At 33.4% G+C, this 230,686-nt stretch carries 216 protein-coding genes and 1 tRNA gene (1 of these 217 only partly in view); 66 read left to right on the top strand and 151 right to left on the bottom strand.

From position 1 onward, the window contains the following. Positions 1-101: 101 nt before the first annotated feature. The 6 genes from AC3QL1_RS16015 to AC3QL1_RS15990 form a co-directional block, all read right to left on the bottom strand. The gene (locus tag AC3QL1_RS16015) at positions 102-767 is read right to left on the bottom strand and encodes a DNA alkylation repair protein (protein WP_492492914.1); all 666 of its coding nucleotides are present in this window, start codon (positions 765-767) and stop codon (positions 102-104) included. Between the two features lie 314 nt (positions 768-1,081). After that, positions 1,082-1,660 (bottom strand): YdeI/OmpD-associated family protein, encoded by a 579-nt coding sequence (locus tag AC3QL1_RS16010; protein WP_492492912.1) that lies wholly within the window; start codon positions 1,658-1,660, stop codon positions 1,082-1,084. 16 nt (positions 1,661-1,676) lie between these two features. Next, positions 1,677-2,054 carry a DoxX family protein gene (locus AC3QL1_RS16005; RefSeq protein ID WP_492492911.1) on the bottom strand — a complete coding sequence of 126 codons (378 nt, stop codon included), beginning with the start codon at positions 2,052-2,054 and terminating at the stop codon, positions 1,677-1,679. 128 nt (positions 2,055-2,182) lie between these two features. Further along, a complete protein-coding gene (locus AC3QL1_RS16000; protein WP_492492910.1) occupies positions 2,183-2,653 on the bottom strand; it encodes an SRPBCC domain-containing protein in 471 nt (156 codons plus the stop codon). Positions 2,654-2,659: 6 nt separating this feature from the next. Next, complete coding sequence (locus AC3QL1_RS15995) at positions 2,660-2,983, bottom strand: ArsR/SmtB family transcription factor (protein ID WP_492492908.1); 324 nt, start codon at positions 2,981-2,983, stop codon at positions 2,660-2,662. A gap of 117 nt (positions 2,984-3,100) precedes the next feature. After that, positions 3,101-3,829, bottom strand: coding sequence for a S24 family peptidase (locus AC3QL1_RS15990; RefSeq protein ID WP_492492906.1), 729 nt, complete (start codon positions 3,827-3,829; stop codon positions 3,101-3,103). An 87-nt stretch (positions 3,830-3,916) separates the two neighbouring features. On the opposite strand from AC3QL1_RS15990, the gene AC3QL1_RS15985 reads away from it, so the two are divergent. Continuing rightward, positions 3,917-4,111, top strand: coding sequence for a hypothetical protein (locus AC3QL1_RS15985; RefSeq protein WP_492492905.1), 195 nt, complete (start codon positions 3,917-3,919; stop codon positions 4,109-4,111). A 157-nt stretch (positions 4,112-4,268) separates the two neighbouring features. Further along, positions 4,269-4,448, top strand: a complete 180-nt coding sequence (locus AC3QL1_RS15980; RefSeq protein ID WP_492492904.1) for a hypothetical protein — start codon at positions 4,269-4,271, stop codon at positions 4,446-4,448. Between the two features lie 110 nt (positions 4,449-4,558). Here the strand turns inward: AC3QL1_RS15980 and AC3QL1_RS15975 are convergent, their stop codons facing one another. The 7 genes from AC3QL1_RS15975 to AC3QL1_RS15945 form a co-directional block, all read right to left on the bottom strand. Beyond that, the gene (locus tag AC3QL1_RS15975) at positions 4,559-6,355 is read right to left on the bottom strand and encodes a S41 family peptidase (protein WP_492492902.1); all 1,797 of its coding nucleotides are present in this window, start codon (positions 6,353-6,355) and stop codon (positions 4,559-4,561) included. A 33-nt stretch (positions 6,356-6,388) separates the two neighbouring features. Beyond that, the gene (locus AC3QL1_RS15970) at positions 6,389-7,069 is read right to left on the bottom strand and encodes a substrate-binding periplasmic protein (RefSeq protein ID WP_492492900.1); all 681 of its coding nucleotides are present in this window, start codon (positions 7,067-7,069) and stop codon (positions 6,389-6,391) included. Between the two features lie 243 nt (positions 7,070-7,312). Then, a complete protein-coding gene (locus AC3QL1_RS15965; RefSeq protein ID WP_492492898.1) occupies positions 7,313-8,467 on the bottom strand; it encodes a Gfo/Idh/MocA family protein in 1,155 nt (384 codons plus the stop codon). Positions 8,468-8,539: 72 nt separating this feature from the next. Beyond that, positions 8,540-9,118, bottom strand: a complete 579-nt coding sequence (locus tag AC3QL1_RS15960; protein ID WP_492492896.1) for a YdeI/OmpD-associated family protein — start codon at positions 9,116-9,118, stop codon at positions 8,540-8,542. Between the two features lie 6 nt (positions 9,119-9,124). Continuing rightward, the gene (locus tag AC3QL1_RS15955) at positions 9,125-9,538 is read right to left on the bottom strand and encodes a DUF1761 domain-containing protein (protein ID WP_492492894.1); all 414 of its coding nucleotides are present in this window, start codon (positions 9,536-9,538) and stop codon (positions 9,125-9,127) included. Between the two features lie 74 nt (positions 9,539-9,612). Continuing rightward, complete coding sequence (locus AC3QL1_RS15950; RefSeq protein WP_492492892.1) at positions 9,613-10,041, bottom strand: GNAT family N-acetyltransferase; 429 nt, start codon at positions 10,039-10,041, stop codon at positions 9,613-9,615. Positions 10,042-10,140: 99 nt separating this feature from the next. Beyond that, positions 10,141-12,480, bottom strand: coding sequence for a TonB-dependent receptor (locus AC3QL1_RS15945; protein WP_492492890.1), 2,340 nt, complete (start codon positions 12,478-12,480; stop codon positions 10,141-10,143). A gap of 292 nt (positions 12,481-12,772) precedes the next feature. Here AC3QL1_RS15945 and AC3QL1_RS15940 point away from each other — a divergent pair, with 292 nt between their 5' ends. Beyond that, positions 12,773-13,762, top strand: a complete 990-nt coding sequence (locus AC3QL1_RS15940) for a sensor histidine kinase (protein WP_492492889.1) — start codon at positions 12,773-12,775, stop codon at positions 13,760-13,762. Between the two features lie 12 nt (positions 13,763-13,774). After that, positions 13,775-14,476, top strand: a complete 702-nt coding sequence (locus AC3QL1_RS15935; RefSeq protein ID WP_492492887.1) for a LytR/AlgR family response regulator transcription factor — start codon at positions 13,775-13,777, stop codon at positions 14,474-14,476. A gap of 104 nt (positions 14,477-14,580) precedes the next feature. On the opposite strand, the gene AC3QL1_RS15930 is transcribed toward AC3QL1_RS15935, so the two are convergent. From AC3QL1_RS15930 to AC3QL1_RS15895, 8 genes are all read right to left on the bottom strand, one after another. Then, complete coding sequence (locus tag AC3QL1_RS15930; RefSeq protein WP_492492886.1) at positions 14,581-14,946, bottom strand: hypothetical protein; 366 nt, start codon at positions 14,944-14,946, stop codon at positions 14,581-14,583. Between the two features lie 187 nt (positions 14,947-15,133). Then, positions 15,134-16,066 carry a transglutaminase gene (locus tag AC3QL1_RS15925; RefSeq protein ID WP_492492885.1) on the bottom strand — a complete coding sequence of 311 codons (933 nt, stop codon included), beginning with the start codon at positions 16,064-16,066 and terminating at the stop codon, positions 15,134-15,136. An 18-nt stretch (positions 16,067-16,084) separates the two neighbouring features. Beyond that, positions 16,085-16,936, bottom strand: coding sequence for a substrate-binding domain-containing protein (locus AC3QL1_RS15920; RefSeq protein ID WP_492492883.1), 852 nt, complete (start codon positions 16,934-16,936; stop codon positions 16,085-16,087). A gap of 67 nt (positions 16,937-17,003) precedes the next feature. Next, positions 17,004-17,477, bottom strand: coding sequence for a DUF4265 domain-containing protein (locus AC3QL1_RS15915; RefSeq protein WP_492492881.1), 474 nt, complete (start codon positions 17,475-17,477; stop codon positions 17,004-17,006). Between the two features lie 121 nt (positions 17,478-17,598). Continuing rightward, a complete protein-coding gene (locus AC3QL1_RS15910) occupies positions 17,599-18,039 on the bottom strand; it encodes a DinB family protein (RefSeq protein ID WP_492492879.1) in 441 nt (146 codons plus the stop codon). Between the two features lie 36 nt (positions 18,040-18,075). Further along, positions 18,076-18,945: a nucleoside phosphorylase gene (locus tag AC3QL1_RS15905; protein ID WP_492492877.1), complete on the bottom strand. Its 870-nt coding sequence runs from the start codon at positions 18,943-18,945 to the stop codon at positions 18,076-18,078. A 173-nt stretch (positions 18,946-19,118) separates the two neighbouring features. Then, positions 19,119-19,451, bottom strand: a complete 333-nt coding sequence (locus tag AC3QL1_RS15900) for a translation initiation factor (protein WP_492492875.1) — start codon at positions 19,449-19,451, stop codon at positions 19,119-19,121. A gap of 125 nt (positions 19,452-19,576) precedes the next feature. Further along, positions 19,577-20,527: an isopenicillin N synthase family dioxygenase gene (locus tag AC3QL1_RS15895; RefSeq protein ID WP_492492873.1), complete on the bottom strand. Its 951-nt coding sequence runs from the start codon at positions 20,525-20,527 to the stop codon at positions 19,577-19,579. 297 nt (positions 20,528-20,824) lie between these two features. On the opposite strand from AC3QL1_RS15895, the gene AC3QL1_RS15890 reads away from it, so the two are divergent. Further along, positions 20,825-22,801, top strand: coding sequence for an alpha-ketoacid dehydrogenase subunit alpha/beta (locus tag AC3QL1_RS15890; RefSeq protein WP_492492872.1), 1,977 nt, complete (start codon positions 20,825-20,827; stop codon positions 22,799-22,801). A 293-nt stretch (positions 22,802-23,094) separates the two neighbouring features. Here AC3QL1_RS15890 and AC3QL1_RS15885 read toward each other — a convergent pair whose 3' ends face one another. From AC3QL1_RS15885 to AC3QL1_RS15870, 4 genes are all read right to left on the bottom strand, one after another. Then, positions 23,095-24,069, bottom strand: coding sequence for a quinone oxidoreductase family protein (locus AC3QL1_RS15885; RefSeq protein WP_492492870.1), 975 nt, complete (start codon positions 24,067-24,069; stop codon positions 23,095-23,097). Positions 24,070-24,209: 140 nt separating this feature from the next. Continuing rightward, the gene (locus AC3QL1_RS15880; RefSeq protein ID WP_492492868.1) at positions 24,210-24,785 is read right to left on the bottom strand and encodes a Crp/Fnr family transcriptional regulator; all 576 of its coding nucleotides are present in this window, start codon (positions 24,783-24,785) and stop codon (positions 24,210-24,212) included. A 29-nt stretch (positions 24,786-24,814) separates the two neighbouring features. Then, positions 24,815-25,282, bottom strand: coding sequence for a hypothetical protein (locus AC3QL1_RS15875; RefSeq protein WP_492492866.1), 468 nt, complete (start codon positions 25,280-25,282; stop codon positions 24,815-24,817). A gap of 8 nt (positions 25,283-25,290) precedes the next feature. Then, positions 25,291-25,698 (bottom strand): glyoxalase, encoded by a 408-nt coding sequence (locus tag AC3QL1_RS15870; protein WP_492492864.1) that lies wholly within the window; start codon positions 25,696-25,698, stop codon positions 25,291-25,293. 126 nt (positions 25,699-25,824) lie between these two features. On the opposite strand from AC3QL1_RS15870, the gene AC3QL1_RS15865 reads away from it, so the two are divergent. Next, on the top strand, positions 25,825-26,256 hold the full coding sequence (locus AC3QL1_RS15865) for a hypothetical protein (RefSeq protein ID WP_492492862.1): 432 nt from the start codon (positions 25,825-25,827) through the stop codon (positions 26,254-26,256). A 64-nt stretch (positions 26,257-26,320) separates the two neighbouring features. Here the strand turns inward: AC3QL1_RS15865 and AC3QL1_RS15860 are convergent, their stop codons facing one another. Then, positions 26,321-27,577 carry a mechanosensitive ion channel family protein gene (locus AC3QL1_RS15860; protein ID WP_492492860.1) on the bottom strand — a complete coding sequence of 419 codons (1,257 nt, stop codon included), beginning with the start codon at positions 27,575-27,577 and terminating at the stop codon, positions 26,321-26,323. Further along, complete coding sequence (locus AC3QL1_RS15855) at positions 27,570-27,857, bottom strand: DUF3817 domain-containing protein (protein WP_492492858.1); 288 nt, start codon at positions 27,855-27,857, stop codon at positions 27,570-27,572. Before AC3QL1_RS15855 ends, AC3QL1_RS15860 begins: the two co-directional genes overlap by 8 nt. Before the next feature lie 102 nt (positions 27,858-27,959). On the opposite strand from AC3QL1_RS15855, the gene AC3QL1_RS15850 reads away from it, so the two are divergent. The 5 genes from AC3QL1_RS15850 to AC3QL1_RS15830 all read left to right on the top strand — a co-directional run bounded on the left by AC3QL1_RS15850 (position 27,960) and on the right by AC3QL1_RS15830 (position 33,574). Further along, the gene (locus AC3QL1_RS15850) at positions 27,960-28,493 is read left to right on the top strand and encodes a DUF6155 family protein (RefSeq protein WP_492492856.1); all 534 of its coding nucleotides are present in this window, start codon (positions 27,960-27,962) and stop codon (positions 28,491-28,493) included. A gap of 108 nt (positions 28,494-28,601) precedes the next feature. Beyond that, positions 28,602-30,140 carry a DEAD/DEAH box helicase gene (locus tag AC3QL1_RS15845; protein WP_492492854.1) on the top strand — a complete coding sequence of 513 codons (1,539 nt, stop codon included), beginning with the start codon at positions 28,602-28,604 and terminating at the stop codon, positions 30,138-30,140. Between the two features lie 105 nt (positions 30,141-30,245). Continuing rightward, positions 30,246-31,580, top strand: a complete 1,335-nt coding sequence (locus tag AC3QL1_RS15840; protein ID WP_492492852.1) for a DEAD/DEAH box helicase — start codon at positions 30,246-30,248, stop codon at positions 31,578-31,580. 82 nt (positions 31,581-31,662) lie between these two features. Beyond that, positions 31,663-32,187, top strand: a complete 525-nt coding sequence (locus tag AC3QL1_RS15835) for a GNAT family N-acetyltransferase (RefSeq protein ID WP_492492851.1) — start codon at positions 31,663-31,665, stop codon at positions 32,185-32,187. Positions 32,188-32,314: 127 nt separating this feature from the next. Next, on the top strand, positions 32,315-33,574 hold the full coding sequence (locus AC3QL1_RS15830; protein ID WP_492492849.1) for an NAD(P)/FAD-dependent oxidoreductase: 1,260 nt from the start codon (positions 32,315-32,317) through the stop codon (positions 33,572-33,574). A 192-nt stretch (positions 33,575-33,766) separates the two neighbouring features. Here AC3QL1_RS15830 and AC3QL1_RS15825 read toward each other — a convergent pair whose 3' ends face one another. After that, entirely contained in the window at positions 33,767-34,996 is a 1,230-nt protein-coding gene (locus AC3QL1_RS15825) for a multidrug effflux MFS transporter (RefSeq protein WP_492492847.1), read from the bottom strand. A gap of 143 nt (positions 34,997-35,139) precedes the next feature. Between AC3QL1_RS15825 and AC3QL1_RS15820 the strand changes: the two genes are divergently transcribed. The 4 genes from AC3QL1_RS15820 to AC3QL1_RS15805 all read left to right on the top strand — a co-directional run bounded on the left by AC3QL1_RS15820 (position 35,140) and on the right by AC3QL1_RS15805 (position 38,865). Next, the gene (locus tag AC3QL1_RS15820; protein WP_492492845.1) at positions 35,140-35,556 is read left to right on the top strand and encodes a hypothetical protein; all 417 of its coding nucleotides are present in this window, start codon (positions 35,140-35,142) and stop codon (positions 35,554-35,556) included. Positions 35,557-35,647: 91 nt separating this feature from the next. Beyond that, positions 35,648-36,028, top strand: coding sequence for a hypothetical protein (locus AC3QL1_RS15815; protein WP_492492844.1), 381 nt, complete (start codon positions 35,648-35,650; stop codon positions 36,026-36,028). A 321-nt stretch (positions 36,029-36,349) separates the two neighbouring features. Then, complete coding sequence (locus AC3QL1_RS15810; protein WP_492492842.1) at positions 36,350-38,266, top strand: DUF294 nucleotidyltransferase-like domain-containing protein; 1,917 nt, start codon at positions 36,350-36,352, stop codon at positions 38,264-38,266. A gap of 2 nt (positions 38,267-38,268) precedes the next feature. Then, positions 38,269-38,865: a 3'-5' exonuclease gene (locus tag AC3QL1_RS15805; RefSeq protein ID WP_492492840.1), complete on the top strand. Its 597-nt coding sequence runs from the start codon at positions 38,269-38,271 to the stop codon at positions 38,863-38,865. Between the two features lie 243 nt (positions 38,866-39,108). Here the strand turns inward: AC3QL1_RS15805 and acs are convergent, their stop codons facing one another. The 7 genes from acs to AC3QL1_RS15770 all read right to left on the bottom strand — a co-directional run bounded on the left by acs (position 39,109) and on the right by AC3QL1_RS15770 (position 49,841). Continuing rightward, entirely contained in the window at positions 39,109-41,019 is a 1,911-nt protein-coding gene (acs, locus tag AC3QL1_RS15800) for an acetate--CoA ligase (RefSeq protein WP_492492838.1), read from the bottom strand. A gap of 496 nt (positions 41,020-41,515) precedes the next feature. Further along, positions 41,516-42,985, bottom strand: coding sequence for a ketol-acid reductoisomerase (gene ilvC, locus AC3QL1_RS15795; protein WP_492492836.1), 1,470 nt, complete (start codon positions 42,983-42,985; stop codon positions 41,516-41,518). A gap of 41 nt (positions 42,986-43,026) precedes the next feature. Continuing rightward, positions 43,027-43,548 carry an acetolactate synthase small subunit gene (gene ilvN / locus AC3QL1_RS15790; RefSeq protein ID WP_492492834.1) on the bottom strand — a complete coding sequence of 174 codons (522 nt, stop codon included), beginning with the start codon at positions 43,546-43,548 and terminating at the stop codon, positions 43,027-43,029. An 88-nt stretch (positions 43,549-43,636) separates the two neighbouring features. Next, on the bottom strand, positions 43,637-45,325 hold the full coding sequence (ilvB, locus tag AC3QL1_RS15785; protein WP_492492832.1) for a biosynthetic-type acetolactate synthase large subunit: 1,689 nt from the start codon (positions 45,323-45,325) through the stop codon (positions 43,637-43,639). Between the two features lie 173 nt (positions 45,326-45,498). Then, the gene (gene ilvD, locus AC3QL1_RS15780) at positions 45,499-47,172 is read right to left on the bottom strand and encodes a dihydroxy-acid dehydratase (RefSeq protein WP_492492830.1); all 1,674 of its coding nucleotides are present in this window, start codon (positions 47,170-47,172) and stop codon (positions 45,499-45,501) included. 267 nt (positions 47,173-47,439) lie between these two features. Next, complete coding sequence (gene leuB, locus AC3QL1_RS15775) at positions 47,440-48,558, bottom strand: 3-isopropylmalate dehydrogenase (protein ID WP_492492828.1); 1,119 nt, start codon at positions 48,556-48,558, stop codon at positions 47,440-47,442. 107 nt (positions 48,559-48,665) lie between these two features. Continuing rightward, entirely contained in the window at positions 48,666-49,841 is a 1,176-nt protein-coding gene (locus AC3QL1_RS15770) for a 2-isopropylmalate synthase (RefSeq protein WP_492492826.1), read from the bottom strand. 155 nt (positions 49,842-49,996) lie between these two features. On the opposite strand from AC3QL1_RS15770, the gene AC3QL1_RS15765 reads away from it, so the two are divergent. Next, positions 49,997-51,541: a hypothetical protein gene (locus tag AC3QL1_RS15765; RefSeq protein ID WP_492492824.1), complete on the top strand. Its 1,545-nt coding sequence runs from the start codon at positions 49,997-49,999 to the stop codon at positions 51,539-51,541. Positions 51,542-51,805: 264 nt separating this feature from the next. Here the strand turns inward: AC3QL1_RS15765 and AC3QL1_RS15760 are convergent, their stop codons facing one another. Beyond that, positions 51,806-51,988: a hypothetical protein gene (locus AC3QL1_RS15760; protein ID WP_492492822.1), complete on the bottom strand. Its 183-nt coding sequence runs from the start codon at positions 51,986-51,988 to the stop codon at positions 51,806-51,808. A gap of 319 nt (positions 51,989-52,307) precedes the next feature. Then, positions 52,308-53,963 carry a M1 family metallopeptidase gene (locus tag AC3QL1_RS15755; RefSeq protein WP_492492820.1) on the bottom strand — a complete coding sequence of 552 codons (1,656 nt, stop codon included), beginning with the start codon at positions 53,961-53,963 and terminating at the stop codon, positions 52,308-52,310. Positions 53,964-54,120: 157 nt separating this feature from the next. On the opposite strand from AC3QL1_RS15755, the gene AC3QL1_RS15750 reads away from it, so the two are divergent. Next, positions 54,121-54,819: a carbohydrate-binding family 9-like protein gene (locus AC3QL1_RS15750; protein ID WP_492492818.1), complete on the top strand. Its 699-nt coding sequence runs from the start codon at positions 54,121-54,123 to the stop codon at positions 54,817-54,819. Between the two features lie 189 nt (positions 54,820-55,008). Here the strand turns inward: AC3QL1_RS15750 and hisIE are convergent, their stop codons facing one another. The 11 genes from hisIE to AC3QL1_RS15695 all read right to left on the bottom strand — a co-directional run bounded on the left by hisIE (position 55,009) and on the right by AC3QL1_RS15695 (position 65,911). Beyond that, positions 55,009-55,605, bottom strand: coding sequence for a bifunctional phosphoribosyl-AMP cyclohydrolase/phosphoribosyl-ATP diphosphatase HisIE (hisIE, locus tag AC3QL1_RS15745; protein ID WP_492492816.1), 597 nt, complete (start codon positions 55,603-55,605; stop codon positions 55,009-55,011). Between the two features lie 176 nt (positions 55,606-55,781). Next, positions 55,782-56,537: an imidazole glycerol phosphate synthase subunit HisF gene (hisF, locus tag AC3QL1_RS15740; protein ID WP_441766985.1), complete on the bottom strand. Its 756-nt coding sequence runs from the start codon at positions 56,535-56,537 to the stop codon at positions 55,782-55,784. Between the two features lie 92 nt (positions 56,538-56,629). After that, positions 56,630-56,941, bottom strand: coding sequence for an NIPSNAP family protein (locus AC3QL1_RS15735; RefSeq protein WP_492492814.1), 312 nt, complete (start codon positions 56,939-56,941; stop codon positions 56,630-56,632). A gap of 82 nt (positions 56,942-57,023) precedes the next feature. Beyond that, positions 57,024-57,749: a 1-(5-phosphoribosyl)-5-[(5-phosphoribosylamino)methylideneamino]imidazole-4-carboxamide isomerase gene (hisA, locus tag AC3QL1_RS15730; protein ID WP_492492812.1), complete on the bottom strand. Its 726-nt coding sequence runs from the start codon at positions 57,747-57,749 to the stop codon at positions 57,024-57,026. Positions 57,750-57,836: 87 nt separating this feature from the next. Beyond that, positions 57,837-58,430, bottom strand: coding sequence for an imidazole glycerol phosphate synthase subunit HisH (gene hisH, locus AC3QL1_RS15725; protein WP_492492811.1), 594 nt, complete (start codon positions 58,428-58,430; stop codon positions 57,837-57,839). An 88-nt stretch (positions 58,431-58,518) separates the two neighbouring features. Beyond that, on the bottom strand, positions 58,519-59,655 hold the full coding sequence (hisB, locus tag AC3QL1_RS15720; protein WP_492492809.1) for a bifunctional histidinol-phosphatase/imidazoleglycerol-phosphate dehydratase HisB: 1,137 nt from the start codon (positions 59,653-59,655) through the stop codon (positions 58,519-58,521). Between the two features lie 328 nt (positions 59,656-59,983). After that, entirely contained in the window at positions 59,984-61,030 is a 1,047-nt protein-coding gene (hisC, locus tag AC3QL1_RS15715) for a histidinol-phosphate transaminase (RefSeq protein ID WP_492492808.1), read from the bottom strand. 151 nt (positions 61,031-61,181) lie between these two features. Then, a complete protein-coding gene (gene hisD, locus AC3QL1_RS15710) occupies positions 61,182-62,465 on the bottom strand; it encodes a histidinol dehydrogenase (RefSeq protein ID WP_492492807.1) in 1,284 nt (427 codons plus the stop codon). A 211-nt stretch (positions 62,466-62,676) separates the two neighbouring features. Then, positions 62,677-63,534, bottom strand: a complete 858-nt coding sequence (gene hisG / locus AC3QL1_RS15705) for an ATP phosphoribosyltransferase (RefSeq protein WP_065450122.1) — start codon at positions 63,532-63,534, stop codon at positions 62,677-62,679. A 313-nt stretch (positions 63,535-63,847) separates the two neighbouring features. Continuing rightward, the gene (locus tag AC3QL1_RS15700) at positions 63,848-65,245 is read right to left on the bottom strand and encodes a sensor histidine kinase (RefSeq protein WP_492492804.1); all 1,398 of its coding nucleotides are present in this window, start codon (positions 65,243-65,245) and stop codon (positions 63,848-63,850) included. Positions 65,246-65,248: 3 nt separating this feature from the next. Then, positions 65,249-65,911, bottom strand: a complete 663-nt coding sequence (locus AC3QL1_RS15695) for a response regulator transcription factor (RefSeq protein WP_492492803.1) — start codon at positions 65,909-65,911, stop codon at positions 65,249-65,251. Positions 65,912-66,116: 205 nt separating this feature from the next. Here AC3QL1_RS15695 and AC3QL1_RS15690 point away from each other — a divergent pair, with 205 nt between their 5' ends. After that, positions 66,117-68,207, top strand: a complete 2,091-nt coding sequence (locus AC3QL1_RS15690) for an LTA synthase family protein (protein WP_492492801.1) — start codon at positions 66,117-66,119, stop codon at positions 68,205-68,207. A 235-nt stretch (positions 68,208-68,442) separates the two neighbouring features. Here the strand turns inward: AC3QL1_RS15690 and AC3QL1_RS15685 are convergent, their stop codons facing one another. Beyond that, positions 68,443-69,441, bottom strand: coding sequence for a zinc dependent phospholipase C family protein (locus AC3QL1_RS15685; RefSeq protein WP_492492799.1), 999 nt, complete (start codon positions 69,439-69,441; stop codon positions 68,443-68,445). 183 nt (positions 69,442-69,624) lie between these two features. On the opposite strand from AC3QL1_RS15685, the gene AC3QL1_RS15680 reads away from it, so the two are divergent. Beyond that, positions 69,625-70,572, top strand: a complete 948-nt coding sequence (locus tag AC3QL1_RS15680) for a hypothetical protein (protein WP_492492797.1) — start codon at positions 69,625-69,627, stop codon at positions 70,570-70,572. 162 nt (positions 70,573-70,734) lie between these two features. Here the strand turns inward: AC3QL1_RS15680 and AC3QL1_RS15675 are convergent, their stop codons facing one another. The 21 genes from AC3QL1_RS15675 to AC3QL1_RS15575 form a co-directional block, all read right to left on the bottom strand. After that, entirely contained in the window at positions 70,735-71,724 is a 990-nt protein-coding gene (locus AC3QL1_RS15675) for a YeiH family protein (protein ID WP_492492796.1), read from the bottom strand. A gap of 75 nt (positions 71,725-71,799) precedes the next feature. After that, positions 71,800-72,696: a LysR family transcriptional regulator gene (locus tag AC3QL1_RS15670; RefSeq protein WP_492492794.1), complete on the bottom strand. Its 897-nt coding sequence runs from the start codon at positions 72,694-72,696 to the stop codon at positions 71,800-71,802. A gap of 1 nt (position 72,697) precedes the next feature. Continuing rightward, entirely contained in the window at positions 72,698-73,561 is an 864-nt protein-coding gene (locus AC3QL1_RS15665; protein ID WP_492492792.1) for a BRO-N domain-containing protein, read from the bottom strand. A 157-nt stretch (positions 73,562-73,718) separates the two neighbouring features. After that, positions 73,719-75,746: a hypothetical protein gene (locus AC3QL1_RS15660; RefSeq protein ID WP_492492790.1), complete on the bottom strand. Its 2,028-nt coding sequence runs from the start codon at positions 75,744-75,746 to the stop codon at positions 73,719-73,721. A 120-nt stretch (positions 75,747-75,866) separates the two neighbouring features. Next, on the bottom strand, positions 75,867-76,613 hold the full coding sequence (fabG, locus tag AC3QL1_RS15655) for a 3-oxoacyl-[acyl-carrier-protein] reductase (RefSeq protein ID WP_492492788.1): 747 nt from the start codon (positions 76,611-76,613) through the stop codon (positions 75,867-75,869). A 331-nt stretch (positions 76,614-76,944) separates the two neighbouring features. Continuing rightward, complete coding sequence (locus AC3QL1_RS15650; RefSeq protein ID WP_492492786.1) at positions 76,945-77,106, bottom strand: hypothetical protein; 162 nt, start codon at positions 77,104-77,106, stop codon at positions 76,945-76,947. A 224-nt stretch (positions 77,107-77,330) separates the two neighbouring features. Next, on the bottom strand, positions 77,331-78,692 hold the full coding sequence (locus tag AC3QL1_RS15645) for a DUF4302 domain-containing protein (RefSeq protein WP_492492785.1): 1,362 nt from the start codon (positions 78,690-78,692) through the stop codon (positions 77,331-77,333). Between the two features lie 11 nt (positions 78,693-78,703). After that, entirely contained in the window at positions 78,704-79,564 is an 861-nt protein-coding gene (locus tag AC3QL1_RS15640; protein WP_492492783.1) for a substrate import-associated zinc metallohydrolase lipoprotein, read from the bottom strand. Between the two features lie 18 nt (positions 79,565-79,582). Further along, on the bottom strand, positions 79,583-81,058 hold the full coding sequence (locus AC3QL1_RS15635; protein ID WP_492492781.1) for a RagB/SusD family nutrient uptake outer membrane protein: 1,476 nt from the start codon (positions 81,056-81,058) through the stop codon (positions 79,583-79,585). An 11-nt stretch (positions 81,059-81,069) separates the two neighbouring features. Further along, positions 81,070-84,798, bottom strand: a complete 3,729-nt coding sequence (locus tag AC3QL1_RS15630; protein WP_492492779.1) for a SusC/RagA family TonB-linked outer membrane protein — start codon at positions 84,796-84,798, stop codon at positions 81,070-81,072. 212 nt (positions 84,799-85,010) lie between these two features. After that, complete coding sequence (locus tag AC3QL1_RS15625) at positions 85,011-86,123, bottom strand: FecR family protein (protein WP_492492777.1); 1,113 nt, start codon at positions 86,121-86,123, stop codon at positions 85,011-85,013. Between the two features lie 81 nt (positions 86,124-86,204). Beyond that, positions 86,205-86,822: an RNA polymerase sigma factor gene (locus tag AC3QL1_RS15620; protein WP_492492775.1), complete on the bottom strand. Its 618-nt coding sequence runs from the start codon at positions 86,820-86,822 to the stop codon at positions 86,205-86,207. A 440-nt stretch (positions 86,823-87,262) separates the two neighbouring features. Further along, a complete protein-coding gene (locus AC3QL1_RS15615) occupies positions 87,263-87,691 on the bottom strand; it encodes a hypothetical protein (RefSeq protein WP_492492773.1) in 429 nt (142 codons plus the stop codon). Between the two features lie 151 nt (positions 87,692-87,842). Then, positions 87,843-88,715: a succinate--CoA ligase subunit alpha gene (gene sucD, locus AC3QL1_RS15610; RefSeq protein WP_492492772.1), complete on the bottom strand. Its 873-nt coding sequence runs from the start codon at positions 88,713-88,715 to the stop codon at positions 87,843-87,845. An 84-nt stretch (positions 88,716-88,799) separates the two neighbouring features. Further along, on the bottom strand, positions 88,800-89,162 hold the full coding sequence (locus tag AC3QL1_RS15605) for a nuclear transport factor 2 family protein (protein ID WP_492492770.1): 363 nt from the start codon (positions 89,160-89,162) through the stop codon (positions 88,800-88,802). A 1-nt stretch (position 89,163) separates the two neighbouring features. Next, positions 89,164-90,093, bottom strand: coding sequence for a UDP-3-O-(3-hydroxymyristoyl)glucosamine N-acyltransferase (locus AC3QL1_RS15600; RefSeq protein ID WP_492492768.1), 930 nt, complete (start codon positions 90,091-90,093; stop codon positions 89,164-89,166). 95 nt (positions 90,094-90,188) lie between these two features. Continuing rightward, the gene (gene efp, locus AC3QL1_RS15595; protein ID WP_492492766.1) at positions 90,189-90,755 is read right to left on the bottom strand and encodes an elongation factor P; all 567 of its coding nucleotides are present in this window, start codon (positions 90,753-90,755) and stop codon (positions 90,189-90,191) included. A 91-nt stretch (positions 90,756-90,846) separates the two neighbouring features. Next, on the bottom strand, positions 90,847-91,632 hold the full coding sequence (gene lpxA / locus AC3QL1_RS15590) for an acyl-ACP--UDP-N-acetylglucosamine O-acyltransferase (protein WP_029270176.1): 786 nt from the start codon (positions 91,630-91,632) through the stop codon (positions 90,847-90,849). Positions 91,633-91,706: 74 nt separating this feature from the next. Next, positions 91,707-93,095, bottom strand: coding sequence for a bifunctional UDP-3-O-[3-hydroxymyristoyl] N-acetylglucosamine deacetylase/3-hydroxyacyl-ACP dehydratase (locus AC3QL1_RS15585; RefSeq protein ID WP_492492763.1), 1,389 nt, complete (start codon positions 93,093-93,095; stop codon positions 91,707-91,709). Then, positions 93,088-94,131 (bottom strand): UDP-3-O-(3-hydroxymyristoyl)glucosamine N-acyltransferase, encoded by a 1,044-nt coding sequence (gene lpxD / locus AC3QL1_RS15580; protein WP_492492761.1) that lies wholly within the window; start codon positions 94,129-94,131, stop codon positions 93,088-93,090. The genes AC3QL1_RS15585 and lpxD overlap by 8 nt, the downstream gene beginning before the upstream one ends. A 39-nt stretch (positions 94,132-94,170) precedes the next feature. Beyond that, positions 94,171-95,400 carry an HD domain-containing protein gene (locus tag AC3QL1_RS15575; RefSeq protein ID WP_492492759.1) on the bottom strand — a complete coding sequence of 410 codons (1,230 nt, stop codon included), beginning with the start codon at positions 95,398-95,400 and terminating at the stop codon, positions 94,171-94,173. A gap of 219 nt (positions 95,401-95,619) precedes the next feature. On the opposite strand from AC3QL1_RS15575, the gene porX reads away from it, so the two are divergent. From porX to AC3QL1_RS15555, 4 genes are all read left to right on the top strand, one after another. After that, the gene (gene porX, locus AC3QL1_RS15570; protein ID WP_492492757.1) at positions 95,620-97,173 is read left to right on the top strand and encodes a T9SS response regulator signal transducer PorX; all 1,554 of its coding nucleotides are present in this window, start codon (positions 95,620-95,622) and stop codon (positions 97,171-97,173) included. Between the two features lie 83 nt (positions 97,174-97,256). Further along, the gene (gene tsaE, locus AC3QL1_RS15565) at positions 97,257-97,664 is read left to right on the top strand and encodes a tRNA (adenosine(37)-N6)-threonylcarbamoyltransferase complex ATPase subunit type 1 TsaE (RefSeq protein ID WP_492492755.1); all 408 of its coding nucleotides are present in this window, start codon (positions 97,257-97,259) and stop codon (positions 97,662-97,664) included. 275 nt (positions 97,665-97,939) lie between these two features. Further along, a complete protein-coding gene (locus AC3QL1_RS15560; RefSeq protein WP_302096074.1) occupies positions 97,940-99,139 on the top strand; it encodes an alanine dehydrogenase in 1,200 nt (399 codons plus the stop codon). Between the two features lie 36 nt (positions 99,140-99,175). Beyond that, positions 99,176-99,562 (top strand): DUF4258 domain-containing protein, encoded by a 387-nt coding sequence (locus tag AC3QL1_RS15555; protein WP_492492753.1) that lies wholly within the window; start codon positions 99,176-99,178, stop codon positions 99,560-99,562. A gap of 157 nt (positions 99,563-99,719) precedes the next feature. Here the strand turns inward: AC3QL1_RS15555 and AC3QL1_RS15550 are convergent, their stop codons facing one another. Next, entirely contained in the window at positions 99,720-100,385 is a 666-nt protein-coding gene (locus AC3QL1_RS15550; RefSeq protein ID WP_492492751.1) for a uracil-DNA glycosylase, read from the bottom strand. A gap of 134 nt (positions 100,386-100,519) precedes the next feature. Between AC3QL1_RS15550 and AC3QL1_RS15545 the strand changes: the two genes are divergently transcribed. After that, complete coding sequence (locus AC3QL1_RS15545; protein WP_492492749.1) at positions 100,520-102,685, top strand: endonuclease MutS2; 2,166 nt, start codon at positions 100,520-100,522, stop codon at positions 102,683-102,685. A gap of 393 nt (positions 102,686-103,078) precedes the next feature. Then, the gene (locus AC3QL1_RS15540; RefSeq protein ID WP_492492747.1) at positions 103,079-103,492 is read left to right on the top strand and encodes a thiol-disulfide oxidoreductase DCC family protein; all 414 of its coding nucleotides are present in this window, start codon (positions 103,079-103,081) and stop codon (positions 103,490-103,492) included. A gap of 226 nt (positions 103,493-103,718) precedes the next feature. On the opposite strand, the gene ettA is transcribed toward AC3QL1_RS15540, so the two are convergent. The 3 genes from ettA to holA all read right to left on the bottom strand — a co-directional run bounded on the left by ettA (position 103,719) and on the right by holA (position 106,714). Continuing rightward, positions 103,719-105,410, bottom strand: coding sequence for an energy-dependent translational throttle protein EttA (gene ettA / locus AC3QL1_RS15535; RefSeq protein ID WP_492492745.1), 1,692 nt, complete (start codon positions 105,408-105,410; stop codon positions 103,719-103,721). A gap of 49 nt (positions 105,411-105,459) precedes the next feature. Beyond that, positions 105,460-105,642, bottom strand: a complete 183-nt coding sequence (locus AC3QL1_RS15530) for a CAL67264 family membrane protein (protein WP_035666747.1) — start codon at positions 105,640-105,642, stop codon at positions 105,460-105,462. 67 nt (positions 105,643-105,709) lie between these two features. After that, positions 105,710-106,714: a DNA polymerase III subunit delta gene (holA, locus tag AC3QL1_RS15525; RefSeq protein WP_492492743.1), complete on the bottom strand. Its 1,005-nt coding sequence runs from the start codon at positions 106,712-106,714 to the stop codon at positions 105,710-105,712. Positions 106,715-106,787: 73 nt separating this feature from the next. Here holA and AC3QL1_RS15520 point away from each other — a divergent pair, with 73 nt between their 5' ends. From AC3QL1_RS15520 to AC3QL1_RS15510, 3 genes are read left to right on the top strand one after another with little or no spacing between them, the layout of a single operon-like run. Then, positions 106,788-107,237, top strand: coding sequence for a type I restriction enzyme HsdR N-terminal domain-containing protein (locus AC3QL1_RS15520; protein ID WP_492492741.1), 450 nt, complete (start codon positions 106,788-106,790; stop codon positions 107,235-107,237). A gap of 20 nt (positions 107,238-107,257) precedes the next feature. After that, the gene (locus AC3QL1_RS15515; protein ID WP_492492739.1) at positions 107,258-108,277 is read left to right on the top strand and encodes a glycosyltransferase family 2 protein; all 1,020 of its coding nucleotides are present in this window, start codon (positions 107,258-107,260) and stop codon (positions 108,275-108,277) included. A gap of 34 nt (positions 108,278-108,311) precedes the next feature. After that, positions 108,312-109,145 (top strand): OmpA/MotB family protein, encoded by an 834-nt coding sequence (locus tag AC3QL1_RS15510; RefSeq protein ID WP_492492737.1) that lies wholly within the window; start codon positions 108,312-108,314, stop codon positions 109,143-109,145. Between the two features lie 191 nt (positions 109,146-109,336). Here AC3QL1_RS15510 and AC3QL1_RS15505 read toward each other — a convergent pair whose 3' ends face one another. The 5 genes from AC3QL1_RS15505 to AC3QL1_RS15485 form a co-directional block, all read right to left on the bottom strand. Beyond that, positions 109,337-109,957, bottom strand: a complete 621-nt coding sequence (locus AC3QL1_RS15505; protein ID WP_492492736.1) for an L-threonylcarbamoyladenylate synthase — start codon at positions 109,955-109,957, stop codon at positions 109,337-109,339. A gap of 94 nt (positions 109,958-110,051) precedes the next feature. Continuing rightward, positions 110,052-110,465, bottom strand: a complete 414-nt coding sequence (locus AC3QL1_RS15500; RefSeq protein WP_492492734.1) for a hypothetical protein — start codon at positions 110,463-110,465, stop codon at positions 110,052-110,054. 1 nt (position 110,466) lies between these two features. Continuing rightward, positions 110,467-112,803, bottom strand: coding sequence for an ATP-dependent helicase (locus AC3QL1_RS15495; RefSeq protein WP_492492732.1), 2,337 nt, complete (start codon positions 112,801-112,803; stop codon positions 110,467-110,469). Between the two features lie 265 nt (positions 112,804-113,068). Then, complete coding sequence (locus AC3QL1_RS15490) at positions 113,069-113,215, bottom strand: hypothetical protein (protein ID WP_492492730.1); 147 nt, start codon at positions 113,213-113,215, stop codon at positions 113,069-113,071. 128 nt (positions 113,216-113,343) lie between these two features. Next, a complete protein-coding gene (locus AC3QL1_RS15485) occupies positions 113,344-114,111 on the bottom strand; it encodes a sulfite exporter TauE/SafE family protein (protein ID WP_492492728.1) in 768 nt (255 codons plus the stop codon). A gap of 124 nt (positions 114,112-114,235) precedes the next feature. Here AC3QL1_RS15485 and AC3QL1_RS15480 point away from each other — a divergent pair, with 124 nt between their 5' ends. Continuing rightward, a complete protein-coding gene (locus AC3QL1_RS15480) occupies positions 114,236-114,757 on the top strand; it encodes a DUF7935 family protein (protein ID WP_492492727.1) in 522 nt (173 codons plus the stop codon). A 97-nt stretch (positions 114,758-114,854) separates the two neighbouring features. Here AC3QL1_RS15480 and AC3QL1_RS15475 read toward each other — a convergent pair whose 3' ends face one another. Then, on the bottom strand, positions 114,855-115,754 hold the full coding sequence (locus tag AC3QL1_RS15475) for a patatin-like phospholipase family protein (RefSeq protein WP_492492726.1): 900 nt from the start codon (positions 115,752-115,754) through the stop codon (positions 114,855-114,857). A gap of 161 nt (positions 115,755-115,915) precedes the next feature. Beyond that, complete coding sequence (locus AC3QL1_RS15470; RefSeq protein WP_492492725.1) at positions 115,916-117,976, bottom strand: M1 family metallopeptidase; 2,061 nt, start codon at positions 117,974-117,976, stop codon at positions 115,916-115,918. 67 nt (positions 117,977-118,043) lie between these two features. Here AC3QL1_RS15470 and AC3QL1_RS15465 point away from each other — a divergent pair, with 67 nt between their 5' ends. Both AC3QL1_RS15465 and AC3QL1_RS15460 read left to right on the top strand, forming a co-directional pair. Then, positions 118,044-118,808 carry a Dph6-related ATP pyrophosphatase gene (locus tag AC3QL1_RS15465; RefSeq protein ID WP_492492723.1) on the top strand — a complete coding sequence of 255 codons (765 nt, stop codon included), beginning with the start codon at positions 118,044-118,046 and terminating at the stop codon, positions 118,806-118,808. An 11-nt stretch (positions 118,809-118,819) separates the two neighbouring features. Continuing rightward, a complete protein-coding gene (locus AC3QL1_RS15460; RefSeq protein ID WP_492492721.1) occupies positions 118,820-119,329 on the top strand; it encodes a hypothetical protein in 510 nt (169 codons plus the stop codon). Between the two features lie 5 nt (positions 119,330-119,334). Here AC3QL1_RS15460 and AC3QL1_RS15455 read toward each other — a convergent pair whose 3' ends face one another. Next, positions 119,335-119,883, bottom strand: a complete 549-nt coding sequence (locus AC3QL1_RS15455; protein WP_492492720.1) for a DUF1697 domain-containing protein — start codon at positions 119,881-119,883, stop codon at positions 119,335-119,337. 195 nt (positions 119,884-120,078) lie between these two features. On the opposite strand from AC3QL1_RS15455, the gene recG reads away from it, so the two are divergent. After that, complete coding sequence (gene recG, locus AC3QL1_RS15450; RefSeq protein WP_492492718.1) at positions 120,079-122,187, top strand: ATP-dependent DNA helicase RecG; 2,109 nt, start codon at positions 120,079-120,081, stop codon at positions 122,185-122,187. Between the two features lie 266 nt (positions 122,188-122,453). Here the strand turns inward: recG and AC3QL1_RS15445 are convergent, their stop codons facing one another. The 4 genes from AC3QL1_RS15445 to AC3QL1_RS15430 form a co-directional block, all read right to left on the bottom strand. After that, positions 122,454-123,056: a PAS domain-containing protein gene (locus tag AC3QL1_RS15445; RefSeq protein WP_492492717.1), complete on the bottom strand. Its 603-nt coding sequence runs from the start codon at positions 123,054-123,056 to the stop codon at positions 122,454-122,456. Between the two features lie 69 nt (positions 123,057-123,125). Beyond that, positions 123,126-123,458, bottom strand: a complete 333-nt coding sequence (locus AC3QL1_RS15440) for a hypothetical protein (RefSeq protein ID WP_492492715.1) — start codon at positions 123,456-123,458, stop codon at positions 123,126-123,128. A gap of 59 nt (positions 123,459-123,517) precedes the next feature. Continuing rightward, positions 123,518-124,372 carry a hypothetical protein gene (locus AC3QL1_RS15435; RefSeq protein ID WP_492492713.1) on the bottom strand — a complete coding sequence of 285 codons (855 nt, stop codon included), beginning with the start codon at positions 124,370-124,372 and terminating at the stop codon, positions 123,518-123,520. A 31-nt stretch (positions 124,373-124,403) separates the two neighbouring features. Beyond that, the gene (locus tag AC3QL1_RS15430; protein ID WP_492492711.1) at positions 124,404-125,003 is read right to left on the bottom strand and encodes a DUF6436 domain-containing protein; all 600 of its coding nucleotides are present in this window, start codon (positions 125,001-125,003) and stop codon (positions 124,404-124,406) included. A 542-nt stretch (positions 125,004-125,545) separates the two neighbouring features. Between AC3QL1_RS15430 and AC3QL1_RS15425 the strand changes: the two genes are divergently transcribed. From AC3QL1_RS15425 to pheT, 5 genes are all read left to right on the top strand, one after another. Continuing rightward, positions 125,546-126,607 carry an efflux RND transporter periplasmic adaptor subunit gene (locus tag AC3QL1_RS15425; protein WP_492492710.1) on the top strand — a complete coding sequence of 354 codons (1,062 nt, stop codon included), beginning with the start codon at positions 125,546-125,548 and terminating at the stop codon, positions 126,605-126,607. Positions 126,608-126,710: 103 nt separating this feature from the next. Further along, positions 126,711-129,809, top strand: coding sequence for an efflux RND transporter permease subunit (locus AC3QL1_RS15420; protein ID WP_492492708.1), 3,099 nt, complete (start codon positions 126,711-126,713; stop codon positions 129,807-129,809). Between the two features lie 63 nt (positions 129,810-129,872). Beyond that, positions 129,873-131,180: a TolC family protein gene (locus AC3QL1_RS15415; protein ID WP_492492706.1), complete on the top strand. Its 1,308-nt coding sequence runs from the start codon at positions 129,873-129,875 to the stop codon at positions 131,178-131,180. Positions 131,181-131,207: 27 nt separating this feature from the next. Continuing rightward, positions 131,208-132,071, top strand: a complete 864-nt coding sequence (locus AC3QL1_RS15410; RefSeq protein WP_492492705.1) for a bestrophin family protein — start codon at positions 131,208-131,210, stop codon at positions 132,069-132,071. Positions 132,072-132,390: 319 nt separating this feature from the next. Further along, the gene (pheT, locus tag AC3QL1_RS15405; protein ID WP_492492704.1) at positions 132,391-134,811 is read left to right on the top strand and encodes a phenylalanine--tRNA ligase subunit beta; all 2,421 of its coding nucleotides are present in this window, start codon (positions 132,391-132,393) and stop codon (positions 134,809-134,811) included. A gap of 256 nt (positions 134,812-135,067) precedes the next feature. On the opposite strand, the gene AC3QL1_RS15400 is transcribed toward pheT, so the two are convergent. After that, positions 135,068-135,895 (bottom strand): N-acetylmuramidase domain-containing protein, encoded by an 828-nt coding sequence (locus AC3QL1_RS15400; protein ID WP_492492703.1) that lies wholly within the window; start codon positions 135,893-135,895, stop codon positions 135,068-135,070. 257 nt (positions 135,896-136,152) lie between these two features. Between AC3QL1_RS15400 and AC3QL1_RS15395 the strand changes: the two genes are divergently transcribed. The 4 genes from AC3QL1_RS15395 to AC3QL1_RS15380 all read left to right on the top strand — a co-directional run bounded on the left by AC3QL1_RS15395 (position 136,153) and on the right by AC3QL1_RS15380 (position 138,638). After that, positions 136,153-136,590: a hypothetical protein gene (locus AC3QL1_RS15395; protein WP_492492701.1), complete on the top strand. Its 438-nt coding sequence runs from the start codon at positions 136,153-136,155 to the stop codon at positions 136,588-136,590. Positions 136,591-136,598: 8 nt separating this feature from the next. Continuing rightward, positions 136,599-137,246, top strand: a complete 648-nt coding sequence (locus AC3QL1_RS15390) for a hypothetical protein (protein ID WP_492492699.1) — start codon at positions 136,599-136,601, stop codon at positions 137,244-137,246. A gap of 98 nt (positions 137,247-137,344) precedes the next feature. Next, positions 137,345-138,004, top strand: coding sequence for a sensor histidine kinase (locus AC3QL1_RS15385; RefSeq protein WP_492492698.1), 660 nt, complete (start codon positions 137,345-137,347; stop codon positions 138,002-138,004). Continuing rightward, positions 137,994-138,638: a response regulator transcription factor gene (locus tag AC3QL1_RS15380; protein WP_492492696.1), complete on the top strand. Its 645-nt coding sequence runs from the start codon at positions 137,994-137,996 to the stop codon at positions 138,636-138,638. The genes AC3QL1_RS15385 and AC3QL1_RS15380 overlap by 11 nt, the downstream gene beginning before the upstream one ends. A 25-nt stretch (positions 138,639-138,663) precedes the next feature. Here the strand turns inward: AC3QL1_RS15380 and AC3QL1_RS15375 are convergent, their stop codons facing one another. Then, positions 138,664-139,434 carry a hypothetical protein gene (locus AC3QL1_RS15375; RefSeq protein ID WP_492492694.1) on the bottom strand — a complete coding sequence of 257 codons (771 nt, stop codon included), beginning with the start codon at positions 139,432-139,434 and terminating at the stop codon, positions 138,664-138,666. A 31-nt stretch (positions 139,435-139,465) separates the two neighbouring features. Next, on the bottom strand, positions 139,466-139,978 hold the full coding sequence (locus AC3QL1_RS15370; protein WP_492492692.1) for an adenine phosphoribosyltransferase: 513 nt from the start codon (positions 139,976-139,978) through the stop codon (positions 139,466-139,468). 113 nt (positions 139,979-140,091) lie between these two features. On the opposite strand from AC3QL1_RS15370, the gene AC3QL1_RS15365 reads away from it, so the two are divergent. Further along, positions 140,092-140,165, top strand: a tRNA-Arg gene (locus AC3QL1_RS15365). Between the two features lie 268 nt (positions 140,166-140,433). Here the strand turns inward: AC3QL1_RS15365 and AC3QL1_RS15360 are convergent. From AC3QL1_RS15360 to AC3QL1_RS15340, 5 genes are all read right to left on the bottom strand, one after another. After that, positions 140,434-141,597: a chromate transporter gene (locus AC3QL1_RS15360; protein ID WP_492492690.1), complete on the bottom strand. Its 1,164-nt coding sequence runs from the start codon at positions 141,595-141,597 to the stop codon at positions 140,434-140,436. Position 141,598: 1 nt separating this feature from the next. Further along, the gene (locus AC3QL1_RS15355; protein ID WP_071637747.1) at positions 141,599-142,096 is read right to left on the bottom strand and encodes a hypothetical protein; all 498 of its coding nucleotides are present in this window, start codon (positions 142,094-142,096) and stop codon (positions 141,599-141,601) included. A 62-nt stretch (positions 142,097-142,158) separates the two neighbouring features. Beyond that, complete coding sequence (locus AC3QL1_RS15350) at positions 142,159-143,025, bottom strand: chromate resistance protein ChrB domain-containing protein (protein WP_071637746.1); 867 nt, start codon at positions 143,023-143,025, stop codon at positions 142,159-142,161. Positions 143,026-144,005: 980 nt separating this feature from the next. Next, complete coding sequence (locus AC3QL1_RS15345) at positions 144,006-144,503, bottom strand: GNAT family N-acetyltransferase (RefSeq protein WP_492492688.1); 498 nt, start codon at positions 144,501-144,503, stop codon at positions 144,006-144,008. Further along, a complete protein-coding gene (locus AC3QL1_RS15340) occupies positions 144,493-144,936 on the bottom strand; it encodes a MarR family winged helix-turn-helix transcriptional regulator (RefSeq protein WP_492492686.1) in 444 nt (147 codons plus the stop codon). Before AC3QL1_RS15340 ends, AC3QL1_RS15345 begins: the two co-directional genes overlap by 11 nt. Before the next feature lie 731 nt (positions 144,937-145,667). Here AC3QL1_RS15340 and AC3QL1_RS15335 point away from each other — a divergent pair. From AC3QL1_RS15335 to AC3QL1_RS15320, 4 genes are all read left to right on the top strand, one after another. Beyond that, positions 145,668-146,429, top strand: a complete 762-nt coding sequence (locus AC3QL1_RS15335; protein WP_492492684.1) for a LytR/AlgR family response regulator transcription factor — start codon at positions 145,668-145,670, stop codon at positions 146,427-146,429. Between the two features lie 33 nt (positions 146,430-146,462). After that, on the top strand, positions 146,463-148,757 hold the full coding sequence (locus AC3QL1_RS15330; protein ID WP_492492682.1) for a PAS domain-containing sensor histidine kinase: 2,295 nt from the start codon (positions 146,463-146,465) through the stop codon (positions 148,755-148,757). Continuing rightward, complete coding sequence (locus AC3QL1_RS15325) at positions 148,751-149,161, top strand: response regulator (RefSeq protein ID WP_492492680.1); 411 nt, start codon at positions 148,751-148,753, stop codon at positions 149,159-149,161. Before AC3QL1_RS15330 ends, AC3QL1_RS15325 begins: the two co-directional genes overlap by 7 nt. 690 nt (positions 149,162-149,851) lie before the next feature. Further along, positions 149,852-150,649: a DUF8693 domain-containing protein gene (locus tag AC3QL1_RS15320; protein WP_492492679.1), complete on the top strand. Its 798-nt coding sequence runs from the start codon at positions 149,852-149,854 to the stop codon at positions 150,647-150,649. Between the two features lie 647 nt (positions 150,650-151,296). Here AC3QL1_RS15320 and AC3QL1_RS15315 read toward each other — a convergent pair. From AC3QL1_RS15315 to AC3QL1_RS15275, 9 genes are all read right to left on the bottom strand, one after another. Then, a complete protein-coding gene (locus AC3QL1_RS15315; protein WP_492492677.1) occupies positions 151,297-153,660 on the bottom strand; it encodes an arylsulfatase in 2,364 nt (787 codons plus the stop codon). 148 nt (positions 153,661-153,808) lie between these two features. After that, positions 153,809-154,624, bottom strand: coding sequence for a hypothetical protein (locus AC3QL1_RS15310; protein WP_492492675.1), 816 nt, complete (start codon positions 154,622-154,624; stop codon positions 153,809-153,811). Positions 154,625-155,021: 397 nt separating this feature from the next. After that, complete coding sequence (locus tag AC3QL1_RS15305; protein ID WP_492492674.1) at positions 155,022-156,011, bottom strand: HupE/UreJ family protein; 990 nt, start codon at positions 156,009-156,011, stop codon at positions 155,022-155,024. Continuing rightward, positions 156,008-156,865 carry a peptidyl-prolyl cis-trans isomerase gene (locus tag AC3QL1_RS15300; RefSeq protein WP_492492672.1) on the bottom strand — a complete coding sequence of 286 codons (858 nt, stop codon included), beginning with the start codon at positions 156,863-156,865 and terminating at the stop codon, positions 156,008-156,010. The genes AC3QL1_RS15305 and AC3QL1_RS15300 overlap by 4 nt, the downstream gene beginning before the upstream one ends. A gap of 61 nt (positions 156,866-156,926) precedes the next feature. After that, the gene (locus tag AC3QL1_RS15295) at positions 156,927-158,798 is read right to left on the bottom strand and encodes a DUF3604 domain-containing protein (protein ID WP_492492670.1); all 1,872 of its coding nucleotides are present in this window, start codon (positions 158,796-158,798) and stop codon (positions 156,927-156,929) included. A gap of 853 nt (positions 158,799-159,651) precedes the next feature. Next, on the bottom strand, positions 159,652-159,978 hold the full coding sequence (locus AC3QL1_RS15290) for a nuclear transport factor 2 family protein (RefSeq protein ID WP_492492669.1): 327 nt from the start codon (positions 159,976-159,978) through the stop codon (positions 159,652-159,654). A 194-nt stretch (positions 159,979-160,172) separates the two neighbouring features. Further along, complete coding sequence (locus tag AC3QL1_RS15285) at positions 160,173-161,177, bottom strand: saccharopine dehydrogenase family protein (RefSeq protein WP_492492667.1); 1,005 nt, start codon at positions 161,175-161,177, stop codon at positions 160,173-160,175. A gap of 255 nt (positions 161,178-161,432) precedes the next feature. Further along, entirely contained in the window at positions 161,433-162,011 is a 579-nt protein-coding gene (locus AC3QL1_RS15280) for a TetR/AcrR family transcriptional regulator (RefSeq protein ID WP_492492666.1), read from the bottom strand. Positions 162,012-162,304: 293 nt separating this feature from the next. Further along, positions 162,305-163,057 carry an SDR family NAD(P)-dependent oxidoreductase gene (locus AC3QL1_RS15275; RefSeq protein WP_492492664.1) on the bottom strand — a complete coding sequence of 251 codons (753 nt, stop codon included), beginning with the start codon at positions 163,055-163,057 and terminating at the stop codon, positions 162,305-162,307. 104 nt (positions 163,058-163,161) lie between these two features. Between AC3QL1_RS15275 and AC3QL1_RS15270 the strand changes: the two genes are divergently transcribed. Beyond that, positions 163,162-163,521 carry a winged helix-turn-helix transcriptional regulator gene (locus AC3QL1_RS15270; protein ID WP_492492662.1) on the top strand — a complete coding sequence of 120 codons (360 nt, stop codon included), beginning with the start codon at positions 163,162-163,164 and terminating at the stop codon, positions 163,519-163,521. A 632-nt stretch (positions 163,522-164,153) separates the two neighbouring features. After that, the gene (locus AC3QL1_RS15265) at positions 164,154-165,764 is read left to right on the top strand and encodes a serine hydrolase (RefSeq protein ID WP_492492661.1); all 1,611 of its coding nucleotides are present in this window, start codon (positions 164,154-164,156) and stop codon (positions 165,762-165,764) included. A 273-nt stretch (positions 165,765-166,037) separates the two neighbouring features. On the opposite strand, the gene AC3QL1_RS15260 is transcribed toward AC3QL1_RS15265, so the two are convergent. Together AC3QL1_RS15260 and AC3QL1_RS15255 are read right to left on the bottom strand one after the other, a co-directional pair. Then, entirely contained in the window at positions 166,038-166,391 is a 354-nt protein-coding gene (locus AC3QL1_RS15260; RefSeq protein WP_492492659.1) for a hypothetical protein, read from the bottom strand. Between the two features lie 100 nt (positions 166,392-166,491). Then, a complete protein-coding gene (locus AC3QL1_RS15255) occupies positions 166,492-166,875 on the bottom strand; it encodes a winged helix-turn-helix transcriptional regulator (RefSeq protein ID WP_492492657.1) in 384 nt (127 codons plus the stop codon). 76 nt (positions 166,876-166,951) lie between these two features. Here AC3QL1_RS15255 and AC3QL1_RS15250 point away from each other — a divergent pair, with 76 nt between their 5' ends. Further along, positions 166,952-167,578 carry a nitroreductase family protein gene (locus tag AC3QL1_RS15250; protein ID WP_492492655.1) on the top strand — a complete coding sequence of 209 codons (627 nt, stop codon included), beginning with the start codon at positions 166,952-166,954 and terminating at the stop codon, positions 167,576-167,578. A gap of 81 nt (positions 167,579-167,659) precedes the next feature. Here the strand turns inward: AC3QL1_RS15250 and AC3QL1_RS15245 are convergent, their stop codons facing one another. After that, on the bottom strand, positions 167,660-168,139 hold the full coding sequence (locus AC3QL1_RS15245; RefSeq protein WP_492492654.1) for a DUF1203 domain-containing protein: 480 nt from the start codon (positions 168,137-168,139) through the stop codon (positions 167,660-167,662). Positions 168,140-168,289: 150 nt separating this feature from the next. Next, on the bottom strand, positions 168,290-168,481 hold the full coding sequence (locus AC3QL1_RS15240; protein ID WP_492492652.1) for a cold-shock protein: 192 nt from the start codon (positions 168,479-168,481) through the stop codon (positions 168,290-168,292). A 179-nt stretch (positions 168,482-168,660) separates the two neighbouring features. Here AC3QL1_RS15240 and AC3QL1_RS15235 point away from each other — a divergent pair, with 179 nt between their 5' ends. Next, entirely contained in the window at positions 168,661-169,080 is a 420-nt protein-coding gene (locus AC3QL1_RS15235; RefSeq protein WP_492492651.1) for a helix-turn-helix domain-containing protein, read from the top strand. 133 nt (positions 169,081-169,213) lie between these two features. Here AC3QL1_RS15235 and AC3QL1_RS15230 read toward each other — a convergent pair whose 3' ends face one another. Next, positions 169,214-169,720, bottom strand: coding sequence for a hypothetical protein (locus tag AC3QL1_RS15230; protein WP_492492650.1), 507 nt, complete (start codon positions 169,718-169,720; stop codon positions 169,214-169,216). A 356-nt stretch (positions 169,721-170,076) separates the two neighbouring features. Here AC3QL1_RS15230 and AC3QL1_RS15225 point away from each other — a divergent pair, with 356 nt between their 5' ends. Continuing rightward, entirely contained in the window at positions 170,077-171,423 is a 1,347-nt protein-coding gene (locus AC3QL1_RS15225; RefSeq protein ID WP_492492648.1) for a TlpA family protein disulfide reductase, read from the top strand. A 75-nt stretch (positions 171,424-171,498) separates the two neighbouring features. Here the strand turns inward: AC3QL1_RS15225 and AC3QL1_RS15220 are convergent, their stop codons facing one another. From AC3QL1_RS15220 to AC3QL1_RS15205, 4 genes are all read right to left on the bottom strand, one after another. Continuing rightward, complete coding sequence (locus AC3QL1_RS15220) at positions 171,499-172,338, bottom strand: DUF6625 family protein (RefSeq protein ID WP_492492646.1); 840 nt, start codon at positions 172,336-172,338, stop codon at positions 171,499-171,501. Between the two features lie 11 nt (positions 172,339-172,349). Further along, positions 172,350-173,918: a vitamin K epoxide reductase family protein gene (locus AC3QL1_RS15215; RefSeq protein WP_492492644.1), complete on the bottom strand. Its 1,569-nt coding sequence runs from the start codon at positions 173,916-173,918 to the stop codon at positions 172,350-172,352. 162 nt (positions 173,919-174,080) lie between these two features. Then, entirely contained in the window at positions 174,081-174,266 is a 186-nt protein-coding gene (locus AC3QL1_RS15210; RefSeq protein ID WP_144444559.1) for a hypothetical protein, read from the bottom strand. Between the two features lie 103 nt (positions 174,267-174,369). Beyond that, positions 174,370-174,573, bottom strand: coding sequence for a hypothetical protein (locus tag AC3QL1_RS15205; RefSeq protein WP_492492642.1), 204 nt, complete (start codon positions 174,571-174,573; stop codon positions 174,370-174,372). A 350-nt stretch (positions 174,574-174,923) separates the two neighbouring features. On the opposite strand from AC3QL1_RS15205, the gene AC3QL1_RS15200 reads away from it, so the two are divergent. Continuing rightward, positions 174,924-175,259, top strand: coding sequence for a helix-turn-helix transcriptional regulator (locus tag AC3QL1_RS15200; protein WP_492492640.1), 336 nt, complete (start codon positions 174,924-174,926; stop codon positions 175,257-175,259). A gap of 222 nt (positions 175,260-175,481) precedes the next feature. On the opposite strand, the gene AC3QL1_RS15195 is transcribed toward AC3QL1_RS15200, so the two are convergent. The 8 genes from AC3QL1_RS15195 to AC3QL1_RS15160 form a co-directional block, all read right to left on the bottom strand. Beyond that, positions 175,482-175,655 (bottom strand): hypothetical protein, encoded by a 174-nt coding sequence (locus AC3QL1_RS15195; RefSeq protein WP_492492638.1) that lies wholly within the window; start codon positions 175,653-175,655, stop codon positions 175,482-175,484. A gap of 152 nt (positions 175,656-175,807) precedes the next feature. Then, positions 175,808-176,386 carry a DUF4833 domain-containing protein gene (locus tag AC3QL1_RS15190; RefSeq protein ID WP_492492636.1) on the bottom strand — a complete coding sequence of 193 codons (579 nt, stop codon included), beginning with the start codon at positions 176,384-176,386 and terminating at the stop codon, positions 175,808-175,810. Between the two features lie 205 nt (positions 176,387-176,591). After that, a complete protein-coding gene (locus tag AC3QL1_RS15185) occupies positions 176,592-177,023 on the bottom strand; it encodes a GtrA family protein (RefSeq protein WP_492492635.1) in 432 nt (143 codons plus the stop codon). 1 nt (position 177,024) lies between these two features. Then, the gene (locus tag AC3QL1_RS15180) at positions 177,025-177,711 is read right to left on the bottom strand and encodes a CDP-alcohol phosphatidyltransferase family protein (protein WP_492492633.1); all 687 of its coding nucleotides are present in this window, start codon (positions 177,709-177,711) and stop codon (positions 177,025-177,027) included. 153 nt (positions 177,712-177,864) lie between these two features. Then, on the bottom strand, positions 177,865-178,671 hold the full coding sequence (locus AC3QL1_RS15175) for a phytanoyl-CoA dioxygenase family protein (RefSeq protein WP_492492631.1): 807 nt from the start codon (positions 178,669-178,671) through the stop codon (positions 177,865-177,867). 222 nt (positions 178,672-178,893) lie between these two features. After that, a complete protein-coding gene (locus tag AC3QL1_RS15170) occupies positions 178,894-179,682 on the bottom strand; it encodes an SDR family NAD(P)-dependent oxidoreductase (RefSeq protein WP_492492629.1) in 789 nt (262 codons plus the stop codon). A 78-nt stretch (positions 179,683-179,760) separates the two neighbouring features. Then, positions 179,761-180,156 (bottom strand): response regulator, encoded by a 396-nt coding sequence (locus tag AC3QL1_RS15165; protein ID WP_492492627.1) that lies wholly within the window; start codon positions 180,154-180,156, stop codon positions 179,761-179,763. A gap of 159 nt (positions 180,157-180,315) precedes the next feature. After that, positions 180,316-180,867 (bottom strand): hypothetical protein, encoded by a 552-nt coding sequence (locus AC3QL1_RS15160; protein ID WP_492492625.1) that lies wholly within the window; start codon positions 180,865-180,867, stop codon positions 180,316-180,318. Between the two features lie 180 nt (positions 180,868-181,047). Here AC3QL1_RS15160 and AC3QL1_RS15155 point away from each other — a divergent pair, with 180 nt between their 5' ends. Further along, positions 181,048-181,452 (top strand): helix-turn-helix domain-containing protein, encoded by a 405-nt coding sequence (locus tag AC3QL1_RS15155; RefSeq protein ID WP_492492623.1) that lies wholly within the window; start codon positions 181,048-181,050, stop codon positions 181,450-181,452. Between the two features lie 86 nt (positions 181,453-181,538). Here AC3QL1_RS15155 and AC3QL1_RS15150 read toward each other — a convergent pair whose 3' ends face one another. Together AC3QL1_RS15150 and AC3QL1_RS15145 are read right to left on the bottom strand one after the other, a co-directional pair. Further along, entirely contained in the window at positions 181,539-182,303 is a 765-nt protein-coding gene (locus AC3QL1_RS15150; RefSeq protein ID WP_492492621.1) for an abortive infection family protein, read from the bottom strand. A gap of 235 nt (positions 182,304-182,538) precedes the next feature. Further along, positions 182,539-183,525, bottom strand: coding sequence for a lysozyme inhibitor LprI family protein (locus AC3QL1_RS15145; RefSeq protein WP_492492619.1), 987 nt, complete (start codon positions 183,523-183,525; stop codon positions 182,539-182,541). A 201-nt stretch (positions 183,526-183,726) separates the two neighbouring features. Here AC3QL1_RS15145 and AC3QL1_RS15140 point away from each other — a divergent pair, with 201 nt between their 5' ends. The 4 genes from AC3QL1_RS15140 (at position 183,727) to AC3QL1_RS15125 (ending at position 185,792) form a co-directional block, all read left to right on the top strand. Next, the gene (locus AC3QL1_RS15140; RefSeq protein ID WP_492492617.1) at positions 183,727-184,650 is read left to right on the top strand and encodes a DUF2806 domain-containing protein; all 924 of its coding nucleotides are present in this window, start codon (positions 183,727-183,729) and stop codon (positions 184,648-184,650) included. Positions 184,651-184,774: 124 nt separating this feature from the next. Further along, positions 184,775-185,020 (top strand): ribbon-helix-helix domain-containing protein, encoded by a 246-nt coding sequence (locus AC3QL1_RS15135; protein WP_492492615.1) that lies wholly within the window; start codon positions 184,775-184,777, stop codon positions 185,018-185,020. Continuing rightward, complete coding sequence (locus AC3QL1_RS15130) at positions 185,013-185,291, top strand: type II toxin-antitoxin system RelE/ParE family toxin (RefSeq protein WP_492492613.1); 279 nt, start codon at positions 185,013-185,015, stop codon at positions 185,289-185,291. Before AC3QL1_RS15135 ends, AC3QL1_RS15130 begins: the two co-directional genes overlap by 8 nt. A gap of 213 nt (positions 185,292-185,504) precedes the next feature. Beyond that, positions 185,505-185,792 (top strand): hypothetical protein, encoded by a 288-nt coding sequence (locus AC3QL1_RS15125; protein ID WP_492492611.1) that lies wholly within the window; start codon positions 185,505-185,507, stop codon positions 185,790-185,792. 25 nt (positions 185,793-185,817) lie between these two features. Here AC3QL1_RS15125 and AC3QL1_RS15120 read toward each other — a convergent pair whose 3' ends face one another. Then, positions 185,818-186,516, bottom strand: coding sequence for a DUF1826 domain-containing protein (locus AC3QL1_RS15120; protein WP_492492609.1), 699 nt, complete (start codon positions 186,514-186,516; stop codon positions 185,818-185,820). Between the two features lie 204 nt (positions 186,517-186,720). Next, complete coding sequence (locus AC3QL1_RS15115) at positions 186,721-187,095, bottom strand: nuclear transport factor 2 family protein (RefSeq protein ID WP_492492607.1); 375 nt, start codon at positions 187,093-187,095, stop codon at positions 186,721-186,723. A gap of 363 nt (positions 187,096-187,458) precedes the next feature. On the opposite strand from AC3QL1_RS15115, the gene AC3QL1_RS15110 reads away from it, so the two are divergent. Continuing rightward, positions 187,459-187,767: a hypothetical protein gene (locus AC3QL1_RS15110; protein ID WP_492492605.1), complete on the top strand. Its 309-nt coding sequence runs from the start codon at positions 187,459-187,461 to the stop codon at positions 187,765-187,767. Between the two features lie 586 nt (positions 187,768-188,353). Continuing rightward, positions 188,354-189,148 carry a polysaccharide lyase gene (locus AC3QL1_RS15105; RefSeq protein ID WP_492492604.1) on the top strand — a complete coding sequence of 265 codons (795 nt, stop codon included), beginning with the start codon at positions 188,354-188,356 and terminating at the stop codon, positions 189,146-189,148. Positions 189,149-189,250: 102 nt separating this feature from the next. On the opposite strand, the gene AC3QL1_RS15100 is transcribed toward AC3QL1_RS15105, so the two are convergent. Beyond that, positions 189,251-189,808 carry an NADPH-dependent FMN reductase gene (locus tag AC3QL1_RS15100; RefSeq protein ID WP_492492602.1) on the bottom strand — a complete coding sequence of 186 codons (558 nt, stop codon included), beginning with the start codon at positions 189,806-189,808 and terminating at the stop codon, positions 189,251-189,253. Between the two features lie 356 nt (positions 189,809-190,164). On the opposite strand from AC3QL1_RS15100, the gene AC3QL1_RS15095 reads away from it, so the two are divergent. Beyond that, the gene (locus AC3QL1_RS15095; RefSeq protein ID WP_492492600.1) at positions 190,165-190,836 is read left to right on the top strand and encodes a YceI family protein; all 672 of its coding nucleotides are present in this window, start codon (positions 190,165-190,167) and stop codon (positions 190,834-190,836) included. A 69-nt stretch (positions 190,837-190,905) separates the two neighbouring features. Here the strand turns inward: AC3QL1_RS15095 and AC3QL1_RS15090 are convergent, their stop codons facing one another. From AC3QL1_RS15090 to AC3QL1_RS15015, 16 genes are all read right to left on the bottom strand, one after another. Next, entirely contained in the window at positions 190,906-192,069 is a 1,164-nt protein-coding gene (locus AC3QL1_RS15090; RefSeq protein ID WP_492492598.1) for a MalY/PatB family protein, read from the bottom strand. 18 nt (positions 192,070-192,087) lie between these two features. Further along, a complete protein-coding gene (locus AC3QL1_RS15085) occupies positions 192,088-193,656 on the bottom strand; it encodes an ABC transporter permease/substrate-binding protein (RefSeq protein ID WP_492492597.1) in 1,569 nt (522 codons plus the stop codon). Beyond that, positions 193,653-194,576 carry an ABC transporter ATP-binding protein gene (locus AC3QL1_RS15080; RefSeq protein WP_492492596.1) on the bottom strand — a complete coding sequence of 308 codons (924 nt, stop codon included), beginning with the start codon at positions 194,574-194,576 and terminating at the stop codon, positions 193,653-193,655. The genes AC3QL1_RS15085 and AC3QL1_RS15080 overlap by 4 nt, the downstream gene beginning before the upstream one ends. 7 nt (positions 194,577-194,583) lie before the next feature. Further along, the gene (gene egtB, locus AC3QL1_RS15075; protein WP_492492594.1) at positions 194,584-195,765 is read right to left on the bottom strand and encodes an ergothioneine biosynthesis protein EgtB; all 1,182 of its coding nucleotides are present in this window, start codon (positions 195,763-195,765) and stop codon (positions 194,584-194,586) included. 17 nt (positions 195,766-195,782) lie between these two features. After that, a complete protein-coding gene (gene egtD, locus AC3QL1_RS15070; protein ID WP_492492592.1) occupies positions 195,783-196,778 on the bottom strand; it encodes an L-histidine N(alpha)-methyltransferase in 996 nt (331 codons plus the stop codon). Positions 196,779-197,071: 293 nt separating this feature from the next. After that, the gene (locus AC3QL1_RS15065; RefSeq protein WP_492492590.1) at positions 197,072-198,142 is read right to left on the bottom strand and encodes an SDR family oxidoreductase; all 1,071 of its coding nucleotides are present in this window, start codon (positions 198,140-198,142) and stop codon (positions 197,072-197,074) included. A 124-nt stretch (positions 198,143-198,266) separates the two neighbouring features. Further along, positions 198,267-198,863 (bottom strand): Crp/Fnr family transcriptional regulator, encoded by a 597-nt coding sequence (locus tag AC3QL1_RS15060; protein WP_492492588.1) that lies wholly within the window; start codon positions 198,861-198,863, stop codon positions 198,267-198,269. Between the two features lie 99 nt (positions 198,864-198,962). Next, positions 198,963-199,631, bottom strand: a complete 669-nt coding sequence (locus tag AC3QL1_RS15055) for a GNAT family N-acetyltransferase (RefSeq protein WP_492492586.1) — start codon at positions 199,629-199,631, stop codon at positions 198,963-198,965. 30 nt (positions 199,632-199,661) lie between these two features. Beyond that, on the bottom strand, positions 199,662-199,808 hold the full coding sequence (locus AC3QL1_RS15050; RefSeq protein ID WP_492492585.1) for a hypothetical protein: 147 nt from the start codon (positions 199,806-199,808) through the stop codon (positions 199,662-199,664). 329 nt (positions 199,809-200,137) lie between these two features. Continuing rightward, positions 200,138-200,659: a DUF3347 domain-containing protein gene (locus AC3QL1_RS15045; protein WP_492492583.1), complete on the bottom strand. Its 522-nt coding sequence runs from the start codon at positions 200,657-200,659 to the stop codon at positions 200,138-200,140. Beyond that, positions 200,656-203,091: a zinc-dependent metalloprotease gene (locus tag AC3QL1_RS15040; protein WP_492492582.1), complete on the bottom strand. Its 2,436-nt coding sequence runs from the start codon at positions 203,089-203,091 to the stop codon at positions 200,656-200,658. Before AC3QL1_RS15040 ends, AC3QL1_RS15045 begins: the two co-directional genes overlap by 4 nt. Before the next feature lie 5 nt (positions 203,092-203,096). Continuing rightward, a complete protein-coding gene (locus AC3QL1_RS15035; RefSeq protein WP_492492581.1) occupies positions 203,097-204,521 on the bottom strand; it encodes a RagB/SusD family nutrient uptake outer membrane protein in 1,425 nt (474 codons plus the stop codon). Positions 204,522-204,525: 4 nt separating this feature from the next. Further along, positions 204,526-208,161, bottom strand: a complete 3,636-nt coding sequence (locus AC3QL1_RS15030; protein ID WP_492492579.1) for a SusC/RagA family TonB-linked outer membrane protein — start codon at positions 208,159-208,161, stop codon at positions 204,526-204,528. Between the two features lie 135 nt (positions 208,162-208,296). Next, positions 208,297-209,436, bottom strand: a complete 1,140-nt coding sequence (locus AC3QL1_RS15025) for a FecR family protein (RefSeq protein WP_492492577.1) — start codon at positions 209,434-209,436, stop codon at positions 208,297-208,299. Between the two features lie 198 nt (positions 209,437-209,634). Then, a complete protein-coding gene (locus AC3QL1_RS15020; RefSeq protein WP_492492575.1) occupies positions 209,635-210,201 on the bottom strand; it encodes an RNA polymerase sigma factor in 567 nt (188 codons plus the stop codon). Between the two features lie 219 nt (positions 210,202-210,420). Then, the gene (locus AC3QL1_RS15015; protein ID WP_492492573.1) at positions 210,421-210,798 is read right to left on the bottom strand and encodes a winged helix-turn-helix transcriptional regulator; all 378 of its coding nucleotides are present in this window, start codon (positions 210,796-210,798) and stop codon (positions 210,421-210,423) included. A 153-nt stretch (positions 210,799-210,951) separates the two neighbouring features. Here AC3QL1_RS15015 and AC3QL1_RS15010 point away from each other — a divergent pair, with 153 nt between their 5' ends. Beyond that, positions 210,952-211,557 (top strand): FMN-dependent NADH-azoreductase, encoded by a 606-nt coding sequence (locus AC3QL1_RS15010; protein WP_492492571.1) that lies wholly within the window; start codon positions 210,952-210,954, stop codon positions 211,555-211,557. 73 nt (positions 211,558-211,630) lie between these two features. Here the strand turns inward: AC3QL1_RS15010 and AC3QL1_RS15005 are convergent, their stop codons facing one another. Continuing rightward, positions 211,631-212,035, bottom strand: a complete 405-nt coding sequence (locus tag AC3QL1_RS15005) for a helix-turn-helix transcriptional regulator (protein WP_492492569.1) — start codon at positions 212,033-212,035, stop codon at positions 211,631-211,633. A gap of 329 nt (positions 212,036-212,364) precedes the next feature. Between AC3QL1_RS15005 and AC3QL1_RS15000 the strand changes: the two genes are divergently transcribed. After that, positions 212,365-213,849: a DUF1254 domain-containing protein gene (locus tag AC3QL1_RS15000; protein WP_492492567.1), complete on the top strand. Its 1,485-nt coding sequence runs from the start codon at positions 212,365-212,367 to the stop codon at positions 213,847-213,849. Between the two features lie 96 nt (positions 213,850-213,945). After that, the gene (locus AC3QL1_RS14995; protein ID WP_492492565.1) at positions 213,946-215,559 is read left to right on the top strand and encodes an arylsulfatase; all 1,614 of its coding nucleotides are present in this window, start codon (positions 213,946-213,948) and stop codon (positions 215,557-215,559) included. 133 nt (positions 215,560-215,692) lie between these two features. Here the strand turns inward: AC3QL1_RS14995 and AC3QL1_RS14990 are convergent, their stop codons facing one another. The 3 genes from AC3QL1_RS14990 to AC3QL1_RS14980 form a co-directional block, all read right to left on the bottom strand. Beyond that, the gene (locus tag AC3QL1_RS14990; protein ID WP_492492563.1) at positions 215,693-218,635 is read right to left on the bottom strand and encodes an Ig-like domain-containing protein; all 2,943 of its coding nucleotides are present in this window, start codon (positions 218,633-218,635) and stop codon (positions 215,693-215,695) included. 416 nt (positions 218,636-219,051) lie between these two features. Beyond that, positions 219,052-219,216: a hypothetical protein gene (locus AC3QL1_RS14985; RefSeq protein ID WP_492492561.1), complete on the bottom strand. Its 165-nt coding sequence runs from the start codon at positions 219,214-219,216 to the stop codon at positions 219,052-219,054. A 2-nt stretch (positions 219,217-219,218) separates the two neighbouring features. After that, entirely contained in the window at positions 219,219-219,686 is a 468-nt protein-coding gene (locus AC3QL1_RS14980; RefSeq protein WP_492492560.1) for a DUF6934 family protein, read from the bottom strand. Positions 219,687-219,859: 173 nt separating this feature from the next. Here AC3QL1_RS14980 and AC3QL1_RS14975 point away from each other — a divergent pair, with 173 nt between their 5' ends. The 3 genes from AC3QL1_RS14975 (at position 219,860) to AC3QL1_RS14965 (ending at position 223,695) form a co-directional block, all read left to right on the top strand. Next, entirely contained in the window at positions 219,860-220,318 is a 459-nt protein-coding gene (locus AC3QL1_RS14975) for a hypothetical protein (RefSeq protein ID WP_492492558.1), read from the top strand. 7 nt (positions 220,319-220,325) lie between these two features. After that, entirely contained in the window at positions 220,326-221,774 is a 1,449-nt protein-coding gene (locus tag AC3QL1_RS14970) for an FAD-dependent oxidoreductase (protein ID WP_492492556.1), read from the top strand. A 445-nt stretch (positions 221,775-222,219) separates the two neighbouring features. After that, positions 222,220-223,695, top strand: a complete 1,476-nt coding sequence (locus AC3QL1_RS14965) for a sensor histidine kinase (RefSeq protein ID WP_492492555.1) — start codon at positions 222,220-222,222, stop codon at positions 223,693-223,695. Between the two features lie 67 nt (positions 223,696-223,762). Here AC3QL1_RS14965 and AC3QL1_RS14960 read toward each other — a convergent pair whose 3' ends face one another. The 6 genes from AC3QL1_RS14960 to AC3QL1_RS14935 form a co-directional block, all read right to left on the bottom strand. Further along, on the bottom strand, positions 223,763-225,157 hold the full coding sequence (locus AC3QL1_RS14960) for an aldehyde dehydrogenase family protein (RefSeq protein ID WP_492492553.1): 1,395 nt from the start codon (positions 225,155-225,157) through the stop codon (positions 223,763-223,765). A 143-nt stretch (positions 225,158-225,300) separates the two neighbouring features. Then, complete coding sequence (locus AC3QL1_RS14955) at positions 225,301-225,606, bottom strand: putative quinol monooxygenase (RefSeq protein ID WP_492492552.1); 306 nt, start codon at positions 225,604-225,606, stop codon at positions 225,301-225,303. A gap of 114 nt (positions 225,607-225,720) precedes the next feature. Further along, complete coding sequence (locus tag AC3QL1_RS14950) at positions 225,721-226,509, bottom strand: type 1 glutamine amidotransferase domain-containing protein (RefSeq protein ID WP_492492551.1); 789 nt, start codon at positions 226,507-226,509, stop codon at positions 225,721-225,723. A 127-nt stretch (positions 226,510-226,636) separates the two neighbouring features. Next, positions 226,637-227,206: a Crp/Fnr family transcriptional regulator gene (locus AC3QL1_RS14945; RefSeq protein WP_492492550.1), complete on the bottom strand. Its 570-nt coding sequence runs from the start codon at positions 227,204-227,206 to the stop codon at positions 226,637-226,639. Positions 227,207-227,370: 164 nt separating this feature from the next. After that, positions 227,371-229,662: a T9SS type A sorting domain-containing protein gene (locus AC3QL1_RS14940; RefSeq protein ID WP_492492549.1), complete on the bottom strand. Its 2,292-nt coding sequence runs from the start codon at positions 229,660-229,662 to the stop codon at positions 227,371-227,373. A 32-nt stretch (positions 229,663-229,694) separates the two neighbouring features. Continuing rightward, positions 229,695-230,686 carry the 3' portion of a cell surface protein gene (locus AC3QL1_RS14935; RefSeq protein WP_492492548.1) on the bottom strand. The gene runs 220 nt beyond the window's last position, so the window shows 992 of its 1,212 coding nt (coding positions 221-1,212); its start codon lies beyond the right edge, outside the window; it ends in the stop codon at positions 229,695-229,697.

Here is a 230,686-nt window from a genome sequence, read left to right as displayed (position 1 = left end):
TTAATTTACTATGAGTTTTATTTTAAGTGAAACACCTTTTTTCAAAAAGTAAAGCTATGTTTCTATGTGTTTAAATTAAGTATAATATTCTCTGCTATAATTTATTTCTGTCTGCTAACCATTTCGTTTATCCAGATTGGCGCAAAAGGCGAAGTACAGCCTTTAGAAACAGGATAATCTTTGTAAATCCCTAATTTTTCGCCAATACTAAGCGCACGTTCGCGATATTGCGGATGATTAATTCCGATATTAGCCAGCGTATTATTCATCGTCCATTGTACTTCCGGGGCTGCTTTTGGCATTTCATTTTCTAAGCGATCCAAAAGGGCAGGGAAGTCCAGAGCATGCGGATTTCGAACAACGGCACCACTTGTAAGACTCCAGCCGGCGCGGGCTTGCATAATATCTTTAGAATCCATCCATTCCTGACGAAATGATTCAGTATTAGGATAAGTTTTGATAATATTTGTATAGAGCCAATCTGCAACATGAGGAAATTTTTCAGACTTCACGAGTTTGCTTAGTTCTTCCTGCGAAAGTTTTTTGGGATCCATAATTAAGATTGACAAAAACCTGGCGTCGACATTTTGTGTGTTCCAAAGTTCTAAACCCAGTTCGTGATTGGTTTTTATTTTTTTTGCCAAAGCCCGAATATCACCCATTTTTACACCAAACTGATTTTCTCCGGCGCCAAATTTCTTATTATGAGCCATCATTTTTTCGTTGCTCAGTGATTTAAGTTGTGCAAGTATTTCTTTTGAGTTCATAGTGAAAGGGTTTCAGTTTTAAGTTTTCAGGTTTCAGTTTTCAGGTTTCAGTTTTCAGGCTTCAGTTTTCAGAACTACGCTTCGCTCAGCGTGACAATCCAAGCTTTTTTCTTAACTATTAAAATTAAGAAAAATATTTTTTTTGAAGTATTCATTTACAAAGCTATGTGATTTATTCAAAGTGAAACAACTTTCAACACAAAGTCATGCTATGTTTCTATGTGTTTAAATTAAATATCGGGCCTGCGCTTCTCCCGTCCGGAAGCTTCGGGATCGGGACGCTCAGCGTGACAACATGAAACTTGAAACAACCCTTAGTCATTGAGTCCTTTTCCTTCAAAAATTAGCGGAATATATTTCTCCACTCTGGATTCTCTGGTTTTGGCTTGTTTGGGTTGTGAAAAATGCAGTAAATAAGCTCTTTGTCTTCCGGGAGTTAACGCTTCAAAAGCTGTTTTAAGTTTTGGATTTTCGTCTAATTTCTGCTGAAATTCCTCAGCAACCGGAAATTCCGTTGTCTTTTTTAAATCCACTTTTAATCCTGCTTTTTCAATTTCTACAGCTTCAAAAATATACTTTTTCAAGGAAGATTTTAAACTGATTATTTCTTCAGCATTCGTAAACCTGATTTGGCGCGCAGCCTGAACATTTTTGCTTTGCTGAATTAAAATACCTTCAGGATCCTGCATTAATGCGCCTTTGAAAAACAAAAAAGCACAATATTCCTTAAAAGAATGTATCAAAACAATATTGCTTTTTTGGTGCATATAACAAGGAACGCCCCATTTCAATTCTTCCGTAAGACCGCAATCCAGCACAATTTCTCTTAAAAGTTCTTGTTCTTTCTGCCATTTTTTGTCTTTCTCAAAATAAAAATCAACTTTTGGATTCATCTTATTCTATTTTAAATTAAACCGAAATCAATTTTCTCTCTGCAGGTCTGAAATACCAGGATATTATCGTTAAAACAATTAATAATGTTGGTCCAAAAAGTTCCTTTGCGCCGTCTCCACAAGCCAAATGTGAAAAAATCGCTCCCGACATCGCAAAAAAGAAACCTGCATAAGTCCATTCTTTCAATAACGGAAATTTAGGTATCAGAATTGCGATCACACCCAAAATTTTCCAAACACCAAGAATTGTCAAAAAATAAAGCGGATAACCTAAATGTGTCATCATATCAACTTCTTCTTTCAACTTAATTATTTGAACAATTCCCGTTGATGTCATTCCTAATGCAAGCCAAACCGTTGCAATCCAATAAATAATCTTATTTCTCTTTGTCATAATAATTTTATTTTGATGTAATTTGTTAGGTAAAAATTCACAAATGTAAAAAGCACATTTTATTATGCTTTGACCTCTTTTCGAATTATAAAATAAAAACGTAATTCTTTAAAAATGAAAATTTTAATTTATTTTTTAATCTGATTTAATACATCTTGCAATCTGTTGTGAGCCATATTTAGACCATATTCAAATGGCAATTTCAACATTTCATTTCGCAGTTTTACACTTTTGTAAACAATTTGCATTGTTAGTTTACTTTTTTCATCATTAATTTTTTCAAATTCAAGAAATTCAAGCTGAACATCAAAAGGAGAATTTTCCATTTCAAAAGTTCTGACAATTCTTTCGTTCGTAGTAAATTCATGAATCGTTCCGTTTGCTTTAAAGACAATATTGCCGTTTGCATCAGAAGTTTCAAACTGATAACCGCCGTGTTTTTTGTTTTCCAGCTTCAAAACTTTCGTTCCCATCCATTGTTCTACAATTTCAGATTCGGCATAAGCCATAAAAAGCAATTCTAACGGCAGGTCAAATTCTCTTGTAATAACGAGTTCCTGCTTGTTATCTTCAGCGTTTATTTTCGTTTTTTGTTCCATAATAGGCTATTTTTTAGGTTTATAGTTTTTCATTATACTTTCTAATTTATTAAATCTATCGTCCCACATTTTGCGGAACGGTTCAATAAAATCTGCGATTTCCTTCATTTTTTTAGCATTAAGATGATAATAAATTTCTCTTCCGTTTTGCTGTTGTTCGAGCAACTCACATTCAGTAAGAATCTGAATATGCTTTGAAATCGTTTGTCTCGACGATTCAAAATTTTCAGCAATAGTCCCCGGCGTCATCGCTTGTATGGCGACTAAACTTAATATTGCTCTACGGGTTGGGTCGGCAATAGCCTGAAAAACATCTCTACGAATTTCCATTTGTGCAGTTATTTGACTGCAAATATAATGCAGTTATTTGACTGCACAAAATATTTTCACTTAAAAATTAAATTGTATAGTATTACAGATGTGGTATTTATATAAAATAGGGTAGTACTAAAGCATTGAATTGATGCGAATACTGGCTTTAATCAAGGCTAAACCATTTATGGCGCTAATAGGTAAATCTTTAGATTCGCGGTGTTTATTTTCTGAAACCAGTTTAATATAATCTGTTCCTTTATCAGATTTCTGTATCCATTTTATCATAATAAATTCATCTTTGTCATCATTTATTAAGGTAACAAGATACATTTCGCCCCAATAAATATTTTCGATTGCGTGTGGAATTTTTTTATAAAGGATCATGTCTCCTGATTTTAAAAGCGGGTACATGCTGTCGCTGCTGGCGTAAATGGCTCCATCGCATTTAGGAAGATTTGGTATTGCGATGTGACCAATTGGGGTTTCTTTTATTTCCTCTTTAAACAGATCTTTTGCCGATGCAACTCTTTTTATGTCATATAGCGGGACTATCTGGTTTTTGAGCGCTTCATTTTGTTTTGTTTTTAAAAGCGGTTCTCGAGGTTCATTAAGGTGATTTGCGGTCGAATTTTCCGGATATGGACTACAAATTAGCATGTCTCCTTTTCCTGTTAGAAGCCATACTGGATCAATATCTAGACAATTTTCTACTATTTTGTTGAGAACTTCTTCTCCAAGAGTTCCGTTTCTTCGTAATTGTGTTCCTAAATAGCCGTTTGACAAGCCATTATCTTTTTCAAATCGTGTTGGTTTAATACGCTTGTATTCAAGGTATTGATAAAATCTTTCAATTGCTTTCATAAATATATAAGAAATAGTTTACTTTTTTGCTTGTTTTCATAAACTATAGTTTATATATTTGTTCTTACAACGGGAACAAACAAAGCAATGGACAAAGAAACGAAAAAGAAGAATACTTACAACAAAGAAATACTTAATCGTATTAAAGAAAAGTACGGAATTTCGAAAAGATTCATCACAATGAGCCTGTCAGGCGATCGCAGCAGTGAAATGACGGATAAAATCAAAAAAGATTATAAAAAAATGGAAATGGCTATTCTGGCACTTTTACAAACTTTATAATTTATTCCTGAATTATAAAATATTTATTTTCTGATTTTCAATAAATTAGAAATTAAAGCATTGATAAAATAAGCTTTTAATATTATTCCTGACAAAAGTCATATTTAAGAAAAAACTTACTTGCTAAATTTCAACTTACTAACGACAAAATTGCGGTATGGAAATAGAAATCATGCAAATAAAAGATAAGGCAAAATATGAAATCAATGGAAAACTGATTTATAAAGATCAGGCTGGTAAATGGCAATGTCACAGTATTCTTTTGCCGACTGAAAAAGAAGCCTTTAAAAAACTGGTCTCATTAAAATTTAATGACCCAAGGATTAAAATAAAATAGCATACAGCTTGCTAATATTAAGAGTCTATTAGTTAAGCTGTTGATTAGATGAGTATTTTTAGCATACTTTACTCATTTAAAAAAACCTTCAAAATCATTTATTTTGGAGGTTATTTTTTTTCAGCAATTAATTTCTTTACATATTCCATTTCAGGATCTTCGCCTTTTAAGTAATCTTCTATTTTAGGCTGAATTTCATAATCAGGAAGTACTCCTCGGCCAAAAGGAATTTCGAAGTTTTTATCGTTGATAACAAATTTACATAACGGAATTCTGCCTGTTATTTTTGAGTTTGGAAGCGTAAATTTTAAAAAACTGCCGCTTGAATTTCCGTAATAGCCGCCGCCGGTTTCTTCGCCAATAAATTTTGCATTTGTATAGTTTTTCGCCAAAGCTGCAAATTCGGATCCGCCGGAAAAAGTTAATCCACTGATTAAGATATAAATATCTCCCTTAAAATTATTTGCGTTTGGTTTTTCGCCAATATAATGTCCGCTAGAATTTAGAAATCTTCCGTCATTTGCCTGATAAAAATCTTGTTTGAGTTCCTTAATTAGGTTGTCTTTTTGATCTTTATAATCTGTATATTCCAGAAACGAATAAGTAAATGCGGGAATTTCGACATACTTATATTTTGGATATTCCTTGTTTGTCAAATACGATAACAAATGATCTTCCATTCCTTGTTCGCCACCTTCGTTTCTTCTAATATCAACAATTAAATGCTTGATTTTCTGATCAGAAATAGTTTTGAAATTCTGTGCCAGAAACTCCTGAAATCCTTTTCTTTTCCCTTTAAAATGATCAAGATTAAACGTATTTACGGTTAAAGTTGCCGTACTCGTTTTTTCATCAATTGTAAATGTTGATGCTTCTTTATAATCGTAATTCGGAATTGCTGCAATTGTATTTTTATAGAAATTAGTAAAGTCCTTGTAGTTGTAAGTGAGAATATTATTTAAAACGGTTTTTTGATTGTTTTCGGGATTAATCAATTCAATGCTAAACGTTTTATCCAAATCATAATATCTGGTATAATATCTGGCGAAAGCTTTTTCGATCCAACGGTATTTACTAGTAACATTATAACCGTCAGCGGGTTCAATGCTTAAAAAGTAATTTAAAATCTCATCAATTTCACGTCCGTTTATTTTAGAAATCTGAAAACCTTTTGTTTTTTGATTTTCCAAATCGTGAATCAGATATACTTTTTTGTCTAAAATTTTAACGCAGAGCGGGAGGTACGAGCCATTTTGTTTGAGGTAAACCGTAGTTTCATCAGAAAGTTTGATATTGCAATGTCCTTCTTTTGTAAAAGCAACAACCGGCGCCAGAATCCTGTACAAATCAAGCGCATTCATATTGGGTTTTATTTTGCTTTTTTGAAGCGTACAAATGCTGTCAAACTGAATTCTTGAATTGTACCAAAGCCCAATTCTAGTTTCGTAATAAGCGTTTTGGAGAATATTAAAATCCTGAAGAAGTGCGGGATAACTCAGCTTTTTCAGGTTTTTGGAAATTTCTTCCAATACAATTGAAAACTTTCCTTGTTCAGAATTTGTATTTTCATTTAATGGTTTTACCAAAACTGAAAACGTCTCTGAATTTTCAGGTGAAAAAATAACTTTTTCAGGACCTGACATTCCGTTTGGCGAATCTACTTCCTGAATTGTTTTTCCGTTTTTATCCTGTAATGTCACCACCAAATCAATTCCCTGCTGCAGGACAACGATAGAATAATAAGTATCTTTTTTTAGATTTAAAGTAAAGTTTTGCGCTTCATTTTTTTTTATAGCCAAATCATTTATGGGATGATTTAACTTTAAAACTGTTGCTTTATTTTGTGCTGATAACGAAAATAAGCTGCACAGAAACACAATAAACGGTAAAACATATTTCTTAATCATTTGGAAGTTAGTTAAAAGTTAGATTCTGAACTATCAAGGACGAAATTGATCAAACCATTTCTTTCGGTTGTTTTCTAAAAAACCATTGTTTTCGAGCATTTCAATAACACCATCAATTTGCTTTTTCAAATCATCATTATCTTTCTTCATCAATATCGCATATTGCGACTCCGAATTTGGGAGGTAATCTGAAATAACCAATTTTGGATTTTGCTGTAAAAGACCAAAAGCAATAGGAGAATCGTCGATTAAAACATCAATTTTCATTTGATTCAGGCTTTCATAAATAGCATCATTCGTATCAAATGTTTCTAATGCTGTTTCAGGATAATACTCGTGAAGGTATTTTTCGGCTTCCGTTTCAATTCTCACACCTACTTTTTTATTTTTCAATTCATTCAAAGCGAATAAATTATCTTTATTGTAAACCGTACACAAATGAAAATCCAGATACGGTTTACTAAAACTTATTTCTTTAGCTCGTTCTTCTGATATGGTTCCGGCAGAACAAATCACATCGATTTTGTCGTCTTTTAATGCTTGTATAATATCTTTCCAATATGAAACGGAATATTCTAATTTGAGCTGTAAATGTGCTGCGATTTCATTGATAAGATCAACTTCAAATCCTTTAAAATCGCCGCTTTTATAATCAGTATGTAACGGAATTGGGGCTGCAAAATCTAAACCAACTCTTAAAACTTGTTCTTTCATAGATTTGTGTTATGTGATAGATATTCAACGAGTTAATATACTAAAAATATTAAGTAAAATCTTTGAGTGTAATTTTTTTAACACATAGAAACATAGAATTATTAAACTCATAAAGGCGTTTCACTTGCATTAACAAACATAGCTATGTGTGAGAAACAAGTTTCTTTGATTTACTTTCTCCAACATCATAAAATCTATGTTTCTATGTGTTTAATTAAATTTTTATGCATTAGACCCAACAGGTTAAATAATTATTCTCTTTCCCTGTTCAGCCGCTTTATAAATGGCGTTGATTACTTTGATGTCTTTCAATCCTTCTTCGCCGGTAATATGATTGGGTAATTTTTTGTTTTCTACTAATAGTTTGCAAATTTCATCCAACTCTGTTTTCTGCTGGTTTATCACCGGAAACTTCAATTCCTTTTCAGATGTTTTGCCTACAAAAGGACCATAACTAAGCGCAGGACTTAATTCGAAAAAACCTTCATCTGCAGAAGCGTAAAAACGGTCTACATAAAAACCACAAGAAGTATTGCAATTGGCAACAGCGCCACTCGGAAATTCCATTTGCCAGCTGATGCTTTCTTCTGTTTCAGAAAATCGGTCTTTATCATTTATGGTTCCGAATTGTGCTGTAACTGCAATTGGCTCTTCACCAAGAACATAGCGAGCACTTTGTATGCAATAGATTCCCAAATCCATCAAAGGTCCGCCGCCGGATAACGCTTTTGTTAATCGCCATTCGTTACGGTCTTTCTTGTTCACTTTAATTTTAGTATTGACAGTATCGTAGGTTTTGTAACCCAAGGAAGCTTCAATAAAACGGACTTGTCCAAAAACTTTATTTTGTCCTAAACGTTTAATTTCTAAATGATAAGGTTCATAATGCAAACGATATCCAATGGCCAATTGCACATTTGCATCGTTGCAGGCTTTGATCATTTCTTCGCAATCTTTTACCGAAACCGCCATTGGTTTTTCGGTTATAACATGTTTTCCGGCTTTTGCAGCGCGAATCACAAATTCTTTATGCAAACCATTCGGAACCACAACATACACAAGATCAATGTCTTTATTGTTTATTATGGTATCAAAATTTTCATAATTATAAATATTCTTGTTTGGAATATTATATTTTGCTTTCCAGGCATCGGCTTTTGACGGAGTTCCGGTGACGATCCCGGCAAGATTGCAGTATTCAGAAACCTGAATTCCATCAGCCAGCATTCCGGCATAATTTCCTAATCCGCAAAGTGCGATATTTATCTTTTTGCCGGTATATATTTTTTCCTGATTTTCTGGCAAAGTCATAAAAGAAGGAAGCGCAGTCAATACAACCGACGCGCCAACGCCAACTCCAAATTTATTTACAAAAGAACGTCTTGAAATTTTTTCCATAAAGTTTACATTTTAGATGAAACACTTCTATATCAGTAAACTATTTTGTTAAAACGTTACATTTATATTTATTTAAAATTGTTTTGGCTTTAATTTTTGTGCGGCAAGAGTTGCAATTTCAGTGATTCTGTTTTGTCTTGTTTCCGGTCTTTTAGCGGCAACAACCCAATGCAGCATAATCTTTTTAACTGATTTACTTAAGCTCATAAAAAAATCTTTTGAGCCGGGATTGGCTTCAAATTCTTTTTCCAGATCTTCGGGAATTGTGAGTTCTTCAACTTCATCCAGAATAGTCCAGGAACCGTTTGCTTTTGCTCTTGCAATGCTTTCAAAACCTGCTTTTTGCATTAATCCGTCTTTGATCAGGCGTTCAACTTTTGCTTTATTAATTTTAGACCAGGCGCTTTTGGGTTTTCTACGCGTAAAAAACTGAATAAACATATCATCGCCAATTGATTTTCTGGTGCTGTCAATCCATCCAAAACAAAGTGCTTCATCAACGGCGTCGCTCCAGGAAATTGTGGGTTTATTGGCTTGTTTTTTATAACAAACAAGCCAAATGGATTGTTGTGAGTCATGATTTTTTTCTAACCATTCTCTCCAGTCCTTTTGGCTTTTTGGATAAAAAGTTTCTTTATCTGTTTGTTTCATTTTTATTTATTTCATTGCGATTATGATGGTGTTTGCAATTAAAATACCGGTCAAATGATACGTTCCGCTAATAATTCCGTACAAAATAGGCTTCGGAATATTGGGATTAATCGCAATATTAACGGTATTAGCGACCAAAAATCCCACGCCAATCAATAATGAAAATTCAAAACCATCTTTTAAGTTTGTAATATTTAAGGCGTAAATCAAAATGGCACTTGCCAGTGTAATGATCAAAGTACAGAGCGCCGGACCAATTATAAAGATCGGTTTATTTTCTAAAATCTCATTTTCGCGGCCCAAAGATCTTTTATACCATTTGCTAAAGAGTAAAGTAAACCATAAAGCTCCAACTAAAAAATACGCAATAAAGGCAAGTAAAACACTGATCCAGTTTAAATTAGGTAATTGACTAATCATAAAATTAATTTTTAAAAGTTTAATACTGCAAAGCTAAAGCCGCCGTATGACAACCCTATGTCAGCAGTAAAAAACTATTTTAAAAATCCGTATAAAATATATTCTCCATGATTAGAGACACCTTTTTCTATCGCAGCAAATCCTTTCCTTTCATAGAATTTTATGGCATTTTCATTCTTAACCAAACATTTTAATTTGATGGGAGAATTCATGATTTTAATGGCTTCATCAAGTAATATTGATCCAATATTCTGATGCTGGTGCTTTTCATCAATATACAAATGATGAATAAAATTATCCGGCAGCCATAGCGAAATAAATCCAACAACTTTATGATCTAAAACGGCCACCAAAACAAATTCTCCCTCAGTTTCCCGATCAAAATCACTCAGTTTATAATCCTGAATATCATCTAACCAATAAAAGGTTTTGCGGCGAACTTCAAGAAAAATCCTTTGTAAATCAGGAATATGATTTTTATTCTTTTCGAAAATCTGAATCATGTGGTTCTTTATTTATGATCACAAATTACTCTTTTTTTCAATTCAACAATTTAGAAAGGCATTAAATTACAGGTTAAATTATTTCGTCAATACATTCAATTACATTCCGTCCGGCAATCTGTCTGCATCACTTTTTTTGCGGTTAAAACGATAAATTACCGTCAGACTCAAATATCTGCCCTGAGATTTATATTCAGATTCAAGATCATAGGAATTTGTTATTGTTTTTTCTTTTGTAATTTGAGAGTTAAACAAGTTATTGACGTTTACCGTTACAGACATTTTATCTTCAAGAAAATCTCTGTTCAAACCTAGATTTGCGCTGTATTGCGGTTCTGTAAGTGTTTGTACACCCTGATTTTTTCCACGATATCTAAAACTAAATTCTCCGGAAACAATTTTAGGAAACTTAACCACAGATCTGAAATTTGACAACCAGGTTTGATCTTCAGCATTATAAGAAACATTTTCATACTGTCCCTGTTGTTTGAATTTGTAATAATTAAAATCCAGAGACAATCTCAGCCATTGCGTTGGGTTGTAGGTAGCAGAAACTTCGGCTCCGTAACGATCTTCAGAATCCAGGTTTACGGGAGTTGCAATAAAATAATTTTCATCGGTACGCTGTAAAATGTACACAAAAAAGTTAGTCGTATGTTTGTAATAAACTGACGGATTTATAGAGAATTTACCTGGTTTTGCCAATACTGTCAGCTCAAAAGAATTCGTAAACATAGGATTCAGATCCGGATTTCCGACTCTAAGATTTCTCAAATCTGAAACTCCTGAAAACGGATTCAGTTGCCAGAATCTTGGTCGGTTAATGCGTTTACTGTAACTCAGTTGCAAATCTGTTTTCTCGGTTAGATTATAAACCAAATGCACGGTTGGAAATAAATTGATGTAATTTTTAGTATTATTAAACGTGTTTTTGGTGTCTGCAATTTTAATATCCGACAATTCAGCTCTTAAACCCAGTAAATAATTAAACTTTTTAATTTTGCTGCCAAACTGAAAATAACCACTATACAGATTTTCGTCATATTTTAATTTATTGGTAAATTGTTCTTGTAAAATGTCATCCAGAATCGTGTAATAATCGCTTCGCAAAGCACGCAAATCACTTCTGATTCCCATTTCAATTTTCGAATGTTCACTTATCGGATTCACAAAATCTGATTTTATAAAAATATCATTGCTGCTTTCGATATCATTCGAGTACAAATTTGAAATTTCAGATTCAAGAGGAAATACTTTTTGTTCTGTAATGTATTGGTTTTCATTATCATTCCAGAAATCGTATTGCAGACTTGTGGTCCATTTTTTCTCTTTTTTGTCGAATGTTTTAGTAAAATTTAATTCTAATGCATTGTAATACTGCGGCTCTTTGTAGTTTTCATGTCTCGAAATAATACTGTCCGTAACATCGGCCGCATTTGCATAATTATAGTTGTAACTGGGTTTGTCTTTATTGGTGTTTTTAGAACGAAAATAACTTCCTGTCAGCGTATTTTTCTCGTTGATATAATAATCACCGCCAACATACATATTATATCCGCCGTTATTTCTTTTACTGTCATCAAACTGATTCAGCATCACGCCATTCGTTTTATTAACCTGAAATTGTTTGTTGTTCGAATAAAGATCAAAATAGCGATAACCAACATTCGCAAAAAGATTCACTTTTTCGGTTTTATAACTCACATTTGCATTCACATTATGTTTTGCCGGCGTACCAACGCTTGCCTGAAGCGAACCGTTAAAGCCTTGCATGCTGTTCTTTTTCATGATAATATTGATAATACCCGCACCGCCTTGCGCTTCATAAGCCGCAGAAGGATTTGTGATCACTTCGATTTTTTCAATATTGGCTGCTGAAATTTGCGACAAACCATTATTTGCGGTTAACATAGAAGGTTTTCCGTTTATTAAAACCGTAACGCTGTTGTTTCCTCTCAGGCTGATTACACCCGCAACATCCACATTTACAGACGGAACGTTGTTCAGAATATCATTTGCAGATCCGCCTCTTGACAAAATATCTTTTCCGACATTGAATACTTTTTTGTCCAGTTTTAATTCCACAGCCGATTTTTCTGCAAGAACATTTACTTCATTCAATTCATTGATATTTTCTTCAAGAGCAATATCTTTCACTAAATCTTTATTAAGTTGAATCGTATTGATTGTAAATGTTTTATACGACATGAATTCAACTTTTAATTCATAGGTTCCGGAGATACTTTTCAGCTGATAATTTCCTTTGGCATCTGTAGAAACTTCTTTTTTTGTTTGGGAAGAAGATAAAATAACCGTCGCGTAGGGAAGTGGCTGTTTGGTTTTTGAATCTGTAATTTTTCCTTTAATTGTAAATTCGTTTGATTGTGCTGAGGCTGCAAATCCGAAAAGCAAAATCATTAGTAATAGTAACTGTTTCATTTTTGATTGGTTTTAAATTTTCACCAAAACTCTTATTTAAATCCCTTCAAAAATTAGAAGTATGCCACAACGGCAATTATCAGCCATAAACAATCAAATATGGGCTATAAACCGTGTTCGGGCTTGTTTTTTATTTGTTTATCCCTTTTTTTTCTATGTTTGTCGACAGTATATTTCACTTTATAAATAAATAGTAACTTTGGCTCATATGACACCATTTGAAAAACTATTAAACTTCTCTACCGCTCACAGACTGAGCGCTCACCTGATTTTTTGGATCTGTATTTTTATTATGTTTTTTAGTAAAAACAGTTCCAACGATCCTCAGGAATTACGTGTGGATATATTTTATACTTTATATTATGAAATATGCTCCATGGTATCGGCTTATTTTTTAGCCTATAGAATTTTGCCCCGTTTAATGGCTCCACAAAGACATACCTGGGTTTGGATTGAATTTATTGTAATCTCGTATTTGATTTCGATAATGGCCAGAATAGTAATGATTTACATTTTGGAGCCTCTTGTACGTAAACCGCCTTTTGATCAGGAATCTCTTGTCGAAATCCTGACCGATTTACCCACTTTATTCGGATCTTATTTTTTGCATATCTTTTCGTTATCGATGTTTTTTGTTTTTATAAAATTGATAAAAGATCAATATGTTATTCAGAAAAAATCTTTACTGCTCGAAAAACAAAAAGCAGAAACGGAACTAAAGATTTTAAAAGCACAGTTAAACCCGCATTTTCTGTTTAATACGCTTAATAATATTTATTCGCTTTCGATTATAAATTCTCCAATTACCTCAAAATCAATTGCGGTTTTATCTGAAATTTTAGATTGTATTTTGTACCGATGCAGCAGTACTTATGTGCCCATTTCACAAGAAATTACCCTAATAGATAATTATATTGCGCTGGAAAAATTAAGATATGATGAACGTTTAAGTGTCGTTTTTAATCATGCTGTAGATCAAAATGGCATGATTGCACCTTTGATTTTACTTTCGCTTGTCGAAAATGCCTTTAAACATGGAGCGGGCGAGGATACAGCGTCTCCAATTATTGAAATTGATCTGAAACTTATTGAAAATCAATTTGAATTCATAATAAAAAACAGCATCAATGAATTTGATACACAAGCAGAAAGCGGGAAAATTGGATTAAACAATATCAAACAGCAACTTGATAAAATTTATCCGGATCATTATACTTTTGATATTATTAAAACCGAGAAAGATTTTACGGCTCATTTAAAAATAAACCTTGTAAACGAATAAATTAAGCTTAAAATGAAGATAAAATGTTTATTAGTCGATGATGAGCCTTTAGCGATAAGCTTATTGCAGAATCACATCAGTAAATTAGATTATTTTGAAGTGGTTGGCACTTGCCCAAATGCCTTAAAAGCTGCCGAAGTATTAAGAACTACAGCTGTAGATCTTTTATTTTTGGATATTAAAATGCCTCAAATTACAGGAATTGACTTTTTAAAGACTTTAAAAAATCCGCCGGCTGTTATTTTTACAACCGCTTATCGCGAATATGCCCTAGAAAGCTACGAACTCGACATTATCGATTATCTTTTGAAACCCATTACTTTTGATCGTTTTTTTAAAGCTACAGATCGTTATTTGAGAATTAGTGCACCTGTAAACAGCAAAGTGATTACGCCTTTGCAGGAAGATTTTATTTACATCAAAAATGGTCCGAAGTTTAATAAAATCAATGTTGAAAGCATTTTATATATCGAAAGCGTAAAAGATTATATTGTGATTCATCAAAAAGAGAATGTAAAACTGACGGCCAAATATAAAATCAGCGATATTGAAATTGAATTGCAGGATAAAAATTTCCTCCGAATTCATCGTTCTTTTATCATCAATTTGAAAAATATTACAGCCTTTACAGCGTATGATGTCGAATTTGGAAATATCGAAATCCCTATTGGCGCCAGCTATAAGGAATATGCTTTTAAGATTCTGAAAGGCTAGAAAATGAAAAAGCTTTGTCAAAGTTTTAAACTTTGACAAAGCCTGTGTTTTTAGTTTGATTTCTCCTGCGTCGAAATGACACAAATTGAGAATTATATTTTTAATTAAATTTTATCGAGTGTTATTTTCATTTCCTTACTGTCCAGAATCAGTTTATCATCAGTAATAGTACTTTCACAAGGATAGGGGGTTCCTGTTTCATCTTTAATAACTAACTTTTTCCCACCATTTGTTAGCGCATAAGTGCCATCTGTTATTTCTCTCTGCAGAAATCCGGTTACATGCCCGTCTTTTGTAAAAGTTAGAGTTCCATTAGCTAAAATTTCATTTTTTAAAGAATCAGAAATTGGTGTTTTTGCTTCGACCGAAGTAATTTTCCAGGAACTTACCAATTTGTTTCGCCCTTTGCATGAAATGATTAATACAGCTAATAATGCAATCCCAAAGATAAATAAGTTAGATTTTTTCATGATTTTGTGATTAAAGTTAGACAACAGAAAATTACAAAAATATTTTCAATTAAAAATCTAAAAATCAAATATTTATAAAAACAAATAAAGATTAGCCTTACAATTAATGGATTTAATAATCTACAAAAGCAAGTAAAGAGGAAGTAAGTAAAAGCTCAGAACCTTAGCAACTTAGCATCTTAGAACCTTAATTAAGCGTTAACGCCCCCAAAATCTCCTCATACATAAAAGGTCCGCCGGGATATTTGGCCGTATAATCAAGATTTAGCCAAACCTGACCGCGTTCATCAATATGATAATGCAGTTTTTGTTTGTAGCTTTCTTTAGGGAAAAGCACATTTTTTACCAAATAATTGACCTTTTCTAAGTCAATTAAGGAACCAATTAAAATTTCAGGGTAAATATGTCCTTTGGTATGAATTAATCTGGGTGTTCCGCCAATTGATCGAATCGCAGCCGCCATTAAAATCGAATGATCATCACAATCGCCAGAAAAATATTCTAATGATTCGCTGGCTGTAGCAATATAATCACCTTCTTTTGGGTCATTAACATAATTCCATCGGCTGTTGATTTCTTTAAAAACAGCAAAACACTGAATTGTTGTTCTGTAATCAGAATAACCTCTAATACCTTTAAAATGCTTTGTCGTCGCCATAATCGCAAAACTTCTAACTTTGGGATTCTGATATTCGATAGCGCTAAGAATCAACGATTTGTTTGGAAACGGAAGCAATTTTGCCACAATAATATCCTGCGGATACGGATTGTCTGACATCGTATAAATCATGGAATTATAATCTTCGGAAATCTCGTTGAAACCATAATTTCCTATTACAGATCCGTAAACTAAAACCAATAAGTAAACTGCAATACAAACAATAATGATCGTTCGTAAAAGCATTAAAAGAAAAAAAACAGCGGCAAAAAGAAACAAAAAGATAAAAACGCGGTCTAAATTAAAAGACCATTCTAAATCGATAAGGTTTTGATGCAGAATGATAAAAATCGGAATCGTTATTAAAAGACTCAAAACGCTAATAATGATCCTGTCCCAGGGTGATTTTACCTGTAATCGGGATTTTAATTGCGGAAAGTCAATTTTAGGGATTTTTATCATAAGAATCAAAAGTACTATTTACAGCGCTTTTACAGTTTCAACAAAAGTACTTTTTTTATCAATAATTCCCAGATCAAATAATTGATTTTGAATTTTATCGAATGCTTTTTCATTTAAATGTTTTTGAGACCATTGCGTCAGTTTTAGCCATTCCTGAATGTCTTCCAGTTTTTGGTTAAAAAGATCGGCCAGTGTTTTGTCAATGTCCGGAATCTGAGCAAAATCATGCGTGGTTTTGTTGATGATTTCGAGGATTTTTTCGACAGCTTTTGGATTTTTCTTCAAAAATTCATCACGAACCGTAATCACAAAAGAAGGCCATGGAGTAGGGCAATCGCCAACACGTCTGAAGATTCCCTGATCGACAAGAGGTTTTGTCATGAAATGCTCCCACATAAAATAATCGGCAGTTCCGTTTGTCAATGCTTCAACGGCGCCATCAATAGTATTTACGATCTCAAACTTCAGATTATCAGTTTCCCAACCCTGATTGTTTGCATTTACATAAGCCATTAATTGCGATCCTGAACCGAGTCTGGAAATTGCTACTTTTTTATCTTTAAGATCATTTATAGTATGAAAATCAGATTTTGCGCCAACGTGAATTCCCCAAATTAAAGGTGATTGCACATAAATCTGAACAATTTTGCTTGGATTTCCTGCAATAATATCTTTTACAATTCCTTCTGTCAAAATAACCGCGATATCGGCTTCACCGTCACGAAGCATCTGGCACATTTTTCCGGTTCCTTCCGGAATATTGGTCCATTTCAAATCAATGTTTTCAGCTTCAAATTCGCCATTTTCGATGCATATACGCCATGGCAAATTGAAGTGTTCAGGAACACCCACAATTTTTACAGTTTTCATTAGTTTAAGTTTAAGTTAAGTTGTTTGTTTGGTATGCGTATTATAAGTTTGTTTGTCTTTTTTAAGCTTAATTTTTCAATAAATCTGCCCTGTGTTTTTCTGATAGACAAGGTTCTGCAAAATCAATTATAGCATCAGCCACATATTCTTCTAAAATATTTTTTACCAGAGCATAATCGACTTCTTTCAGAACTTCAACAGCAAACAAAGTTTCGTTAAGACCTTCTGAATTGCAATTTATCGCTTTTAATTTTTCTCTGATTATCTCTTTGTCAAAACCTTTTTCTAAAATTACCACCTGAAGAATAGAATTCCCAAAGCTTTCTATTGTTTTTCTATAAACCAGACGTTCTTCTTCTTCGTCATATTCAGCAAAGAAAATATCATCTGTAGCAATCAAAGGCCCAAAAAACGGAATATTATCTAACTTAAAATACCCTTTCTCTAAATCGATAATTTCTGCCCACATGGTTTCTACTACAGTGTCTTCCAGTAAGTCACTATAATATCTGAATAATATTTTTTTATGTGTTTCTGCCATTCCTTTAATATTGTAATCGTTTAAAATTAGAAAATGTGTCAATTAGAGAATGAGATAATTTATGTAAATTAATTCAAAATCTAAGCATTATCTAATTTTCTAATTAAGAATTATCTAATTTCTAATTCTTAATTTGCTTAATATGATGTTCTAAATGATCAACATAATCTGTCATTAAAAACCTTAAATCGATTTCAGATGCATCACTTAGAATAATTTTATAATCTAAAGCCTTTTCATCCACAGATTTCATGATTCTGATAATCTGGCTATTGATAGAAAACCAAAGCTGCGTCAAATCTTTAATATCCATTGTTTGATATTGATTTAAATTTACTAAATCTATTTGATTATATGGTCTGTGGCGATAAGGTTTTTCGAGATAATTAATTTCTGTAAAACGAACCAGATTGTGAACTGCTGAATCAACCAAATGGCCTAAAATTTCTTTTTTAGACCATTTGCCCGGCTTTCTTTCTTCTAAAATAACAGAATCTATTGTTGGAAAATAAGAAGCATTTTCAGCCAGTATTTTTTCAAATTTAAGAATTGCGTCCTGCATAAAATTATCTAATTTTCTAATTAACAAATTATCTAATTATTTCCCAGCCAACTTATTCAGCGTATACGTAATCAACTCATCAACTGCTCTATACGGATCTTCGCTAAAAGTTCCCGATGCACGATTGGCAATAATAGCATTTAATGATAATGCGTTATGTCCCAAAAGAGCCGAAAGCCCGTAAATTGCTGCTGTTTCCATTTCTAAATTCGTGATTCGGTTATCATTAAAGGTAAAATTATCCATTTTATTGTTTAATTCTTCATCCTGAATATTCAAACGCAAAACACGTCCTTGTGGTCCGTAAAAACCTCCGGCAGTAGCGGTAATTCCTTTAAAAATTTTATCAGATTCAATAATTTTTTCCAAAGTTTCTGAGCATGGAATAGCATAAGGTCTTCCTTTTCGGATATCCCAATTGGTGTGCGTTACAAAAGCATCTTCAATCGCCGGATTTGAAACTTCGTCAATTAAATAGGAGCGAAGCATATTGTCTAATCCAAGTCCGTATTTAGACATTACAAAACTATCTACCGGAATATCAGCCTGTAAAGAACCCGAAGTTCCAATTCTGATGATATTCAACGAAGTCAGATTTTCTTTTGGTAAACGCGTTTTTAAGTCGATATTCACCAAAGCGTCTAATTCGTTTAAAACAATATCGATATTATCAGGGCCAATTCCCGTTGACATTACCGAAATTCGTTTTCCTTTATAAATCCCCGTCTGTGTTTTAAATTCTCTTTTTTGAGTCGAATATTCAATAAAATCAAAAAACTGAGTTATTTTCTCGACTCTGTTTTGGTCTCCAACAAAAATTATATCGTGTGCAATATGTTCAGGAAGAAGGTTTAAGTGGTAAACACTTCCGTCTGGGTTTAGTATTAATTCTGAGTTTTTTATCATTTTTTTTAAGGTGCTAAGGTTCTGAGGTGAAGGTGCAAAGTTTTTTTAACCGCAAAGTGCGCTAAGATTTACGCAAAGATCGCAAAGTTAAATAAATACAAAGTTTTGTTCTTTGTGGTTAGATATTACGGATCAAAACAATCTAAAATCTAAAATCACAAATCTAAATTTTTTCAGCCCCCAACTCGTTTTGTTTTAAATCCTTTTTCTTTTAAAATCGCCATAATCTTGTCGCGATAATCGCCCTGAATGATGATGGAAGCATCTTTAAAAGTTCCGCCAACACTTAATTTAGTTTTAATTTCTTTGGCAAGAACTTTAAAATCTTCGTCAGATCCTTCATAACCTTCAATTATGGTCGTAGCTTTTCCTTTTCGTTTTTCAAATTTGCAAATCATCGGTTCTTTCTGAATATAAAGCACATGTTCCTGTTCCTGAACTTCTTCTGGTTCGTTTGATTCGACGTGATCCGGAAATAAATTTTTTAATTGATCTTGTAAGTCCATAAATTTTTTATGCTAAAAAATAAATTACAATAGTTGTGGTTTTTAAAAATCAAATTCCAAATCCCAATTGATAGTTTGGAATTTGGAATTTTAATCCCGAGGCTTCGGGAGGAATTTATTTACGTTTATTTTTTAATTAAACCTAAGTCTACTAAACGTTCGTATAAATAATCTCCTGCTGTAATATCTTCGAATTTTTTAGGATTCTCGGCATCAATACAATTTTCTAAACAATCCAGGCGCATATCGCTTACCGGATGCATAAAAAACGGAACAGAATAACGAGAAGTTCCCCATAATTCTCTTGGCGGGTTAACTACCTGATGTATAGTCGATTTTAATTTGTTATTTGTATGTCTTGACAACATATCACCCACGTTAATTACCAATTCATCATCTTCGGCAATGGCGTCAATCCATTCACCATCATGATTTTGAACCTGTAAACCTTTTCCCTGCGCGCCCATTAAAAGCGTGATCAGGTTAATATCTCCGTGAGCAGCGGCGCGAATCGCGTTTTCAGGCTCAGAAGTAATTGGAGGATAATGTATTGGTCTTAAAATAGAGTTTCCTTCTTTTGCATACTGATCAAAATAAAACTCATCCAAACCTAAATGCAAAGCAAGGGCTCTTAATACATAAATACCTGTTTTTTCAAGCATTTGGTACGCTTCTTTACCAACGGCATTAAAGCGTGGCAACTCTTTAACTTCAACATTTTCAGGGTATTCTGAAGCGTATTTTGAATCTTTGTCAACATACTGTCCAAAATGCCAAAACTCTTTTAAATCTCCCTCTTTACGTCCTTTAGCATGTTCTTTTCCAAAAGAAACATAACCTCTTTGACCGCCAATTCCGGGAATTTCATAATTATGCTTAGTTTCTACTGGCAAAGCGAAAAATTTTCTAATCTCGCCATAAAGTTCGTCTACCAACTGATCATCAAGAAAATGACCTTTTAGGGCTACGAAGCCAATGTTTTCAAATGCACTGCCGATTTCATTTACAAATTTTTGTTTACGTTTCGGGTCGTCCGAAAGGAAATCACGTAAGTCTACACTAGGAATGTTTTGCATACTTTACATTTTTTATTAAAAAGAATAAGAATTGGTAAATCCTTACAATAACAAAGGTATATAATATTTTAGTTTTGAATTTTAAAAATTAATTAAAAAATGAATTTAAACGCAATAATTTAACCTAATTAAATGATTTATCAAATTGATTAATTATTCTATTAAAAAGTTTTTATTCATTGCAATTTCACTTACATTTAGCACGCTTAAATTCATGAACTCACATGTTATTTATTTAACAAATATCATTAAAATTGTTATATTTTTATATATTTGAAACCAAAAAAAATAAACCAAATGATCTTTTACAGACAAAACCTAACAGATACTCAATTATTAGATTTATATAAAAAAATACTCAAACCGCGTTTAGTAGAAGAAAAAATGCTGATCCTGATTCGTCAGGGAAAAGTATCAAAATGGTTTTCAGGAATAGGTCAGGAAGCTATTTCTGTGGGAATTACGGCTGCATTGGATGAAACAGAATATGTTTTGCCAATGCACAGAAATCTTGGTGTTTTTACTACGAGAAATATTCCGTTGCACCGCCTTTTTTCGCAATGGCAGGGAAAAGCAAATGGTTTTACAAAAGGACGCGATCGCAGTTTTCATTTTGGAACGCAGGAATATAATATTGTTGGAATGATTTCGCATCTGGGTCCGCAATTAGGAATCGCAGACGGAATTGCGCTGGCAGATAAACTTCAGAAAAACAAAAAAGTTACAGCCGTTTTTACCGGTGAAGGCGCCACGAGCGAAGGTGATTTTCATGAAGCCCTAAATATTGCCGCAGTTTGGAAATTACCTGTAATGTTTGTAATCGAAAACAACGGCTACGGACTTTCAACACCAACAAACGAACAATATTTATGCGAAAACCTTGCCGATAAAGGCGTAGGTTATGGCATGGAAAGTTATATTATTGATGGAAACAATATCCTCGAAGTCTACCATAAAATATTACAGCTAAAAGCACACATGCAGGAAGATCCACATCCGGTTTTACTGGAATTTAAGACTTTTAGAATGCGTGGTCATGAAGAGGCGAGTGGTACAAAATATGTTCCCGAAGAAATTATGAAGGAATGGGCAGCAAAAGATCCTGTTGATAATTACAGAATGTTTTTGCTGAAAGAAGGCGTTCTTACGGAAGAATATGACGAAACCTTAAGAGCCGAAATTAAACAGGAAATCGACGAACATTTAGCCATTGCAAATGCTGAACCGGAAATTGTTCCTACTTACAGCGGAGAATTAGATGATGTATATGCACCATTTGAATATAAGGAAGTTGAGTCAAAATCTGAAACCAGAAATATTCGTTTTATTGACGCCATCAGAAGCAGTCTTGAACAATCATTGCAACAGCATTATCATCTTATTTTAATGGGTCAGGATATTGCAGAATATGGCGGAGCTTTTAAAATTACGGAAGGTTTTGTTGATCTTTTTGGAAAAGACCGTATTCGAAATACGCCAATTTGTGAAAGCGCGGTGGTTTCTGCCGGAATGGGTTTATCCATAAATGGTTATAAAGCGGTTGTCGAAATGCAATTTGCTGATTTTGTTTCAACCGGTTTTAATCCAATTGTAAATTTACTGGCAAAATCTCATTATCGCTGGGGCGAAAAAGCTGATGTTGTGGTTCGTATGCCTTGCGGCGGCGGAACTCAGGCGGGACCTTTTCACTCGCAGACAAACGAAGCCTGGTTTACTAAAACTCCGGGTTTAAAAGTGGTTTATCCGGCTTTTCCGTATGATGCAAAAGGATTATTGAATACTTCAATCAACGACCCGAATCCGGTTTTGTTTTTTGAGCATAAACAATTATACAGAAGTGTTTATCAGGATGTTCCGATAGATTATTATACAATTCCGTTAGGAAAAGCAGCTTTGTTAAAAGAAGGAAAATCAGTTACGATTATTGCTTTTGGAGCACCGGTTCACTGGGCTTTGGAAACCTTAGCCAATAATCCTGAAATAGAAGCTGATTTAATCGATTTAAGAACTCTACAGCCTTTGGATACCGAAACTATTTTTACATCGGTTAAAAAAACCGGAAAAGTAATTATATATCAGGAAGATACTTTGTTTGGCGGAATTGCAAGCGATATTTCTGCCATGATTATGGAAGAATGTTTCGAATATTTGGATGCTCCGGTAAAAAGAGTCGCAAGTTTAGATTCGCCAATTCCGTTTACAAAAGCCCTTGAAGATCAGTTTTTACCTAAAAATCGTTTTGAAGAAGTTCTTTTGGAGCTGCTGAGATATTAAATATAAGCTTCTAAGTTACTGAGGCGCTTAGTTGCTAAGATTTTGAATGTATGTTTTTAGAGAAAAACTTATAAACTTAAAATCTTAGCAACTTTTAATTTAAACACATAGAAACATAGATTCAAAAACTCCATAAAGGCGTTTCACTTATTTTAAAAAAACATAGCTATATGTTAGAAACTAGTTTCTTTTTGTATTCTTTCGACAAAATATAAAATCTATGTTTCTATGTGTTTAAAATTAAGTTTCTATAGAAAAACTTAGAATCTTAGAATCTCAGAACCTTAGCAACTTCAATCAAAAACAACCACCAACCTTTTTCCATCTGAAACTTCTGCATTCCACATTTTTTCAATATCAACGATACTCACTTCTTCGATATTGACTTTTAATTTGTTTTGAGAAGCTAAAAGAAACATTTCCGGAAGAATTTCTGAAAACAATAATTTGACTTCTTCTTTTGTCCAGCTGCCTAAACCTGAACCGGATAATTGCAGATTTACGCTTCTTAAAATCCCTGAGGAAAGAGAAATTGTATCACCTGCCATTCCGCCAATTGTTACATATCTGACCTTATTGGTAAAAGAACCATTTCCTTTTAAAACCGAGAGAATTAATTCTGCAGGATGTCCCCACAAATAATCCAGAATAATATCTATTGGTGTATTGGAGTGAATTTCTTTTAATTGCGAAATAAAATCTTCATCATTTTGCTTTAGCGAAATCACTTCGTCAGCACCTAATACTAAAAGACTTTGAAGTGTTTTTTCATTTCTTCCGGTCACGATAATTTTCTTCGCACCATAATGTTTTGCAATCTGAATCGCGATTTGACCCGTAAAACCTGTTGCGCCGTTTATCAAGACCGTTTCTCCTGGTTTTATTCCGGCTCTAAATTTCAAAGCCATCGCTGAACCTGCAACTGCATTAGGTAAAGAAGCTGCCACGGCATTACTAATTCCGTCCGGAAGTGGTACAAAAATATTTTTATCGATAAGTGCTTTTTCTGCCATTGTCCCACTGATTCCGCGGGCATAAACTCTGGTTTCGTCTTCTAATAAGCCTATTCCATCACTTCCCACTACAAAACCATTTGGACTATCATTTTCAGAAGAATAATGTGCTCCGCTCGCTTTTCCTTTATCAAGATTGGTAATCGCAACGGCTTTTACCGACATTACAATTTGGTTTTCGTTTTGTGCAATTGGTGCTGCAAAATCTGCATATTTTGGCATTTCGCCTTTTTTATAAACTACTGCTGCTTTCATAATTATTAATTTTATGATGCAAAGTTAGAGACCAGTTTATGGGACGACGATAACATTTGTTATCAAATGCTTTTTTTTCACCATATTAGTTATATAAGAAATTATAAGTCAAAGCTTAAATCACTTATACGGTGAAATGATTATTTGTTTTGTAATAATTTACTTTTTATCCGGCTTAAATGAACAGTAGTTACACCAAGATAGGAAGCAATATAATGTTGTGGAACACGTTGAATTACGTGAGGTCTTTCTTCAATTAAATTAAGATAACGCTGAGTAGGTGAGTCTTTTATAAATGAAACGAAATATTTCATATAATCGAATGTTCGTTGAAAAAGCATATCGATTAAACGATCTCTCAATTCTGGAATTTCCTTAATTTCTTCCAGAATTTTATCCATATCTTTTTTAGAAATCCACCAAATTACAGAAGGTTCGATGGTTTCTATAAACACCGGACTTGGGATTTTTTTCATAAAACTTTCGATGGAAGCCACACTTTGATTTTCGAAGAAAAACTGCGTCGTAAGATCTTTTCCGCTGTTATTAAACCAAACTCTGATGCAGCCTTTTTCAATGATAAAAAGCTTTTTTGAAATTTCTCCTTCTTCTAAAAGAGTTGTTTTTGCAGGAACTTCAATACGATTGAAATGGTTAGTGTATTCGATCCATTTTTCATCGGTTAAGGGAAATTTATTTCGGAATTGTTTAAACATTTATTTATTCTAGAATTTTGCATTATTTTCTAATCGGAATTATTTCCTGCCCTAATAGCCAAAATATGAAAAATTACCGGATTTAGAAACTCTAGATTTTCATCATTTATATTTAATGACATCTTCGGTTTAGAAATCCATGATTTCTGTTTTAATTGAGAAATTTTGACTTCTTTAAAATAGTAGGAAAAATTTCCCTGAATCGAAATAAAATAATCTTGTTTTGTATATAATCTATTATCACAACCAAAGATTATTCTTGTATCTGTTATTTCAGAAATATTATCTGTTACCAATTCATTCTGGAATAAAATTTTATAATAAGTATTTATAAAAGTCATTTTATATTCTACCTCTAAAAGTAAAATATCATTCTGATTATAAATCGATATAATTCTGTTATTCCAGTTGAATTTTATCTTCGAATAAAATAAAAGTTCATCATTATTATAAACAAACAAACTTTGCTTTTTATCTTGAATAATTTTTATTTTCATTTAGAAAACTAATTCGAATTAGACTCCAACTCAAACAACTGTACCTGGCTTTTCAAACGATCAATCAATAAATTCATCATTCGTTTGTTCAGGCTGGAAGAATTTTGGATGTACGTATCGTATTCTTCAATGGTAAAAAGTGCCATTACAATCCCTTTTAATGAATTTCGAAACTTAATATCTTTTTGAATGGAATTTTCGATTGTCTGTAATTTCTTTTCGACTGAGTACGAATAAAAATCGGCTTTGTTTTTCTTTACATAGTTGATAAAAACCGCTACGAACAAATCATTTTGGAGTTTTAAAATAGGCCTAATAGTCTGATTTTGAAATAACTCATCTGGTGAAGATTGAGCACTTACAGTTCCTAAAGTTTCGCCTCTGAATTCTTTTAAAAAAGTGTCTCTATCTGCCATGTTTTTTATTTAAATTTAGGAAAAATTACAATGCAAAATTAATTTTACCGCATAAGTTATATAAGAAAATTTAAGTTTTAATTTTAAATGACTTATAGCAAGTTATACGGTTCAAAAAAGAAATCAATGAATCTAAAATCTTTACTGTTTCTGTGTTTAATTATAAGTGTAATGATTTCCTGTAATTCCAAAGAAGACAAAAGCAAATACAATCATGTTGTCTACAAGGCTGTAAAAGGAAAAGATACTGCGGTTTTAACAATCGACATCAACGACAAACGTTTTTATGGACGTTATGAAATATCGTATTACAAAATTGGCAAAGATTCCGGAGATGTAAGGGGAGATATTAAAGGTGACACTTTGAGAGGCGATTTTCATTATATCTCTAACGGAGGAAGCTGGAAAAGAGTTCCTTTAGCCTTACTTAAAAAAGAAAATAAACTGTTTTTAGGAAATGGCGTTATTGGAACTTATTTTAATCTCCCGTGTTTTATTGATGGAACATTAAGTTATAAAGATCCAAAATTTGTTTTTGAAGAAGTGAAGAAGGAATAGTTTTCAGTCGCAGTCACAGTCTCAGTTTTCAGTTGAACTGAGACTGAAAACTGAGACTGAAAACTTAATTCAACGGCCCTATTGTCGACGGTAATTCAAAAATTTCCAGATCAAAATAAATAACCGAAGCCATAACGTGATCAAAAATATCAGACATTATATATTCATAATTTGCCCAGCGTTTGTCACTCGAAAAAGCATAAATCTCTAACGGAACTCCGTATTGACTCGATTGCAGCTGGCGGCACATGATATGCATGTCTTTATTTAATCCGGGATGCGTTACCAAATACTGCATAATATATTTTCGGAACAAACCTAAATTGGTCATGTTTCGCCCGTTTAATGATAATGATTTATCAATGCCCTGCAAAATGTTGTATTTCTCAATCTCCGCTTGTCTGGTTTCAATGTAAGACGAAATAAGCTGTACTTTTTTCATGTGATTTAAATCATCATTATTCAGAAAACGAATACTGCTGCTTTTAATCAGAATATGTCTTTTAATACGTCTTCCGTCTGATTTTTGCATACCGCGCCAGTTCTGGAACGAGTCTGAACTCAGCGCATAGGTTGGAATCGTAGTGATGGTATTATCGAAATTTCGAACTTTTACGGTCGTTAAATTAATTTCGATAACATCTCCATCAGCTCCAAATTTATCCATTGTAATCCAGTCGCCAATGCGCACCATATCGTTTATGGCAACCTGAACACTCGAAACAAATCCTAAAATTGTATCTCTGAAAATCAAGATAATAATTGCCGAAAGTGTTCCTAAAATAGTCAGCAATTCGCCTTTCTTGATTCCGAACAAAGTCGAAATAATAAGTGCGACACCAAAAATCCAGAGCACAATCATAATTACCTGAACGAAACTATCAATAGGTTTGTCGCTGTATTCCGGTTTTTGTTTTAAATAATCTCTAAGGGAATTAAATATGGTTCTGATAATCCATAGTGTGATCAAAACAATATAAACGCCTACGATTTTTCCAAAAAGACCTTCCCAATATTCGTATTTATCTAAAATGATGGGAACAGCTTTATAAATAAAGAAAAACGGAATTAAATAAGCGGTGTATTTTGTGGTTTTATTGTGAACTAAATAGTCATCAAATTTGGTTTTGGTGCGCTGCGCAAAAATTGCCGTCATCGTAACCAAAACAAATTTGGCAACATAATAAATAGCATACGCCAAAGCCACCATAATGGCAATATTAAAGACAAGGCTAATGTAAGACGCAAAATTGCGGCTCATTCCCCAATCTCGGAAAAGCGGATATAAAAAGTTAAATATTTTGTCCAAAGGCTTAAGCATTTTTCTCTAAATATTTTTTCTCAATATAGAAAGTTCCAAACGGAATAAGAGAAGCAATAAGTATGATTGCAAAAGTTTTTAAATCCCAGTTTTGAGATTTTTTAAGTAAAAATGCCAGAACGATATATCCAATAAATAATACGCCATGCGTCATTCCTAAAGGTCGTAAAATGGTATGATAAAGTTCAGGATTGTTTGTTTTGATAATAAGCATATTGGCGAATAAAACTAAATAAGAGATTCCTTCCAGAATTGCGGTAACCTTAAAAATCTTGAGCATATAGTTGGTTTTTTAATTTAAACGGGTAAAATTAAGTATTATGGTTGATTTTAGAGTATGAATCGCAAAAGTAATTTAACTTTGTATTCTTAAACTTTGATAATGAGCAAGCGCGATTTAAAAAAATATTTAGCAGATTTAAATAAGGAACAACTCGAAGAACAAATTATCGAATTGTATGAAAAATTTAGTCCCGTAAAAGTGTATTACGATTTTGCTTTTAATCCGAAAGAAGATAAACTTTTGCAGGAATCCAAAGTCAAAATTTCCCACGAATATTTTCCCGTAAAAAAGCCAAATGCAAAATGGCGTCCAAAAGCCAAAATGCGAAGATCTGTTGCGCAAAAAATCATCAAACATTTTATTTCTTTAGGTGTTGATTCGTTCATTATTGCTGATTTGATGCTTTATAACATCGAAATCGCACAAACTTTCTCATCGAACAACTTCATAAAGCAGGAATTGTTTTACAAAAGCATATATAATTCTTTTGAGCAAGCGTTAAATTTTATTATTTCAAACGGAATTTCGAATGAATTTAAAGCAAGAATAATTGCTGTTCAACAAGAAACTATTCAACAAAAATGGAAGAATAAGTATGATTTTGAGACTATTTTAGATAAAAGTGGGTTATAAAAGCATTTCCCATAAAAAATCTTATTAAAAAAAATCATTTATTTTACGTTAAAATAAGATGGATAACTGTTTTTTAGGTGTATTTTTGCAAAAATCCAAAAATAAACAATGTCTCAAAACACTTTAGAAATAGAAAGAGAAGAGAAAAAAGAACTTTATGCATACCAAAAAGGCGATATTGACGCCATTTTTGAACGTTTAGATAATGCTCCAGCTCAACATCATTTATTGTATCAATTACCTACCGGTGGAGGAAAAACTGTAATTTTTTCTGAAATCGTGCGTCGTTATTTAGCCAATAATGACAAAAAAGTAGTCGTTTTAACGCACCGTATCGAACTTTGTAAGCAAACTTCAAAAATGCTGAAAGGTTTTGGTGTTTCAAACAAAATTATCAATAGTAAAGTTAAGGAATTGCCGGATCAAAACGATTATTCTTGTTTTGTGGCGATGGTTGAAACGTTGAAAAACCGTATCAATGACGAGAAATTGCATCTTGACAATATTGGTTTGGTTATTATTGATGAGGCGCATTACAATTCCTTTAGAAAATTATTAAACTCATTCAAAAATGCTTTTATTCTTGGAGTAACAGCTACACCTTTGAGTTCGAATATAAAATTACCAATGCACCAGAGTTATGATGAACTTATTGTGGGAGACACGATTAGCTCGTTGATTGACAAAGGATTTTTGGCTCGTGCTACAACCTATAGTTATGATGTTGGATTAACATCTTTAAAAGTGGGTATCAACGGTGATTATACCGTAAAATCATCAGATGATTTGTATACGAATACCATCATGCAGGAAAAATTACTACATGCATATACAGAGCGTTCTTTAGGCAAAAAAACACTGATTTTCAACAACGGTATTCATACGTCATTATATGTATATGAAACTTTTAGAGAAGCCGGTTACGACATCAGACACCTTGATAACACAAGCAGTTCTGAAGAACGTAAAGATATTTTGGCGTGGTTTAAGAAAACTCCGGATGCAATTTTAACTTCGGTTGGAATTTTGACAACTGGTTTTGATGAGCCTACTGTTGAGACAATTATCTTAAACAGAGCAACAAAATCACTGACATTATATTATCAAATGATTGGCCGCGGATCTCGTAAATTACCTGGTAAAGACGAGTTTACAGTAATCGATTTAGGTAATAATGCAGCTCGTTTTGGTTTATGGAGCGAACCTGTAAACTGGCAACACATCTTTAAATCACCTGAATTTTATTTGGAGAATTTACGTGATGATACTGAAATTGAAATGTATTTTAAATACAGTATGCCACCTGAATTGCGCGCTAAATTCAGTAAAACTGCCGAAGTTACTTTTGATGTTGATGAAGAACATAAATTAGCAATCAAACAAAATTTACGTTCTAAAATAGTATTAGACAAGTCATTAGAACAACATGCATCTATGTGTGTTGACAATACTGAAACATTACAGGAAGCAAAATCATTAGGAAAAGAACTTGATGACGATATCGAATGCCGTATCAAACGTTATGCAAAATGTTTGAGCCAATGCAGTAAAAACTACCGCGAATGGCTGGTTGACGATTATAAAAAGAACATGACCCTTTTAATCGGTAAAAAATACCGTGAAAAAATCATGAACGAACCGGATTGATTCGAAAAGGGTTAAAAAGTTTCAGGTTTCAGGTTTCAGTTGCTTGTAGATTTCTGCAACATGAAACCTGAAACAAAAAAAAACAATAAAAACAAAATAAAACGCATGTCTAAACAATTTTCAGCATTAGGAGTTTCAGCACCAATTTTAAAAGCTCTAAGCGAGTTGAACATTGTTGAACCAACAGAAATTCAACAAAAAACAATTCCGCTGCTTTTATCTGAAAGCCATGATGTTGTAGGTTTAGCTAAGACGGGAACGGGAAAAACTGCCGCTTTCGGATTGCCTTTATTGCAATTAATTAATACAGAAATAGCAGTTGTCCAGACCGTAATTTTGGTGCCAACCAGAGAACTTGGACAGCAAATATTTAGAAATTTAGAAGATTTTGGAAAACATATTCCGAATATTTCTATTGCTTCAACTTGTGGAGGAATCCCAATAAAACCTCAAATTGAGCGTCTTACACAACCTACACATATAGTTGTAGCAACACCGGGACGTTTGATCGATTTAATTCAGCGTAAAGCGGTTGATTTAAAACAAACGCAATATTTAGTTTTAGACGAAGCCGATGAAATGGTTTCGATCTTAAAAGAAAGTCTGGACGAAATTGTCGCTGAACTTCCTAGAAAACACCGCACTTTATTGTTTTCTGCCACTTTGCCGGGAACAATTAAACAATTGATTCAGAATTATTTAGATAAAAATGTAGTTCAGATTAGCGCCAATATGGAAACTGTTGGTAACCAAGGAATTGATCACGAATATATTGTGGTTGATCCTATTGAAAAACTGGATGTTTTAATGCATTTTTTAAATTCAAAAGATGGCGAACGCGGTATTATTTTCTGCAAAACTAAAGCTGCAGTCAATAAACTGGCCAAAAATCTGGCTATAAATCGTTTTTCATCAGGAGCACTTCACGGCAGTTTGTCTCAGGGAATTCGTGACAGAATCATGGAGCAGTTTCGTGAAGGACATATTAATATTCTTGTTGCTACAGATTTGGCTGCGAGAGGAATAGATGTTAAAGAAATCTCGTATGTTGTCAATTATCACTTGCCGGATACTTACGAAAACTACGTTCACAGAAGTGGAAGAACGGCGAGGGCAGGAGCAAAGGGACTTTCTTTAACGGTTCTTCAGGAAGAAGAAACAGTTGAAATTCCGGAATTTGAAAAAGAATTAGGAATTAAATTTACTAAATTCCAAAAACCATCTGCAGTAAGTTTAGAAGAAAATAATATGCTTTTATGGGCAAAACAAATCTTCAAAACTAAACCAAATCACGATCTTTCAGCAGATTTAAAAACAAATGTAAAAACAGTTTTTCATCATTTAACTAAAGATGAACTGATTGAAAAACTGATGGCAAATTATGTTCTGCAAAACAAAGTTGAAGTAACAGAAAAGCCTGTTAAAAAATTCAAAAAGTAATATTTAGAGCAATCTATTTAGCTAATTTATGTTGTATTTTTATAAGCAAATGAAAATTTGAACTGTAAAAATACAACCTGAAATGGCAAATAGTATCGTAAAAAAAATCTCCTTAAACGAAATCGACCAGTTACAAAAAATTGGCAGACAAACTTTTTATGAAACATTTTCAGAAGCAAATTCTGAGGAGAACATGAAAATTTATCTGGACAACAAATTTTCGTATGAAAAGCTTACAGCCGAACTTACGGATGAAAACTCTGAATTTTACTTCGCTACTCTTGACAATGAACCCATTGGATATTTAAAAATTAATTTCGGAGCATCTCAAACCGAATTAAAAGATGAAAAAGCGCTTGAAATTGAACGAATTTATGTTTCAAAAGAATTTCATGGCAAAAAAGTGGGACAATTACTTTATGACAAAGCTATCGAAATAGCCAAAGAAAAAAATGTGGATTATGTATGGCTGGGTGTTTGGGAAGAAAATTTCAGAGCTTTGAGTTTTTATACCAAAAATGGTTTTACTGAATTTGACAGGCACATTTTTAAATTAGGAAACGATGAGCAAACAGATCTCATGATGAAACTCAAATTGACGTATTAATTCGACAATTATTTTAACAGAAAACTCAAAATTGGTTTTTGTATGTGGAATTATAATGTTAAATTTATACAACTGCTATAGGCAGAAATAGTTTTAATCACAAATCCTACTTAAATAAATAATATATATGAATATAGTCATCATAGGAGGCGGTTTTGCAGGAATAAATCTTGCAAAAGAGCTTGTTAACCAACCTGAAATACAAGTTACGCTTGTAGATAAAAACAATTATAATTTCTTTCCTCCACTTATATATCAAGTTGCTACTGCTTTTTTAGAACCATCAAGCATTAGTTATCCTTTCAGAAAGTTTTTTGCCGGTAAAAAGAATTTACAGTTTCGTCTTGGAGAATTACTTTCTGTAGTTCCGGCCGAAAATAAAATAATTTTAAATAATGGTGAATTGACATACGATTATCTTGTTTTTGCCACTGGTGCAGAAACGAGTTATTTTGGTATGGAAAACGTAATGAAAAACGCAATTCCGATGAAAACCTTAAATGATGCCATCGAAATGCGAAATGCGCTGCTTAAGAATCTTGAAAAAGCAGCTATTACAAAAGATATTCGCAAGCGCCGTAAATTATTAACGATTGTAGTTGCAGGAGGCGGACCAACTGGAGTTGAAGTTTCGGGAATGTTTGCCGAAATGCGCAAAAACATTCTGCTTAAAGAATATCCGGAGTTAGAAACTTCTGCAAGTAATGTTTATTTAGTAGATGGAGGAGATGCTTTACTGGCGCCAATGAGTAAGGAATCTCAAAAAGATACACTTGAAGCGCTGACAAAACTGGGCGTTGTGGTTAAACTAAATACCAGAGTTGTTGATTATGTTGATGATACAGTGCATTTTGAAAACGGAGATACGATTAAAACCAAAAATTTAATTTGGGCTGCGGGAGTTTCTGCTAAGATTTTTGAAGGAATTCCAAAAGAAAGTTATGGACGTGGTCGTCGTATGGCAACGGATCAGTATAATAAAGTAAACGGACTTGAAAATATTTATGCTATTGGTGACACTGCAATTCAGGCGGGAGATAAAAATTTCCCTGACGGACATCCGCAAGTGGCGCAGGTAGCGATTCAGCAAGGATTAAATTTAGCCAAAAATTTTAAAGCAATGGTTAAAAATAAACCTCTTAAACCGTTTGTTTACAATGACAAAGGTTCTATGGCGATTATTGGAAAAAATAAAGCTGTTGTAGATTTACCAAGTCCAAAATGGCATTTCAAAGGATTTTTTGCCTGGATTATCTGGCTGTTTATTCACCTGATATCTTTGATAACTTACAGAAACAGATTGAATACTTTTTACAACTGGATGGTAGCCTATTTCGCAAGTGATCAATCTCTTAGAATGATTATCAGACCAGAAAAGAGACAATAGAATTTTTTAAATTTCAATTTTTAAAATTCCAAATTCCAATAAAAAAGCCAAAACTAAGATTTTGGCTTTTTTATTTATAAGGCTTTTTGTCATTTCGTTCTTAAAAGTAAACCCGACAGGTTTTAAAAACCTGTCGGGTTTACCATTGGAATTTGAAATTTATCCCCAGGTTTTGGGATTGGAATTTTATTTCTAATGTCCAACCAAAACATCTTCTTCAGAAGAAACTTCTACTTTTTCTTTGATAAAACGTTTGCCGATATTTAAAACTATAAATGCAATAATTGTAGTTGATGTCATAATAAGAACCATTGGCGCTACAGAATCTTTAACGAAAACTCCAACTGCAAAAGATGCCAAAGCTCCTAATCCTAACTGAATTGCGCCCATTAATGCTGAAGCACTTCCCGCATTTTTAGCAAACGGCGCCATTGTAAGTCCGGCTGTATTTGGATTTGAGATTCCCAAACAACCTAAAAATAAGAATAACATTGTAATCGTTTCGTATAATCCTAAAAGATTGTTTAACGACAACAATAAGAAAACAATACTAATAACAGATTGCAAAATAAGCGCTGCAAAAATCATTTGTTCGCTTGAAAATCTCTTTAATAAAACAGAATTTAATTGACTTGAACCAATAAAACTTACCGACATAAAAGCAAAAATCCAACCATAGGTTTTAGCATCAACATGATAAATATCCATAAAAATGATAGGAGAGGCCGCTACATAAGTAAATAAACCTGAAAAAGCGATAGAACCTGTAAAAGCATACGTGTAAAATTGAGGCTCTTTCAATACTTTAAGAAAGTTAGAAATAATAGGTTTTGGTTTTAATGAAATGGAAGTATCCGGTTTATAACTATTTGGCAAACCAACTTGTGAGGCGATTAAAATAGCGATTCCCATACACATTAGGATAAAAAATACGGTGTGCCAGCCATAATCTTCGGTAATATAACCACCAATTGTTGGCGCTAACATTGGCGAAAGTCCAAGCACAAGCATTAATAAGGAAAAAACTTTCGGAATATCTTTTACTGGAAATAAATCACGAACCATTGCCACAGAAGCTACAGTTGCAGCACAGCTTCCGATAGCCTGAATAAAACGCAGGAAGATAAAAGAATCAATATCAGCCACGTAAACACAACCTAAAGAAGCTAAAATATAAACCATTAAACCAATAAATAAAGGTTTTTTGCGACCGAAGCGATCTAATAAAGGACCATAAAGCAATTGTCCGGCAGAAATTCCAATAAAATAACTAGACAAACTCATCGAAACTTTGGCGACAGTTGTATGTAAATCTTTTGCAATACCTGAAAAACCAGGTAAATACATATCGATTGAAAAAGGACCAAGAGCCGTTAAAGAACCCAAAATAAGGATAAGCTGAATATATTTTTTTGTTGTCATTTTCTTAAAAGATTGCTTTTTATTTCGTGCAAAGATAAATATTTAGTACCTTCATACATATAATAATCGCATTTTATGCAAAAAATGGATATTATGTAAGTTTTAAAAATTATTTTAAAACATTAACCATTAAATTTAAATTTATGAAAAAATTCACATTACTTTTAGCTCTTATTTTTACAACAATTTCATTTGCACAAACTATTAATTCAAAACAAGAAGATGCTAATGTAGCGCAATATGCTTTGCTTCAAAAAGTTAACGAATATTATCCGGACATCACTTTGAGCAAAACGATTACAAACTTTTATGCAGATGGAAAAATCATAGATTCACAACAACAATTTGATTTAAAAGGAACTAAATTTTCAAGCTACAAACTTGGAATTGAACCAGATAACAAAAAATTATTGTTTGAATATGTTTCAGACGAAACTGGAAAAGTTTACGGAGACGTTTCGCTTTTTAAAGGAAGTGTTTTAAGAACAACATTTACCGAAAGAACTGGTTTAATTGATGTTTCATTAAATGGAAAATCTGTTTACCAGACTAAAATCTAATAATTTTTAGAATTATACGGAAAGCACCATTTTATATGGTGCTTTTTTTATTTTATATTTGAAACACAATTTCCTTTAAAATTTTAATCTGATGAAAAATATTTTTCTGCTGCTTATATTTATTTCTTTTTCAACGTATTCTCAAACAAATTTATTTACAGGAACCTGGAGCACTGAAAATTGCAAGAGCTGCAGCAAAGAATATATTTTAAAATTAAATCTGGCGCAATCAAACAATAAAATATTTGGAACTGCAGAAATTACAAGCAATGATCCAAAATTTGTAACCGGTGTTATGGAAGTTACCGGAAACGTTTTTGTACTTGGTGAAAAAGCGCAAATTAATATCAAAAGTAAAAATGGTTCTGCAAGCGCAGTTCTTTTTGCAAATGATCAAGTTTTACAATTCATTAAACGTGGCGGTGGAGATTTAGTTCCAAAAGAAACAATTCTGACGAAAGTATATGAATAACGGTGTGATTAAGCCAAACATATTTTGAACTATAATTTATATTATGTAAAATAGACTTTTTGAAAAACTACTCTTTATCAATTGTTTGCCGCAATGCATTACTATTCTGAATTGACTGATTCTCTTTGCTTCCTTCAATATTCTTCAGAAAATAATTTAAAAATTAAACGATTAAAAAACACATAATACGTTTATAACGTTTTAAAAGGATAAAAAACTGTCTTTTCTTTATAATCAACATATTCTAATCCAGATGCTTCATTGTAAGAGTTTATTTTATTATTTTTACATACGATAACTTTAAAAAAAATTATCAACCATATGAATACAATTGCTGAGCATATTGCAGATTTTTTAAAAGAATATCCGCCGTTTAATAACATAAGTTTTCAAGAATTAGCTGAGATTGCAACCAATATTCGTGTTATCAATTTAGAGAAACACGCCGTATTGTTTGAAAATAACGATCCTTTGCATGATAGTTTTTATGTTGTGGCTTCGGGTGTTGTAAATTTGACTACAATTGCAGATGCCGAAGAAACTATAATTAATAAATGCCACGAAGGAAATATTTTTGGTTTACGTCCGTTTTTTGCCAAAAATAACTATATGATGACTGCAAAAGCACGTGAAGAAAGTATTATTTATGCTATTCCTATTGCTGTTTTCAGACCTTTTGTAGCGAATAATTCTGATGTTTTAAATTTCCTGCTTGAAAATTTTGCTGTCAATTCCAGACACACCAAAGACAATTCAAGTTCTAATGGAAAAATGATTTCTGAGACTTCATTTTATGTAGATCAGCAGTCAGAAATGCAATATTTACAGTCACTTACCTACAATAATTCGCCATTAAAAACAGAAGCAAACCGCATTGTAAAAGATGTGGCTATTTTAATGACCGAATCAATGGTTGACAATATCGTGGTTACGGAGAAAAATCACCCGATTGGTATTGTTACAGACGCCGATTTATCTTCTAAAATTGCAACAGGCCGCTATCCTATTACAGAAACGATTGACAAAATCATGTCATCGCCTGTTGTGACCGTATTAGAAAATGTTTCTCTTGCCGAAGCACAATTATTGATGCTAAAACATAATGTAACTCATTTATGCGTTACTAAGGACGGTACAAGTAAATCTGCCGTTAAGGGAATTATTTCTGAACACGATTTAATTGTTGCTCAGGCCAGTAATCCCGGGGTTTTGATTAAAGAAATCAAGCGTTCACAACTTCCTAAAGATTTAAAACAAATACGAGATCGTTTATCTGATTTGATTCAGAATTCGCTTCAAAAAAATATTCCGCTTTCGCATGTCAGTAATATTGCCAGCGAAATCAATTTGGCCATAATAAAACGTGCGGTAGAGTTGTCTATTTTGGATTTAGGCTCACCTCCTGCTCGATTTGCATGGTTAAGTATTGGAAGTCAAGGACGTAAAGAACAGCTTTTACTAACGGATCAGGATAGTATTTTGGTTTTTGAAGATGTTACTCCGGAGAAATACAGAGACGTAAAAGATTATTTTTTAAGACTGGCAAAAAGAACAACTGCCATATTAGAAAAAGTAGGCTACGAACTTTGTCCAAACGGACATATGGGAAGCAACATGCTTTGGTGTAAGTCATTGACTGACTGGACAAAACAATATAACAGCTGGATGAATACTCCAGGTGAAAACAGTAATGATTTAAGTAGTATTTTCTTTGATTATGAGATCGTTTTTGGTGAGCCAAAAATTGAAGAAGCAATAGAAAGTGTTATTTTTAAGAATGCAGTTAACAATACTTTATTCTTTGACTTTTTAGGAAATGATGCTTTAAAAAGAAATTCTCCTTTAAGCTTTTTCAAAAAATTCATTTTGGAAGAAGAAGGTCCGCAAAAAGGAAAATTTGATATTAAAACCCGCGCTTTGATGCCGTTAATTGATGGCGCTCGTTTGTTGATTCTAAATTCTAATATAAAAGGAATTCAGAATACTTATTTGAGATTCAAGCAATTAGCTATTACAGATTCAAAAAATGCAGAGATATATTTAAGTTGTGCCGAAGCTTTTCTGACATTATCAAAATTTAGAACTATTGAAGGATTAAAAAATGATGATTCAGGACAGTATCTCAGCATTAAGGAAATGTCAAAAACAGACAGAGAAAAATTAAAAAATGCTTTAACACCAATGAAAGATCTTGAGGAATTGATCAAGAATAAATTTCAACTTACGCAATTTTCATAAGTATGTTAGACTGGATTAAAAATATTAATAAAGAACATCCTGAATTTTGGAAGGATTATTTGACCAAATTCGAGACAAAGCCTAACAGATTTGTTGTTTTATCAACCGAAACCTCTGGTCTTAATCCTAATAAGGACGTAATTTTATCTTTAGGAGCTTTTTCGATTATTGATGACAGTATTGTAATAAAAGACAGTTTTGAATCTGTTTTGCTGCAATACAAATTCCTGCATGATAATGGTCTTTCTAACGAATTTATCATTGAAAGTAAAATGATAAAAATGGAAGAGCCGGCCGCTATGGAAGCTTTTATTAATTTTCTTGGGAATGCAATTTTAGTTGGACATCATATTAATTTTGATATTGAAATGCTCAACAGTGCTTTGGAACGTCTGGATTGCGGAAGATTGAAAAATGAAGCTTTGGATGTTGATATGATGTACCGTAAATTAACGGATATTAATGACAAACAATTTTCATTAGACGATTTATGCGAAATTTTTAAAATTCCAAAAAGCGACAGAAATTCTTCTTCTGAAGATGCGTACAGAATTGCACTTTTATTTTTGAAATTAAAATCCAGATTGGGGATTAAATAATTGCGTCTTTTTCGACCATATAAGTTATATAAGGAATATAAGTTAAAATCTTTGAAAAGAACAGATAAAAATAATGCAATTATTTGTCAGGCTGAGCGAAGTCGAAGCCTATCCATAGTGATTCTGCATGACGGGCTTCGACTTCGCTCAGCCTGACAACAAAGTTCAACTTCATTATTAATTAAATAAAAAATGCCTCTTAAAATTTTTAAGAGGCATTTTTATTTTTTATTTCTATCAGAATTAAGAAATTCTTTCTTTTTGAATCTCTTCTACAATTTCAGGATTTAATAAAGTTGAAGTATCTCCAAAATTAGAAAAATCTCCTTCGGCAATTTTACGTAAAATTCTACGCATGATTTTTCCGGAACGTGTTTTAGGTAAACCAGAAACAAACTGAATTTTATCTAATTTCGCAATTGGCCCAATGTGATCAGAAATATATTGGTTGATCTCTCTAGACAGATTCTCCTTATTTCTAACTTCTCCGGTTTCTTTCAAAATTACATAACCATATAAAGCATTTCCTTTTATATCGTGTGGGAAACCAACAATCGCAGATTCTGCAACTGCAGGATGTTCATTGATAGCATCTTCGATAGGCGCTGTTCCTAAATTATGACCAGAAACAATTACAACGTCATCAACCCTACCCGTGATTCTGTAATATCCAACTTCGTCTCTTAAAGCTCCGTCTCCTGTAAAATATTTCCCAGGGAAAGAAGAGAAATAAGTGTCTTTATAACGCTGGTGATCTCCCCAGATAGTTCTGGCAATTCCAGGCCAAGGAAATTTAATACATAAACTTCCAACAACTTGATTTCCTTCGATTTCATTGCGTTTTTCATCCATCAAAACAGGCTGAATTCCCGGTAATGGTAAAGTTGCGTATGTTGGTTTTGTTGGCGTTACAAAAGCAATTGGCGAAATCATGATTCCACCTGTTTCTGTCTGCCACCAGGTATCAACCACCGGACATCTTTTATCTCCAACGTGGTCATTGAACCAGTGCCAGGCTTCTTCATTAATTGGTTCTCCAACAGATCCAATAACTTTTAGAGATTTTAGAGGATATTTTTGAATATAATCTAAGCTTTCTTTTGCTAATGAACGAATTGCTGTTGGCGCTGTATAGAATTGTGTGATTTTATGTTTTTCGATAATATCCCAAAAACGACTGAAATCAGGATAAGACGGAACTCCTTCAAAAATTACGGTTGTTCCTCCATTTAATAACGGTCCGTATAATATATAAGAGTGACCGGTAATCCAGCCAATATCTGCAGTACACCAGAAAATATCATTTTCTTCGTGGCTGAAAACATTTTTAAAAGTATAAGCTGTATAAACCATATAACCAGCTGTAGTATGAACCATTCCTTTTGGTTTTCCTGTAGAACCTGATGTATATAAAATAAACAAAGGATCTTCGGCGTCCATAATTTCTGCTACGCTATTGTCTATTGCAGCATCTAATAGTGGCTGCAACCAAACGTCACGGCCGTCTTTCATTTTAATTTCTGTGTTGGTTCTTTTTACAACCAAAACTTTTGAAACAGTTGGGCAGGTATCTAAGGCTTCATCAACAATTCCTTTAAGGTCGATTGTTTTATTTCCTCTGTATCCGCCGTCAGACGTGATAACCATTTTACATTCACAATCGTTAATTCTTGCTGTAACAGCTGATGCTGAAAATCCTGCAAAAATTACAGAGTGAATTGCTCCAATTCTGGCGCAGGCCAAAACGGCAACTGCCAATTCCGGAATCATTGGTAAATATATACAAACACGATCTCCTTTACGAACGCCCTGATCTCTCAAAACATTCGCCATTCTTGATACTCTTTCGTATAATTCGTTGTAAGTTATATGCAAAGCCTCTTCAGAAGGATCATTCGGTTCAAAAATAATAGCCGTTTTTTCTCCTCTTTTGCTTAAGTGCCTGTCGATGCAATTTTTGGTAATGTTAACTTTTGCTTCAGTAAACCATTTTACTTCGGCTTCAGCCATATTAAAATCTACTACTTTATCCCATTGTTGGTACCAGGTGAAATTTTCCTCAGCGATCTTCCCCCAAAACTTCCTTGGTTCCCTTATTGACTTATTGTAATGTTTAAAATATTGTTCTAAATTTTCAATTTTATAATAACTCATATGTTTTTGGAATTTTTTTATAAATGTATTAAATCTCGACGTATTCTTAAAATTATTTAATTCATAAATTTTGTCAATTAAAAACACATATTAAAAAAAATATGTCTTTTTTATGCATTTAATATAAAAATTTACGTTTTGAACTAAAAAAGCAATTCACAAAAAAGGCACGATAAATAAATATCATGCCTTTTGATTTTAACAATTTCAATAACAATTAATTTTGTAACGCTGCATTACATTCTTCTACGTTCTATTTTGAAAATAGCAGCAGCTTTATTAATTAAAACAGAAATTTTCAACAAGCATATTTATCACTAAACATGCCCCTTCATTTAGGGATTAGCTTCACTTAACTTTCTCACCGAAGTTAAGTGAATGCAACGTGCATCTATATCTATTTTTTTAATAAGTGCTTACTAATTCAAAATATTACATAAAATAATGATACAGTGCAAATCCCATCACATTCGAATGTGTGGTAATTCCCAATTTATTATCCAATTTTTTTCATTGCAGTCATAGATTCTCTCAACCATGCTCCTACTTCTTCGATAGGATGTTGACGAATTTCTTTGTTTACTGCAATTAATATCGCATTATCTACTCCATTTGAAGTCGAAAATGGTTTTCCAATCACATTAGTATCAACAGTTTTCATGAATTCAGTCAATAACGGTTTACAAGCGTGATCGAATAAATAACATCCGTACTCTGCAGTATCCGAAATAACGCGGTTCATTTCAAATAATTTTTTTCTTGCAATAGTGTTTGCAATCAAAGGCAATTCGTGTAATGACTCATAATAAGCTGATTCTTCGATAATTCCAGCTTCAGTCATAGTTTCAAAAGCTAGTTCAACTCCGGCTTTTACCATTGCAATCATTAAAACTCCATTGTCAAAATATTCCTGCTCAGCAATTGGAGCATCAGTTGGAGGTGTTTTTTCGAAGTTAGTTTCTCCGGTTGCAGCTCTCCATGTCAATAAGTTTTTATCGTCATTAGCCCAGTCAATCATCATATTTTTAGAGAATTCTCCAGAAATAATATCATCCTGATGCTTTTGAAATAACGGACGCATAATATCTTTTAATTCTTCTGCAATTTCATAAGCTTCAATTTTTGCAGGATTAGAAAGACGATCCATCATATTGGTGATACCTCCGTGTTTCAACGCTTCTGTGATAGTTTCCCATCCGTATTGAATTAATTTTGAAGCATATCCAGGCTCGATTCCTTTTTCAACCATTTTATCAAAACATAAAATAGAACCCGTTTGCAACAATCCGCAAAGGATCGTTTGCTCACCCATTAAATCTGATTTTACTTCAGCAACAAATGATGATTTTAAAACCCCGGCTTTATGTCCTCCAGTTGCTACAGCGTATGCTTTTGCCTGATCTAAACCAAAACCGTTTGGATCATTTTCCGGGTGAACTGCAATTAAAGTTGGTACACCAAATCCTCTTTTGTATTCTTCACGAACCTCAGAGCCAGGACATTTAGGAGCACACATAATTACAGTAATATCTTTACGAATCTGCATTCCTTCTTCAACAATATTAAATCCGTGAGAATAAGCTAAAGTTGAACCTGTTTTCATTAATGGCATAATTGCAGTAACAACCGCAGTATGTTGTTTATCAGGAGTTAAGTTACAAACTAAATCAGCAGTTGGAATCAATTCTTCATAAGTACCAACTTTAAATCCGTTTTCTGTAGCATTTTTATAAGATGCTCTTTTTTCAGCAATTGCATCTGCACGTAATGCATATGAAATATCCAAACCAGAATCTCTCATGTTTAATCCCTGATTCAAACCTTGTGCACCACAACCTACAATGACAACTTTTTTTCCGGCTAATGCAGCAATTCCGTCTGCAAATTCTGATTGCTCCATAAATTCGCAAACGCCTAATTGTTCTAATTGTAATCTAAGTGGTAGTGTGTTGAAATAATTTGCCATTTTCTTTTAAATATTTAATAATGTGTAATTTATAATTGATACTAATTTAGGGCTTCTAATAATGTTGAAATTTCCATTTTTTCCTTAGAAACAGATATTCTTCCTGAACGAACGAATTGCATAATTCCGTAAGGTTTAAATTTTTCGTATAATTCCTCAATTTCAGAACGTCTTCCTGATTTTGAAATCACAAAGAAATCACGGGAAACCGTCACAATTGTAGACTGGCTTTCCTTGATGATATTCTGAATTTGTTTTTCATCAAACAACAAACTTGAAGCAATTTTAAACAAGGCATTTTCCAGATAAATAGTCTCTTCATCTGTGTGATAAAATGCTTTTATAACTTCAATTTGTTTTTCAATTTGTCCAACAATATTCTGAACCCATTTTTCTGTAGTATTTACTACAATGATAAATCTTGAAACATTCTCTATTTCTGATTCTGAAACGTTTAGACTTAATATATTAATGTGACGCTTTAAGAATATTCCTGATATTCTATTCAACAATCCCACGTTATTTTCTGAGTATACCGATATGGTAAATGTTTTATCTTCCATTTTGTTTTTAGTTTATTTTGTTTCATGTTTCAGGTTTCAAGTTCTGCTGAGAACGTGAAACTTGAAACTTAAAACTTGAAACTTCTTTTTAGCTTAATCTAATTTCAGAAACACATGCTCCTGTTGGAATCATTGGGAAAACGTTGTTTTCTTTTTCTACCATAACTTCAAGGAAATAAGAATCTTTTGAAGCCATCATTTCTGCAACGGCTGCATCTAAATCATCTCTTTGTGTTACTTTTTTAGATTTGATATGATATCCTTCGGCGATTGCGACAAAATTTGGATTAATCATTTTTGTTGAAGCATATCGGTTATCAAAAAACAATTCCTGCCATTGACGCACCATTCCTAAAAATTCATTGTTTAGAATAACAATTTTTACCGGAACCTGAGTTTGAAAAATAGTTCCTAATTCCTGAATGGTCATCTGGAATCCACCATCACCAATAATGGCGACAACTTCGCGATCCGGTCTTCCCATTTTTGCTCCAATCGCAGCAGGAAGTGCGAATCCCATTGTACCTAATCCACCGGAAGTAATATTACTTTTGGTCGAATTAAATTTAGCATAACGACAAGCAAACATCTGGTGCTGACCAACATCTGAAACGATAATAGCATCACCTTTTGAATGTTTATTAATCATTTCCATGGTTTCTCCCATAGAAATTCCTTTTCCATTGGTTGGATTTAATTCTTCGTTTATAACAGATTCTACTTCGATTTTATGTAATTCCTTAAATTCATTATGCCATAAATCATGCGATTTTACATCAATTAATGGCAATAAAGCATTTAAAGCTTCTTTAACGTCTCCTAAAACTGCAACTTCTGTTTTTACGTTTTTATCAACTTCAGCAGGATCAATTTCAAAGTGAATTACTTTTGCCTGCTTGGCGTACGTTTTCAAGTTTCCGGTTACACGATCATCGAAACGCATTCCCAATGCAATTAAAACATCACATTCATTAGTTAATAAATTAGGACCGTAATTTCCGTGCATGCCCAACATTCCAACATTCAAAGGATGATCTGTTGGCAAAGCCGAAAGTCCTAAAATAGTCCAAGCTGCGGGAATTCCTGATTTTTCGATGAAAGCTTTTAATTGTTCTTCGGCCTGACCGAGAATAATTCCCTGACCAAAAACAATAAAAGGTTTTTTAGCGCTATTGATTAATTCTGCAGCTTCGGCAACTTTGTCTAATTTTAATTTCGGAACCGGAACATAACTTCTGATTGAAGTACATTTTTCATAACTAAAATCAAACTCATCAAACTGAGCGTTTTTAGTAATATCAATTAATACAGGTCCAGGACGCCCTGAACGTGCGATATAAAATGCTTTTGCAATAATTTCAGGAATCTGAGAAGCCTCGGTTATCTGAAAATTCCATTTGGTTACCGGAGTTGAAATTCCAATAATGTCTGTTTCCTGAAAAGCATCAGAACCCAATAAATGTCTCCCTACTTGTCCTGTAATACAAACTAATGGCGTTGAATCGATTTGCGCATCTGCAATTCCTGTAACCAAATTTGTTGCTCCCGGCCCTGAAGTAGCGATTGCAACCCCAACCTTCCCAGTAGCTCTTGCATATCCCTGAGCGGCATGTGTTGCACCTTGCTCATGGCGTACTAAAACGTGGTGTAATTGATCCTGAAATTTATACAATTCGTCGTAAACCGGCATAATTGCTCCACCCGGATAACCATAAACCAAGTCTACTCCTTCTTCTAATAAACATCTTATAACGGCTTCTGCCCCTGATATTTTCATAGTATATTTTTTTTATCAAAAATCAATTTCAAAAATCCAATATCAATGTCAATTTCAAAAATCAATGTCAATGGTAAAAACTTACTTGTAAATTTTTAATTTAAATTGATTTTTTATATTTCCTTTTTTAATATTGTTACTGCAATTGATTTTTTGATATTGTTATTTATTATTTAATTATCGGTAACGCAACCTGTTGATGCGCTTGAAACCGATCTGGCATATTTAAGTAAAACTCCTTTTGTAACTTTCAACGGCGGTTGTACCCAAGCCGCTTTACGAGCTGCAAATTCTTCTTCGGAAATTTTCAGGTCGATTGTATTTTTTACAGCATCAATAGCAATTAAATCGCCATCTTTTACCAATGCAATACCACCGCCATCAAAAGCTTCTGGTGTAACGTGTCCTACGACAAAGCCATGTGAACCTCCAGAGAACCTGCCGTCTGTAATAAGAGCGCAGCTGCTTCCTAATCCGGCACCAATAATGGCTGATGTAGGTTTTAGCATCTCAGGCATCCCCGGACCACCTTTTGGTCCACAATACCTGATGACGACTACACTACCCGGTTTAATTTTTCCGGCCTGCAATCCTGGAATTACTTCAAATTCACCTTCAAAAACAACTGCAGGACCTTCGAAATATTCTCCTTCTTTTCCGCTGATTTTTGCAACAGCACCTTCAGAAGCAAGATTTCCGTATAAAACCTGAATATTTCCTGTTGGTTTTAAAGCTTTTTGTATTTCATGAATTACTTCTTGTCCGTCTTGTAAATCAGGAGTTGAAGCTAAATTTTCAGCTACTGTTTTTCCGGTTACTGTTAAACAATCTCCGTGAATCAATCCTGCTTTCAATAAATATTTCATTACAGATGGAATTCCTCCCACTTCATGAATATCTTCCATCATATATTTACCACTTGGTTTCATGTCAGCCAAAACAGGTGTTCTGTCATTAATTGCCTGAAAATCATCCAAAGTAATTTTGATGTCAACCGCATGCGCCATTGCAATTAAGTGCATAACTGCATTTGTAGAACCTCCTAAAACCGCTACAATTGTAATAGCATTTTCGAAAGCTTTACGAGTCATAATATCTCTTGGCTTAATATCTTTTTCTAATAAAATCTTAATCGCTTCTCCGGCTGCAAGACATTCGTCTCTTTTTTCCTGACTCAAAGCAGGGTTAGAAGAGCTGTATGGCAAACTCATTCCTAATGCCTCAATTGCAGAAGACATCGTGTTTGCAGTATACATTCCGCCACAAGCACCAGCTCCCGGGCAAGCATTTTGAATAACTCCTTTAAAATCTTCCGGAGTAATTTCTCCTTTTACTTTTTTTCCTAAAGCTTCAAAAGCCGATACAATATTTAAAGATTCCCCTTTCCATTTTCCGGAGTGAATCGATCCTCCGTAAACCATCATCGACGGGCGGTTTAAACGTCCCATTGCAATTAAAGCTCCCGGCATATTTTTATCGCAACCCGGAATCGCAATTACACCATCGTACCATTGTGCTCCCACAACTGTTTCAATAGAATCTGCAATTACATCTCTGGAAACCAATGAATAACGCATTCCTTCGGTACCATTTGAAATTCCGTCACTTACACCAATAGTATTAAAAATAAGTCCGACCAGATCTGCATCCCAAACACCTTTTTTAACATCTTTTGCTAAATCGTTCAAGTGCATGTTGCAAGTGTTACCATCGTAACCCATGCTCACAATACCCACTTGTGCTTTTTTCAAATCTTCTTCAGTTAAACCAATACCGTACAACATGGCTTGCGCTGCAGGTTGTGTTTGATCTTGAGTGATGGTTTTGCTGTACTTATTTAATTCCATTATTGTATTATTTATTTTAATTTTTATTCAAAAAAAAACCTTCCAGTATTTGGAAGGTTTCTAATATAGTTTTTCAATTATATTTATACCATTCCCGATGCAGATGTGCTAAACACATTGACAACAACGACAGAAGTAATAATAATTGAGATTTGCATCATTTATTTTTTAGTGTTACAAAAGTATGAAAACTTTAAGAACTAAAAAAATAAAATCTCAACATTTACAATACTTCTTGTTATTTATTTTAATATTTTAATAACTTTTTTAAACAATTGTCGATTGTCCGATATGAACATTGTCATTATTAAAATACAACAGATCGTCTTTGCTAAAAATGAAATTAGAAACAAACTCCCCTACTTCATTTGTACCAAATTTTGAATCTGGTTTTAAGTCGATTGTAACAACTTTATATTCAATTGCTTTTTCAACTGCCTTATAAACTACATTAGCTTCTTTAGTTAATCCAAAATGCTCTAACAAAAGTGCTGCTGCTAAAATAGAAGCAATCGGATTGGCGATGTTTTTTCCTTTTGCCAGCGGATATGATCCGTGAATTGGTTCAAACAAAGCATTTTTTTCTCCTAAAGATACAGATGGCAGTAAACCAATAGATCCTGTAATTACACTGGCTTCGTCTGATAAAATATCTCCGAATAAATTCTCAGTCAAAATCACATCAAATTGTTTCGGATTTAAAATCAGCTGCATTGCTGCATTGTCAACAAATAAGAAATCAAGTTTAACATCCGGATAATTTTCACCCACTTTTTGAACCACTTTTCTCCATAATCTTGAAGTTTCCAAAACATTAGCTTTATCCACCATCGTTAGCTTTTTGCGTCGTTTTTGTGCCGATTTAAAAGCTAAATGTGAAATTCTTGTGATTTCTTCTTCTGAATATTCACATAAATCCGAAGCATGTGTTCCTTCTTCATTAAGTGTTTTAGCGCCAAAATACGCACCACCGGTTAATTCTCTGAAAATAGTAAAATCAGCTCCTTCGATAATTTCTCTTTTTAAAGGAGAAGCATCAATCAACGCTTTGTAAGGTTTAATCGGACGAATATTGGCAAACAAACCTAATTCTTTACGAAGCCTCAATAATCCCTGCTCCGGACGAACTTTTGCATTTGGATTATTATCATATTTTGGATCTCCAATTGCACCAAGCAAAACTGCATCCGTATTTAAACAAAGATTCAGTGTTTGTTCCGGCAATGGATTTCCAGTTTTATCAATTGCAATTGCTCCCATGAGCGCCTCTTCAAAAACAAATTCATGATTGTACACTTCGCCAATTGCATATAATGCTTTCTTGGCCTGTAAAATTACCTCTGGTCCAATTCCGTCTCCCGGTAAAACTGCTATTTTCAAATTCATAACGTCTCGTTCTTTATGTATTTAAATCTTGTTTTTTCTTTCTTCTTTGTTCTTTCTTCTATTCTCTTTGCTCTATTCTCTTTGCTCTATTCTCTTTCTTAAGTTAACTAGCTTCTGATTAAATCCCCTTCAATTTTAGAAGCTTCGATAATTTGATGAATATCAGCATCAACCACTTCTTTTTTAATATCTGCGAATTTCAAAAACTCAATATATACAATATCCAATTGTACTTTTGTAAGCTCGTAACCTACTTTTTTAGCACGGTAAGCCAAAGCAGCTCTTCCGCTTCTTGCTGTTAAAATAATCGAAGACTCATTTACACCCACATCAAGCGGATCCATGATTTCGTAAGTCGCTCTGTTTTTGATAACTCCGTCCTGGTGAATTCCAGAACTGTGTGCGAATGCATTTGCTCCAACAATTGCTTTATTTGGCTGCACAATCATTCCCATACTTTCAGAAACCAAACGGCTCATTTCGTTTAATTCTCTCGTATTAATATTAGTATCTAAATTAAGGTAAGGATGTTGTTTAAAAATCATCACCACTTCTTCAAGTGCCGTGTTTCCGGCTCTTTCACCAATACCATTAATAGTACATTCTATTTGTCTTGCTCCATTTATCGCACCTGCAATAGAGTTTGCAGTTGCCATTCCTAAATCATTATGACAGTGACATGAAAGGATTACGTTTTCGATTCCTTTTACGTTTTCTTTTAAATATTTAATTTTTGCTCCGTATTCTTCTGGCAAACAATATCCTGTGGTATCAGGAATATTCAATACTGTCGCTCCGGATTTAATTACTTCTTCGCAAACTTTTGCAAGGAAAGCATTGTCAGTTCTTCCGGCATCTTCTGCATAAAACTCAACGTCTTCGACATACGATTTTGCGTGTGCTACAGCATATTTTGCTCTTGCAATAATATCTTCTGGTGTGGTATTTAATTTGTGGAGTATATGAGATTGTGATGTTCCGATTCCGGTGTGGATTCTAGGTTTTTTAGCATGCTTAAGGGCAGCTGCAGCAACATCAATGTCGTTTTTTACAGCTCTTGTTAGTCCGCAGACGGTTGCATTTTCTACAATTTTACAAATCTCAGAGACCGATAAAAAATCGCCCGGACTTGACACAGGAAAACCTGCCTCGATAACGTCAACTCCCATTTTATCAAGTCGTTCTGCGATAACTAATTTTTGTTTAGTATCTAACTTACATCCTGGAACTTGTTCACCATCGCGCAAAGTGGTGTCAAAAATTTGAACTTTCTCTCTATTCATATTCATTTATTTAATGTAATTTCACATCTTGATAACAAATATATATTGTACTTACACAGTATGAAATTCATTTTAATGAAATTATACTGTTCATAACACAATTTATAACGCATTAATTAACTACAAATCAACAAGTTACATTATTATATTTTACAATGGCTAACCATCAAAAAGATTTCTTATTTGTATTAATAAAATCGCTTTCGAAATCTGAAAAAAGACAGTTTAAAATTTTTGCAAGCCGATTAGAAACCAGTTCGAATACCAAGTTCATCGAATTATTTAATATTTTAGATAAATCTGAAACATATGACGAAAAGCTTATCCTAAAGAGCGGAATCATCAAAAAAGTACAGCTATCTAACTTAAAATCATACTTATACAAGCAAATTCTCGTTAGTATACGATTGAATATTCCCAGCCAGAATATTCGTTATCAATTGCGTGAACAAATAGATTTTGCCGTTATTCTTTATAATAAAGGATTGTATAAACAGAGTTTGAAAATTCTGGATAAAACAAAACTCCTTGCCTTAGAAAATGACGAAAAATATATGGCGTATGAAATTGTGGAGTTCGAAAAACTAATCGAATCGCAATATATTACGCGAAGTATTCAGGGTCGTGCCGATGAATTGGTAGTTCAGGCGAAAGAATTGAATTACCGAAACACCATTTCAAGCAAACTATCAAATTTATCGCTTCAGTTATACGGAATCATGTTAAAAACCGGTTACGTAAAAAGTGATGAAGAATATAAATATATTGATGATTATTTCAACAAACATATTTCAAAACTAGACGAAAGTAAATTTGGATTCCGAGAAAAATACTGGTTTTACAATGCCAATCTTTGGCGCAGTTTCTTAGTTCAGGACTTTTTAGCGAGTTATAAATATGCCTATAAATGGGTTACATTGTTTTATGATAATCCAAATATGATTTATTTGAATCCGGTATTCTTCTTAAAAGGAAATCATTATTTTCTGGAGTCGTTATATATGTTGAAATACCAATCGAATTTCAGAAAATACCTGACACTTTTAGAAGAAACAATTGCAGATCCTAAATTCCCTGTAAACGACAACATTGCGTCGCTATCATTTCTATACGTTTATAACAATAAGTTGAATTTACATATTCTGGAAGGTACTTTTGCCGAAAGCGAATATTTGATTCCGGAGATTTTAGAGAAAATAAAAATTCACAGCGAACATCTTGACGAACACCACGAAATGTTGTTTTTCTATAAAATTGCTTCGATTTATTTTGGAAATGAAAAGTATACTGAATGTATTTTCTATTTGGATAAAATCATCAATAACAAGAACTTAACTATGCGCGAAGATTTAATGTGTTTCGCCAGACTTTTATCTTTGATTGCACATTATGAATTAGGAAAAGATTATTATCTGGAAAATCACCTTAAAAACACGTATAAGTTTCTAATAAAAATGAACGACTTGCACGAAGTTCAAAAAGAGATCATTAAGTTCCTCAGAAACCTAAATAATTTATATCCTGCTGATATTAAAAAAGAATTTAAGAAAATGCACGCTCGTTTTGTTGAGCTGGAAAAAAACACCTACGAAAAAAGAGCTTTCCTTTATTTAGATATTATTTCCTGGCTTGAAAGTAAAATTGAAAACAGAAAAATCGCCGATATTATTAAGGAAAAGGCAAAATTGAATAGTCGATAAAGGTAAATTTCAAATCCGAAGTCTCGGATAAATTCCAATAAAAAAGAACGCTAAAACTTAAGTTTTAGCGTTTTTTGTCATTTCGACGGAGGAGAAATCACACTCGTAATTCCGTTACTAAAATCGTCAAAAACTTTGTCGATTTTCCAGTGTGATTTCTCCTCCGTCGAAATGACAAACCTTGGAGTTCCTTTTGTAATACAAATAAACCCGACAGGTTTTTAAAACCTGTCGGGTTTATTCGAAACTTCAAAATTGCAAACATTATCTACAATAACAACAAACTGTAGTTCCCGGCTGGCAAACATCGCCTCTGCCCGGTGTATTTGAAATAACTCCTCCCGCTTCACCACACAATATGCTACATATCGGAATACCTCCTGTAATAGATTTTTGAGCATTTTTACTTAGAATTTCAACGTTTTTTAGGTTTTTTAAATTTTTCATAATAGTTTGATTTGATTTGTTTCCTACTCTTTAGCTTTTCGGATTACGCTTGTTTATTCATTTTCAGATTAATACAATCTAAATTAGAAAAATAAAATGGTAATATTCGTAGAAATCATATAATTAACATTAAGTAGAAATTCCAATAAAAAAAAATCCAAATTCCAAATGGCTTGTGTCTAATCTTTGTCAAAGTTTTAAACTTTAACAAAGGTCTTTGCGAAAAGTTATCGAAATAAAAAATCCCAAATTCCTTCCGACGTCACGGATTGGAATTTGGGATTTATCCCGAGGCTTCGGGATTGGAATTTTAAAAAATTTATTCTACAATATTAGAACTCGTTACATAAAAATCCTGATTAACTTCAACTGTTTTCTGGTCACCGCTTATTTTTTCTGATTTCCATTCTGTAGTTGGTTTCAACCAGGTATCTACACCATTTATTTTAACTTTTACCGGCATGTCAAACTTCGCCACACAATTTGTCCAATGATATCCTAACTGACCGTCTTTGAACATATATTCGAAAACCGGAATTTGAGTTGTTGTCAAATATTGAGCAAAAACTCTGTTGAAATTAATTCCTGATTGCGTGTTTATATAATCTTCAATTTGTTTAGAAGTCACCGTTTGATGGTAAAAAGTACTGTTTAAACCTCTCAAAATCGATTTCCATTTTGCATCATCGTTAATAATCTGACGAATCGTGTGCAGCATATTAGCCCCTTTTGGGTACATATCACCTGATCCTTCGTTGTTTACATCATAATGCCCGATAATTGGCGTGTCATTATGAATGTTTTTTCTACAACCTCTCACATATTCAGCTCCGGCTTCTTTTCCGTAATAATATTCCACAAAAAGACTTTCAGAATAGTTAGTAAAACTCTCGTGAATCCACATATCGGCAATGTCTTTGTACGTAATATTGTTCGCAAACCATTCGTGACCTGATTCGTGAATAATTATAAAATCAAATTTTAATCCCCAGCCAGTTCCGCTTAAATCACGTCCTAGATAACCATTTTTATAGGCATTCCCGTAAGTTACACTACTTTGGTGTTCCATTCCTAAATAAGGCGCCTCTACCAATTTATAACTGTCTTCGTAAAACGGATAAGGTCCAAACCAGTTCTCAAACGCTTTCAGCATTCTTGGCGCATCTTTGAATTGCTCTTTGGCTATAGCCAAATTATCTCTCAAAACATAATAATTACAATCTAAATCGCCTTTTTCTCCCTTATATTTCTCAGAAAAATTAACGTAATCACCAATATTGATGTTCACCCCATAATTATTAATTGGGTTTGAAACATACCAATTAAAGGTTTTTGTTCCGTCTTTTTCCTTTTTAACGCTTTGTAATCTTCCGTTTGAAACATCCGTTAAATCTCCCGGAACATTCACGCTAATCAACATATTTTCAACTTCATCATACATATGATCTTTGTTTGGCCACCAAACGCTGGCACCCAATCCCTGACAAGATGAAGCAATAAAATCTTTTCCGTTTTTGTCTTTTTTCCAGGTAATTCCTCCATCCCACGGCGGTTTTACAGCTTCTTTAGGTATTCCTCCAAAAGAAATTACGATCTCTTTCGTCTGACCTACTTTTTGTGCCGCTGCCAAATCAATAAAAAAAGCATTTCCATCTCTTTTAAATTTTAATTCTTTTCCGTCTTGGGTTACTTTGTAAATCTGCATTGGTTCCTGCAAATCAATCTGCATTTTATTATGTTCTTTCAAAACAGTATAGCGAACGGTGTTTGAACCGGTGATCGTTTTTTTAGTCGGATTTACCTTTACGTCAAGATGATAGTATTTCAAATCCCACCACGCTCTTTCTTTTGTAATGCTGCCGCGAAGGGTATCCTGATGTGTAAAAACCGTTTCAGACTTGTTTAAAAGTCCTTGTGCATTGGCAGAAAAACCAATTAAAAAAGCAATAAAAATGCCGCTAAAGTATTTCTTCATTATTAAAAAATTTGAATAAAAGTGGAATTAAAATGTATTTGGTCTTCAACAAAAATAAACATTCGATCTAATTATTTAATAATTTTACAATTTATCTTCAGAAAATTTAATTTCGAAATTTAATTGTTATTTAGCCCTTCAAAAAAATACATGCCTTATGAATCGTAATAAAATCATGACCATTTTATTTTTAATATTTTCTCTAAAAAACAGCGCACAAACTATTCCCATTCATAAAATAAACGAAAAAATTAGCATTGATGGCGATTTAACCGATTGGAAAAAACCTTTTTTAGGTCCGTTTGTGGTTCATAATTCAGGCGAAAAAGCCACGCAAAATACAATGGTTTCACTTTCGTGGAATGAAGAAAACCTTTATATCGCCTATCGTTCTGAAGATTCTAAAATAGTTGGAAGTTCACAAGCAAAAGATTCTAAAATTTATGAAACGGATGATTTAGTAGAAATTTTTCTGGATCCTGACGGCGACGGACAAAATTATCTCGAAATTGGCGTTAACGCTTTTTCTACCCATTATGATATGTTAATCAAATGTCCATCTCAAAATTGCGGTGGATGGAACGCTTCAATGACTTTTGATATTTCAGAAATAGAAGCCGTAAGCAAAACAACTTCCGAAGGTTTTTGTACCGAAATTAAAATTCCGTTTTCGAGCCTGAAAAAGATAAAAAACGGCAATTTCAGTCCGCCAAAAATAGGCACAAAATGGAAAGGAAATGCTTTTAGAATTGATTACGGTAATACAACGGAATATCTTGCGTTACGGTCGTATAAGAGTTTGAAATTTGGTTTTCATCAACCGCAGGAATTTGCGGTTTTTGAGTTTGTGGAGTAGCGTTAAGATGGAACGCAGATGACACGGATTCGCTAAAGCGAAAACGCGGATTTTACACGGATTTTTTTGTTTACGTATGTCAGGCTGCGACCTTTAAAATGTCAGGCTGAGCGGAGTCGAAGCCCGCGCAAAGTGATTCAGCGTACGGTACTTCGACTTCGCTCAGCCTGAAAATGGTTATTTCTAAAATTACTTTTGACGTTTCTTCAAAACATCTACAACATCATTCAACTGAAAACCTTTGGCCTGCAATAGAATTAAATAGTGAAAAAGTAAATCAGCGCTTTCGCTAAGAAACAGATCATCATTATCGTCTTTGGCTTCAATCACTACTTCAACTGCTTCTTCACCAACTTTTTGAGCAATTTTATTGATTCCTTTTTCGAATAAAGAAGCAACGTAACTTTTCTCAGAATCAGCGTTTTCTCTTCTGGTTTTGATGGTTTCTTCTAATTGAGAAATAAAACCGTAATTTTCCTTGTTTTCTTCCTGCCAGCAAGTATCAGCGCCGGTATGACAAGTTGGTCCAACAGGTTTTGCCTGAATCAAAAGTGTATCGCCATCGCAGTCGTTTTTTATATCTACAAGAATTAAAAAATTACCACTCTCCTCGCCTTTCGTCCAAAGCCTTTGTTTGGATCGGCTGAAAAAAGTAACTTTCTGAGTTTCTATTGTTTTTTGAAGCGATTCTTCGTTCATATATCCCAACATCAAAACATTTTTAGTTTCTGAATCCTGAATAATGGCCGGAATCAATCCGTGTGAGCTTTTTATATCTATGTTCATTTGTAATTTTAGATTTTAGATTTTAGATTTTTAAATCCAAAATTCTATATTTTATTTCTTGTTTCTTGTTTCTTGTTTCTTTATTCTATTCTCTTTACTCTATTTTCTTTACTCTATTTTCTTTACTCTATTTTCTTTACTCTATTTTCTTTACTCTATTCTCTTTACTGTATTCTCTAAATTCTAACTTCAATATCATTATTCCTAAGTTCTTCTTTCAAAGCCTTAATCTCAATTTCCTTAAAGTGAAAAACACTCGCAGCCAAAGCCGCATCTGCTTTTCCTTCTTTAAATGAATCTACAAAATGCTGAATATTTCCCGCTCCGCCCGAAGCGATAATCGGAATATTGATTAACTCAGATAATTTAGCCAAAGCTTCATTTGCAAAGCCATTTTTCGTTCCGTCATTGTCCATTGAAGTGAATAAAATTTCACCAGCTCCGCGTTCTGCTACTTCAACAGCCCAATCGAATAAATTGAGTTCTGTTGGTACTTTTCCGCCAACCAAATGCACAATCCATTGTCCGTCAATTTGTTTGGCATCAATAGCCACGACTACGCATTGACTTCCGAATTTCTGAGCCAAATCATTGATTAACTGCGGATTTTTTACTGCCGATGAATTGATCGAAACTTTATCAGCGCCATTATTCAGCAGAATCTCAACATCTTCAACAGATGAAATTCCGCCGCCAACCGTAAACGGAATATTGATTTTCTCCGCCACACTTCGCACCATATTGACCAACGTTTTACGACGTTCTTCTGTTGCCGAAATATCCAGAAAAACCAATTCATCAGCGCCTTCAGCCGAATAGATTTCAGCCAGTTCTACCGGATCTCCCGCATCGCGCAAGTCCACAAAATTAACGCCTTTTACGGTTCTTCCGTTTTTTATATCCAAACAGGGAATGATTCTTTTTGCTAACATTTTTTTAATGTGTCAATTTGAGAATTAGTCAATTAGATAATTATATACGTATCGTAGTAATTATCTAATTATCAAATCTTCTCATTATAAATTTATTCAAATACTGGTCGTAAAAATGTTCTTTCGTAACTTATGATACATCTGGTGTCTTCTGCAATTTTAAAAGCTTCTACACACTCTTTATCATCTTTTGAAAACATTTTTTTACGGTAATCTTCATAATCTGCAAAACTTGGAAAAGAAAATAACGCATACGCAATATTATTTGCTCCTTCCGAAGGCATAAAATAACCGTGATGCTGACCACCAAGCCTATTTACAATTTTAATCCATCTCTTGCTGTAATCCTCAAAAGCTTCTAATTGATAAGGATCAATGACGTATTTTAAGTGACAAGTTATCATATTTTTAATGTGTTAATTAGATAATTAGTCAATTAGATAATTTTAAAAACAATGTAAAAAATTATCTAATTATCAAATTATCTCATTTGCTAATTATAAAGTTTTCCAGTTGTTTCAAAGTAATTCTTCCTTCGTAAATCGCTTTCCCGATAATTGTTCCTTCACAACCTAATTCGGCTAATTTTGGCAATTCATCAAAGGTTGAAATTCCTCCCGAAGCGATTAGTTTTACACCAATAGCTTCTTTCAATATCTTTTCATATAAATCAAAACTTGGACCTTCAAGCATTCCATCTTTTGCAATATCTGTGCAGATAACATACTGAATTCCTTTGATTTGGTAATCCTGTATAAACGGAATCAAATCTTCATCTGAATCTTCCAACCATCCGGAAACAGCGATTTTTTCCTCTTTGGCGTCAGCACCTAAAATAATTTTATCTGAACCATATTCCGAAATCCATTTCTCGAAAATCGCTCTGTTTTTCACGGCAATACTTCCGCCGGTAATTTGGTTTGCACCACTTTCGAAAGCAATTTTCAAATCATCATCTGATTTTAATCCACCGCCAAAATCAATTTTTAGACTTGTTTGCGTTGCAATCTGTTCCAATATTTTATAATTGACAATTTTGCTCGATTTTGCACCATCAAGATCTACTAAATGCAAATATTCGATTCCGTGCGCTTCAAAGGATTTCGCTACTTCAAGCGGATTTTCGTTGTAAATTATTTTGGTATCATAATCACCTTTTGACAAACGAACACATTTTCCGTCAATGATATCTATGGCTGGTATTATTCTCATTTTTAATTTTAGATTTATGATTTTAGATTTTAGACTCTAAAATTGATATTTTGATTGATATTGATTTTTGAAATTGGAATTTGGATTTTATTCTTTGGAATTTAATTTAAGAAAGTTCTCCAAAATTTTCTCCCCAACCGCTCCACTTTTTTCCGGGTGAAACTGAGTTCCGTAAAAATTATTTTTCTTTAAAGAAGATGCATACTCTAACTCGTAATCCGTGGTAGCAATCGCTTCATCGCAATTTGGCGCGTAAAAACTATGAACCAAATACATGAATTCATTTTCCGAAATTCCCTTAAATAAATCCGACTTTAAATCATAAATCTGATTCCATCCCATTTGCGGCACTTTTACTTTTGAAGTAAATTTAATCACATCAACATCAAAAATACCCAAACCTTTTGTATTTCCTTCTTCAGACGAATTGCACATTAATTGCATTCCCAGACAAATTCCCAAAACCGGCTGTTTCAAATTCGGAATCAAACTATCCAAACCGCTTTCCTTTAGCTTTTGCATAGCCGAACTCGCTTCTCCAACTCCCGGAAAAATCACTTTATCTGCAGCCAGAATTTCTTCAGGATTATTACTCAAAACAGCTTTAAAACCAAGCCTTTCAATAGCAAACATAATGCTTTGAATATTTCCTGCTCCGTAATTTATGATTACTATTTTCATTTATATTTGTTTGTTTTGTTTCAGGTTTCAAGTTTCAAGTTACTACACAGAACGTGAAACCTGAAACTTTAAACCTGAAACAAATTTTCTACAACATTCCCTTCGTCGATGGCAAAATCATTTTTTCTGTATCTCTTTTCACCGCTACTTTTATGGCTTTCGCGAAAGCTTTAAAGATCGCTTCAATTTTGTGGTGCTCGTTAATTCCTTCTGCCTTAATATTTAAGTTGGCTTTTGCACCGTCAGAGAAGGATTTAAAGAAATGATAAAACATTTCTGTTGGCATTTTACCCACCATTTCACGCTTGAATTCGGTTTCCCAAACCAGCCAGTTTCTTCCGCCAAAATCAATTGCAACCTGCGCTAAACAATCATCCATTGGCAAACAGAAACCGTAACGCTCAATTCCCAATTTGTTTCCTAAGGCTTTTGCAAAAACTTCGCCCAAGGCAATCGCGGTATCTTCAATTGTGTGGTGTTCGTCGACTTCAAGATCTCCTTTTACCAAAATTTCCAGATCCATCTGACCGTGACGTGAAATCTGATCTAACATATGATCAAAAAATGCTATTCCGGTTTCGATTTTACTTTTTCCGGTTCCGTCCAGATTCAAATCGATAAAAATATCCGTTTCATTGGTTTTACGGGTAATCGATGCTGAACGTGCTTCCAGTTTCAAAAACTCATAAATCCTTTTCCAATCCGTTGTTTGCAGGATAATTGTATCATTCAATTCTTCACGTTTCGACGAAATTTCATTGCTTCCAATTCCGTCTGTCATGTTCATGAAAATTGCTTTTGCGCCAAGATTTTTCGCCAATTCCACATCTGTCAGACGATCTCCCAAAACAAAAGAATTGGCCAAATCATATTGCGGATTATCAAGATATTTTGTCAGCATTCCCGTTCTTGGTTTGCGCGTTGGCGCGTTATCTTCAGGAAATGAACGATCTACGAAAATTTCATCAAACAAAACACCTTCATTTTCAAAAGCTTTTAAGATAAAATTCTGCGTTGGCCAAAACGTATCTTCCGGAAAACTATCCGTTCCCAATCCGTCCTGATTGGTTACCATTGCCAGTTCGTAATCTAATTCATTGGCAATTTTAGCCAGATATTGAAACGCTTTTGGATAAAATTCCAATTTTTCCAAAGCATCTAATTGATAATTTTCAGGTTCTAAAACAATCGTTCCGTCACGATCGATAAAAAGTACTTTTTTCATATGTTATTATTTTGGGCGTGCCCCTCCGGGTCGGGCTTTCGGCTATATCTTTTGTTCCGTTTCTCTTCACAAAAGGATACCGCCTCTATCCCTCACGCAAATCGGTTTTAAGATGTTTTTTTTGCCACGAATTATACAAATTTTCACTAATTTTTATTTCACGCAGATTTTAAAAGATTTGAGCAGATTCACACAGATTTATTCATTTTTAAAAATCAAAATTTGAATCTGCTTTTATCAGCAAAATCTGCGTGAAAATCATTTTAATCTGTGGCAAAAAAACTTTGCGTTCTTCGCGTAATTCTTTGCGAACTTTGCGGTTAAACTTCTAACTCAACAACTTCAATTCTTTAATTAAAACTGCATTTTCTTCCGGTATTCCAATTGTAAAACGCAGGCAGTTTTCGCATAAAGGCTGTGTCGTTCTGTTACGAATTACAATTCCTTTTGCAATTAATTCATCATATCTTTTGTTGGCGTTATCTACTTTTACCAATACAAAATTAGCTTCTGTTGGATATACTTTCTCTACAAAACTAACTTCAAGTAAAACTTTAAGTAATTCCTCTCTTTGCTCAATAATAGAAACTATTTCCTGTTTTATTTTATCCGAATCCTTTAAACGAAGTAAAGCTCTTTGCTGCGTTAATTCATTTACATTGTAGGGAGGTTTTATTTTGTTTAAAACTGAAATCACAGCTTCAGAAGCATAACAAATTCCAAGTCTAATTCCGGCCAGACCGTATGCTTTTGAGAGTGTTTGTGTAATGACCAAATTTGGATATTCATCAATTTCTATCAGCCAGCTTTCTTTGTCTGAAAAATCAATATACGCTTCATCAATTACAACCAAACCTTTGAAATTTTGCAGTAATGTCACCACACTTTTATCAGAGAAAGAATTTCCGGTTGGGTTATTTGGCGAACATAAAAAGATAATTTTTGTGTTGTCATCAACAGCATCTAAAATTTTCTCTACCTGAGGCTGAAAATCTGTCGAAAGCAAAACTTCTCTGTTTTCTACCGCATTGATATTGGCTAAAACGCTATACATTCCGTACGTTGGCGGTAACGAAATAATATTATCAATTTTTGGTTCGCAAAAAGCTCTAAAAAGTAAATCCAGAACTTCATCGCTCCCGTTTCCTAACAAAATCTGACTTGGTTTTACCATTTTATTCTTTGCCAAAATAGCTTTAACCGAACTTTGCTGTGGATCAGGATAACGATTCACGCCATTTTGAAACGGGTTTTCATTGGCATCCAAAAAAATCATTTGCGCCGTATCAAAATCCTCAAACTCATCACGTGCCGACGAATATGGTTTTAATGTTTTTACGTTTTCACGTGTTATGTTGTTTATATCGAATTCCATTTTTTTTTATTTTTTTCTTAGAGGCAAGATACAAGAGAAAAGATGCAAGAAGCAAGATGTTAGACTTCTCTTTATTTCTTAAATCTCAACCTTATTCTTCTTGTTTCTCTAAATCTTTCTTCTTGCCTCTTGCTTCTATTCTCTTTATTCTTTACTCTAAACTCTTCAACCTCAAAGTCACAGCATTTTTATGCGCCTGTAAACCTTCGGCTTCAGCCATAATTTCGATCGCTTTTCCAATATTCTGAATTCCTTTTTCTGATATTTTCTGGAATGTCATTGATTTCATAAAACTATCCAGATTTACACCGCTGTAATTTTTTGCGTATCCGTTTGTTGGCAGCGTATGATTTGTTCCTGAAGCATAATCTCCAGCGCTTTCCGGAGTATAATTTCCAATAAAAACCGAACCTGCATTTACAATTCCGTTGCAATAAAAATCATCAAATTCTGAACAGATTATAAAGTGTTCCGGACCATATTCGTTGATTAAATCTAAGGCAATTTTGTCGTTTTCAACATAAATTAATTTAGAATTTTCGATTGCTTTTTGTGCAATTGCTTTTCGCGGAAGAGCTTCAACCTGAGATTGGATTTCTTTTTCGACAGCATCAATAATTTTTTTTGAAGTCGAAACTAAAATCACCTGACTATCTGTTCCGTGTTCTGCCTGAGATAATAAATCTGAAGCTACGAATGCAGGAACCGCCGTATCATCTGCAACAACCAACAATTCTGAAGGTCCGGCCGGCATATCGATTGCAACTCCAAATTGTGTTGCCAATTGTTTTGCCACAGTTACAAACTGATTTCCGGGTCCGAAAATTTTATAGACTTTTGGGATGGATTGTGTGCCAAATGTCATTCCGGCAATTGCCTGGATTCCGCCTACTTTTAGAATTTTTGTTACGCCACATAAATTTGCAGCGTATAAAATTGCAGGATTAATTTTTCCCGTTTTATCAGGTGGCGAACACAATACAATTTCTTTGCAGCCTGCAATTTCAGCAGGAACGGCCAACATTAAAACTGTCGAAAACAAAGGTGCTGTTCCACCCGGAATGTACAAACCTATTTTTTGAATTGGTCTTTTTTCCTGCCAGCAGTTTACACCTTCAATAGTTTCAATAGAAATTCTTTCTGTCTTTTGAGCTTTGTGAAATTTGTAAATATTATCTTTTGCTAATTGTATAGCGCTTTTTAATTGATCAGAAATTAAACTAATTGCTTCCTGAATTTCTGCAGGAGAAACTTCGTAATTGTCTAAAGTGATTCCGTCAAAAATGGAAGTGTATTTCGCAACGGCTTCATCACCTTTTTTCTGTACTTCTTTAAAGATTTCTTTTACCGTAACTTCGATATCATCGATAGTTTTGGTTGGTCTTTTTAATATTTCTGACCAGGTTTCTGGTTTTGGATTGTCTATTTTATTCATGCTTTAAAAATTTAACCGCAAAGGGCGCAAGGTTTTTTCTATATTCTTTGAACTTAAAAACACAAAGCTCGCAAAGCTGTTGTATAAAATTCGTTTTTATTTAACACAGAGAACACTAAGTTTCTTTTTATTCTTTTGAACTTAAAATCACAGAGTTCACAAAGCCGTTGTCGACGTTTGGAATTTGGATTTTTTTTATTGGAATTTCCTTTTAGAGTACCATTTTCTCAATTGGGCAAACTAAAATTCCTTCGGCTCCGGCTTCTTTTAGTTTATCGATTACATCCCAAAAAGTGTCTTTGTCAATTACGGAGTGTACGCTGCTCCATCCTTCCTGAGCTAAAGGCAAAACGGTTAAACTTCTTAAAACGGGAAGGATTTTTCCGATTTCGTCAATTTTATCGTTTGGAACGTTCATTAAAATATATTTGGAATTTCTCGCTCTTAAAACTGATTGAATTCTAAATTTTAAAGTATCGATGTGTTTTTGAATTTCCGGAGAAACTTTTGGTGAAACTGCCAATACGGCTTCACTTTTCAGGATAACTTCAACTTCTCTTAAATTATTTTTGAATAAGGTACTTCCGCTTGAAACGATATCGACAATTGCATCGGCAAGACCAATGTTTGGCGCAATTTCTACAGAGCCTGAAATCTGGTGAATATCAACGGTTAAACCGAATGAATTAAAGTATTCGTTTACGGTATTTGGATATGAAGTCGCAATTCTCAATCCTGCCAGATCCTGAATAGAATTGTACTCAAAAGTTTTAGGAACAGCCACAGAAACCTTGCATTTCGAAAATCCAAGTTTTTGAATCACTTCGATATGCTTTCCTTTTTCTACTAATAAATTATCCCCTACAATGGCTAAATCTACTACTCCGTCAATTAAATACTGTGGAATATCTGAATTTCTCAGATATAAAACTTCTAAAGGAAAATTCGAAGCTTCGGCTTTTAACTGATCGTTTCCGTTGTTGATCGAAATGCCACAATCTTTAAGAATCTGAATGCTGTCTTCGTTTAAACGACCTGATTTTTGAATTGCAATTTTTAATGTACTCATTTTTTAGTTGTTTTGTTGGGTTAAAAGTTTGAGTACAAAGGATAAGAATTAAAAAACCCGTTTGATGTACTCAAACGGGTTTTAAAATATGATGATTTACATGCATACCATTAACACATCGCCTGAGAGCAATAATGAAAATGATGATGATGTAATTGATTTGAAATCATGATTTGTTTTATTTTTTTATTCTTTGATTCGGTTGCAAATATAGGGGATAATTTCATAAAAAAGCAATTTTTAATTTAACTTAACGATAGTTTATTGTTAAAAAAAAGTCGGAGCCCCGGTTTTATTAGATTTTTTCAATTTACTATAACGTTTTAATTTCTTCATTAAAAATTAAAATTACGGTAGTTCCCACGCCTACTTCGCTCTCTATTTTAAATTTAATATGCAGCAATTCCGTAATTCTTTTCACAATAGATAATCCCAAACCATTTCCTTTAATATCAGGATGTTCTGCAGAATTTGACCTGAAAAAAGGATTAAAAACATCACCTAAATCTTCATTTGCAATTCCAATTCCATTGTCAGATATTTTACAGATTATTTTATCATTTTCTTCCAAAAGTGAAATTAAAACCTGTCCTTCTGTGTTAGTATATTTAAAAGCATTTGAAATAATATTTCTCAAAATTATGATGACCAGATTATTATCGGAGTGAATATAAAAATCACGTGCTGCATCAAATTTAATGTCTATTTTTTTACTGTTTATCTTTTCCGAATTTAAAGTCAAAACATCCAGAATCAAGGCATTTAAATAAACGGATTCCAGTAAAACATTCTGTTTTTGATTCTCGAATCTGGCTAATAAAAGCAATTGATCGACTAACATGTTTAAATGATCGACCTGATGAATACAGAAGTTAATTTTATCTTCATACTCTGCTATATCGCGAGGTTTACGAATTAATACTTCAAGTGTTCCTTTAACAACAGTTAATGGCGTCCTAAGTTCGTGTGAGGCATCAGATGTAAATTGTTTTTCTCTTTCAATCGCATCTTCAATTCGATCTAATAAATTATTTATAGTTTTAGAAAGTGTGTATAATTCATCCTTGGATTTTGGTAACGGAATCCTCATTTCGAGATTATTCCTTGTAATCATTTTTGAGGTATCTGTAATCGCATTTATTGGTTTTATACTTCGGCCGGCGAAAAAACGCGCTATAAAAAAAAGCAGCAATAAAATTACCGGAAATGCCAGACACATGATCTCAAATAAATTATTAAGCACTAGCCTTGAATTGGTTAAAGACATTCCGATAAGCAAATACCCAATTTTCTTTGACTTTATAGAAAGCGGAACCTGAATTTGCCTGATCGTATTATGCCCAATTTTGGTATCAAATAATTCAAAATTCTCAACACTGTCATGAAATACAAGTGTCTGCGATTTTAGGTTGGGAGACTTCTCTAATGTTTCTTTATTATTGTCCAGAAACTGTACAAAAACAGGATTTACGTCAACTGTATTGTGTTCCCGTTCTTCCCATTCTTCTTTATCAACCAAAATCACAACACCATTTACAATCTGAATTTCCTTAAGATGATTTTGAACTTCGACTTTAATATCCTTATCGATATGACTGTAAACGGAGTGTTTTACAATGGAATAAATCGTAAAAAAAACCACAAAAACCAATAGTCCGGTTGTAATGATGTAGTTTACCGCAATTCTGTTTTTAAAAGAAAGTTGTGCCATTTGTTAATCGTTAGCGATGTAACCTACACCACGAATTGTTTTTATATAATCTTCTTCAATTTTTAATTTGAGCTTTTTTCTTATGGCATTCATGAAAACATCAATAACGCCGGTATCATACTCAAAATTGATTTCCCAAACTTCCTTCAAAATCTGATTTCTTGTACAAACTTTTCCTTTATTCCGAATCAAAAAAGTAAGCAGTTCAAATTCTCGTTGCGTCAGGGTAACTTCTTCGTCATTTTTAAAAACAACATGTTTCGATAAATCAATTTTGATTGTACCTAAAGAAAGTATTTCGTCTGTTTTTTGTTTTCTGAAATGAATTTTAATGCGTTCAGCCAATTCTTCAAAACTAAAAGGCTTTTTCATATAATCGTTTGCCCCTGCTTTTAAGCCTTCAATAGTTTCCTGAACCGTGTCTTTTGCGGTTAAAAATATAATTGGTGTAACTTGATCCTTAATTCTAATAGCTTTACACAAGTCTAAACCATTAATTTTAGGCAGCATCCAATCCAGCAGAATCAGGTCAAATTTCTGATTTTGAATCAGTTCAAAACCTTTCGAACCATCATTAGCAACAGTAACAAGATATCCTTCTTCCTGCAAACCCTGCTGCAAAAACTGAATGATACCCAACTCATCTTCAACGATTAATATATGCATGTGCTGAATTTAAAATTAATTTCTGAATTTGAATCCCCATCAAATATCAAAGATAAATATTTTGTGATCTAAAAAATATTAAAATCCAAAGCAATATGCAAAACCCTCTAATTTAAGTAAATCTTAAGTTAACGTTAAGTAAGATAAAGGAAGGCCTTAATCTGGAATTAATCAACCGCAATTAATTTTGTAAAAAAATAATTTCATGGCATTTCACAAGAATTTTTCTCCTCTTTACAACCTTGGTATATTTTACTTTATCATCAGTTTTGCATTACGAATTGTTTTGTTATTTCATCCCATAACTCAGAGTTCGTTTAGTTTTACTGAAATTATAAAAATATTTACACTTGGTTTATTATCTGACTTTTGTATTTTTATAATCGCCGGTTTATTTTTATGGCTGTATTTAATTTTTATTTCAAATTCTAAATACAACAAACCATCGGGATATATTATTCTGAGCTTTTTCATTGTTTGTTTTCTTTATGTTGCTTCCGGTAAAAGTATTTTTGATGAATATGGAGGCGCATTACCCGAAATAGTTTTGATTTTTATCGGAATTAAAACACTCCTTTTTGCCACAATGCTCTTTTTGCCCAAACTGAGAAACAGGATCCGATTCTGGTTATTTGCTTTTGTGATTTTTTTATATGTGCTTTTAATTCTTCAAAACGGAATTAGTGAATACTTCTTTTGGAATGAATTTGGTGTAAAATATAATTTTATCGCTGTCAATTATCTGATTTATACCAATGAAGTTATTGGAAATATTATGCAGTCTTATCCGGTAATTCCGATATTTTCTGCTTTATTTATAATAACTGGAATCGTAACCTATTTTATTCTCAAAAAATCAAGAATTTACCTTGATAACATTCCGAATTTCAAGGAAAAATTAAAGGTTTCGGCACTTTACATTATGTTTTTCTGTGTTTCGATAGGTGCAATTCCCGTTCTTGCCAAGACAGAAAATTCTAAAAATGTTTTCGTGAATGAATTGCAGTCAAACGGATTATACAAGTTTTACCTGGCTTTTCAGAATAACAAACTGGATTATTTCAAGTTTTACAAAACGCTTCCAGCGAACAAGGCTTACGGAATTTTAAAACAACAGTTTCCAACAAATTCAGAAGAAAGTACAATTCATAAGATAAAAAGTGATTCTGCTGAAATTCACAAAAATGTAGTTCTGATCACTATTGAAAGTTTAAGCGCTGATTTTATGAAAGCATACGGAAACAATCAAAATATCACTCCTTTTTTAGACAGTTTAGCTCAAAAAAGTTTACAGTTTACTAATTTATATGCCACCGGAAATCGCACTGTTCGCGGTCTCGAGGCTGTAACTTTATGTTTGCCTCCAACAGCGGGAGAAAGTGTTGTAAAAAGAGAGGACAATAAAAATAAATTTTCGACAGGTTTTGTTTTTAAACAGAAAAACTATAACGTTAAATTCATGTACGGCGGCGATGCTTTTTTTGATAATATGAGGGATTTTTATTCCGGAAACGGTTATCAGATTATTGATGAATCGAGTTTTGCACCCAGCGAAATTTCATTTTCGAATGTTTGGGGCGTTTGTGATGAAGACATGTATTACAAAGCTATTAAGGTCATGAATGTTGAAGCAAAGGAAAATAAACCTTTCTTTAACCATATTATGACGGTGAGTAATCACAGACCTTTTACTTATCCGAATAACAAAATTGATATTCCCGGAGATATTAAATCTCGTGAAGGCGGTGTAAAATATACGGACTATTCTTTAAGAAAATTTTTCTCAATGGCCAGTAAACAAAGCTGGTATAAAAATACAGTTTTTGTAATCGTTGCAGATCATTGTGCTTCGAGTGCCGGAAAAACACAGCTTCCTTTGGACAAATACAGAATTCCGGCTTTTATTTACACTCCGGATGCTAAACCTGAAAAATGCAATAAGTTAATGTCTCAAATTGATTTGATGCCAACACTTTTCGGACTTTTGCATTTTAGTTATGAAAGCAAGTTTTTTGGTCAGGATGTTTTAAAACCTGCTTATAAACCAAGAGCTTTTATTGCAACTTATCAGGATTTGGGTTTGATAAAAGATAATGTTTTAACGATTTTATCTCCTAAACAAGAGGTAAAACAATTTGACTTGAAATTGAAACCTAAGTCAGGAATCGAACCTGAATATCAAATTTATTATGATGAAAAGTGCCTGAAAAGAGAAAGAACAGATTTGGTAAATGAAACTATTTCTTTTTATCAAACGGCTTCGGATATATTGAAGAAAAAAAAGTATCAATTTTAAATTCCATAAAGCACAGATGACACGGATTTTTATTATGAAAACCGGATTTTTAGCCCTGATTGAAGCGGTATCCTTTTATTTTTTTCTTTAAAAAATAAAAGATATAGCGGAAAGCAGGAAATAGCTCCAAATGAACATTAATACATAGCCATTATAAACAAAAATAAAAGCCTCAAATTCAAGTGAATATGAGGCTTTTTTATTTGTAAACTAGAAACTGAGACTGAAAACTATCTTAGTCATTCTGATTTTTCATTCCGAAAAGATCTCCTTGCTGAAACAATTTAAAGTCGTCTTTCAGTGCCTGATTGTTTCTTTGTGTAACCGATGGAGCGTCTAAATCGCTTAAATCAGGTTTTCCGGCATTTACCCAGGCAGTAAACCAAAAACTTGCAGTTGCAGTAATTGCTTTTTTCATTTGATTTTCAACCATTCCGTTTAATTCCTTATGAAGTTTCTTAGCATATTCATCAGAGAAAACAGCTGTGTTGTATTTGCTTTTCAGTACTTTTCCATCAGCATCCATTTTAAAAACCTCATTTTCAGGAGTTGCAGTTCTTAGTTTTTTATCAATTTCTAATAATGGCTGCGCTAAACTGTGCGTATCATTAATCATATCCCAGATCGCTTTATGAATATCTTCATAATATTGTGCTTGTGGAACATTGTACTTGTAATTTTTAGCAAATAACTCAGGAAGTTTGCTTTCCCAAAGAGAATGAATTCCTTTTTGATCGCTCAATTGCCCGTCATGATTGGCAGAAGTGTGCAAAGGCATGTGTGCATCACCAACATAATGACCCAAATCTGCAGCAAGAAATAAAATTTCAGCTCTGTTTTTATCTTTAAAAGCTTTGGTTAATTTCGCCATCATATCTTCGATATACCAAGGTAAAATACCATTATCATTCAGGAATTTAGCATCGTATTTTGTCTTTGCTTCTTCCATGATTTTTGGCCACGTATCAGCAGGACCAAAATTTTCCATATCAAAATAATGTCTTGGATTCTCATCTTTGTAATTCAGGGCATATTTACGAATATCCGGTACAGAAGCTTCTTGTGTGATAAAATCGATGTGATTGTAGAAAAAAACCTGAAGCGGATGTGGCAATGCCATCACTGCAGCTTTGTTAATACGCTCATGGCCAACGATTCCCCATGATAATGTCAAAAATCCAATAGCTAATGCAAAAAATGCGATTACTGTTGGCTTCATTCTAAAGTTTTTCATTTGTGAATTTGTTTGAGGGGGCAAATTTATCTCATTTAAATATAATTCAAAAGGATCCTAACAAATATTGTGTTAATTTAATTTTTTTTAATTTTTGAGCGCCATAAATGATATAAGTTCATTTAACGCTTATGATGAACTTTATTACTAAGTTTGTCTTAATTTTGCTAAAAATTTTAATATATGCGCCTAATTCGTTTGAGTTTTCTTTTTATCCTCTTTACTTCCATCTGCACTTCACAAGAAATTGTACAGCTAAAAAATGTTAGTGATACAATTTTAAATCCGAAAAGAACATTATCAATACCTGATCCGTTAGATGCTGTAAAAACAATGCAGAAATTGTTTCCGGGTAAATTATATACCTTATCAGATCATAATACTTTTACAAGCTGGAAATGCAAAAATTGCAAACCTGCTTCTTATACAGATGTAAATGGCGAAGAAGGCGATCAGTTATTTCCTTATGAAAATGGCGTTGCAACCAGGCTTTTATCGAATATTGACTATACAGATTCTAAGGGAAATCAGTTTAAATTATTGTTTTTTAATCATTCTGTTTATGATGAAGACGGCTTGCAAACCAGCAGATTTACCGGCGGACTTTTAGGCGTTTCTAAATTTGCAAAAAATGGTAATGTTTGGGAAATGAGGTCTTTTCAGCCTGCTGTTGCTGCGTTTGGTTCTTTTGCACAATCTCCAAAACCTAAACTTATAGAAATTGGCGAGGATCAATATGCTTTTACGCTTTTGCATGTAAATGGTGGCGGCGGCGGTCCGTTTGACGGAACTTTATATCTCGTTGTTGGTTTGGATGGAAAATACCAACCGATTATGGAAGCTTTTCAATATCAACTAACTAATGTTAGTAATATTGATTGGTCAAGCTCTTATAAAGTGGTAAACGACAATAATAAAAAATATTTCAGAGATATTATCATCACTACAAATGGTACTTATCATAAACCAAATGCAGATGATGAATTTGAAGTTAGTTTGCCGGAAGAAGTAGCTCAAATGGCTAAAACAAAAAAACAATTTTCATTTAGCATCGAAAAACGATATTCTTTTAGCAAGAAACATTATACTGCTGTTGGTAAGCCAGTTGTAAAGTTTTCGAATGTAAAATAATGTCTTTTTTTTCACCATATAAGTTATATAAGTTCATTTAATATACTGCTCGAAAGATTAAATTCTTTCTTTACATTTCTATTCGAAGGACATTTTATGCGCTTTTCTAAACACAACATAAACTTTTGATATGAACTTATATAACTTATATGGTGAAAAAAATCAATTCAGATAAAGAATTGCGCTCAAACTTAAGCCTGCAATAAATATCCAGAGAAAAATTCCCTGAAATAAAGGCTTCACTCCTACTGATTTTAAGGTGTTTATATTTAAAGTTGCGCCTATTAAAAACAAAGTTATTGTCAAGCCAATTTTAGCAATTCCCACAATATGCGGGGCAACAATAGCTGTTGCAGGTACATAAGTATTAAAAAGCATGGCCAAAATAAACAAACCTATAAAGTAAGGAATTTTGATTTTACTGCTTTGATTTTGAGTTGAATTTTGAGATTTATTTTTGAAAATTACTGCTGTCAAAAGCGAAATCGGAATGATCCACAATGCTCTCGCTAATTTTACGGTTGTAGCTACCTGCAAAGCTTCGGCTCCGTATTTATTGGCAGCACCCACTACAGAACTCGTGTCGTGAATGGCAATGGCGCACCATAAACCAAAATCTTTTTGAGACAAATCAAGTTGATGTCCAATAAATGGAAAAGCAAATAAAGCAATGGAATTTAATAGAAAAATAACGCCCAGAGCAATTGATGTCTGGTTTTCGTTTGATTTAATTACGGGAGAAATCGCTGCAATGGCACTTCCGCCACAAATTGCTGTTCCACATGAAATTAAATGGGATGTTTTTTTATCTGTTTTAAGCCATTTTCCTAAAAGGGTACCGAAGATTAAAGTGCTGAAAATAGAAAAAATAGTCAACAAGAAACCTTCTTTTCCCGCTGAAACTGCGGATGCGGCATTCATTCCAAAACCTAAACCTACAACTGAAAATTGCAATAAAAAAGTAATCGCTTTGTGATTGAATGCTATAAATGGATTTCCAAAAATATTTACGATCAAAATACCTAATAATAAAGCAATTGGCGGTGAAATAATCGAAAATAAACACAATACTATTATTAAAGCAAAAATTGCCTGTTGTATAAAAAGGTTGACTTCGAATAAATGTGCTGCCGTATGTTGTTTTGTTTTCAAAATAAGGTAATTGATATTTTACCTTACAAAGGTCTGTCCTTTTTATTGGAAACGCCAATCGTAAAATACAATCGCCTATAACTTCAGGTTATAATAAGATGATAAGTTTTGAATAAACAATTCAGACAAAGCATCTGACTTTCCTAAGAGTGTGATAATGTAAAAATACCTGTCAACAGCTAATTTTTCAACATCTAAAACAATTAATTCGTTATTTTTCAATTCTTTATCGACTGCATGTATGGACATAAAGGCAAAACAATCAGAATTTAAAAGATAGGATTTTATACTTTCTGTACTTCCCAATTGCATTTCGATTTGCAAGTCGGCTAATTTTACACCAACTTGTTTTAATGCATATTCTATAACTTCAAGTGTTCCGGAACCTCTTTCGCGAGTTATGAATTTCATTGATTTTAAATCTTCTACAGTAATTTCTTTTTGTTTTACTAAAGGATTATTACTGTTACAAACCAAAACCAATTCGTCCTTTAAAAACGGAATATATTTTATGGATTGATTTTTTGATTGTCCTTCTACAATTCCAATTTCGATTTCTTTGTTAATCAAAGCATTTTCGATTTGTTCTGTATTTCCGTTTAGTAGATTGACTTTTATGTCTTGCTGTTTTTGATGGAATCTTGCTAAAACGGGAGAAATTATATATTGCGAAATTGTTGTACTTGCTCCCAATCGCAATAAACCCTGGCGTTCGCTGCTAAATGAACTCATGTCAAAATCGATTTTGCGATAAATTTCGAAAATACTTTTGGTATGTTTGAGCAGAATTTCTCCGGCCGGAGTTAGAGCTATTTTAGAACCGTTTCGTTCAAAAAGTTTGGTTTTGTAGGTTTCTTCGAGTTCCTGGATATGTTTAGAAACCGCCGGCTGTGTGATATACAATTCCGTTGCCGCTTTAGTAAAATTAAGGCGGAGCGCAACGGTGTAGAATACTTTTAGCCTGAAATCCATATTATATTTCTTTACTATCTTTTTTAGATATAAGCATTTCTTGTGCTTGTTGTTTCAATACTTCTTTTGCATTTAAAGAAGATACAACTTTTTTCCCTGTTTTAGATTCTAATTCTTCCATTGCAACTTTTGCTACATTTCCTCCCTGCATAGCCACTTCAATACTTTCATTAAAACTTTCAGGATTAGTATTTTGCGAAATATCTTTTGTAGAAGCTTCTGCTAACATATTCAAAATAAGCTCCATGTTTGTCATGTTGTCTCTAAGGTTCTCTTTTTTTAGTCCTTTAAAAACTTTATACTCTTTCGTTGATTTTCCAGACCAGGTTTTTGAAATTATATCTGTTAAAGTTGCAAATTGGACACCTTCTTTTAATCCTCTATTTTTCCATTCATCGGTTAATTCTTTTCTAATTTCAATACTTTTCAAACGTTGATTTATCCAATTTTCAGAATAACCAAGACGTAAATATTGTTCTAGTGCACGATCAATAGAAAGCTCAGGATCTTGCATTTCATCCAGACGTTCAGACGCTATCTGAGCCAGCCAAACTTTAAAAGGTTCTGCATTTGGTGAAGGGATAGATTGAATAAGGCGAAAAAGCTGTTCGGTATCTGCAACATCTGTTAACCGCATTTTACCATCATTAGCTTTCATTTTCAAACCGTGACAATTCGTCACGGTTTCATTTCCTTCAGCTTTTAGGCGTTGCTTAAGTTTACGCCAATAAGCAGTTGGATCAATGCTTTCTGTTAAAACACTAACTATATCAACTATGGAAAAATACCATTTTTCTTCTTCTTGGTTCCAAATTGATCTAACCTTTTTTTCTTCGAATAATTGTATACTTTCTTCCTGTTTCATATTAATGCATTTACATAAAACTCATTTTCATTTCTTATTAATGGAAGTATTTTTGAGTATTTTTTAGGAATTTAAATATGGATTCTAAAGCTTTAAAAGTTACTAGTTATATTCCATTAAATTTATAATTCGCACAGAAACAAATTTATCGCAAAATCTACAACAAACCATTATATTTTCTAACAAACCATTCTGTAGTCAATAAAACAGCAATTAAAATTAATAGCCAAACCCAATCAATTAACGGTGTTTTAGTTGAAACATTCTTTTCAATTGATTTATAATCTTTGTTTTCAATTAATGTTTTAATCAAATCGTCCACCTGATTTTCAAAGAAAGCTTTTCCATTTGTTTGTAAAGCCAATTGTTTCAATTTTAAAACATCCGGATTTACGAATTGCTTTTCGATATCGAAATCTAAAATTTCAAAATGACTTGAATAAACCGTATTGGAATTTAATTCTTTTACTGTAAAGTTATATTTGCCGGCTTGTAAACCGTTAAGATTTGCTGAGAAAGAATTATTTCCTTTTAATAAGTCGTAGTTTTTTGCTTGTTTGGTTTCTGCATTGGTAACGGTAATGGTAAGTCTTGCCTTTTCGTCAAACTCATAGTTTTTATTAAAATATTGTGCATTAATCACAATGGCTTCTCCCGAATTATAAAAGCTTTCGTGTGTGACAACTAATGATTTTCTGGAAGTTGATGTTGCCAAAAACTGAATTATTTTATCGATAAATACATCATATTTTTCGAAAGACTGATTGTCTATATGACTTTGTAAGCGCCATTTCCAGCTATTTTCTCCTAAGAGAAATGCCGTACGTTTGCCTTGATTTTCGGCGAAAGCCAATAAAGGAGCATTTGTGGCAACGTTTCTAATTTTTGAGGAAAGCAAAACAGAAACATTCCCATTTGTGGTTATGGTTCCGAATGGATTTTGAAGCGGTGGAAAATTCTCGAAACCTATATTTTCAATTGCAAATAAATTAAACTGCGACTGAAATTCGTTTAAATAATCTTCTCTTTGATTGCTCATTTTAAAAACCAAATTGTTCTGTTGTTGGTTTAGAAAATTAAAATCGGTGTTGTTTCCTGTAATTATAAACGTGTTTGTTCCGGCTAATTTATTATTGTCAAAAATTGCTTTGAAAGCCGTTGTTGGCTGATATAAAATCAAAACAGAAACGTCTTGCAACTGATTAATATCATTTGGTTTAACCAATATTACTTTACGTTGCGCATTAACTTCTATTGAACGTTTTAAGGCTGCAATATCAGGATGATTTATGGCCGAAACGATTGCAATTGTCGACTTTTGATCTATGATTTCAACTGCAAAATTCTTGACGTTATTATAACTGTTTTTCTCTTTTGTGTTAGCAGAAACTGTGGCTTTAAAAATTTGTAATCCCACTTTGTCAGCCGGTAAAAGCAAGTTTAAAGTGGCTGTTTTTTTAGAAGGTGAAAAAGAAACTTTTTCTTTTGCTACAACTGAATTTCCTTGTGAAATGCTAAAATCAGCGTTGATGTTTTTATCTCCGGCATATTGAAGAAAAACTTCAACAGGAAATTTATTTTTGTGAAAAGCGTATTTGTTTACGTTTAACTGATTGATTTTTAAATCTAAGAATGTAGTTGTATCTCCCACAACCAAAGGATAAATTTTATTGACAGGATCAAATCGATATACATAATCGTTTCCTGTAGTTTGATTTCCGTCGGTAATAATAACCGTTGGGAAAATCAGGTTTTTGTTGATGCTTTTTAAGTTTTTTGCAACTTCGTCTAAATTAGTTTGTTTTCCTTTAAAATCAAATGTAGAAGAAGGTTTAAAATCTGCATCAAACTGATAAGATTGTATTTCAAATTTTTCCTGTAATGCAGGATTTGAAACAAGAGCCTGATATAATTCGGCCGTTTTTTTATCTGATTTTAAAGCAACTATCGAACTGGAATTATCAACCGCAATTGCCAAAGGTGTTTTGGTGATTTCCAGCGAATTCTTGGTCATTATTGGATTTATCAGTAAAAGCAATAATCCGAAAATGGCTAAAAAACGTAAAAAAGCCAAAAACCAAATCACATTGGATTGGTTTTTGGCTTTGAAAAAATATTGAAAATACGACAACCCACCAGCGATTACTAAAGAAAGTAATAATAACAGAATCGTATTTGTAGTCATATTTTATAGTTTGCAGTGGCAGTTTTCAGTAATCAAAAATAACTGAAAATTGCGTAAACTGAATTTTTAGATAGTATTTAGTTCTCAGAGGAAACTGAAAAACGTAAACTGAAACTTTTTTTAGGTTAGCATTCCTCCACAAACATTAAGTACTTGTCCTGTAACATAAGCACTTAAATCTGAAGCTAAGAAAAGACATGCATTTGCAACATCTTCTGTAGTTCCGCCACGTTTCAACGGAATTCCGTCTCTCCATCCTTTTACTACATCTTCCGGTAATTTTGCTGTCATTTCAGTTTCGATAAATCCGGGAGCGATTGCATTGCAACGGATATTACGAGAACCTAACTCTAATGCTACTGATTTTGTAAAACCAATGGCTCCGGCTTTTGAAGCTGCATAATTGGTTTGTCCTGCATTTCCGGAAACTCCAACTACTGAACTAATATTGATAATAGAACCTGCACGTTGTTTTAAGAATGTTTTTTGAATTGCTTTAGTCATATTAAATACTGACTTTAAGTTTACATCTATAACCTGATCAAAATCAGCTTCAGACATACGCATCAATAAATTATCTTTTGTGATTCCGGCGTTGTTAATTAAAATATCAACTGTTCCAAAATCTGCCAAAACAGCGTCAACGAAAGTTTGCGCTTCATTAAAATCGGCCGCATTCGATTGGTATCCTTTTGCTTTTACTCCTAAACTGTTCAATTCTGCTTCAAGAGCTTCTGCAGAAGCTGCAGATGAGCTGTATGTAAAAGCAACGTTTGCACCATGTTTAGCAAAAACTTCTGCAATTCCTTTCCCAATTCCACGACTAGCGCCTGTAATGATGGCAACTTTTCCTTCTAGTAATTTCATATTCAAAATTAATTTATTTTTATTTTTAGCTTTTGTCTTTCTAATGATGATAACTATCATAAAAAAAAACGGCTTCATTCGGGGCTTATGAATGACTTGTCAAATATATGATAATTCCCTTTTTAAAAAAATAGCAATTGCAAAAAAGGTTCAAAGTTGCAAGGCTCATCGCTACGAAGTTTCTGAGATATTGAGATCCTAAGTTAAAAAAAGGCTTTTAGAACGGATAAATTTTCAAAATTAGCAAAAACTAATAATAGCAGACATTTCTAAAATAAAAAAACAGTTCGTTTGAACTGCTTTTTCTTTAAAATAAATCTAAAACTAAAGATTAAAATCCTGATGGATAATTTGAGTTGATAAGAAAAAATAAAATTCCCACAAATACCATTGCGATCACGATATTATAAATTGATAATTTAAAATTCTCTGTACCATTGGTTTTATCTTCTCTTCTCTTTTTTACAAGATTAACAATTATGAATGGAATCATTATTATTATGGATACATACAAAGAATATCTGTTATAATCAGGATAGAATTGTGATATCAAGAAAAGTACAGCAATCCAAAAAAAGGAAATTATGTTTGTTAGTGTCAGATATTTTTTGATCATAATATATTAAAGTTAATTATCTAAATTTTAAAGTTTTATCCAAAAAAGCAGCCCAAAAATTGAGCTGCTCCTTCTTCAAAATAAAAATCAAAACTAAACTATTACTGGAATGCGTATGTTGTCATTCTAAAGTTACTTGTTGAACTTGTAAAAGTGTAAATGGTGTTGGTGAAAGCAATTTTAAATGTTTCTTTTTTAACGTATAAACCACTCGGATTCATAAGTTCAGCATCTACCTTTTTAAGTAATGCAGGTTCTGCAATAACTGCTCCTGTATTAGCCTGCCATGTTCCCGGAATAAGGATTAATCTCTTATTAACGGCATCTTCCTGTACAGTAAAGTTGTGATAAATAGTAGTTTTACCACCTGTAAATGTATAAGAAATATAACTTTCTCCAAACGCATCATTAAAAGTGAACTGAATACGATTTACTTTTTGTGTTGAAGGTAAATTAGCGTGAATTTCAGCGATTAATGAATTAAATAGTGCAGAATTACTTGGTGCTGTCGCTAAATTGGCATGTATATATGCAAAACCAGTTTGTGGCGCCTGAAGCATTACTTTGTAATCCTCGGTAATTATAAGGGGTTTATTTGTATATTTTATTGTTGCCGTAGCTCCGTTTGTTCCTGTTGCCGTAAAACTTCCATCAGCATCATTGTAAACGAAATCAGTTAATTTTTGGCTTCCAACTTGTATTCCAGGATTTACAACAATTCCTGTTGGTGTATAACCAACTCCAAAATTGAAGCTTACAGAATAACCGGTTTCTATCGAATTTGCTGTTGCATAACGCGTAATAGGCGAAAATGTAAAATCAAACTGATGTTTTGTTGTTCCGTCATTTGTTTCCAACAATCTGAATAATGGTCTTGCATTAGATCCTATTACATTAGGAATCATGTCAAAGTTTTTAGGCAAATTATCCCAATCTTCTTTTGTTGCTTTTACAAAACGTATTTCTTGTCCGTTTCTATTGGCTTTAAAAATAATCTCGCCATTTTCCTGTCCGTAATACAAAAATTGAAAGTCTCCCAAATATCCTTTTGCCCTTAATGCCGCTATTGGATAATTATCTGATTCAGATAAAAGATGGATCCAGTTTTTTGTTGTAAATGTTAAACTTACTGTGCTTCCTAATTGTATTTGGTATTCACTTTTATACTTTACATCAGTATCCTGGCTTTGATCAAAATCAGAAGCCATTACAACTGTACCATCTTCTGCGAATTTAAAAAAATGTGTATATCCGCCCAGAACAGTATTATCTGTAAAATAGATTGCTTTCCATCCTTCCGGAGAAGAAAGTAATGCTTCTTTTAATTCTGCCATTTGAGCATTTAAACGCTCAGTTGGTGCTTTATCAAACTTTGGTTCTGCCTCTGTATTGTTATCACAGGCACTTAGCTGCAACGCTAGAAACGCTGCAAATAAGAACTTATATATGTTTTTAATTTTCATAATACGTCGTTTTAATTAGTTATAACAGCATTTGTATTTATTTCAGCGGCATCTCTTAAAGCATAAAAATCCATGTTGTAAGCTTCTTTAAAATATTTTACAACAAGTGCTTCTTTTGCTTGTAATGCCGCTAAAGCTGTTGGATCCTGAATACCTGCTAAAAATGCTGCATACTCTGCTTTTGAATATATTAATATCATTGAAGCTGTTTCAGCAAAATCTTCATTGATATTTGATCTGGCATAACTGGTGATAAATCCAATTTCGTTTGATTCCGGAATATCATAATTGTACCAGTCTGCTGTATATCCTACAGGCGTTATACGTGCCCATGCTTTTTCGTCGAATGGTTTGTGCTGATTCAAAATATGAATATATTCGTGTTGAATTGTATGAATAAACTCTGAAACATTGTCACGATCAGACTGATCAATATAATCCGTTTCAAACAAGGTAACTCGTTGACCGCCTTCGGCTAAACCTAAAGTTCTTGTTCCTACGCTGTTTAAGTTTACACCTCCAACTAAAACAATTTCTCTTGGTGCAATTTTCTTTACGAAATCTGCTCCTCCAATTTCCGAGTAACTTTTAAGCCAGATTGTCTGAACAATTTCCAGTGCCGGTTGTACTTTGTCAATTGTTGGCGGAAACAAATAGCGACTATTGTCTACCGTATTTTGATTCCATTTATATTGTACATTAATATTATATGGATTCAAATAAGTTGTTGCAATCCAGTTATCAAGCTCTGTTCTTATTGGTTGTGTATAATCCAGTTGGCTATCTCCGGGCTGCTCATCGTGCGCGCATGAAATTACGGCCATTGAAACCATAATTAACATTGCAATTTTATTATATTTTATTAGTTTCATAAATTTTACTTTTAAAGTTTATCTAGGATTTAACTCAACACCTGTATTCGACGCGTGAAGCGGAATTTGTAACGCTCTTCTGTTATCGTCTTTTGCTAAAACATTAGTCGCCTGATTCGTTATTTCGTGGTTAACTACAAGGTTAAAACGTTTTACATCAAACCATCTCATTCCTTCGTGTATAAAATCTCTTCTCCTTGTTTCTGCAATTGCTTTGATATAAGATGTCTGTACCGGAGTCATGGTGTAAAATGGTGTATATTCATCAGCAATTACCGGATATTTAGCCACTACTTTTGCCTGAGTTACTTTATCTGTAGCTACATAACCTGCAGTTCTTGTTGACAGAAAATATTCCAGCTCATCATTTGCTAAGGCGATATCCCCTTTCATTACATGAGCTTCGATTCTGTTTAAGAAAAATTCATCGTTACTTAATAAAACTTCTGCAACATAAGGCTCACCAATACCAGCTGTTACGTTTGTATATTTGAAGTACTCGTAAAACTTTGGAAGGAAAACTGTTATACTACTATTAGATGAATAGAAATTATAAAGCCATGGTTTAGCAAAAAGGCTTGTCGCAGTTCCGAATATTTCCGGATATCTTGCACCTGAAAGATAAAAACGGTTTAAAGAGTATGATCTGCTTACAATTGAATTTGTTGATACGATTAATAAGTTTGTTTCAGCATCACTGCTCGCATAGCTTAATCTTTGATCAACAGCACTAAGTAAGTCATAAGATGCGAAATCTCTTAATTTACCTACTGGTTTTGCGCCTAAATCATTAGATAATTCAATTACTCTGTCCCAATCTCCTTTTATTAAATAAAATCTGCTGGCAAAAGCTTTTGAAGCACTTACATTAAAATGAAATTTAGCCTCTTTGTAATCATTTGTTACTAATGGCAATCCTTCTTCAATATCCTTTTGAATAAAATCGAAAACCTCTTTTATAGTATTTCGTTTATATTTTGTCATTAATTCTGTTTCAGGTTTTGTAACATAAGGAATTCCTAAATCTGTCGCAGCCGTAGCAGGATTATAACGTTTAGACCAAAGAGAAACCAACATAAAGTGAGAATATGCTCTGGCTAATAATGCTTCTCCTTTTTGCGGATTTAAACTTGGTGAATTTCCTAATTGATCAATAGCTTCAAGAGCTTTATTGGCATGTGCAATAGCAGTATAACAAGCGTCCCAATAGTATGCCTGAGTGTCAATATCAGCAGTTTCTGTCTGAATTTCCCAATTATAGTTTTGCACGTTTTTAAGTAATGTTTGTGCCATACCACTGTCAAAAACGTTATCTGACATTGTTTCTGCAATATCAAAATAACTCATTTGAGGATAGGCATTTACTAATAACTCGGATATTTTATCCGGAGTATCTATTTCTGTTCTGTTATCTGGTTTTTCAGAAAGGAAATCATCACAACTAGTAATACTTATAAGTATCAATAGGGATAATGCTATTTTTAAGTTTTTCATAATTTTGACTATTATAATGAAAGGTTTAAAGTAAAAGTATATTGAGATGTTACCGGTAAAGCAACTCCTCCTGAATTACGGAACTCAGGATCCTGCCCATTTAATCTCTTATCAGAATAAAGTAACCAAGGATTAACCGCAGAACCTTTTAATGTAAAAGTAGTAAGTCCTAATTTTCTCTTGAAATCACTTGGAAATTCCCAACTCAACGAGATATTTTTTAGTCTCACAAAATCTCCATCTGCAATACGGGCATCAGAATAATTGTAAGTATTATAAGCTCTTGCAAGTGTACGTTCTCCTCCGTAATTAGCATTTAAACGTTTGTCTGCAATTACCGGAATGTTCGTATAATTTTCATCTCCAGGATTTATCCATCTATTAGTAAAATCTTTAGTGAAAACTGTTAAATCATCATAAGTACTATCATATACTGGATTTAAACGAACTTTGTTTCCTCCTGATCCAACAAAAAACACATATAAAGACCAATTTTTATATGTAAATGTATTCGATAAACCGATCGATTTATTTGGTTCAATAGATCCTTCATATTTTAAATATTTAGTAACATTTAAATTATCCTGGAAATTTGCTCCTGTAATATTATCAGTTTCTCCGTCAGCCATTACAAAAGTTGGCAAACCTTGATTGTTTAAACCTGTAAATTGGTATGAATACAATGAATTTCTAGGGTGCCCAAGCGTATTTCCTCCATTTGCATCAATTAAATCAAATGCAGTTGGTGTGTTTTCTAACTTTGTAATTTCTTGTTTGTAAACAGAAAAATTAAGTGTTGTAGACCATTTAAAATTTTGGTTATCAAAGTTTTTAGTTGTAAATCCAACCTCTAAACCTTTAGTCTCCATATCAGCATTGTTTCCTTGTCTGATTCTTTCTCCCCCAATTCCTGAAGTAATCACATAATCAACTAAATCAAATGCTTTACGACGATAAATATCTGTTGTTAACTGAACTCTGTTGTTAAACATTCCAAGATCAACACCTATGTTAGTTTCAAATTGTTTTTCCCAAGTCAAGCTTCCATTTTGCAATTCATCAATCTGAATTCCAGTTTCTCTGTCATCAAGATTAAAACGATCTGTAACATAACTTTTGTAAATAGCCAAAGAGTTTGTCGCTGGTCCAGCAGTAGCTGTTAAACCATACGAAGCTCTTAATGCCAAAGTATTTACTGATTCAACATTTTTCATAAAACTTTCTTCAGCAACATTCCATTTTCCACTAAAAGTATATGTAGGCAGCCATCTTGAAGAATCGCTGTTTCCTTGTCTGTTTGATCCATCATAACGCCCTGTAACAGAAGCTGTATAACGACGATCATACGTATAACCTACTTTTCCGAAGAAACCAACTGTTCTTTCTTTTTCTTCATTAAAACCATAATAAGAATCTCCTCCATTAATGATTTTTTCGATAATTCTAGGATCAGTAAAGGCAGTTAAACCTCTGTCGTATTGTAAACCTGCAGCGGTAAAATTATCACTGCTTCTGTCAACAACTCTTAACTCTGTACCAAATAAACCTTCTACTTCATGTTTATCACTGAATGTATTTCTGTAATTAACACTATTTCTTAAATTATAAGAAGTTAAGTCGTTAGTGAATTTTCTTAAGAAACCTCCATTTGGTAAAACAGAAACTTTAGGAGCTGTTAAATCATTTGGATCCTGGTATAAAAAGATATTATCATCCCTTACCAAAGTATTTACTCCGTCTTCACCATCTGGTGTACCCGCTTTATAAGCTCCAACAACGTTTGAACCTTCTAATATTTTATGCTCACGACTTGTGTTTGCATAACGAGCTGAACCGGTTAAGTTATAATTTAAATGTGGACTAATTTTATAATCTAAATCTAATTGGAAACGGATATCTTTCACTTCGATTTCCATGTAATTGTTTGCCAATTCGTTGATGATATTCATCTTAGCCCAGTTATTTCTGTAATATTCAAGATTACCATTATCGTCATAAGGACGTAAAGTTCTGCTTGTATTTAAAACATAGTTAAATGGGTTGATATCAAAATCACGTGTTACTTTTCCAAAAACAACATCTTTTTCACTTTCGTAACTTCCCGGCGCACCTTGATCACGTATAGAAGCCAATGTAGATAAAGTAATGTTTAATCTGTCATTTACATAAAATGTACCTCTGATGTTTGATGAAATTTGTTTTACATCATCAGCAATTGTCCATCCCGGATCTGTATAATATCCTAAAGACGCATAGAATGTATTGTTTTTACCACCTCCAGAAAAACTTAAAGAGTGATTTTGTGTGATAGATGGTCTGAATAAAACGTTAAACCAATCTGTATTGGCTAATTCGTATTTCTTTAAAAAATTGTTACGGCTAACAGGATCATTATTAACTAAATAACTATCTGTTTCTGGTACATAAGTATTGATAGCTCTACCTAAAATATTGTAAGCTCCACCATATCTTCCGTTTACCGTTGAAGGCAAATCTAAATATCCTTTTGCTTCCATTTCCTTCATGATACTCATAGATTCCTGAGAATTCAAAATATCATATTGGCTATAATTTGGAACTCCTCTAACTGTTTGCTCTAAACCATAAGTTACTTTTAACGGAGAATCTCTACGACCTTGTTTTGTTGTAATAACTACAACTCCATTTAATGATCTTGAACCATAGATAGATGTTGCAGATGCATCTTTAAGAATCTCAATACTTTGAATATCGTTTGCATTTAATCCTGCAACAGAAGAACTTAGTAATGTTTCTGAATTTCCAGACGCTAAATCTGCAAATGATAAATTGATGATATCTTCCTGAACAACTCCGTCAATTACCCATAATGGTTTTGTATCTCCAAAAATTGAAGAAGATCCACGAACTGTAATTTTTGGCGCCGTACCAAAAGTACCTGTTACGTTTTGTACAGTAACACCGGCAGCTTTACCTTCAATCATTCTGCTCACATCTACAACCCCATCAACTTTTAATTCAGCTCCTGAAATTTTACTGATAGCACCTGTAAATGTTCTTTTTGAAGTTTTTTCGTAACCTGTTGTTACGACAACTTCTTTCAAATTTTGACCTGATTCGTTCAAAATAACTGTTGGAGATGTATTTTCGATACCAATTTCTTTGGTTTCCATACCAACATAAGATATAACTAATGAAGTACTGTTTGCCGGCATTTCGATAGAAAAATTTCCATCAAAATCAGTCAATACAGCTACTTTCGTTCCTTTTGCCATTACAGTTGCGCCAGGAAGCGGCACACCAGATGGATCTGTAACTTTTCCTTTAATGATTGGCCCTGCCATAAGCGCATCAAACAAAGAATTGTTGTTGTCTAAATTAGAAAAAGGTTCTAATGAATTGTCTTTTTGTAAAATAATCTGGTTGCTTACTTCCGAAAAAGTAATATTAAAGGGTTTTAATATTCGATTAAGCACACTAGACAAAACTTCCTGATTGGCCTCTATTGTAACTTTTTGGTTCAATTGGGGCAATCTGGAATTGTACGAAAACTTTACGTGTGCAGATTTTTGAAGTTTAGATAAAGCATTATCTAGTGTTAAATCTGAAACAGTAATCGTAACTTTTGTATCTAGCTTTCTTTGTCCATTTACACTGTTTGCCATTGTAACACTTGAAAATACAAGTGCTAAGACAAACTGAAATAGCGTTATTTTCATGATTCGGTGGAGTAATCGTTGTTTAACAACTGGTTTTTTCATAATTTTGGTGTGTTTTGATTAATACTGTTCGAGTGTATTCTAAGAAACATGATGAATTACTTTTTACAGAAAGCAATTCAATTAAATTGGAGTGTCGATAATGTTACAGCATTTCGGCACTTTTTTTATGTATTTTATTCTTACATAGGCATTTAAATATATTTATAGTTTAGTTTTTGGTTGATTTATTTATTTTAAAAAGTTTTTTTCCTCTAGTTACAGCCTTTGGAAAATATTGTAATCTGATTTCCGTTCATTTCAAAACTGGTATCATTACCAATGCTTTTGCAAATAATTTTAAGTTTTTCCGGTAACGGCTGATCGCTTAGTGAAGTTGTTAAATGACAGTCGTTTAATTTATCTTTTGGATAATCAATATTAACCAGATACGCTTGTTCTATGGTTTCAAAAATCTGAGCAATCGGAATATCGTTAAACTCAAAGCTCAACTGCTCGATATTTCCAACACTTTTAACCAGAACTTCGTCTTTTGTAATATTGGTTATTTTATTAAAAACTAAATCTTTACGAATAAATCGAAGCGCCTGATTAGGAAGTAAAACCACTTCATGATCTGTTGCATTAGAAATTAAATTATTAGATTTTACCCTTACTTTACCGGTGCGAACAAGAACTTCAACATTTTGCTGATCCTGATATGCTTTAATTCTAAAACTAGTACCTACAACTCTTGTTACAATTTCGTTTGCATAAACAAAAAAAGGTTTTTTGGGATTTTTACTAATTTCAAAGAAACCTTCGCCGGATAAATAGACCTTTCTTTCATTTCCGGTAAAGATTTTAGGATAACTTAATTTACTTTTTGGCTGTAATAAAACCGAACTTCCATCAGATAATGTAATAGTTTGAGAAATATCCGAGTTATTAGTCTGTTCAACCAGTCCTTCGTTATTTTCTTCTATCAATTCATTGTAGGTAACAACAGTATTGCCAGTGATGGTATTATTTTTAAAAGCCCAAACAGATAATAAAGAAATAACCAAGGCTGCTGCGACACCAGTCAGCCAATACTTTTTTAGCTGTACTACTTTTGATTTTGTGGTTTTATAAAAATTTTCTTTTATTTCGATTTTTTTCCAGGTTGCTTCTAATGCTGAATAAATCTCGTTTTGAGATAAATTAGCATTCGTAACTTTCATGGCTAACAATAAAAGTCTGGCATCCTCAACTAATTTGGCTCGTTGACGATTTTCTAAAGTCCATTCCTCCCAGCCTTGTTCATCAATTTTAAATAAAACCCACAATTGAAAGGATTGATCGGATAAAAGGTCTTCGATTTCGGTATAAGTATTACGTTTTTGCATCTTAGAAATAGGGTTACAAAAACATAGAGGACACTTTTCTTATTACATACTCACTTAATTGTGATTTTTTTTAAGTTTTTTTTAAGAAAATTGTAAAACCCCCGAAGATAGTAGCAAAAGATAGGTTAAATTGCCCTTCCATTCTTTACGAAGACTCAATAATCCGCGGTATAACAGGTTATTTGCCGACTGATAATTAACATCTAGCAATTCGGCTATTTGTTCAACAGCCAAACCCTGATGATATCTTAGATACAAAGCCTCTTTTTGACGTGGCGGCAAATCATTTAAAAGTTTATTTAAATATAAAACACGTTCTGCAGTCACTTCATCTTCAACCAGATCATTTTCGATCGAGAAATCAAAAAGAAATTCAAGTGCTTCGGTCGAAGTCGTTTTACGAAAAATATGATCTCTTTGAAATAAGCGGGCTATTCGTTTTCTAACACTTGATAACAGATAAGCTTTTACAACAACATTTTCCTGCAATGAGTTTCTGTAAACCCAAATATCAGCAAAAACATCCTGAACAGAATCCTGCACCTTTTCTGAAAAAGGCGAAAGTGAATTTCCGTAACTAATTAAATCTTTATAATATCTTTCAAAAAGCAGCGAAAAAGATTTTTCATCGCCAGCTTTTAAATTACTCCAAAGAGTATTATCGTCTAATGGTTTGCTATTTAAAGTTTGGCTTTTCATAATTTATTCAGGCGTGGTATATTTTCGAAGAAATGCTTTTCTTAATGTTGAGAGAATAGTTTTTTAACATTATCCTTTAACATTGTTCGATAAATATATAAAAGCAAAAATATAAAAACAATTTTTTTACAAAAAGGAAGCAGTTTCTTAATATACAAACTGCTCCTTATCTTAGACTACATCAGGGATCTTAAATAAATGTTAAAAAATATTTTTATTTGAAGAACCTTACAATTGTGAGATTTTACAGATACTTATATAAGTTTATTCTTTAATAAATTTTGCTGTTAAAAACCCCTTATCAATTTAACTTAGTCAAAAAACATAATTTTTTTAGATTGAAATTCCCAATAAAACAGCAACTATTAACACCAAACACAATAAAAAAAGCCTTACTAAATAATAGTAAGGCTTTCGAGAAATTTTATTTCAAACAGCTTTTAAAAAGCTACATTCCATCTTGGTAATTTTGAATTTTCATCTAAGAAATTTTGCAAAACCTGTCCTTCAACTGCAGTTGGAATTGCTTTTACATCTGCATTAAAAGTTTCGTACCAAACTACTTCAAGAGCATCAATACTTTCTAATTTCATTTGTGCAGGCCATGAATATTTTCTTCCTGTTTTTGCAAATTGGTGTCCGTTTACGATTTTATCATATAAACCGCCATTTTTGCTTTTTAGAGTTCCATCATTTTGAACAGTTCCTGTAGAAGCAACCATGATTAATTCTTTTGCATCACCTTCAATAGCGTAAACTACAAAAACTCCTGCACCAGCTTCCGGAGCATTACAAGCTTGTTCTAAACTATCTTCAATGGTAAAAGTAAAACTATTGCTTACTTTAAACTTTTCTAATTCTTTGTACATATTTCTTATTTTAAGCTTCTAAGTTCTATCCCGATAGCAATCGGGACTAAGTTGCTGAGATTTTAAATTTATTCCGTACATTTTAAAAATGTAAAAAAGTCTCAACAAATATTGAGACTTTTTTGGAATTTGTTATCTTGAATACTGGATCTTAACCAAGTACTTCTTTTACTTTTTTACCAATTTCAGCTGGTGAATCAACAACGTGAATTCCGTTGTCTCTCATAATTTGTTTTTTAGCAGCAGCTGTATCATCAGAACCACCAACAATAGCACCTGCGTGACCCATTGTTCTACCTGCAGGAGCAGTTTCTCCAGCGATAAAACCAATAACTGGTTTACGGTTACCATCAGCTCTAACCCATTTAGCAGCATCAGCTTCTAATTGACCTCCAATTTCACCAATCATGATGATAACTTCAGTTTCAGGATCGTTCATTAATAATTCAACAGCTTCTTTAGTTGTAGTTCCAATAATTGGATCTCCACCAATACCAATAGCTGTAGTGATTCCTAAACCTTGTTTTACAACCTGATCTGCAGCTTCATAAGTTAAAGTTCCTGATTTAGAAACGATACCAACAGTTCCTTTTTTGAAAACAAAACCTGGCATAATACCAACTTTAGCTTCACCAGGAGTAATAACTCCAGGACAGTTTGGTCCGATTAATCTAGAATTTCTTTCTTTAACATAATTATTAGCTTTAATCATATCTGCTACAGGAATTCCTTCTGTAATAGCAATAATTACTTTGATTCCAGCATCAGCAGCTTCCATAATTGCATCAGCAGCAAAAGCCGGCGGAACAAAAATGATAGATGTATCAGCCCCAGCTTGATCTACAGCATCTTTTACTGTATTAAAAACCGGACGGTCTAAATGGCTAGTTCCCCCTTTTCCAGGAGTAACACCACCAACAACATTAGTACCGTACTCAATCATTTGAGAAGCATGGAAAGTTCCTTCGCTTCCTGTAAATCCTTGAACAATTATTTTGGAATCTTTATTAACTAAAACACTCATGATATATATTTTATGTAGTTTTTAAAATTGTGTTGCAAAAATAAGGTTTTGTAATCTATTTTAACCTTTTTGTCATCAAAAAAATTAAGAAAATTGACTCATTTGATAACCGCGATAAAGTTTGTCATCTTTAATTTGCCAAATCGTAGCAAAATGTGCCAATAACATTTCTTCTCTTGGGTTTTCAATCGTTTTCACAAAATGAGAATAACGTACTGAAACTAAATCATCTTCGGCAATAATATGACTTATTCTTACCTTAGAACGCACATACGCGCGACTTAGTTCGTTGGCCATTGCTAACATCGAATCATAATCCATCTCAATCAATCCTTTGGTACTATTCCAATCCAACTTAACATCGGGATGCAAATAAGTTTTCATGATTTCGCTATCAATTAAGGCATCCGACTTATAAAATTTTTGAACAAATTCTTTTATAGACATATTACTTCAATTTATTTAGAATTTCAGGAATCTTTTTGATATTGGCTAATTGTTTTAACTTTTCTCTTGATTCTTCTATTGGAGTTCCAAAATAAGATTTTCCGCCTTCAACAGATTTCGTAACACCGGTTTGTCCCATAATAACAGCCTTCGCTCCTATTGTGATTCCGCTCGTTGTTCCTACTTGTCCCCAAATTGTAACTTCATCTTCGATAATAACACAACCTGCAATACCTGTTTGTGAAGCAATCAGACATTTTTTACCAATTACAGTATCATGTCCAACGTGAACCTGATTATCCAATTTTGTTCCTTCTCCAATGGTTGTATCGCCGGTTACGCCTTTATCTATTGTACAAAGAGCTCCAATACCAACGTTATTTTCAATAACAACTCTTCCTCCGGAAATTAACTGGTCAAAACCATCCGGACGTTTTTTATAATAGAAAGCATCGGCTCCTAAGATAGTTCCCGCATGAATAATGACATTATCGCCAATTACGGTATTGTCATATATGGTAACATTAGGATGAATTAAACAGTTTTTCCCAATGATTACATTGTTTCCAACAAAGCAATTAGGCTGAATCACAGTTCCTTCTCCAATAGTTGCAGAAAGTGATATGTTTACAGTTGTGGCCTGAAAAGGTCTAAAATGTTTGGTTAAAGTATTGAAATCTCTGAAAGGATCATCAGAAATTAAAAGTGCTTTACCTTCCGGACAGTCTACTTTTTTATTAATTAAAACAATTGTAGCGGCAGATTGTAAAGCTTTATCATAATATTTAGGATGGTCAACAAAAACAATATCGCCTGGTTCAACAACATGTATTTCGTTCATACCTAAAACCGGAAAGTCTTGGTCTCCTATAAATTCGCAATTAAGCAAATTTGCAATTTCTCGTAAAGAGTGAACTTTTGGAAATTTCATATAATTATTAGTTTTTAGTCTCAGTTTTCAGTCTCAGTTTTCAATCTATATTAACAAACTGCCAACTGAGACTGAAAACTGAAAACTCATAAAAACTACTCTTTTACACGCTCCATGTAAGAACCTGAAGCGGTATCAATTTTAATTTTATCACCTTCGTTGATGAATAAAGGAACGTTTACAGTTGCTCCTGTTTCTACCGTAGCAGATTTTGTTGCGTTTGTAGCTGTATTTCCCTTTACTCCCGGCTCAGCATACGTAACTTCAAGAATTACAGAAGATGGCATATCTACAGATAAAGGCAAATCCGTTTCAGTATTAACCTGAACCATAACGCTTGTACCTTCTTTTAATAATCCTGGAGCATCCAAAATATTTTTATTTAAAGAAATTTGCTCATAAGATTCTGTATTCATAAAGTGAAATTCATCTCCTTCAGCATATAAAAACTGATAATTATGTGTTTCAACACGTACATCGTCAATTTTATGTCCCGCAGAAAATGTATTGTCTAATACTTTTCCAGTTGTTAAACTTCTCAATTTTGTTCTTACGAAAGCTGGTCCTTTTCCAGGTTTTACGTGAAGAAATTCGATGATTTTATAAATATCGTGATTGTATTTAATACATAATCCGTTTCTAATATCTGATGTAGATGCCATTTTGTTTGTTTTATTTAATATTTCGTTGAATCGTTAAATCGTTTATTTGTTTCGACTAAACGATTCAACAAATAAACGATTGAACTTTTATTTAATAATTTCCTGAATAACCTTTCATGATTCCTCTTGATGAGTTTCTGATAAAATCTAAAATCTCATCTCTCTCAGGAGTAGCTTCCATTTCAGCTTCAATAATACTTAAAGCCTGAGTTGTATTGTAATTTTTTTGGTATAAAATTCTGTAAATTTCCTGAATTTCTCTAATTTTTTCAGTACTAAATCCTCTCCTTCTTAAACCAACTGAATTAATACCAACGTATGATAATGGTTCTTTTGCGGCTTTTGTATAAGGAGGAACATCTTTTCTAACCAAAGATCCACCGGAAATCATCGCGTGATCTCCAATATGTATAAATTGATGAATCGCTGCCAAACCACCAATTACAGCATGATTTCCTACTACAACGTGACCTGCAAGAGCAACTCCGTTTACAATAATAGCATTGTTTCCAATTTCGCAATCGTGAGCAATATGAGCATAAGCCATAACTAAACAATTGTTTCCAAGAATCGTTTGTCCGGAAGCAACTGTACCTCTGTTTATCGTTACACATTCTCTGATAGTACAATTGTCGCCAATTATCGCAAGAGAATCTTCTCCGCCAAATTTTAAATCTTGTGGTACCGCAGAAATTACAGCTCCTGGAAAAATATTGCAATTTTTACCAATACGAGCGCCTTCCATGATGGTTACATTTGAACCAATCCAGGTACCATCACCAATAACAACATTATTGTGAATTGTTGTAAAAGGCTCAATTACAACGTTTTTAGCGATTTTAGCGCCAGGATGAACATATGCTAATGGTTGATTCATCTGTATGTTTTATATTTTAAATTAAAATAGTCTAATTTGGGCAACAAACGTAAACAATAATTTTCATTAAATTATTATTGTTTTTTTACAATTTGCGCCATTAATTCTGCCTCAGTAACTAATTTACCATTTGCGTAAGCGTTTGCCTGCATGTGGCAGATCCCTCTACGGATAGGAGAAATCAACTCGCATTTGAAAATTAAAGTATCACCCGGCAATACTTTATGTTTGAATTTAACATTGTCAATTTTCATAAAGTACGTTAAATAATTTTCAGGATCCGGAACTGTACTTAATACTAAAATTCCTCCTGTCTGAGCCATAGCTTCAACAATTAAAACTCCCGGCATAACCGGAGCTTCAGGAAAATGTCCTACAAAGAAATTTTCGTTCATAGTCACGTTCTTCAAACCAACAACGTGGCGATCAGACATTTCTATAATTCTGTCAATCAACAAAAACGGTGGACGGTGTGGTAACATCGCCATGATTTTGTGAATATCCATCAAAGGTTCTTTATTCAAATCATAAACCGGAACATGATTTCTTTGTTCGATTTTAATGATTTTTCCAATTTTCTTAGCAAATTGGGTATTTACATAGTGTCCTGGCTTATTAGCAATAATTTTTCCCTGAATTCTTACTCCAATTAAAGCTAAATCTCCCACAACATCTAATAATTTATGACGTGCAGCTTCGTTTGGATAGTGTAAAGTAAGGTTGTCCAAAACTCCATTTGGCTTTACAGAAATTTTATCTTTACCAAAAGCTTTCTTTAAATTCTCCATTGTAGATTCAGATATTTCTTTATCTACATATACAATTGCATTATTTAAATCTCCACCTTTAATTAAACCATGCTCTAATAAAGATTCTAATTCATGCAGGAAACTAAAAGTTCTTGAATTTGCGATTTCATCTTTAAAATCGGCAATACTTTTCATGGTTGCATTTTGAGTACCTAAAACTTTAGTACCAAAATCTACCATTGCAGTAACCTGATAATCATCGCTTGGCATTACCAAAATCTCGCTTCCCGTAGCTTCATCAGTAAACGAAATAACTTCTTTTACTACATACACATTACGTTTGGCATCTTGCTCTTCGATTCCGGCTTTTTCTATAGCTTCAACAAAATATTTTGAAGAACCATCCATGATAGGCAGTTCAGAAGCATTTAATTCTATGATAACATTATCCAGATCACATCCGACCAATGCGGCTAAAACATGCTCAGGAGTTTGAATTTTTACACCTAGTTTTTCTAAATTGGTACCTCTTTGCGTATTAACAACATAATTAGCATCAGCTTCAATCACTGGCTGACCTTGCAAATCTACTCTTACAAAAGTGAAACCATTATTAATTGGAGCTGGTTTAAAAGTCATTGTAACTTCTTTTCCAGTGTGTAATCCAACTCCTGTTAGCGAAATTTCATTTTTGATGGTCTTCTGTTTAACCATTATTTCCATTTTTTGGGTTTATTATTTGTTTTTTTAATTCGTCCAGTTCGGCAACAATTTTAGGCAAGTTCTTAAAATGAACGTATGATTTGTTAAAATCCGTATAACCCAGCGATGGAGTTCCCTGCAAAATTTCATCGTCTTTGATGTTTCTTGCTACTCCTGACTGCGCCTGAAGCCTAACATTATTACCTATTATTAAGTGGCCTGCGATACCAACCTGCCCGCCAATCATACAGTTTTCGCCAATTTTTGTAGAACCTGCAACGCCTGATTGAGCAGCAATTACAGTGTTTTTACCAATTTCTACATTATGTGCAATCTGAATTTGATTGTCTAATTTAACTCCTTTTCTAATAATCGTAGAACCAAGAGTTGCTCTGTCAATTGTAGTATTGGCACCAATATCTACATTATCTTCTATAATTACGTTACCAATTTGTGGTACTTTACTATAAATTCCTTCTTCATTTGGCACAAAACCAAAACCATCTGCGCCTATAATTGTACCCGAATGTATCGTACAATTATTACCTATTATAGTTTCAGAATAAATCTTAGCGCCAGCAAAAATATATACATTGTCACCAATAACAACATTATCGCCAATAAAACTATTAGGATATATTTTTACATTATCTCCTAAAACTACGTTTTGACCAATATAACTAAAGCTTCCCAAATATAGATTTTCTCCATATTTAGTTCCTTCAGACAGAAAAGAGTGCGCTTCAATTCCGTTTTTATTCAATTTTACCTGATTGTAAAACTGCAAAAGTTTAGAAAAAGAGGCATACGCATCTTCAACTTTTATTAAAGTGGTAGTGATTTCGGCTTCTGGTACAAAACTATCATTAACAATCGTTACCGTAGCCTTTGTAGTATATATGTAGTTGATATATTTCGGGTTAGCCAAAAAAGTAAGCGATCCTTCCTCGCCTTCTTCAATCTTAGAAAGTCGAGAAACTTCTGCATTGGGATTCCCAACAACTTCTCCTTCTAAAATTCCTGCTATTTGTTCTGCTGTAAATTTCATCGCGACAAAAATATAAAAAATAGATTTTAAATGTTAATTTTAGATAAGTTGTTTTGGAAAACAGATATAATATTTTGTCACCAGTTTAGATAACGATTTCAAATTCAGCTGATCAGACGCTTCAACAACATCCTCAATTGTTTTATCTTTTTTCAAAATTCGTATCGGTTCGGCTTCTTTGCTGTAAGCCTGGTTTTTTATTTTACCTCTAAAAATAAAATATCCGGCGTCTACTGCCGAAATATGATGTTCCTCTGCAAATTCTTCCTTTAGAGATTGGGATTCTTCCATCGGAATCTTTTCTGCACTCAACTTAATCTTTAGTAAATCTCTGTTAATGATCATTTTACTTAATGTAGAAAGTATAAAATCATCTTGCTTTTGCCAGGCTTTTAAGGCACTGATAATATCAAAATCGTCTAATTGAGAAAATAAATCTAATTTCTCTGCATCAAAATTTTCAAGTGTAATTTTATTTTTCATGAAATACAAAAGCGGTTCGCTGCAAGGCAAATTCACTCCTTTTAAAGTAAGCTCTTTGGCTCTCTTTAAAGTCTTCATCAAAATTAATTCGGCAACCAGGCTTGTTTTATGCAAATACGCCTGCCAATACATTAATCGTCTCGAAAGCAGGAATTTTTCAACAGAATAAATTCCTTTTTCTTCGATAACCAAAACGCCGTCAACAACATTCATCATCTGGATCAAGCGCTCCGAATTTACATTTCCTTCTGCAACTCCGGTATAAAAACTATCACGCTTCAAATAATCCATTCGATCCATATCTAACTGACTTGAAATCAGTTGCAGCATGAATTTTCTGTGATATTCTCCTTTGAAAACCTGAATGGCCAAACTTAATTTTCCGTCAAATTCATCGTTTAACTGATTCATGAATAATAAAGAAATCGCTTCGTGATTGACATCTTCAACAATACTTTTTTCCATAGCATGCGAAAATGGTCCGTGCCCAATATCGTGCAGTAAAATAGCAATCAATAAAGCGCATTCTTCTTCCTGAGAAATCGCAACGCCTTTAAAACGAAGTGTTTCAATAGCTTTTTGCATTAAATGCATACAGCCTAAAGCATGATGAAAACGGGTATGATTGGCTCCGGGATATACCAAATAAGATAATCCCATTTGAGAAATACGTCGCAAACGCTGAAAATACGGATGCTGAATTAAATCGTAAATAAGCTCGTTCGGGATGGAAATAAACCCATAAATGGGATCATTAAATATTTTTAATTTATTTATGTGGGTCACTATTTGGTTATTTTTTGGTCAACAAATATAAGTAATTAACTATAAACAGCTTTGGGTTTTTAACTTAAAAAATTACGATTTTACAGTATTAATTTCTTCATCGATAACAGAACTAAAATTAATTTTCAAAAAAAACTCAATTTGTTATTCTCAATTTTATACTATTTTTAATACTTTTTAAGTTCTATACTTTTAAATTGCATTAAAATTAATTTGTTTATGGATAAGATAAAAATACTTTGGGTCGACGATGAAATCGATCTTTTAAAGCCACATATATTATTTCTGGAAAAGAAAAACTACGAAGTAACAACCTCTAATAACGGTCTGGACGCCATTGCTTTATTTGAAGAAGACAATTTTGATATTGTTTTTCTGGATGAAAATATGCCCGGAATGAGCGGCCTGGAAACACTTTCTGAAATGAAGGAGAAAAAATCGGCAATTCCGATGATTATGATTACCAAAAGCGAGGAAGAATACATTATGGAAGAAGCCATTGGTTCTAAAATCGCCGATTATTTGATAAAACCGGTTAATCCAAACCAGATTTTGTTGAGTTTAAAGAAAAATCTGGATCACTCACGGTTAATTTCTGAAAAAACAACTCTGGATTATCAAAAAGAATTTAGAAAAATTTCGATGGAATTAGCCATGGTTAATTCGTATGAAGATTGGGTTGAATTGTATAAAAAATTGATTTTCTGGGAACTTGAATTAGAAAATATCAACGATCAGGGAATGATTGAAATTCTTGAATCCCAAAAAGTAGAAGCCAATTCACAATTCGGAAAATACATTGAAAGAAATTATGAAGATTGGTTTGAGCCAAAAGCCGATAAACCAATTCAATCAGATACTTTATTTAAGGAATTAGTAGTTCCTGAAATTAAAAAGAAAGACAAGCCTATTTTGTTTGTGGTAATTGATAATTTGCGTTACGATCAATGGAAATCTTTTGAAAGCGTTGTTGCCAATTATTATAAATTAGAAAAAGAAGTTCCGTATTTCTCCATTCTTCCAACAGCTACACAATATGCCAGAAACTCTATTTTCTCCGGTTTACTGCCTTTGGAAATGGAGAAAAAATTCCCTGAATATTGGAAAAACGATGTCGAAGACGGCGGAAAAAATCTTTATGAAGCCGAATTTTTATCGGCACAATTAAAACGTTTAGGTCTTGATATTAAGGAAGATTATTTTAAAATCACGAATTACGCGGGAGGTAAAAAATTAGCCGAAAACTTTAAAGCTTTAAAAGGCAATGATTTGGTAACGGTTGTTTACAATTTTGTAGATATGTTATCGCACGCCAAAACTGAAATGGAAGTAGTAAAAGAACTTGCTTCTGACGATAAAGCCTATCGTTCTTTGACTTTGAGCTGGTTTAAAAATTCTCCATTGCTGGAAATTATTCAGCAAGCTCAGCTTTTAGGTTTCAAATTAATCCTGACGACAGATCACGGAACAATTAATGTAAAAAACCCATCAAAAGTTGTTGGAGATAAAAATACAAGTCTAAATTTGCGCTACAAAACCGGACGTAGTTTAACGTACGAGCAAAAAGATGTTTACGTAGTAAAAGAACCTAAAAAAATTGGTTTGCCCGCTATAAACATGAGCAGTTCGTTTATTTTTGCCAAAAATGATTTGTTTCTGGCTTACGTAAATAATTACAATCATTATGTGAGTTATTACAAAAACACGTATCAGCATGGCGGAATTTCGTTAGAAGAAATGATTATCCCGTTTTTGGTATTTAATCCGAAATAAAGATCAGTTTTCAGTCGCAGTTTTCAGTTTTTTACTGAGACCGAAAACTGTGACTGAGACTATTATAAAAATAAATTTAAGCAATGAATATCGTTTTTTCATTAGATCAGATTCAAGAAACAGCAGAGAAAATTTTAGCACAAAATCCTAAAAAAATCATCCTTTTTAATGGAGAAATGGGCGTTGGAAAAACCACTCTCATTAAACAGTTATGCAAAAGCCTTGGTGTTAAAGATGCCACAAGCAGTCCAACTTTTTCTTTAGTAAATGAATACTATACTATTAATAATGAAATAGTGTACCATTTTGATTTTTACCGATTAAACAAAGAGACCGAAGCGCTCGATATGGGCGTTGATGATTATTTATACTCCGGAAACTGGTGTTTTATCGAATGGTCTGAAAAAATTGAAAATCTAATTCCTGAGGAACATTCTGTTGTAAATATCGAGTTATTGGCAGATGGAAAACGAAAATTAGAACTAGTTTAATTTCGCAGAGATTCGCTAAGATTTCAAAGAGAAATAAAGAAGAATTATAAAAAACTTTGCGAATCTTTGGGCAATCTTAGCGAATCTTTGGGCAATCTTAGCGAATCTCTGTGAAACAACATAATAAGAACAATTTTCTATTCAGAAGATGTAAAGAATCAACATCAAAAATAGAAAAAACAATACCTTAATATTAGCTTTCAGTATTAGCAGAAAATTTGCACTAATTTTAAAACTTTTTACGTAATTTGTACCCTTAATTTTTCGCACAATCCATGTCAATAACCTTAACTCCATTTACGAAACAACAATTGTTGCCACAAGAAGAAAAACTTGAAGTGGGCCGCTTTAAAAGAGAACTTTTCATAGGAATACCTAAAGAAACAAGTTATCAGGAACGTCGTATTTGCCTGACGCCGGACGCAGTAAATTCTTTGACATACGAAGGACACCGCGTTATGATTGAATCCGGAGCGGGAGAAAGTTCAAGTTATTCTGATAAAGAATATAGTGATGCGGGCGCAGAAGTTACAAAAGATACAAAAAAGGTTTTTGGCTGTCCAATGCTGCTTAAAGTTGAGCCGCCTACTTTGGCTGAAATTGAGATGATTAATCCTGAAACAATTATCATTTCTGCCATTCAGTTAAAAACCAAAAAGAAAGCTTATTTTGAAGCTTTGGCACAGAAAAAAATAACGGCACTTGCTTTTGAATATATTAAAGATGAAGACGGATCTTATCCAGCTGTAAAATCTTTAAGCGAAATTGCCGGAACTGCTTCTATTCTTATTGCATCAGAATTGATGATTACAGATGAATTTGGAAAAGGACTTTTATTCGGAAACATTACCGGCGTTCCTCCTACTGAAGTTGTAATTCTTGGTGCGGGAACAGTTGGCGAATTTGCTGCCAAAACCGCAATCGGACTTGGGGCAAACGTGAAAGTTTTTGATAACTCGATCACAAAATTACGCCGTTTACAGAATAACTTAAATCAAAGAATTTTTACTTCTACAGTGCAGCAAAAAGCATTATTAAAAGCTTTAAGACGTTGTGATGTTGCGATTGGTGCGATGCGCGGAAAAGAACGCTGCCCGATTATTGTAACCGAAACTATGGTTGAACACATGAAAAAAGGCGCTGTAATTGTAGATGTTAGCATCGATACAGGCGGTTGTTTTGAAACTTCGGAAGTTACAACACACGAAAAACCAACTTTTATAAAGAGTAATGTACTGCATTATTGTGTACCAAATATTCCATCAAGATATTCTAAAACTGCCTCACTTTCAATAAGTAACATCCTAACTCCTTATCTACTTCAGATAGCCGAAGAAGGTGGTTTAGAGAGCTCTATAAGATGCAATAAAGGCCTGAAAAATGGGGTCTATTTATACCACGGAATCCTAACAAACAAAGCAATTGGCGAATGGTTTGATTTGCCCGATAACGATATTAATTTACTTGTATTTTAAAGGAACTTTAATGTACCTTTGCAAAAAAATTTACTCATGAAGTTCGTACATCGTTTTGCTTATTATTTGATTGGTCTTATTATGGGATGCTTTTTTGTAGCCCTTGTTTTTAGTGGAAAAGATACGCGCTGCAACTACTTTCCAAATGCCAGAGTTTTAAACAATTTAAGAACAAAACCTTTTCAATATTCTGCTAAAGCAATTCAAACTTTAAACGAAAAATGGGTTGATACTGCCGATATTAAAAACACTTTAACTTACGGAGACGTTGATTTTGACCAAAGTAATGTTCCTGTAAACAAAGGAAAGTTATATATTATTGAAGGAAAAACAGTTAAAAACCAGGAAATAATCTTAAAAGTAATTAACTACGAAAATAAAGCAATCTTAGACGAGATTATCAAAAAACCTGCTGAAAAGTAATTTTTTTGTCATTTCGAGTAACAAGAAATCACATCCAGAGAGCAACGAACTGCAAATCCGTTATGCGATTTCTTGTTACTCGAAATGACAAAATTGTGGACAATTATATTTTGGCTATCCTTTTATATTTACTTATATAACTTATATGGTTTAAAAATTACCATTCAATTTCCTTAAGTCCTTTAGATTTCAAAAAAGCATTTGTCTGGCTAAAATGTTTATTCCCAAACCAAAAACCTCTGTTCGCACTTAAGGGCGAAGGATGTCCTGATTTTAAAATATGATGTTTCGAAGCGTCGATTAATGCTGCTTTCTTTTGAGCAAAACCTCCCCAAAGTAAAAACACAACATTTTCCTTTTCTTCAGAAATTTGTTTTATAACTGTATCTGTAAATTTCTCCCAGCCTTTCCCCTGATGACTTCCGGCTTCTGATTGTCTTACTGTCAAAGTTGCATTTAAAAGAAAAACACCCTGATCTGCCCAACGCTCTAAATTTCCTGTTTTAGGAATCGGTTTTCCTAAATCAGTTTCTATTTCTTTGAAAATATTATATAAAGATGGAGGAAACGGAATTCCGTCATTGACAGAAAAACACAGTCCATTTGCCTGATTTGGACCATGATAAGGATCTTGTCCAATAATTACGACTTTTACCTGATCGAAATGACAGTGATCAAAAGCCGAAAAAATCTGGCTCCCTTTTGGGTAACAAATCTTCGTGGTATATTCCGTTTTTACAAAAGCAATTAAATCCTTAAAGTATGGTTTTTCAAATTCTTCATTTAAAACTGGTTTCCAGGAAGAATGCATTTTTACGTCCATGATTTTTTTATGCGAATTTCAGAAATTTTTAAGTAAAATCATATTTACAAACACATAAAATTTAGGTAAAAACTTTGTAGAATTCAATCATAATGTTTTCGTACTTTTGTGTATACTTTATTATAAGGAATTAAATGATTAGCATTACCGAAAAAACATTACAAGACTTACAATTTCCAACAGTTCTCGAAACCATCTCAGCTGGCTGTAATACAGACATTGGAAAAGAAAAGGCTTTACAAATAACACCATTTAGAGATAAAGAAACTTTGATGCAGGCTTTGATGCAAACGTCAGAGTATGTTTCGTCTTTTCAGAATAATAACGCAATTCCAAACCATGGATTTGATGCTATAACAAACGAAATCAAATTTTTAGCAATAGAAGATAGTTTCCTGGAAGTGGGCAGTTTTAGAAAAATTGCGACACTTTCATCTACTTCAAATTTCTTGTTGAATTTTCTTAAAAAATTTGATGATTATTATCCGAACTTAAACGCAAGAGCTTCCAGAGTTGAATATACTAAAGATATTGTAACTCTAATTGACGCTATTGTTGACAAATATGGAGAAATAAAAGACAATGCTTCGCCAGCTTTATTGAGTATTCGTCAGAATATGAATATCGTTCGAGGTAAAGTAAATCAAAGTTTTGGAGTAGCACTTTCTCATAATAATAGTCTTGGTTATTTGGATGATATTAAAGAAAGTTTTGTGCAAAACCGTAGAGTTTTGGCCGTTTTAGCTATGTATCGCCGTAAGGTAAAAGGCTCAATTTTAGGAAGTTCTAAAACAGGAAGTATTGCCTACATTGAACCGGAAGCTACTTTGCAATATTCCCGTGAATTAGCCAATCTTGAATATGAAGAAAAGGAAGAAATTACTCGAATTCTAAAACAATTATCCAATCAGATTCGTCCGTTTTTGCCTTTACTAATTGAATATCAGGAGTTTTTAAGTGATATTGATGTGGTTGCCGGAAAAGCAAAGTACGCCAACAGAATCAACGGAATTTTGCCAACAATTACCGAAGAAAGAAGATTGTTCTTTAGAGAAGCGTATCATCCAATTTTATATTTGAATAATAAGCAAAAAAATGAAGTTACGCATCCGCAAACAATTGAATTAAAACAAGATAACCGAATTATTGTGATTTCAGGACCAAATGCAGGTGGAAAAACAATTTCGCTTAAAACAGTTGGTTTACTGCAATTAATGCTACAATCCGGAATGTTGATTCCTGTTCACGAACGCAGCGAAACTTTCTTGTTTGATAGAATTTTAACGGATATTGGAGATAATCAATCTATTGAAAATCATTTGAGTACTTATAGTTACCGATTAAAAAACATGAATTATTTCTTAAAGAAATGCAACAAGAAAACCATGTTTTTAATAGATGAATTTGGTACTGGTTCTGATCCGGAATTGGGTGGCGCTTTGGCTGAAATTTTCCTGGAAGAATTCTACCATCGTGAAGCTTTTGGAATCATTACAACGCATTATTCAAATTTGAAAATTCTGGCAAATGAATTGCCTTTTGCAACAAATGCCAATATGATGTTTGACGAAAAATCGCTTGAACCGATGTACAAGCTGGCTTTAGGTCAGGCCGGAAGTTCCTTTACTTTTGAAGTTGCCTTAAAAAACGGAATTCCGTTTGGGTTGATAAATCGTGCCAAAAAGAAAATTGAAGTTGGAAAAGTTCGTTTTGATAAAACCATTGCAACACTTCAAAAAGAACGTTCGAAACTGGAGAAAACTTCTATAAATCTTAAAGAAGAAGAAACCAGAGCGCGCGAGGAAAGCAAAAAGATGGAAAACATCAATGTAAAAATCAAACAGAAACTAGAAAGCTATCAGGAATTATACGACAGCAACCAAAAAACGATTTACATTGGTCAGAAAATTGAAGATATTTCAGAAAAGTATTTCAACAATAAAAATAAAAAAGAACTGATTGGCGAATTTTTGAAAATTATAGAAATTGAAAATTCAAAACGTAAAAAAGCAACTCCGAAAGAAGCAAAAGCCATAATCGAAAAGAAAAAAGAAGTTATTGCAGAAGTAACAGTTCAGGTTGAAGAAATTCGAAAAGAGAAAAAAGAGAAGAAACTCAAACCTGTTGTCGAAAAACCAAAACCAATTTTGAAAGTTGGTGACCGTGTTAGAATGCTCGACGGAAGATCTGTGGGAAGCATCGATTCAATCGAAAAAAATAAAGCAACTGTAAATTATGGAATTTTCACTTCAAAAGTAAGTTTGGATGAATTGGAATTAGTGGAAGCTGCTAAGAAATAAGTTTTCAGTTTTCGGTGGCAGTTTTCAGTTATTAAACATGTAAATCTGTCAAAAATTAAAATAAAGCGATTTAAAGAATAATCTTCAAAAAGACAATTACGAAGATGAATATTTTTAAAATATTGCTTAAAAATAAATTATGGGAGTCATTTTTGATTTGTAAAATTGATTGATTTTTAATTTTCAATAGAAATAAATAATCGATAAGAATGTTGCCATTTTTGTCATTTCTAGAAACGAGAAATCTTCGCAAGCAACTCCACAAAGATTAACTACTTACTGAGTTGAAATTCTGGTGTCATTTCATATTCCAATAAATGAAAAACTATATTAAGCTTTGTCAAAGTTTTAACTTTGACAAAGCTGAAAATCTTAAACTTTAAACTTTCTAAAATGCAAAACCTTCCAAAAAACAAAAAAATAATCCTATTCGACGGCGTTTGCAATTTATGTAACAGCGCAGTTCAGTTTATCATCAATCACGATAAAAAAGATGTTTTTCGTTTTGTGGCTTTGCAATCGGAATTGGGAATTGAAATCTGCAACTATATTGGCGTTGATCAAACTAAAATTGACAGCATCATTTTATACAATCCAGGCGTTGCATATTATTATAAATCTACCGCAGCCATCGAAATTGCAGAAGATCTGGGAGGAATTTATAATTTAATGTCAATTTTCAAAATTTTTCCTGAAAAACCTAGAAATTATATTTACGATTACATTGCCAAAAATCGCTATAAGTGGTATGGCAAAAAAGAAAGCTGCATGATTCCTACTCCGGAATTGAAAGCTAAGTTTTTGTAAAGTAAATAAATGTTTTGTCAGACTGAGCGGAGTCAAAGTCCCGTACGTAGATAGACAATCTATATCACTTTATGTTAGTTGCTTATGTCATTTCTTTGCGGGACTTCGACTCCGCTCAGCCTGACATAAAATGAGAATAAACAATAAAAAATCCCAAACTCAAACGTTTTACGATTTGGAATTTGGGATTTTATCCCGAGGCATCGGGATGAAATTTATTAGAAATTTATCTAATTAACTTTCTGTATTTCAAACGTTTTGGAGTTAAATCACCACCCAGACGTTTCTTTTTGTTTTCTTCATAATCAGAGAAACTTCCTTCGAAGAAATAAACTTCAGAATCTCCTTCGAAAGCTAGAATGTGCGTACAAATTCTGTCTAAGAACCATCTGTCGTGCGAAATAATTACGGCACAACCGGCAAAATTCTCTAAACCTTCTTCAAGTGCACGAAGTGTGTTTACGTCTAAGTCATTCGTAGGCTCATCCAGTAAAAGAACGTTTCCTTCTTCTTTCAATGTCATGGCAAGGTGCAAACGGTTACGCTCACCACCAGAAAGCATTGAAACTTTTTTGTTTTGCTCGCCACCACCAAAGTTAAAACGTGATAAATAAGCTCTTGAATTCACTTGCTTTCCTCCCATCATCACTAATTCCTGACCATCAGCAAAGTTCTCCCAAATCGATTTATTTGGATCAATATTAGAGTGTGATTGATCTACGTAAGCGATTTTCACAGTTTCTCCAACTGAAAATTCTCCACTATCTGTAGCTTGCTCTCCCATAATCATTTTGAAAATGGTAGATTTACCAGCACCGTTTGGTCCGATAATTCCAACAATTCCGGCTTGTGGCAAAGTAAAATTCAGATTATCGTATAATAATTTATCTCCAAAAGCTTTCGCAACATTTTTTGCTTCAATAACATTTGTACCTAAACGTGGACCATTCGGAATATAGATTTCCAGATTTTCGTCCAATTGTTTTTGGTCTTCATTTAATAATTTGTCGTAATTCTGTAAACGCGCTTTTTGTTTTGTCTGACGACCTTTTGCTCCCTGACGAACCCATTCTAACTCACGCTCTAAAGTTTTTCTGCGTTTAGAAGCTACTTTTTCTTCCTGTGCCATACGGTTTGATTTTTGGTCTAACCAAGAAGAATAATTTCCTTTCCATGGAATTCCTTCTCCTCTATCCAACTCTAAAATCCATCCTGCAACATTATCAAGGAAATATCTATCGTGCGTTACAGCAATTACAGTTCCTGCGTATTGCGCTAAATGCTGCTCTAACCAAAGTACAGATTCAGCATCAAGATGGTTGGTTGGCTCATCAAGTAACAATACATCAGGTTGTTGCAATAACAAACGACATAAAGCAACACGACGGCGCTCACCTCCGGAAAGGTTTTTAATTGGTGTATCACCTTCCGGTGTACGCAACGCATCCATTGCAATTTCTAGTTTTGTATCGATTTCCCAGGCACCAAGAGCATCAATTTTGTCTTGCAATGCTGCCTGACGATCCATCAACTTATCCATTTTATCCTGATCTTCGTAATATTCTGGAAGACCGAATAAATCATTAATTTGGTTGTATTCTTCTAAAACTGCCATAGTTTCTGCAGCTCCTTCACGAACAATTTCGATAACGGTTTTAGAATCATCAAGAATTGGTTCCTGCTCTAAATAACCTACAGTATAACCCGGTTGAAAAACAACATCACCCTGATAATTTTTATCTACTCCGGCAATAATCTTTAATAATGAAGATTTACCAGAACCGTTTAGACCAAGAATACCAATTTTAGCTCCGTAAAAGAAACTTAAATAAATATTTTTAAGCACCGGTTTGTCTGCTCCCTGATAGGTTTTACTCAATTTCTGCATTGAGAAAATTACTTTCTTATCGTCTGACATTTTGTTTTATTTTTATTTTAATTATTTAATTTTATTATTCTTCAAAAGCTTAAACTCTACCTTTCAATGCATTAAAAACCCAGGCATTAGCAAAAAATCCAACGCCTACCGCTACAAATCCCCAGCCGGAAACATCTCTGTATCTAAAAGCGCCAAGACCTATAAGTAACAATCCCATAAGTATCATTATAAAAGTAGCCCATCCTAAAACGGTATTTTTATTCATTCCCATAATTGTGTAATTATTATTTTAAAGTAGTAAAATTTTTAGAAAGGCAAATATCGTGAATTTTCACGGCTTAATTAAATATTTTGTACAGCATTTCTTTTAACAAATCTGATTGAGGCAAAGCATTGGCACCAACACCTTTACTTTTGACGTCAACATTGCGCAAAGCACCCACAATCTGACTCACTTTTCGCATTGGATAATTCTTTATTGCTAAATCGTATTCCTTTAAAAAATAAGGATTTACACCAATTGCTGTCGCTACATTTTTAGGATTTTTATCCTTAAGTCCGTGGTATTTTAAAAGCTGAACAAAAAATCCAAATACCAGTCCGGTTGTCATTACCAGAGGATATTCTTTAGGATTATGAGCAAAATTTTCTGCAATTTTATAAGCTTTTAATTGGTTTCGTTCTCCAATTGCTTTTCTTAATTCAAAAACATTATAGTCTTTACTAAAACCAATATTCTCTTCAATATGCTGTGGCGTAATTACGGTTCCCTGAGGCAAAATAATTTGTAATTTCTCCAGTTCATTATTAATTTTACTCAAATCTGTACCCAAAAATTCCACCAGCATAGCATTTGCTTTAGGATCAATAGTATACTTTTTTCCTGCCAGAACACGTTTTATCCAATCGCCAACCTGATTTTCGTATAATTTTTTACTTTCGTAAACGATTCCGTTTTGCGCTAATAATTTGGTTACTTTTTTACGTTTGTCAAGTGTTTTGTATTTGTAGCAAAAAACCAAAACAGTTGTTTCCATCGGATTATTTACATAAGATTCAATTTTATCAATAGTTCTCGATAAATCTTGTGCTTCTTTTACAATAACAACCTGACGGTCAGACATCATAGGATAGCGCTTAGCCGTTGAAACAATATCTTCTACAGAAACATCCCTTCCATATAATACGGTCTGATTAAATCCTTTTTCTTCTTCAGAAAGTATATTTTGCTCAATATATTCAGATAATTTATCAATGTAATAAGGCTCTTCTCCCATTAAAAAATAAATCGGTTTTATATTTCCGGCTTTTATATCATTTACAATTTTTACAACTTCATCCATTCAATTTCTTCTTTCAGGTTTTAAAGTTTCAAGTTTAAACCTGAAACAAAAAACTATTTTATATTTTTGCTTTATGCAAAGATTAAATTTTCCAATCTATAGTTTTCGATTCAAAAATAGCGAAAATAAAGTGTCTATTTTTGATGAAATAAGAAAAAAATTTATCATTCTTACTCCCGAAGAATGGGTTCGTCAGCATGTAGTTCATTATTTAATGAATGAAAAAAAATATCCAAAATCACTCATAAACGTAGAGAAAGTTTTAACAGTCAATGGTTTACGAAAACGTTATGATGTTGTTGTTTTTAATTCTGATGGTTCTATACATATATTGGTAGAATGTAAGGCTCCGGAAGTTAAAATATCTCAGGCAACTTTTGATCAGATTGCACGTTATAATATGACAATGCAGGCACGGTTTTTGAAAGTTACAAATGGTCTGAGCCATTATTATTGTCAAATGGATTTTGAAAACGAAAAGTATGAGTTTTTGAAAAGTTTACCAGACTATAAAGAAGTTTAATAAAATTAAAAAAATACCTTTTGGATAAAATAGCTGTTGTCATTTTAAATTGGAACGGAGTAAAATTGTTAGAACAATTTTTACCTTCTATCATCCAATTTTCAGAAGAAGCCACTATATATGTAGCAGATAATGCTTCAACAGACAATTCAATAGATTTTGTCAGACAGAATTTCCCAACAATAAAAATCATAAAAAACAGTGGTAATCACGGTTTTGCAAAAGGCTATAATGACGCTTTAAAAGAAGTTAATGCTGAATATTACGCATTAGTTAATTCTGATATTGAAGTTACCGAAAACTGGCTAAAGCCAATTTTAGAAACATTTGCAATCGAAAAACAAACGGCTATCATTCAGCCTAAAATTCTTGATTTTAAAAACAAGGAATATTTTGAATATGGCGGAGGAGCCGGAGGATTTATTGACAAGTTTGGTTTCCCTTTTTGTCGTGGCCGAATTTTTGAAACTATAGAAAAAGATAATGGACAATACGATGATAATTGTGAATTATTCTGGGCTTCGGGAGCTTGTTTTTTTATCAGAAAAGAGGTTTATGATGAATTAAAAGGTTTTGATGAAACTTTTTTTGCGCATCAGGAAGAAATTGATTTATGCTGGCGTGCTGCAAATGAAGGACACATTATTAAGTACAATTCAGAATCAACTGTTTATCATGTTGGAGGCGCAACTTTACAGCAGGGAAATCCTAAAAAGACCTTTTTAAATTTTAGGAATTCTTTATTAATGCTTGTCAAAAACTTACCGAAAAAAGGATTGTTTTTCGTGATTTTCTTCAGAATGGTTTTAGACGGAATTGCGGGTATCCGTTTTCTTACACAAGGAAAATTCAGTCATACTTTTGCAATTTTAAAGGCACACTTTTCATTTTATTGCATATCTTTAAGATATTTACGAGAACGAAAAGATTTTCAAATTCAGCAATACTATAGCGTAAAAAGTATCGTTTACTTGTATTACATTAAGAAATTGACTGTATTTAAGGAAATCTTTAACAGTAATCAAAATATTAAAAACTAAATTTGTAATCAACGTTTAATTAAATATAATACCTATGAGAAAAATAGTTATCGCACTAACAGTATTAATGGCCTTAACTTCGTGTGTATCGAAAAAACAATACGCAGCATTAGAAGCTAAGAACAAAGAGACCCAGGATTTATTAAACTCTTGCACAGTTAAATTAAATTCTTGTCTTGAAGAAAAAGCAGGATTAGCAGCTACAGCTGAAAGCTATAAACAACATAATCAAGACTTGATAAACAGCTCTAAAGATTTAACTGTATTAACTACAAAAGGTGCTGAAAACCTTGAAAAATCATTAGAAAGTTTAAAAGAAAAAGATTTAAAAATCTCTAGACTTCAAGATGCTTTAACTAAAAAAGACAGTGTTACTTTAGCATTAGTTACAAGTTTAAAAGGAGCAGTTGGAATCAACGATCCGGATATCGAAATCAATGTTGAAAAAGGAGTTGTATTTATTTCTATCGCTGATAAATTATTATTCAAAAGCGGAAGTTATGACGTGAGCGACAAAGCAAAATCTGTTTTGGCTAAAGTTGCAAAAGTTGTTAACGACAAACCTGATTTTGAATGTATGGTTGAAGGTCACACAGATGACGTTCCTTACAAAAGCAACGGAGTTTTGCTAGACAACTGGGATTTAAGTGTTAAACGTTCAACTTCTATTGTACGTGTATTAACAAACGATCTTGGTGTTAACCCGGCTAAATTAATTGCTGCAGGTAGAAGTTCATACGTACCATTGGTTGCAAATGATACTCCTGACAATAAAGCTCGTAACAGAAGAACTCGTATCGTGGTTATGCCAAAAATCGATCAATTCTATGATATGATTGAAAAAGAAATGAAAAAACAAGCGAAATAATTCCTCGTTTAACATACTTCATAAAACAAAAAAAGCAGGTCTAACGACCTGCTTTTTGTATTCTTAACCCTTTTTTAATAACCAATTAAATGTAAATCAAGAATAGCATTATCTTTAAATTAACTAACTAAATTTTAACTATACTAAAGTTAGTTATTTATTTTAAATAATTATACTATTTCAGTTTTTTTTTACAAAATATCAATATCTCCTTTTCCTTCCCTTACAATTACTGGCTCATGTTCAGATAAATCAATAATTGTCGAACCTATATTATCGCCATAACCGCCATCAATTATCATATCAACAAGATTTTGCCATTTCTCAAAAATCAATTCCGGATCGGTAGTATACTCAATTACATCATCTTCATCGCGAATAGAAGTCGATACAATTGGATTTCCTAACTGTCGAACAATTTCTAAAGCAATATTATTATCCGGAACACGAATACCAACAGTCGTTTTCTTCTTAAATTCTTTTGGTAAATTATTATTCCCGGGCAAAATAAAAGTGTATGGACCCGGCAAAGCTCTTTTCAAAATTTTAAAAGTCGAAGTATCAATCTGACGTACATAATCTGAAAGATTACTCAAATCATGACAGATAAAAGAAAAGTTAGCCTTTTCTAATTTTACTCCTTTAATTTTTGCAATTTTTTCTAAAGCACGAGAATTGGTAATATCACAACCCAAACCGTAAACAGTATCTGTTGGATAAATTACCAAACCTCCGTTTTGAAGCACTTTCACCACCTTTGCAATGGCAGCTTCACTAGGTTTATCAGGATATATTTTTATGAATTCGGCCATTTGTTTTTTGTTTAAAGTTTTATTTGTTTCAGGTTTTAAAATCTGTGCTTTTTACTTTGAAAAATTGAATTGTTAACAACAATAAATAATAAAATCAATAATCTACCAAATTTTCAAAATAAAATATATCACCATTTTCAACTTTTGCATCAGAAGCTTTCTCTGAAAAAAATATCTCATTTAGTCCACTAAAATTATAATTGATTACAGTTAAAATATTAGTTCTTGAATTTAATTTATAGAATTTACCATTGTCAGTCCACCATCTCCCTCTTTCATTCCAAACTTTTACTTCGCAATCTTTAACTGATGTAAATACAATAAAATACTTTCCATTTTCTTCCCTATTTATAGTCCAATATTTTTTAGGGATAAGTGTAATACTATCAAAATCAGCACCTTTCCAATAACCAACTAACTTTTTCTCCTCTTTACTAATTAATGTCTCTGATTGTCCCAAAACATTTAATGAAACTAAAAAAATAAAAGGGTATAGTATTTTTTTCATATTACCCTACAACATCCAACTTCGCAAATCGAAGCAACAGTTTTTTAATTCCGCCGACTTCAAATTTTATTTCTGCTTTTTTATCAGCTCCAACACCTTCAAGGTTAATCACTTCCCCTTTTCCGAAGCGTTCGTGCATCACAATATTTCCAACAGTTAATTTACTGTCGAATAAATTTGTGCCCGCAGCACTTGGTGCATTTCCCGAAACTGGTTTTAGCTTACGAATATTTAAATCCGGTTTTGGTTCGTTGTCTGTAATATATTTTGGCGGAGTTCCTCCAACCGGTTTTGCCAATCGCAATTTTGACTTATCAACATCTCCAAAGATATCACCGTCAATCATAGGTTTAAAACGGTAATTACTTTCTGCAGGCGTTAAATACTCTAGATATTGTCCGTCAATTTCCTCAATAAAACGAGAAGGTTCACTGTCTGTCAATTTTCCCCAACGGTAACGCGATTGTGCATAAGTTAAATAAGCCTGATGTTCAGCACGTGTCAAAGCCACATAAAACAAACGACGTTCTTCTTCAAGTTCACTTCTGGTACTCATACTCATCGCGCTCGGAAACAAATCTTCTTCCATTCCCACCACAAAAACATGCGGAAACTCCAATCCTTTTGCAAGGTGAATTGTCATCAAAGCCACACGATCTTCATCAGAGGTATCCTTATCTAAATCAGTTGCAAGCGCCACATCTTCCATAAATTCTGAAAGTGCGCCTCTTGCTCCGTCAATTTCTTTTTGTCCCTCGGTAAAATCTTTTATACCGTTTAAAAGCTCTTCAATATTCTGAATTTTTGCCATTCCCTCGGGAGTAGCATCTTTCTTTAATTCCTGAACCAATCCGGTTTTTTTAGCAACATAATCCGTAATATAAAAAGCATCCTGATTTTGATTAATCACCTGAAAACTCTGAATCATTGTCACAAAATCATTCAGTTTATTCTTTGTTCCGGCATTCAGTTTCAGGTCAATTTTATCAATATTCACCATTACTTCCCAAATCGAACGTTTATAATGATTCGCCGCAATGGTTAGTTTTTCTACCGTTGTATCACCAATTCCACGTGCAGGATAATTGATAACGCGAATTAGCGCTTCCTCATCTTTCGGATTAATTACCAAACGCAAATAACACAAAACATCCTTGATTTCCTTACGTTGGTAAAATGATAATCCCCCATAAATTCGATACGGAATATCACGTTTTCTCAACGCGTCCTCCATTGCACGCGACTGAGCATTAGTACGATACAAAATCGCAAATGCACCATTATGCAATTGGTTCTGCATTTTTTGTTCAAAAATCGTACTCGCCACAAAACGGCCTTCTTCGGCATCCGTCAAACTGCGATGTACTTTTATCTTGTGTCCAAAATCATTTGCAGTCCAGACTACCTTATCCAGCTTTGTTTTATTGTGTTCCATCACAGTATTGGCCGCTTCAACAATATTTCTCGTTGATCGGTAATTTTGCTCTAAACGAAACATGACTACGCCTTCATAATCCTTTTGGAAATTCAAAATATTATTGATATTTGCCCCACGGAAAGCATAAATACTCTGCGCATCATCTCCAACCACACAAATATTCTGAAATTTATCTGATAAAGCCCTAACAATCAAATACTGAGAGTGATTTGTATCCTGGTACTCATCAACCAGAATATATCTAAAACGATTCTGATACTTCGCTAAAACTTCAGGAAAACGAGTTAGCAATTCATTGGTTTTCAACAATAAATCATCAAAATCCATTGCTCCTGCCTTAAAACAGCGCTCTACGTATTGCTGATAAATTTCTCCCAATCTTGGTCTTTTTGCCATAGCATCGGCTTCTACCAATTCCGGATTGTTGAAATACGCTTTTACCGTAATCAAACTGTTTTTATAGCTCGAAATTCGACCTAAAATTTGTTTTGGTTTATAGATATCACGATCCAACTGCATTTCTTTTATAATCGAAGAAATCAGTCTTGCCGAATCCTGAGAATCGTAAATGGTAAAATTAGACGGATATCCCAAATGATCTGATTCCGCACGAAGAATACGGGCAAAAATCGAGTGAAAAGTTCCCATCCACAGGTTTTTAGCTTCTGTCGCTCCTACAATGTCCGAAATCCTGTGCTTCATTTCACGAGCAGCTTTGTTCGTAAACGTAAGCGACAAAATATTGAAAGCGTCAACACCCTGCGCCATCAAATAAGCAATTCTAATCGTTAAAACACGGGTTTTCCCCGAACCTGCACCAGCAATAATAATCATTGGCCCGTCTTTTTTCAGAACAGGTTGTCGTTGTGCTTCATTGAGCTGATCAATATATTTTTGCATGAAATTATTCTCCTTTTATGCAAAAATAAGAATTAATGCTGTAATAAGCTACTAAGTTTCTGAGGTTCTAAGTTGCTAAGTTTTTTATTTTTTTGGAGCAGAACAATCGGCTTTTTCAGAAACATCGTTCCCGCTTTCGGCTATATCTCTCCGTTTCACTGCGAGGATACCGCCTCTATCGGGGCTAGAAAAAAACAATTAGCTTTTTTTAGAAAAAGTTGCTAAGGCACAAAGTTTTTCATAAATACAAACGAGGTCTTTTAATTTAGAAGTTATATCTAGCCCGAAGTTTCTCTTTAAAATCCGAATAATCTATAATTCTTCCTGCTTCTATATCTTCTTCACTTTTTCGAAGTTCCTCCATTAATAATTCTAAACTATTCTGGTAATCGTAATCGTCCAATTCTTCCATATTGTGATAAATTATATTTTAAATATCAAATAAATATATAAAAATTTACTTACAATGATTATAAAAATTTAAAACAAATGTCTCATAATAGAAAAACTTAGAACCTTAGCAACTTAGCATCTTAGAACCTATTTATAGAATACATCGTACGCAAATCGTATCAAAGTACCCACCACAACAACCAAGAAGAAAACCCGAATAAAACCATTTCCTTTATTAATGGCGAGTTTTGCACCAAGCCATCCACCAAGTCCGTTGCTTATTGCCATCGGAATTGCAATGAACCAAATGATTTTTCCTTTTATCATAAACAAACAAATCGAACCAAAATTAGTCGCCAGATTGACCATTTTGGCATTTGCAGAAGCGTGCAAAAAATCAAAACCTAAAAGTGCGATAAAAGCAACCACAAAAAAACTTCCCGTTCCCGGACCAATAAATCCGTCGTAAAAACCAACTATGATACTGATTACGACCGCGTAAATAATCTGCGTTTTTGCCGAATGATCTTTTTCAACGTGCTGACCAAAATTTTTCTTGGCATACGTATAAATAAACAATAAAGACAAAACCACAAGCAAAAGCGGTTTCATAAAATCATTACTGACAAGCGTTAATATAGTAGAACCCAAAAATGCTGACGGAACAGCTAAACACATCATTATCAATAACAATTTCCATTGAATAACCACTTTTTTCAAATATTGAAAAGCAGCAAAAGCAGTTCCGGTAAAAGCAGGTAATTTTAAAGTTCCAATAACGGTTGAAACCGGTAAATTAGGCAGCAAAATTAATCCCATTGGCGTCTGAATCAATCCGCCTCCGCCAACAATGGCATCAATAAATCCTGCAGCAAAAGCAGCTAAACAAAGTAAAATGATGATGTATGATTCCATTTATATTGGGCTTCAGTAGGTTTTGAGAATTGTCCACAAAAATAGGTTTACATTTCATTTATTACAATAAAAAATAATATTGATTTCTCATCAAAAAGTATATTTTTGTTGAAAAATTATTCAAATGGATTTTACAAGAATTATAGAATTAGCCAGTTATACTTTACCAGCGATTATTACCGGATTTGTGGCTTACAGTTTTTTTGAATTACACATTAAAAACAACGATAAAAAACGCGAATTTTTATTAAGCAGAGAATATCAAAAGCAATCTTTGCCGATACGTTTACAGGCTTACGAGCGTATGACTTTATTTTTAGAGCGTATTAATTTGACTAAATTACTAATCAGAATAACTCCTGTTTCTAACGAAAAACACGATTATGAAAATTATGTAATCGACCAAATCGAACAAGAATTTGAACACAATTTAACACAGCAAATTTATATGTCTGACGAATGTTGGACAATCATTACAACAGCAAAAAACTCAACGATACAAATTATTCGTAAAGCTGCCATGAGCGATCGTGTTGACAGCGCAGATAAATTAAGAGAGAAAATTTTGAATGATTTGTTAGAGAAACAATCTCCAAGTAATGCTGCTTTGGGGTATATTAAAAATGAAGTTGCAGATCTTTGGTAAATTACAATTTTAGAGTTCAGATTTTAGATTTTAGATTTGTCAAAAATGAATTTTAAGTTATTTAAACAATCTAAAATCTAAAATCATAAATCTAAAATCACCTGTTATCACTCATAACCTCAGACTTATTCTGAGCATATTCATACCCTTGTTCCCACCATTCCTTCATAACTTCCTTATTAAAAATAAGCGCATTATCGGTTAGTTTTGTTGGAGTGTAATATAAGTTAAGTTTCACATTTTTGTTGTTTGCCATAAGTTTTCCTATAGCAATATCGTGTTTTTCAACCTGATCTAAGGCAATTCTAAACAAATCAATCATTAGAGAAAATGGATTTTTCCCGATAACCATTTTATCCATATTCACCTCTGTTTCCAGAATGATAACATCAATTTCTGTAGCTCCACGATTAATAGCTTCGCGAATAGGAACTAAACTGGAGAATCCGCCATCACCGTATTCGAAGTTATCTTTCTCAACCAAACTCATGAAAGGAACATAATTACTCGAAATCCAGGACCAGTCGCAAAACTCTTCATAACTACAATCTTTTATAGATTTATATTCTGATTCGTTTTTGGTAAAATTAGTAACGGTAATGATAACATCATTATTCAGCTTTTTCAGTTTATTGAAATCAGACAAACTAAAATTGTTTTTAATGTACTTTTTTAATCCTTTGCTTTCGCCAAAAGTTCTTTTTCCTTTAAAAAATTGACGTATTACATTGAAATGATTGATAGTTACAATGTCGACTCCGTTTTTATTTTTAACTACAAACGGGCAAATATTGAAGATACTGGACATAGTCACATTGGTGTAAACCGAATGAATTTTTTTTATATGTCCCAAAGCCAAATGCGGAATAAGCAAACTTCCGGTAGAAGTTCCTAAAAATAAATCGTATTCGTGATTTTTTTCTTCTATTAAATATTGTGCAACACCGCCGGCAAATGCGCCCTTGCTGCCACCACCGGAAATAACCAATGCTCTCATATAATATTGTAGGTTTTGTTTTTGGCTTTTTTCTTTTTAGAGAATAGAAAAAAGAAGAAAGAACAAAGACAAAACTATACGCAAAAATCTATACTCTTTACTCTTGCCTCTATTTTCTTTTCTCTATACTCTATAATCTATATTCTCTATTCTTCTATATTCTACTCTTTCAACAAACGATTCAATTGAAACTGTTCATCGGGGGTCAAATTAGGCAAAATTCTATCAAATGAAGCACGCATTTCAGGTTTTTTTAATAAAAATCGAATTGTGTCTCTTCCGAATTTTGAAAATTGCCACATATGATGCGTTGTGGAATTAACTAAATTACTGAGAACCTGATCGTTAATTATTTTAAAAGCGATCAATTTTTCAAGAGCATTTTGTCGTGTAGTCGCTTCATATTTTGTAGAAGAAAACAAAATTAATTCTGCAATTAATTCATCCGGATTATCGGCATAATTTGGGGTAGATAATGCCAATGAGAGCCACATGGTTCTCAAATTATAGTCGTTAAAACCTATCCAGTTTTTAGATTTATCCAGATATTCGGTGCGATGATCCGGAAAGTTTTTCCATAACCAATATAAGGCGATTTCTTGTGTCTGATAGGATTTATCGTCAAGCAAAGTTTCGTATTGAGTTCTAAAATCTTCCGGTATCTTGGTTAAAGTACTGGCAACAGCCTGGCGAATTTGTACATTATTAGTCTGCAAAGCCAAAAGCAAAAGTTCTTTTTTGGCTTCAAATTTTTCATTTTCAAGTTGGTCAACAATTGCTTCTTTTACAGCATAATAAACATCTGATTTTAAAGTATTCTTTAAAAAATCCTGTTTTTCTGCTATTGGCGTTTTCTTCAGTTTATCAACTTCTAATCGAACCTGAATGGCTTTATTTTTACTCAATAATGCATTTGCTCCAGCGGTATCAAATACGGTAGATTCCAGCCAGGTTTTTTGAAACTGAACCAAATCAAAATTGGATACATTTTTTATTTCATCAAAGAAATTTTGAGTATTTACATTTTGATAAGCGTACTTTTTCAAATAACTTTTTATTGCTTTTTTAAACCCTTTATCGCCAATCGATTCATGCAAAACAAATAAGGCCCAAGCACCTTTTTCATAAAAAGTAAGCGAACTTGCCTTTGCATTCAAAACCGGAATCGTATCTGTTCTCGAAGCAAATTTTATCTGTTGCGCCGTATCGTACAATTTCGAATAGAAATAATCATCGCCGTAAATTTCTCTTTCTGCCAAAGCTGCATAATAAGTTGCAAAACCTTCCTGAAGCCAGTGATGCGTACTGCTTTCGGCTGTAATTAAATCTCCAAACCAGTGATGTGCCAATTCATGCGCATCAACATTGGTATAATTTCGATCTTCAAAACCAATAGAATCCACAACATATCGCGTAGCAAAAAGTGTTGATGTCGTATTTTCCATACCCGCATATAAAAAATCGCGAACCGGAATTTCTCTGTAAATCTCCCAGGGATAATTAACGCCTATTTCTTTCTCCAAAAAATCAAAAATACGTTTAGAATAGCGATAGGTTGGCTCAAAACGACTAGCATCCTTATTTTCTAAATAATATTCTAACGGAATTTTAGATTTTGCCGTAAGTTCTTTTTTATCGTATTTTCCAATTGCAAGCATCAATAAATAAGAACTCATTGGATTTTTCATTTGATATTGCCAATGAATCAAATCTCCGTTTGCTATTTTTTCTTTTAAAGTTCCATTCGAAACCACCTGATACTTTTTATCATAAGTAATTCCCAAATTGAAGATGATTTTTTCATTCACATCATCAAAACTCGGGAACCAATTGCTTGTATATCTTCCCTGCCCTTGCGTCCAGATTTGCACGTCTGAATTTTCAATGTTTACAAAATAAAGCGCTTGTTTTGGTTTAACCGAATATTCAAAAGTCAGGTGATTTTGCCCTTTTTGAAAATTATGAATGATTTGTAATTCTTTGCCGGTATTTACAAAAATCGCGTCTTTATTATCAACTTGAACATGAATGAATTCCATGTTTTTAGCATCCATTTTAATCGTATCAACCGGTTTTAAAACCTCAAATTGATAATCAACAATTCCGGAAATTGATTTTTCTGCAGCATTTAATTTCAATTGTCCGTTTACCGATTTGAAATCGACAAATTTTGTTTGTTGCGCAAATAGAACAGTGGTAAATAATAGTAGGATATATTTCATTGAAAATAAATTAACGGCGAAATCCCAAAGTTACAAAGGTTTCATCAACAAATCGAATCAAATTTGTATGTTTACGATAGAAAATTATAATAACGTGTCAACACCCAAAAAAGCCATATTCAATTGGAGCAGCGGAAAAGATTCTGCGCTCACTTTGTATAAAATTTTAAAGAATGCCGAATATAAAATCGAATATCTTGTTACAAGTGTCAACCAGCAATTTCAGCGAATTTCTATGCATGGTGTTCGTGTAGAATTACTTGAAGCGCAGGCAAAAAGCATCGGAATACCTTTGAAAATCATTCAAATTTCGGAAATGCCAACGATGGAAATTTATGATACTATAATGGCACAAACTTTATCGGAGTTTAAAAAAGAAGGTATTACGCATTCTGTTTTTGGAGATATTTTTCTTGAAGATCTCCGAAAATATCGTGAAGATCAACTGGCAAAAATTGGTTTTGAAGGCGTATTTCCTCTTTGGAAAATACCAACGAAAGATTTAATTCAGGAATTTATTTCGTTAGGATTTAAAACGATTGTTGTTTGTGTAAATGAACGTTATCTCGACAAAAGTTTTGTCGGCCGCATTATCGATCAGGATTTTATTAATGATTTACCTGAAAATGTAGATGTGTGTGGAGAAAACGGTGAATTTCATACTTTTACATTTGACGGACCCATTTTTTCAGAACCTGTTAATTTTGAAATTGGCGAAATCGTGTATCGCAAATATGAAAGATCTGCAAAAGAAGATGCTTCCAATGAAGCCTGTGATACCAATACAACCGATCCATTTGATTTTGGATTTTGGTATTGTGATTTAATATAACCGAAAAATTTATGATGATCTCAAAGGAAAAGAGTTTAGAAGTAAAAAAAGTTTTATCATTTCTTGATGAAATCGGAATTAATATAATTGAAAAACAATTAGGAGAAACCTTTTTGCCGGGATTAGATTTAGGTACGGATGGTTTGTACATCGATTTTGATAAACTATTATATCCCGGAGATATTCTGCATGAAGCCGGACATTTAGCGGTTACAGCTTCTTTAGAAAGAAAAACAGTCGGAACCGATGAAATAAGCCCCGAATGGCCAACGCAAGGTGACGAAATTGCCGCTATTTTATGGTCTTTTGCCGCCTTAAAACATTTGGATTTACCTCTTGATTTTGTTTTTCATTCTAACGGATATAAATCACATTCTGAATGGTTTATTTCAAATTTTAGCAATGAAACTTATATGGGTTTGCCGCTTTTGGAATGGATGGGACTAACTTTAGGAAAAGAACGCGCGCTGCAAGAAGGCAAAGAACCGTTTCCTAAAATGCAAAAATGGCTCAGAGATTAAACAATCTATTCTGATTCATTGTACATTTTGAGCAGATTGGTAACCGTATTCCAGTTTCTGATTGTGGCCGTTACATTGAGTTTTTTCTCTATATATTTCTGGTCAAATCTGGTTTTTCCGGCGCCGACAGCATATTTAATAAAAATTCTGTTTCCGTCGATACTCGCTTCATCCGGTTTAAACTGACTGATTTTCAAATCATTTATATTTTCGCTTTTTAAGGCAATTGAAATAAAAGCAACATAAAGCTTTTTGGTATCAACTTCTTTCTCTTTTAGATATGGACTGTTTTTAAAACACAATTCAAGATCTTCTTTTGTAATGACAATCGTTGGAACTTCATGTCCAAAAACCTTAAAAATTTCCTGTTTGATCATAAAACCCACTTTCGAAGCACTTTCTTCTTCAGTATCAACAAAAACATTTCCGGATTGCAGATAAGTCCTTACGTTCTGAAAACCAATATTTTCCAACATTGTTTTCAAAGCTTCCATTTTCATCATATTATGACCGGAAACGTTGATTCCGCGTAAAAGAGCTAAGTGAGTTATCATTTGTTGATTTTTTTTATTTCTCAAAGATATTATTTTATAAACTTCAATTTATCTGATTTTCAAATTTCCTAATTAAAATCTATCTTCGCTTTCCCAAAGAAAAAATTAAAGAGAAAAGAAAATAGACTATAGAATATAGATAAAAGTCTATACTCTATTTTCTAAAATCTAAAATCTAAACTCTAAAATAAATTAATGTCTAATAATCTCCTTGAAACCCCAATCGAATACTTAAAAGGTGTTGGCCCAAGTCGTGGTCAATTGCTTCGTAAGGAATTGGGAATTCATAAATACGGAGATTTGATCAACTTTTTTCCGAATAGATATATTGACAGAACGCGTTATTATAAGATCAATGAACTTCAAAATACAGGATCAGAAGTTCAGATTATTGGCAAAATAATCAATATAAAAACAGTTGAGTTTGCGAAAAACAAAAAACGTTTGGTGGCCACTTTTGTGGATGATACGGGACAAATTGACTTAAACTGGTTTCAGGGTCATAAATGGGTTCGGGAAAGTTTGAAACTGAATGAAGTTTGCGTGATTTTCGGAAAATGTTCTCTTTACGGAAGTCAGTTTAGTATGGCGCACCCGGAAATTGAATTGTTGAGCGAGCACGAAAAAAGTCTGCGATCAGCGATGCAGCCCGTTTATCCTTCGACAGAAACCCTGACAAATCGCGGAATTTCAAACCGAACGATCAATAAATTAATGCAGCAATTGTTTATTGAAACTCAGGCTTTGTTTTCTGAAACTTTTCCTTCTTATATAATCGAAGAATTAAAGTTAATTTCGAAAAAAGCGGCTTTATTCAATATACATTTTCCTAAAAGTACAGAGGCTTTGGCAAAAGCGCAATTTAGATTGAAATTTGAGGAATTGTTTTTTATCCAATTGCAGTTAATCACCAAAAACCTGATTCGTAAACATAAAATAAAAGGACATCCGTTTACAAAAGTGGGTGAATTTTTTAATGAATTTTACCAAAATCATTTGCCTTTTGATTTGACAAATGCGCAAAAAAGAGTGATTAAAGAAATTCGTTCAGATATGGGCAGCAACGCCCAAATGAACCGATTATTACAAGGAGATGTTGGTTCGGGAAAAACAATTGTGGCTTTTATGAGCATGCTTTTGGCCATTGACAATGGTTTTCAGGCTTGTTTAATGGCACCGACAGAAATTTTGGCAAATCAGCATTTTATTGGTTTATCTGAATTGGCTAAAACACTAAACATCAATATAAAAATATTAACAGGTTCTACTAAAACTGCCGCCCGAAGAATTCTTCACGAAGAACTCGAAAACGGAACTTTACATATTTTAATAGGAACGCATGCTTTACTGGAAGACAAAGTAAAATTCAAGAATTTAGGTTTAGCTGTAATTGACGAACAGCATCGTTTTGGCGTTGAACAAAGGTCTAAATTATGGAAGAAAAACGAAATTCCGCCACACGTTTTAGTAATGACCGCCACTCCTATTCCGCGAACTTTGGCGATGAGTTTGTATGGCGATTTGGATATTTCGGTAATTGACGAATTGCCTCCAGGCAGAAAACCAATTCAGACTGTGCATCGTTTTGACAGTAATCGTTTGAAAGTCTGGAAATTTCTACGAGATGAAATTGCTTTGGGAAGACAAATTTATATCGTTTATCCGCTAATTCAGGAATCTGAAAAAATGGATTTTAAAGATTTAATGGACGGTTACGAAAGTATTTCGCGTGATTTTCCATTGCCTCAGTATTCGATTTCTATTTTGCACGGAAAAATGAAACCCGCAGATAAAGATGCCGAAATGAAACGCTTCTCTGAAGGAAAAACCAATATTATGGTCGCCACAACCGTAATTGAAGTCGGCGTAAACGTACCTAATGCGAGTGTTATGATTATCGAAAGTGCAGAACGCTTTGGTCTGTCACAATTGCATCAATTGCGCGGTCGTGTGGGTCGTGGCGCTGAACAGAGTTATTGTATTTTAATGACAAGCCATAAATTAAGTGCCGACAGTAAAACGAGAATGGAAACGATGGTTCAGACAAACGACGGTTTTGAAATTGCCGAAGTCGACCTTAAACTTCGTGGCCCCGGAGATTTGATGGGAACACAGCAAAGTGGTGTTTTAAATCTTCAAATTGCAGACATTGTCCGCGATCGTGATATTTTGGCTCTAGCCAGAAACTATGCAATGATGGTTCTGAAAAACGACGCTCCTCTACAAAAACCTGAACACGCCACCTTAAAAGCCGTTTTTATTGAATTAACGAAAAAGAAAAATATTTGGAATTATATTAGTTAAAAAAAAGATGCTAAGGCGCTGAGTTGCTAAGGTTCTAAGTTTTTTTCTTTTAGGCTAAAGACACAAAGTCTTTAAAAACTTAGGATCTTAGCATCTTAGAAACTCAGAAGCTTTAAAAAAAAATACTTCACTGTATCAAACTTAAATTATTAAGCATTAATATTCGGTTACCGTATGGTAAGGTTGATTTAGATTTGTTGGGGTGCAAATTTAATTGAATATTTTATCGATACAATGAAGCATTTAGTTCTGTTTGAACTTTAGAATTACTTTTTAGGAGTATTCTTTTTCTCGAAAAAACCATTGAAAAAACCTTTACTTACTTTATTTTTATCGTCTTTGCCGGTTGCTACCAAATGGTCCACATATTCCATATAAGTCTTTTTTCTTTCTTCTAAAAAACCCACCAAATAATCTTCGGAAGCGCCCATACCGCTCACTTCTTCAATATGTAATAGTTTCTTATACAGCGGATCAATAAACTTGACGATAATGTCTTCTGGCACAGATTTTCTGGTTCCAAAATAACCAACAATTTCTCCGTCTCCATCGGCAATGATTTTAAAATCGGTAATCACCCAATAGTATCGGCCTGTTTTAGACATATTTTTGATAATGGCATGAATATTTTGGCTTGATTTAATACTATCCCATAAAAATTTAAAAATAACTTTTGGCATATCCGGATGACGTATAACGTTGTGCGGCTGTCCAATTAGCTCAAATTCATCATAACCAGAAACATCAATAAAAGCTTCGTTGGCATATAAAATGGTTCCTTTTGTATCTGTTTTACTGAGTAACACTTTAGTTTTGTTCCAATCAACTTCTCTGTCAGATGGAGTCGGGCGAGTAATTCTGGTATCCATAATCTTGTGTTTTAATTAATAGTAATTACGTTTTTTACGTATAAAATGGGGTTGTTTAAAAGTTATATTCTAATTCAGTTCTTCTTCTAAAATCTTCAATAAGTCTTTGATTTTTTTGAAAACAGTTTCCAGTTCATCTTCCAGCCAGTCAGGCAAAGTGCTGTCATTTACCATTTTTAAATGCTGAATATCGTTTGCTATCTGAATGATTTTTTTATACTGGAAATCTAAATTTTTCGCATTTGCATTTTCCGGGTTTTCATTGAAAATTTTAGTGACCTCTTTACCAAATGCGGTTTCAAATTCTGTTTTTGACGAAACATCATTTTTCAGGAAAACATCAAAAGATTTTTTCAGGTTAATCAGCATCGTATTCGCTGATTGAAAATCGTATTTAGACATAAAATTAGATTAGGTTAAAATTGATTTGGGAGTAGCAAAAGTGATTGAAAACATTCAACTTAACCTCTGCTATTGGTCGATTTTACGTGAATATCATTCACCAAATCATCAATTTTTTTGGCACTGTCTCTCATCATATCCAGATAGCTCAGCAATTTATCATTATCAGTATGTCCTTTCGAAACATCTATTAATTTTAAAACAGAACTTACCGGCAATTTTAAGTCTAAAGTTGTTCTGTGAACAAAATCATTGTATTCTTTAGTTGCTGATAATGAGCTGTATTTTGCCGAAGCCAATTTGATGTTTTCCAATTCGTATTCATCAGATATTTTAGAAATGTGGTTTTGGCTGTGCTCTTTAAAATAATACGCCCAATATCCATTCATGAAAAATACTACAGCGGCCAGAATAACGTGAATCAGTAAGGTTTCCAAATCAAAATTTACCTGCGAAAAATAAATTTGCAAACCGTTTGGATCATGATAAACAAAATTCTGCATATAAGCCAAACCGGCGTGATGTATTACTACCAAAAGCGTAAGCGGAATTTGCAGTTTCCAGTTTTGATAAATAATCAAAATCGTGCTGGCAATAAATACCGTAAAATGCATCTCAAACAAACCATGCATCTGGTAGATATACTGCGCCATAAAAATGGCCAAAACTACTGATAAAACATACTGGTAAAAATTGGATTTTTTAAGTAAAAATTTTGCCGAATAATACATTAAAAGATTCAAAGTACCTACTCCTACTCCAATTTCAAAAGTATCGTATTTGAAAGAAAGACCGACTCCCAGAAAGAAATAGGCGGCAAGAACGTAGTTGATAATAGTGTCTGATTTTTGCGTCATGGTCGACATAAAACTGTGCAAATAATCCTGTTCGTTTAAACTGGCTTTTGTTTTCATAATAGTAGTAATTGGGGTTAAAAATTTAGATTTATTTAGTACATTTTGGTAATGAACATCCGTAAGCTCTCAAAGCTAAGGCATCAAATGATGGGGATTTGGTTTGCTGCAATAATGAATCTATTGCCATTTGCGCATAATTACTGTCGGCATTAGTGCAGTACCTTGTTTTATTGTAGTTTCCGCGATAATACAATCTGTGTGAACCATCCATAATAACTGCTTGCGGCGTAGAAAATACTCCACATTTTGCAGCCATTTTTTCATCAAAATAAACGGGAACATCAGCATTGAATTTTTTCTGGATTTCTTCTATCGTAAAATCCTTATGCTTGTTTAACACCACAATTTTAAAATTGATTTTGTCTCCGTATTTTTTAATAAGTCCGCTTACGTGAGGTATATTAAATCGCGAACAAGGACAATCCGGATTAAAAAAATGAATAAAAACAGGTTTGTTATTTGTTATCCAGCATTTTCCTAAATTAATTGTAGAACCCATTGCAACTGCATGGTAATTTTTAGGAACCGGTGTCGGTAAAGTATATTTTAATTCATTTTGCCAAAACAAAAAAGAGATGGCGCAAAACAGTAAGGTGATCCATAAACCAACGAGTATTTTTTTCCTCATAAATTAGGTAGTTTTAAATTAAAAAATCGAACAATATATGAACACTTGTTAATTATTTGTTTTAAAAAAAGTAAATTTTTAACTTAAAATAAAATAAAAAACCTACATACTTTAACACTTAACCGCCGAAAACATTAATATTCTCACAAAAAAACTACCATTTTGTTTAAGCTTATCAATGTTACAAATAAAAACTATAAACTGCAAAAAAAATCATACAAAAAGCAAAAGAAATAATTATTCTAAATTATTTTACTGAATTATCAATTTATAAAACTAATTAACATATTGACTATAAGATAATTACAAAACACAATTTTTAAATTAGTAACTTTAGATGAAAAAAGTAAATTTTAATTTTAAACCATTTGTGATAAGGATTGTCTAACGACAAAAGTTTTGCAGAAATATTAACTTAAACAGTTGTTTAAATTAATTGTGATTCATGTGTTAAATAAAAGCTAACGCCTTTTGATTTCAATACAAAAAGTTAAATTTGCGAGCTACTAAAAACACCAAAAAAATATCTTTACCTCAATTTTATGAAAGTAAAAAACCTAATTTACGCCCTTATAATTATAGTTCTCGGAGGGTTTATCACGTATAGAATCATTTCTAACAAAAGTAAAAACGACGAATCTAAAAAATCCGGCGATAAAGACAAGCCAACAACTGTAACCGGAATTGTTGTTAAAACTTCAACTTTTGACAATAATTTATCATTATCAGGATCTATTGAAGCTAATGAGCAAATAGAAATTCATAGTGAAGTTTCTGGAATTGTAGAAGGAATTTACTTTAATGAAGGCAGTTATGTAAATAAAGGTCAGGTGCTTTTTAAAGTAAATGATGTTGAACTAAGAGCGCAGTTAAGACAAGCGCAGACAAAAGAAGGTTTAGCCGGCGAAAATCAAAGAAGAGCTAAATTATTACTACAAAAAGAAGCTATTAGTCAGGAAGAATTTGATGTTGCAAACGCAGATTATGCTTCGATGAAAGCCCAAACGCAATTAATAAGCGCACAAATTGGCAAAACTTCTGTAAAAGCTCCTTTCTCAGGAAAAATTGGTTTACGTTCTATTTCTCCGGGAACCTATATTACGCCAACTGTTTTGGTTGCAAAATTGGTTAATACAGGAAAATTAAAAATTACATTCTCAATTCCTGAAAAATATGCTGCTCAGGTAAAAACGGGTTCAACCATAGATTTTTCTGTTTCAGGATCTGATAAAACCTATACGGCAAAAATTTACGCTATAGAACCGGAAATAGAAGTGGCGACGCGTACTTTAAAAATTCGTTCCATTGCCGATAATATTGATGGAAAACTTTTTCCGGGAACTTTTGCTGATGTAAAATTGCCTTTAAACATTATAAAAGATGCTATCGTAGTTCCGTCAGAATCAATTGTGCCGGTGCAGGATGGTAAAAAAGTTTATATAGCCAATATGGGCAAAGCCAAAGAAGTGATGGTGGATGCAACTACCAGAACTGATGCTTCTATTTTGATTTTATCAGGATTAAAAGAAGGTGACACTTTGATTACAAGTGGTGTTATGTCATTGAAAAATGAAGCTCCGATTAAAGTTAAAGTAAAAAAATAGTTTTGAGTGATGAGTTCTGAATTATGAGTTTAAATTTTAAATCTATAATCTGTACTCTATTTTCTTTATTCTAAAATCTCAACTCTAAAATCTAAAATTACACATGAGTTTATCAACCACAAGTATAAAAAGACCTGTTTTAACCATTGTACTGAATCTTTTGATTATTTTATTCGGTTTCATTGGTTATACTTTTTTGGGTGTCCGAGAATTTCCTTCTATCGATCCCGCGCAGGTTTCCATCAGAACAAATTATACCGGAGCCAATTCTGACATTATTGAATCGCAAATTACAGAACCTCTTGAAAAAGCCGTAAATGCTATTGACGGAATTCGAAATATTACTTCGTCAAGTAATCAGGGAAGCAGTAATATTACCATAGAATTTAATCTTGACAAAGACCTTGAAGAAGCTGCAAACGATGTTCGTGACAAAGTTTCGCAAGCTGTTCGAAGTTTACCGCAGGATATTGACGCTCCGCCGGTAGTTTCTAAAGCAGATGCGGATAGTGAATCTATTATTTCGATGACGGTTCAGAGTGACACCAGAAGTTCTTTAGAATTAAGTGATTATGCTGAGAATGTTATTTCGCAGCGTTTAGAAACAATTCCGGGAGTCAGCGGCGTACAAATTTGGGGACAAAAACGTTACGCCATGCGTTTATGGATTGATCCTGTAAAATTAACCGCTTATGGCTGTACTGTTGCAGAAGTTCGTGATGCTTTAAATGCACAAAATGTCGAATTGCCTTCAGGAAAACTAACCGGAAACAACACCGAATTAACGGTAAAAACAATCGGAAATTTATCTAAACCGGAAGAATTTAATAATATAATTATTCGTACTGATGGCGATAAAATTGTTCGTTTAAGTGATATTGGAGGTGCAGAATTAGGACCTGAAAATATCGAAACTTCCTTAACATCTTCAGGACTGCCAATGATTGGTTTGGCGATTGTACCAATGCCCGGAGCGAATTACCTGGATATCTCGAAAGAGTTTTATAAAAAATATGACGCTTTAAAAAAGGATCTTCCAAAGGATATCAAATTAAATATTGCACTTGACAATACACTGTTTGTAAAAAAATCAGTACTTGAAGTTGCCGAAACTTTAGGGATTTCGATTATTCTGGTAATCATCATTATTTATTTATTTTTTAGAGACTGGGCAATTGCATTCAGACCTTTAATTGATATTCCGGTATCTTTAATTGCTACATTTTTTATCATGTGGCTTTTCGGATTCTCGATCAACGTTTTGACTTTATTAGCCATTGTTTTGGCAACCGGTCTGGTGGTAGATGACGGAATCGTGGTAACGGAAAATATCTTCAAAAAAGTGGAAGAAGGAATGTCTCCAATTGAAGCAGCGATAAAAGGATCTAACGAAATTTTTTATGCCGTAATTTCTATTTCGGTCACTTTGGCCGCAGTATTTTTACCGGTAATTTTCTTAGAAGGTTTCGTAGGCCGACTCTTTCGGGAATTTGGGGTTGTAATTGGCGCCGCGGTATTAATTTCTGCTTTTGTATCGCTGACATTAACGCCGATGCTGAATGCGTATTTAATGAAAGGCGGCGAACAGAAAAAATCAAAATTCTACATTAAAACAGAACCATTTTTTGAAAAATTAAATAGCGGATATGCAGATTCATTAGGTCGTTTTATGGATAAAAAATGGATTAGTTTCCCTATCCTTATTGTTTGTTTTGGATTGATTTATTTATTTTTTACCATACTTCCAAAAGAAACTGCTCCTTATGATGATCGTAGTTCTGTAACCATGCGTATGACGACTCCTGAAGGTTCTTCTTATGATTATACCAACCGTTTTATGCAGGAAATGTCAAAATTGGTAGAGGATTCTATTCCGGAGAAAAAAGTAAGTTTGGTAATTACCGCAGGAGGTTCCGGAGGTTCTGCAACAAATTCCGGTTTTATCAGGCTTTCGTTGAAACAACCTGACGAAAGAAACAGGTCTCAAAAAGAAATTGCTGATAAATTAACAAAGTGGACTAAAAAATACCCAGATGCTAAAACATCTGTAATTCAACAGCCTACAATTTCTGTAAACCGACGTGGAGGTTTGCCTATTCAATATATTATTCAGGCTCCGACTTTTGAAAAACTAAGAGAAAAAATTCCGGTTTTCATGGATGAAGTCGGTAAAAGTGATGTTTTTTCGACAACTGATGTGAACCTGAAATTTAATAAACCGGAGATCAATGTAAGTATTGATCGTGAAAAAGCAGAAAGCCTTGGAATTTCAATCATGGATATTGCCCAGACTTTGCAGCTTTCTTTAAGCGGACAGCGTTTTGGATATTTCATTAAAAACGGAAAACAATATCAGGTTATTGGTCAGTTTGATCAAAAAGACCGTTCGAAACCTTTGGATTTAACTTCGATGTTTGTAAAAAACAAAGACGGGCAATTGATTCAGATGGATAACGTTGTAAAAGTGGAGGAACAAAGTAATCCGCCGCAATTGTATCACAATAATAGATATATGTCTGCAACCGTTTCCGCTGGTTTGGCGCCGGGCAAAAGTATCAGCGATGGTATTGAAGAAATGGACCGAATTAAAGCTAAAGTTCTGGATCAAAGTTTTACTACTGATTTAAGTGGAGAATCGCGAGATTTTGTCGAAAGTAGTTCGAATACTTCTTTCGCTTTCGGATTGGCTTTATTATTAATATTTTTGATTCTTGCAGCGCAGTTTGAAAGTTTTATAGATCCGTTTATTATCATTTTAACCGTTCCAATGGCGGTTGCCGGAGCATTATTTTCTTTATGGTTATTCAACCAAACCTGGAATATTTTTAGTCAGATTGGTACGGTAATGCTTATTGGTCTGGTAACCAAAAACGGTATTTTGATCGTAGAGTTTGCCAACCAGTTACGAGAACAGGGAAAACCAAAACTAGAAGCAATTTTAGAAGCTTCGGAAGCACGTTTACGTCCTATTTTAATGACGAGTTTAGCGATCGCATTAGGAGCTTTGCCAATTGCAATGTCACTTGGAGCCGCTTCTACCAGTAGAATTGGGATGGGAGTTGTAATTGTGGGAGGAACAATTTTTTCATTGGCATTAACTCTTTTTGTAATTCCGGCGATTTATTTAATGTGGTCGAAAGCCAGAAAACATTATCCGGAATTTGATCATATTGAAGAATACGAAAGAGAAAGTCACAAATAATTATTGGCTGTGAATTCATAAATTATTCATTAATCTATGAATTCACGGCAAAAGAAAATAAATATGAATATTAAAATTTTATTTAGCAGTTTACTAGTATTCTTGTGTGTGATTCAATCAAACGCGCAAGAAGTGCTGACTATTGAAGAAGCCATGAAAATAGCTTTGGAGAATAATTTTGAAATTAAAATTGCAAAAAACAACACAATAATAAACGAAACGAATGTAACTATTGGAAACGCAGGAATGCTTCCGGTTGCAACCGCTTCTATAACAGATAATAACAGTATTACCAACTCGTCTCAAACACGTCAGGACGGTACTTCAACTTCATTAAACAATGCCAAAAACAACAGTTTAAATTACGGCGTAAGTTTAGGATGGACGGTTTTTGACGGAATGAAAATGTTTGCCCGATTAGATCAGTTAAAAGAACTTCAAAAACTAGGCGATGCGCAGTTGAAACAAACTATTCTGGTAAAAATTGGTCAGGTCAATTCTTCTTATTATGATTTAGTTCAGCAGCAACAGCAATTGGCGGCTTTAGATACTACAATTGTAATTTCGAAACAAAGATTAACATTGGCACAAAACCGTTTCAGCATTGGAAAAGCATCAAAATTAGAGGTTTTAAATGCTCAAGTTGATTTAAATTCTGATCAGGTTGCTTTATTGAGACAAAAAGAATCGTATGCAAATGCCAAGATTTTATTGAACCAATATTTGGCGCGTGATCCTAAAATTGATTTTAAAGTAGTTGATTTAGTGACAGTTGACAATACTTTGGTTTTGGCTAATTTAATGGATTTGGCACAAAAACAAAATCCGGGTTTAGAAACTCAGGTTATCAACAAACGCATTGCCGAATTGCAGCTTAAACAAGTAAAAGCAGATCGTTATCCCGTAGTTAATTTAACTTCCGGATATAATTTCTCTGACAGTCAGTCAAGTTTAGGTTTTACAAGTCAGGCGTCTTCAAAAGGTTTAAATTATGGTTTTAATGCAACCTTAAATATATTCGACGGTTTTAACCAGCATCGAAATGAAAAAGTAGCAAAATTGCAAATTGAGAACACGCAAATTGCCATTGAACAGCAAAATTTGATTTTGAATACACAATTAAGCACCGCTTTTCAAACGTATTTAACCAATTTAGAATTAATTGATCTTGAAGAAGATAACGAAGCGATTGCTAAACAAAACTTAGACATCACGCTGGATAAATTTAGAATAGGAACCATCACAACACTAGATTTTAGAACGGCTCAGCTTAATTATGTAAATGCAAAAGTGCGTTATAGCAATGCACAATACGAAGCAAAATTATCTGAAATTGCCTTAAAAGAATTAGCTGGAAATATTAATTTTTAATTTAAATTTGTTTCAAAACAAATTTAAATGATCTCATATAATACCAAAGACTGGTTTACTTTTATATTCCATTTTCATAAATCTGACACTGTCAGAAAGTTATTTCCAATCATGATTGCGATTGGAATATATGCCGCAATTGTTGGTTATCTCGAAGTTGAATATTTTAAATTTGGTAAAAACGATTACATACACAACATTCCTATCATGCACGGAATGCTTGGTTTTGTGATTTCGTTATTGCTGGTTTTCCGTACCAATACCGCTTATGATCGCTGGTGGGAAGGACGTAAATTATGGGGCGGTCTCGTTAATAGCAGCCGCAATCTTGCTATTAAACTTTCGGCGATGCTTAAGGATGAAAATGACAGGAAGTTTTTCAGGAAATTTATTCCGATTTATGCTGATATTTTACACAAACATTTAAAAGATGTCGATACCAGCAAACAGCTTTTTGAAGACGTTGATTTAGAAATTGACCATCATAAACACAAACCAAATCAGGTAAAAAGAATGATGTTTCATAAAATCAATGATTTGTATGATGCCAAAAAAATCTCAGGCGATCAATTGATTATTTTGAATGAAGAATTACAATCTTTCACTGATATCTGCGGTGCTTGCGAACGAATTAAAAATACGCCTATTCCCTACTCTTACAGTGCTTTCATCAAAAAATTCATCTTCTTTTATACAATGACGCTGCCTTTTGGGTATTCTATAAGTTTAGGATATCTTGTAGCGCCTGTTGTGGTGTTTATCTTTTATGTTTTGGCGAGTTTAGAACTTATTGCTGAAGAAATTGAAGATCCGTTTGGTGATGATGAGAATGATTTGCCTACGAAAAAGATTTCTGAAAATATTAAAAAACACGTTGAAGAACTGATTTAAAGCAATCTTAATTCTTAGATTCAGAACTTTAGAGTTGTAATTTTACTACAATTTGTGAATTCCTTACAAATCTAAATTCAAAAATTTGAAACGGAATATTACTTTTTTAATATTCAGTTAGAACCGGAATTTAAATATTCTTTCTCAAAGCTTTATATTAGTGCTAAATTAATAAAATAGCAGTGCTAAAAATACAAAATACTCAATATCAGAAGTTTGAAATTAGACTAAAACAGTACGAAAAAACCAAATAATTTCTTTCTTACTACAATACGCAATCCTTATATTTGTATCCTCATACTAGAATAAAAAAGTTAACATGAAAATATCTTACAACTGGTTAAAACAATTTATTAAAACAGACTGGACATCTGAACAAACTTCAGAATTACTGACAGATTTAGGTTTGGAAGTTGAAGTTGTCGAAAAATACGAATCAGTAAAAGGTGGTTTAGAAGGAGTTGTTGTTGGACATGTATTGACTTGCGAAAAACATCCTGATGCCGACAGATTGAAAGTTACAACCGTAGATATTGGTCTTGAAGCGCCAATACAAATTGTTTGCGGTGCTGCGAATGTTGCTGCGGGACAAAAAGTACCTGTTGCGACTATTGGAACAGTTTTATATGATAAAGACGGAGCTGAATTCACGATAAAAAAAGGAAAAATTCGTGGCCAGGAAAGTCACGGAATGATTTGTGCCGACGACGAATTGGGATTAGGCAAAAGTCATGACGGAATTATGGTTCTGGACGAAGCTTTAGTTCCCGGAACTCCTGCTGCAGAAGTATTTCAGATAACAAATGATGAAATTTTCGAAATTGGATTAACGCCAAATCGTGCTGATGCGATGAGCCATTACGGAACGGCGCGTGATTTAAGAGCGGGAATGCTGCAACGTGGTGTTAATGTTGAATTGATTACGCCATCTGTAAGCAATTTCAGAGTGGATATGCGTACTTTAAAAATTGACGTTAGCGTTGAAGATTCTCATTTAGCGCCAAGATATTGCGGTGTTACCATTTCAGGAATTTCAGTTCATGAATCTCCAAGCTGGTTACAAGATCGATTGAAAGCTATTGGATTAACTCCAAAAAATAATATTGTTGACGTTACAAATTATGTTTTACACGAATTAGGACAGCCTTTACACGCTTTTGATGCTGCAAAAATTACCGGAAAAGTAATTGTAAAAACACTTCCTGAAGGAACGAAATTTACAACTCTTGACGATGTAGAAAGAACATTGCATGCTGAAGATTTGATGATTTGCGACGAAAAAGGTCCGCTTTGTATTGCGGGAGTTTTTGGCGGAAAAAAATCTGGCGTGACTGACGGAACAACTACTATATTTTTAGAAAGTGCTTATTTTGATGCTGTTAGTGTTCGTAAAACAGCAAAAAGACATCAATTAAATACAGATGCTTCTTTTAGATTTGAAAGAGGAATTGATCCAACTATTACAGAATATGCTTTAAAACGTGCTGCACTTTTAATTCAGGAAGTGGCTGGCGGAAAAATCACATCTGATGTGGTAGAGGTTTATCCTAAAAAAGTCGAAGATTTTTCAGTTTTACTGAATTTCAGCCACGTTTCTAAAATCATCGGACAGGAAATTCCTAAAGATACCATCAAGAAAATTTTAGTTTCTTTAGACATTAAAGTAAATAGTGTTTCTGATTCTGGTTTGGGATTGACGATTCCTGCATATCGTGTTGATGTTCAGCGTGAAATTGACGTAATCGAAGAAATTTTAAGAGTTTATGGTTATAACAATATTGATTTCTCTAAAAAATTCAACGCTACGGTTGCCAATTCGCCAAGAACTGAAGATTACAAAGTACAAAATGTAATTGCATCACAATTGAATTCTCAGGGTTTTCATGAAATGATGGCAAACTCTTTAACAACAGCGGCTTATGCAAAATTATCTACTGTTTTAAAAGAAGAACATAATGTTACGATGTTAAATCCGTTGAGCAGTGATTTGTCTACAATGCGTCAGTCGTTATTGTTTTCCGGTCTTGAAGCGATTTCATACAATATCAACAGAAGAAATTCAGATTTAAAATTATTTGAATTTGGAAAATCTTACCATAAATATTTAAACGGTTACGAAGAACATAAACATTTGTCGTTATCTATTTCCGGAGACAGAAATAAAGAAAGCTGGACAAATGCTCAAAAACCAACTGATTTCTTTTTATTGAAAGGATATGTAAGTGCAATTTTATCCCGTTTAGGAATTGATAAAATCTCGAATGCTCCGGTGCAGTCTGATATTTTCTCAGAAGGAACTTCAATTTGCTACAACAATGATACTTTGGTAGAAATGGGAGTTGTAAAAAAATCAATATTGAAACATTTCGGAATCAAACAAGATGTTTATTATGCTGATTTTAACTGGGATTTGGTTTTAAAAATCATTACCGGAAAAATCAAATATTCCGAAATTCCGAAATATCCTGAAGTTCGCCGTGATTTAGCTTTATTGATTGACCATAATACAACTTATGAAAGCATTTATAATCTGGCCAAACAAACTGAAAAAGGACTTTTAAAAGATATTAACCTTTTTGACGTTTACGAAGGAGAAAAACTTCCAGAAGGCAAAAAATCGTATGCATTAAGTTTTACCATTCAGGATAATACAAAAACGCTCACAGATTCTCAGATTGATAAAATCATGTCGAAATTACAACAGACTTTCGAAACAGAATTAGGAGCTAGTTTAAGATAAAAATCTTTATTTATACAGATCCGGACCCGACAGGTTTTTTTGAACTTGTCGGGTTTTGTTTTTAAAATTGTTTCAGGTTTTGTTTTGTTTCAGGTTTCAGGCTGTTGGAATGTTACTTAACCGCAAAGTTCGCAAAGATTTACGCAAGGTTAAAACATAAAGCTTTGCGTTCTTTGCGTAGACCTTTGCGAACTTTGCGGTAAAATTTATGTTTAAAGTGTAGCAATTTGAAACCTGAAACAAAACTATTTTTAAACTATTTACCAGAAAATTTAAGATACGCTTTCATCAGTTTTTCATCGTATTTATTGGTTTTATAACCTGGTCCATTATATTTTGAAGCAAAATCTGCCCATTTTTTATTTCGCAAAAGACCAATTAAGTTATTCTTTTCTAAAAATAATCCGAATGCTTTTAAATGTTCTCCTTCGTTTAAATACATTTTATTAACGTAATCGTCTACAGTTTTGTATCCGATAGAAACTGCGTTAAATCCCATAATTTGGTATAAACCCCAGGATGCAGCAGATTTTGCTGCGTCGCTAAACTTTTTATCCGGATTTATATGCATTGCTTTTTCCAATCGGATGTATTCTGCGGCGCCTCCTAAATAATATTTTTTCGTGTAATTTTTATATAATACATCCTGATTTCCAGCGTTGGCATAATTATTCGGATTTATATTTCGTTTTTCAAGTTCTTTCCAAAAAATATGACCTTCAAACAAAATCTTTGGACGTCCGTCTACAAGAAAACCTTTTCCTCCGCTTTCAACTTCGTTAACCGCTTTAACCACAGCCAATTCAAGATTGTGATCTTTAGAAAAATCAATAAGATTTTTTTCTGAAAGTAATTTACTGTTGGAAGAAAACTCCTGTTTGCTTTTTTCAATAAGTGCAGACCATGTTTTTAAGCCTACAACTCCATCTACGACTAAATTATTTTTTAACTGAAAATCTTTGACGGCTTTATTGGTTTCAACTCCAAAATAATCAGAAACAATAACGCTGTATTTCAGTTTTTCGAGAAGTTCATTTAAGTAATAAACTTCATTTGATCTCAGACCAATTTTTATAGTTCTCATACCTTTTTATTTATAATTATTTTGAAGATTGCTGACGCCTTTTTCTTCCTTCATTTCTTTTCGCCAAATTAGCAATGTAAAATTAATAATATATAAAACATTAGAAAACAGTTATTTAACCCAAAAATTTAAATAAATTTACCTGCTGAAAAAAGGGTAAATTCACCCTTGTATGTGTAAAATCAATAAAATAATTTTGGCACAAATATTTAATAAAAATATTGTTAACTAAACCTTTAACTAATTAGAATTAAACCATGAAAAATCCACCCGCAAAACCAAGTCAGTTAATTACCAGAGAATTTGCTCAGGTATTAAACTTAAATTACAACAAAAAGAAAGCTGATTTAAAAACCGGCAAATCTGTTAAAAAAGAAGATGCAAATGCCATTTGGTATTCGATAGAAGCTTTAGAAAGCTACATTCATTATGTAAAAACACAAGGCGTACAAGAAGGTTACAATGTTGATGGCATACGCTTTTATTTTGGAGTTTATCCTGAAGACGAAAAACATGGAGAAAAAGCAGGACAGACTACATTGTTTTTAGTACCAACCGGAAAAAAATTAGAAGCATTAAACACTGCAAAAATTCAAAGTTTTGTTGCCATAGAAGATGATGCACCAAGTGACATACAAAGCCTTGAACCAATGAATTATGGAAATATTGGCAGACCGCCAAGTTTAATATATTAAAAAAAATTATGTTTGAATTTTTAAGATCTTATGTCATCTATTTTGCTTTATTATCAGGGATTATCGGTTTGATTTCGTTTCACAAACTCCCTGGCGGTAAAGCAAAATCTTTAGTTATTTTAATTTGGTTCTCGGTACTAATAGAAATTGTTGGCTATTATTTTACTTACTGGACAGGTTTATTAAATTATTATGTATATAATTTTTACATGCTTGTCAGTTTCTCGGCCTACATATTGCTTCTCAGGAGCCTTTTACTAAAACGGAATAACAAAATATCAGCGGTATTGTTCTTAGTCTTGTTTGTGTTTTCTTTTTTTCTTAATCTTTTATATTTTGAAAAAGACATCAATAACTCGTTTATTTATAGTTTTGCCGTTGGTGTGCTGGTAGTTATGATATTATCTTGCTTATATTTGGTAGAGATTTTTAATTCAGATAAAATATTAAACTTTAAAAAATCAGTTTTTTTTTGGTATATCCTTGGAATTCTGGTTTTTCACGTGCCTTTTTTACCTTTCATGCTTGCCATAAAATGGTTTTTAATCAAACAAGATGATTCAATATTTAGCTTAGTATTGTTTATTCTGAATTTATTTACTCATACTTGCTTTATCATTGGATTTTTATGGAGCGAAAAGAAGTACAACTATTAGTCATTTCGTTAGGTATAGTTTTCTTAACTTTACTGGTCATTTTGCTTGTCTTATTCTTTTATTTTTTGAAGAAAAAGAATACGTATCTAGTTGAAAAGATGGAAGCTGATCTTTATTTTCAATCTGAGTTAATTAAAACCAGAATCGAAATTAAAGATCAGACTCTTTCTGAAATAAGTAAAGAATTGCATGACAATATTGGTCAAATCGTTTCTGTTGGCATTATGCAGCTTAATATGTATCTCAACAGCGAAAAACCCATTCAGCAAAATGAATTAAGTGATTTAAAAGATATATTAGCCAAATCGCTGGACGAAATCAGGATTTTATCCCGAATTATCAATAAAGACAATTTACTGCAAAGCAATTTTATCGAAGCCATAAAACAAGATTTAGAGCGTATAAAAAAGCTAAAAAAAATTCAATACAAATACACTCTTTCCGGAGAAATACCCCAAATTAACGAGGAACACGATTTGTTTATTTACAGAATTTTTCAGGAAGCTTTACACAATAGCCTGAAACATTCGCACAGTGACAAATTCGAAGTGAATATTACAACAACTGCTGCTCTTTTTTGCCTGAAAATACAAGATTTTGGAATTGGTTATGACTTCAATAAAACAAATTCAGGCCAGGGATTAAGCAATATGAAATTAAGAGCTAAATTAATTGGAGCAGAATTAATGATGCACTCAGATGAAACAGGAACAACCGTAATTTTAGAATATCCCTTAACTAAATCCGATGAAACCTAAAAACAAAATTATTATAGTAGATGATCATTTATTATTCTCACAATCACTTGAACTTCTTATAAATAGCTTTAAAGATTTTGAAGTTATCAATCGCTTTGAAAACGGAAAAGTATTCATTTCCTATTTACAGGAAAATATAAATACAGATGTCGATTTAATTTTATTAGATGTTAATATGCCTGTTTTAGATGGCATTAGCACCATGAAATGGATTAAAGAAAACAGGCCCGACCTTAAAGTTATTGCGCTGTCTGTAAACGATGACGAAGAAGTTATCATAAAAATGATTACCAACGGCGCCAAAGGCTATTTACTGAAAGATACTTCGCCCGAAATTTTTAAAGATGGTATCATGTCCGTTATCGAAAAAGGCTTTTATTTTACCGAATTAGTTTCGGGAATGTTAGTCAAAAAAGCGAATAACGACCCGAAAAAAATCAATTTAAAGGAAAAAGAAATCGTTTTTATCAAACACGCCTGCACCGAGAAAACATACAAGGAAATTGCTTCCGAAATGTGTTTAAGCCCCAAGACAATTGATGGCTACAGAGAGTGTTTGTTTGACAAACTTGAAATTAAAACCAGAATAGGATTGGTTTTATACGCTATTAAAAACAAAATTGTCTTAGTTTAGTGAGACTAAGACAATTTTAATTTTTTTAATCAAACTGAATCAATTTATCATTGGGTAAATCGTATTCGTATAGTTTTCTGTTTTCATTATCCAGATACAGCCACTGAATTATATTGGTATGATGCTCAAAATCGTTCGAAATTCCTAAAACGATATACGAACGTCCATCTTTGTCTTTTTCTTCAATGGAATAACTTAAATCAGCTTTTGGATCTTTTATGGCGCTTTTTACCAATTCGTTTTGAGAATTTGCCAGATAATATTCTACTTCTTCATAAAGGTAATCTTTAAAATCAGCGGTATAATCTTCTTTATCCGTATAATATTTTATTTGTTTTGGATGTTTTTTTCGAAACAAACTTACATTGCCGTCTTTTACTTTTTTGGCATTTACGAGCCATTCTGCAAATTCCAGTTTTTCTCCTTCTCCGGCTTCATAAATAGTATCCATTTTCCAGGAAACATCAAGGAGATCACCTCTTTTAAATGTTTTAACAGCCGCAAGATCAGTATAAAGCGAAATTAGCTTATTGTTTTTCTGAACTGTAAATAAGGCATAATCACCGTTTCCATCAAAATTTACAAACTCTACATTATCATTATATTCCTGCTGAAGCTGTAGTTTTTCAGCTGGTCTTAAATTGCTTTTCAAATTTAAATCTGAAGATTTGTCTGCTGTTTCTTTGATGGCTGTGCTGTCTTTTAAAACATTTTTATTCAGGTTTTCAGACGCTGCTTCTTTGTCTTTACAGGAAAATAATACTGTAAGCAAGACCAAACAATATAGTTGTTTCATGTGTAGGTTGTTTTAGTTAGATTTGGGTTTATTAATAGGTTATTGCAGCAAATATAGGATTATCCTTTATTTTATCTCTCCCATTTAAAAAAGAAAGTTCCATTAAAAAGTTAAACTGAACAATTTCGCCTCCAAGTTCGTTTACTAAATCGGCAAGTGCTTTTGCGGTTCCACCGGTTGCGAGAACATCGTCGTGAATTAAAACCTTATCTCCTTTTTTAATGGCGTCGATATGTATTTCTAATGAATCTGTTCCGTATTCTAATTCGTAAGATGCTGATATTGTTGTAAAAGGCAGTTTTTTAGGTTTACGCACGGGCACAAAACCAGCATTTAAGCGATCTGCCAATAACATTCCGAAGAAAAAACCGCGGCTCTCTGCTCCTATTACCTTATCAATTTTTTGTCCGTTTAGCGAATTTAGTAATATTTTCAGGCATTCTTCTCTTGCATTTGGGTCAATTAACAACGGTGTTATGTCTTTAAACAAAATTCCTTCTTTTGGAAACCCCTGAATATCACGTATATAATTTTCAATCTTCATTTTTTTTCATTTTTATGTTAATTTCTTCTTGTATATATCACATTTATGCCTATATTTGCACCCGCTAACAGCAATCAACAAAGCTACAAAAAATAGCTGAATTGAAAACAAAAGGCCTCGTGGCGCAACTGAATAGCGCATCTGATTACGGCTCAGAAGGTTACTGGTTTGAATCCAGTCGAGGTCACTCTTAAAAAAAGTTAAAACGAGAGTTTTAGCTTTTTTTTTGGCCATTTTGGTACTATTTAACCATATTTTACATCGAAAAATTAAGCGGTTTGTAAATTTGTAGAGTTAACTCTACAGGATACAAACCGTTCTAAAGTACTATAAACATTAAGATTAAAAAAAATCTTATTTTATATTAACAATAATTTTAGTTTATCTAAAAAATAAGTGGAAGGGAGAAATTATCATAAAGAAAGTTTAAAAAATGCTTAATGTCGAAATGCATCCTATATTAGCTTGATGATTACCCCCACAATGCCAGCTGCTAAAATAAGGTAAGGCTCCTTGACTTTTTTGTAAAAAAATAAAACTAAAATAGTTATTGCAGCAATTAGTGATGAAGGGACATCTATAATACTTCTTTTTGCTATAATAATTACAGAACCGACCAATGCACCCACAACTACAGCAGTAATTCCTTCGACAAATGCCTTGACTGATTTATTTTCTGCAATTTTTTTAAAATATGGTGCCAAAAGAATCGTAAACAAATAGCAAGGTAAAAATGTTGCTAAAGCCGCAACAACTGCTCCTAGAAAACCATCAACTAAATATCCAATAAACCCAACTGTTATTACAACTGGCCCCGGTGTGATCATAGCGACTGCAACTGAATCTAAAAACTGTTGCTCGGTTAGCCATTGATTTTCCAATACAACTCCGGAATGCAGAAAAGGAACAATTGCCAGTCCGCTGCCAAAAACAAATGTCCCTGCTTTGGCAAAGAAAATACCCAATTTTAATAAATTAGATTCTTCAAAATCCCATACGACCATCTGAAAAATTATAATAAAATTTGTTGTCTTTGAATTCCACCAATTAGGAGGAGCTTTTATAATCATATACAAAAGTCCGGCAGCGATAAAGAGTAGTACATGTTCTTTTTCTGTTATGAATGTTACTGTAACCGCCAGAATAAAAAATAGCCACAACAGCCATTTTGATTTAAGAGAATTAAAGCTGAACTCACCTACCGATTTTAATGTAAGCTTATACGAACTGAGCGCAATAATACCAACAACTGTGGCGCCAACACCATAAAAAACGGCTTGTATCCATGATAAACCTCCAAATATTTTATAAATAATTCCTAACAAGACTACCATTATAAACGATGGAAGTATAAAAGCAAAACCAACTAAGGTTGCGCCTAAAAATCCATAATGAACAAAACCCAGATAAATTCCTAATTGCGCTGCGAGCGGACCGGGTGCTAACTGGGCTAAAGCCAAACCCTGCTTGTATTCTTCTTCTGAAACCCATTTACGGTTTTCGACCAAATCTTTATACATATAACCTACTAATGCAACAGGGCCGCCAAAACCTGTCGTACCAAGTTTAAGAAAATATAGGGTTATTTGCTTTAAGCTGTATACTGGATTCGTTTGCATCTTAAAAAGCTATTCCAAATTGAAAGCCTACTGTAAAAGTAGCTGTATGATCATTGCCGAATCGAACCGGAAGCGGTACAGCTGCATAATAGCTGCATGTTTTATTTTTGATTATGGTTTTGTTAAATACAGGTGTAAAGCCATATCTTCCACCCGATTCAAAAGCGACGCGGCCAGCAAAGGAATATCCTTTACCCAAAGCCACCAGAACTCCTGGATGGAAGGTCAGATTTGTTACCTTACTTGATCCGTTATCATCTTTTATATTGGGAACTATTTCTAAAGAAAATCCGATCTTTTCACTTTTCCAAATGTTGATTCCTGTTGGAAATCCAACGGCATAATAATCTCTGAAATTTACATTGGTTTCATCACCACTAATTGTAACTATAGGATGCATTACACCAAAATAACCTGTTATTTTCGGATATGTAGTTTGTGAAAAAGCAGCTGAAACAGATGTAAATAAGGCACATAAAAGAGTAAATTTGAAATACATTTTTTTGTTTTTTTTAGAATTAAAAACAAAACTAAAAGTATTGATTCTCAAAAAATAGAACCTTATTTACCTTTTGTATCTGAATTACTTTTCTGTATTTTTTTTCGATAAGAGGATGGATTTTTGCCCGTATGAAGCTTGAAAATTCTAGTAAAATGACTTTGATCTGAGAAACCAGTCATATACGCGATTTCTGTTAATGAATAAGTCGAATTTTCAATCAGATTTATCGCTTTTTCAATACGGAGTTTTCTAACATATTCTCCAAAATTCAAATCTTCAAAATATTTGGAGAATTCTCTTGACAGATAAGACGGATTCAAATCAAGGTCGTTTGAAATTTTCTTTAAATCAAAAGCAAACTGAGCGTCAATTTGATCCTGAATAATTTCTTTTAAATCCTTAACCCAGGATGGTGTTTTATTGGCAGATTTTTTTTCTTTTAAAAACTTATTATAAACTTCATGCAGTAAATTCTCAAAAGGACTGTTTTGCAGATGATTCTGCTTATACAAATGCGTTGCCCAACTGTATAAAGCGTCATAAATTACCATTCCTGATTCCAATAATTTATGATCATCCTGAATATTATAAGAAAGTCCAGCAGAAACAGCCCAAAGCCCCGCCGCTTCTTTAGCAATATCATGTCTGTCTGTATCAGCCCCACGAACAATATCTGCTATAATTGAAATAGCAGGATCGTTAATCTTATGTTTTTTTATAATAAAATCAAAAGTACATTGCTCATTGTAATGTGTATATTCAACATCGGGAATATCAAACGGAATAGCACTCAGTTCTTTGGCTTTCGCCAAAACAATATTATACGGAACATAAATAAATTCTGCATCCTTATCCACAAATCTCTTAATCAGCCACGGACATGCGATTCGGTCTATCTTAGGTCTTTCTCTGGTAATCCATTTCATTTGCAATAATTTCTGTATTGAAAAAAATCTGTTTCAAATCGAATGCTAATCTACATTTATTTTATTATGTTTCAAAAATGATCATGATGAAGTCTAATATAGATTTGATTTATTAATTATATTGTTGACACTAAATTTTGATTAGAATAATATGATAAAAACAAATTAAATTTAGCACTCAAAATTTCTTGAGATACAATTAATTTTTAGATGTAAATCTTCAACTAAAAGTTCTTAATCACAAGAATTAACAAATTTTAAGTTTTTACCCTTACTTAACATACAAACCGCTTCTAATTAAAAAACTTAAATAATTATCTTAGAAATCAATAGAAAAATAGGCTAATTTCTTCAAATCATTCATAAAATGGTTTGTAAATTGTTCAGTAAGGGTCACAACAAGCCAAATAGCGCCAATTGAAGACAATTGGCGCTATTTTTTTAACCTTGCTTATTTTTTATTAGTCTAAGAGACGGGCTCCTCAGCAGCCCTAGCCCCGATAGCAGTGAAATCCTTTTGTTCCGGGATACTGTACAAAAGATTAGAACTAATAGCGGGAAGTGCTGCTAAAAATAGTTTTAAGGAAAGATGTAAACTTATGAACCCAGCGCTTAATCGTAGCATGATCCACAAACACTTCTCTAATTTTCATTATTTCCTCAACGTCACCATAGACAAGTGTAAATCTTAATTTAAAATACACTGCCTGAAGGATTACATATTTCGGATAACAATGACCTTTAGTATTCATAGTTTATTAGCTTTGAAAAACCAGAGATAAAACTTAGTCATAGATGCGAGAGAACCATTTTTACAAGCTTATATTGTCTGGTCAGATATGATTTAATTAAACAACTTAAAGAATAGCTTTATTCTCATATTTTCCATGTTCTCTAATACCAAATCCATTATGCGCGTTTATCATGGCAATAAATTAATTGCATCATGGCTTAGGTCCCAATATTTAAAAACATTTTTTTTAATTAATCTCGATCAAATCATATCGTTGTTCATTCAGGGGTTTTCCAAAAGCCATCGATTCTTTAGATTCGGTTAATTTAAAACCATGTCTTGTATATAGTGCTACAGCTGCACACAATTCATGAGTAGTCCATAAATAGGCGGATTTATACCCCTTGTCGTTTAAAAAAGCCATAAAAAGATTCATTAATTTTTTTCCAAGCCCGATGCCTCTATATTCTGGCTCAAGATAAAAATATCGAAGTTGAGCACTATTACTTTCTCTATGCATTAATAAAACAAAACCTACTATGTTGTTATTATGCTCACATATCCATACGCAATCTCTAGCTACATCAAAATTTTCATAAAATTCATTCAATCCAAGTGCTACATACGTTTCAAAACCCACTCCATAATTATATTCCTCACCATATAGTTTGCCATGTCTGTAAATCACAAAACCTAAATCTCCAGGTTTTATCTCCGTTCTTATTTTAATTTCATCAATGTTCATTTTTGCTTCCTTTCGTTAATAATGTTTTTATGCTTTGAAAATTTGCTAAGAGCTCTGCCTTCTCATTTAAATTCAGATGACTGATTAATTTTGCTATACTATCAGATGAATTTTGATTAAGTTTTAAAAAAATCTCTTCTCCTAATTCTGACAATAACAATCTTGATATTCGACTGTCAGTATCTGACTTTTCCTTTTTAATAATATTTTGTTTTACTAATTTTTTAATTAGCCTGCTTAGATATCCTTCATCAACCTCAATAATTTCCTTAATCTGTCTTGCCGTAATCTCCGGATTGTGATAAATCTCATACATAACTCGAACCTCAGTAAGCGAATATTTACTTTCCAATATATGATTATTTGTTACACCGATGATTCTTGTGTAAAATCTGTTGAATTCCCTAAAACTATTTATTGTATCTTCCTTCATTTTTCAAATCTACAAAAATACTTGCTAAAAGCAAGTATTTTTGTAGATTTTTTTTATACTAGCATTAGATAAGATTAAATAGTAAAAAGAAATTTTATTACATGTGTTGCTCAAAAAGCCGCAAAATATGTATCTGATTTTATCTAATATGCTGCGGAAATGAAAATAAATAGTAAATACAAAATTTTGTTAAAGAGACAATAGTCCTATAAATGAAGTATTATATCCTATAAATATACTCCCAAATGTTTCTTATTTTGTAAAAAATAAATTTATTAAAGAACGATTAATTTTTATATAATATGGCAATTGAATAATGCAAAAGATATAAAATACATCTTTTCCGTCACATCATTACCTTAGAAATTGGCAATATAGAAACAATTAAAAATGCCATTTTCAATTTCTCCAGAACAGCAATGCCCCCACGCTACTGACGGATTGACAATAACCAGTACCGTTAGATTTTGATGGTTTTGTTACGCTGTCCAGTTTAAAAATAGCAGCGATGCATCCATACACGCCAATTTAAAACACTTATACTCCTATTTATCCATTTATTACTTTTCGGCAAATCCGATAATCAAATTGTAAAAGTTGTACGAAATGTTCTGTACTTTATCTTTTAAAATACAACAGCTGCTGTATCAGCAAACAATTAACAATCAATATATTCATTTCTAAGTTTCGGAACTAAATTTTTGAATTGATCCATAAAAGCAAAAAAAACGATGACCCCAATAAATGCCATAATCATATCTGAGGAACAAGAAACTTTTCAAATCTTAAAAAAATTTGAGGAAGAAAACACTATGATTATCGAGATAATTGGTAACGCTGATGGTATAAAAGACGGCATGATTTTAATAAAAGAGAAAAAACCCGACCTTATCTTTCTGGATATTTATCTTACCGATAACCTGTTTTTTGAAATGCTCAAACAATTAGAATTTAGTATTCCGAAATTGGTATTTATATCAGCAAATAAGGATTATGCTGTGAAAGCTTTTAAACATGATGCGATTGATTTTTTACTAAAACCAATTGATTTTAATTCGATAATAATGGCTATTTATAAAGTAATTAAAAGAAGGGAAATGGAGCGTTCGTATCAACATCAAAAAATTAACAACATAACTATTTCAAACACTATTAATCAAAAAAACGACTATGTTGCCGTTGCTTCTTTAGAAAAAATAGAACTTATCCCCATGTCACAAATTACTTTTTGTAAGGCAGATGGAAAGTATACCGTTTTTATTTTAAGTAACGGAGCCAAGATAATGTCAAGCAGAAATCTGGGTGAATACAGTGCCATTCTGGATGACACTTATTTTTTCAGAATACACCATTCTTATATTATCAATCTTCGTCATATTAGTAAAATTTCAAAAAAAGACGGCTATTTCTGCGAACTTGCTAATGGAGTAATTTTGCCAATTGCCAAAAGACGACAAGATGATTTTAATAAATTTATAAAACTTAAAGATTAAAAAACAACATACGTTAACTTTAATTACAAGCAAATGAGTACTCATACTATTTCAAAAAGCAAACCGGCAAAAGAAAAAAATGATAATACTTCTTATCATTTCGAAGAACATTTAGCTGACCTTGGTAAAATTTTAGATTTTTCAATGGATCTAATTTGCTCTTGTGATGAAGAGGGAAAATTTGTGTGGGTAAATAAAGCTTCTGAACGTATTTTAGGGTATAAACCTGAAGAATTAATTGGTAAAAAATACAGTGATTTTTTATTTGATGAGAATACTGGCATAAATGAAAATTTTGATTTTAGCACCGAGACACACTTACCTATATTTGAAAAAAAGTTCCTGCACAAAAACACCGATATTATTTATTTGCAATGGTCTGCTGTAAGAGATGATGTTAAAAAATTATGCTATTGCATAGGGAGAGATATTACCGAGAAAAAAAATATTGAAAAGGCATTTGAAATTGAAAGACTGCAATTCTTTAATATATATTCGCAGGCACCTTCATATATGGGAATTTTAAATGGTCCCAACCATGTTTATGAATTGGCAAATGAACTTTATCTGCAATTAATTGATAAGAAGGATATTATTGGGAAGCCAGTAAAAGAAGTTTTACCTGAACTTGAAACGCAAGGCATTTTTGAAATTTTAGATCATGTATATCAAACAGGGGAAAGTTTTTCTGCTAATGAAATGCTTATCACATTTGATCGGTGTAGCGACGGAAAACTCAAAGATGTTTACTTAAATTTTATTTTTCAGGCGCGCAGGGATGCTAATAATAATGTTGACGGCATATTTATTTTTGGCAACGATGTAACAGAACAGGTTCTATCGCGAAAGAAAATTGAAGAAAGCGAAAAAATGTATAGAGACCTAATCCATAAATTGCCAGTTGCCACCTACTCTTGCGATGCCGAAGGACGAATAGTGCTTTATAATAAGGCTGCAGCTGTATTATGGGGAAGAGAGCCTGAACTGGGAAAAGATTTATGGTATCATTCATGGAATAGCAGTGATAATAAAAAGCAGTCTGAGGCGCTAAATTTATGTTCACTGGCTGCAGTACTAAAAGAAGGGGATCCAATTCTTAGTAAGGAAATAATTATAGAACGCCCGAATGGAGATAAGCGCAATGTATTGCCCTATCCGGTTTCGTTTCACAATGCTGATGGCGAAATAACAGGAGCTGTTATTGTACTTTCTGATATTACAGAAATGAAACTGGCACAAAAAGAGCTGAGGAAAAGTGAAAAAAAATACAGGTATCTTTTTGACAACAATCCGATGCCTATGTGGATTATTGATTTGGTGTCTTATAAATTTCTGGATGTCAATAAAATGGCTATTCTGCAATACGGATATAGCCGTGAAGAATTTCTTTCGATGACTGCTTTGGACATACGGCCAAATGATGATAAAATTCATTTCATAAAATTGAGTGATACTTCAAATATTACTAAATCGAATTATAACAGGGGAATATGGAATCATATAAAGAAAGACGGCACTATTATTCCTGTTGAAATTATTGCCCATAATATTGTGTATGAAGGAACTGCAGCAAGATTAATTCTTTCTAATGATATCTCTGATCGTAAAAAAGCAGAAACAAATCTGGAAAAAAGAAACCGGGAGCTTATCAAAACAAATGCAGAACTGGATCGATTTGTATATAGTGTGTCACATGATCTTCGTTCCCCTCTAACTTCTATTCTTGGTCTGATCTCTTTTATTGAAACTGAAAGCAAGGAAATTGACACTCTTAAGCATGCCGAACTGATACGGATCAGTATCAATCGTCTTGATGACTTTATAAAAAATATTTTAAGTTATTCGCGAAATAACCGTACAGGGCTTGAAGTCGTAGCGATGCCGATAAATGAAATGATACTTGACATAGTAGATTCGCTTCAAAGAATGAAAGAAGCAAAAGGAATTCGTTTTGATATTGTAATCAAGGAACAAAAACCTTTTTACACAGACAGGCTGCGATTTACAACAATTCTAAAAAATCTAATCTCCAATGCCATAAAATACCATAAAAAAGAGGAAACTGACAGATTTGTAAAAATATTTGGATATTCAGATCATGAAAATCTTCACTTTTCAATAATTGACAACGGGATAGGAATTGATCCGGCATATCATAAAAAAATATTTGATATGTTTTTTCGTCTTTCGGGCAAAGATGGCTCAGGTATTGGCTTATATATCGTTAAAGATGCAGTAGAAATATTACAGGGATCCATAGAAGTACAGTCAGAAAAAGGTACTGGCACCAAATTTAATGTCACGCTAAAAAATTTGAAACCATGTTAAAAGAACTAGACCCAAAATTTGAGACAGTTATGATTATTGATGATAACTTGGTAGATTTATATATTATCTCACGTATGGTCACTAAGAATAATTTTGGAAAAAATGTGTTGCATTATACCGAAGCACAAGAAGCCATAAAATATCTACAGGAGAATCAAGAAAATATTTCAAAATTACCTCAAATAATTTTTGTGGATATCTACATGCCTTTAATGTCCGGATTTGAATTTCTGGAAGCATATGATACATTATCAACTAATTTGAAAAATTATTGCAAAACTTATATCGTATCCTCAACAATAGATAATGAAGATATTGCTCAATCAAACAATAATAAGAATGTGGTTGCTTTTCATGTTAAACCGATTACCAAAGAATTTCTCGACCGAATTATTAATCAATAGTTACTAAAGTATTAATTGCAAATAATAAAATAACTCAAATCAGGATTTTATACTTTAGCACTCTGCTGGCAATATCGTAGTGATTTTAAAAATTACTACAATTGCTGTTTTTTAAATGTGATCAAGTTATAACACAGCCTGAGCTCTTAACTCTTACAATCTTTATTCAGCAATTTGGCAGGATTTAAAACTGCATTTATTCTAGTTTTCTAGTTTGTCTTTCCTGTAATGAGACTAGTTGCCCGTTTAAAAATTTACAATAATTCCTTCATCTGTAGCATTAGTTAGCCCCGCTAATTTTCATCTTATCGATTTCTTGGATAAACGGTTATATCATATAGTTATCAGTTATTACTTCTCTCTTTTAATTTAAAATGCATTCCTTTTAATTTGTCCAAGCTGTTACAAAACATTGCTTTGTACAATCTACCAAATCTTTTTCGCGTAATAAACTGTTATCCCAATAATGAAAAAACTAGCTTACTATTTAAATTTTCTTATTCCCATAACAACCCGAGCAACAAATCTTCCTCCTCCCGATTTAGCCGATGAATCAGTTATGTCTTATATTGACTCAATGCTTTTTTACTATTTACAGCAGATGTCATATTTTGTTATAGCATTTTCAAAAAATGAGTGCCTTTAATTTTAAAATGCGATATAAGTATTATAATTTAACCAAAAGAAAATATGAAAAAATCTTTACTATTACTATCTATTTTGCTTTCTTTTCAAAGTTTTTCCCAAATACATCTTGGTGTCAATTATGATGGACCACCTCCTCCGCCTCCTCTAATACCTTATATTAAACTCAATACTATAATAAACAATGAGTTTACACGACAGCTAAAATTAGTTTTTGATTCTGAAGCCACAGACGGCGTAGATGGCGGTATTGATGTAAAAAATACAGATGTAGATTTTCCTCAGGACATTTCTTTCTGGATTGAAAATGAAGATTACATAATTCAGGGACTTAATTTTAATTTATCTAAAAAAATTCCGCTTTCGGCAAAAGCAGCTGTCAGTACAAAATTTAAATTTTATATCTCTGAAACTGATGGTTTTGATGATACACAGCCAATTTATATATACGATGCACTTGATATGTCTTATCATGATATTAGAAACACACCATATCAGGTTGTAGTTAAACCTGGAAAAGATACAGGACGATTTAAAATAAGTTTTACTAATAATAATGGCACACTGGCAACAAATAATGTTGTCAGAAGTGTTTTTTTTATTAGTCAGGACAATAAAAGCCAGGTTTTAAATGCCACAAATCCAAATAATGAAATTATGAAATCATTTGGACTTTATGATATTCTTGGAAAATCTGTTATTTCAAAAGATAATTTAGGGGCCGAACAAAACTTTAGTTTTTCAACTTCAGGATTAAGTGCTGGAGTATACATTGCAATATTCATGACGGCCGATAATGCAAAAATAACTCAGAAAATCATTATTTCTAATTCTGGTAATTAAAATTCGCTATTAATTTCTTACAGACAATTTTTAAAAATATGCAGTAAATATTAAACTGATATCAGCTCAACAAAATAATAGAATTATATTAATATTATTTTTCTTCTTTCTAAAATCTATAGGAAATGGCCCAAAGCGCTGCTTTTAACAGAAGCTGGAAACCCGGAGATTTTGAAGAAGTGAAATAAAAAATATAGAAGCTATTCAAAAATAATTATACAATGATAATGATATGAATGATGTCTCGTGAAATGAACAAATTTTAACGTTAAACCCTTACGATACATACAAACCGCTTTGAAACAAAAACAAAGATAATTATCTTACAAATTTACTTGAAAATAAGCTAATTTCTTTAAATCATTCATAAAATGATTTGTAAATTGTCCAGTAAGGTCACTCAAAGAGACAACTAGCAAATAGTTGTCTCTTTTTTTATGCTCTAATGTACAGATTTTTCAAACCTTTACGTCCCAAAATTTGTGATTCGATTTTTTCAAAAGGAATTCTTAGTCTGTTTGAAATAAACAGTCTTAAAGTGGCGATATTAGAGAATTAATCCAAGCTGAACGATGATTCGAAGTCCTATTAAGGATTACCCAATTCTTATATAAGTTCAAAGGAAAGTACCTTTGAAAGTTAAAATCTTATTTTAAATCTATTACGACCTTTTTGAGAGTATTATTGAATTTGAATGGTACTTTGTAATCTTTTGATACAGGCGACCCGGTATCTTCACCTACATCCATAGTTTCATCCAGAGAGAAGCGGAATGGTACAGTTTTTTCTATATGTGCCTCCGCCTGAGACTTACCATCTATCATCAATACTCCTTTACCTCCTTTACCCGGACCGCCGCCATCATAGGTGAAGTCGAAAGTGATGGTATGCTTTCCTTGCGATAGTGGTTCATTAGCAGTAATAGTGGTTGTTTGTTCCTGCAACCAATTATAAACAAACTTTGGTTTACCCTCCACCACCATTAAAGCCCACCCGGCAAACAAGCCACCCTGTGTAATTAAAATACCCTCGGCGTTGTTGTTAGAAATTTCAACTTCTGAGGTTATAGTGAAAGACTTGTTTTTTATATCGGGCGCACTGCCTTCTGGAAGCCGTATCATACCAGGATAATAGGTAAAATGCTTCAGCCCCTCAATCGGACCAAGTGGACGGCCAGCTATTTTTGCATTGAAACGTTCTGCTGCACGATCATCTAGTGGGAGCACATTATACTTTTTAGCTTCTACACTAAACGCGGCCTTGAGTACTTTCAGCTTTTCAGGGTTCGACTTGGATAAATCGTCATGCTCTGTAAAATCATTGTTGGTATCATAAAGTTCCCATGTATCTTTATCAAAAGGAATGCTGGGCTGCATCTCAGTCCATGGTGTTATGCCGTGGTTTGTGGCAGCTACCCAGCCATTATCATAAATAGCACGTGCTCCTCCCATTTCAAAATATTGCTTTGTATGTCGTGTGGGTACCTTGGCATTCGCGGCTGCAAAAGTGTATACAATACTTACACCAGACATAGGGGTTTGCTCTATACCGTTTACAACTTTAGGCTGAGGCAAGTGAGCTGCATCAAGAATGGTCGGCACTATATCGTTACAATGACTGAATTGTGTACGTATTGCTCCTCCATCTTTAATGACTTTCGGCCAGGAAATAATCAGACCGTTTCGAGTGCCGCCAAAGTGAGAAGCCGTTCGCTTTGCATATTTTAAGGGAGAATTCATTGCCATCGCCCACCCAATCGGATAATGATTATATGTTGTAGGACCACCAATCTCGTCAAAGCGCTTCAAAGCATCCTGCACTACATCAGGTCGATAGTCATTAAAATCGGCGGCCACTTCATTGAGTGTCCCGGTAAGTCCTCCTTCTGCACTTGCTCCATTATCACCAATAGCATAGATAACAAGTGTATTGTCTTCAATACCCATTTCCTTAACGGCATCCATCAAGTGCCCTATTTCAAAATCTACATAAGCAAGATAAGCGGCATACACTTCCATCATCCGTTCATATACTTTTTTTTGATCGGTGCTCAATTTATCCCAAACGCCTGCTTCTTCGGGTATAGGATTATATTTTGCTGATTGAGGAATGATACCCTTGGTTTTCATTCGCTCAAAAGTTTCTTCACTTACCTTATTCCATCCTTTGTCAAACTGCCCTTTGAATTTATCAATCCATTCTTTAGGAGCATGGTGCGGGGCATGGGTGGCGCCAGGAGCAAAATAAACAAAGAATGGCTTTTTGGGAGCAGTAGATTTCTGGTTGCGTATCCACGCTATTGATCGGTCTGTCATATCCGCTGTTAAATTATAATCAGGATCATTCACAGGAGGCAAAACTGGTCTGGTATTTTCTATCAATGGGGGTGTATATTGATTGCAGTCACCTCCATTAAATCCAAAAAAAAACTCAAAACCCATACCAGTTGGCCATTGTGTGAATGGACCTGCCTGGCTTGTTTCGTAATCAGGTGTATTATGGTTTTTTCCAAACCAGGCTGTGTTGTACCCATTGTCGCGAAGAATGGTTCCAATAGTAGCTGAGTTATCAGGCATCACCGCATCATAACCTGGGAATCCGGTAGCAATCTCAGAGATCACACCAAAACCTGCCTGATGATGGTTCTTACCTGTGAGAAGCGCTGCACGAGTGGGAGAACAAAGCGCTGTGGTATGCCATTGTGTATATCGCAGTCCGGACTGAGCCAACCGGTCCGCTGTTGGTGTAGGGATTGGACCTCCGAAAGCAGATGATGCCCCGAAGCCGACATCGTCAAGTAATATTAGAATCACATTGGGAGCATCTGAAGGAGCTTCACGAGTCATCGAAAAATCTGCTTTTGATTCTTTATAGGTTTCCGTTATGGTTCCCTTAAATATAGTAGGTCTTCTATCTGGTAATACAGTGCCTTGTTGCGCAATTACCTGACTAGCATATAGCACAAAAGTGCTAAGAATTGGAATATCAATTTTAAATTTTACTGTTTTCATGATATTTACTGCTTTAAATCTCAACGTCATTTTTTATTACTTACTAATTCAAATTAATTTCAATGGTTTCAATCTAGTTACTGCTTTAATAGAATTTTCAAATCTAAATCTAATGATGAGCCTGTATTTGTTATTAAAAAATGCTGCTTTATTTAGTAAAAACAAAAGTCAAACTTGCTCTAATGCCAAAATCAGGTTTCGTTTCATCTGGCCCTGTAACTGGAATTTTTGGTGCTATGGACAATGAAATAGGCTGATTTCCCAATTTGGTTACTGCAGTAACCTGAGGTATTAGAAATATAGAAGTTGTTTTACCCTCCCAATTAAAAGTCATCTCTGAACTCAGTCCTAAACCTGCCCCACTTTTAAAATTCTTTGAAAAGAATGGCTGGAAATACATTTGATTTACATCACTGCGATTTTCATCACCTGCAAAAGACCATATTTGATTGACAAGAAAACCATATGTCAGCCCGCTTTTCTGTTTCGCCAAAAGTACAGACGGACCAATCCCCCATTTTCGCGTACTTAGAAAATCATTAGTTCCAATTGGAACTAAAAATGCAGGACCTACTCCCCATATAAGTCCGTTTTTCATATCTGAAGGGGCAAAAAAAGCTGAAACCGTTGCATCGCTAAGGCCGAACTGACTAATTCCTTCACCTGTTATATCACGCTGGTCTACTATTGGAATGATATAACGGGTAATAAGATTAATCTTCGGACTAAGTGGAATAGGAATTACAGGCTGAAAATTTAACGTGTATTTTGATCCGTTAAAATTTCCGATGCCATAATCAACATTATTTTGAAATGGTACGCTGATAAGATTAGAAACTGGATTCGAAAGTTTATCTGCCAGTTCTTGGGCACTGCTTTGAGATTTTTCCTGGGCATTAGAAACAAATGAAAAAATAGGGCATATAACAAACAGAAAGATCTTAAAATGATTTTTGATTTTCATAAAAATAACCTTTAGTAAATTAACTTTGCAGCTTTACCGAAAGATTCTGCATCTACATTATGTTTAAACCTCAGAATATTTACAGCTAACTTTTGAAATAAAGTATTTAAGAAACTTTCGCAGTAGAGAACTTGGCCTGCTGCTGCAGTTGGTTACTTAATTCAGGATCGTATACATCAACACTTGATTTCTTAGCTTTAATTATTTATCGAATATTGATAAAAAATAAAGAAACCAGAAATCAACTATTTTTTAAGTAAAAACTTACCAAATTTAAATCATAACTATCACATAATCAAACAAAAAGACAAAATATATTCCGAGTCAATAGATAAGTTGGGAGAACTCTTGTTTTATAGTAATTTTTTAACAAGTGATGTTCGAAACTCTTAGTAAATCAAAAAATACCTGACACCCGATCAATAAACCAATACATGGCAAGCGTTCCTATAAAATAAGCTGGAAACTTATAACTCCACTTAGGCAATTGAAGGTTTAAGGAATGCATCCCGGATCGTATCAGCAGCATTACAAACACAAATACTAATTGACCAGTTTCTACACCAACATTAAATAAAAACAAAGCAAGCGGAATATTATGCTGCGGTAATCCAACATCTTGCAAGGCAGTCGCAAAACCGAGTCCGTGCAGTAATCCAAAAAGAAAAGAAACGAGCCAGGGATATTGATACGCAAAACCATCCTTTCCTTTATAATGACGCAGCAGTTCAACAGCGAGAAATACAATACTCAGAGCAATGGCAGATTCTATAAACACTACTGAAATTTCAACAATCTGTAGCGTTGCCAATGCTAATGTAATGCTGTGGGCTACTGTAAAAGCAGTTATCGTCCAAATTAGTTTTGATCTGTTTTTTACAAGCAGTATCAAACCCAACACAAAAAGCAAATGATCGAAACCAGACCAAATATGAAATATTCCTAATTGTATATATTGCCAGACAGGAGGAGGCTGGGCTTTTGTTATATCCAGTGTTACAAATGGCTGCACTGGTTTTATAAGATAGGTAAAAGAAACATCATCTAGTAAAATTACCTGAACCAGCACGTCTGTTATTGTTTTTTCAAGGCCGTCAATTTTAATAGTCTGTTTATCAAGCGGAACATGATTGGCGGGTACTTTCCACCGTTTGATTAAATAGGTTTCTGTATACGTTACCTGAACTTGAGAGTCTGCCATCCATCCCGAAGATATAGAGGGATACAATGGCAAACCATAATCGCCCATTAACGGCTGTTTCCATGTTATTTTAAGGGAGTGATCGGCATTTTCTTTGATTTCAAGATAAGAAGGTCTTATCTCATGGGAATACAGAAAGTTGGATAATGATAAGAAAAACAAGATATTTAAAAAATAATTTCTCATTTTGAATTCAGATAAGAACGATTAATGAGATATTTTTTAGCCAGTTTATCATATGCCACTTTATTTTGTGCCGCTTTAGCCGAATCCAGATAACTTGACTTTACCTCTTCCTTTATTAAATTATATGGAATTATTCCTGTACTTCCGCGGCTTGAGATAAATACCAAATGCCAGCCATATCCGGATTCTACAGGTCCGGACCATTTCTTTAAAGGTGCTTTAAATAAAAAGTCAACTATTGGTTTATTTCCAAAGTTTTGCTGCAAATCTACAGCTGCCTGATCGACATAATCATATTGCAAAGGAAATGAATCTCCTTTTTCACGAGCGTTTGCAATGTTATGATTTTGAAGCTTTTTTAAAACAGCAACTGCCCTTTCTTTTGCTAAAGCAGCTGTACTATTATCCGTGCTGAAATAAACATGAGAGAAAGTTACCGTTGAATCTTTGCTAAAAAGCTTCTTATGATTGTTATAAAAAAGTAACAGATCTTCTTCGTTTGGCTGTTTGATTTCTCCCAAATCTGTCTGCAAAAAATCGAATTTTTGAGAGAGCCTTCTGCGGATAATTTCATCATCATGATCAAGTCCTAATTTTTTTGCTTCGCGATACGATATTTCTTCTTTGATATAATCGTCGATAAGGGCATCCAGTTCACGTTTTGACGGAAGACTGCCTATTTGTGTTTTATAATTTAGAATAATCTGATTAACCTGTTCCTTGCTAACGTTTATATTTAGGGCTTCGTTATCTTTTTTTTGCTGCATATAAGAAACAAATAGGAACAGCAAACCTCCTAAAATTATAAATTGGATAAAAGGTTCGCTAAAAAAACGTTTTATTTTAATTGTCATGAAATAAAATTAAAAAATACTAAACCAACTAGTCTTGTCTATTTGAAATTGTCAGCTTTATTTATTTTGCAGGTGTGTACCAAACAGGACTTGTCCATGCTCTCTCCTGAATAAAGGCAGGAACAGTTTTGCTCAAAGGCACATTATGTTTTGCAGCAAGATAAGTACTCCATCTTGGTGTCGGTATTTCAAGTACTCTTGCATAGTAAGTAACATAAGCCTGGGGATCAAATTCTGTGTCTTCCCAATAGCCTGATAAAGTTGCGGCGCCAATGGTATTGGTATAAGAAGCTTCTTTACTATTTACAGTGTTTCCAACAGAAGCTAGTTTTCCCTTAGCATTCAATTTGCGATTTCCTCCCCACACAACATCGAATATTTTCTCGGTGCTTTTTCCATTTTTAGTACTCACTTTAACAATTTGAATACGATCCAAATTTCCTGAATTAGGATCTTTGACGGCCTGAACCAAAAATTTAGGCTTTTTATTGTTAGCAGCAATTGGAAGATCAGATCCCATTGGCACTCCGCCGGCGTAAGCTTTTTTTACCCAATCATTTTCTTTTATCAAATTGTTAGCGTAATCCCAGCCGGCAAACAGGCGCACTTTAATACGTACACCGCTGGTACCAAAACATTCTTTCTTTTTTAATGCGTTGAAAATGGCATCTCTTGTATTGCGCTCTGCCCAAACTCCTGTCAATCCTGCTGCACTCAGCTTGGTGGCTGGCTCACCGCCAATAGATCCTGTAGCTGCCAGAATGGTCGCGTAATCTTTTGCGAGATTATCCTGAGACGCATGAGATCCTGGATAATTACTTTCTTCAGTAGTGGAAAAACCAGAGTGATAATCAGTTCCGCCTTCCAGTCCATATTTAAATGGATTACTGCCTAATTTTTCCTGTAACTCCTGACCTACTCCATAGGCTTGTCTGATATAACTTCCTTTTTGGAATTTTGCTTTGGCTGTGCTGCTTAACAATGTTTCAACCAATTCATAATTTGCAAATTCATCATTTCCTGATAAGGATGGATGTGTTTCGCTTTGCCCTTTGCCCTGCGCAATTTCTGTCAACGGTTCATTGTTCATTCTTCTGTCTGCATAGGCTTTGGTAAGTGGTTTTCCGCTCAATGTTTTGGTGTCAAACATCAGACCATTGCTAAGGTTTCCATTATGAGGAACTGCAATAACATCGTCGCCTGTTTTTCTTGCATTTTCTAAATACGTCCACAAATCTTCAGGATCGTCTGAATCAAAAGAAGAAAAAGGTTTATCCGGAACATTTTCTCCTTTAAAAATGACACAGCGGTGAAGGTTTTGCGAATGCTTATTGACGTCTGATGGCATGGAAGTCCACTCGTAACCAACGAATGTGGTAAATTTTCCGGGTTTATTGTATTTGCTCGCAGCTTCAATGATGCGCTGCCAGGAGCTTTTGATCACTTTTTCGTTGTTGAGTTCCGGCGAAGGTTTGTTGGCTACAACTCCAACCATAAAATCAGCATAAGCTTTGGCTACATCTTTTTGCTCTTTGCTATTGTAGAGCTTATTTCGATCTGTACCGGCGTAAGGACCGTTTGGATCTTTAATGGCAGCAATTACGCCCAAGTATTCGGAGTGATCGGTTACGGCTAAGAAATCAAGAGGTGCAATACGCTTTATTTTCTGTCCCATATAAGTTACTTCCTCTCCCATTGCAAATTTGTAAGAGTCCTCCGGAAGCGAAGTAGCGCCAATCATATTTGCATCTGGCGATAGTGAGGTATGCAAATGAAGGTCTCCAAAAAAGCAGTCTTTTAATGGATTTTCGGTAATTTGGTCAATTTCAACAGTCTTTTGTGCGGTATCCACGGAAACATCTTTTGAAGAATCTTTTCCTCCGCAAGCTGATAGGACCAATAATACTAGACCGGTGTGAATTATTTTTCTCATAGTACAAATTTTTAAATTTATAATACAAAACATCAATAAAGTTAACTAATTATTTGATAAATAGATATTTAAATAATAAATAAATTATTACAAAATATATTTAAAGATTTTTAGTAAAATTTAAAACCTGAAAAATGAAATGACTTTAGATATTTATGGATATAAAGTATTAATATGATAATTAAAAACTTTAAAAATTCATCCTGAATGGTTAAAAAAAATATCGTTTTAAGTATCGTGGCAGAATCGTGGCACAAGCTATTTGGACTTCATACTTTTTCGCACGCAAAATGTTAAGGCGAATTTTATATACATTTTCCACGTTTCTTAACTTTGTGGCAGAGTCATACCTTTTGCATTTTGGAAAAAATCACCGTATAATTAAGTAGAAATTTTAATCGGTCGGAAAACAATGGAAATTTGCTCTTGGAAATTTAAAAAACACAAAATTTTTAACATTTTAACCCCTACGATACATACAAACCGCTTCTGAATAAAAACTTCAAATAAATATCTTACAAATCAATAGAAAAATAAGCCAATTTCTTTAAATCATTCATAAAATGATTTGGAATTTGTATCGTAGAGGTCACCACAGCCAAATGGCGTCAATTGAAGATAATTGACGCCATTTTTTATTTAAAAAACTTTTAATCAATATTTTAGCTTATTTTTTGTTTTCGTATCCTTTTTTGAAATAAAGTTTTACATTCTCCTAAATTGTTTTCAACTGCTGTTCGAAGGCTATAATGATGACATTTAGAAAAATGGTTTATCATCTCATTATTATTTAATTTTTTTGGTGCTGTTGAGCTAGGTCTGTTTAATTTTATTCCAATATTTGCTTGGCATTCTAATCTAAGTAAGCATCAACCGCCTCAATTAGTCCAATTTCATTGAATTTGAAGTTTAAACCACCTTTTTCATGACCAAAATCTCCAGTAAAATCAACTTTTGCCTTAATATTGAATGCATTTATAATTTCAATTGAATCCAATTTGGTTTTGGTTTTGTATCCCACAAAAAAGGTTTCAAGATAATCGCGTACGCCTTCTTTACCATTAAACTTTTTACCTACCGATACGTCATCAATGACAGCATTATCTGCAAAGAAAATTAGTGAAGCTTCTATATCAAAAGCATTTGTCGTATCTAAAAATTGTTCTATTAACTTTTTCATTATTATTTTTTTTATAATTAAGATAAAGCAAAACTCATAAGAATGCCGATAATTAAATTAGCCAGAATGCCCTATATTGTAGCCAAAACGCTTATGTAAATACACCCGTCCTTTATTAACTGTCTTCCTAACGTACTAAAGCCATCAAAATAAATTACTTTGATGGCTTTAAATAATAGGTACTATACTACAATTTACAAATCAATAATCTGCAAATTTGGGAATGCATCAATCAATTCCTCTCCATAGGCTGACGCAGGTGACTGAAATCCTGGTGTAAAGAATCCATCAAGAATTCGCGATGCAATTTCTATTGCTGAATACACGGTCATGCCATAACCTGGTTCCGTTTCTATTTTCGAGCGAACAATAGTGCCGCTTGCATCGGTAACTTCTGCCAAAAGAATACTTTTATCTTCTTGTTGAATAGTTTGTGATCCGACATTTTCTTTTTGATTTACGTCGCTCTCCTGGATAGCGCCTGGCTGTGCCATTTGGAAATATTCTTCAATATTTTTTATTCCGGTAGACTTATAAGCAAGAACTGACCCGCCTAATGGCATAAGTGCGTATTGCTGTAAGCCTTCTCCATAATCAAAAATTCCAGGCTCTGCCTCTTGTAATTTTACAAGTTCTCCATCTTTTCTCACCAGCAAACCTGCATTCATAATATTGGCACTGCTTGCAACAGAGCCGGGGGTAAAACCACCAGAATATTTAAATGCCAGGCGCAATGCTATAGGGTTGTCTACACGCTTTGCTGTATGTAATATCAACGGATCATAGGTTACAAATAACCCTGCACCAGACATGATCATGACTCCGGCAGCTTTTGCATCCTGATCCTTAGATTCAGCAAGACGATAGACATCTACCTCTGCATTTGTATCAATGTAGTGTACTTTATGTTTAATACTGGCATTGATAGCCTGATTTGCAGTTGCGCTAAATGGTCCTGCAACATTTAACAGGGAAGTTTTTCCAAAAAGGCTTTTCTCCCAGCCCTTTTCGTCATCTACCTCAAAAACATGAAAAGGAACATTAAGCTCTTTGGCTAATGTCGAAACCTCTTCATTGTTCCGGCCGGCAATTTCAAATTTCAATCCTCTCTTTACTGCTTCATGCGAAATTAAAGTCCCGGTGAAACCTGCTGCTCCATAAATTAATAATGTATGGTCATCTTTACTTACTTGTGTCATTATCGTATTTGTTTTAATTTAATTAATTTGAAGATTATTTTTGATTGGGTGGGCATTATTTCTTTTCAGCCTTACAATAAGTCCTTAATTTATTCTTGTTGATTTTCCATTCTTTTTTATGTGTTATTATTAATATATCGTTCAAATTAAAGATTGAGCTGTTGTTACGTTATTTTAAAGTGATCGATTTAGAATTAAATCTGATTGTACTGAATAATTCTAAAGTGTTCACTTTAGAATTATTACAAAAAAAAATTACTTAGAAACCTGTTTAATAAGAAATTTAGCCATTTTGTTAATTCTGATAGGATCCTTTTGGAGAATGTAGGATTGATACCAGCCTGCAAAAGAGTTCAGTAAGTAATCGGTAAGAATCTCCGGATCTTCTTCCTCACTCATCTCTCCTGACTCCCTTCCCTTTTTTATCAGCGATAGTATCAAATCATAGGTAAAATTGCTGTCTGCTTTTAAAATCGCTTGAACACTTAAATCGTCTGCAGCAACTTCAAAGGTTGTTTTAATTGCAAGGCAACTATTCTCTCCGTTTGTAATAGCCGATGCCGCTCCATTTATAATATTGGTAATTGCAGTCAGCGGCGACTTAGCAGCTGCGGCATGCTTTTTTGCCTCTTCCATCCGGGTCTCCGTATAATTTTTAATACACTTTACAAATAACTCATGTTTGTCGCCAATGGTATTGTACAAACTGCTGACATTAATCTGCATGGCTTCAGTCAGATCACGAAGAGAAGCTCCGGTATATCCTTTTTTCCAAAAAACTTCCATCGCTTTTTGGATCGCTACTTCTTCGTTAAATTCTAAATTTCTAGCCATGACTGATTTTATTCTCTGCAAATATATATTAAATTCTAAAGCGATCGTTTTAAAATGAATAAAAGTTAACATTTCTATCATAATAAAAATAATTTAAATAAATAAAATCACCAACTACTGATTACTCTTTGAGCGCAAAGAAATGATTTGTATGTGATTATGGGTAGTCAGACTTTATCTGTTTAACAACTTTCTGGATTCATAATATCTTAAATAACAATAAGTCCATCACTCACGATGGACTTATTAGTTTTTATATAATTACTTTTTTTACAGCCATTTTGCTAATAGGCTTAATATCCAACACCTCTAACTCCTCCTGATGCTCTAATGAATTCGCCAGTAATCCAGTGTGCATCATCAGAGGCCAGAAATACAGCAAGTGGTGCGATATCTTCCGGTTCTCCAAATCGGCCAAGTGGTGTTCCTGCAAGCAGCTTTACGCCTAAATCTCCATCAAAATTTCCTGCAGTTCCGGGAGTATTGGTATGACCGGGCAATATTGAGTTTACCCTTATTTTACGAGGTCCGAGTTCTCTGGCCAAAGCCAAAGTAATAGTGTCTACAGCACCCTTTGTTGCGGAATAAACACTTGACGCCAAATACGGATCGGTGCTTAAGATGGAGCTGATATTTATAATGCTTCCTCCTTTATCATCCATAAATTTTACAGCCTCTTGCGTGGCCAAAAGATAACCCAAGACATTTAAATTGAATTGTTTGTGAAATGCTTCTTCGGTTAAATCATCTATCATTTCAAATACCGCTACACCTGCATTATTTACCAGAATATCAACAGTTCCAAATTCCGATTTTATTTTAGCAAACATTTCTTTTACATCCGCATATTTACTCATATCAGCCTGAATGGCAATAGCTTTACCTCCGGAAAGTTGAATTTCGTTTACGACTTCGTCTGCCTCACTCTTGCTTGATGAATAGTTAACTACAACCTTCGCCCCTGCTTTACCTAGTGCTTTTGCAATTCCTGCTCCGATGCCTTTTGAAGCTCCAGTTACTACCGCTATTTTATCTTTAAGTTTCATCTTAATTTATTTTAAATGATTATTATTTTTCAAAGGTATTATATAGTAACTTTACTTTTGATATGGGTTTCCTCAAGTAAAGCGACTTCCCTAAAATAAAAACAATGAGAAAAGATAAATCAGTAGTCACAGAACAGGCAGATTGCTCCAAAATATTATTTGCCATACAAGATACACTCGATCTTATAAGCGGAAAATGGAAAATCAAGGTCGTAAGTGTTTTACTTTATGGAAAAAAGAATTTCACTGACTTACAACGTCAAATTGACGGTTTGGGAGCTAAAATGCTGTCTAAAGAATTACAGGATTTGGAAATTAATGGACTTATTACCAGAACGGTTAACTCAACCAAACCTATTACAGTAAGTTATGAATTAACAGATTATGGACATACTTTAGAGCCAATCATTAAGGAACTGGCTGATTGGGGAACAAAACATCGTCATAAAATTATAAACCGATGATTTTATTAGTCAAAACATATGACCTTATTTTTTAAATAATCAATAGTATTCATAAGTCTATTTTGAATTTTGCCACAAAATCATGATACGTGATATTTGAAGCAAATTACCTTTTTGTCACAAAAAATTAAGAGTATCTCTATATTAAATCAATTTAAATTATCAAATTACATTGTATGGCAAAATCAGATTTAAAATTAAATACATTTTACACCAATCCCCAACAGGACATCTAAACCAAATTTACAAAGCCAATGGAAGACAGATCCTACACGTAGTAAGCCAATTTCTTCAAATCATCCAAAAAAGATGTTGAAATTTGTCCCGTCCCTGTCACAAAAAAATCCCATTTCTTACGAAGTGGGATTTTTTTTATGTCTTTTTCCTATCTATTTTACCAGTTAATACTTCTAAAAGAAATTGTTTTGGTCTCCTATAGAGTTGGATCTTATTGGATATAAACAAAGCAGGATATTATTGAATGTGTTAGCTTAGCTTGTGCGCTGAATTTTGCTTAAAATTCAATTAGAAATTCAGTTAGAAATTTTTATTAGTAATCTTTTATTATAAATTTACGCAACTATCACACAGGGCAAACCGTTAGTTAGAATTCAATAAAAATCAAAAAAAACATGAAATCAATTCAATCCATCACTTTTATTGTATTATTTATAACACAATTGGGTTTTGCGCAAAGTAAGAAAGAAAAATTAGAACAACTTTTTGAATTTTATGATCAACAAAATCTATTTAACGGTTCTGTTTTTATTTCTGAAAAAGGAGAAACTTTACTAAATAAAGGTTATGGATTATCAAATGTTGATTTAAAAAAGGAAAATAACGCTAACAGCATTTTTCAAATATATTCCATTACAAAAACTTTCACAGCAACGGTAATTTTAAAATTAGTAGAAGAAAAAAAACTTTCATTACAGGATAAACTTTCAAAGTTCTATCCAGATTATCCCGATGCAAGTACTATTACAATTGAAAGTTTGTTAACTCATACCTCTGGAGTTTATGACTATACCAGAGGAAATGATATGAAAGACCAAACGGAAAAATCATTTATTGAATTTCAAAAAACAAAACCTTTGGATTTTCCAGTTGGAACTGATTGGAGTTATTCTAACTCGGGCTATTATTTTCTAGGCTATGTAATTCAAAAAGTTACTGGAATAAGTTACGAAAAAGCAGTTGAAAAATACATATTTAAACCATTGAAAATGAAGCAAAGCGGTTTTGCTTTTAAAAATCTAAAAAGTGAAAATAAAGTCACTGGCTATGAGATTTTTTCTGAAAAAGAACACAAACCATCAATTGTTTATGAGCCACCTATGCCTTTTGCAGCTGGTGGAATATACTCAACTGTTGAAGATTTAAATAAATATTATAATGGACTAAAAAATTACAAAATTATTTCTAAAGAAAGTTTAGAAAAAGCATATACTCCTTTCAAAAAAAATTATGGTTATGGTTGGATTACAATGCGAATGTTTGGAAAAATGACAGTTGGTCATAGTGGTTATGGAGCTGGTTTTTGCAGCAATTTTGTTCAAATTCCCGAAGATGATATCTGCATTATACTGCTTACAAATACAGAAAGAGGTCTAAACACTGCCACTTATGCTATTATAAAAACTTTGTATAATTTGTATAATAAAGATTATAAAATTCCGGTTGTAGCCAACGTAAGCTCAGAAACTTTAAAGCAATATGTGGGAACTTATCAAGTAGAAGACAATTTTGTAGTTTACCTTACAACTGAAAACAATAAATTAAAATTGCAAAGTGGAAACGGGCCCACAACTATTCTATATCCTGTAAAAGAAAATTTATTTTACGCTGAAGAATTAATGGGTGATGTAATTTTTGAAAGAAACGAGACTTCACAAATAGAGTCATTAAGTTTTCATGCAGGAAAAGAACTAAAAAAAGCAAAAAAAATATTTCCATCCTGGGGAATTGTAGGAAGTGCCACAGAAAAAGGCTGGGAAGGTCCTGATGCTAAACTTCTTGAAACTGAAACAAAAGGAATTTGGACCATTCAAAATGTGACTTTAAAAACAGGAGAACTTAAATTTCGTTTGAATGACGACTGGACTTTAAATTTTGGAAAAGATATGAGCGACGGAATAATGCCAAAAGGAGATAGTATAGAAATTTTAACAGGCGTTTATGATATTACTTTGGACATAAGCGATTACGAAAAACCAAAATACAAAATTTTGAAGAAAAGCTAAAAACCATCCTACAACTTAATAAATATTTTAGGCTTTTAGCATATTATCACTTTTCCGTAAGTATCCACGACGTAAAATCCGGCTCATTCCTTTTTCATTGTAGAAATGATACGGGCACAGAAAGAATTTCCGCGCTATCGTTGCGCATATCTAAGTGATTGGTTGAAAACAGTCATATCTTTTATGCTCATAAAAGCTATCTAACGTCAGTAAATATTCGATTACCTTTTTTTGAAAGTATTACTAAAATATGTCGTCATTTGAAATATAACATTATTCAATAAAATGACATTGAACATTAATATTTTTACATTTATTTTTAAGTATACATTTATTACTTTGAGGCAATTTTATAATGGTATCTCCAACATTACAATTTTCTGCTAATTCATCGTTGGGGTTAATTTCATAATCTTTTACAGTTTTTAAATTTTTATAAAAAATTATATCACCACCTTTCTGTCTATATTTTTTTATTATAACACCTGTAAAACCAGCATTATAATCTCTCAATGTGTCTTCTTTGTATTTTTTATTACCAAAGTAGCTAAAAATAATACAAAATAGTACAAACGTTATAATAATGGATGTCCCAATATTATTTTTTATTCTTTCTGTAATCCACATTTCTTTAAAATTAATTTATACAAGATCTAAATATATGGTTTGGTCTTCAAATAAAATCACGCGCTATTCTAACACTCAGCTATTTTAGTTAAAATCCGGCTCATTCCTTTTTCATTGTAGAAATGATACGTTCTCTATGAATGAATCCCCACTCTGCAATAGTATTGGTAAGGTCTTTAAGCGAATTACCATAATCTGTAATACGGTATTCTACGGCTACAGGTGCAGTGTTTAACACTATACGCTCAATTAATTCATTCATTTCCAAATCTTTCAATTCGCGGCTAAGCACTTTGCCGGAAATACCTTTTACTTCCCTCAGCAATTCAGAGTAGCGCATCGGTTTATAACACAGACACGCAATTATAGACATTTTCCATTTTCCATTTAAAATGTCCATTGTATCACTAATCGCCAATATTTTATGGCTGCAACTTTTTATTGGATCGAAATCTTCTTTCATATCTAAAACGTGGTTACTCATTTGTCACTATAACTTTTTGTCACTTGGTTACAAATGTACACATCATTACTATAGCTTTGCAACTAAAATTATAAAAATGGAATTAATCAATAATTTAAAATGGCGCTACGCTGTTAAAAAGTATTCAGAAGAGTTGATCAGTGAAAACAAGATTGACCAAATTATCGAAGCCATTAACCTGACTGCATCTTCTTGCGGGATACAGCCTTATCGCCTGATTGTGGTAACGAATCCGGAAATAAGAGAAAAACTGGCTGAAGGTTCTTTCAATTCGCAAATCAAAGCTTCTTCTCATTTACTCGTTTTTGCCGCTTTTAACAAGATAACAAGCGAATACATTGCAGATTATGTCGCAATGATGGAACAACAACGAAATATGGAAATTGGATCGCTTAACGATTTCAAAGATGTTCTGATCTCTCATTTTTCAACCCAAACGCCTGAACAAAACGCGATCTGGTCAAGCAAACAGGCTTATATTGGCTTAGGAACTGCCTTAATTGCAGCTGCTGAACTTAAAGTAGATGCAACTCCTATGGAAGGTTTTAATCCGGAAACATTTAATGAAGTTTTAGGTTTGACAGAAAAAAATCTTCACGCTTCAGTGATTCTTTCTCTTGGATATCGAGATGCTGAAAATGACTATTTGGCATCGATGTCAAAAGTTCGTCTTCCAATTAATGAATTTTCAACTAAATTCTAATGATTTAATTATTATTTCAAGAACGAGCTTATCCCAAAAATTAAAATCCCATTTCTTACGAGATGGGATTTTTTTATGGTTTTATACCCTTTCGATTTTACAAATAAAACAACAGGCTTCTGAATTTCTTGCATGAAGATATTCCACATCATTTTTTGTTTCAAAGATTTCAGCAATTAGCAGATCGATATCATTATCGCCAACCAATTTAGTGAAAATCATTTTTTGTTCTTTGCTGTAGCCGATTAGCGATAAAGGGAAATTTTCTTTATCTGCTTTTAATTCTTTGGGGAAATTGTAAATATCCGAATATTGCTCAACTTCTTCTTTGTTAATAAATATAGGCCCGGACTGATTAAAAGCGTTGTTTTGTGAAAACGGACTATAAGCAAAAACCAAACGAATATCCTGACCGATATTAAATGGTTTCAACGAAATTCGACAGGGCCCTTTTCCTGTTGCTAACTGCTCATAAACTTGATTATCAAAATTATCAATATTTGTTTTCCGAATTTGGTTTACAAACTCTTTAGACAACGGAATAATTTTAAATTTTTTCATATTTGTTATATATTAAATCTAAACAAATTTATATTTCGTTGCTGCCATTAAAAACCCGTTTCTTGCTCAATTAAAGCCGTATGTTGCCGAATACAAATAATAAAGGCACCTGATTAGAGGTGCCTTTATAAGTTAACTGTAATAGTATATTTATGCTATAACTACGTTTACTGCGTTTGGACCTTTACGGCCTTCTTCGATGTCGTATCGAACTGCATCGTCTTGACGGATGTTTTCTGACAGACCTGAAGCATGAACAAAAACTTCAGCTCCTCCATTATTAGGAGTTATGAATCCGAATCCTTTTTCTTCATTGAAAAATTTTACTGTACCTTCTTGCATTTTAATGTATTTAATTAATCAAAGATAACATTATTAAAATGGGAACCTAGTAATATTAAGTTTTTTCTTTTTAAAATTAATTAAAAGATATTTTATAGCATATTTTTTTATCTTTGAAATTCAGGATTTTTTATCCAAAATGGCTTTATCTTTGAGCCTTCAGAAAATTAATATTCGTTATGGAACAGAAAATACATCAGGGAAGAAACGTAAAACGTTTTAGAGAAATGCTTAACATAAAGCAGGAAGCATTAGCTTATGATCTGGGCGAAGACTGGAACCAAAAGAAAATTTCTATGCTGGAGCAAAAAGATGTAATTGAAGACAAACTGCTGAAACAAATTTCGGCTGTATTAAAAATTCCTGTGGAAGCTTTTCAGAATTTTGATGAGGAACAAGCGGTGAATGTAATTGCAAATACTTATTCATTTCAAGATTTTAAGGATAACGCTGTCGCTTCTGGATTTAGCTACCAACCCTCTTTCAATCCTGTTGATAAAATTGTTCAATTATATGATGAAAAAATTGCTTTATACGAGCGTATGTTGAAAGAGAAAGATGAGATGATGGCGAGGCTTGAAAAATTGATTAATAAATAATTATTTTTGAAGATATTTTAATTCTATAAAGAGACTTTTGAAGTCTCTTTTTTTGTTTTAGAACATTATTTTACGGGTGTTAAGTCAGGAAACATTTGCACAGTTTTTCTTAAGAACTCTTTAATGAGCAAGATTAATAATTTGGAATAACCATTTCTATATCTTTAATGATGTGTTGCCCATAATATTTTTTTTCTTCCTCTGTCCAACGCCCATCATTTTTGCGAAGTAATTCAACTATTTTTTGCTGAGGTAATTCAACTTCCCAATCTATGATTAAAACAAGAGGATTCCTTTTTTCCTTTAATTTATCTTTTTTTTGTAATCTGCTGTAAAAATTTAATGATAGACTTTTACTATAATTTAAATCCCTGCCAGATGATCCTGAATAAGCTTTTACATCAATTTCTAAATCATTAAGTAAAACGCTTAGAGGTTTGCCTTTATAAAATTTTTTATTTGTTAATAAAAAATTCGTTTGCAGGTATTCAAGCGTGTCTCCTTCGAATTTATGCAAAGGTTTGTAATTTGGATTATTATATTTCGAGCTCTTAGTTGTTTCTTGCTTAATACTCAAAATTCCTTGTTTTGATTTACAGGAAACCAAAACAATTAGTACTATAAAAAATATTTTTTTCATTTTCATTTTTTTGGTTCATTAAAAATTAACCATGTTCATTAAAACCTTGTTAGCTTTAAAAATACAGTTTTTATTAATATAAGGAACGGGCACGGAAAGAATTTCCGCTTCTTGCGCATTTCTTAACGATCGATTTTTTTATGCCTTTTCCTTTGTATGTAAGATTTAAGTTTTTAGATATACATAGTAAAATCAAAAAATATCTGACACACAATCAATAAACCAACAAATTGGTCAAACTGGTTATAAGTACAATATTAACAAGAAGAAAACAAAGTGTCATTTATAAATTCATTCTTAGAAAAAAAATAATTATTTTTAAATAATTATTTAGCTAAACTTTTTAATCGTTAAAAATGAACAAAGCTCTTCTTTTATTGTTAATTGCAGTTTTATGCTCCTTCATAACTCCTAAAGAGACCGTAATTTCTGGTAAAATAACAAATACGGAAAATGGAATAATTAAAATTAAAGGAGAATTACTGGATCAGGAAATCACACTAAAACCAGACGGCAGTTTTTCAAAAAATCTAGTATTAGAAGGCGATCGCATTTATAAAATTATAACTACTAAAAATAGTATTCTTATATATTTATCTAAAGATTCCAAATTAATAATAAATGCGGATGATACAAACTTAACTTCAACTTTAAAATTTACTGGAAAAGGAAATATAGAAAATCAATATCTTGCTAAAAAACTACTTATAACTTCGTCAATTACAAATGAGGAACTTTATAAACTTAACGAGAATGAATTCCTGAAAAAAATTCAGGAAATAAAAAATTCAGTGAATATCTTATACCTTAAAACAAAACTTAACGATCCTGATTTCAAAGAAAAAGAAATAAGAAATATTCATTATCTGGAACAAAAACATTTACTCTTTTATAAAAAATACCATTATTATTACGGAAGTATAAATGGTTTTACAGTTTCTGAAAAATACCCAAAGATTGATGAAACAATCGATTTGGATAATAATTCTGATTTTTTATTTTCAAATGAATACCAGGAAATTGTCTTAAGCAAATTCTATGAAAATATTGAGAGCGATGCCCCTACTATTTCTGCTAAAAATGCAATTCCAAAAATTAAAGCTTTAAAAAGTCAAAGCATAAAAAATCGTTTGATTGAAAACTCTACAAACGATATTAACATTGAAAATCTGGATTATGACACAACATATCGAGAATTTTTATCGATTACAACCGATCCAGCTGTAAAACAAAAACTTACTTCAAATTATAAGGCAATCGACGCATTGAAGCCTGGGAATCCATCTCCAGAATTTGATTATGAAAATCAAAAAGGAGGAAAAACTGCTTTAAAAAACCTGAAAGGAAAATATATTTACATAGATCTTTGGGCAACATGGTGTAGTCCTTGTTTAGAACAAATTCCATTTCTTCAGAAAGTAGAGCAACAATATAAAGGAAAAAATATTGAGTTTGTCAGTATTTCGATAGATGAAATAAAGGATCGGGCTAAATGGAGTAAATTTGTTACGGAAAAACAATTAGGCGGGATTCAATTATTAGCAGAAAAGGAATGGGAATCAAAATTTATAAAAGATTACAGCGTTCAGGGAATCCCAACATTTATTCTTCTTGATCCAAAAGGCAATATTATTAGTGCACGTGCACCAAAACCATCTGACCTTAAACTTATTGAGCTATTAAATAGTCTAAAAATATACTGATATAGAAGGACTTAAAAAGCAAAAACTGACCCCAAAGATTAATACTATGCGATTTAAACCCTTCATTTGATTTAATTATCTTGAATGATAAATTCTCGTTTTACTAATATAATATTTTTCAGGAATTCTACTCGGAACTTTGTCCGGTTTGTAATCTTTTTTCAGCCAAAATAAATGATATAATATTCCTTCGAATTGATTTTTGTAAAAAATTCTTCCGTTATCAAAATTTATGCGTCCTGTTAGTCCTTCAAGAAGGATAAAATCAAAATGAGCTTTAATTTCATTCTCCTCCTCTGCTTTTTTTATAATATGAGTAAAACTTTCAATTTCAGTGTCGAGATCAAATATAGATTCTCCATCTGTTAGTGCATCCCAGACAAAGTTACATTCGTCAAAACAATGATGTTTTGGATCAGAAAACACTTTTTTATAATCTTTACTTCGCATAAAGAAATTATTCATCAATGAAGTATTTTTGTACAAGGCAAAACATCCTGTCGTGTAATCATGTCGAAGACTTATAAAATCGAATTTTTGAAGCATTTCTTCATCTATAAAATCACGAACATTGCCATAGATAATATCCAAATCACTTTGTCCCCAAAAATCATAACCGTTTATAATTTCGGGAAACAAAAAACCATAAGCTGGTTTAAAATCGCAAAGTTTATACGGATGATCAATATTTACAGTGAATCCTAATTTTTCTGAAGCATCAGTAATTATGTCTTCTAATGTTTTATGGATAATTTTTACATTATTGGGTTTGTTCGGAATTACCTCGGTATTATCCGTAATAATATAAAAATCAACCGTTTCGTTATATCCACACGAATGAAGATAATAAGGAAAATACCAAGGATATTTGCCATACCAACAAGTAATAATAGCAATTCTGGAAGTATCATTCATAATCAGAGAAATTAAAAATTATCATCTAAAAGATCATTAATAAAATGTTCCAAAATTTCTCTCTCATATGGTCTGGGATAAGGATAACCATTTATAAGGATTGTTGGCGTTGAATATATACTGTTTTCTATACACCAATCGTTTTGCGAATTGAATATTTCGTCAATTTTTTCAATCTCAATCTGAAAATTATCTTTTGCATTAAAATCATCAATGTTTTTTGTTAGAAACCAATGTTTTAAAGCGCTTGTAAATACCTCCTCGCCTTCAATCAAATAATTTTGCATTAGTTTTCTATAAAACCATTTATAATCTTCTGTTTGTTTTTCAATATCAACTTTTATAATCATTACGACTTTTAAATCGTCTCTGTATTTGTCTAATAAGCTTTCTATTAAAAGATGTGCGTCTTTACAGAAACTACATAATGGGCTTGTAATAAGGGTTATTTCTGTATTGCCATTTTTGTTTCCAAGAATAATTGGATTGTTTACGTTTACATCTATTTTTGGATTAGACAATAAAACACTTTTGAAAATATCATAGTTTCTCACAAAACGGTTATTCTTTACTGATGATTCTTTTAAGTCTTTTTGTGCAACTAATATTTTTTTAAGTTTAAACCAACCAATACTTACAGCAAAAAAACAAGTTATACCTAAAAAGAAAATTTCTTTTGTCACGACAACAATATCATGAGAAAATAAGTTTAAAAAATAGAGTTCTGCCAAAAGCAAAAGAGCCGTTAATAAACAAACCGGACACCATTTTTTCTCCACAAATTTTTGATAATAAACAGAAATAATCAAAATAGGAATTGAGGAAAAAAGAGCCGCTTTTTGGATATATAAGAAAATTGCTGTTTCGTTTCTCAGGTTAAATAAAAACAAACCAATAAACTGAAAAAGAAAAAATATAATACTCAAATCACTAAAAGTAACATAGTTAAATATTTTCCACTTTTTAGAGCTGGTTATTGTAGTACAACTTGTGCCTGTTTTTTTGTTATCACATATGGTTTGCAAAAATCCGCCATCAATACCAAATAAATCTTTTAAAGAAACAGCAGATAAAAAAAGGCCAATAAACGAGAATACAAAAAAAGTCTTAATCTCAAAAGTTTTTCCAAATTGCAATATGCAATAGATAAAAAAAACAGTAGTTAAGAGCGGTAAACTCTTTTTTAAATAGTCATTTGTAACTTCATTTTCGGTCTCTGAATTTTCAACCAAAAGCACAATATTATCCCATTTATTCTCAATCTCTTCTTTGCTAATTATTCCTTTTTTACCATTTTGGCTAAAAAAGTAATTCTCTTTTGATTTTTCAATTAAACAAAGTTCGTATAACCCAATTTCATTCTTTAAAAATGCAACAAATCGATCAGGTAACAATTCTAATTCTGAAATCGCCACTTTAACAACACCATTTTTAATATTAAAAAAACTTAAAGTATCAGAAATTGATAGTAAGGAAGGATAATTAGGATGAGATTTATTTTGAAATATTAATTCTTCTTTATCAATGTTTATCCCTTCTGCCTTAAGATATGTATGAAGGCAATTGTAGTTTTGAAGCATAATAATTCTCTTTATTTTATATTTTGATTGTTGGCTAAATTTTCGGCTGTTTATACTACTAACAATTCAAGAGTACATTTTTTTTAATAGCTGTAATTTAATTTCATCTTTAGTTTAAAAACAGAAGCTATTTTTAAAATAGTTTCTACTTTTTTTTATTTTTTAACAAGGTCTTAATTCAGTATTTGGACTACAGGTAGGGAATCCCTGACCAGATGCACAGTCACTACATTTTCCAAAATAATAACAGCACATCCAAGCTTTATTACCATCGTAGACACCACTTCCTGCCATAATTGTTTTTAATTCACTTCTCGTAAGTCGCCCTTTAATATTGCTAAGGCTCATTTTTTGAGTTTTCATATAATATTTTTTAATGTTCTATTATTTGTTTGGACAATTATCATATAAAGCAGAAACTATTTGAAATAGTTTCTGCTCTTTATAGATTTTAGCAATCTTTTAGTTCATAACCTTGTGAACAAGTTGGTATTCCGGTACTTGATGCACAATCACCACAACGGCCTGTAGTCTGGTTACAACATTTAACTGATTTTGGCCCATCATATACTCCGCTTCCCGCCATAATTGTTTTTAATTCGCTTCTGGTAAGTCTGCCTTGAATATTACTAAGGCTCATTTTTTGTGTTTTCATAGTTATTTTTTTAGGTTATTAATGTCAAAAATTCATTCTTACTATTTGAATCACGTGCACTTGATTTTAAATTGAAGAATTTATTTTTTCCAAATTTCAATTATTCGTAAGTTTTTACCTATGCTTTATTAAGCATATAATATGCTAAAAAGTGCATAGCGCTCTAATTAGTATACATTTTGAATACTTTTGTTTAACAAAACAAAGATTTGATATGTTTTTGATGTGTTTATAATTAACTTAAAATATAATAAATACTCATTTTAATACTATTTTTAAAATTAAATACTAAAAAAATTACCGTAAAAAAATACATAACAACAAAAAAACAATAACCACAAACATTTTTTATGATTAAACAAAAACTAATAAAAAAAAGAATAGAGAAAAATAAAAAACAAGAGGAAATGGCTTTTCATTTAGGAATCACACAGTCTCAATATAGTCGGAGAGAATCGGGCACTACTAAAATAAAAAAAAACGAATGGAATATCTTGGCTAAAGTTTTAGAAACAAATCTGGAAACCATATATGAATCTGAAGATGATGTTAATTTCTTAGATCATAATGCCAATATTACTCCTTACAATGAACATTACGATCTTACATTAGCAGTAATGAAAAAATATATTGAAAAATTAGAAAATGAAAACATGCTTTTAAAGATGCAGCTTCAATCTTCTTAAAACTATCATCAACCTATTAATAAAATTTAAATAATTATCTTATAAATTCACTTAAAATAGGTTAATTTCTAAATCAGTTTGTAATGTAATTTATAGTTCTCAAAAAATCCCATTTCTTAATAAATGGGATTTTTTTATGCCTTTCCATTGCATTAATATACGCTATTATAGATCTACAGAATTAAAATCATAATACAATATGTCACAGGATTATTTTGCGACTTACCAGCTATATTTTAATATCAATCTGGCATTAAAAGGCGTTCCGGCGGTAAAATGAATTTCTTCAACAGGATCAGTTTCATTTGCCAGACGGGATTCTGTCAGTAATTGGGTTTCGTTCCATTTCATATTAAAAATGTTATCAATATTTACGCCTATAGAAACTTTTTTCATTTGATAATTTACAGAGAACCCGATAGCGTTGATTTGTAATCGATGCCAACAAGGTCCATCTTAACAGATTAAAAAACCAGTTTTTAGTAATATAGCAACGGCGGAAAGGAATTGCGTGCTATTTTTTTGCCACATCCAAGTAATTAGTTAAGCTATTTCAACAACATCCTCTCCGTAATCATTTTATTTGAAGAAGTCTCAACTCCGGTAACTTCGGCATATTTTAAATTTGGTAACCAGAAAGAACCTCCTTCAATGCGCACAAATATTTTTTCCAGCTGGATTTTTTTATCATTTACATTTACAAAAACATGATATTTTTGATCAGAATCTATCTTTTTCAGGGTTAAGGATAACTTTTTATAGGATACAAATTTAAGCTCAAATTCCTCATTATTTACGGTTTTACTTTCTATTCCGTAGGCAAATTTGCGTTGTATATAACTAAAGTCTTTCTTTTCTCCTTTCTCGGCATATCGAATCCAATAGGCTTTTATAGGATCGGTTTTGTTTATTTTTCCATTTTCCTGATAGTTTATGGCATAAATAGCCGTGTTTATATTGGGATCGCGCTGAATATAAAATAGCATATTGTCTATATTCTTAGGCGTTGGAAAATGCAATGGCGATGGATTTTTAGATTGTGCCTGGAGATTTTGAGGAATTATATTTAATAAGATCGCTATAATGAGAAGTGATTTTGTAAAATATTTAAATGATGATTTATTCATAAACGAAATATTTATATAACCTGTTAGATTATTTAAACACATAGAAACATAGATTAGGACGCTTAAAAAAGGCGTTTCACTTGTTTAAACAAACATAGATGGGTATGTGTTAGAAACTAGTTTCTTTTTTTATTCTTTTCAAGAATCTAAATCCTATGTCTCTATGTGTTTAAATTATTATTTTTTTGGAATTACACCCAGCGGATTAATTTGATTCGACTACATTCTGTTTTTCGTTTGCCTTAAAAACCCAATATTTAATCAGCGGATAATTAAAACCATAAGAAACAAAACTATCGGTGATTAATCTTCCTATTTTATAATCGATTTGAAATGCTTTTTGCAATATAAGCGTACCAAATGACTTTAAGGAAATGCTTCCTAAAACCACCAACGCAAATTTAAAAAGCTGACTATTAATATGATTGCTGCAACCGGATTGATTTTTAAATACCCACAATCTATTGATGCTGAAATTGATAATGGCGCCAACCGTTCCGGAGATTAGAATAGAAAAAGTAAAATGCAGTTTACAGACTTCGGTCAATAAAATCATCAAGCCATAATCGGTTATGCCGCCTAAAAATGCCGCTACTTGTGCTTGCAGAAAAGTAAAAATGGATTTTTTACTGAACATATCAGTCCTGGTTTTTATCTTTTAAATCGCCCAGATTTAAAAGCTTTAAACTATCTATAATATTGATTATAAGCAATAAAACGGAGATCAAACCAGCCAAATAAGCAATGGATCCGGGAAATAAAACTTCCAGAATTAAAATTAATGCAATAATAAACCGAAGTTCTGTTGGCCCCACAAAGCCAGAATCTATACTGTATTCATTTGTAATTTTGTAGCGTAACTGACTGATAATGATAGACCAGCCATACAAGGCGACAAAAGCAAAGGCTACTATTTGTGTGCCATTTTGAGCATAAATATAGTAGCCAAAGCCTATGAGCACAATACCGATCCAATCGGCAATAATATCGAGTGCAAAACCATACCAGCGACGCGGAATATTTCTGTAATACGCCAGTCTTCCGTCTAAAGAATCGCCTAACCAATTTACAGCCAGACCGATAATACCCAAAAGTAAATACCAATTGGCGAAATAAGTTCCTAAAACAAAAGCTAAAAAAACAAATCCCGAACCAAGCGTACCAATTAAAGTGAGTACGTTTGGCGAAATGAATTTAGGCACTTTGGGTAGCAAAAATACAATCGTTGACTGTTCGGCTTTCTTTAAAATATTAGTTCGCTTGCGGTCTGAAAATGTTCTTTGTACAATTGCATTATTATTTTCACGCTGTGTTTCTTTCCCCATTAGTAACCCAATATTTGTAAGCTTGATTGTATCGTCAATTCCAGTTTTACAATTTTTAATTTTACTTTTCTCTGCGTATTTTTAAAAAAATTGGTGGTACGTTTTAGCTTACCTGATCTAACCAGATAACTAAATGCGATAATAATCAGCATATTATTTAACAATGCCCGCAAAACGTTGATAGAAAACCGTTGGGCTGTTCTCATTTTTAGGAGCATATTTTCCTGCGATAATCGGGATATAAATGACTCTTCTTCTACTCTCTTCGCCACGAATAGAGGATTCTGCGACTCTGTGCCACAAACGGCCATCGTGAATGGTTAAATCTCCGGCTTCCGGATTGATAGAAACTTCCTGTGGATCAGGGTTATTATCTAAAAAATATTTTTTACGAAAAAGCATTTGATAAATACTTTGCTTATGAGTTCCCGGAATAATTTTAAGTCCGCCGTTTTCAGGTTTTAAAGTGCTTAAATGAATCCCCACATTTAACATCGGGTTTAATTTTCCACCATAAAAAATATCTCTCAAACCATCTGTATGCCAGCCCATTTTGGTAAACTTACTTTCCGGCCCATTGATATAATGATTGAAAACCATTCCGTCTTTTTCTTCGGTGCCTAATCTTGCGCCATCGCCTGCCAAAGGTAATAAACCATTAAATCTCGGATCCAGTAAAAGTCCGCTTAAGGTTTGGTGATGTTGATTGATAAAAGCAAAACGCTGTACAATTGGAGACCCGTCTAAATCTTTTCCGAATTTGATAGGAACACCATTTATTTTTTGAAGATCATTGTCAATCCATTTTTGCTCCACTTGTTTGGAGGCGTCAATGATTGAGGAAACCGTTTCAGGGTTTATGAATTTTTTGAAATGGATAAATCCATGTTCGTTAAAAAAGTTTACTTGCTCATTAGTTAATTGCTCAGTAAGGGTAAATGTTTTATAAGAAGATACCATGATAAATATATTTAATAAATGAAATAATAGTGTTTGAAATTTTATCTAAAGATTAGCAACAGCAACAACAGCAACACATTCGCATGTTTGCCTGTATTTGATCTTTATAAAAATTAAACTCATTTCTCATATTAGATATACTCTATAGAATTAGTAGACATTACAAATGTAGTATAATATTCTTTTTGACAAAGATTTTTTTTTATTTTTTTTCGAAAAAATTTAAATTTTATAAATTCCGGCAGCCGTTTTTTCGATAAAAGCCTTTGGTAATATACGATTGGCGTACACGGAAATGATATTGGTAAAACCCGGAATAACTTCAGATTTTTTGCTGAACATGGCCTTTATTGCCATTTTTGCCACTTCATCCGGCTGCATATTAAACTTTTCGGCCATTTTGTTTAGCGCGCTTAAACCGGCTCTTGCAGCAAAACCGGTATCAACCGGACCCGGACTAAAACAGGTTACAGAAATTGAAGTTTGCGCAAGTTCGAAACGTAAGGCACGCGTAAACGATAAAACAAAAGCCTTTGTAGCCGAATAAACTGCAAGCGTTGGTACGGCCTGATAGGCAGCAGTACTCGATATGTTTAAAATGTAAGCTTGTTTTTCCTGCGAAAGTATGGGTACCAATAAATGCGAAAGTTCTACCACGACATTCATATTCAGCTGCATCATACCAAGTTGATCGGTTAGAGAAGATTTACTAAAATCGCCCCACACGCCATAACCGGCATTGTTAACCAAAATGCCAACCGGATAGTGATTCATTTTTATCCAGTCGGTTACTTTTTGCGATGCACCGTTTAGCGAAAGATCAATCGATAAAATAGCCGTACTAATGCCGTATTTAACCTGAAGATCAGCTGATAATGCTTTTAATTCGGCTTCACTTCTTGCCACAAGCAACAGCGGATAATCCTGTTTGGCCAATTCATAAGCAATAGATTTTCCAACGCCTTTGCTGGCGCCGGTTATTAAGGCATACGGTTTCGTTTTTTCGCTCATTTTATTAATTTTATCCTCAAATATAAAGATTAATTGTAAAACGTTGGGTGCGAAAAGTGTATAATGGTCAACCCTTCCCTATTCAGATTTTTCAGGAATAATTATCTTTTGAAGAGACTTAAAAAGCTTACCGAAATTCGAACTCTTTTTTAAAAACTGCACTCCTTTGAATTTTGTCATTGCTTCCTCCAGCATAAGTCCCGAATTTCGGGAATAAAGTACAACCGGAATCCTTTTCAGCCCTTTAATATCTCGAAGTAATTGAAGAAATCCAGTTCCGTCAAGGTAAAGCATATTATAATCCAGGAAAATTATATCTGGTGATAATCTGGAGTCCTGAAGCTTTTTTAGCGCTTCAAGTGCACTACTTTCTACTGATGATCTAATTTTATGATTAATCGCATTGAGGACTAATACAAAAGTCTCTGCATCATCATTTATATCGTTGACTAGTAATATGTTTTTGTATTTCATTCCCCCAACTATTTTTTTTAGCGAAAAAAAGTTCCAATTTAAAGTGGTATTGGCTTTAAATTCACTGCAATTTTATAACTAAATAAAACTAAATCAAAGAGCAACAATGCTAATTTGTAATAACGCCGAAAAACTTTGTAATAACTTACAGCTTATATTTTAATTTGATAAATGCAGGCGGCGGCTGATTTTCTCCACGCCTCTTTCTCTTATTAATTCTGCTGCATCGAGCATTTTGATGATATGAATATAAGGCGTTGTGAGGTCAAAATCAGGATCTCCGACATTGGGAGACAAGGAAAGCTCTATGATTTGAAATAAAAACAATTCAAATTCTTCCAGAATTTTTTCATCAAATGCTTTTTGAAATACAATAAAAGGATTTTCGTATTCTTCCTTTGTGAGCGACGAAAGATGAAATATTGTTTCGCAACGCAAAGAATCTGTAACTTTCCATTTTTTACTTTTGTGTTGCAGACAGGTACAGATTTTAAGAAAAGAGCGTACAACGGTATAAAACATAAAAACATTAGAAGGATCATCCTGTTTACAGACCTCTACTTTATAGCTGTAAGTAACTATTTCGGCTAAATTTTGTTTATAATAATCAAGATGTGCAAAGGCAAAAAAGGCATCAATGGCCTTAAATGGATTTTCTGTCGCAAAGCCTGACCAAAAACGGGTTTCGAAAGACATTTTATTCTTTTTCATAATAATGAGATTTAAAATCTCCTGCAAAATTGTATTCTTTAAAAAGGATAATCTATTCGAAAACTGCATATAATATCTGACAAAAATTGATGTTTAACAGGATATTTTTTTATCTTTGAAATTCAGGATTTTTATCCAAATGGCTTTATCTTTGAGCCTTTAGAAAAATTGATATTCATTATGGAACAGAAAATACATCAGGGAAGAAACGTAAAACGCTTCAGAGAAATGCTTGGCATCAAACAAGAAGCTTTGGCTTTTGATCTGGGAAATGACTGGAACCAAAAGAAAATTTCTATGCTGGAGCAAAAAGATGTTATTGAAGATAATTTGCTGAAACAGATCTCAAACTCATTGAAAATTCCCGTGGAAGCGTTTCAGAATTTTGATGAGGAACAGGCAATAAATATTATTTCTAATAAATTTGACAACGGTTCAGTTGGTTATCAAAAAAATGATACTTGTACATTTAATCCAATTGATAAAATTGTACAATTATATGATGAAAAAATTGCGTTATATGAGCGTATGTTGAAAGAGAAAGATGAAATGATGGTGAGGCTTGAGAAATTGATTAATAAATAATTGTTTATAGAAGATATATTTATATTTAAAAAAGAGACTTTTGAGGTCTCTTTTTTTTGCACTACAGTGGATTTTTAGAAATAATATTATTCTGATTGTTCAAAACTTACAAACAAATATTCTGAAACTATTTTTGCCAAATTTACAGTAAACACAGCATGTCTTTCGTCAATTTTATATGATGATTTTGAAGGACCATTTCCATGAGAATCACTATATGAATTTCTTAAACCCGAAACACCATTTATTATACTAAAAACTCCTGATAAGATCTGTTTGAGAAATTCATTTTCATGATTTGCTGGAGACATGTTTAATAAATTAGCTACAGTTTTATAAAGTTTTAATAAATTACCGTCATATTCGTGCTTTTCCTTTGTCCTTGTTTCGAGAATAAATAAACAAAGAGATTCAATTAAAGTTCGAGCGTTTGTAATTGAACCTTCAAAATCTTTTTCAGCTATTTTAGAATTACATTTTTTTATTTGGTCATGTATATATTCAAAAGATATTCTTTCCAACTCTTTTGTTTCGACTAATTCAATATCTACAATATCAAAATCAGGAAAATATGTAACTTCTCTAATTTCTGGTTCCTCATTTTTTAATGGATAAACTTTTAAGACTGCATCAAAAATTTCATTTTTATCTTTTTCGGAAAGTTTGTCTATTATGGCTTGAATTTTTGGGTTTGATCTTATTTCAAAAGTACTGATAAGTGAATATAATCGGCTTCCGAAAGTATTAGATACATCTAAATATGATGTAGAATTAGTTAATAAATCAGATAAATCTTGACGACCTTTATAGTCTAAAATTCTTCTTATTTTTTTTATATCTATATCTTCCATAAATTACTTATAAATTATTCCTTATTAAAATATTGTAATCCGCTCGTGAGGATTTGTAACCCGTAAAATATATTGTAACATATTAAAAAAGAAAATCAGTTTTTAACTATATATTTTACATTAGTTTTTATTAATATAGGAACATTCATGGAAAGAATTTCCATGCTATCGTTTGCACATATCTAAGCGATCAGTATGAATTAAACGCATTTACAAATCTCTATTATCAATAAATTTATTCTGCTAGCCAATTTAGTATTTCTTCTAGTTCTAATGTTCGTTCTCTAATTTTATTCATAAAATTTCTTGCGGAAACAAGCATTCCTCCACTTCCAATTTTAAATTGCAAGTCTTTGAAAGAGTAAAGGAAATCTTTTTCAATTTCAAATTGTTTCTTCCAATTGGTTTGAGTTTCAATTAATTTTTCTTTCTGGGTATCTTGCAACTTATTTAATAAAGATTCATAAATATTATTCATCTCTTTTTCCCACAGTTCATTATGCTTTTTAATGCATTCACCCCATTCAAAACTAGTTGTCGCTTCACAGTTATTATAAGATTTATCAATCCAATGTTCCTTTTCGTCAGTATTACCAACTGAAAACCTTCCTCCTCTAATTTCTAGTTTTTCATCTAAGCTTTCTAAAATTTTTGGACCATTTTCCATTACCCAATATGCATTTCTAATGTCATAATCCATTCCATGAGCAGCATAGTTAAGCGTATGAATGATATCTTTTAAAGATTTTGTTTCTGCTTTTGTTATAATTTCCTTGTCGTTTAAAGCATCAATTAATTTTGTGATTGAAAATTTATTACTTTCTAAACTGTATTTATCCGCTAATTTCCTCAATCTTTTTTCCACCTCAATTCTAAAACCAACTAAAGCTAGCTCTTGATTCTTTTCAGCAATTTCAATAAATGAATATGTTTCTGAATTTCCACTAGTTAAAGCTTCCTTTTCAAAATTATCTGAGTCTGGTTTAATAAGTCCTGCCTTTTTAGCTTCATCTTCAATTTTCTTTAAATCTTGAAATTCAACTTTTAGACCGCCAGGAAGTTCTACCGACTTCAATAGAGGTTCTAACCAAGGAATAATAGCTACAATAATCAATGTGATAAAAATTGCATCAATTTTTAGTTCGGGAAAAAGTAAATGTGTAATACCAACAAGGGATGATGAACAAGTTATGAATATTTGTGTTTTCCTTTTAATTGTCATATTGAATTGTTAAAATTAATGTAAACACCATTTTCGAATAGTAAAATTACGTTTTTTACTTAAGATTCGGATTTAAAATTCTTTTGTTCTGCACCTATTCAATCAATTGTTATTAATACCCAATAATTTTATTAAAATGATTATTAATCAGGAAAAAAATATATTAATTTTATTTCGATCAAACCTAAATAATGTAAATAAATGGGACTAATTACATTCGATGGAAAACCAATTGAAAAATTGATTGAAGTCATAAGCCAAGGAATCGGAACTTTGTACAGACCTAGAGCAATAAAAAAAGAAGCAGACGCAGAAGCATATAAAATTCAAGTTTTAGAAAAAGCTAAAACAATTGCGAATGCAGAAAGCAAATTAATTGAATTTGATACTTTCAGTACAATAGAACAAAAAATTCTATTTCAAGAGCAAAGAAAACAAAATAACATAGAAAACATTATTGAAGTTGCCATTGAACAAATCACTCAAGAACCAAATGTAAACTCTGAGAATGTCGATTCTGATTGGACAACAAGATTTTTTAAAATTGCAGAAGATATTTCAAATGATGAAATGCAAAAGCTTTGGGGAAGAATACTTTCTGGAGAAGTAAAACAACCTGGTTCTTTTTCATTAAGAACTCTAGATCTATTAAAAAATTTAAATAAACAAGAGGCTGAAATTTTTACAAAATTTGCTCAATTAAATGTAAAGCATGCTTCAGGGCATTTTATTCCTTTTCTTCATCATGAATCCTTTCAAAAAAAATTTAATATTCCTTATACTGAAATCTTGCTTATGATCGAATTAGGCTTGATTTCAGGTGGAACTACTTTAGGCTTAAATTTTCCTGCTTTAAAAGAACCTTTCAAATTACTATATGAAATTGGAGAAACCGGTATCTATGTAACAACAAGTGCTCATAATGAAGCTCATAGTGTGCCAATATTAACACTCACAAAAATTGGATTAGAGTTGTCAACACTAATTCCAATTGAATACAATGTTGAACATATAAAGTATACTTGTAAAGCATTATCTACTTCTTATACGCATATAATAGTCGGAAAAATAGTGACAGTAAATGGTAAAAAAAGTTTGAAAGATGTATTTGAATATAAACCCTAATTAAAATAAAAATACCCAATTGTTCGGATTTGTCTTCCCACAATTAAAAAAACTATCATCTAAAAATGTTTCCATTTTTAAAATTTTGGTGTAAATTTACACCATTATAAAAACTCGTATTATTATGCCAAGACAAAGTATATCATTAACTGCTCCTAATGACGAATGGTTGAAAAATCAGGTTAATACAGATGAGTTTAGTAGCAAAAGCGAAGCTATTAACTATCTGATTAAACAAGCACGCTCACAAGAAGAATACTATGAATTTGTGAGAGCTAAAATAGATAAGGGAGAAAAAAGCGGTTTTGCAAAAAAACAAACCAGAGAAGAAATGTTAGCCGAATTTAAAAAAGATTTGCCTAATGTATAGCTATTATTTAAGTAGCGAAGCCAAAGAAGATTTAAGAAGAATTTATTATTATGGTATTACTAAGTTTGGTATCAATCAAGCGGACAGCTATTTTAATATGTTTTATGATTGTTTTGAAAAAATAGAGAGAAATCCTTTTTTATTTCCATCTGCTGACCACATTAAATTAGGATATCGCTATTGTGTTTGTGGTGTTGATACGATTTACTACCAAATTAAAGGAGATAACCGGGTAGAGATTATTACTATCATCGGAAGGCAAGACTTTTAAAGTCGTTCAATTTATCTGTTATATGTTTATTATAGAAATTTAATCTGATTTCTTTAAATATTGTACAAATCCGAACGATCGTAGTTCACCCTCAACAAATCAAAAACAACCGATATTCCTCTGCATTTTCTATAAAATACAAGCTAAAACTTGTTGTATAGAATAAAATCTATTCCCACTCAGTTTTCGTATATATAAGAAAAAGCTGTTGTCATGGAAACATTACCAATCTTTCTTATGAAAATTCTGCAGATGCTTGCCGACAGATACGGCATGAGTTGCACTTTAGAAGAACTGACAAGTCTGTTAACTCCTGTTTTTAATAGTTACGCACCAGTGAGAGACAGTATATCTGATGAAAAGAAAAAACAAGCGAGAGTACTAGATGCTTTACTACTTTTGAATAAAGAGGGATATATCTTTTTAAGTTCAAGGTCTGATGAAAGTACAATAAGTATCAAAGGTCTGATTTTAGTAAATAACAGGGTTATTTGCAATTAGGGTAACATCATCTCAAGAAATCCCATTAACAAATCAACAACAACCGATATTCGCCTTCATTTTCTATTGGAGCCCGATGAATACAAGGCAATACTTGTTGTTTTGGATGATCTACGGCCAGACGCCAAAGATTTCCTAAACCTAAATTAACTGGTTCTGCATCGGGATGCAGCTGATAATGCAAATTAAAATAATTCTCCTCCAAAAAGTTTTCAAAACCTTCAGATGGTCCGTCATAGAGTTCTTTTAGCTTTTCCCGAATTTCCGGAATCAGGATTTTTTGTTCTGCCTCCGAATTAGCAACAATATCACTTGCGGCTCCGTGATAGGTACATAAAAAAGTATCTGTTGCAATGGGCGAACGATCAACATGAAACGAATACACATCTGTCGAAATGAAATCAAATTCGTCGTCACGTTCATAACATTTCAGTAAATTCAGGGCCGGCGAAGCGCCAAAATCAGTTAATAATTGTAAATCATTTAAGATTATTTCCCTCGCTCTACTCCCCTTTTCTGATAGTTGGAGCGCGATTAGATCTTCGGGATGAACTTCTGTAATATTTTCTTTTAAGCGTAATTGGGTTACTATCTCATTAAAATCGCCATCCAGATTTCTGTACCAGCAAAGTGCATTCATTTCTCCGTTGAAATCGGTATTTACAAGCTCAGAGAAAGTAGAAACTGTTGCTATTTGGCTGTTGTTAGAAAATATATTGTTCATAGTTTAATAGTAAGAAGCTGGTTATTTCGGGCATTACAAAATTATGTAATAGTAATTAGTTGTGGGGTTTTTATCGCTATAAACTTTGGGGTTTACCGAATTCGACATAAAATGATTTTGAAATTGTTCAATAAGAGCCACAAAATAAAAAATCCCACTTCTTACGAAATGGGATTTTTCAATACTTTTAGTAACAATTGCAATCTATTGTTTAGATAATTCAGCTTCGGTATGCAGTGCACAAACCCAATTGTTATTTTCCTTTATCCAGGTCGAAGTGCAGGCACATTTCATAGGCGCTTTTTGATTATCTACAATTCCTAATTCTATCGAATATGCTATTACGGCATTATTTTCGGCAAGCAATTGCGTTTCTATATCAGAAATATTCAAGACCTTTATTTTATCGCCATCTCCAGATTCAAACATCTTTTTAAAGGTGGCTTCATCTATACTTTGTACGCCGTTTTTGCCGGCAATTATGCAAGGAAACCGGGTAAGATTTTTTACCGTTTCATAGTCGTGATTTTCCATTCCCTGCCAATATTTTTTTTCCAGTTCAATAATTTGCGTTTCCATAATCATCTTTATTAGTTAAACAGTTATACTAATTTCAAACTAATTTTAAATTATACGTTCATTTTTAACATATATTTAATTGATAATGAGAATACTAAAGAAATAATTCGGCAAAATTATTTTACGAATATAATTAAAGCAAATCGCTTCAAATTATTGAATATAAAGACTTCAAAATAAATATTAATAACTTGATAATCAATGTTTCATGATTCTGTTTTTTAAATCTAATCAAAATCGTAGTAAAATATTTCTTATATTAGCTTAAGTACTAATAATCAAAACACTAAAACTCTATTAAGGAAATTTCTTTGTACAAACGAAATAAAAAACTTAAAAGATTAATTTAAATAATTTAATATTATGAAAAAGCTACAGTTTAAAATAAACATTAACGCTCCTGCGACCAGGATATATGATATTATGCTGGGCATTAGCGATAAATCAACTTATGAGCAATGGACAGCTTTGTTTAACCCTACATCCAGCTATGAAGGAAGTTGGGAAAAAGGAAGTAAAATTCGATTTCTTGGAGTAGATGATAAAGGAGAAAAAGGCGGCATGGTTTCGAGGATTGCAGTAAACGTTCCAAATCAATTTGTTTCGATTCAGCATTATGGTATTTTAAAAGGTGACAAGGAAATTACAGAAGGACCGGAAGTCGAAAAATGAGCAAACGGATTTGAAAATTATACGTTTGAAGAAAACAACAATTCTACAAATGTTATAGTCGACCTCGATACTACAGAAGAATTTGTAGATTATATGAACCAAACCTACCCAAAAGCACTGGACAAATTGAAGGAACTTTGCGAAAAATAACATTTCCAGAATATCTTAAAAGAAAAAACATTGCAAGAAATGGTTTGAAACCTTTCTATATTTTAATTAAAAACTCTAAATCAATGATTTAGAGTTTTTTTATAACCATTTTCATTGTAACAGACATTGCATTATAAAAACTGATTAATACTTCGGCACAAGCTAATTATACTGGATTACTCCATTTCTTAATTATTTAAATACTGCATATTTTTTAATGTATTTTTCTAATAATTTCATTTTTAAAGTCTGAAAAATATATAGATAATATAAAAGCGGGATTTTTTTGTACCCAAAAACGTACTTTTTTTATCTCCATGCAAATTGTTATTAATCAACTTTGCAATATCAATTAATTATTGTGTAAACCATTCTTTATCAGCACACAATAATATAATTACTATCTATTATTTACTAACCTTTAATTATTATCAAAATGAAAAAAACCTTAAAATTAACAACGTTGCTGTTTATTACAGCATTAATGTTTGCTTCTTGCGAAAAAGAACAAGATTTAAATGTGGAACAAGCCGTTAACAAAGAAGCCTCACAAGGCGACGTAAAAGACGTTCAGCAGAATACCAACAAAGACGCCGTTGCCGCTGTTGCCGCTGCAGGTGGTGGTGCCGGAGCCAGAACGATTACCTTAAAACCCAATACATTAACGTGTCCGGGTGGTTTGTGTACCTCGTTTGGCGTTTGGTCAGAAGGCGTTTATACAGTTTGGTTCCAGATGAAATTTAATTCTGGATTCTATTGGAGCCGAGGCGGTAAATGCGGATACGGAATCTTAATTGGTGATCAGAATACCGGTGGCGATCCGGGATGGGATGGTAATGGCGGTAGTGCCCGATTTATGTGGTATTGCCCAAATGGATCAAACACTGCCAAAGGAAGCGGAGCTTATCTTCAGCCGTATGTATATTACAAAGATCAGCCGGGACAATATGGTAATGATTTTGGGAAAAAATATTACATACAAGAAGGTGTAACGTATAATTGCCAGATCTCTGTTAAGTTAAATACCGGTTCAAATACTAACGGGTATGTAAAATATTATGTAAATGGAACCGAGATATTGAATCAGACAATTCGTTGGGTAACAAACGATTCTAAACGAAATGTCAATGCAGTGAGTCTTCATACTTTCCGTGGCGGTAGTCAGGATTACTGGGTAGCTCCTGTATCAAGTTCTATCTATTACGCCAGTGCATCCTGGGATGCCCAATAGATAATTATGTTTGAATAATAAAGGAAATGTGAGCGATATAAAAGTTTAATGTAATCATTGTGATGAAATTAAATACTTTTAAAATCCCTCACATTTCTTTCTTTATTTCTGATTTTGGCTGAACCAAACTATGTAGGCATCAACTGCTTTTTTAATAAATGCTTTGGTCTCGCCTTCTTTAATCGTTCCGCTTTCATCAAATAACTCATTAATTTTAGACAGATACACTTCAGGCTGCTGCATTACGGGAATATTTAAAAATACCAGACTTTGTCTCAAGTGGTGATTGGCTCCAAAACCTCCTACAACTCCGGGCGAATTACTAAAAATAGCTCCCGGTTTGCCATCCCAAACACTTTTTCCATACGGACGTGAACCCACATCGAGCGCATTTTTAAGTACGGCCGGCACAGATCTGTTGTATTCAGGAGTGATAAAAATAAATCCGTCAAGCTGTTTTACTTCATTTCTAAAGGTTGTGTATGCTTCAGGAACTTCATTATGATCGTCAAAATCCTGATTGTATATAGGCAAGTCATCTAATTTGATGGTTTTAAACTCAAATCCTTCGGGTGCCATAGCCAATAAAGCTTTGCCTATTTTTTTTGAAAATGATTCTTTACGAAGACTTCCTGCGATGATTCCAATTACTTTACTCATAATTATTGTTTTTATATTTAAAAAAAGTATTGTCTTTTAAAACTTGGTTAACTTCTCTAATTTACAAAAAAAATGTGGCGTGAACCTTAATTTCTTTATAAATTAAACCTAAATTACTTACAGGATAATTTTAAATGCATTTGGTATTTATAAATAAATTCGCATCTTTATTAGAAATTAAAAACTAATAATTCTGATGGCAAAAACAAGTTATTGAATAAGTATCCGAAATGATCTATTTGATTTTCCTGAAATTATCATTAAATTTCCGACTAGTATAACCGGTTTATTTTTAATCAAATGAACTTTGAATTAAAATAAGACGCAATCATTAACAAAACTTTAAACGTAAACAAATGAAAAAATTTAGTGTATTAACTTTGGTCGCTGTTACTCTATTTATAACGGCATGCAAAAAGAATGCTGAGGAAACAAAAACTGGCGAAGAACAGCAGGTTGCTGAAAAAAAGGGAGAAGTTTTAGCGGTAAACCTTGAAACATCAAAAGTTGACTGGAAAGCATTTCACAAAGGCGGTTTTGCACCACGTTGGGGAACACTTGCCATTAAATCAGGTGAAGTTTCTGTTGAAGCTAATGAAGTTACGGCAGGTGATTTTGTAATCGATATGAAGTCTATCAAAGTAGATCCGGCCTCGGTTACTGAAAAAGACAAGAAATATTCAGAACTAGAATCGCACTTAAAAGGTGCTGACTTTTTTGATGTGGAAAAAAATCCAACAGCTGATTTTAAAATTACAAGTGTTACCAACTTAGAAACTCCTGCAAAAGATGCGGTCGAAGGTGCAAATAAAACAGTAAGCGGGAATCTTACGCTAAAAGGTAAATCGGTAAATGTTACTTTCCCGGCAAAAATTACTGTAGCTAACGGAACCGCAGCAATTCAGGCTAAATTTACAGTAAATCGTACTGACTGGGATATTAAATTTGGAGCTTCTGAAGCTGATCCTGCAGAATGGATGATCAGTAAAGATATCGAAATTGGTATCAATGTTACGGCAGGAAAATAATACGAAAAACGTATAATTATATTCTTAAAAAAGGCAGTTTAAAAAGTTTAGACTGCCTTTTTTTATTATTTAAATTTCAGACAATCCTTTTAAAAGTCTTTCAAGTCCATCTTTTAAAAGCGCTTTTGGAGTTGCAATATTAATTCGCAGAAATCCTTCTCCCGAAGTTCCATACATCGTTCCGGAATTAATCCAAAGCTTTTGCTCTTCCAGAAGTTCATGAGATAATTCATCTGCTGTTTTTTGTAATGCTTTACAATCCAGCCAAACCAGATACGTTGCTTCTAACCGCGTAATCTTGATTTGTGGTAAATGCAAGGCTACAAAATCGACCAGAAAAATATAATTTTCGTGAAGATATTCTTTTAAAGATTCCAGCCATTCTTCAGATTGTTCATAAGCTGCAATAAGTGCCGTGATGCCAAATATATTGAGTAATTCTATTCCCATTAACTGAAAAGAAGACTGAATCACTTTACGGAATTGATCGTTTTGCGTGAAAAAATAACCAACCTGCAATCCGGCTAAATTAAAGCTTTTGGTGGGAGAACTCAGCGTAACAGAATTGAGGCTGTATTTTTCTCCCAATGACGCAAAAGGAATATGAACATGTCCTTCAAAAACCAAATCAGCATGAATTTCATCAGAAAGGACAATAACATTGTGTTGTAAACAAATATCTCCGATTGCCTGTAATTCTTCTTTCTTCCAAACCCTTCCAACAGGATTATGCGGATTACAAATGATCAGAAGTTTTACTTTTGGATCGGCAGCTTTTTGTTCCAGATCTTCAAAATCAATAGTATATTCTCCATTTTGGTAAAGCAGATTATTCTCAACCTCAATGCGCCCGCTATTTGAAATACTGCTGTAAAAATGATTGTAAACCGGCGATTGTATAATGACTTTATCGCCCGTTTTAGACAGTGATTGTATCGCCGCAGATAATGCCGGAATCACTCCCGAAACCGGTACGATCCATTCTTTTTTAACAGTAAAATGATGTCTTCTTTGCCACCACTTTATTATCGCATCATAAAAAGTTTCGGGAATTGATGTGTAGCCAAAAATACCATGATCGACCCTTTTCTGCAAAGCATTTAAAATTTCTGGTGAAGATTTAAAATCCATATCTGCAATCCACATTGGGAGCACTTCTGCAAATGGAGCTTCATCCCATTTTATCGAACCACTGCCGTTTCGTGGTATTATTTCATCAAAATTATATTTCATAGCAGTTTGGTTTAAAACTTATTTTTTAGCGTAATAGTCGCTCAATTGCGAAATCGTGCTAATCTGCAATTGCTTCGCCTGAGATCTGCGCATCATCAAGGCATACGCATTATTAAATCCGATGGGTTTGAGCCATTGCAATTGATATTGTTTTTGAAATTCCCTTTGCACATAATCATAGGTTTTTCCGGGGTCTTTCGAAACTTCTTTTATTGTTTGTTCAGACGGTTTTAGCAACACTAACAAACCTGTTCCGGTATATTCCGGATAAAAATCGATAGCGTCGTTCATCAACGCATCAAAACATATTTTTGTGCCGCCAAGTCCGGTTTTGGTTTCCACTTTATAATTGGTATTACCTTCAATGAGCATTTTGTACATTTCGGCTAAAACATATTGTTCGCCAAAAATCTTCGAACCAATTCTGATGGTTTCGCCCGTACCTGAATTTGCTTTTTTATATAAACCCCGACTGACCAAAAAATCTTTCGCCACTTTCTCCGGAGTTTGTTTTAAAAGTTCGGTTTTATAATTAAGATCCGTCATAATACTGTCGTTGATTTTACCCGCAAGAAGATTCAGTGTATTTTCAAGTCCCGGAAATTTTTTCAAGGTTTGGGTTTTAATAATCGGAGCGGCATAATACGGCGGAAATATGGTTTTATCATCTTCTAAAACCACCAGATCAAACGCTTTAATTCTTCCATCGGTAGAATAACCGCTGATCAAATCCAGTTTTCCCTGATACGCCGCTTCGTACATAATAGCATCTGAAACCACCAGCGGATTCAATTTTAATCCATACACAGATCGAAGTCCCAAATCACCATCCTGACGTCCCATAAATTCTGGTGTAAATCCTGCAATTATCTTGCGTTCAGTTTTAGAAGAAAATACAAAATAAAGACCTCCTGTAATTAAAATACAGCAAATAATATAAAGGACTTTTCGAAGTGTTTTTAATGTAGACTTTTGAAGATAACCAATAATCAAATCCAGCAAAACAGCCAGTAAAGCTGCGGGAATTGCACCTGCCAAAATCATATTGGTATTGTTGAGCGAGATTCCTCCAAAAATAAATTCGCCCAATCCGCCCGCCGCTACAAATGAAGCAAGAGTCGCAACGCCCACATTAATTACGGCTGCGGTGCGAATACCGGCAATAATTACAGGCATCGCCAATGGAAATTCAACCTGAAACAAACGCTGGCTTTTGTTCATTCCCAATGCTGTTGCAGCTTCTATAACTGTGGGATCTACTCCTGTAATTCCTGTGTAAGTATTTCGAATAATGGGAAGTAACGCATAAATTAGCAGTGCAATAATGGCAGGCGTGGCGCCAATACCAAAAAGTGGTATCATAAAACCCAAAAGCGCGATACTGGGCACGGTTTGTAATATTCCGGCCGTACCTAAAACCGGAGCCGATAATTTACGTCTTCGCGAAATTAAAATGCCTAACGGAATTCCAACTACAATGGCCAAAAGCAACGATAAAAAAGTAAGTCCCAGATGTTGTGCGATCTGAACCAACAGTTTTTCATGCTGTGACACCATAAATTGCCAGAGGCTTTGATGTTGTATCATACGGTCTGGTGTTTTCTGTAGTGATTAAAGGCTTGCGAAAGATGCTCATAATCATCCTTATAACTATTCTCTGCACTAAAAACCTGAAGCGCATCCCAAATATTCTCATTTTTTGCAAGTTGTTCCTGTGCTTTTGCCGATAATGGTTTTCCAAGAAAAGAAGTTACTGATTTTACAGATGTAATTTTATATTCCAACATTAACCTGTTTCCGGCAAAAAAATCTTTTACGAAAGCATTGGCAGGTTTGTATAATATTTCTGCGGGAGATCCTATCTGAACCAGCTTTCCTTTGTCCATCAAACAAATACGATGTCCGAGTTCAAAGGCTTCGACTACATCGTGCGTTACTAAAATGGTGGTTTTATTTTTGAGTTCATCCAGATTCTTAAACTCATTATGAATCGCCGATTTGGTAATTGTATCCAAAGCGCCAAAGGGTTCATCCATTAAAAGTACCGGAGTATCAGCAATAAGCGCTCTGGCAATACCAATGCGCTGTTGTTGTCCGCCGCTTAATTCATGAGGAAAAAACTGTAGTATATCTGCTGTGAGATGGAGTTTTTCTAAAAGTTCTAATGTTCTTTTCTCTGTTTTTTGTTTATCCCATTTTAAGAGATTAGGAACAATAGCAATATTCTGTCCAACAGTATAATGCGGAAAAAGTCCGGCATGCTGCATCACAAAACCAATTGTTTTACGAAGATCTTCGGGTTTCTGATCCTTGATATTTTTGCCGTCAATAAAGATATTCCCGCTATCGGGCTCAATAAGCCGGTTGATCATTTTGAGTGTGGTTGTTTTACCGCAGCCGCTTGTGCCTAATATGACCAGAATTTCTTTATCGTGAGCCTGAAACGAAATCGAATCTACAGCTTTGTTAGAACCAAAACTTTTGGAAACTTCCTCTATACTAATCATATATAAATTATTTTGCCAGACGAATGCCCATAAACTGCCACTGATGGCGCGGATGAAAAAAGTTTCGGTAAGTAGCACGGCTGTGTCCTTGCGGAGTTGCCACCGAAGCGCCTCGCAAAACCATCTGACTCACCATAAACTTGCCATTATATTCTCCTATTGCGCCCGGTGCTTTTTTAAAACACGGATAAGGCAAATACGCGCTGTCTGTCCATTCCCAGCGTTGTCCCCAGTTTAGATTTGGCGACGCTGTCTCCCACTCTGCCTCTGTTGGCAAACGCATTCCTTTCCAGGAAGCAAATGCCGAAGCTTCGTAAAAATTAACATGGCAAACGGGTTCGTTCAAATCTATTTCTTTTAAACCGCCCAAAGTATAATTCATCCATTTTTGATCAATGTAATGCCAATATAATGGTGATTTTGCAGCATTTTCTTTTACCCATTCCCAGCCTTCAGAATGCCAGTATTTAAAATTGGTATAACCGCTGTCAGCAATAAACTCCAGATATTGGGCATTGGTTACGGGATATTTGGCAATTTCAAAACTGTCCAGATATACTTTATGGCGGCCGAGTTCGTTATCAAAACAAAAATCTTCACCCTCGTATCCAATTTCATAAATACCGGATACTACTTTTGTAAATTCATTGTTCTGAATACTTTTTTGGTCAAAAACAGCATCAGCACTATAAACCGGAAAAAGCGGATTATGTCCTAAAATATATTTGATGTCGCTGTACAATAATTCCTGATGCTGCTGCTCATGATTAAGTCCGAGTTCGAGCAATTCTGTTAGTTCAGTCGAAAGTGAATTGTTTTGCAGAAAAGCTTCCATGTGCTGGTCTACATACGTGCGATAACGATACACATCTGTAACCGAAGGCCGGCTTAAATTACCTCGGTCTGTGCGCACCACTCGGGCGCCCAAACTTTCATAATAGCTGTTAAAAACAAAATCGTACTGGTCATTAAAGACTTTATAATTGGTATAATTTGGTTTCAGGATAAAGGTTTCAAAAAACCAGGTGGTATGTCCCAAATGCCATTTGGGCGGACTAACGTCTACAATGGGCTGTACTACATAATCCTCTATTTCTAAAGGCTTGCAGATATTTTCAGAATGCTGTCTGACTGTATTGTATTTCTCCAGTATATTTTGATTGCCAGTGGTTGAGGCTTTTACTTGCATACTTTTATTTTTAAATGTTAAACGACTAACCAGGCCACATCTGTAAACCACGATTTTGAGTCCATAATATGATTTATGGTTTCAAAACCGGAATCTTTTGCCAGTTCTTCGCTTTCTTCCAGAGAATATTTTTGTGAAAGTTCCATATCGATCAATTCGTCTTTTTCGAAAGTAATACTCTGACCGTCAATGTTTACAACCTGATTTTCTAAACTGATTAAATAGCTTCTGCAGGCACCGCTTACCGGATCGTAATTTTGATAATGTTTGAATTTTTCCAGATTAAAATCAGCATTTAGTTCTCTGTTGATGCGTGTTAGCAAATTCAGATTGAATGCTGCGGTAATTCCTGCCTTGTCGTTATAGGCGTCCAATATAATCTGAGGATTTTTCTTCAGGTCAAATCCCATCAAAACAATATCGCCGGGAGAAAGATAATGGTTTAGGCCTTGACAAAACGAAAGCGCTTCTTCCTTTTCCATATTGCCAATATTGCTTCCCAAAAAAAGAACTACTTTTCTTCTGGAAGATAAGGCAGCTGCTTTTTCGAGCATTTTAAAATATTCTCCTTCCAAAGAAATAATAGTAAGTTCAGGAAGATCGGCCTTGATTTTTTTATCCAAAACAGACAAGATATTGGCGGATATATCAATTGGCATATAATTAAAATCAGCCTTTTGATCTAAAAGATGTTTTAGCAAAAAAGCAGATTTGGTTCCGTCGCCTGCGCCAAGTTCAATCAGATCGAATGGCTCATCGGATTCCAGGATAATATCTGAAAGTTCAGAAGTTTTATTCCGGAAGATATCCATTTCACAATTCGTCAGATAATATTCCGGCATTGCCATAATCTGCTGAAAAAGTGTATCGCCTGTTTTATCGTAAAAATATTTAGAATGCAGTTTCTTCGGATTGCTTTTGAGACCTTCGAGTACATCAAAACGAAACTGCTCCGTTGTATTTTCTTCAGTATTCTTATTATTTTGTGTGGTATTGTAAGATTGTAATATCATAAAATTTATTTTTAGAAATTCATTTAAGACAGAACAACAATTTTGCCTGCCCAGAATTGCTTTTTTATAAAGTATAAAGCAATGATTCCATCAAATTAAAGATACGTTTTATCGTTGGTTTTCTAAATCCTTTTTTGAATATTCTTAACAAATTCCTGAAAATTTTCTTTTAAATTCGAATTTGATCACCCGCAGAAAAAATGACAAAAGTCAAAAAAGCCACCACAATCCTACTCGATTGCAATGACTTTTTTCAGATTGATTTATATTTCTTCTCTGCGAAAAAATAGAATTTAAGGTATTATTTTATCGTTTCTTAATTCAGTAAATAGTTCAAAAAACGAATCTTTTGTATTTTGATACCCTGTAAATCCAAGTTTTCTGCTTTTCCCCATATCTGTCATAACTTCCAGCGGGCGTCCCAAATCAAGATCAGTATGCCAAGCAGATGCTAAAAGACTTAAGTCATTTTCTATCAAATCATTGTCTTTTGCAATTTCTGTCCAGATGGACTGTTTATCATTTAATACCGCTTCGAGTGGTCTAATTGTTCCATTAAATCCTTCGTAATCAAGACCAAACCATTCTGCAATTTTTGGCCACAACCACTTCCAACGGAAAACATCACCATTTGTAATATTAAAAGCCTCATTTTGGACTTCATTTGTTGTTGCTGCCCAAATCATTTGCTCTGCCAAAATTTTAGCATCTGTAACATCAGATATTCCTTCCCATTGTGCCTGAGATCCCGGCCAGACTAATGGCAGTCCTTCCTGCTTGCAAATACTGGCATAAACCGCTAATGTAGTTCCCATATTCATTGCGTTGCCAATAGTTTTGCCTATCAGTGTATGCGGGCGGTGAACATTCCATTTAAAACCATCTCTTTTGGCGGCTTCGTACACTTCATCTTCCTGTGCATAATAAAAATTCGGCAAATCTAATCTGGGCATTTCTTCCCTTAGCGGAGTTTCAGGCAATGTTCCCGTCGTCGCATAGGCATCAAACGGACCTAAATAATGTTTTAAACCTGTTACTAAAGAAACATGCTTAATTGTTTTTTTAACTGATAAAACATCCAGCAGATTTCGAATCAAAGCGCTGTTAATTCTAATGTTTTCCTCTTCGGTATCTTTTCGCATCCAGGTTGTAAAAAAAACATGGGTGGGCGAAATATCTTTTAATGCAGCGGTTAATGATTCTGTATTAAGTAAATCGGCGCCAACCGGAATAAGCCCGTCAATATCATTTTTAGGATTTCTGGAAAGACCGTAGACTTTCCATCCTTTTTTAATAAGTTTCGAAGAAAGATTGCTTCCCGCAATACCCGTTGCTCCCACTACAAGCGCTATATTATTTTCCATACTGTTTTTGTTAGTTTATTTGAGAAACGTTCTTTGAGTTTCTGTACAATACTTTTTTTTACAAAATTACGCGTTGGTATAGCTTGGGAAGATGACTTAAAACAAGAAATTGAATTGATCTAAATCAAGTATTATCGCTAAAAATAAAATTCTTTTTAAGACGGCTGATGGTTTCAGGCGAAAGTCCAAGGTAAGATGCCAAAAGATTTTGCGGCACCCGATTAATCAAATCAGGATAATCCTGAAGAATATATCTGTATTTCTCTTCTGCAGTATGGGTCTGGGAACTTGTGAGTCGTTTTTCTTTTGTAATTAAACTATTTTGAAATAACAATCTAAAATACCTGTCCATTACAGGAACCTGCAACATCAGTTCTTCTAACTCATCATTTGTAATTAACAGAATTTCAGAATCTTCCATCGCATCAATATTGTAAAATGCCATTTCGCCTCTAAAAAAACTGTTCATATCAGAAGTCCACCAGCCTTCCGGTGAAAACTGATTGATGTGCTCATTCCCTTTATCATCAACATTATACGTCTTTAAAAGTCCTTTGCTTACAAATGCCATATATTTACAAATATTACCTTCTACCACAAGAAATTGTTTTTTCTTTAATTTCTTAGGTTTAAAAAAAGCTTTAATTATTTCCTTATTTTCTAAGGTTAAGTTCACTTTTAGTTCCAGGTGTTTGAATAGTATGTCGTATGTCTGAGGCATTATTTTATTAATTTCATAGTGAAACATAACAAATATAGCCTTTTTTAAATTTTATCTTTTCGTGAATTGGCTTAAAAAGCTTCATGTTTTGTATTACATCTAAAATAATTTTGGTGATGAGGTTTTTGGGTCATAAAGCATTGCTGTACACAAACAGTTTTTTCTTTCTTTACTCATTAATATAGGGCAGTTAACACAGCTTTTGCAGTTTTCCCAAAAAAGATCATCACTTGTAAGTTCTGAGAAAGTAACCGGTTCAAAACCAAGTTCATGGTTCATTTTCATTACGGCAAGTCCGGAGGTTAAACTAAAAATACGTGCATCGGGATATTTCTCGCGGCTCAGCTCAAAAATCTTTGTTTTAATTTTTTTTGCAAGTCCGGTATGTCTGAATTCCGGAGCGACAATTAATCCTGAATTAGAAACAAATTTTCCATTTTCCCAGGCAGAAATAAAGGAAAAACCTGCCCATCTTCCATCAGATGCAAAAGCGATAACAGCTTCTCCTTTTTTCATTTTTGTTTCAAGTATTTCCGGAGAACGACCAGAAATACCGGTTCCGCGAGCAATAGCAGATGCCAGTGTCACTTCACAGATTTGTTTGATCCAGAAAGTATGGGCAGATCTGGCTTTTTCGATAGTAAATTCAACCGGCTCTACAACATCTTCGACAGTTGAAAAATTTAATTTATTAGAAAATGCGCGTGGAAATAAAGCTTTTTTCGATAAATTTATTTTAGGATCTATAATAGGGTTTATAATTTTCATAACGTTATGTAATTCAGTTAGATGATGTTTTTACACTATTTGAGAAATTAGCAAAACAGTAATAAAGAAAACGATAACAAACACCATTAAATTGATGATCATATCTTTATTCTGAGTTGATTTATTTGTTACATATTGCTTCGTAATTTCATTGCTTCTGGTCTTATTTGCTTTCATATTTTTTTATTGTTATTACCGCTTACTTTTATTTTGCGGTGTAAAAAACAAACGATATGCCAAAGAAATCAAAGAAAACTAAAGTATTGATTAACAATAAATTGAAAAACAAAGCTGTAATTTCACTATTAAAACACTATCAAAATGATAAGATCATACATCCAAAATGATAGGCATAAAAAAATCCCTTCCATTACGAAAAGAGATTTTTATATAATTAATGAAATGTCTTAGAAATTTTAAATAATTACAAGAATTTGAATTAACGAAAAATACGGCTCCTTATTCAGAATACCGTATTTAACAAACTAATTCAATTTAAAAAAAGTCTACAAACTTGCTTTTACCTCACCACAAGTGAGCATGTTTTTTGGATAATAAGGATTTTTGATTTCCTTACTGTCACTTAACCAAGAGGCACTTGTCATTGGACAAACCTGAAGGTGTAATGTTGTATCAGCAGCTTTAAATTTTGGTGCGAGATCCCAAAATTTAGCCGAAAGTGATTTGAAAATTTCACGCTGCTTATTGATGTTTTTCGTTGCTTCAATTTGTGATGCAAGCGCTATAATTTCTTTTCTTGCCTGCATAGATTCGTTCATTTGCTGAAGATTCAGTTTTTTAAATCTGAAGTTCTTTAAAGAATTCTGCAATAACCCCGCATTTTTAACAACAGAAAGACTATCAGAAATCAGTAGATTATTTTTTAAAGCCAAATAATGAGTTGTGATTTCCTTTTTTTGTGCTTCCCGTTTTGCTACTAATTCCGGAGTTACTTCTTCTTTTGAGGTTAACTGGGCATTTGCCAAAGTGCTGAAGCAAATCAACGCTATAACTAATAAATTTTTCATATCGTGGTTTTGTTTATTTTAGTGATAATTTTATCAATTTCAATTAAAATTCCTTCGTAATGTTCTTTGTTTAAGCCTGTTGTTGCACTCATTAATTTTGTAACATCTGTTCTTAATTTTAAAAGATGCTGTTTGGCATACAATCTTACATCACTGCGTTGTGCGGCGTTTAGTGCTCTACCCGGTTCTACTTCTTTAGGCAATAAAATCATGCTTAGTTTTTCGATATAACTGCGCTGCAAACCTCTTCTGTAATAATCCTGTTTTTCGTTTCCGCTAAAGTTTATCCAAACCGTTTGCTGTAAATCGGTTAAAAATTCAGGAACCGTATAAGCGCCTTCAGACTGCATCGCTTTCAGGCTGATATTGTACAGCATTCCGGAACTTAACAGCATATTTAAAACCTGATTTTGCTGATCTGCTATTTGGTCTTCTGTTTTTAAACCAATGAGCTGATCGATTTCTTTTGGATACATCCAAAGAGGCGCAACAAACAATTGTCTGCCGAGATAATCAATGGCTGCTTTTACTTTTGCTTTAGGAACAGGCTGATATACAACACCTTTTTCATCAACCGTTCTTTTGGTTACATAATTGTTTCCAATATATTTCAGCACATGATATAAGTACAAACCGTATTGTCTTACAACGGCTTTATGCATATCTGATAAATTATCATAACCGTCATTTGGCTCGTAAGTCCACTGGATAAGATTTGGAACTACACGTTTTAAATTTTTAATTCCGTAATCGCTGGCCAGAACGGCGTCATCACCAAGATCTTCTGTCTGACTGCGCGGATCTTCGTCTTTTCCTTCTCCGCCAAACCATAATTTCGGATTAGCAGTTAAACTATCTGTAGTCATTTTGCCGAGTATTTTTTCTTCTTCAAACTCATCTACAGCTTTTGAAAAATAACCGTAACCCCATTTAACAGCCCATTTATCATAGATTCCAATACGTGGATAAATTCCTTCCGGGCTAATATTATCTTCCGGCTGCGCCACATAATTAAGGCGAGCGTAATCCATTATAGAAACGGTGTGACCATTTGCTTCTACCCATTTTTTATCTCTCAGTTTTTCTACCGGAGTGACACTGCTGGCGCCCATATTGTGACGTAAACCAATCGTATGCCCTATTTCGTGCGAAGAAACAAAACGAATTAATTGTCCCATCAATTCATCATCCAGATGCATTTTTCTGGCTCTTGGATCTAAAGGTCCGGCCTGAATCATGTACCATCTTTGTACCAATTTCATCACATTATGATACCAGCCCACATGACTTTCGATGATTTCACCGCTTCTTGGGTCGCTCACTCTTGGTCCGTACGCATTTGGTGTTTCTGAGGCATAATAACGTACTACGGAATATCTTGCATCTTCGAGACTCATGGTTTTATCATCTTCCGGCCATTCTTTTCCCACGATCGCATTTTTAAAACCAGCTGCTTCAAATGCTTTTTGCCAGTCGTTGATTCCTGCAATTAAATACGGTCTCCATTTTTTTGGTGTTGCCGGATCGATGTAATAAACGATTTGTTTTTTGGGTTCAACCAATTCGCCGTTCAGGTATTTTTTAATTTCTTTGTCTTTTGGTTCCAGGCGGTATCGCTGAATAATATATTTTGTTTGAGCACGCTGTTCATCATCATCAAACAAAACATATTTATTCGCAAAAAAACCTACTCTTTCGTCTGCAAAACGTTTGCGCATTGGTGTTTTTGGCAACAATACAATGGAAGTATTTAATCGTAATGTTACGCTTCCGCTGCTTGCTGTTGAACTTGTGTATGTCTTTGTCGTTTTTATTTCAATGTTAATCGGATAAGAATCTATGGTTTCTATGAAAGATTTATCATCCGCCAGAGATGTCAGCTTTTTTTCTGTTTTCTCTTTATTTTCGATAGAAAACATTGCATTGTCTTTCTTGAAAACATCCGTTACCTCAATCACCACATTACCCGTTTTTGGATTGGTTGTTTTTATTGGAAATGCAGCCACAATTGGATTTTCGTTACTTCCGGCTAATGCTTTTGCCAGCATTGAATCCGGATTTCGAACATCTTGTTTGTATTGCAATGACCTTAAAAAAACGGTATTGTTTGCTCCTTTTTCAAAATAAATCGTTTGCTCGTTGGCTTTTTCTCCGCCAAAACTTCCCATTCCTTCAGGAGTAGAAAGATATCGCGTTACGACCAGCATATATCTGTTAAATAAACTGTCGGGAATTTGAAAATAATATTTGGCATCTACCTGATTCACCGCAAAAAGACCTGATTTCTCTTTTGATCCTTCTTTGATGATTTTGTCGTAAGGCTGTAAACCTTTCGGCTGAGTGCTGGTGCTGTCTGCTTTTTTTTCTGAAGTCTGAGCAAAACCATGCTGGCCGAAAACCAGCATGATTGTTAATATAAATAATTTTTTCATTAGAATTAAAATGGAACTTTTTCGTCTGTGTTTAAAGTAAGTTTTGGATTCTTTTGCAGAACAGATAAAGGAAAAGGGATAATATACAATTTCGAATTAGGCTGCAAAGTATACGTTTTCTGCGGAACCGTTTTGTTCACAAGCGGAAATACTCTTGTAACTGTTTTTGCATAGTCTGTTTCGTTGTTTAATCGCTTAAGATCAAAAAGACGATTAAAACCAAATAGTAATTCTTTTCTGCGTTCGTTTATAACAAGTTCCATGGTTTCTTTTCTGGTAGTTGGAACCGTTAAATTGACAGTACCCGATAAAATACGTTTGGCTCTTAATGTATTTAAAACATCAACAGCTTCAGTAAATTTATCTTGTCTGGCATAACATTCAGCCAGCATTAAATAAACCTCAGTGGTTTTCATTCCAACCGTAGGGTAAAAGAATTTTGTATACGCAACTGACCAATAGGCTGTATTTGAACCCTGATCGAGGTTTGTTGTGCTTGTAGTATTAAAAAACAAGTTAAAACGTCCGTCATTCAAACCAAATAAAGTTCTCAACTCCGGGCTTATCACATATTGATACCCAAAAGTCATTTCGTTGTAACCTGTCATATATTGGTAGCTCAATACTTCGACATTATTTGCTGCCGGTACAGAAACTACCGTTGGTCCGCCTTGTGCGCTATATGCTACCAGATCAAATATTTTATTGTTATAGCTTAGTGACTTTTCTGCTGCTGCCTGAGCGCTGGCAATTTCACGTTTAAACAAATGAACTTTGGCTTTAAAAGCATAAGCAAATGCCAATGAAGGATGATAAACATCAACCGGTTTTTCCTGAAGATAAGGCAATGCCTCGTCTATATCTTTCTGAATAAAATCGTAAACTTCTGCCACAGTAGATTTTGATGGCTGTGACTCTAAATCAAATTTATCCATGATGCAAATACCTCCGTCTGTAGCGGCAGTTTGAGGATCATATCCTTTTGCATACGTATTTACTAATAAAAAGTGATCGTAAGCCCTGTTAATTTTAGCTTCGGCTTTTGCTAATTGTTTTACAGCTGCATCTCCTTTACTTTCATCAACTAATGTAATTATGGTATTCCATCTGTTGATGTACGAATAAGCCTGATTGTAAAAACTTGACGTATTTAATAAAGAAACGCGATCTGTTGTTTCATCAAAAGTAAAATTGATAATATCGATGTTGGGCGTTTTTCCTATTACGTTTGCTTCTTTCATCCATTGATCGTCTACCAAATACTGAAAGTTGTTAATTGGATATCCTCTGTTTGGAAGCGATACCAAATCATAAAATTGTGCAGCAGTATCGACAACTAAAGCTCCTTTGGGTGTAACATCTGTGTAGTCTTCGCAAGATGTTACCGTTAACATCAGCAGTGACAGCGTTATAATATATATGTGTTTCATTTTTTTAAAGAGTAAGGTTAAAACCAAATAAATAAGTTACTGGCAATGGTAAATTACGTGTTCCTGAATTAGCCGAATAAACTTCCGGATCAATATGATTTCCGGCAGCACTCCAATACCAAAGATTATTTGCCTGGAAAGTGAATTTTGCCGATGACATTTTTATTCTGTTAGCGAAAGATTTTGGCAAATTATAACCCAATGAAATGTTTCTTAGTTTGATGTAATCGCCATCGACAACATTCACATCAGAATATCTCCATTGACTGCTGATTGTTCCGGCATAGGCATTTTTAAGATTCTCAGCAAAATCGACATACAAACGGGTATTACCATTTTGATTTGTATCGGTATAACGATCTGTAATTCCCGAAAGATTTACTGAATTGGTGCTCATATCAATAGTTTCTTTACGCATTACGTTTCCGCCTGAGAAAACAAATAAGAAATTCAGATCAAATTGTCTAAAAGAAAATCGCTGTGACAACGAGCCGGTATATTTAGGCGTTAAGGTTCCTTTATTGACTAAAGCTGCCGTATTGGTAATTGTTTTTATACTGGTTGTTACCGGATTGCCATTTGCATCAAAAGTCACAGATGGATTTCCGTTTTCATCTAAAACATATGGATATCCATTTACAATTCCGCCGTATTTGTAAGCATATACGCTGTTGTATGCTTCATTTTCTAAAAAGTAATCAATCGGCGAACTAACATAAACTGATGCACTTGATTGCGCTCTGGTCACTTTTTTAACGGTTGTCTTATTGAAAGCCAAAACAACATTAGAACTAACATGAAAATTTCCGTTATTATACCAGTCAGAACCAACACTAAATTCAATTCCTCTGTTTAGCAAAGCTCCGGCGTTAATTCTTCGGCTCAATGCACCAACAGTAGGATCTAAATCGGTTGCCGCCAATAAATCAGTACTGTATTTATTATAAATGTCGATGCTACCTCTTAACTTACTTAGAAACAAACTGTAATCGATACCAAAATTGGTTGTTTGCGTTTTTTCCCATCTCAGCATCGGATTTGGCTGATCTGTGATACTTGTATATTGTAACGATTGGTATAAGTTATCGTTTTTTCTTGTAGCAGTTATGTATGGAGTTGTAGACTGATCTATATTTCCGTTGATACCATACGTTGCTCTTAGTTTTAGCGTCGTGACCCATGCAATTTCTTTCATGAAATCTTCGCTACTAATGTTCCATCCTAAACCTGCAGACCACAACGGACGGTTTTTATATTTCGGATCTACTCCAAACAAATCTGCCCTGTCAACTCTGTAACTTCCTGTGACGTTATATTTAGATAAAAACGTGTAACCCAAAGTACTGAATACCGAAAAATAACGGTGTAAAATTTCTTTTTGTGTTCTTGATCCCGCTGCCAAAGTCTGGTTGTTTCCAAACATATAACTCGAAACTCCGGTTTGACTTAATGCAAGACTGTTGATTACAGCAGAGCTAAGTGTAACAGGATCATACCCATATCTTAACTGTTCAACGGTTTTAGGAAGATATGTTTCTCTCATTTCAAAACCGGCAATGGCACTAACATAATGTTTGCCTCCATCAAAATCCTGGTTAAAATCTAACTGGTTTCTAAATGAATAGTTATTTGCCTGACTGCTTATTTGTTTGTATCTGCCTCCTGTTGAAACTCCATCTACATTTGTATACGTGTTTGTAGCGGGATTGTATCCTGTTAAAGCATTAATGGCATAACGCATTTTATACGAGTTAACGTCGTAATATTGTTCGTTATCGTTTCTTTTTGTTTCGTATTGAAATTGTGAACTTGCGCTTAAACCTCCCCAAATTTTAGCTTTTAAGTTGGCAAAAGCTCTTATACTCAAAGAATTTTGGTGTGTAATTCCTTCCTGAAGCGAATTTAAAACATTAAAAGTCATTGGTTTAAAACCACTCAGCGCTGCCATTTTTTCGGCTATAGCCGGATTAATAGCACTGCTGGAAGTAAAACCATCCCTGATGCCTACAAATGACGATAATACACGATTTCCATTGTCATCTGTAATGCGCTCGTATCTTTTTTGAATATCATAATTACCTAATTCAGAATCCGTAACATCGTCATTACTATAAGTTCCGTTTAAACCAATAGTAGCGTTTAACCAGTCTTTAACCTGAAAACTCGTTTTTGCATAAAGATTAAAATTACGGCTCTCGTTATTGATAATACGGCCTTTTGCCTGATCATAATTAAATGATACATAGGTATTTTGCTTAGCGCTACTGCCAGAAAATGCGATATTGTAACGCTGTCTTAATTCGTTTTGCCAAACATTATCCCTATAATCTTTATTGTAGTCGTTTTTTCTCCATTGTGCAATAGTACTGTTGTAATCTGCATTGCTGATTTTTCCTTCTTCTAAATTTCTGTTCAGCTGGTAAAGCGGACTGTAATACTTCGGGTTGCTACTTCCTATATCTCCATAACTGCTAAACATTGTAGCCGTATCTGCAAATTTCGCTCGTTCGTTATTATATACAGCCTGTTCAAAATCAATCATATCGCTTGTAGAAGCATAATTCATATCTCTCAAATTCGGTTTTGTCGAAATGAAGAAATCAGAATTGATGCTTACTTTTAAATTACCGTTTCCTTTTTTAGTGGTTAAAACGATAATTCCGTTTGCCGCTCTTGAACCATAAATAGACGCTGCTGCTGCATCTTTAAGAACGTTTACACTTTCGATATCATAAGGGTTAATCTCGTCAAGAGTCAATTCGGTTGGCAAACCATCAATGACCAAAAGCGGAGAATAACCAACTGAGGTAGAAAAAGTTCCCATTCCTCTTAAAATAGGTTTATCTGCGTCAGAACCGGTTACATTTTTTTGATACATCAAACCGGCCACACGACCTTCAAGAGCTGATAATAAATTAGTATTGATATTTTCGTTTAAAGTTTTTTCGTCAATTTTAGAAATAGAACCTGTAAATCTGCTTCGGGCAATATTCTGATAACCCGTTACGACAATTTCTTTCATTTCAGAAGTTTTTTCTTCAACGATAAGTGTCACGATATTACGTCCGTTAATAGGAAACGTTGTTTTTTCAATTGTTAAACCCGAACATTCAATCGTACCATTATCCGGCACACCATAAAGTGTAAAACTTCCATCAAAATCAGTGATAGCATGTTTGTTTGTGCCCTGAACATAAACATTGATTCCGGGAAAAGGCTCATTTTTTTTGTTTAGGACTTTTCCGCGAACGTCCGTTATTCCGTTTCCCAAATCTTCGCCTCTCAGTGGACTCACCACTATAGTTTGATTGGTAATCGTGTACTTTAGATTTTGATTATTAAAAATTAAATTTAAAGTTTCCTTTAAAGGAGAATTTTTAACATTAATCGTTACCGGACTTGAATTTTTAAGCAAATTCTGACTGTAAAACGCTTCGTAATTGCTTTGTTTGGCAACTTCTTTTAAAACATCTCCAAGCGGAGCATTTTTAAAATTAATGGTAATATTTTGTGCCTGCGCCGTAAAACTGCAAAGTGTAATCAGTGCACTAAATACCCATAAATTAAAAGAGAAATTAGTTTTTGGAATTTTTTTTCCAAGTTTTTTGTAAGGTTTTTTTGGTTGTAAATTAAATTTCATACATTTACATTTGGTTATAGTTAAACAATAGGTGGACAACTTATACTGGCTATAAACTTTTAAAACAAACCGGAAGCATCGCAACTGCTTCTGGTTTTTTAGTTTACAGACCAATATATTCGGCTAAATTTAAAATCAGGGATATACAATAATCGTTTTTCCTTCAACCTTAAATTTTATATCGCTAAGCTCAAGTACTTTTAATACTTCAGACAAATTTTTATTCATAAACGTACCGCCGTTAAATCGTACATCCGAAACATCGCCGCGGTATTCTACCTTAATTCCGTACCAGCGTTCCAATTGTTTCATTACAGTTTTCAAATCGGCATTATCAAATTTAAAACGGCCGTTTTTCCAGGCAATAGCAGTTTCAGTATCCACTTCCCTAATTTTGATTTTAGCAAAGTTGTCTGACACACTCGATTGCTGTCCGGGTTTTAAAATTGATTTTTGATTTTTATAACTAACCGCAACACTTCCTTCTAATAAAGTCGTTTTTAAAACCGGCTCATTATCATAAGCATGTACGTTAAAATGAGTTCCAAGTACCTCAATAGTCTGATTACCGGATTTTACCAGGAAAGGTTTGCTTTTGTCTTTGGCAACTTCAAAATAAGCTTCTCCTTCGAGCTCTACAACTCTTTGATCGTCATTAAACTGAGTTGGATATTTAATAGATGAAACCGTATTTAGGTACACTTTTGTTCCATCTGCCAAAACGATATTATATTGTCCGCCCGTTGGTGTCGAAAGCGTATTAAATGAATTTTTATCCTCTTTTGATGCCGCTGTATTTGGATTGATAACATAGGTGATCACGCCATTTGCGCCCATCTTAATCGTAACTTCTTCTCCTTCTTTGGCAATGGTATCTTTTGCCGAAATATCAGACAGCACAATTTGTTTTCCGTTTGAAAGCGTCAGGATTCCGCGGTTTCCTCCCGGAGCAATTTCGGGTGTTTTTTCAACAACCTGAATAGTCTGAGTCTGCTCGTTTGGTTTTGTAAAATAAAAGATTCCCGTGCCCAATAATAAAGCGATCGAAGCAGCAACAGCAACACGCGGCCAAATACGAATTACTTTTGTTTCGTGCTCAAATGGTAATTTTGCTTTTAGGTATTCAAAACTATCTTCAAGTTCATACTCGTTGAGGTTTAAATTGCTAGTAGAAGCTTTATGCAAATACCACGCATCGAGTTTGTCTTTATCTTCGGCAGATAAAGTACCTTCCTGATATTTTTTAAGCAGCGCTAAGATTTCATTTTCATTCATAAGTACAATACGAAATTTGGTCCCGTTTTAAGTAAGACAGTTAGAAGTAACTTTTGTCATAGGCAAATGACAAAAAAAATTAAAAAATTATTATTATATCGTTATCGAAGCAGAAAGAGTATTACTTTTTCTTTATCAATTAAGATGATAAGCGTATTTTTTGATATAGAAATTAACAAAAAGGCAACATTATAGTTACTACACAAAAACAGTCATGAAATTCTTAAGCTTTTCCCTTAGTATTTTAAGGGAATTGTACACTTGCTGCTTTGCTGTTTTATCTGTAATATTGAGCTGAAGTGCGATTTCTTCATAAGACAGGTCTTCTACTTTTCTCAGTAAAAAAACTTCACGCATTTTGGCCGGAAGAAGTTCAATTTCTCTGGCAATAATAGCTTCTAATTCTTCTTCCCGAAGTTTAAAATCTGCGAATACATAATCATCTTCAATAAAATTTGAAATAGATTCTGCATATCGCGAAACCACTTTTTCGTGGGCGATATGATTTAGTATTCTGTTTTTTACGGCTTTGTATAAATAAGAAGAAAGAGATCCGGTAAGGGTTAATTCATGGCGTTTGTTCCAGATCGATAAAAAAACTTCCTGAACAACATCATTGGCTTCATCCTGATTGCCCAATATTTTGTAGGCATGATTCACGAGGAGTTTACAATACCTTTCAAAAATTTCTGTATACGCCAACTGATCATCTTTTTTAAGAAGATCAACTAAAATAGGATCAGCATATTTGCTATAAACAGGCATTAAATAAAAAGGGGTTGAGTATCGAAAAAGCAATATTAAACATTTTTTATTTTAAAAACTAAAAGATCATTCAGTTAGAAATGGTTACGGCGTTTTCTAACTATTATTTTCTTACATCTGTCTTAAAAAGCCTGTTTTATTAAAAAAAATGTTTATTGTTTAATGCTATTTTGGTTTAATGAAAAACCAAAATCAAAACGTCTAAAAAATTTAGATTCTCTACTCTTTTTTTCTCATACTTTCTTTGACTTTTTCCCTGTGCATTTCTCCCCAATTACTGAGCTCGCGAATTACATTTTTTAAGGTTCGGCTATAGTCAGTCGCTTCATAAATAATAGTAACGGGAGTTGTTGGATATACAGTACGTTTAATAAAATCATTCAGCTCTAAATCTTTGAGTTCTTTTGCTAAAATTTTTGGTGATATTCCGTCAATTTCCTTTTTTATTTCATTAAAACGTTTTGAAGATTGAATCAGGCTAAGAATTAAAGCAATTTTCCATTTTCCGTTTAAAACATACAAAGCATCTATAATATTTCTTAGAGATCCTGCGCATTCATCCTTTGTTGGAAGTTGCTGTTCTTCAGTTTTTTTCATGGCAGTAAAGATATAAACTTTCCTAAAAGTAACTGGTTTCCTTTAGGAAACTACTCTCTTTTGTATACTTCACAACAGTAATTTTGCTTTAATATCTAATTGTTTTCAATTCAGTTAGGTTCTAAAAAAGTAAAATTTAAAAGCAAATTAGTTATGAAAAACATTCTTCATTTAATATCCAGTATTCAGCCGAAAGATTCCCACAGCATTGAGCTTGGCAACGCGATTATCAAAAAAATTAAGGAAAAATATCCCAATAATACACTTGAAGAATTAAATCTGGTTGATCTCAACCTGCCTCATCTTAATCCGGAATTACTTCGCAAACTTTTTACACCTTCCAACCATCTCAGCGAAGAAGAAAAAGAATCGATGGCATTTTCGAATACTTTGCTTGAACAATTACTGGCTGCAGATATCATTGTTATTGGTGCGCCACTTTATAATTTCACGATCCATTCAGCATTAAAAACATGGATTGATTACATTACAAGACCCGGAGTAACTTTTGGATATGGTGAAGACGGACGCCCAATTGGTCTGGTTACCGGAAAAAAAGTCTATGTTGCAATGGCCTCCGGAGGCGTATATTCTGATGGTCCTGGTCAGGTTAATGATTTTGTTGTTCCTTATTTACAGGCTTTTTTAGGATTTCTGGGAATGACAGATCTTACGGCATTTCGCGCAGAAGGATTAAAAGTGCCCGAATTAAAAGAAAATGCGATGAATAAAGCCATTAATAGTATCTTGATTGATTAATTGATATTACATTCAAAACAAAAAAAAGAGACTTACGAGTCTCTTTTTTGCATTTAATATAGTTTTATAAAGGCTATTTCCCTTTTAATAATTTTTCTAAATATTCAACTTTATCTTTTTCAGACTGAACTAAACGTTCGTATAATTTGATTTGTTCTTCGTGAGCTTGCATTAATTTATCCAAAGGATTAAAGGTACAACCATAATTAACTGCCGAAGAATTATCTACATTATAAGTATTGCCGATAATATTTAAAACAGCTTCTTCCGAGAAATTTTTAATCGCTTCTACTGTAACGCCAAGAACTTTAGCAATTTCTGCAAGTTTACCTTCTTCTACTGTTTCACTGTTTTCAATAGCCGAAATTGCTTGTTGATTTGTTCCTAAAGCTTGCGCCAAAGCTTCTTGTTTCATATCCCGAAGTTCACGAATACGGCTGATTTTTCGCCCTATATGTTGTTTTGTTACTGTGCTCATAGTTCAAAGATAAATAATTATGAATAAAAAAATACCGTTTATGTACGATACATAACCAGCATTGTACAATATCGTTGTGATTCGTGCAATAACGTAAAAATAATGCAAACCTGCGATCAAACAAAAGTATAATTTTTCTTATAAATATTAGATAAAAATAGAACGCAAAAAAGTACTTTTCTTTTTATCTAATTTTCATGATGATCGCTCATCAAATCCTGTTTCATTTTATAAACTGCAACCATATTTGATGCTGATTTTTATAATATTATTCTTTCGTAGCTCTAATTTTGTTATTCCAACCCATTACTAATCAAAACTTATGATTAATGAAAGCGAAAAACTATCTTCAGATACTTTTGCTGTGCGTTATTGTCATATCATGTACACAAAAAAAAATAGAAAACCTTCCAGCTTCAGAATCAAATTCTACTACTGATTCAGGCTTTGAATTTATTGAAGGATATCCAACAGAAGCGACCATCAAAAAGGCATACGATGAAGCCGATTTGAACCGTGCTATTCAAACCTACAGATTTTTTTACCCATCGGTATCGTTTACAGGAACCTGGGAAGGAAACTTAAATAATGGCGTTGTTCCCAATAAAACATTTGCCATATTAGAAGGAACGCCAAACCAGCTTGTTTTTACACCAAATTCAGACACTAAATATGCCGGACTTGTTTTTGATCTTTCAGAATATGGTCCGATGGTAATTGATGTTCCGCCCGGACCTTTAATGTCTGTCGCAAATGATTTGAATCAGTTGTATATTATGGATATTGGTCTTCCGGGTCCTGACAAAGGAAAAGGCGGTAAACATATTATTGTTCCGCCGGGTTATAGCGGTAAAATTCCTGCCGGATATTTTGTTGGAAAACCCACCACAAATCGTTTAATATTAATGTTAAGGGCGCTTCCACTTGATGGAAAAGCAGAAACGGCCGAAGCTTTAATGAAATCAGTAAAAGTATATCCGCTCAATAAACCTGCTGACTGGAAAGAACCTACATGGGTAAGCCTGAATAAAAAAGGCGCTGACTTTACGCCTCTTTCATGGGAAAATAACATTAAATACTGGGAAAAATTAAATGATTTGATTCAGAAAGAACCTGCAAATCCTGCGTATCGCATTATGTATGGTGAACTTGCCGAATTGGGTATCGAAAAAGGAAAAACTTTTCAGCCTAACGCCCGCATGAAAGCCATATTAGAAAAAGCAGCTAAAACAGGAAATGCCATTTTGCGCGTACAATCGTTTGCTGACCGAAGACCAGACCGAATTGTATGGAAAGACCGCAAATGGGAATGGGCAGTTTTGCGCCACGCCAACGGTACTTTTGACACCGAAAATTATACAGATCTCTACGCACGCGAAAAGTGGTTTTATCAGGCTCAGGTCGAATCTCCTGCCATGTTTAACCGTGCTGTCGGAGCGGGTTCGCTTTATTGGTTAGGAATGAAAGATAATAACGGTAAGTATTTAGACGGAAGTAAAACGTATAAATTAACCGTTCCGTTGCCGGTTCCTGCCAAACTATTTTGGTCAGTTACGATTTATGATAATGCTACACGAAGCGAGATTTTGACCAATCAAAATAAAGCGGCTTTACGTTCTATGTTTGAATTAAAAGATAAAAAAGGTTCTTCTGTCGAATTGTATTTTGGTCCAAAAGCACCTGCCGGAAAAGAAGATGCCTGGATTCAAACATTACCTGACAAAGGCTGGTTTACATATTTCAGAATTTATGGCCCTGAAGATCCTGCCTTTAACGGAAGCTGGAAACCCGGAGATTTTGAAGAAGTGAAGTAAGAAAATTTAAAATATTACCAAAGCATTATTCAATCTCTTAATCAATTTTGAATATACATTTCTTTAACCTAGTACAAACTTTTAAAAATAATTCCCATGAATTTATCAAAACAATTAAAACGGAGTAAATTGACGATGAAGTTTTCATTTCTAATTTTATTGTTATTCGGAATTTCACTAAATGCTGTCGCACAAAATGATAAATCAAAACCCAATATTTTGATCATTTTTGGCGATGATGTTGGTATCACCAATATAAGCTCTTATGGCGAAGGCGTTGTGGGGTATAAAACGCCCAATATTGATAAACTTGCCAGTCAGGGTATAAAATTCACAGACTATTATGCCGAAAACAGCTGCACTGCAGGACGTTCTACCTTAATAACCGGACAATGTCCTAAAAGAACCGGATTGTCTAAAGTGGGAATTCCCGGCGCGCCAGTTGGACTTATGGCACGCGATATGACAATTGCTCAGGCATTAAAACCTTTGGGATACGCTACAGCACAATTTGGTAAAAACCATCTTGGGGATTTAGACGAATACTTGCCAACTAATCATGGCTTTGATGAATTTTTCGGAAATCTGTACCATCTTAATGCCGAGGAAGAACCAGAAATGCCAAACTTCCCAAAAGAAGCTGATGATCCGTTGTTTACTAAAAGTTATAAACCCAAAGGTGTTCTGCATATTGTAAATGGAAAAATAGAAGATACAGGACCTCTCAACAAAAAAAGAATGGAAACCATTGATGATGAAACCACTGGAGCTTGTATTGACTGGATGAAAAAGCAAAAACAAGCCAATAAACCTTTCTTTACCTGGATGAACTTTACCCGCATGCATGTTTTTACTCATGTACGTCCATCTATGCGAGGGCAAAGCGGTATGCCGGACAATGAATATGCCGACGGTATGATCGAAATGGATATGAATGTAGGCAAATTGATGCAGGCACTTGACGAAATGGGTATTGCAGATAATACTATTGTGATATTTAGTACAGACAATGGCCCAAATCAATTTAGCTGGCCAGATGCTGCTTCTACTCCTTTTCGAAGTGAAAAAAATACGAACTGGGAAGGAGCTTACAGAGTTCCCGCAATGATTCGCTGGCCTGGACACATTAAGGAAGGAACTGTTTCTAACGGAATCTTTTCTGGCCTTGACTGGTTTCCTACCCTTGTGGCTGCAGCAGGAAATACTACCATAAAAGAAGATCTTTTGAAAGGAGCAACAATTGGCGGTAAAAAATGGCAGCTGCATCTGGACGGATTCAACCAACTGGATTACCTTACGGGAAAATCACCAAAAAGTGCCCGAACAGAATTTGCCTATTTTAATGACGATGCTCAACTCGTAGGATATCGTTACAATGACTGGAAAATTGTGATTAGGGAACAGCCTGCTCCCGGCGGATTTGACGTTTGGAGAGATCCTTTTAGAACCTATCGTATTCCTCTTTTATTTAATCTGAGAATGGATCCTTACGAACGCGCTAATGTTGTTTCAGACCAATATAATGACTGGTCACTTCGTAATGATTTTTTACTTGCTCAGGTTACTTTTCATGCTATTGAATTCCTGCAAACCTTTGTTAAATATCCTCCTTCTCAGCTTCCTGCTACTTTTTCGCCTGATGCTGTAGAATCAGAAATAGATAAAGTTAATAACATGAAATTGAAACCTCATGGCGTAACGAGGGATTAATTTGAAAAAGATTTTAATAATAGCTTGTCAATAAGTTTTAATACTATTAAAAAAGGGCTGTCACAAACTGCGACAACCCTTTTTTCTTTATAAATAATAGTGTTTTGGATTCCGATTTTATTTAAACTATTTATTACTTAATAATCAGTTTTTTAGAAACATTCACCGCATCAGAAGTAATGGTGACAACATAAATTCCTGATCCTAAATTATGATTGATTTTTCCGGATGCGTTAAGTTTGCTTACCAAAACTTTTTTTCCGTTTATATCAATAACCGTTACAGTTGCCACATCACCCGTTTTTAATTCCGGCAATGCAATATTAAATTCATTGTTGATAGACGGGTTTGGATAAATACTTATTGCAGAATTTTCTACCGTTACTTCATCAATAGCATTCACTTTTTTTGCTGTCGTTGTGCTTTGAAATTGCCATTGCGCACTTTCCCAATTGTTTTGTCCTCCGGCATATTGAGCAGAACCATTCAGGTTTTCAATATGAATCATACTTCCAGTCTGCCATCTGTTTTTAATTCTCACCCAAGTGCCATCAACATTTTCGTTAGACCATTGCGCGCTCCACCAAGTCGTTTGTCCGGCAGTACATTGTACCGCGCCAGTTAAGTTTTCGATATGCATTAAATCTCCGGTACCTACATTTTTTAGGATAAAATAAGTAGCATCAATAGCGATTTTTTCCCATTTGTAATTGTTATTGGCAACGGTTGCGCCATATCCCACATTGGCACCGGCATCATATAAATAATTGCCGATCCATTTATTTTTAATGGTAAAATAAGTTCCGGTTGCCGTATTAACTGTAATTGATGCTGTACTTGTTTTATTTCCGTCTGCAGTTGTTACGGTGATTGTTGCTGTTCCGTTAGCAATTGCTGTTACCAAACCTGAAGCATTTACAGTTGCAACACCAGTATTATTCGATGCATAACTAACCGATTTATTCGTTGCATTTGATGGCAAAACGGTTGCCGTTAATTGCTGCGTTCCTCCTACTGATAAAGTTGCCGTTGTTGGACTAAGACTCACGCTTGCAACCGCTACATTTGATGAATTTACTGTGATTACAGCAGTTGCCGTTTTAGCACCATCCTGAGTTGTTACGGTAATTGTTGCCGTTCCCGAAGCAATTGCAGTTACTAAACCCGAACTATTTACAGTTGCAACTCCTGTATTGTTAGAACTATAACTCACGTTTTTGTTTGTCGCATTTGCCGGAGCAACGGTTGGTGTTAGTTGTTGTGTGGCTCCAACTCCTAAAGTGGCCGTTGTTGGTGTAATGGTTACGCCTGTTACAGGAACTGATGTACTGGAACAGTTAGAACTTTGTGTCCACGAAAAAGTACCAATTGCGCTTATTTCTTCATTAGTGGTTGCATTACCGCCTCTGTTAGAATAATTCATATTGCAATATGTTCCGTTTCCGGCGGGAGAACCTGCTATCAATACAAAATATCCTCTGCCCCAATTTCTGTTGAGTGCATTATTGTTTGGAAATTCTTTACCCGTTCCGTTAACCGTTATATCTTTAAAACTAAGATTATAAATACCATCTCCTGATCTTTTACTAATAGAAATAGCATCATTTCTTGAATCTAAAATATCGATATTATAAAGCTGAACATTTTTAACCTGAGTTCCGGCATTTGTCGCACTAAAAATATCTACCGCCGCTACAGGATTGTTGTACGTATCATTGAAAGTTCCGCATGTTGAAACCGTGATATCATGTATTTCATGCAGACCGTCATTGTTAAAAGGCGCTCCGGGAAAATTATTACTCACTCTGATTCCTGCTTCCAGATTGTCTTTTATAATTAAATTGTAGGCTTTATTATTTTTTCCGCCATAAATCGCCAAGCCACAGGCACGCCAGCAGTTTTCTGAAGTATTGTATCTAAAGGTATTATTGATACATTCCAGTCCGTCAGCAGACCAAATCGCCTGATCGTCGTCGCCATTATTTCTGAAATTACAATGCTCCACAATGGAGTTTGCAGTTCCTTTGCAAAGGTTAATTCCATCGGCATAATTATTTCTAAAACGGCAATGCGATACTGTAAATCCATCGGCAATTGCTGGTCCGCCCACATTATATTGTGCAATCCAGGCGCCGCATTCAAAATGTTCTGCCCAAATATTTTTTACGGTTGAGGTCGAAGTGAAAACCCCGTTTATCGCTTTATAAGAATTACTTCTGGACGCTGAATTGGTTGTTAAATAAAGATCCGTAAAGGAAATTCCGGCTGCATTGGCACGCAATCCGCCATTTAAACTACTTGTGTTAGTAAAATTAATTTGCGTATACCACATTCCCGCACCAATTAATGAAGTATTGGCAGTACCAAAATACAATTCGCGGTTAACGTTATAAACTCCGCCTGGAACAAATATTTTTTTGCCACCGTTTGCATCAATAAAAGTCTGAAGATCGCTTCCGTTTCCTGTATAAGTTACGGAACCTGCAGGAGCAGAAAGGCTTGTTGGAACCGGTTCCATCTCTGCAAAATCCAAATGCACATTTCCCGATTCTCTTATTAATTTTAAAGTTCCTGAAGAAGCAATTTTAGCGGGAAGTTTATAACGAACTTCATCAAATCTCATTCTAGGATTTTGATTTGTAATTCCGTTATTATTGGGGTTTCCATTGCTCCACAAATATTCCCACGACCAGGTTGAAGTTAAAGTTAGCGTTGTAATTTTTGTATTGCCATTGTACACGCCAATAGTTGCTGTTTGTCCGTCGGGAACGCTATAGCGAATTACAAGTCCATCTGCAGCTTCCGTAAGCGTCCATTGCACTGTAGCATTTGCAGCAGACATATTTACACATTGCTGATCGGTGGCTTCTGATTGTAAATCAGACTGAATATAGGATTTTGAAGTCGTTACTGCTCCATTAGACAATTGTCCGGCATTTGCTTCATACCTTTTATAAGCTGCATCATAATACCCGCGCTGCGCATATAAATTTGAAGTTAAGAGTAAAAAAAATATCCCCATCAAATAGCAATATTTCACTCTTTTAAAAAAAATAGTAAGTAGTTGATTTTTCATAATTTCGGTTTTAAATTAGTAAGTTAAGTCCTAAAAAAAGAACATAACGAAACTAGACTTAAAAAAGAGTTTAAAAAAAAGATGAATCAAAAATCAAGATTAAGACCACAATTTATTTGAGTTAATAAACTCAAAACCAACAAATTAAATTTTAAAACCAAATAAAAAATCAAGAATGAATATAGATAAAATTCCTAATTTCAAGTATAAAAAAATAAGAATATGCAAAAAGATTAACCTTCTTTTTAAATCATTCTCTTTTTTAATAGGTTAAGAATAAGAAATTCAAAAGCTTACAATCTGTATAATTGAAAAATATACCATTTTATAATGAAAACCTTATTTGTAGTTTTTATAAAATACTTGTAATAAAAAAGCTCCCGATTAAAGGAGCTTTCATTTTAAATAAGTATATTTTAAAAACTAAGTTTAAAATTTGCTTTTTTTATCTCTTCTGGTTTACCAGAGGTAAATTTTATATTTTTTAATCTATCGACACTTGGTGAAAAAGTTATTTTAGCATCAATCTTTGCTTCTACTTTAGCAACAACCTTATCCTTATTTGATTTTTTTACTATCATAATTATTTTCTTTTAAAGAGAAATCCATCAAAATCCTTTTTATAGTCAAATGGAGCATCGGTAATATTCTCATTATCATCAACTAGTGCACCAAAGATATCAAATGTTTTTGACAATTCCTCAAAATGTTCATTTATTGCTCTTTTATATGTATTTGTTCTTCTTTTATCACTTCCGGTAATAAATATCTTTAAGTCTGGATATGTCGAAGAAAACTCATAAGCGGTATGTGCTACTGTTGCTAAAATTTCTCGCATGTCTCCATTATTATCTACTATTTGGTCATTTACTATAAGACCGCCAACATCCTCATCATAAACTATATTTCCAAATCCCAAATTATAAATATCTTCTTGTTTAGTTGTGTTATATATTACTGCTTTATGTATGTCGCCATTAATACCTGTGCTTGTAAATTCATAAGCAGTGGCATCACTGCCTACCAGAGTATCATATTTCGGTAGATTCATTTAATAAATTATTTTGTACGCAAAATACTACTTATTTTTATATTTATCACTTTTATAATATATATATTCCTGAATTTATTTCAACAATGAAGCCCAAACTTTCAACTGTAAATATTTGTAATACTTTCATTATCTTTGCCGCGTAAAAATTTTACGGCCTCTATTTTAATTTTATGATTTCATATTTGTTCTTTCAAATTCTTATTTCCTGGATTACAGCTTCTTGCATTATAAAACTATTTAATGTTGCAGTATCGGTTCCGGAAAATAAGATTTACCTTGAACCAACGCTTCTTACCGGACTTTTTGCAGTTGTTGATATCAATCTGACTTTAAAAACGCAATTAATAGCCGGGAAAATACTTCATCATACTATTGGAATCTGTTTTACAGCTGTTTACTATCTGGTTTGGTATTACGAATTTGCCGAAATTTCGTGGACTACCAGTTTCATTTTAGGAATTATAAGCGGTTTAATACGTATTATAAGCTGGACTTTTCTGCTTGAAATTATACCTTCGGCGCGCCTTATTAATTTTAGGGGATATTATCTTCAGCTTGTATTTGTACACAATATTTTCACGATCACAGCTTTGGGTATTTACAAATTATTTATGTTATCAATAAATTAGTTTGAAAGTGGAAAAAGAAGTATCAAGCTGGTCAGTATGTCAGGAATGTCTGGGACGCGGCAAAAAAAGTCAAAGACTCACCAAAAAAGTACGGCTCAGTTACCAAATTGCCTTAGAACAATTTGAAAAAACGGAAGGAAACGGAATCCCTCCAATTCGTCCTAAAGCGCATTTAAGCTCCTGTCAAAACTGTTCAGGATCCGGATTGCTTCCTGCTGCCAATCCTCCTGTTGCTGATAAAGAAAATTATCCGCATGTCGCTATTATTGGAGGCGGTATTGGCGGTGTTGCGCTCGCTGTTGCTTGTTTGCACCGCGGAATTCCTTTTACGATTTATGAACGCGACAAAAACTTCAATGCCAGATCTCAAGGTTACGGACTTACTTTACAGCAAGCCAGTAAAGCGATTGAAGGACTCGGAATTTTTTCCTTAAAAGATGGCGTTATCTCCACAAAACATATTGTTCACACTACGGATGGTAAAGTAATTGGCGAATGGGGAATCAGAAAGTGGCTGCAGTCAGAAGCAAAAACAGCTCCCAAACGCACAAACATACATATCGCACGACAATCTTTGCGTTTAGCCTTGGTTGAACAGCTTGGCGGAGACGATATGATACAATGGGGACATCAATTGATAGATTTTAAGGAATCTGAAAATGACGGTATTGATTTGCAATTTGAAGTTGATGGCCAAATTTTAAACGCTAAAGCTGATCTTATTGTTGGAGCTGACGGAATTCGAAGTTCGGTGCGAAAGTTATTAATTGGTGACGATATTACGCCTTTACGCTATCTCGACTGCATTGTAATATTAGGCATTTGTCCTTTAAGTGCTCTCGAAGGTATGGAAAGCTCTTTGTTAGATTCGGCGACTGTATTTCAAACTGCAAATGGCAACGAGCGAATTTATATTATGCCTTTTACAGCAGATTCTGTAATGTGGCAGCTTAGTTTTCCGATGAAAGAAAAAGAAGCTAAAATATTAAGCGCAAAAGGCCCTAAAGCACTCAAAGAAGAAGCTTGCCGCAGAACACAATGGCACGATCCAATTCCGCAAATTTTGAACGCGACTTTAGAAACCCAGATTTCCGGATATCCGGTTTATGACCGTGAATTGCTTCCATCTGCCTTATTAGCAAAAAGCGAAAAAGTCACTCTTATTGGCGATGCGGCTCATCCAATGAGTCCGTTTAAAGGTCAAGGAGCAAATCAGGCATTGCTGGATGCGCTTACATTGGCCAGAGGAATTTCAAAAGGATGTAAACCTTTATCGCAATGGAAAAAAGCCGGACTAAGAGAACGTGTCTTAAATGATTTTGAAGCCGAAATGTTAGAACGAAGCGCTATTAAAGTGAAAGATTCAGCAGATGCCGCGCAATTTCTGCATTCTGAAATGGTTCTTCGCGAAGGTGACGAACCAAGAGGACGCTTTTTGAAGAAAAAAGGAAATTAATTAGTACTACACTAATCCATTTATTATAGGAATTTTGGGTTTAAACCTCTATTCCTAAAAATATTACGTAATTATAGATCAGATTTTAATTATTAAATTTAGCAATTAAAGTGTTTCTTTTTATAAAAAGCGTAAATTCACACCCTGTAAAATGTTAAAAAAATGAATTTGTTTAATTAATCAACAAAAAGGTTAAACAAATTAAAATGCTTTTTTATTATCTTAGCTACATGTACTATTTTTTAGAATTGATCGACTAAAATTTTATTTTTCATCAATAAAAAAATATTGCTAAAAAGTAATAAACAATAAAAAATAGATATAAATTGTGAAATACTTTAGTAAAGTAATGTAAACGAGAAATTTAAAAATAACATAGCTTCGTAAAGACAAATAATAATAAAAAAACGCCATGTACCGTAATATTGGTCTCTTAAATAATATAGTGGATAATACTCCCTTACCTATCGCTGTGTACTCCGGGAATGAATTGAGAATAGAACTGGCTAATCCCGCTATGATCAAAACCTGGGGCAAGGGCGATGAGGTAATCGGTAAAAATTATTTGGACCTGCTGCCAGAAATCAAAAGTGATGTTTTTTTTGATCAGGCAATAAACGTACTCAAAACAGGAATTCCTTATCATGGTAAGAATAAAAAGGTAGATTTGGTCATAGACGGAATTCTTAAAACCTATTATTTTAACTATAGTTTTATACCGTTGACTGATGAAAACGGAAATATTTATGCAGTAATGAATACCGGAACAGATGTAACTGATTTACATGATGCAAAGCAACAAATACAAAGTTCTGAGGAAAGACTACGAATGGCTATTGATACTGCCGGACTGGGAACTTATGAAATAGACCTGGCTACCAAAAAAATCAAAACCTCAGGGAATTTTAATTCCATTTGGTCCGTTGACAGAGAAATTTCGAATGATGAACTCATTGCAAAATTACATCCGGATGATTTGAAAGTGCGTGAAAAAGCACATGAAGAAGCTATGGAAACCGGAACAATATCTTATGAAAGCCGTATTGTTAATGAGGATCAATCTATTCGATGGACAAAAATTAATGGCAAAATTATAAGGGACGAAAATGATGTTCCCACCACTATTATTGGAATTATACAAAATATTGATGAGCAAAAGGAATTTGAAGAAGAATTAAAAAAACAGGTCGCCAACAGTACAGAAGCATTGAGACGTTCCAACGACGATCTTTTGCATTTCGCCAATGTAGTAAGCCATGATTTGAGAGAACCTGTTAGAAAAATTAAGATTTTTAATTCTTTTTTAAAAAATGATGCGGCAACAGAGTTAAACGATAATTCTAAAAAATACATTAATAAAATTGATCATTCTGCCGAAAGAATGAACAATATCATTGAGGGAATATTAGCCTATTCAACGGCAGATAAAACCAAACAGCTTATTGAAAAAATTGACCTTAATGAAGTTATAGAAAATATAAAAACAGATCTTGAACTTGTTATAAAAGAAAAAGGCGCCATAGTAACGACTTCTGATTTTCCTGAAATTGAAGGAGCGCCTATTTTAATCAGTCAGCTTTTTTATAATCTGATACAAAATGCCCTTAAATTTTCGAAGGCAAATGAACCTCCAAGAGTGATTATAAGCTGTTTGGAGCTAACTATTGACCATGTAGATTCTGTACAAATTAAAATTAAAGATAATGGTATAGGTTTGGATGCCGCTTTTGTCGAAAGAATATTTACCGCATTCGAAAGACTGCATTCTAAAACTGAATATGAAGGAAATGGACTTGGACTTTCCCTTTGCAGAAAAATAGCAAAAAGACATAACGGAACTATCACAGCCAGCGGAGAATTAGATAAAGGCGCCGAGTTTACCATAACTTTACCTTTATTACAAGAGTTGGAAACGATTTAAAAAACATATAACAATAAAAAAAGTAACTAGAATCAGTTACTTTTTTTATGATGTGATTGCAAAATATTTACAAGTTTTTGCTTTTAAAAACAGTCATTTTTTCTCTGGTCATATCATTTATTGTATAGGATATTCCGCCCATTCCCAACCCTGATGCATCTCTTCCGCCAAATGGCATCCAATCCACTCTAAAAGCTGTGTGATCATTGATCATGACGGCAGTAGCGTTTAGCTTTTTTGCTGTTTCTAAAGCAATGTCAATATTTTTTGTAAATACAGCAGCCTGAAAATGAACGTCTAAAGCATTGGCTCTTTTTATCGCTTCTTCCCTGTCTGTAAACGAATAAATACAAACCACAGGACCAAAAATTTCATTGGTTGATACTTTTGAATCTTCTGAAGGATTGAACAAAACGGTGGGTTCAAAACAAGTATCAGAAATTCTTTTTCCGCCAGTAATTAGTTTTGCTCCTTTTTCAACAGCTTCATTAACCCAATCTTCGACACGGTTTAATTCTTTTGGCGTAATAAGCGAACCAACATCTGTGGTTTCTTCAAACGGATTTCCGACAACTAATTTCTTTGTGGCCTGAGAGAATTCTTCAATAAAACGGTCACAAATTTCCTGATTGACATAAATTTTCTGAACCGAAACGCAAACCTGTCCTGCGTGGTAAAAACCTCCTTTTACCAAATCCGGAATCATTTCTTTAAAGTCTGCGTCGCTTTCAACAATAACCGGCGCAGCTCCGCCATGTTCTAATGCACATCTGGTTCCCGGTGCTAATTTGCTTTTTAAATACCATCCCACTTTTGCCGAACCAATAAAAGAGAAAAAATTAACTCTTGAATCCGTCACTAATATTTCTGAAGTTTCGTTGTCACATAACACCACTTGTAACCAGCCTGAAGGCAAACCGGCTTCTTCTAAAATAGCTGCCAATGCAAGACCTGATAACGGCGTACTGCTCGATGGCTTGAAAATTACAGGACAGCCAGCCGCGACAGCCGTTGCAATTTGATGTACTGCTAAATTTAACGGATGATTAAAAGCGCTTACAGCCACAACAACGCCAATAGGTTCTTTTGATGTAAAAGCAATTCTGTTTAAAGAAGCCTCTGTAAGTCCCATCGGGATTTGTTCACCTTTTATTTGTGCTATATGTTCAGCTGCCAGTTTTACGCCTTTGATGGCTCTGAGGATTTCTGCTTTCGAATCATTATAGGGTTTTCCGCCTTCACTTATCGCTAAATGTATCAGTTCATCGATTCTCTCATTCATGATTGAAGCAGCTTTTTCAAGTATATCAATTCTTTTGTAAGCCGGAATCCAGTTTGATTGATCTTCAAATAATTTGTGAGCAGTTTTTAATATTTTTTCAATTTCATTTTTATCAATCAAAGGCAATTCTTTTACTACGCTCTGATCGTAGGGAAATATTATTTTTGCAGTCTTTTCCATAATGTATTTAATGTGTGTGCTTAAAACCAACTTATTCGGTATTATTTCAAGTCACTATTTTTTAAAATTTAGTTCTTTAAATTTAATCAAATTATCGGTGACTACAATGTCTTATAACACAATATTGACTATTTCCTGACTTATTAATAATCTAAAAGTGTCGCTAAAATAATCTCTCGATTTTCTAATAAAGGAACAATTTTCCCTAAAACTATGTCCTGAAAATAAGCCGAATTTCTATGGTCAGCAACAGTGGCTTCATCTGTATATCCTTCAAATAAAATAAGTGTATTTACATCTGAATTACTTTGATGGATTTTATAAAACAGATTTCCGTTTTCCTTTACACTTTCATCGTGTACCGTTTTTAATAAGTTTAAAACGGTTCCAATTTCTCCTTCTTTTACTTTCCATGTAGCAAAAACATGAATTGGATTTTGATTTTTCATTTTGATTTATTTTTTAATTAAAATATTTTTTCGTTTTAATAAAAGATTAATCACATTTTTGTCATCCCTCGTTCCTCGGGATGACAAAAATGTGGTTGCTGACTTAAGTTACAATTATTTTTTAGCAGCTTCTAAAATAACAATCATTTTTTCGGCTACTCCTTTTGCAGAAGCAGGATTTTGTCCCGTAACCAGATTACCATCTGCAATACTGTGCGCTGACCAAACTGCGGCAGCATGAAATTTTGCTCCTTGTTTTGTTAGTGCAGTTTCAAGTAAGAATGGCACATCCGCAATAGCGTACCCTTTTTCTTCTTCGTCTGTAAATGAGGTAATGTTTTTACCGTTTACCAAATAAGTTCCGTTGCTTAATTTTACGTTTAATAACGATACGGGACCGTGACAGACTGCTCCAACAACTGCATTACGTTCGTAAGTTTCTTTAATCACTTTTTTCAGCAATTCATTTTCAGGCATATCTACCATTGGTGCTAAACCTCCGGGTACAAAAACAGCATCATAAGTACTAACATCAACTGTTGCTAATTTTACAGCTTTTTGCATTTTCTCCCATCCTTTTCCTGTTAGAAAAGCAAGATTGTCAGGATCATTTGCCAAATTTAGCGCATCTAAATATGGTGTGTCACCAGTTAAGCTCGCAAAATCAATTTGGTAATTGGCATTGTCAAATTCAGCATAAGGATGTGCTACTTCAGGAAGAAAAGTTCCCGTTCTTCTGTTATTTGGTCCAATTGTGTTGGCATTGGATACAATAATTAAAATTCTCTTTTTCATAGTGGATTCATTTTTAAGTGTTGTTTTTACTAATGTGTTTTCTTTTTTACTTTGTGCATTTGAAGATAAAAAAGCAAGGGCAAGGGTTAAAAGCATAATTTTTTTCATGTCTGTAATTTTTGATTGGTTAATGATTATTTACAGGACAAATTTATGCCGGCACCCCTCCTCAATACGAGGAGCGAAGTCACAAAAAAAGTGTGACGAGAATCACACTTTGAGAATTAGAGATATGTTATTTGTTATTGGAGTAAAGCCTGCTAAGGGTTTCGCGGCTTACACCCAGATATTCTGCAATGTATTTCTTGGGAATTTTTTGCATGAGATTTGGATAAAGGGCAGCAAATTCTTTATAACGCTGCTGCGGATTTCCGGACAATAATGAAATAATTCGCTGTTGAAGTGCGATGTATCCTTTGGTCAGTTTCATTCTGAAAAAATATTCCATTTTATGAACTGTTCCAGAGAGTTTTTCTCTGCCTTCAAGTGTCAGGCATAAAACTTCTCCCGCTTCCATACAAACGACATTCATGTTTGCCGTCTTTTGGTTGAAGTACGCAATATAATCCGACATCCACCAATTTTCTGTCGCAAATTGCACAATATGTTCTTTTCCATCTTCATCGAGATAAAAAACCCTGAAAATTCCGCTCATAATGATGTATTCATACTTCGCGTCATCTCCCTGCTGAATTAAATATTGATTTTTTAATACCTTTCTTATCGTAAAAAATGGTTTAATTGACTCAAACTCTTCGTCATTAATTGGTATAATTTCTTCAATATGTCTTCTAAGTTTTTCCATAGTTTGCTTTTACCAAATCAAAGATAAAAGATTTATTGTTGTTTAAAAATATTTAAAATACAGCGTTGCCATTTATGGACAAATAGTATTTCTTTTTAATTACAAAACCCCTTTACCAAAATTAGCAAAGGGGTTTTTGAAGTACTTATGAATTAATAATTTACTTAGTTTTTGATGAATTTCTGTGTGTATTTTGCTTTATCTGTTACCAGATTTATAATATACATTCCATTTGCGAAATTTTTCACGTCGATTTGATTATTATTAACCGAAACATTGATTGTTCTTCCCAAAATATCATAAACTGTAACACTTTGAATTTCATCTTCTGTCTGAATATTTAAGATTTCTGAAACCGGATTAGGATAAATTGCCAGTTTTAATTTTGTAAAATCACCGGTTCCTAAAGTTGTTTTGGTCACGTTTACTGCAATAGTTTTTTCGACCATTTTACCATTAGAATTAAAACTAATTACAACAGTAGCATCTCCATCATTTTTAGGCGTTAAAAGCAGTTCATCTTTAGTATTTATTTCGGCAGAAACCACATTGGTATCGCTATTTGATTTTACCGATTTTTTAATAGCGATCGACAAATTATCTGCATCTGAAACGATATTTTTTAAATCGATTACCGCAGGATCTTTTAGGGAAACCTCCGAAGGAAAAGCTGTGCTCACAACAGGCGATGCATTATCTGGAAAAACTGCTATGGCCGGAAACCAATAATAATCATCCAACGTTTTAGTATTGGTTAAAATTCCTGTATTATCAAAAGTATGAATCCAGTTTTTTTGAAAATGTGCTCCAAATCCGCTTTCTGTTGTATTTAGAATTAAATTATCTGAGATTGGATCAATACGTAATGCCGCTCCATAAGCAATTTGTTTGTAAGTTCCTGTTTGTCCCGGAATTACTGCGAAATTTTCATTGAATGTTTTTGTCGTAACATCGAATCTTACAATTTGAGTTCCTGAAGTACTATTATTGATAGAATTGATCCAGTATAAAGCATTTTGCTGATTGCTTGCTGTAAAACTTCCCGCGTTCCATGCTCCCCATGAACCTAAATATTTGGTAGTAGGAATCGCATATTCTGTTGTTGCGAAAGTTGTTGGTTCAATATTAATTAATTTCTGATTCTGAATTCCCCAAACACTTCCGTCTTTTGCCTGAACAACAGAATGAAACGCACCTGCAATCGTTTTGACTAAAGTATTTGTAGCGGGATCAATTACCAAAATTTCAGCAGTTTGTTTTACGGCAAATACATATTGAGACGTACGAATCATATTGCCTATTTGTCCGGAATACTGACTTCCTCCGCCAGTTCCTGTTATAAGGCTTCCAACCTGCATATTGGCAATATCAAAAAGATAAATCCCGTTTGAAGCGCCAATATAACCTGTGTTTTCATTTATTCCAACAAAAGAACGTCCGTCGCCACCGCCAATATTATCAAAAGCGGCAATTTTTTTCATTGTTTTAGCATCGGCAACTACCAATCTTCCGCCCGGAGTATAGTTATTATCTCCGCCGTCTTTAGCCTGTTTTGAAATAAAATAAAATTTATCTCCATAGATTGTTCCGTATTGTGTAGTTGCTCCAAATGCCTGGCTATTATTAGCGGTGCTATATACTCTGTAATTCACAGAACCATCATTATTAACAAAATTCACAGATCCGTTTGTATGTCCGAACCATTCTTCGTTCACCATAAAATATCCGTTAGTAAATTCTGTTGCAGCAAAATACGGAGTAACCGGAGTAAATGTTTCTGCAATAGGAGTTTCTTCAAATGCAAGATTATAATTCCATACATCCCACGAACCATTTTCTAAAACACGGCTGCTTGCTCCCCAACCTGAATAACCAAAATCATCATTTGCAGGATCTTTTACCCAATACGACCAATATCCATTATTTACCCAACCTGATTCCCAGTGATCATTGGTGTCAATACTTGTATAATCATCAAAATCGTAAGCAGTTGTATTTACAATACCATTTGCCGGATAATAGGGATAAGTTACGTTGGCATTTTTGTAAAGTCCGTTTGTATTGGCACCATTTAAATCGAAACCTAATCCGCCAATTGCAGTTCCTAAACCTCCCGGCACATTTTGATAAAGCAGCGAAAAAAAGCGGTGATCTGCCTGTAATATTGCTTTCATCATATCTTCTCCCGTTGCCACTCCATCCCATCTAAAACCCCAAATTAAGGCATCAGAAGTTTTGCCGTCATTCCATTGTACAGCAAACGCTGCCTGATTTGAACCTGTACCCACCCAATACTGAATATCATCAAAAGTAGTGGTTGTTTGTGCATTTTTATTTTGCTGATTTTTAGCCGATTTCTGGTAAATGTCATCTCTAAATATGCCTTGTACCTTTACTTGTGCATTCGTTAAAAATGCAAAAAGTAACATTAGTATTAAAAAGTAATTTTTCTTCATAATTATTAATTTAAGATTCGATTCGTTTTTTATTAGTTAATATATAAATCATAAGCGCCAGCCACTTCTGTAGAAACTTCTCCCAGCCAGCCCGCTTCCTGATTGATTGCTGTGTGTATTTTAATGAAATCTATTCCGGGAAGTTTGACGTAATTTCCGTTTTTATCAACTGCCCACGCAATATCAATATTAGAGGCTTCATCGTTATTTGGCGCGTTATCTGCATATCCAAAATCAAATGATTTGCCCACCCAATAATTTCCCGTGCCGCTCTGATCGTAAAAATTATCCTGAATTCTTGTTCCTTTAAGGCTGTAGGATGCATCCGAAATCCATAAGGGATAATAACTCTGATCGTGAAATCCGTTTTTTGTTTTATAACCTGAATTACCAAGATTATCCTGCCATTTAATATATTCTACATCAATTTGCCAGAATTCATTTCCAGCGATAGAAGCTTTATTTGTATCTGGTTTGAAGTAGGTTACACTGTAATTTTTTAATGTGGTATTTTTAAAATATTCGCTTCCGGCAATTTCATACCATTCATCTTCGTCTGGTTTTCCGTTTTTATTTTTATCATAAGCAACCAGAATAATTCCGGCTTCGCAAGATCCTGAACGGGCTTCGCTGGCTTCATTTCCCCAGAATGCATTTCCCAAAACTTTAAAATCACGACCATTCATATTCGGAATCGTATGATCAAAACCAAAAACAACATAACCGCCAAAACCGCCTAATGAAATCATAGTTGTATTGGCCCCGACAAGCGCTTTTTTTGCTGCATTGATAATTGTAGCTTCGGTATTTCCGGCAACATATTCCGGAATTCCGTTGGTAAACTGTCCTATTGCCGGACGAAAATCAAATACATTAGAAATATACTTGCTGTAATTTCCAGATTCTTTGGTTACATTAATCACAGACTGGTAGGTTTTTACGACGCCATTTATTTCTACTTTTAAAGTCAGCGGATAATTTTTTAAATACGGGCTAATAAAATCCAACTGTGCATTTTCTGAAA

It is taken from the genome of Flavobacterium sp. GW823-FHT04A11 (genome assembly GCF_058796535.1).
Note: the sequence above shows the minus strand (reverse complement) of the source record. Positions and strands in the feature narration are given on the sequence as shown.

Excerpts from the sequence above, each read along its gene's own strand:
- AC3QL1_RS16015 (WP_492492914.1), bottom strand. The coding sequence starts at position 767 with ATGAACTCAAAAGAAATACTTGCACAACTTAAATCACTGAGCAACGAA.
- AC3QL1_RS16010 (WP_492492912.1), bottom strand. The coding sequence starts at position 1,660 with ATGAATCCAAAAGTTGATTTTTATTTTGAGAAAGACAAAAAATGGCAG.
- AC3QL1_RS16005 (WP_492492911.1), bottom strand. The coding sequence starts at position 2,054 with ATGACAAAGAGAAATAAGATTATTTATTGGATTGCAACGGTTTGGCTT.
- AC3QL1_RS16000 (WP_492492910.1), bottom strand. The coding sequence starts at position 2,653 with ATGGAACAAAAAACGAAAATAAACGCTGAAGATAACAAGCAGGAACTC.
- AC3QL1_RS15995 (WP_492492908.1), bottom strand. The coding sequence starts at position 2,983 with ATGGAAATTCGTAGAGATGTTTTTCAGGCTATTGCCGACCCAACCCGT.
- AC3QL1_RS15990 (WP_492492906.1), bottom strand. The coding sequence starts at position 3,829 with ATGAAAGCAATTGAAAGATTTTATCAATACCTTGAATACAAGCGTATT.
- AC3QL1_RS15985 (WP_492492905.1), top strand. The coding sequence starts at position 3,917 with ATGGACAAAGAAACGAAAAAGAAGAATACTTACAACAAAGAAATACTT.
- AC3QL1_RS15980 (WP_492492904.1), top strand. The coding sequence starts at position 4,269 with ATGGAAATAGAAATCATGCAAATAAAAGATAAGGCAAAATATGAAATC.
- AC3QL1_RS15975 (WP_492492902.1), bottom strand. The coding sequence starts at position 6,355 with ATGATTAAGAAATATGTTTTACCGTTTATTGTGTTTCTGTGCAGCTTA.
- AC3QL1_RS15970 (WP_492492900.1), bottom strand. The coding sequence starts at position 7,069 with ATGAAAGAACAAGTTTTAAGAGTTGGTTTAGATTTTGCAGCCCCAATT.
- AC3QL1_RS15965 (WP_492492898.1), bottom strand. The coding sequence starts at position 8,467 with ATGGAAAAAATTTCAAGACGTTCTTTTGTAAATAAATTTGGAGTTGGC.
- AC3QL1_RS15960 (WP_492492896.1), bottom strand. The coding sequence starts at position 9,118 with ATGAAACAAACAGATAAAGAAACTTTTTATCCAAAAAGCCAAAAGGAC.
- AC3QL1_RS15955 (WP_492492894.1), bottom strand. The coding sequence starts at position 9,538 with ATGATTAGTCAATTACCTAATTTAAACTGGATCAGTGTTTTACTTGCC.
- AC3QL1_RS15950 (WP_492492892.1), bottom strand. The coding sequence starts at position 10,041 with ATGATTCAGATTTTCGAAAAGAATAAAAATCATATTCCTGATTTACAA.
- AC3QL1_RS15945 (WP_492492890.1), bottom strand. The coding sequence starts at position 12,480 with ATGAAACAGTTACTATTACTAATGATTTTGCTTTTCGGATTTGCAGCC.
- AC3QL1_RS15940 (WP_492492889.1), top strand. The coding sequence starts at position 12,773 with ATGTTTTTTAGTAAAAACAGTTCCAACGATCCTCAGGAATTACGTGTG.
- AC3QL1_RS15935 (WP_492492887.1), top strand. The coding sequence starts at position 13,775 with ATGAAGATAAAATGTTTATTAGTCGATGATGAGCCTTTAGCGATAAGC.
- AC3QL1_RS15930 (WP_492492886.1), bottom strand. The coding sequence starts at position 14,946 with ATGAAAAAATCTAACTTATTTATCTTTGGGATTGCATTATTAGCTGTA.
- AC3QL1_RS15925 (WP_492492885.1), bottom strand. The coding sequence starts at position 16,066 with ATGATAAAAATCCCTAAAATTGACTTTCCGCAATTAAAATCCCGATTA.
- AC3QL1_RS15920 (WP_492492883.1), bottom strand. The coding sequence starts at position 16,936 with ATGAAAACTGTAAAAATTGTGGGTGTTCCTGAACACTTCAATTTGCCA.
- AC3QL1_RS15915 (WP_492492881.1), bottom strand. The coding sequence starts at position 17,477 with ATGGCAGAAACACATAAAAAAATATTATTCAGATATTATAGTGACTTA.
- AC3QL1_RS15910 (WP_492492879.1), bottom strand. The coding sequence starts at position 18,039 with ATGCAGGACGCAATTCTTAAATTTGAAAAAATACTGGCTGAAAATGCT.
- AC3QL1_RS15905 (WP_492492877.1), bottom strand. The coding sequence starts at position 18,945 with ATGATAAAAAACTCAGAATTAATACTAAACCCAGACGGAAGTGTTTAC.
- AC3QL1_RS15900 (WP_492492875.1), bottom strand. The coding sequence starts at position 19,451 with ATGGACTTACAAGATCAATTAAAAAATTTATTTCCGGATCACGTCGAA.
- AC3QL1_RS15895 (WP_492492873.1), bottom strand. The coding sequence starts at position 20,527 with ATGCAAAACATTCCTAGTGTAGACTTACGTGATTTCCTTTCGGACGAC.
- AC3QL1_RS15890 (WP_492492872.1), top strand. The coding sequence starts at position 20,825 with ATGATCTTTTACAGACAAAACCTAACAGATACTCAATTATTAGATTTA.
- AC3QL1_RS15885 (WP_492492870.1), bottom strand. The coding sequence starts at position 24,069 with ATGAAAGCAGCAGTAGTTTATAAAAAAGGCGAAATGCCAAAATATGCA.
- AC3QL1_RS15880 (WP_492492868.1), bottom strand. The coding sequence starts at position 24,785 with ATGTTTAAACAATTCCGAAATAAATTTCCCTTAACCGATGAAAAATGG.
- AC3QL1_RS15875 (WP_492492866.1), bottom strand. The coding sequence starts at position 25,282 with ATGAAAATAAAAATTATTCAAGATAAAAAGCAAAGTTTGTTTGTTTAT.
- AC3QL1_RS15870 (WP_492492864.1), bottom strand. The coding sequence starts at position 25,698 with ATGGCAGATAGAGACACTTTTTTAAAAGAATTCAGAGGCGAAACTTTA.
- AC3QL1_RS15865 (WP_492492862.1), top strand. The coding sequence starts at position 25,825 with ATGAATCTAAAATCTTTACTGTTTCTGTGTTTAATTATAAGTGTAATG.
- AC3QL1_RS15860 (WP_492492860.1), bottom strand. The coding sequence starts at position 27,577 with ATGCTTAAGCCTTTGGACAAAATATTTAACTTTTTATATCCGCTTTTC.
- AC3QL1_RS15855 (WP_492492858.1), bottom strand. The coding sequence starts at position 27,857 with ATGCTCAAGATTTTTAAGGTTACCGCAATTCTGGAAGGAATCTCTTAT.
- AC3QL1_RS15850 (WP_492492856.1), top strand. The coding sequence starts at position 27,960 with ATGAGCAAGCGCGATTTAAAAAAATATTTAGCAGATTTAAATAAGGAA.
- AC3QL1_RS15845 (WP_492492854.1), top strand. The coding sequence starts at position 28,602 with ATGTCTCAAAACACTTTAGAAATAGAAAGAGAAGAGAAAAAAGAACTT.
- AC3QL1_RS15840 (WP_492492852.1), top strand. The coding sequence starts at position 30,246 with ATGTCTAAACAATTTTCAGCATTAGGAGTTTCAGCACCAATTTTAAAA.
- AC3QL1_RS15835 (WP_492492851.1), top strand. The coding sequence starts at position 31,663 with ATGGCAAATAGTATCGTAAAAAAAATCTCCTTAAACGAAATCGACCAG.
- AC3QL1_RS15830 (WP_492492849.1), top strand. The coding sequence starts at position 32,315 with ATGAATATAGTCATCATAGGAGGCGGTTTTGCAGGAATAAATCTTGCA.
- AC3QL1_RS15825 (WP_492492847.1), bottom strand. The coding sequence starts at position 34,996 with ATGACAACAAAAAAATATATTCAGCTTATCCTTATTTTGGGTTCTTTA.
- AC3QL1_RS15820 (WP_492492845.1), top strand. The coding sequence starts at position 35,140 with ATGAAAAAATTCACATTACTTTTAGCTCTTATTTTTACAACAATTTCA.
- AC3QL1_RS15815 (WP_492492844.1), top strand. The coding sequence starts at position 35,648 with ATGAAAAATATTTTTCTGCTGCTTATATTTATTTCTTTTTCAACGTAT.
- AC3QL1_RS15810 (WP_492492842.1), top strand. The coding sequence starts at position 36,350 with ATGAATACAATTGCTGAGCATATTGCAGATTTTTTAAAAGAATATCCG.
- AC3QL1_RS15805 (WP_492492840.1), top strand. The coding sequence starts at position 38,269 with ATGTTAGACTGGATTAAAAATATTAATAAAGAACATCCTGAATTTTGG.
- acs (WP_492492838.1), bottom strand. The coding sequence starts at position 41,019 with ATGAGTTATTATAAAATTGAAAATTTAGAACAATATTTTAAACATTAC.
- ilvC (WP_492492836.1), bottom strand. The coding sequence starts at position 42,985 with ATGGCAAATTATTTCAACACACTACCACTTAGATTACAATTAGAACAA.
- ilvN (WP_492492834.1), bottom strand. The coding sequence starts at position 43,548 with ATGGAAGATAAAACATTTACCATATCGGTATACTCAGAAAATAACGTG.
- ilvB (WP_492492832.1), bottom strand. The coding sequence starts at position 45,325 with ATGAAAATATCAGGGGCAGAAGCCGTTATAAGATGTTTATTAGAAGAA.
- ilvD (WP_492492830.1), bottom strand. The coding sequence starts at position 47,172 with ATGGAATTAAATAAGTACAGCAAAACCATCACTCAAGATCAAACACAA.
- leuB (WP_492492828.1), bottom strand. The coding sequence starts at position 48,558 with ATGAATTTGAAAATAGCAGTTTTACCGGGAGACGGAATTGGACCAGAG.
- AC3QL1_RS15770 (WP_492492826.1), bottom strand. The coding sequence starts at position 49,841 with ATGAATAGAGAGAAAGTTCAAATTTTTGACACCACTTTGCGCGATGGT.
- AC3QL1_RS15765 (WP_492492824.1), top strand. The coding sequence starts at position 49,997 with ATGGCTAACCATCAAAAAGATTTCTTATTTGTATTAATAAAATCGCTT.
- AC3QL1_RS15760 (WP_492492822.1), bottom strand. The coding sequence starts at position 51,988 with ATGAAAAATTTAAAAAACCTAAAAAACGTTGAAATTCTAAGTAAAAAT.
- AC3QL1_RS15755 (WP_492492820.1), bottom strand. The coding sequence starts at position 53,963 with ATGAAGAAATACTTTAGCGGCATTTTTATTGCTTTTTTAATTGGTTTT.
- AC3QL1_RS15750 (WP_492492818.1), top strand. The coding sequence starts at position 54,121 with ATGAATCGTAATAAAATCATGACCATTTTATTTTTAATATTTTCTCTA.
- hisIE (WP_492492816.1), bottom strand. The coding sequence starts at position 55,605 with ATGAACATAGATATAAAAAGCTCACACGGATTGATTCCGGCCATTATT.
- hisF (WP_441766985.1), bottom strand. The coding sequence starts at position 56,537 with ATGTTAGCAAAAAGAATCATTCCCTGTTTGGATATAAAAAACGGAAGA.
- AC3QL1_RS15735 (WP_492492814.1), bottom strand. The coding sequence starts at position 56,941 with ATGATAACTTGTCACTTAAAATACGTCATTGATCCTTATCAATTAGAA.
- hisA (WP_492492812.1), bottom strand. The coding sequence starts at position 57,749 with ATGAGAATAATACCAGCCATAGATATCATTGACGGAAAATGTGTTCGT.
- hisH (WP_492492811.1), bottom strand. The coding sequence starts at position 58,430 with ATGAAAATAGTAATCATAAATTACGGAGCAGGAAATATTCAAAGCATT.
- hisB (WP_492492809.1), bottom strand. The coding sequence starts at position 59,655 with ATGAAAAAAGTACTTTTTATCGATCGTGACGGAACGATTGTTTTAGAA.
- hisC (WP_492492808.1), bottom strand. The coding sequence starts at position 61,030 with ATGGAATTCGATATAAACAACATAACACGTGAAAACGTAAAAACATTA.
- hisD (WP_492492807.1), bottom strand. The coding sequence starts at position 62,465 with ATGAATAAAATAGACAATCCAAAACCAGAAACCTGGTCAGAAATATTA.
- hisG (WP_065450122.1), bottom strand. The coding sequence starts at position 63,534 with ATGAGTACATTAAAAATTGCAATTCAAAAATCAGGTCGTTTAAACGAA.
- AC3QL1_RS15700 (WP_492492804.1), bottom strand. The coding sequence starts at position 65,245 with ATGGCACAACTTTCTTTTAAAAACAGAATTGCGGTAAACTACATCATT.
- AC3QL1_RS15695 (WP_492492803.1), bottom strand. The coding sequence starts at position 65,911 with ATGCATATATTAATCGTTGAAGATGAGTTGGGTATCATTCAGTTTTTG.
- AC3QL1_RS15690 (WP_492492801.1), top strand. The coding sequence starts at position 66,117 with ATGGCATTTCACAAGAATTTTTCTCCTCTTTACAACCTTGGTATATTT.
- AC3QL1_RS15685 (WP_492492799.1), bottom strand. The coding sequence starts at position 69,441 with ATGAAAAACTTTAGAATGAAGCCAACAGTAATCGCATTTTTTGCATTA.
- AC3QL1_RS15680 (WP_492492797.1), top strand. The coding sequence starts at position 69,625 with ATGCGCCTAATTCGTTTGAGTTTTCTTTTTATCCTCTTTACTTCCATC.
- AC3QL1_RS15670 (WP_492492794.1), bottom strand. The coding sequence starts at position 72,696 with ATGGATTTCAGGCTAAAAGTATTCTACACCGTTGCGCTCCGCCTTAAT.
- AC3QL1_RS15665 (WP_492492792.1), bottom strand. The coding sequence starts at position 73,561 with ATGAAACAGGAAGAAAGTATACAATTATTCGAAGAAAAAAAGGTTAGA.
- AC3QL1_RS15660 (WP_492492790.1), bottom strand. The coding sequence starts at position 75,746 with ATGACTACAAATACGATTCTGTTATTATTACTTTCTTTAGTAATCGCT.
- fabG (WP_492492788.1), bottom strand. The coding sequence starts at position 76,613 with ATGAAATTACTAGAAGGAAAAGTTGCCATCATTACAGGCGCTAGTCGT.
- AC3QL1_RS15650 (WP_492492786.1), bottom strand. The coding sequence starts at position 77,106 with ATGATTCCATTCATAATTGTTAATCTTGTAAAAAAGAGAAGAGAAGAT.
- AC3QL1_RS15645 (WP_492492785.1), bottom strand. The coding sequence starts at position 78,692 with ATGAAAATTAAAAACATATATAAGTTCTTATTTGCAGCGTTTCTAGCG.
- AC3QL1_RS15640 (WP_492492783.1), bottom strand. The coding sequence starts at position 79,564 with ATGAAACTAATAAAATATAATAAAATTGCAATGTTAATTATGGTTTCA.
- AC3QL1_RS15635 (WP_492492781.1), bottom strand. The coding sequence starts at position 81,058 with ATGAAAAACTTAAAAATAGCATTATCCCTATTGATACTTATAAGTATT.
- AC3QL1_RS15630 (WP_492492779.1), bottom strand. The coding sequence starts at position 84,798 with ATGAAAAAACCAGTTGTTAAACAACGATTACTCCACCGAATCATGAAA.
- AC3QL1_RS15625 (WP_492492777.1), bottom strand. The coding sequence starts at position 86,123 with ATGCAAAAACGTAATACTTATACCGAAATCGAAGACCTTTTATCCGAT.
- AC3QL1_RS15620 (WP_492492775.1), bottom strand. The coding sequence starts at position 86,822 with ATGAAAAGCCAAACTTTAAATAGCAAACCATTAGACGATAATACTCTT.
- AC3QL1_RS15615 (WP_492492773.1), bottom strand. The coding sequence starts at position 87,691 with ATGTACAAAGAATTAGAAAAGTTTAAAGTAAGCAATAGTTTTACTTTT.
- sucD (WP_492492772.1), bottom strand. The coding sequence starts at position 88,715 with ATGAGTGTTTTAGTTAATAAAGATTCCAAAATAATTGTTCAAGGATTT.
- AC3QL1_RS15605 (WP_492492770.1), bottom strand. The coding sequence starts at position 89,162 with ATGTCTATAAAAGAATTTGTTCAAAAATTTTATAAGTCGGATGCCTTA.
- AC3QL1_RS15600 (WP_492492768.1), bottom strand. The coding sequence starts at position 90,093 with ATGAAATTTCCAAAAGTTCACTCTTTACGAGAAATTGCAAATTTGCTT.
- efp (WP_492492766.1), bottom strand. The coding sequence starts at position 90,755 with ATGGCATCTACATCAGATATTAGAAACGGATTATGTATTAAATACAAT.
- lpxA (WP_029270176.1), bottom strand. The coding sequence starts at position 91,632 with ATGAATCAACCATTAGCATATGTTCATCCTGGCGCTAAAATCGCTAAA.
- AC3QL1_RS15585 (WP_492492763.1), bottom strand. The coding sequence starts at position 93,095 with ATGGTTAAACAGAAGACCATCAAAAATGAAATTTCGCTAACAGGAGTT.
- lpxD (WP_492492761.1), bottom strand. The coding sequence starts at position 94,131 with ATGAAATTTACAGCAGAACAAATAGCAGGAATTTTAGAAGGAGAAGTT.
- porX (WP_492492757.1), top strand. The coding sequence starts at position 95,620 with ATGGATAAGATAAAAATACTTTGGGTCGACGATGAAATCGATCTTTTA.
- tsaE (WP_492492755.1), top strand. The coding sequence starts at position 97,257 with ATGAATATCGTTTTTTCATTAGATCAGATTCAAGAAACAGCAGAGAAA.
- AC3QL1_RS15560 (WP_302096074.1), top strand. The coding sequence starts at position 97,940 with ATGTCAATAACCTTAACTCCATTTACGAAACAACAATTGTTGCCACAA.
- AC3QL1_RS15555 (WP_492492753.1), top strand. The coding sequence starts at position 99,176 with ATGAAGTTCGTACATCGTTTTGCTTATTATTTGATTGGTCTTATTATG.
- AC3QL1_RS15550 (WP_492492751.1), bottom strand. The coding sequence starts at position 100,385 with ATGGACGTAAAAATGCATTCTTCCTGGAAACCAGTTTTAAATGAAGAA.
- AC3QL1_RS15545 (WP_492492749.1), top strand. The coding sequence starts at position 100,520 with ATGATTAGCATTACCGAAAAAACATTACAAGACTTACAATTTCCAACA.
- AC3QL1_RS15540 (WP_492492747.1), top strand. The coding sequence starts at position 103,079 with ATGCAAAACCTTCCAAAAAACAAAAAAATAATCCTATTCGACGGCGTT.
- ettA (WP_492492745.1), bottom strand. The coding sequence starts at position 105,410 with ATGTCAGACGATAAGAAAGTAATTTTCTCAATGCAGAAATTGAGTAAA.
- AC3QL1_RS15530 (WP_035666747.1), bottom strand. The coding sequence starts at position 105,642 with ATGGGAATGAATAAAAATACCGTTTTAGGATGGGCTACTTTTATAATG.
- holA (WP_492492743.1), bottom strand. The coding sequence starts at position 106,714 with ATGGATGAAGTTGTAAAAATTGTAAATGATATAAAAGCCGGAAATATA.
- AC3QL1_RS15520 (WP_492492741.1), top strand. The coding sequence starts at position 106,788 with ATGCAAAGATTAAATTTTCCAATCTATAGTTTTCGATTCAAAAATAGC.
- AC3QL1_RS15510 (WP_492492737.1), top strand. The coding sequence starts at position 108,312 with ATGAGAAAAATAGTTATCGCACTAACAGTATTAATGGCCTTAACTTCG.
- AC3QL1_RS15505 (WP_492492736.1), bottom strand. The coding sequence starts at position 109,957 with ATGGCCGAATTCATAAAAATATATCCTGATAAACCTAGTGAAGCTGCC.
- AC3QL1_RS15500 (WP_492492734.1), bottom strand. The coding sequence starts at position 110,465 with ATGAAAAAAATACTATACCCTTTTATTTTTTTAGTTTCATTAAATGTT.
- AC3QL1_RS15495 (WP_492492732.1), bottom strand. The coding sequence starts at position 112,803 with ATGCAAAAATATATTGATCAGCTCAATGAAGCACAACGACAACCTGTT.
- AC3QL1_RS15490 (WP_492492730.1), bottom strand. The coding sequence starts at position 113,215 with ATGGAAGAATTGGACGATTACGATTACCAGAATAGTTTAGAATTATTA.
- AC3QL1_RS15485 (WP_492492728.1), bottom strand. The coding sequence starts at position 114,111 with ATGGAATCATACATCATCATTTTACTTTGTTTAGCTGCTTTTGCTGCA.
- AC3QL1_RS15480 (WP_492492727.1), top strand. The coding sequence starts at position 114,236 with ATGGATTTTACAAGAATTATAGAATTAGCCAGTTATACTTTACCAGCG.
- AC3QL1_RS15475 (WP_492492726.1), bottom strand. The coding sequence starts at position 115,754 with ATGAGAGCATTGGTTATTTCCGGTGGTGGCAGCAAGGGCGCATTTGCC.
- AC3QL1_RS15470 (WP_492492725.1), bottom strand. The coding sequence starts at position 117,976 with ATGAAATATATCCTACTATTATTTACCACTGTTCTATTTGCGCAACAA.
- AC3QL1_RS15465 (WP_492492723.1), top strand. The coding sequence starts at position 118,044 with ATGTTTACGATAGAAAATTATAATAACGTGTCAACACCCAAAAAAGCC.
- AC3QL1_RS15460 (WP_492492721.1), top strand. The coding sequence starts at position 118,820 with ATGATGATCTCAAAGGAAAAGAGTTTAGAAGTAAAAAAAGTTTTATCA.
- AC3QL1_RS15455 (WP_492492720.1), bottom strand. The coding sequence starts at position 119,883 with ATGATAACTCACTTAGCTCTTTTACGCGGAATCAACGTTTCCGGTCAT.
- recG (WP_492492718.1), top strand. The coding sequence starts at position 120,079 with ATGTCTAATAATCTCCTTGAAACCCCAATCGAATACTTAAAAGGTGTT.
- AC3QL1_RS15445 (WP_492492717.1), bottom strand. The coding sequence starts at position 123,056 with ATGGATACCAGAATTACTCGCCCGACTCCATCTGACAGAGAAGTTGAT.
- AC3QL1_RS15440 (WP_492492715.1), bottom strand. The coding sequence starts at position 123,458 with ATGTCTAAATACGATTTTCAATCAGCGAATACGATGCTGATTAACCTG.
- AC3QL1_RS15435 (WP_492492713.1), bottom strand. The coding sequence starts at position 124,372 with ATGAAAACAAAAGCCAGTTTAAACGAACAGGATTATTTGCACAGTTTT.
- AC3QL1_RS15430 (WP_492492711.1), bottom strand. The coding sequence starts at position 125,003 with ATGAGGAAAAAAATACTCGTTGGTTTATGGATCACCTTACTGTTTTGC.
- AC3QL1_RS15425 (WP_492492710.1), top strand. The coding sequence starts at position 125,546 with ATGAAAGTAAAAAACCTAATTTACGCCCTTATAATTATAGTTCTCGGA.
- AC3QL1_RS15420 (WP_492492708.1), top strand. The coding sequence starts at position 126,711 with ATGAGTTTATCAACCACAAGTATAAAAAGACCTGTTTTAACCATTGTA.
- AC3QL1_RS15415 (WP_492492706.1), top strand. The coding sequence starts at position 129,873 with ATGAATATTAAAATTTTATTTAGCAGTTTACTAGTATTCTTGTGTGTG.
- AC3QL1_RS15410 (WP_492492705.1), top strand. The coding sequence starts at position 131,208 with ATGATCTCATATAATACCAAAGACTGGTTTACTTTTATATTCCATTTT.
- pheT (WP_492492704.1), top strand. The coding sequence starts at position 132,391 with ATGAAAATATCTTACAACTGGTTAAAACAATTTATTAAAACAGACTGG.
- AC3QL1_RS15400 (WP_492492703.1), bottom strand. The coding sequence starts at position 135,895 with ATGAGAACTATAAAAATTGGTCTGAGATCAAATGAAGTTTATTACTTA.
- AC3QL1_RS15395 (WP_492492701.1), top strand. The coding sequence starts at position 136,153 with ATGAAAAATCCACCCGCAAAACCAAGTCAGTTAATTACCAGAGAATTT.
- AC3QL1_RS15390 (WP_492492699.1), top strand. The coding sequence starts at position 136,599 with ATGTTTGAATTTTTAAGATCTTATGTCATCTATTTTGCTTTATTATCA.
- AC3QL1_RS15385 (WP_492492698.1), top strand. The coding sequence starts at position 137,345 with ATGGAAGCTGATCTTTATTTTCAATCTGAGTTAATTAAAACCAGAATC.
- AC3QL1_RS15380 (WP_492492696.1), top strand. The coding sequence starts at position 137,994 with ATGAAACCTAAAAACAAAATTATTATAGTAGATGATCATTTATTATTC.
- AC3QL1_RS15375 (WP_492492694.1), bottom strand. The coding sequence starts at position 139,434 with ATGAAACAACTATATTGTTTGGTCTTGCTTACAGTATTATTTTCCTGT.
- AC3QL1_RS15370 (WP_492492692.1), bottom strand. The coding sequence starts at position 139,978 with ATGAAGATTGAAAATTATATACGTGATATTCAGGGGTTTCCAAAAGAA.
- AC3QL1_RS15360 (WP_492492690.1), bottom strand. The coding sequence starts at position 141,597 with ATGCAAACGAATCCAGTATACAGCTTAAAGCAAATAACCCTATATTTT.
- AC3QL1_RS15355 (WP_071637747.1), bottom strand. The coding sequence starts at position 142,096 with ATGTATTTCAAATTTACTCTTTTATGTGCCTTATTTACATCTGTTTCA.
- AC3QL1_RS15350 (WP_071637746.1), bottom strand. The coding sequence starts at position 143,025 with ATGAAATGGATTACCAGAGAAAGACCTAAGATAGACCGAATCGCATGT.
- AC3QL1_RS15345 (WP_492492688.1), bottom strand. The coding sequence starts at position 144,503 with ATGAACATTGATGAAATTAAAATAAGAACGGAGATAAAACCTGGAGAT.
- AC3QL1_RS15340 (WP_492492686.1), bottom strand. The coding sequence starts at position 144,936 with ATGAAGGAAGATACAATAAATAGTTTTAGGGAATTCAACAGATTTTAC.
- AC3QL1_RS15335 (WP_492492684.1), top strand. The coding sequence starts at position 145,668 with ATGACCCCAATAAATGCCATAATCATATCTGAGGAACAAGAAACTTTT.
- AC3QL1_RS15330 (WP_492492682.1), top strand. The coding sequence starts at position 146,463 with ATGAGTACTCATACTATTTCAAAAAGCAAACCGGCAAAAGAAAAAAAT.
- AC3QL1_RS15325 (WP_492492680.1), top strand. The coding sequence starts at position 148,751 with ATGTTAAAAGAACTAGACCCAAAATTTGAGACAGTTATGATTATTGAT.
- AC3QL1_RS15320 (WP_492492679.1), top strand. The coding sequence starts at position 149,852 with ATGAAAAAATCTTTACTATTACTATCTATTTTGCTTTCTTTTCAAAGT.
- AC3QL1_RS15315 (WP_492492677.1), bottom strand. The coding sequence starts at position 153,660 with ATGAAAACAGTAAAATTTAAAATTGATATTCCAATTCTTAGCACTTTT.
- AC3QL1_RS15310 (WP_492492675.1), bottom strand. The coding sequence starts at position 154,624 with ATGAAAATCAAAAATCATTTTAAGATCTTTCTGTTTGTTATATGCCCT.
- AC3QL1_RS15305 (WP_492492674.1), bottom strand. The coding sequence starts at position 156,011 with ATGAGAAATTATTTTTTAAATATCTTGTTTTTCTTATCATTATCCAAC.
- AC3QL1_RS15300 (WP_492492672.1), bottom strand. The coding sequence starts at position 156,865 with ATGACAATTAAAATAAAACGTTTTTTTAGCGAACCTTTTATCCAATTT.
- AC3QL1_RS15295 (WP_492492670.1), bottom strand. The coding sequence starts at position 158,798 with ATGAGAAAAATAATTCACACCGGTCTAGTATTATTGGTCCTATCAGCT.
- AC3QL1_RS15290 (WP_492492669.1), bottom strand. The coding sequence starts at position 159,978 with ATGAAAAAGTTAATAGAACAATTTTTAGATACGACAAATGCTTTTGAT.
- AC3QL1_RS15285 (WP_492492667.1), bottom strand. The coding sequence starts at position 161,177 with ATGACACAAGTAAGTAAAGATGACCATACATTATTAATTTATGGAGCA.
- AC3QL1_RS15280 (WP_492492666.1), bottom strand. The coding sequence starts at position 162,011 with ATGGCTAGAAATTTAGAATTTAACGAAGAAGTAGCGATCCAAAAAGCG.
- AC3QL1_RS15275 (WP_492492664.1), bottom strand. The coding sequence starts at position 163,057 with ATGAAACTTAAAGATAAAATAGCGGTAGTAACTGGAGCTTCAAAAGGC.
- AC3QL1_RS15270 (WP_492492662.1), top strand. The coding sequence starts at position 163,162 with ATGAGAAAAGATAAATCAGTAGTCACAGAACAGGCAGATTGCTCCAAA.
- AC3QL1_RS15265 (WP_492492661.1), top strand. The coding sequence starts at position 164,154 with ATGAAATCAATTCAATCCATCACTTTTATTGTATTATTTATAACACAA.
- AC3QL1_RS15260 (WP_492492659.1), bottom strand. The coding sequence starts at position 166,391 with ATGTGGATTACAGAAAGAATAAAAAATAATATTGGGACATCCATTATT.
- AC3QL1_RS15255 (WP_492492657.1), bottom strand. The coding sequence starts at position 166,875 with ATGAGTAACCACGTTTTAGATATGAAAGAAGATTTCGATCCAATAAAA.
- AC3QL1_RS15250 (WP_492492655.1), top strand. The coding sequence starts at position 166,952 with ATGGAATTAATCAATAATTTAAAATGGCGCTACGCTGTTAAAAAGTAT.
- AC3QL1_RS15245 (WP_492492654.1), bottom strand. The coding sequence starts at position 168,139 with ATGAAAAAATTTAAAATTATTCCGTTGTCTAAAGAGTTTGTAAACCAA.
- AC3QL1_RS15240 (WP_492492652.1), bottom strand. The coding sequence starts at position 168,481 with ATGCAAGAAGGTACAGTAAAATTTTTCAATGAAGAAAAAGGATTCGGA.
- AC3QL1_RS15235 (WP_492492651.1), top strand. The coding sequence starts at position 168,661 with ATGGAACAGAAAATACATCAGGGAAGAAACGTAAAACGTTTTAGAGAA.
- AC3QL1_RS15230 (WP_492492650.1), bottom strand. The coding sequence starts at position 169,720 with ATGAAAAAAATATTTTTTATAGTACTAATTGTTTTGGTTTCCTGTAAA.
- AC3QL1_RS15225 (WP_492492648.1), top strand. The coding sequence starts at position 170,077 with ATGAACAAAGCTCTTCTTTTATTGTTAATTGCAGTTTTATGCTCCTTC.
- AC3QL1_RS15220 (WP_492492646.1), bottom strand. The coding sequence starts at position 172,338 with ATGAATGATACTTCCAGAATTGCTATTATTACTTGTTGGTATGGCAAA.
- AC3QL1_RS15215 (WP_492492644.1), bottom strand. The coding sequence starts at position 173,918 with ATGCTTCAAAACTACAATTGCCTTCATACATATCTTAAGGCAGAAGGG.
- AC3QL1_RS15210 (WP_144444559.1), bottom strand. The coding sequence starts at position 174,266 with ATGAGCCTTAGCAATATTAAAGGGCGACTTACGAGAAGTGAATTAAAA.
- AC3QL1_RS15205 (WP_492492642.1), bottom strand. The coding sequence starts at position 174,573 with ATGAAAACACAAAAAATGAGCCTTAGTAATATTCAAGGCAGACTTACC.
- AC3QL1_RS15200 (WP_492492640.1), top strand. The coding sequence starts at position 174,924 with ATGATTAAACAAAAACTAATAAAAAAAAGAATAGAGAAAAATAAAAAA.
- AC3QL1_RS15195 (WP_492492638.1), bottom strand. The coding sequence starts at position 175,655 with ATGAAAAAAGTTTCTATAGGCGTAAATATTGATAACATTTTTAATATG.
- AC3QL1_RS15190 (WP_492492636.1), bottom strand. The coding sequence starts at position 176,386 with ATGAATAAATCATCATTTAAATATTTTACAAAATCACTTCTCATTATA.
- AC3QL1_RS15185 (WP_492492635.1), bottom strand. The coding sequence starts at position 177,023 with ATGTTCAGTAAAAAATCCATTTTTACTTTTCTGCAAGCACAAGTAGCG.
- AC3QL1_RS15180 (WP_492492633.1), bottom strand. The coding sequence starts at position 177,711 with ATGGGGAAAGAAACACAGCGTGAAAATAATAATGCAATTGTACAAAGA.
- AC3QL1_RS15175 (WP_492492631.1), bottom strand. The coding sequence starts at position 178,671 with ATGGTATCTTCTTATAAAACATTTACCCTTACTGAGCAATTAACTAAT.
- AC3QL1_RS15170 (WP_492492629.1), bottom strand. The coding sequence starts at position 179,682 with ATGAGCGAAAAAACGAAACCGTATGCCTTAATAACCGGCGCCAGCAAA.
- AC3QL1_RS15165 (WP_492492627.1), bottom strand. The coding sequence starts at position 180,156 with ATGAAATACAAAAACATATTACTAGTCAACGATATAAATGATGATGCA.
- AC3QL1_RS15160 (WP_492492625.1), bottom strand. The coding sequence starts at position 180,867 with ATGAAAAAGAATAAAATGTCTTTCGAAACCCGTTTTTGGTCAGGCTTT.
- AC3QL1_RS15155 (WP_492492623.1), top strand. The coding sequence starts at position 181,048 with ATGGAACAGAAAATACATCAGGGAAGAAACGTAAAACGCTTCAGAGAA.
- AC3QL1_RS15150 (WP_492492621.1), bottom strand. The coding sequence starts at position 182,303 with ATGGAAGATATAGATATAAAAAAAATAAGAAGAATTTTAGACTATAAA.
- AC3QL1_RS15145 (WP_492492619.1), bottom strand. The coding sequence starts at position 183,525 with ATGACAATTAAAAGGAAAACACAAATATTCATAACTTGTTCATCATCC.
- AC3QL1_RS15140 (WP_492492617.1), top strand. The coding sequence starts at position 183,727 with ATGGGACTAATTACATTCGATGGAAAACCAATTGAAAAATTGATTGAA.
- AC3QL1_RS15135 (WP_492492615.1), top strand. The coding sequence starts at position 184,775 with ATGCCAAGACAAAGTATATCATTAACTGCTCCTAATGACGAATGGTTG.
- AC3QL1_RS15130 (WP_492492613.1), top strand. The coding sequence starts at position 185,013 with ATGTATAGCTATTATTTAAGTAGCGAAGCCAAAGAAGATTTAAGAAGA.
- AC3QL1_RS15125 (WP_492492611.1), top strand. The coding sequence starts at position 185,505 with ATGGAAACATTACCAATCTTTCTTATGAAAATTCTGCAGATGCTTGCC.
- AC3QL1_RS15120 (WP_492492609.1), bottom strand. The coding sequence starts at position 186,516 with ATGAACAATATATTTTCTAACAACAGCCAAATAGCAACAGTTTCTACT.
- AC3QL1_RS15115 (WP_492492607.1), bottom strand. The coding sequence starts at position 187,095 with ATGGAAACGCAAATTATTGAACTGGAAAAAAAATATTGGCAGGGAATG.
- AC3QL1_RS15110 (WP_492492605.1), top strand. The coding sequence starts at position 187,459 with ATGAAAAAGCTACAGTTTAAAATAAACATTAACGCTCCTGCGACCAGG.
- AC3QL1_RS15105 (WP_492492604.1), top strand. The coding sequence starts at position 188,354 with ATGAAAAAAACCTTAAAATTAACAACGTTGCTGTTTATTACAGCATTA.
- AC3QL1_RS15100 (WP_492492602.1), bottom strand. The coding sequence starts at position 189,808 with ATGAGTAAAGTAATTGGAATCATCGCAGGAAGTCTTCGTAAAGAATCA.
- AC3QL1_RS15095 (WP_492492600.1), top strand. The coding sequence starts at position 190,165 with ATGAAAAAATTTAGTGTATTAACTTTGGTCGCTGTTACTCTATTTATA.
- AC3QL1_RS15090 (WP_492492598.1), bottom strand. The coding sequence starts at position 192,069 with ATGAAATATAATTTTGATGAAATAATACCACGAAACGGCAGTGGTTCG.
- AC3QL1_RS15085 (WP_492492597.1), bottom strand. The coding sequence starts at position 193,656 with ATGATACAACATCAAAGCCTCTGGCAATTTATGGTGTCACAGCATGAA.
- AC3QL1_RS15080 (WP_492492596.1), bottom strand. The coding sequence starts at position 194,576 with ATGATTAGTATAGAGGAAGTTTCCAAAAGTTTTGGTTCTAACAAAGCT.
- egtB (WP_492492594.1), bottom strand. The coding sequence starts at position 195,765 with ATGCAAGTAAAAGCCTCAACCACTGGCAATCAAAATATACTGGAGAAA.
- egtD (WP_492492592.1), bottom strand. The coding sequence starts at position 196,778 with ATGATATTACAATCTTACAATACCACACAAAATAATAAGAATACTGAA.
- AC3QL1_RS15065 (WP_492492590.1), bottom strand. The coding sequence starts at position 198,142 with ATGGAAAATAATATAGCGCTTGTAGTGGGAGCAACGGGTATTGCGGGA.
- AC3QL1_RS15060 (WP_492492588.1), bottom strand. The coding sequence starts at position 198,863 with ATGCCTCAGACATACGACATACTATTCAAACACCTGGAACTAAAAGTG.
- AC3QL1_RS15055 (WP_492492586.1), bottom strand. The coding sequence starts at position 199,631 with ATGAAAATTATAAACCCTATTATAGATCCTAAAATAAATTTATCGAAA.
- AC3QL1_RS15050 (WP_492492585.1), bottom strand. The coding sequence starts at position 199,808 with ATGAAAGCAAATAAGACCAGAAGCAATGAAATTACGAAGCAATATGTA.
- AC3QL1_RS15045 (WP_492492583.1), bottom strand. The coding sequence starts at position 200,659 with ATGAAAAATTTATTAGTTATAGCGTTGATTTGCTTCAGCACTTTGGCA.
- AC3QL1_RS15040 (WP_492492582.1), bottom strand. The coding sequence starts at position 203,091 with ATGAAAAAATTATTTATATTAACAATCATGCTGGTTTTCGGCCAGCAT.
- AC3QL1_RS15035 (WP_492492581.1), bottom strand. The coding sequence starts at position 204,521 with ATGAAACACATATATATTATAACGCTGTCACTGCTGATGTTAACGGTA.
- AC3QL1_RS15030 (WP_492492579.1), bottom strand. The coding sequence starts at position 208,161 with ATGAAATTTAATTTACAACCAAAAAAACCTTACAAAAAACTTGGAAAA.
- AC3QL1_RS15025 (WP_492492577.1), bottom strand. The coding sequence starts at position 209,436 with ATGAATGAAAATGAAATCTTAGCGCTGCTTAAAAAATATCAGGAAGGT.
- AC3QL1_RS15020 (WP_492492575.1), bottom strand. The coding sequence starts at position 210,201 with ATGCCTGTTTATAGCAAATATGCTGATCCTATTTTAGTTGATCTTCTT.
- AC3QL1_RS15015 (WP_492492573.1), bottom strand. The coding sequence starts at position 210,798 with ATGAAAAAAACTGAAGAACAGCAACTTCCAACAAAGGATGAATGCGCA.
- AC3QL1_RS15010 (WP_492492571.1), top strand. The coding sequence starts at position 210,952 with ATGAAAAACATTCTTCATTTAATATCCAGTATTCAGCCGAAAGATTCC.
- AC3QL1_RS15005 (WP_492492569.1), bottom strand. The coding sequence starts at position 212,035 with ATGAGCACAGTAACAAAACAACATATAGGGCGAAAAATCAGCCGTATT.
- AC3QL1_RS15000 (WP_492492567.1), top strand. The coding sequence starts at position 212,365 with ATGAAAGCGAAAAACTATCTTCAGATACTTTTGCTGTGCGTTATTGTC.
- AC3QL1_RS14995 (WP_492492565.1), top strand. The coding sequence starts at position 213,946 with ATGAATTTATCAAAACAATTAAAACGGAGTAAATTGACGATGAAGTTT.
- AC3QL1_RS14990 (WP_492492563.1), bottom strand. The coding sequence starts at position 218,635 with ATGAAAAATCAACTACTTACTATTTTTTTTAAAAGAGTGAAATATTGC.
- AC3QL1_RS14985 (WP_492492561.1), bottom strand. The coding sequence starts at position 219,216 with ATGATAGTAAAAAAATCAAATAAGGATAAGGTTGTTGCTAAAGTAGAA.
- AC3QL1_RS14980 (WP_492492560.1), bottom strand. The coding sequence starts at position 219,686 with ATGAATCTACCGAAATATGATACTCTGGTAGGCAGTGATGCCACTGCT.
- AC3QL1_RS14975 (WP_492492558.1), top strand. The coding sequence starts at position 219,860 with ATGATTTCATATTTGTTCTTTCAAATTCTTATTTCCTGGATTACAGCT.
- AC3QL1_RS14960 (WP_492492553.1), bottom strand. The coding sequence starts at position 225,157 with ATGGAAAAGACTGCAAAAATAATATTTCCCTACGATCAGAGCGTAGTA.
- AC3QL1_RS14955 (WP_492492552.1), bottom strand. The coding sequence starts at position 225,606 with ATGAAAAATCAAAATCCAATTCATGTTTTTGCTACATGGAAAGTAAAA.
- AC3QL1_RS14950 (WP_492492551.1), bottom strand. The coding sequence starts at position 226,509 with ATGAAAAAAATTATGCTTTTAACCCTTGCCCTTGCTTTTTTATCTTCA.
- AC3QL1_RS14945 (WP_492492550.1), bottom strand. The coding sequence starts at position 227,206 with ATGGAAAAACTTAGAAGACATATTGAAGAAATTATACCAATTAATGAC.
- AC3QL1_RS14940 (WP_492492549.1), bottom strand. The coding sequence starts at position 229,662 with ATGAAGAAAAATTACTTTTTAATACTAATGTTACTTTTTGCATTTTTA.